217 protein-coding genes, 1 tRNA gene and 8 pseudogenes (2 of these 226 running past the window's edge) are annotated in these 226,938 nt (G+C 62.0%); 137 read left to right on the forward strand and 89 right to left on the reverse strand.

Translation table 11 applies throughout. From position 1 onward, the window contains the following. Window positions 1–597 carry the 3' portion of a poly-gamma-glutamate hydrolase family protein gene (locus FJ425_RS05140; RefSeq protein ID WP_140635044.1) on the forward strand. It extends 27 nt beyond the left edge of the window, so only the last 597 of its 624 coding nucleotides appear in the window; its start codon lies off the left edge, out of view; its stop codon occupies window positions 595–597. Between the two features lie 119 nt (window positions 598–716). Then, window positions 717–1,784, forward strand: coding sequence for a calcium:proton antiporter (locus FJ425_RS05145; RefSeq protein ID WP_246673553.1), 1,068 nt, complete (start codon window positions 717–719; stop codon window positions 1,782–1,784). 45 nt (window positions 1,785–1,829) lie between these two features. Here the strand turns inward: FJ425_RS05145 and FJ425_RS05150 are convergent, their stop codons facing one another. After that, window positions 1,830–2,738 carry a hydrogen peroxide-inducible genes activator gene (locus FJ425_RS05150; RefSeq protein ID WP_140635048.1) on the reverse strand — a complete coding sequence of 303 codons (909 nt, stop codon included), beginning with the start codon at window positions 2,736–2,738 and terminating at the stop codon, window positions 1,830–1,832. A gap of 174 nt (window positions 2,739–2,912) precedes the next feature. On the opposite strand from FJ425_RS05150, the gene katG reads away from it, so the two are divergent. After that, window positions 2,913–5,120 (forward strand): catalase/peroxidase HPI, encoded by a 2,208-nt coding sequence (katG, locus tag FJ425_RS05155; protein ID WP_140635050.1) that lies wholly within the window; start codon window positions 2,913–2,915, stop codon window positions 5,118–5,120. A 65-nt stretch (window positions 5,121–5,185) separates the two neighbouring features. Here katG and FJ425_RS05160 read toward each other — a convergent pair whose 3' ends face one another. Then, window positions 5,186–5,863 carry an MIP family channel protein gene (locus FJ425_RS05160; protein ID WP_140635052.1) on the reverse strand — a complete coding sequence of 226 codons (678 nt, stop codon included), beginning with the start codon at window positions 5,861–5,863 and terminating at the stop codon, window positions 5,186–5,188. A gap of 82 nt (window positions 5,864–5,945) precedes the next feature. On the opposite strand from FJ425_RS05160, the gene FJ425_RS05165 reads away from it, so the two are divergent. The 4 genes from FJ425_RS05165 (at window position 5,946) to FJ425_RS05180 (ending at window position 8,902) form a co-directional block, all read left to right on the forward strand. Next, on the forward strand, window positions 5,946–6,152 hold the full coding sequence (locus FJ425_RS05165) for a hypothetical protein (RefSeq protein ID WP_140635054.1): 207 nt from the start codon (window positions 5,946–5,948) through the stop codon (window positions 6,150–6,152). A 41-nt stretch (window positions 6,153–6,193) separates the two neighbouring features. Then, window positions 6,194–7,486 carry an RsmB/NOP family class I SAM-dependent RNA methyltransferase gene (locus tag FJ425_RS05170; RefSeq protein ID WP_140722194.1) on the forward strand — a complete coding sequence of 431 codons (1,293 nt, stop codon included), beginning with the start codon at window positions 6,194–6,196 and terminating at the stop codon, window positions 7,484–7,486. 94 nt (window positions 7,487–7,580) lie between these two features. Beyond that, a complete protein-coding gene (locus tag FJ425_RS05175) occupies window positions 7,581–8,042 on the forward strand; it encodes a PaaI family thioesterase (protein ID WP_140635058.1) in 462 nt (153 codons plus the stop codon). Window positions 8,043–8,263: 221 nt separating this feature from the next. Further along, complete coding sequence (locus tag FJ425_RS05180; RefSeq protein WP_140635060.1) at window positions 8,264–8,902, forward strand: 5'-methylthioadenosine/S-adenosylhomocysteine nucleosidase; 639 nt, start codon at window positions 8,264–8,266, stop codon at window positions 8,900–8,902. Window positions 8,903–8,914: 12 nt separating this feature from the next. Here FJ425_RS05180 and FJ425_RS05185 read toward each other — a convergent pair whose 3' ends face one another. Further along, window positions 8,915–9,232, reverse strand: coding sequence for a hypothetical protein (locus FJ425_RS05185; protein WP_140635061.1), 318 nt, complete (start codon window positions 9,230–9,232; stop codon window positions 8,915–8,917). Between the two features lie 189 nt (window positions 9,233–9,421). Here FJ425_RS05185 and FJ425_RS05190 point away from each other — a divergent pair, with 189 nt between their 5' ends. The 3 genes from FJ425_RS05190 (at window position 9,422) to FJ425_RS05200 (ending at window position 12,993) form a co-directional block, all read left to right on the forward strand. Then, window positions 9,422–9,802: a MarR family winged helix-turn-helix transcriptional regulator gene (locus FJ425_RS05190; protein ID WP_246673540.1), complete on the forward strand. Its 381-nt coding sequence runs from the start codon at window positions 9,422–9,424 to the stop codon at window positions 9,800–9,802. A gap of 58 nt (window positions 9,803–9,860) precedes the next feature. Continuing rightward, window positions 9,861–11,423 (forward strand): glutamine-hydrolyzing GMP synthase, encoded by a 1,563-nt coding sequence (gene guaA / locus FJ425_RS05195; RefSeq protein WP_140542301.1) that lies wholly within the window; start codon window positions 9,861–9,863, stop codon window positions 11,421–11,423. Window positions 11,424–11,739: 316 nt separating this feature from the next. Beyond that, window positions 11,740–12,993 carry a tyrosine-type recombinase/integrase gene (locus FJ425_RS05200; RefSeq protein WP_064994668.1) on the forward strand — a complete coding sequence of 418 codons (1,254 nt, stop codon included), beginning with the start codon at window positions 11,740–11,742 and terminating at the stop codon, window positions 12,991–12,993. Here the strand turns inward: FJ425_RS05200 and FJ425_RS05205 are convergent. Then, complete coding sequence (locus tag FJ425_RS05205) at window positions 12,974–13,228, reverse strand: AlpA family phage regulatory protein (RefSeq protein ID WP_084016063.1); 255 nt, start codon at window positions 13,226–13,228, stop codon at window positions 12,974–12,976. The genes FJ425_RS05200 and FJ425_RS05205 overlap by 20 nt on opposite strands. 510 nt (window positions 13,229–13,738) lie before the next feature. Between FJ425_RS05205 and FJ425_RS05210 the strand changes: the two genes are divergently transcribed. The 8 genes from FJ425_RS05210 (at window position 13,739) to FJ425_RS05245 (ending at window position 22,537) form a co-directional block, all read left to right on the forward strand. Continuing rightward, the gene (locus FJ425_RS05210) at window positions 13,739–15,199 is read left to right on the forward strand and encodes a sugar ABC transporter substrate-binding protein (protein ID WP_224655862.1); all 1,461 of its coding nucleotides are present in this window, start codon (window positions 13,739–13,741) and stop codon (window positions 15,197–15,199) included. 62 nt (window positions 15,200–15,261) lie between these two features. Next, window positions 15,262–16,218, forward strand: coding sequence for a sugar ABC transporter permease (locus FJ425_RS05215; RefSeq protein WP_084016024.1), 957 nt, complete (start codon window positions 15,262–15,264; stop codon window positions 16,216–16,218). A gap of 11 nt (window positions 16,219–16,229) precedes the next feature. Beyond that, window positions 16,230–17,090, forward strand: coding sequence for a carbohydrate ABC transporter permease (locus tag FJ425_RS05220; protein WP_064994671.1), 861 nt, complete (start codon window positions 16,230–16,232; stop codon window positions 17,088–17,090). Beyond that, window positions 17,087–18,028: a ribokinase gene (locus tag FJ425_RS05225; protein ID WP_064994672.1), complete on the forward strand. Its 942-nt coding sequence runs from the start codon at window positions 17,087–17,089 to the stop codon at window positions 18,026–18,028. The genes FJ425_RS05220 and FJ425_RS05225 overlap by 4 nt, the downstream gene beginning before the upstream one ends. Next, window positions 18,025–18,798 carry a glucose 1-dehydrogenase gene (locus FJ425_RS05230; protein ID WP_064994673.1) on the forward strand — a complete coding sequence of 258 codons (774 nt, stop codon included), beginning with the start codon at window positions 18,025–18,027 and terminating at the stop codon, window positions 18,796–18,798. The genes FJ425_RS05225 and FJ425_RS05230 overlap by 4 nt, the downstream gene beginning before the upstream one ends. Then, window positions 18,791–19,585 carry an HAD-IIA family hydrolase gene (locus FJ425_RS05235; RefSeq protein WP_064994674.1) on the forward strand — a complete coding sequence of 265 codons (795 nt, stop codon included), beginning with the start codon at window positions 18,791–18,793 and terminating at the stop codon, window positions 19,583–19,585. Before FJ425_RS05230 ends, FJ425_RS05235 begins: the two co-directional genes overlap by 8 nt. Window positions 19,586–19,612: 27 nt before the next feature. Beyond that, entirely contained in the window at window positions 19,613–20,728 is a 1,116-nt protein-coding gene (ugpC, locus tag FJ425_RS05240) for a sn-glycerol-3-phosphate ABC transporter ATP-binding protein UgpC (protein ID WP_064994675.1), read from the forward strand. A 39-nt stretch (window positions 20,729–20,767) separates the two neighbouring features. Further along, on the forward strand, window positions 20,768–22,537 hold the full coding sequence (locus FJ425_RS05245; RefSeq protein WP_064994676.1) for a phosphoenolpyruvate hydrolase family protein: 1,770 nt from the start codon (window positions 20,768–20,770) through the stop codon (window positions 22,535–22,537). Here the strand turns inward: FJ425_RS05245 and FJ425_RS05250 are convergent. Then, window positions 22,529–22,984 (reverse strand): hypothetical protein, encoded by a 456-nt coding sequence (locus FJ425_RS05250; RefSeq protein WP_140692109.1) that lies wholly within the window; start codon window positions 22,982–22,984, stop codon window positions 22,529–22,531. The genes FJ425_RS05245 and FJ425_RS05250 overlap by 9 nt on opposite strands. 306 nt (window positions 22,985–23,290) lie before the next feature. Here FJ425_RS05250 and FJ425_RS05255 point away from each other — a divergent pair, with 306 nt between their 5' ends. The 3 genes from FJ425_RS05255 to FJ425_RS05265 are packed head-to-tail and all read left to right on the forward strand — an operon-like array spanning window position 23,291 to window position 27,055. Further along, window positions 23,291–24,472: a Tm-1-like ATP-binding domain-containing protein gene (locus FJ425_RS05255; RefSeq protein ID WP_224655861.1), complete on the forward strand. Its 1,182-nt coding sequence runs from the start codon at window positions 23,291–23,293 to the stop codon at window positions 24,470–24,472. Next, on the forward strand, window positions 24,459–25,292 hold the full coding sequence (locus FJ425_RS05260) for a phosphoenolpyruvate hydrolase family protein (protein WP_064994677.1): 834 nt from the start codon (window positions 24,459–24,461) through the stop codon (window positions 25,290–25,292). The genes FJ425_RS05255 and FJ425_RS05260 overlap by 14 nt, the downstream gene beginning before the upstream one ends. A 20-nt stretch (window positions 25,293–25,312) precedes the next feature. After that, complete coding sequence (locus tag FJ425_RS05265) at window positions 25,313–27,055, forward strand: FAD-dependent oxidoreductase (protein WP_064994678.1); 1,743 nt, start codon at window positions 25,313–25,315, stop codon at window positions 27,053–27,055. A 143-nt stretch (window positions 27,056–27,198) separates the two neighbouring features. Here FJ425_RS05265 and FJ425_RS05270 read toward each other — a convergent pair whose 3' ends face one another. The 5 genes from FJ425_RS05270 to FJ425_RS05290 all read right to left on the reverse strand — a co-directional run bounded on the left by FJ425_RS05270 (window position 27,199) and on the right by FJ425_RS05290 (window position 33,308). Next, a complete protein-coding gene (locus FJ425_RS05270; protein WP_064994679.1) occupies window positions 27,199–27,879 on the reverse strand; it encodes an HAD hydrolase-like protein in 681 nt (226 codons plus the stop codon). A gap of 23 nt (window positions 27,880–27,902) precedes the next feature. Beyond that, window positions 27,903–29,483, reverse strand: a complete 1,581-nt coding sequence (locus FJ425_RS05275) for a hypothetical protein (RefSeq protein WP_224655860.1) — start codon at window positions 29,481–29,483, stop codon at window positions 27,903–27,905. 1,121 nt (window positions 29,484–30,604) lie between these two features. Further along, window positions 30,605–31,954 (reverse strand): tyrosine-type recombinase/integrase, encoded by a 1,350-nt coding sequence (locus FJ425_RS05280; RefSeq protein WP_246677873.1) that lies wholly within the window; start codon window positions 31,952–31,954, stop codon window positions 30,605–30,607. A 12-nt stretch (window positions 31,955–31,966) separates the two neighbouring features. Continuing rightward, window positions 31,967–32,215 (reverse strand): hypothetical protein, encoded by a 249-nt coding sequence (locus FJ425_RS05285; RefSeq protein ID WP_140692095.1) that lies wholly within the window; start codon window positions 32,213–32,215, stop codon window positions 31,967–31,969. Window positions 32,216–32,477: 262 nt separating this feature from the next. Then, window positions 32,478–33,308, reverse strand: coding sequence for an excalibur calcium-binding domain-containing protein (locus FJ425_RS05290; protein WP_246677874.1), 831 nt, complete (start codon window positions 33,306–33,308; stop codon window positions 32,478–32,480). Window positions 33,309–33,880: 572 nt separating this feature from the next. Here FJ425_RS05290 and FJ425_RS05295 point away from each other — a divergent pair. Then, window positions 33,881–34,741: pseudogene (locus FJ425_RS05295) on the forward strand (ATP-dependent DNA ligase). Window positions 34,742–35,127: 386 nt separating this feature from the next. Here FJ425_RS05295 and FJ425_RS05300 read toward each other — a convergent pair. From FJ425_RS05300 to FJ425_RS05310, 3 genes are read right to left on the reverse strand one after another with little or no spacing between them, the layout of a single operon-like run. Continuing rightward, entirely contained in the window at window positions 35,128–35,370 is a 243-nt protein-coding gene (locus FJ425_RS05300; protein ID WP_140692067.1) for a hypothetical protein, read from the reverse strand. Further along, window positions 35,367–35,660, reverse strand: a complete 294-nt coding sequence (locus FJ425_RS05305) for a hypothetical protein (protein ID WP_140692052.1) — start codon at window positions 35,658–35,660, stop codon at window positions 35,367–35,369. Before FJ425_RS05305 ends, FJ425_RS05300 begins: the two co-directional genes overlap by 4 nt. Before the next feature lie 11 nt (window positions 35,661–35,671). Further along, complete coding sequence (locus FJ425_RS05310) at window positions 35,672–36,115, reverse strand: hypothetical protein (protein WP_140692034.1); 444 nt, start codon at window positions 36,113–36,115, stop codon at window positions 35,672–35,674. 145 nt (window positions 36,116–36,260) lie between these two features. Between FJ425_RS05310 and FJ425_RS31480 the strand changes: the two genes are divergently transcribed. Further along, entirely contained in the window at window positions 36,261–36,533 is a 273-nt protein-coding gene (locus FJ425_RS31480; protein ID WP_181175805.1) for a hypothetical protein, read from the forward strand. Between the two features lie 246 nt (window positions 36,534–36,779). On the opposite strand, the gene FJ425_RS05320 is transcribed toward FJ425_RS31480, so the two are convergent. Then, on the reverse strand, window positions 36,780–37,232 hold the full coding sequence (locus FJ425_RS05320) for a MucR family transcriptional regulator (RefSeq protein WP_140692004.1): 453 nt from the start codon (window positions 37,230–37,232) through the stop codon (window positions 36,780–36,782). A 464-nt stretch (window positions 37,233–37,696) separates the two neighbouring features. On the opposite strand from FJ425_RS05320, the gene FJ425_RS05325 reads away from it, so the two are divergent. The 3 genes from FJ425_RS05325 to FJ425_RS05335 all read left to right on the forward strand — a co-directional run bounded on the left by FJ425_RS05325 (window position 37,697) and on the right by FJ425_RS05335 (window position 43,171). Beyond that, a complete protein-coding gene (locus FJ425_RS05325; protein WP_181175807.1) occupies window positions 37,697–41,074 on the forward strand; it encodes a GAF domain-containing protein in 3,378 nt (1,125 codons plus the stop codon). A 203-nt stretch (window positions 41,075–41,277) separates the two neighbouring features. After that, window positions 41,278–41,622, forward strand: coding sequence for an Hpt domain-containing protein (locus tag FJ425_RS05330; protein ID WP_140691973.1), 345 nt, complete (start codon window positions 41,278–41,280; stop codon window positions 41,620–41,622). A gap of 1 nt (window position 41,623) precedes the next feature. Next, window positions 41,624–43,171, forward strand: a complete 1,548-nt coding sequence (locus tag FJ425_RS05335; RefSeq protein WP_140722200.1) for a response regulator — start codon at window positions 41,624–41,626, stop codon at window positions 43,169–43,171. Between the two features lie 668 nt (window positions 43,172–43,839). Here FJ425_RS05335 and FJ425_RS05340 read toward each other — a convergent pair. Continuing rightward, the gene (locus FJ425_RS05340) at window positions 43,840–44,109 is read right to left on the reverse strand and encodes a hypothetical protein (RefSeq protein WP_246677875.1); all 270 of its coding nucleotides are present in this window, start codon (window positions 44,107–44,109) and stop codon (window positions 43,840–43,842) included. Window positions 44,110–44,121: 12 nt separating this feature from the next. Further along, complete coding sequence (locus tag FJ425_RS05345) at window positions 44,122–44,331, reverse strand: hypothetical protein (protein ID WP_140691955.1); 210 nt, start codon at window positions 44,329–44,331, stop codon at window positions 44,122–44,124. Between the two features lie 58 nt (window positions 44,332–44,389). Between FJ425_RS05345 and FJ425_RS05350 the strand changes: the two genes are divergently transcribed. Then, a complete protein-coding gene (locus FJ425_RS05350) occupies window positions 44,390–45,052 on the forward strand; it encodes a hypothetical protein (protein ID WP_140722202.1) in 663 nt (220 codons plus the stop codon). 356 nt (window positions 45,053–45,408) lie between these two features. Here FJ425_RS05350 and FJ425_RS05355 read toward each other — a convergent pair whose 3' ends face one another. Continuing rightward, window positions 45,409–45,717, reverse strand: coding sequence for a hypothetical protein (locus FJ425_RS05355; protein ID WP_140691947.1), 309 nt, complete (start codon window positions 45,715–45,717; stop codon window positions 45,409–45,411). A 254-nt stretch (window positions 45,718–45,971) separates the two neighbouring features. Here FJ425_RS05355 and FJ425_RS05360 point away from each other — a divergent pair, with 254 nt between their 5' ends. Next, window positions 45,972–46,343 carry a hypothetical protein gene (locus FJ425_RS05360; protein WP_140722204.1) on the forward strand — a complete coding sequence of 124 codons (372 nt, stop codon included), beginning with the start codon at window positions 45,972–45,974 and terminating at the stop codon, window positions 46,341–46,343. Between the two features lie 484 nt (window positions 46,344–46,827). Then, window positions 46,828–47,121, forward strand: coding sequence for a hypothetical protein (locus FJ425_RS05365; protein ID WP_140722206.1), 294 nt, complete (start codon window positions 46,828–46,830; stop codon window positions 47,119–47,121). A 57-nt stretch (window positions 47,122–47,178) separates the two neighbouring features. On the opposite strand, the gene FJ425_RS05370 is transcribed toward FJ425_RS05365, so the two are convergent. Next, a complete protein-coding gene (locus tag FJ425_RS05370) occupies window positions 47,179–47,409 on the reverse strand; it encodes a hypothetical protein (protein ID WP_140691936.1) in 231 nt (76 codons plus the stop codon). Between the two features lie 24 nt (window positions 47,410–47,433). Between FJ425_RS05370 and FJ425_RS05375 the strand changes: the two genes are divergently transcribed. Next, a complete protein-coding gene (locus FJ425_RS05375; RefSeq protein WP_140691931.1) occupies window positions 47,434–47,649 on the forward strand; it encodes a hypothetical protein in 216 nt (71 codons plus the stop codon). Between the two features lie 28 nt (window positions 47,650–47,677). Here the strand turns inward: FJ425_RS05375 and FJ425_RS05380 are convergent, their stop codons facing one another. From FJ425_RS05380 to FJ425_RS05415, 8 genes are all read right to left on the reverse strand, one after another. Beyond that, window positions 47,678–47,863, reverse strand: a complete 186-nt coding sequence (locus FJ425_RS05380; RefSeq protein WP_140691926.1) for a hypothetical protein — start codon at window positions 47,861–47,863, stop codon at window positions 47,678–47,680. A gap of 913 nt (window positions 47,864–48,776) precedes the next feature. Next, complete coding sequence (locus tag FJ425_RS05390; RefSeq protein WP_140691922.1) at window positions 48,777–48,959, reverse strand: hypothetical protein; 183 nt, start codon at window positions 48,957–48,959, stop codon at window positions 48,777–48,779. A gap of 85 nt (window positions 48,960–49,044) precedes the next feature. After that, on the reverse strand, window positions 49,045–49,293 hold the full coding sequence (locus FJ425_RS05395) for a DUF982 domain-containing protein (RefSeq protein WP_140691918.1): 249 nt from the start codon (window positions 49,291–49,293) through the stop codon (window positions 49,045–49,047). After that, entirely contained in the window at window positions 49,294–49,518 is a 225-nt protein-coding gene (locus tag FJ425_RS05400; protein WP_246677876.1) for a hypothetical protein, read from the reverse strand. A 341-nt stretch (window positions 49,519–49,859) separates the two neighbouring features. Further along, on the reverse strand, window positions 49,860–50,117 hold the full coding sequence (locus FJ425_RS05405) for a hypothetical protein (RefSeq protein WP_140722208.1): 258 nt from the start codon (window positions 50,115–50,117) through the stop codon (window positions 49,860–49,862). Window positions 50,118–50,209: 92 nt separating this feature from the next. Then, window positions 50,210–50,428: a hypothetical protein gene (locus tag FJ425_RS31940; protein ID WP_246677877.1), complete on the reverse strand. Its 219-nt coding sequence runs from the start codon at window positions 50,426–50,428 to the stop codon at window positions 50,210–50,212. 177 nt (window positions 50,429–50,605) lie between these two features. Further along, window positions 50,606–51,133 carry a hypothetical protein gene (locus FJ425_RS31945; RefSeq protein ID WP_246677878.1) on the reverse strand — a complete coding sequence of 176 codons (528 nt, stop codon included), beginning with the start codon at window positions 51,131–51,133 and terminating at the stop codon, window positions 50,606–50,608. Between the two features lie 188 nt (window positions 51,134–51,321). Beyond that, window positions 51,322–51,720: a VOC family protein gene (locus FJ425_RS05415; protein WP_140691910.1), complete on the reverse strand. Its 399-nt coding sequence runs from the start codon at window positions 51,718–51,720 to the stop codon at window positions 51,322–51,324. 92 nt (window positions 51,721–51,812) lie between these two features. Between FJ425_RS05415 and FJ425_RS05420 the strand changes: the two genes are divergently transcribed. Both FJ425_RS05420 and FJ425_RS05425 read left to right on the forward strand, forming a co-directional pair. Beyond that, window positions 51,813–52,508, forward strand: a complete 696-nt coding sequence (locus FJ425_RS05420; protein WP_140722210.1) for a YafY family protein — start codon at window positions 51,813–51,815, stop codon at window positions 52,506–52,508. 211 nt (window positions 52,509–52,719) lie between these two features. Next, window positions 52,720–52,996, forward strand: a pseudogene (locus tag FJ425_RS05425) (zincin-like metallopeptidase domain-containing protein); the annotation flags it as partial. 281 nt (window positions 52,997–53,277) lie between these two features. Here the strand turns inward: FJ425_RS05425 and FJ425_RS05430 are convergent. Together FJ425_RS05430 and FJ425_RS05435 are read right to left on the reverse strand one after the other, a co-directional pair. Further along, complete coding sequence (locus tag FJ425_RS05430) at window positions 53,278–53,526, reverse strand: conjugal transfer protein TraD (RefSeq protein WP_140691906.1); 249 nt, start codon at window positions 53,524–53,526, stop codon at window positions 53,278–53,280. 1 nt (window position 53,527) lies between these two features. Beyond that, the gene (locus FJ425_RS05435) at window positions 53,528–53,854 is read right to left on the reverse strand and encodes a conjugal transfer protein TraD (RefSeq protein WP_140692467.1); all 327 of its coding nucleotides are present in this window, start codon (window positions 53,852–53,854) and stop codon (window positions 53,528–53,530) included. A 173-nt stretch (window positions 53,855–54,027) separates the two neighbouring features. Here FJ425_RS05435 and traA point away from each other — a divergent pair, with 173 nt between their 5' ends. After that, a complete protein-coding gene (traA, locus tag FJ425_RS05440) occupies window positions 54,028–57,075 on the forward strand; it encodes a Ti-type conjugative transfer relaxase TraA (protein ID WP_140722212.1) in 3,048 nt (1,015 codons plus the stop codon). Between the two features lie 120 nt (window positions 57,076–57,195). Further along, window positions 57,196–57,399: an AlpA family phage regulatory protein gene (locus FJ425_RS05445; RefSeq protein WP_140691900.1), complete on the forward strand. Its 204-nt coding sequence runs from the start codon at window positions 57,196–57,198 to the stop codon at window positions 57,397–57,399. Here the strand turns inward: FJ425_RS05445 and FJ425_RS31950 are convergent. Further along, window positions 57,390–57,620 carry a transcriptional regulator gene (locus FJ425_RS31950; RefSeq protein WP_246677879.1) on the reverse strand — a complete coding sequence of 77 codons (231 nt, stop codon included), beginning with the start codon at window positions 57,618–57,620 and terminating at the stop codon, window positions 57,390–57,392. The genes FJ425_RS05445 and FJ425_RS31950 overlap by 10 nt on opposite strands. A 135-nt stretch (window positions 57,621–57,755) precedes the next feature. Between FJ425_RS31950 and FJ425_RS05455 the strand changes: the two genes are divergently transcribed. The 3 genes from FJ425_RS05455 to FJ425_RS05465 all read left to right on the forward strand — a co-directional run bounded on the left by FJ425_RS05455 (window position 57,756) and on the right by FJ425_RS05465 (window position 59,802). Then, window positions 57,756–58,343, forward strand: coding sequence for a hypothetical protein (locus tag FJ425_RS05455; RefSeq protein ID WP_140691894.1), 588 nt, complete (start codon window positions 57,756–57,758; stop codon window positions 58,341–58,343). A gap of 186 nt (window positions 58,344–58,529) precedes the next feature. Further along, window positions 58,530–58,808 (forward strand): hypothetical protein, encoded by a 279-nt coding sequence (locus FJ425_RS31485; RefSeq protein WP_181170676.1) that lies wholly within the window; start codon window positions 58,530–58,532, stop codon window positions 58,806–58,808. A 265-nt stretch (window positions 58,809–59,073) separates the two neighbouring features. Further along, complete coding sequence (locus tag FJ425_RS05465) at window positions 59,074–59,802, forward strand: GntR family transcriptional regulator (RefSeq protein ID WP_181170675.1); 729 nt, start codon at window positions 59,074–59,076, stop codon at window positions 59,800–59,802. A gap of 91 nt (window positions 59,803–59,893) precedes the next feature. Here FJ425_RS05465 and FJ425_RS05470 read toward each other — a convergent pair whose 3' ends face one another. Continuing rightward, the gene (locus FJ425_RS05470) at window positions 59,894–60,796 is read right to left on the reverse strand and encodes an SMP-30/gluconolactonase/LRE family protein (RefSeq protein ID WP_140722214.1); all 903 of its coding nucleotides are present in this window, start codon (window positions 60,794–60,796) and stop codon (window positions 59,894–59,896) included. Between the two features lie 156 nt (window positions 60,797–60,952). On the opposite strand from FJ425_RS05470, the gene FJ425_RS05475 reads away from it, so the two are divergent. The 6 genes from FJ425_RS05475 to FJ425_RS05500 are packed head-to-tail and all read left to right on the forward strand — an operon-like array spanning window position 60,953 to window position 67,641. Next, window positions 60,953–61,975: an ABC transporter substrate-binding protein gene (locus FJ425_RS05475; protein ID WP_140691878.1), complete on the forward strand. Its 1,023-nt coding sequence runs from the start codon at window positions 60,953–60,955 to the stop codon at window positions 61,973–61,975. Window positions 61,976–61,993: 18 nt separating this feature from the next. Then, the gene (locus tag FJ425_RS05480; RefSeq protein ID WP_140691862.1) at window positions 61,994–63,457 is read left to right on the forward strand and encodes a sugar ABC transporter ATP-binding protein; all 1,464 of its coding nucleotides are present in this window, start codon (window positions 61,994–61,996) and stop codon (window positions 63,455–63,457) included. Then, window positions 63,454–64,437: an ABC transporter permease gene (locus tag FJ425_RS05485; protein ID WP_140691846.1), complete on the forward strand. Its 984-nt coding sequence runs from the start codon at window positions 63,454–63,456 to the stop codon at window positions 64,435–64,437. Before FJ425_RS05480 ends, FJ425_RS05485 begins: the two co-directional genes overlap by 4 nt. After that, complete coding sequence (locus tag FJ425_RS05490; protein ID WP_246677880.1) at window positions 64,434–65,399, forward strand: ABC transporter permease; 966 nt, start codon at window positions 64,434–64,436, stop codon at window positions 65,397–65,399. Before FJ425_RS05485 ends, FJ425_RS05490 begins: the two co-directional genes overlap by 4 nt. A gap of 17 nt (window positions 65,400–65,416) precedes the next feature. Beyond that, window positions 65,417–66,235 carry an aldolase/citrate lyase family protein gene (locus tag FJ425_RS05495; RefSeq protein WP_140691828.1) on the forward strand — a complete coding sequence of 273 codons (819 nt, stop codon included), beginning with the start codon at window positions 65,417–65,419 and terminating at the stop codon, window positions 66,233–66,235. Between the two features lie 5 nt (window positions 66,236–66,240). Further along, window positions 66,241–67,641, forward strand: coding sequence for an FAD-binding oxidoreductase (locus FJ425_RS05500; protein WP_140691825.1), 1,401 nt, complete (start codon window positions 66,241–66,243; stop codon window positions 67,639–67,641). Between the two features lie 437 nt (window positions 67,642–68,078). On the opposite strand, the gene FJ425_RS05505 is transcribed toward FJ425_RS05500, so the two are convergent. Genes FJ425_RS05505 through iolD form a run of 4 tightly spaced genes read right to left on the reverse strand, consistent with a single transcriptional unit; the run spans window position 68,079 to window position 73,434 of the window. Continuing rightward, window positions 68,079–69,038 carry a substrate-binding domain-containing protein gene (locus tag FJ425_RS05505; protein ID WP_181175809.1) on the reverse strand — a complete coding sequence of 320 codons (960 nt, stop codon included), beginning with the start codon at window positions 69,036–69,038 and terminating at the stop codon, window positions 68,079–68,081. A gap of 26 nt (window positions 69,039–69,064) precedes the next feature. Further along, the gene (locus tag FJ425_RS05510; protein ID WP_246677881.1) at window positions 69,065–70,069 is read right to left on the reverse strand and encodes an ABC transporter permease; all 1,005 of its coding nucleotides are present in this window, start codon (window positions 70,067–70,069) and stop codon (window positions 69,065–69,067) included. Beyond that, complete coding sequence (locus FJ425_RS05515) at window positions 70,069–71,565, reverse strand: sugar ABC transporter ATP-binding protein (protein WP_140691820.1); 1,497 nt, start codon at window positions 71,563–71,565, stop codon at window positions 70,069–70,071. Before FJ425_RS05515 ends, FJ425_RS05510 begins: the two co-directional genes overlap by 1 nt. Window positions 71,566–71,592: 27 nt before the next feature. Beyond that, on the reverse strand, window positions 71,593–73,434 hold the full coding sequence (gene iolD / locus FJ425_RS05520) for a 3D-(3,5/4)-trihydroxycyclohexane-1,2-dione acylhydrolase (decyclizing) (RefSeq protein WP_140691808.1): 1,842 nt from the start codon (window positions 73,432–73,434) through the stop codon (window positions 71,593–71,595). A 196-nt stretch (window positions 73,435–73,630) separates the two neighbouring features. Here iolD and FJ425_RS05525 point away from each other — a divergent pair, with 196 nt between their 5' ends. From FJ425_RS05525 to FJ425_RS05540, 4 genes are all read left to right on the forward strand, one after another. After that, window positions 73,631–74,506 (forward strand): MurR/RpiR family transcriptional regulator, encoded by an 876-nt coding sequence (locus FJ425_RS05525; RefSeq protein ID WP_246677882.1) that lies wholly within the window; start codon window positions 73,631–73,633, stop codon window positions 74,504–74,506. 384 nt (window positions 74,507–74,890) lie between these two features. After that, window positions 74,891–75,832, forward strand: coding sequence for a sugar ABC transporter substrate-binding protein (locus tag FJ425_RS05530; RefSeq protein ID WP_140543282.1), 942 nt, complete (start codon window positions 74,891–74,893; stop codon window positions 75,830–75,832). Between the two features lie 181 nt (window positions 75,833–76,013). After that, window positions 76,014–77,090: an ABC transporter permease gene (locus FJ425_RS05535; RefSeq protein WP_095768206.1), complete on the forward strand. Its 1,077-nt coding sequence runs from the start codon at window positions 76,014–76,016 to the stop codon at window positions 77,088–77,090. Window positions 77,091–77,092: 2 nt separating this feature from the next. Next, window positions 77,093–77,863, forward strand: coding sequence for an ATP-binding cassette domain-containing protein (locus FJ425_RS05540; protein WP_140543283.1), 771 nt, complete (start codon window positions 77,093–77,095; stop codon window positions 77,861–77,863). A gap of 181 nt (window positions 77,864–78,044) precedes the next feature. On the opposite strand, the gene FJ425_RS05545 is transcribed toward FJ425_RS05540, so the two are convergent. Further along, window positions 78,045–78,875, reverse strand: coding sequence for an alpha/beta hydrolase (locus FJ425_RS05545; protein WP_140722216.1), 831 nt, complete (start codon window positions 78,873–78,875; stop codon window positions 78,045–78,047). 709 nt (window positions 78,876–79,584) lie between these two features. After that, complete coding sequence (gene iolE / locus FJ425_RS05550; RefSeq protein WP_140691759.1) at window positions 79,585–80,484, reverse strand: myo-inosose-2 dehydratase; 900 nt, start codon at window positions 80,482–80,484, stop codon at window positions 79,585–79,587. A 281-nt stretch (window positions 80,485–80,765) separates the two neighbouring features. Here iolE and FJ425_RS05555 point away from each other — a divergent pair, with 281 nt between their 5' ends. The 6 genes from FJ425_RS05555 (at window position 80,766) to FJ425_RS05580 (ending at window position 87,023) form a co-directional block, all read left to right on the forward strand. Beyond that, window positions 80,766–82,202 carry an NAD-dependent succinate-semialdehyde dehydrogenase gene (locus tag FJ425_RS05555; RefSeq protein WP_140691752.1) on the forward strand — a complete coding sequence of 479 codons (1,437 nt, stop codon included), beginning with the start codon at window positions 80,766–80,768 and terminating at the stop codon, window positions 82,200–82,202. A 10-nt stretch (window positions 82,203–82,212) separates the two neighbouring features. Continuing rightward, window positions 82,213–83,028 carry an aldolase/citrate lyase family protein gene (locus FJ425_RS05560; protein WP_140722218.1) on the forward strand — a complete coding sequence of 272 codons (816 nt, stop codon included), beginning with the start codon at window positions 82,213–82,215 and terminating at the stop codon, window positions 83,026–83,028. Next, window positions 83,028–83,993, forward strand: a complete 966-nt coding sequence (locus FJ425_RS05565; protein WP_140691728.1) for a hydroxyacid dehydrogenase — start codon at window positions 83,028–83,030, stop codon at window positions 83,991–83,993. Before FJ425_RS05560 ends, FJ425_RS05565 begins: the two co-directional genes overlap by 1 nt. After that, window positions 83,983–85,107 (forward strand): Gfo/Idh/MocA family oxidoreductase, encoded by a 1,125-nt coding sequence (locus FJ425_RS05570; RefSeq protein WP_140691724.1) that lies wholly within the window; start codon window positions 83,983–83,985, stop codon window positions 85,105–85,107. The genes FJ425_RS05565 and FJ425_RS05570 overlap by 11 nt, the downstream gene beginning before the upstream one ends. A 223-nt stretch (window positions 85,108–85,330) precedes the next feature. After that, window positions 85,331–85,720, forward strand: coding sequence for a tautomerase family protein (locus tag FJ425_RS05575; protein WP_140658997.1), 390 nt, complete (start codon window positions 85,331–85,333; stop codon window positions 85,718–85,720). Between the two features lie 139 nt (window positions 85,721–85,859). Then, window positions 85,860–87,023, forward strand: coding sequence for a substrate-binding domain-containing protein (locus FJ425_RS05580; RefSeq protein ID WP_140722219.1), 1,164 nt, complete (start codon window positions 85,860–85,862; stop codon window positions 87,021–87,023). A 74-nt stretch (window positions 87,024–87,097) separates the two neighbouring features. On the opposite strand, the gene FJ425_RS05585 is transcribed toward FJ425_RS05580, so the two are convergent. After that, entirely contained in the window at window positions 87,098–87,916 is an 819-nt protein-coding gene (locus FJ425_RS05585) for an SDR family oxidoreductase (protein ID WP_140691715.1), read from the reverse strand. A gap of 149 nt (window positions 87,917–88,065) precedes the next feature. Here FJ425_RS05585 and iolG point away from each other — a divergent pair, with 149 nt between their 5' ends. From iolG to FJ425_RS05640, 11 genes are all read left to right on the forward strand, one after another. Further along, window positions 88,066–89,076 (forward strand): inositol 2-dehydrogenase, encoded by a 1,011-nt coding sequence (iolG, locus tag FJ425_RS05590; RefSeq protein WP_140691712.1) that lies wholly within the window; start codon window positions 88,066–88,068, stop codon window positions 89,074–89,076. Window positions 89,077–89,454: 378 nt separating this feature from the next. Continuing rightward, entirely contained in the window at window positions 89,455–90,519 is a 1,065-nt protein-coding gene (locus tag FJ425_RS05595) for a sugar ABC transporter substrate-binding protein (RefSeq protein WP_181170673.1), read from the forward strand. A gap of 18 nt (window positions 90,520–90,537) precedes the next feature. Further along, window positions 90,538–92,037: a sugar ABC transporter ATP-binding protein gene (locus tag FJ425_RS05600; protein ID WP_140691699.1), complete on the forward strand. Its 1,500-nt coding sequence runs from the start codon at window positions 90,538–90,540 to the stop codon at window positions 92,035–92,037. Then, a complete protein-coding gene (locus FJ425_RS05605) occupies window positions 92,034–93,080 on the forward strand; it encodes an ABC transporter permease (protein ID WP_140691685.1) in 1,047 nt (348 codons plus the stop codon). The genes FJ425_RS05600 and FJ425_RS05605 overlap by 4 nt, the downstream gene beginning before the upstream one ends. Window positions 93,081–93,254: 174 nt before the next feature. Then, complete coding sequence (locus FJ425_RS05610; protein ID WP_246677884.1) at window positions 93,255–94,187, forward strand: aldo/keto reductase; 933 nt, start codon at window positions 93,255–93,257, stop codon at window positions 94,185–94,187. A gap of 986 nt (window positions 94,188–95,173) precedes the next feature. Next, window positions 95,174–95,434: a hypothetical protein gene (locus FJ425_RS05615; protein ID WP_140722221.1), complete on the forward strand. Its 261-nt coding sequence runs from the start codon at window positions 95,174–95,176 to the stop codon at window positions 95,432–95,434. Between the two features lie 141 nt (window positions 95,435–95,575). After that, a complete protein-coding gene (locus tag FJ425_RS05620) occupies window positions 95,576–96,370 on the forward strand; it encodes an ATP-binding cassette domain-containing protein (RefSeq protein ID WP_246677885.1) in 795 nt (264 codons plus the stop codon). Beyond that, a complete protein-coding gene (locus FJ425_RS05625) occupies window positions 96,354–97,355 on the forward strand; it encodes an ABC transporter permease (protein WP_140722223.1) in 1,002 nt (333 codons plus the stop codon). The genes FJ425_RS05620 and FJ425_RS05625 overlap by 17 nt, the downstream gene beginning before the upstream one ends. Window positions 97,356–97,438: 83 nt before the next feature. Continuing rightward, window positions 97,439–98,338 (forward strand): sugar ABC transporter substrate-binding protein, encoded by a 900-nt coding sequence (locus tag FJ425_RS05630; RefSeq protein ID WP_140691658.1) that lies wholly within the window; start codon window positions 97,439–97,441, stop codon window positions 98,336–98,338. A 70-nt stretch (window positions 98,339–98,408) separates the two neighbouring features. Next, on the forward strand, window positions 98,409–99,590 hold the full coding sequence (locus FJ425_RS05635) for a Gfo/Idh/MocA family oxidoreductase (RefSeq protein WP_140722225.1): 1,182 nt from the start codon (window positions 98,409–98,411) through the stop codon (window positions 99,588–99,590). A 5-nt stretch (window positions 99,591–99,595) separates the two neighbouring features. Further along, window positions 99,596–100,630: a hydroxyacid dehydrogenase gene (locus tag FJ425_RS05640; protein ID WP_140722228.1), complete on the forward strand. Its 1,035-nt coding sequence runs from the start codon at window positions 99,596–99,598 to the stop codon at window positions 100,628–100,630. 232 nt (window positions 100,631–100,862) lie between these two features. Here the strand turns inward: FJ425_RS05640 and FJ425_RS05645 are convergent, their stop codons facing one another. From FJ425_RS05645 to FJ425_RS05660, 4 genes are read right to left on the reverse strand one after another with little or no spacing between them, the layout of a single operon-like run. Next, window positions 100,863–101,204, reverse strand: coding sequence for a hypothetical protein (locus tag FJ425_RS05645; RefSeq protein WP_140722231.1), 342 nt, complete (start codon window positions 101,202–101,204; stop codon window positions 100,863–100,865). Then, on the reverse strand, window positions 101,201–102,088 hold the full coding sequence (locus FJ425_RS05650) for an NAD(P)-dependent oxidoreductase (protein ID WP_140722234.1): 888 nt from the start codon (window positions 102,086–102,088) through the stop codon (window positions 101,201–101,203). The genes FJ425_RS05645 and FJ425_RS05650 overlap by 4 nt, the downstream gene beginning before the upstream one ends. Beyond that, complete coding sequence (locus FJ425_RS05655) at window positions 102,085–102,567, reverse strand: gluconokinase (protein ID WP_246677886.1); 483 nt, start codon at window positions 102,565–102,567, stop codon at window positions 102,085–102,087. Before FJ425_RS05655 ends, FJ425_RS05650 begins: the two co-directional genes overlap by 4 nt. Before the next feature lie 22 nt (window positions 102,568–102,589). Beyond that, complete coding sequence (locus FJ425_RS05660) at window positions 102,590–103,345, reverse strand: SDR family oxidoreductase (RefSeq protein ID WP_140722240.1); 756 nt, start codon at window positions 103,343–103,345, stop codon at window positions 102,590–102,592. A gap of 78 nt (window positions 103,346–103,423) precedes the next feature. On the opposite strand from FJ425_RS05660, the gene FJ425_RS05665 reads away from it, so the two are divergent. From FJ425_RS05665 to FJ425_RS05675, 3 genes are read left to right on the forward strand one after another with little or no spacing between them, the layout of a single operon-like run. Then, window positions 103,424–104,371 (forward strand): 2-hydroxyacid dehydrogenase, encoded by a 948-nt coding sequence (locus FJ425_RS05665; RefSeq protein WP_140722242.1) that lies wholly within the window; start codon window positions 103,424–103,426, stop codon window positions 104,369–104,371. 10 nt (window positions 104,372–104,381) lie between these two features. Further along, window positions 104,382–105,416, forward strand: coding sequence for an L-idonate 5-dehydrogenase (locus FJ425_RS05670; RefSeq protein WP_140722245.1), 1,035 nt, complete (start codon window positions 104,382–104,384; stop codon window positions 105,414–105,416). A gap of 47 nt (window positions 105,417–105,463) precedes the next feature. Further along, entirely contained in the window at window positions 105,464–106,483 is a 1,020-nt protein-coding gene (locus FJ425_RS05675) for a LacI family DNA-binding transcriptional regulator (protein WP_181175811.1), read from the forward strand. A gap of 72 nt (window positions 106,484–106,555) precedes the next feature. Here the strand turns inward: FJ425_RS05675 and FJ425_RS05680 are convergent, their stop codons facing one another. The 3 genes from FJ425_RS05680 to FJ425_RS05690 are packed head-to-tail and all read right to left on the reverse strand — an operon-like array spanning window position 106,556 to window position 110,249. Beyond that, on the reverse strand, window positions 106,556–107,653 hold the full coding sequence (locus FJ425_RS05680) for a substrate-binding domain-containing protein (RefSeq protein ID WP_140691634.1): 1,098 nt from the start codon (window positions 107,651–107,653) through the stop codon (window positions 106,556–106,558). A 13-nt stretch (window positions 107,654–107,666) separates the two neighbouring features. Beyond that, the gene (locus FJ425_RS05685; protein ID WP_140722248.1) at window positions 107,667–108,746 is read right to left on the reverse strand and encodes an ABC transporter permease; all 1,080 of its coding nucleotides are present in this window, start codon (window positions 108,744–108,746) and stop codon (window positions 107,667–107,669) included. 9 nt (window positions 108,747–108,755) lie between these two features. Beyond that, window positions 108,756–110,249: a sugar ABC transporter ATP-binding protein gene (locus FJ425_RS05690; protein WP_140722251.1), complete on the reverse strand. Its 1,494-nt coding sequence runs from the start codon at window positions 110,247–110,249 to the stop codon at window positions 108,756–108,758. A gap of 132 nt (window positions 110,250–110,381) precedes the next feature. On the opposite strand from FJ425_RS05690, the gene FJ425_RS05695 reads away from it, so the two are divergent. Further along, window positions 110,382–111,305, forward strand: a complete 924-nt coding sequence (locus FJ425_RS05695; protein WP_140691624.1) for an SMP-30/gluconolactonase/LRE family protein — start codon at window positions 110,382–110,384, stop codon at window positions 111,303–111,305. Between the two features lie 65 nt (window positions 111,306–111,370). Here the strand turns inward: FJ425_RS05695 and FJ425_RS31955 are convergent. Beyond that, window positions 111,371–111,579 (reverse strand): annotated as a pseudogene (locus FJ425_RS31955) (dihydrofolate reductase); the annotation flags it as partial. A 150-nt stretch (window positions 111,580–111,729) separates the two neighbouring features. Between FJ425_RS31955 and FJ425_RS05705 the strand changes: the two are divergent. Then, window positions 111,730–111,924 (forward strand): DUF6494 family protein, encoded by a 195-nt coding sequence (locus FJ425_RS05705; protein WP_140722254.1) that lies wholly within the window; start codon window positions 111,730–111,732, stop codon window positions 111,922–111,924. A 280-nt stretch (window positions 111,925–112,204) separates the two neighbouring features. Here the strand turns inward: FJ425_RS05705 and FJ425_RS05710 are convergent, their stop codons facing one another. Next, window positions 112,205–113,320, reverse strand: coding sequence for a Gfo/Idh/MocA family oxidoreductase (locus FJ425_RS05710; RefSeq protein WP_140722256.1), 1,116 nt, complete (start codon window positions 113,318–113,320; stop codon window positions 112,205–112,207). A gap of 21 nt (window positions 113,321–113,341) precedes the next feature. Continuing rightward, on the reverse strand, window positions 113,342–113,998 hold the full coding sequence (locus tag FJ425_RS05715; RefSeq protein WP_246677887.1) for a GntR family transcriptional regulator: 657 nt from the start codon (window positions 113,996–113,998) through the stop codon (window positions 113,342–113,344). A 192-nt stretch (window positions 113,999–114,190) separates the two neighbouring features. Here FJ425_RS05715 and FJ425_RS05720 point away from each other — a divergent pair, with 192 nt between their 5' ends. Together FJ425_RS05720 and FJ425_RS05725 are read left to right on the forward strand one after the other, a co-directional pair. Further along, the gene (locus FJ425_RS05720; protein WP_140691615.1) at window positions 114,191–115,348 is read left to right on the forward strand and encodes an LLM class flavin-dependent oxidoreductase; all 1,158 of its coding nucleotides are present in this window, start codon (window positions 114,191–114,193) and stop codon (window positions 115,346–115,348) included. Then, the gene (locus FJ425_RS05725) at window positions 115,348–115,830 is read left to right on the forward strand and encodes a flavin reductase family protein (protein WP_140722259.1); all 483 of its coding nucleotides are present in this window, start codon (window positions 115,348–115,350) and stop codon (window positions 115,828–115,830) included. Before FJ425_RS05720 ends, FJ425_RS05725 begins: the two co-directional genes overlap by 1 nt. Here FJ425_RS05725 and FJ425_RS05730 read toward each other — a convergent pair. Further along, window positions 115,815–116,882: a LacI family DNA-binding transcriptional regulator gene (locus tag FJ425_RS05730; protein ID WP_140722262.1), complete on the reverse strand. Its 1,068-nt coding sequence runs from the start codon at window positions 116,880–116,882 to the stop codon at window positions 115,815–115,817. The two genes, FJ425_RS05725 and FJ425_RS05730, sit on opposite strands and share 16 nt — an antisense overlap. A gap of 113 nt (window positions 116,883–116,995) precedes the next feature. On the opposite strand from FJ425_RS05730, the gene FJ425_RS05735 reads away from it, so the two are divergent. From FJ425_RS05735 to ugpC (FJ425_RS05765), 7 genes are all read left to right on the forward strand, one after another. Then, a complete protein-coding gene (locus FJ425_RS05735; protein WP_140722265.1) occupies window positions 116,996–118,096 on the forward strand; it encodes a glycoside hydrolase family 88 protein in 1,101 nt (366 codons plus the stop codon). After that, on the forward strand, window positions 118,093–118,926 hold the full coding sequence (kduI, locus tag FJ425_RS05740; protein ID WP_140722268.1) for a 5-dehydro-4-deoxy-D-glucuronate isomerase: 834 nt from the start codon (window positions 118,093–118,095) through the stop codon (window positions 118,924–118,926). The genes FJ425_RS05735 and kduI overlap by 4 nt, the downstream gene beginning before the upstream one ends. Window positions 118,927–118,976: 50 nt before the next feature. Then, the gene (locus FJ425_RS05745; protein ID WP_140722507.1) at window positions 118,977–121,442 is read left to right on the forward strand and encodes a hypothetical protein; all 2,466 of its coding nucleotides are present in this window, start codon (window positions 118,977–118,979) and stop codon (window positions 121,440–121,442) included. Window positions 121,443–121,529: 87 nt separating this feature from the next. After that, the gene (locus FJ425_RS05750) at window positions 121,530–122,798 is read left to right on the forward strand and encodes an ABC transporter substrate-binding protein (protein ID WP_140722271.1); all 1,269 of its coding nucleotides are present in this window, start codon (window positions 121,530–121,532) and stop codon (window positions 122,796–122,798) included. An 11-nt stretch (window positions 122,799–122,809) separates the two neighbouring features. Continuing rightward, window positions 122,810–123,817, forward strand: a complete 1,008-nt coding sequence (locus FJ425_RS05755; protein WP_140692444.1) for a sugar ABC transporter permease — start codon at window positions 122,810–122,812, stop codon at window positions 123,815–123,817. After that, on the forward strand, window positions 123,814–124,866 hold the full coding sequence (locus FJ425_RS05760) for a carbohydrate ABC transporter permease (RefSeq protein ID WP_140691597.1): 1,053 nt from the start codon (window positions 123,814–123,816) through the stop codon (window positions 124,864–124,866). Before FJ425_RS05755 ends, FJ425_RS05760 begins: the two co-directional genes overlap by 4 nt. A gap of 7 nt (window positions 124,867–124,873) precedes the next feature. Continuing rightward, window positions 124,874–125,962, forward strand: a complete 1,089-nt coding sequence (gene ugpC / locus FJ425_RS05765; RefSeq protein ID WP_140691594.1) for a sn-glycerol-3-phosphate ABC transporter ATP-binding protein UgpC — start codon at window positions 124,874–124,876, stop codon at window positions 125,960–125,962. Window positions 125,963–125,972: 10 nt separating this feature from the next. Here the strand turns inward: ugpC (FJ425_RS05765) and FJ425_RS05770 are convergent. The 9 genes and pseudogenes from FJ425_RS05770 to FJ425_RS05815 form a co-directional block, all read right to left on the reverse strand. Continuing rightward, window positions 125,973–126,158 (reverse strand): annotated as a pseudogene (locus FJ425_RS05770) (3-keto-5-aminohexanoate cleavage protein); the annotation flags it as partial. 37 nt (window positions 126,159–126,195) lie between these two features. Next, entirely contained in the window at window positions 126,196–126,645 is a 450-nt protein-coding gene (locus FJ425_RS05775; protein ID WP_140722274.1) for a pyridoxamine 5'-phosphate oxidase family protein, read from the reverse strand. A 522-nt stretch (window positions 126,646–127,167) separates the two neighbouring features. Next, window positions 127,168–127,476: pseudogene (locus tag FJ425_RS05785) on the reverse strand (tyrosine-type recombinase/integrase); the annotation flags it as partial. A gap of 264 nt (window positions 127,477–127,740) precedes the next feature. After that, a complete protein-coding gene (locus FJ425_RS05790) occupies window positions 127,741–128,766 on the reverse strand; it encodes an ABC transporter ATP-binding protein (protein WP_140541411.1) in 1,026 nt (341 codons plus the stop codon). Between the two features lie 8 nt (window positions 128,767–128,774). Then, complete coding sequence (locus FJ425_RS05795; protein ID WP_140630067.1) at window positions 128,775–129,617, reverse strand: carbohydrate ABC transporter permease; 843 nt, start codon at window positions 129,615–129,617, stop codon at window positions 128,775–128,777. After that, window positions 129,614–130,468: a sugar ABC transporter permease gene (locus tag FJ425_RS05800; protein ID WP_140722510.1), complete on the reverse strand. Its 855-nt coding sequence runs from the start codon at window positions 130,466–130,468 to the stop codon at window positions 129,614–129,616. The genes FJ425_RS05795 and FJ425_RS05800 overlap by 4 nt, the downstream gene beginning before the upstream one ends. Before the next feature lie 89 nt (window positions 130,469–130,557). Then, complete coding sequence (locus FJ425_RS05805; RefSeq protein ID WP_140722277.1) at window positions 130,558–131,802, reverse strand: sugar ABC transporter substrate-binding protein; 1,245 nt, start codon at window positions 131,800–131,802, stop codon at window positions 130,558–130,560. 66 nt (window positions 131,803–131,868) lie between these two features. Continuing rightward, window positions 131,869–132,654, reverse strand: a complete 786-nt coding sequence (locus FJ425_RS05810; RefSeq protein ID WP_140722280.1) for an SDR family oxidoreductase — start codon at window positions 132,652–132,654, stop codon at window positions 131,869–131,871. After that, window positions 132,651–133,409: a FadR/GntR family transcriptional regulator gene (locus FJ425_RS05815; RefSeq protein WP_140722283.1), complete on the reverse strand. Its 759-nt coding sequence runs from the start codon at window positions 133,407–133,409 to the stop codon at window positions 132,651–132,653. The genes FJ425_RS05810 and FJ425_RS05815 overlap by 4 nt, the downstream gene beginning before the upstream one ends. Window positions 133,410–133,524: 115 nt before the next feature. Here FJ425_RS05815 and FJ425_RS05820 point away from each other — a divergent pair, with 115 nt between their 5' ends. The 5 genes and pseudogenes from FJ425_RS05820 to FJ425_RS05840 form a co-directional block, all read left to right on the forward strand. Next, entirely contained in the window at window positions 133,525–134,670 is a 1,146-nt protein-coding gene (locus FJ425_RS05820) for a mandelate racemase/muconate lactonizing enzyme family protein (protein ID WP_246677889.1), read from the forward strand. Window positions 134,671–134,722: 52 nt separating this feature from the next. Further along, complete coding sequence (locus FJ425_RS05825) at window positions 134,723–135,595, forward strand: DUF6772 family protein (RefSeq protein WP_140630947.1); 873 nt, start codon at window positions 134,723–134,725, stop codon at window positions 135,593–135,595. Beyond that, window positions 135,595–135,930, forward strand: a complete 336-nt coding sequence (locus FJ425_RS05830) for a hypothetical protein (protein WP_140541405.1) — start codon at window positions 135,595–135,597, stop codon at window positions 135,928–135,930. The genes FJ425_RS05825 and FJ425_RS05830 overlap by 1 nt, the downstream gene beginning before the upstream one ends. Window positions 135,931–135,980: 50 nt before the next feature. Continuing rightward, window positions 135,981–136,766, forward strand: a complete 786-nt coding sequence (locus FJ425_RS05835) for an SDR family oxidoreductase (protein ID WP_140722289.1) — start codon at window positions 135,981–135,983, stop codon at window positions 136,764–136,766. Between the two features lie 189 nt (window positions 136,767–136,955). Further along, a pseudogene (locus FJ425_RS05840) lies at window positions 136,956–137,337 on the forward strand (ArdC-like ssDNA-binding domain-containing protein); the annotation flags it as partial. Window positions 137,338–137,991: 654 nt separating this feature from the next. On the opposite strand, the gene FJ425_RS05850 reads toward FJ425_RS05840, so the two are convergent. Next, on the reverse strand, window positions 137,992–138,237 hold the full coding sequence (locus tag FJ425_RS05850; protein WP_140722295.1) for a hypothetical protein: 246 nt from the start codon (window positions 138,235–138,237) through the stop codon (window positions 137,992–137,994). Window positions 138,238–138,494: 257 nt separating this feature from the next. Between FJ425_RS05850 and FJ425_RS05855 the strand changes: the two genes are divergently transcribed. The 11 genes from FJ425_RS05855 (at window position 138,495) to FJ425_RS05905 (ending at window position 150,566) form a co-directional block, all read left to right on the forward strand. Further along, on the forward strand, window positions 138,495–138,839 hold the full coding sequence (locus FJ425_RS05855) for a non-heme iron oxygenase ferredoxin subunit (protein WP_210241687.1): 345 nt from the start codon (window positions 138,495–138,497) through the stop codon (window positions 138,837–138,839). 57 nt (window positions 138,840–138,896) lie between these two features. Further along, window positions 138,897–140,195: a sugar ABC transporter substrate-binding protein gene (locus tag FJ425_RS05860; protein WP_140722298.1), complete on the forward strand. Its 1,299-nt coding sequence runs from the start codon at window positions 138,897–138,899 to the stop codon at window positions 140,193–140,195. 82 nt (window positions 140,196–140,277) lie between these two features. After that, complete coding sequence (locus tag FJ425_RS05865; protein ID WP_140541400.1) at window positions 140,278–141,267, forward strand: ABC transporter permease; 990 nt, start codon at window positions 140,278–140,280, stop codon at window positions 141,265–141,267. Beyond that, the gene (locus tag FJ425_RS05870) at window positions 141,264–142,283 is read left to right on the forward strand and encodes an ABC transporter permease (RefSeq protein ID WP_140722300.1); all 1,020 of its coding nucleotides are present in this window, start codon (window positions 141,264–141,266) and stop codon (window positions 142,281–142,283) included. Before FJ425_RS05865 ends, FJ425_RS05870 begins: the two co-directional genes overlap by 4 nt. 22 nt (window positions 142,284–142,305) lie before the next feature. Further along, entirely contained in the window at window positions 142,306–143,856 is a 1,551-nt protein-coding gene (locus tag FJ425_RS05875; protein ID WP_140630099.1) for an FGGY family carbohydrate kinase, read from the forward strand. 5 nt (window positions 143,857–143,861) lie between these two features. After that, a complete protein-coding gene (locus FJ425_RS05880) occupies window positions 143,862–145,346 on the forward strand; it encodes a sugar ABC transporter ATP-binding protein (protein WP_140722303.1) in 1,485 nt (494 codons plus the stop codon). Between the two features lie 97 nt (window positions 145,347–145,443). Next, window positions 145,444–146,445, forward strand: a complete 1,002-nt coding sequence (locus tag FJ425_RS05885; protein ID WP_140722305.1) for a fatty acid desaturase — start codon at window positions 145,444–145,446, stop codon at window positions 146,443–146,445. A 36-nt stretch (window positions 146,446–146,481) separates the two neighbouring features. Further along, window positions 146,482–147,699, forward strand: coding sequence for an FAD-dependent oxidoreductase (locus tag FJ425_RS05890; RefSeq protein WP_181175813.1), 1,218 nt, complete (start codon window positions 146,482–146,484; stop codon window positions 147,697–147,699). Beyond that, entirely contained in the window at window positions 147,699–148,805 is a 1,107-nt protein-coding gene (locus FJ425_RS05895; protein ID WP_181175822.1) for a zinc-binding dehydrogenase, read from the forward strand. Before FJ425_RS05890 ends, FJ425_RS05895 begins: the two co-directional genes overlap by 1 nt. Continuing rightward, a complete protein-coding gene (locus FJ425_RS05900) occupies window positions 148,802–149,647 on the forward strand; it encodes an alpha/beta hydrolase (RefSeq protein ID WP_140722314.1) in 846 nt (281 codons plus the stop codon). The genes FJ425_RS05895 and FJ425_RS05900 overlap by 4 nt, the downstream gene beginning before the upstream one ends. Beyond that, window positions 149,634–150,566 carry a LysR substrate-binding domain-containing protein gene (locus FJ425_RS05905; protein ID WP_181164879.1) on the forward strand — a complete coding sequence of 311 codons (933 nt, stop codon included), beginning with the start codon at window positions 149,634–149,636 and terminating at the stop codon, window positions 150,564–150,566. The genes FJ425_RS05900 and FJ425_RS05905 overlap by 14 nt, the downstream gene beginning before the upstream one ends. Window positions 150,567–150,695: 129 nt before the next feature. Here the strand turns inward: FJ425_RS05905 and FJ425_RS05910 are convergent, their stop codons facing one another. Beyond that, window positions 150,696–151,364: a DUF1236 domain-containing protein gene (locus FJ425_RS05910; protein WP_140722320.1), complete on the reverse strand. Its 669-nt coding sequence runs from the start codon at window positions 151,362–151,364 to the stop codon at window positions 150,696–150,698. 324 nt (window positions 151,365–151,688) lie between these two features. On the opposite strand from FJ425_RS05910, the gene FJ425_RS05915 reads away from it, so the two are divergent. Both FJ425_RS05915 and FJ425_RS05920 read left to right on the forward strand, forming a co-directional pair. Further along, window positions 151,689–152,039, forward strand: a complete 351-nt coding sequence (locus FJ425_RS05915) for an antitoxin Xre/MbcA/ParS toxin-binding domain-containing protein (protein ID WP_140541390.1) — start codon at window positions 151,689–151,691, stop codon at window positions 152,037–152,039. 11 nt (window positions 152,040–152,050) lie between these two features. Next, window positions 152,051–152,545 carry an RES family NAD+ phosphorylase gene (locus FJ425_RS05920; protein ID WP_140541389.1) on the forward strand — a complete coding sequence of 165 codons (495 nt, stop codon included), beginning with the start codon at window positions 152,051–152,053 and terminating at the stop codon, window positions 152,543–152,545. Window positions 152,546–153,159: 614 nt separating this feature from the next. Here the strand turns inward: FJ425_RS05920 and FJ425_RS05925 are convergent. After that, window positions 153,160–154,353, reverse strand: coding sequence for a cation:proton antiporter (locus FJ425_RS05925; RefSeq protein WP_140541388.1), 1,194 nt, complete (start codon window positions 154,351–154,353; stop codon window positions 153,160–153,162). 955 nt (window positions 154,354–155,308) lie between these two features. On the opposite strand from FJ425_RS05925, the gene FJ425_RS05930 reads away from it, so the two are divergent. The 6 genes from FJ425_RS05930 (at window position 155,309) to FJ425_RS05955 (ending at window position 158,162) form a co-directional block, all read left to right on the forward strand. Beyond that, the gene (locus tag FJ425_RS05930) at window positions 155,309–155,827 is read left to right on the forward strand and encodes a sigma-70 family RNA polymerase sigma factor (RefSeq protein ID WP_246673276.1); all 519 of its coding nucleotides are present in this window, start codon (window positions 155,309–155,311) and stop codon (window positions 155,825–155,827) included. Further along, window positions 155,814–156,599 carry a hypothetical protein gene (locus tag FJ425_RS05935; protein ID WP_140630119.1) on the forward strand — a complete coding sequence of 262 codons (786 nt, stop codon included), beginning with the start codon at window positions 155,814–155,816 and terminating at the stop codon, window positions 156,597–156,599. Before FJ425_RS05930 ends, FJ425_RS05935 begins: the two co-directional genes overlap by 14 nt. A gap of 105 nt (window positions 156,600–156,704) precedes the next feature. Beyond that, a complete protein-coding gene (locus FJ425_RS05940; RefSeq protein ID WP_140630122.1) occupies window positions 156,705–156,974 on the forward strand; it encodes a hypothetical protein in 270 nt (89 codons plus the stop codon). Between the two features lie 146 nt (window positions 156,975–157,120). After that, window positions 157,121–157,408 carry a hypothetical protein gene (locus FJ425_RS05945; RefSeq protein WP_140541385.1) on the forward strand — a complete coding sequence of 96 codons (288 nt, stop codon included), beginning with the start codon at window positions 157,121–157,123 and terminating at the stop codon, window positions 157,406–157,408. Further along, on the forward strand, window positions 157,405–157,680 hold the full coding sequence (locus FJ425_RS05950) for a ribbon-helix-helix protein, CopG family (protein ID WP_140541384.1): 276 nt from the start codon (window positions 157,405–157,407) through the stop codon (window positions 157,678–157,680). The genes FJ425_RS05945 and FJ425_RS05950 overlap by 4 nt, the downstream gene beginning before the upstream one ends. Window positions 157,681–157,718: 38 nt before the next feature. Beyond that, the gene (locus FJ425_RS05955) at window positions 157,719–158,162 is read left to right on the forward strand and encodes a hypothetical protein (RefSeq protein WP_140630127.1); all 444 of its coding nucleotides are present in this window, start codon (window positions 157,719–157,721) and stop codon (window positions 158,160–158,162) included. 296 nt (window positions 158,163–158,458) lie between these two features. Here the strand turns inward: FJ425_RS05955 and FJ425_RS05960 are convergent, their stop codons facing one another. From FJ425_RS05960 to FJ425_RS05985, 6 genes are all read right to left on the reverse strand, one after another. Next, window positions 158,459–159,649 carry an FAD-binding domain gene (locus FJ425_RS05960; protein ID WP_140722323.1) on the reverse strand — a complete coding sequence of 397 codons (1,191 nt, stop codon included), beginning with the start codon at window positions 159,647–159,649 and terminating at the stop codon, window positions 158,459–158,461. Between the two features lie 14 nt (window positions 159,650–159,663). After that, entirely contained in the window at window positions 159,664–160,227 is a 564-nt protein-coding gene (locus FJ425_RS05965) for an SH3 domain-containing protein (RefSeq protein WP_140630133.1), read from the reverse strand. A 14-nt stretch (window positions 160,228–160,241) separates the two neighbouring features. Then, a complete protein-coding gene (locus tag FJ425_RS05970) occupies window positions 160,242–160,487 on the reverse strand; it encodes a DUF982 domain-containing protein (RefSeq protein ID WP_140541381.1) in 246 nt (81 codons plus the stop codon). 63 nt (window positions 160,488–160,550) lie between these two features. Continuing rightward, on the reverse strand, window positions 160,551–160,880 hold the full coding sequence (locus FJ425_RS05975) for a hypothetical protein (RefSeq protein ID WP_246677890.1): 330 nt from the start codon (window positions 160,878–160,880) through the stop codon (window positions 160,551–160,553). Window positions 160,881–161,393: 513 nt separating this feature from the next. Beyond that, the gene (locus FJ425_RS05980) at window positions 161,394–161,663 is read right to left on the reverse strand and encodes a hypothetical protein (RefSeq protein ID WP_140722326.1); all 270 of its coding nucleotides are present in this window, start codon (window positions 161,661–161,663) and stop codon (window positions 161,394–161,396) included. 255 nt (window positions 161,664–161,918) lie between these two features. After that, entirely contained in the window at window positions 161,919–162,170 is a 252-nt protein-coding gene (locus FJ425_RS05985) for a hypothetical protein (RefSeq protein ID WP_140722329.1), read from the reverse strand. A 713-nt stretch (window positions 162,171–162,883) separates the two neighbouring features. Here FJ425_RS05985 and FJ425_RS05990 point away from each other — a divergent pair. Then, window positions 162,884–163,123, forward strand: a complete 240-nt coding sequence (locus FJ425_RS05990; RefSeq protein WP_140722332.1) for a hypothetical protein — start codon at window positions 162,884–162,886, stop codon at window positions 163,121–163,123. Window positions 163,124–163,598: 475 nt separating this feature from the next. On the opposite strand, the gene FJ425_RS05995 is transcribed toward FJ425_RS05990, so the two are convergent. After that, window positions 163,599–164,432: a 3-keto-5-aminohexanoate cleavage protein gene (locus FJ425_RS05995; RefSeq protein WP_140722516.1), complete on the reverse strand. Its 834-nt coding sequence runs from the start codon at window positions 164,430–164,432 to the stop codon at window positions 163,599–163,601. Window positions 164,433–164,520: 88 nt separating this feature from the next. Here FJ425_RS05995 and FJ425_RS06000 point away from each other — a divergent pair, with 88 nt between their 5' ends. From FJ425_RS06000 to FJ425_RS06015, 4 genes are all read left to right on the forward strand, one after another. Further along, entirely contained in the window at window positions 164,521–165,405 is an 885-nt protein-coding gene (locus tag FJ425_RS06000; protein ID WP_140722519.1) for a MurR/RpiR family transcriptional regulator, read from the forward strand. Continuing rightward, window positions 165,402–166,748, forward strand: a complete 1,347-nt coding sequence (locus tag FJ425_RS06005; RefSeq protein WP_140630139.1) for an aspartate aminotransferase family protein — start codon at window positions 165,402–165,404, stop codon at window positions 166,746–166,748. Before FJ425_RS06000 ends, FJ425_RS06005 begins: the two co-directional genes overlap by 4 nt. 48 nt (window positions 166,749–166,796) lie before the next feature. Further along, window positions 166,797–167,765, forward strand: a complete 969-nt coding sequence (locus FJ425_RS06010) for a TAXI family TRAP transporter solute-binding subunit (RefSeq protein ID WP_140722335.1) — start codon at window positions 166,797–166,799, stop codon at window positions 167,763–167,765. Window positions 167,766–167,854: 89 nt separating this feature from the next. Then, a complete protein-coding gene (locus FJ425_RS06015; RefSeq protein ID WP_140722338.1) occupies window positions 167,855–170,464 on the forward strand; it encodes a TRAP transporter permease in 2,610 nt (869 codons plus the stop codon). A 530-nt stretch (window positions 170,465–170,994) separates the two neighbouring features. Here FJ425_RS06015 and FJ425_RS06020 read toward each other — a convergent pair. Then, complete coding sequence (locus tag FJ425_RS06020) at window positions 170,995–171,438, reverse strand: thioesterase family protein (RefSeq protein ID WP_140722341.1); 444 nt, start codon at window positions 171,436–171,438, stop codon at window positions 170,995–170,997. A gap of 117 nt (window positions 171,439–171,555) precedes the next feature. Then, a complete protein-coding gene (locus FJ425_RS06025; RefSeq protein ID WP_140630153.1) occupies window positions 171,556–172,416 on the reverse strand; it encodes a LysR family transcriptional regulator in 861 nt (286 codons plus the stop codon). A 97-nt stretch (window positions 172,417–172,513) separates the two neighbouring features. Between FJ425_RS06025 and FJ425_RS06030 the strand changes: the two genes are divergently transcribed. The 8 genes from FJ425_RS06030 (at window position 172,514) to FJ425_RS06065 (ending at window position 181,905) form a co-directional block, all read left to right on the forward strand. Beyond that, window positions 172,514–173,851, forward strand: a complete 1,338-nt coding sequence (locus FJ425_RS06030; RefSeq protein WP_140722344.1) for an aspartate aminotransferase family protein — start codon at window positions 172,514–172,516, stop codon at window positions 173,849–173,851. A 28-nt stretch (window positions 173,852–173,879) separates the two neighbouring features. Then, complete coding sequence (locus FJ425_RS06035) at window positions 173,880–174,329, forward strand: cobalamin B12-binding domain-containing protein (protein ID WP_140544029.1); 450 nt, start codon at window positions 173,880–173,882, stop codon at window positions 174,327–174,329. Window positions 174,330–174,388: 59 nt separating this feature from the next. Beyond that, complete coding sequence (gene meaB, locus FJ425_RS06040; protein ID WP_246677891.1) at window positions 174,389–175,327, forward strand: methylmalonyl Co-A mutase-associated GTPase MeaB; 939 nt, start codon at window positions 174,389–174,391, stop codon at window positions 175,325–175,327. Continuing rightward, window positions 175,324–177,015 carry a methylmalonyl-CoA mutase family protein gene (locus FJ425_RS06045; protein WP_140544024.1) on the forward strand — a complete coding sequence of 564 codons (1,692 nt, stop codon included), beginning with the start codon at window positions 175,324–175,326 and terminating at the stop codon, window positions 177,013–177,015. The genes meaB and FJ425_RS06045 overlap by 4 nt, the downstream gene beginning before the upstream one ends. A 10-nt stretch (window positions 177,016–177,025) precedes the next feature. Further along, the gene (locus tag FJ425_RS06050; RefSeq protein WP_246673279.1) at window positions 177,026–177,775 is read left to right on the forward strand and encodes an enoyl-CoA hydratase/isomerase family protein; all 750 of its coding nucleotides are present in this window, start codon (window positions 177,026–177,028) and stop codon (window positions 177,773–177,775) included. Window positions 177,776–177,780: 5 nt separating this feature from the next. Then, window positions 177,781–179,409: an AMP-binding protein gene (locus FJ425_RS06055; RefSeq protein WP_140630177.1), complete on the forward strand. Its 1,629-nt coding sequence runs from the start codon at window positions 177,781–177,783 to the stop codon at window positions 179,407–179,409. A gap of 42 nt (window positions 179,410–179,451) precedes the next feature. Further along, the gene (locus FJ425_RS06060) at window positions 179,452–180,453 is read left to right on the forward strand and encodes an AraC family transcriptional regulator (protein WP_140630179.1); all 1,002 of its coding nucleotides are present in this window, start codon (window positions 179,452–179,454) and stop codon (window positions 180,451–180,453) included. A 333-nt stretch (window positions 180,454–180,786) separates the two neighbouring features. Beyond that, the gene (locus FJ425_RS06065; RefSeq protein WP_140544018.1) at window positions 180,787–181,905 is read left to right on the forward strand and encodes a branched-chain amino acid ABC transporter substrate-binding protein; all 1,119 of its coding nucleotides are present in this window, start codon (window positions 180,787–180,789) and stop codon (window positions 181,903–181,905) included. Window positions 181,906–182,484: 579 nt separating this feature from the next. Here FJ425_RS06065 and hpaH read toward each other — a convergent pair. Genes hpaH through FJ425_RS06100 form a run of 7 tightly spaced genes read right to left on the reverse strand, consistent with a single transcriptional unit; the run spans window position 182,485 to window position 188,827 of the window. After that, on the reverse strand, window positions 182,485–183,288 hold the full coding sequence (gene hpaH, locus FJ425_RS06070) for a 2-oxo-hept-4-ene-1,7-dioate hydratase (RefSeq protein WP_181175827.1): 804 nt from the start codon (window positions 183,286–183,288) through the stop codon (window positions 182,485–182,487). Then, window positions 183,288–184,166, reverse strand: coding sequence for a fumarylacetoacetate hydrolase family protein (locus tag FJ425_RS06075; RefSeq protein WP_140630182.1), 879 nt, complete (start codon window positions 184,164–184,166; stop codon window positions 183,288–183,290). The genes hpaH and FJ425_RS06075 overlap by 1 nt, the downstream gene beginning before the upstream one ends. Before the next feature lie 28 nt (window positions 184,167–184,194). Continuing rightward, on the reverse strand, window positions 184,195–185,601 hold the full coding sequence (locus tag FJ425_RS06080; protein WP_140630184.1) for a pyridoxal-dependent decarboxylase: 1,407 nt from the start codon (window positions 185,599–185,601) through the stop codon (window positions 184,195–184,197). Between the two features lie 21 nt (window positions 185,602–185,622). Continuing rightward, complete coding sequence (locus FJ425_RS06085) at window positions 185,623–185,874, reverse strand: hypothetical protein (RefSeq protein ID WP_140630186.1); 252 nt, start codon at window positions 185,872–185,874, stop codon at window positions 185,623–185,625. A 27-nt stretch (window positions 185,875–185,901) separates the two neighbouring features. Continuing rightward, a complete protein-coding gene (gene hpaD / locus FJ425_RS06090; protein ID WP_140630188.1) occupies window positions 185,902–186,882 on the reverse strand; it encodes a 3,4-dihydroxyphenylacetate 2,3-dioxygenase in 981 nt (326 codons plus the stop codon). A gap of 12 nt (window positions 186,883–186,894) precedes the next feature. Continuing rightward, a complete protein-coding gene (gene hpaE, locus FJ425_RS06095) occupies window positions 186,895–188,412 on the reverse strand; it encodes a 5-carboxymethyl-2-hydroxymuconate semialdehyde dehydrogenase (protein ID WP_140630191.1) in 1,518 nt (505 codons plus the stop codon). Between the two features lie 28 nt (window positions 188,413–188,440). Further along, complete coding sequence (locus tag FJ425_RS06100) at window positions 188,441–188,827, reverse strand: 5-carboxymethyl-2-hydroxymuconate Delta-isomerase (RefSeq protein ID WP_140630194.1); 387 nt, start codon at window positions 188,825–188,827, stop codon at window positions 188,441–188,443. Window positions 188,828–189,060: 233 nt separating this feature from the next. On the opposite strand from FJ425_RS06100, the gene hpaR reads away from it, so the two are divergent. Then, window positions 189,061–189,471 (forward strand): homoprotocatechuate degradation operon regulator HpaR, encoded by a 411-nt coding sequence (gene hpaR / locus FJ425_RS06105; RefSeq protein WP_246673311.1) that lies wholly within the window; start codon window positions 189,061–189,063, stop codon window positions 189,469–189,471. Window positions 189,472–189,477: 6 nt separating this feature from the next. Here hpaR and FJ425_RS06110 read toward each other — a convergent pair whose 3' ends face one another. After that, a complete protein-coding gene (locus FJ425_RS06110; RefSeq protein ID WP_140544004.1) occupies window positions 189,478–189,987 on the reverse strand; it encodes a flavin reductase in 510 nt (169 codons plus the stop codon). Window positions 189,988–189,998: 11 nt separating this feature from the next. Beyond that, window positions 189,999–191,543, reverse strand: coding sequence for a 4-hydroxyphenylacetate 3-hydroxylase N-terminal domain-containing protein (locus FJ425_RS06115; protein WP_140630961.1), 1,545 nt, complete (start codon window positions 191,541–191,543; stop codon window positions 189,999–190,001). 91 nt (window positions 191,544–191,634) lie between these two features. On the opposite strand from FJ425_RS06115, the gene FJ425_RS06120 reads away from it, so the two are divergent. Continuing rightward, on the forward strand, window positions 191,635–192,504 hold the full coding sequence (locus FJ425_RS06120; protein WP_140722525.1) for a helix-turn-helix domain-containing protein: 870 nt from the start codon (window positions 191,635–191,637) through the stop codon (window positions 192,502–192,504). Between the two features lie 71 nt (window positions 192,505–192,575). On the opposite strand, the gene FJ425_RS06125 is transcribed toward FJ425_RS06120, so the two are convergent. From FJ425_RS06125 to FJ425_RS06140, 4 genes are read right to left on the reverse strand one after another with little or no spacing between them, the layout of a single operon-like run. Then, a complete protein-coding gene (locus FJ425_RS06125; RefSeq protein ID WP_140722350.1) occupies window positions 192,576–193,931 on the reverse strand; it encodes an aminotransferase class III-fold pyridoxal phosphate-dependent enzyme in 1,356 nt (451 codons plus the stop codon). 25 nt (window positions 193,932–193,956) lie between these two features. Beyond that, complete coding sequence (locus FJ425_RS06130; protein WP_140544000.1) at window positions 193,957–194,622, reverse strand: HAD-IA family hydrolase; 666 nt, start codon at window positions 194,620–194,622, stop codon at window positions 193,957–193,959. Continuing rightward, window positions 194,619–195,869 carry a Tm-1-like ATP-binding domain-containing protein gene (locus FJ425_RS06135; RefSeq protein ID WP_140722353.1) on the reverse strand — a complete coding sequence of 417 codons (1,251 nt, stop codon included), beginning with the start codon at window positions 195,867–195,869 and terminating at the stop codon, window positions 194,619–194,621. Before FJ425_RS06135 ends, FJ425_RS06130 begins: the two co-directional genes overlap by 4 nt. Window positions 195,870–195,907: 38 nt before the next feature. After that, window positions 195,908–196,672, reverse strand: a complete 765-nt coding sequence (locus tag FJ425_RS06140; protein WP_140543996.1) for an IclR family transcriptional regulator — start codon at window positions 196,670–196,672, stop codon at window positions 195,908–195,910. A gap of 178 nt (window positions 196,673–196,850) precedes the next feature. Here FJ425_RS06140 and FJ425_RS06145 point away from each other — a divergent pair, with 178 nt between their 5' ends. From FJ425_RS06145 to FJ425_RS06165, 5 genes are read left to right on the forward strand one after another with little or no spacing between them, the layout of a single operon-like run. After that, on the forward strand, window positions 196,851–198,296 hold the full coding sequence (locus FJ425_RS06145) for an APC family permease (protein ID WP_140630209.1): 1,446 nt from the start codon (window positions 196,851–196,853) through the stop codon (window positions 198,294–198,296). A 51-nt stretch (window positions 198,297–198,347) separates the two neighbouring features. Continuing rightward, entirely contained in the window at window positions 198,348–199,550 is a 1,203-nt protein-coding gene (locus FJ425_RS06150) for a cytochrome P450 (protein ID WP_246673281.1), read from the forward strand. Next, entirely contained in the window at window positions 199,547–201,037 is a 1,491-nt protein-coding gene (locus FJ425_RS06155; RefSeq protein WP_140722356.1) for an aldehyde dehydrogenase, read from the forward strand. The genes FJ425_RS06150 and FJ425_RS06155 overlap by 4 nt, the downstream gene beginning before the upstream one ends. A 4-nt stretch (window positions 201,038–201,041) precedes the next feature. Continuing rightward, complete coding sequence (locus tag FJ425_RS06160) at window positions 201,042–201,941, forward strand: hypothetical protein (RefSeq protein WP_140722359.1); 900 nt, start codon at window positions 201,042–201,044, stop codon at window positions 201,939–201,941. 31 nt (window positions 201,942–201,972) lie between these two features. After that, window positions 201,973–202,560: a YceI family protein gene (locus tag FJ425_RS06165; protein ID WP_246677892.1), complete on the forward strand. Its 588-nt coding sequence runs from the start codon at window positions 201,973–201,975 to the stop codon at window positions 202,558–202,560. A gap of 203 nt (window positions 202,561–202,763) precedes the next feature. Here the strand turns inward: FJ425_RS06165 and FJ425_RS06170 are convergent, their stop codons facing one another. Continuing rightward, window positions 202,764–203,510, reverse strand: a complete 747-nt coding sequence (locus FJ425_RS06170) for an IclR family transcriptional regulator (RefSeq protein WP_140722362.1) — start codon at window positions 203,508–203,510, stop codon at window positions 202,764–202,766. Between the two features lie 159 nt (window positions 203,511–203,669). On the opposite strand from FJ425_RS06170, the gene FJ425_RS06175 reads away from it, so the two are divergent. From FJ425_RS06175 to FJ425_RS06190, 4 genes and pseudogenes are all read left to right on the forward strand, one after another. Next, complete coding sequence (locus FJ425_RS06175; RefSeq protein WP_140722365.1) at window positions 203,670–205,061, forward strand: transaminase; 1,392 nt, start codon at window positions 203,670–203,672, stop codon at window positions 205,059–205,061. 3 nt (window positions 205,062–205,064) lie between these two features. Then, the gene (locus FJ425_RS06180; RefSeq protein ID WP_140722368.1) at window positions 205,065–205,862 is read left to right on the forward strand and encodes an SDR family oxidoreductase; all 798 of its coding nucleotides are present in this window, start codon (window positions 205,065–205,067) and stop codon (window positions 205,860–205,862) included. Continuing rightward, entirely contained in the window at window positions 205,859–206,632 is a 774-nt protein-coding gene (locus FJ425_RS06185) for an SDR family oxidoreductase (RefSeq protein ID WP_140722371.1), read from the forward strand. The genes FJ425_RS06180 and FJ425_RS06185 overlap by 4 nt, the downstream gene beginning before the upstream one ends. A gap of 258 nt (window positions 206,633–206,890) precedes the next feature. Further along, window positions 206,891–207,577: pseudogene (locus tag FJ425_RS06190) on the forward strand (autotransporter outer membrane beta-barrel domain-containing protein). A gap of 67 nt (window positions 207,578–207,644) precedes the next feature. Here FJ425_RS06190 and FJ425_RS06195 read toward each other — a convergent pair. The 5 genes from FJ425_RS06195 to FJ425_RS06215 all read right to left on the reverse strand — a co-directional run bounded on the left by FJ425_RS06195 (window position 207,645) and on the right by FJ425_RS06215 (window position 212,856). Then, window positions 207,645–208,424 (reverse strand): SDR family oxidoreductase, encoded by a 780-nt coding sequence (locus FJ425_RS06195; RefSeq protein ID WP_140543913.1) that lies wholly within the window; start codon window positions 208,422–208,424, stop codon window positions 207,645–207,647. Continuing rightward, entirely contained in the window at window positions 208,417–209,307 is an 891-nt protein-coding gene (locus FJ425_RS06200; protein ID WP_140722374.1) for an aldose 1-epimerase, read from the reverse strand. The genes FJ425_RS06195 and FJ425_RS06200 overlap by 8 nt, the downstream gene beginning before the upstream one ends. A 13-nt stretch (window positions 209,308–209,320) precedes the next feature. Next, entirely contained in the window at window positions 209,321–210,271 is a 951-nt protein-coding gene (gene araH, locus FJ425_RS06205; RefSeq protein ID WP_140722377.1) for an L-arabinose ABC transporter permease AraH, read from the reverse strand. A gap of 11 nt (window positions 210,272–210,282) precedes the next feature. Continuing rightward, a complete protein-coding gene (gene araG / locus FJ425_RS06210; RefSeq protein ID WP_140722380.1) occupies window positions 210,283–211,794 on the reverse strand; it encodes an L-arabinose ABC transporter ATP-binding protein AraG in 1,512 nt (503 codons plus the stop codon). Between the two features lie 72 nt (window positions 211,795–211,866). Next, window positions 211,867–212,856 (reverse strand): arabinose ABC transporter substrate-binding protein, encoded by a 990-nt coding sequence (locus tag FJ425_RS06215; RefSeq protein ID WP_140722383.1) that lies wholly within the window; start codon window positions 212,854–212,856, stop codon window positions 211,867–211,869. Window positions 212,857–213,109: 253 nt separating this feature from the next. Here FJ425_RS06215 and FJ425_RS06220 point away from each other — a divergent pair, with 253 nt between their 5' ends. Together FJ425_RS06220 and dgoD are read left to right on the forward strand one after the other, a co-directional pair. Continuing rightward, window positions 213,110–213,799, forward strand: coding sequence for a FadR/GntR family transcriptional regulator (locus FJ425_RS06220; RefSeq protein ID WP_246677896.1), 690 nt, complete (start codon window positions 213,110–213,112; stop codon window positions 213,797–213,799). A gap of 10 nt (window positions 213,800–213,809) precedes the next feature. Then, a complete protein-coding gene (gene dgoD, locus FJ425_RS06225; RefSeq protein ID WP_140722389.1) occupies window positions 213,810–214,958 on the forward strand; it encodes a galactonate dehydratase in 1,149 nt (382 codons plus the stop codon). 114 nt (window positions 214,959–215,072) lie between these two features. On the opposite strand, the gene selD is transcribed toward dgoD, so the two are convergent. Continuing rightward, window positions 215,073–216,122 (reverse strand): selenide, water dikinase SelD, encoded by a 1,050-nt coding sequence (gene selD / locus FJ425_RS06230; protein ID WP_140722531.1) that lies wholly within the window; start codon window positions 216,120–216,122, stop codon window positions 215,073–215,075. Between the two features lie 214 nt (window positions 216,123–216,336). On the opposite strand from selD, the gene fdnG reads away from it, so the two are divergent. From fdnG to FJ425_RS06270, 9 genes and pseudogenes are all read left to right on the forward strand, one after another. Then, entirely contained in the window at window positions 216,337–219,423 is a 3,087-nt protein-coding gene (gene fdnG / locus FJ425_RS06235; protein WP_140722391.1) for a formate dehydrogenase-N subunit alpha, read from the forward strand. 12 nt (window positions 219,424–219,435) lie between these two features. Beyond that, a complete protein-coding gene (gene fdxH / locus FJ425_RS06240) occupies window positions 219,436–220,386 on the forward strand; it encodes a formate dehydrogenase subunit beta (protein WP_140722394.1) in 951 nt (316 codons plus the stop codon). Beyond that, on the forward strand, window positions 220,373–221,077 hold the full coding sequence (locus tag FJ425_RS06245) for a formate dehydrogenase subunit gamma (protein WP_140543931.1): 705 nt from the start codon (window positions 220,373–220,375) through the stop codon (window positions 221,075–221,077). Before fdxH ends, FJ425_RS06245 begins: the two co-directional genes overlap by 14 nt. Window positions 221,078–221,179: 102 nt before the next feature. Further along, the gene (gene fdhE / locus FJ425_RS06250) at window positions 221,180–222,097 is read left to right on the forward strand and encodes a formate dehydrogenase accessory protein FdhE (protein WP_140722534.1); all 918 of its coding nucleotides are present in this window, start codon (window positions 221,180–221,182) and stop codon (window positions 222,095–222,097) included. Window positions 222,098–222,104: 7 nt separating this feature from the next. Continuing rightward, on the forward strand, window positions 222,105–223,526 hold the full coding sequence (selA, locus tag FJ425_RS06255; protein ID WP_140722397.1) for an L-seryl-tRNA(Sec) selenium transferase: 1,422 nt from the start codon (window positions 222,105–222,107) through the stop codon (window positions 223,524–223,526). After that, window positions 223,513–224,301 (forward strand): tetratricopeptide repeat protein, encoded by a 789-nt coding sequence (locus FJ425_RS06260; RefSeq protein WP_181175815.1) that lies wholly within the window; start codon window positions 223,513–223,515, stop codon window positions 224,299–224,301. The genes selA and FJ425_RS06260 overlap by 14 nt, the downstream gene beginning before the upstream one ends. Beyond that, window positions 224,298–226,124: pseudogene (gene selB / locus FJ425_RS06265) on the forward strand (selenocysteine-specific translation elongation factor); the annotation flags it as partial. The gene FJ425_RS06260 and the pseudogene selB, both read left to right, overlap by 4 nt. A 126-nt stretch (window positions 226,125–226,250) precedes the next feature. Next, window positions 226,251–226,346: transfer RNA gene (locus FJ425_RS31490), tRNA-Sec, on the forward strand. A gap of 156 nt (window positions 226,347–226,502) precedes the next feature. Continuing rightward, window positions 226,503–226,938, forward strand: the 5' portion of a protein-coding gene (locus tag FJ425_RS06270; protein ID WP_140630264.1) for a hypothetical protein. Its footprint extends 5 nt past the window's final position; only the first 436 of its 441 coding nucleotides appear in the window; it begins with the start codon at window positions 226,503–226,505; its stop codon lies off the right edge, out of view.

Below are 226,938 nucleotides of genomic sequence, written 5' to 3' on the forward strand. Positions count from 1 at the left end.
GCGCTGAGAGCCGCCAAAATCGAAAACGTGGATTATCGCATCGTCGTCCGGCGCGGCGCGCGTACCGGAAGTGCCATCGTCATGGCCCCGCATGGCGGCAAGATCGAGCCTCGCACCTCCCTGATCGCTGAGACGATAGCAGGGGCCGATCTCGATATGTATTGCTTTGAAGGGCTCATGCTGGAAAGCAACCGGGAGCTGCACGTAACGTCCAGGAACTTTGATGAGGAGTCCGCGCTCGAACTGTTGCGGACGAAGTCTACGGTCGTCGCTATCCACGGCCGTCAGGATCGCGACGATCCCTCGACAGTCTACCTGGGCGGCAAGGACGCCGCTCTGGTTTCAGAGATAGCCGGGCGTCTGCAGGAGGCCGGCTTCCAGACAAAAAGGGACAACCATCCCTTTCCCGGTATCCAGGATTCGAACATCGTCAACCGCGGACTGACGGGGAAGGGAGCGCAGCTGGAAGTGCCCTTCTCGCTGCGCCGCCGACTGGGAACCGAGCCGGAGCTTCTGGAAAAATTCTGCACGGCGGTTCGCAACGCCATCGAGACATTCGACGCCATAAACGGCGCCCGGTCTCCAATCATGTTTTGAATGCTGCGAGGATGCCCGTGACAGGTGCTCCCCACGCGCTTTTCCGCTAAGTTCGTGTAAACGCCTGGCGTTCGGGGGCTTCGATGACTGGTTACGCGCGATCGGTGACGTCCTACGCGATGCCGTTGGCCGCGCTGGCGATGGCTGTCGCGGTCAGGGCCAGCGGCCTTTCGGTCGACGAAGGGTCGCTGAATACCAGGATCCTCGTCGGAGCGCTGTCGAGCGCCATCATGTTCACCACCATTTTCGTCGTGCTCGACCACGCCGAGGCAGTCGCCTTGCGCGTCGGCGAACCTTACGGAACATTGGTGCTGACTTTCGCGGTGACGGCAATCGAAGTGTCGATCATCGTCTCCATGATGCTGCATGGAGAAAACAATCCGACGCTGGCGCGCGAGTCCGTTTTCTCGACAGTGATGATCACGTCTACCGGCGTCGTCGGCATCTGTCTCACGCTTGGCGGCTGGCGCTACCGCAAGCAGGCGATCCTCCGGCAAGGCACCAACGCATACCTGTCGGTTCTGATCGCGCTGACCGTGATGACGCTTATTCTTCCGACCTACACCCAAACCACGGATCCCGGCACGTTTTCGGCGGCTCAGCTTGGTTTTGTCAGCGTCCTTTCGGTGCTGCTTTATGCGAGCTTCGTGTTCGCCCAGACCGTCCGGCACCGGGAGGACTTCGTCCAGGGACAGGCACACGACGCTCCGACGCGAACTGCCTCCCACGGAAGCATCTCCGTCAGCGCGCTCCTGCTGCTGAGCGGGCTCATCGGAATTGTCCTGCTCGCCGAGCAGGTCGCCGCGAGCGTGGAGGATGCGCTCGCCGCCTATCAGGTGACCCGGGCCGACAGCATCGTAGGGGCAATGATCGCCGCACTGGTTTTGATGCCGGAGGCCATCTCGGCGATCCGCGCCTCCTTCAGAAATGAGCTGCAGCGCAGCCTGAACGTCGCGATGGGCTCGGCCTGCGCCACGATCGGCTTGACGATACCGGCGGTCGCCGCCGCCAGCCTGCTGACGGGCAGGGGACTGACCTTGGGGCTTCCGGCGTCCGACGCCGTGCTTCTGGTGCTGGCGCTTTTCATATGCAGCGTCAGCTTCAGCACCGAACGAACGACGTTCCTGACCGGCATGGTGCACGTCGTGGTGTTTTTCACCTATGTGTTTCTGATCTTCGTGCCGTGAAGTGCCGACCAGCGGGCGCAGGGATGGAGAGCATCGAAGCGCGCTTCACAGCCCCAGCACCGCCCGGTCCAGCCCGCGTATGATCCGCGCCAGCTCCACGCATTCGTCCTGGCGCACCTTGTTCTTCCGCCAGGCCATGCAGATCATGCGCTGCGGCATCGGCTCCTGGAACGGCACGATCTTTAGATCCGGCATGACGCCGGCAGCACTTGCCGCCATTTCCGGCACCAGCGTGACTCCCAGCCCATGCGCCACCATCTGCAAGAGCGTCGTCAGGCTGGTCGCGCCGTAGCTTGCCATCGCCACCGGTCGCACATTGCCGCAGACGGCCAGCGCCTGCTCGCGCAGGCAGTGGCCTTCCTCCAGAAGCATCAGCCGCTCCAGCGCCGGGCTCTCGGGCGGCACCGGCGGCGAGGCGAAGGCTGGATCGCCGGCGGGCACGGCGAGGAAGAAGCGGTCGGGGAAAAGCCCTTCGGTGACGATCGCCGGCTGATCGAGCGGCAAGGCCGCGATGAAGGCGTCGAGCCGGCCGGTGGCCGCGTCCTCGACCAGCGACGCGGTCACCGCCTCGCGCAGTTCGAGCTGCAGGGAAGGATAGTGCTTTTTCAGCTCCGGCAGCACATGCGGCAGCAGATAGGGCGCGACCGTCGGGATCATGCCCAGCCTGAAGCGTCCTTCCATGGCCGGACGGCCGCGCCGGGCAGTCGTCTCGACGTCACGTATGTCGGCCAGAATGCGCTCGATACGCGGCTGCAGGGCAAGCGCCTCGTCGGTCATGCGCACCGTCTTGCCGCCGCGCTCGAACAACAGGCAGTTCAGTCGCTCTTCCATCTCTGCGATCTGCGCGGAAAGGGCTGGCTGGCTAACGCCGGCGAGTTTCGCGGCGCGGCCGAAATGCAGCGTCTGCGCCAGCGCGTCGAAATAATGCATTTGCCGGACAGTGAGGCCAATCATAAGAAAATCCTATCAAACGAAACAGGAAAGGCAATTTGTCTTTATCGGCAGGCCGGCCTAGTCTGGAATCATTCCAGGTTGGCGCGGCCAGTGGCTGCCCCCGAAAATTTCGGGAAAAATCAACCTCGGCAAAATTCAACCACGGCAAAACCTCGGCAGAATCGGGAGACTAAGATGGACGCGAAAACCGACGACAACAGCGCTGGCAAATGCCCGGTGGCACATGGATCCGCACGGACCAACCGCGACTGGTGGCCGAACCAGCTCGACCTTGCCGTTCTCCACCAGCAGTCGAACCTCTCGGACCCGATGGACGAAGATTTCGACTACGCCAAGGAGTTCGCGAGCCTCGACCTCGATGCGGTGATCGCAGACCTGCACAAGGTCATGACGGATTCGCAGGACTGGTGGCCGGCCGACTTCGGCCATTACGGGCCGCTCTTCATCCGCATGGCCTGGCACAGCGCCGGTACCTATCGCATCGGCGACGGCCGCGGCGGCGCGGGCGCCGGTCAGCAGCGTTTCGCGCCGCTGAACAGCTGGCCGGACAACGCCAATCTCGACAAGGCTCGCCGGCTGCTGTGGCCGGTCAAGCAGAAATACGGCCGCAAGATCTCCTGGGCCGACCTTCTGATCCTCACCGGCAACGTCGCGCTGGAATCGATGGGCTTCAAGACCTTCGGCTTCGCCGGCGGCCGCGCCGATGTGTGGGAGCCGGAGCAGGACGTGGACTGGGGCTCCGAAACCAAGTGGCTTGGCGACGAGCGCTATTCGGGCGACCGTGAGCTTCGCGGCCATCTCGGCGCCGTGCAGATGGGCCTCATCTACGTCAACCCGGAAGGCCCGAACGGCAAGCCGGATCCGGTCGCGGCCGCGCGCGACATCCGCGAGACCTTCGGCCGCATGGCGATGAACGACGAGGAGACGGTGGCGCTGATCGCCGGCGGCCACAGCTTCGGCAAGACGCATGGCGCCGGCGACGCCTCGCTGGTGGGCGCCGAGCCGGAAGGCGCCGGCATCGAGGCGCAGGGCCTCGGCTGGTCGAGCAAATATGCCTCCGGCATTGCCGGCGATGCCATCACCTCGGGCCTCGAGGTCACCTGGACGACAACGCCGACCAAATGGAGCAACAATTTCTTCGACAATCTGTTCAATTACGAATGGGAGTTGACGAAGAGCCCGGCCGGCGCCCATCAGTGGACGCCGAAAGGCGGCGCCGGTGCCGGCACTGTTCCGGACGCGCACAACGCTTCGAAGCGCCACGCGCCGGCCATGCTCACCACCGACCTCGCGCTGCGTTTCGACCCGGCCTATGAGAAGATCTCGCGCCGCTTCCACCAGCATCCGGGCCAGTTTGCCGACGCCTTCGCCCGCGCCTGGTTCAAGCTCACCCACCGCGACATGGGCCCGGTGGTGCGCTATCTCGGCCCGCTCGTGCCCAAGGAAGAGCTGATCTGGCAAGATCCGATCCCGGCCATCGACCACGAGCTGGTGAGCGAGGCCGACATCGCTGCGCTCAAGGCCAAGATCCTGGCGTCCGGCCTGTCGGTGTCCGAGCTGGTCTCGACCGCCTGGGCTTCGGCCTCGACCTTCCGCGGCTCTGACAAGCGCGGTGGCGCCAATGGCGGCCGCATCCGTCTGGCGCCGCAGAAGGACTGGGAGGTCAACCAGCCGGCCCAGCTCGCCAAGGTGCTGGCCAAGTTGGAAGCCATCCAGAAGGAATTCAACGCAGACCAGACCGGCGGCAAGAAGATCTCGCTCGCCGACCTCATCGTGCTAGGCGGCGTCGCCGCGGTCGAGAAGGCGGCGAAGGACGGCGGCACCGAGGTGAAAGTACCCTTCACGCCGGGCCGCATGGACGCTTCGCAGGAGCAGACGGACGTCGCCTCCTTCGCCGCGCTGGAGCCGAGGGTAGACGGCTTCCGCAACTACGCCCGCGGCAGGTTGCCGATGTCGGTCGAAGCGATGCTGGTCGACCGCGCCCAGTTGCTGACGCTGACGGCGCCGGAAATGACGGTGCTGGTCGGCGGCCTGCGCGTGCTCGGCGCCAATGCCGGCGGTTCCAAGCATGGCGTCTTCACCGACAGGCCTGGCCAGCTCACCAACGACTTCTTCGTCAACCTGCTCTCGATGGCGACCGTCTGGGATCCGGCGGCCGGCTCAGAGCCGGGCTCGGACGAGGTCTACGAAGCGCGCGACCGCAAGACCAAGGAGGTCAAGTGGACCGGCACCCGCGCCGACCTGATCTTCGGCTCGCACGCGCAGCTGCGCGCGCTCTCGGAAATCTACGCCTCGGCCGACGCCAGGGCCAAGTTCGTCAAGGATTTCGTCAAGGCATGGACGAAGGTGATGAACGCCGACCGCTTCGACATCGCGAGATAAGGTCATACCTCCCAAGCAAAAAGGCGCGGGTCATGCCCGCGCCTTTTACTTTTATCGAACTGTGGTCAGTCTTTTTCGAAGATGCCGGCCTTGGCGACGACACCGGCAATCGCTCCGCCGATCAGCGGCGCGACGATGAACAGCCAGAGCTGGCCGAGCGCGGCACCCCCCGAAAACAGCGCCGGGCCGATCGAGCGCGCCGGATTGACCGAGGTGCCGGTCACCGGGATCATGGCGAAGTGGATCCCCGCCAGCGTCAGGCCGATGACCAGGCCGGCAAAGGCGGTCGTGTGCTTGGCGTTGGTGACGCCGAGGATCACCGTGACGAAGGTGAAGGTGCCGATCAGCTCCCACAGGAAGGCCGAGCTCATGCCCCATTTCGTTTCGTCCCAGCCATTGGCGCCGAAGCCGCCGGTGTGGCCGCCGACCTGGCCGGAAACGATAATCCACAGCGCCAGCGAGGCGATGATGGCGCCAATGATCTGCGCGATCCAGTAGGGAACGACGTCCTTGGCCGGCATCCGCCCTGCCAGGAACACGCCGAGCGTCACCGCCGGATTGAGATGCGCGCCCGAGATCGGGCCGATCGCATAGGCCGCGGCGATCAGGCCGATGCCGAACGCCAGGCCGATGCCTTCCTGTCCGAGCGGCAGCGCGCCGCCGAAGCCACCCGTAACCACGGAGGCGGTGCCGATGAACACCAACAAAAACGTGCCGAGAACTTCTGCCAGATAAGTCTTCATTGCCCTCTCCTCATAGGATCCGCCAAACCGCGTTTTCCCGCGTCGCGAATCACCGCCGGAAGAGTATTCCTGCGGACAACACTTGCAAAGCTGGGTGGTTAAGCCGGTGGGCTTTCTTGCAGGCGTCAATCAAAACATTAGAAGTCTTTCATATTCTGATCGATTGTTCTTGTCTCCGGCCGCGCTGCTCAACATGGAAAAACCGCGCGGCCAAATTGCCGGTCTTGAAACGCCATTTCATCGGCAAGCCGAAATGGAACTGTTTCAATCCTGGCCTGAAAGGCTTTAAGAGCGGGCTGGAACCGAATTGTAACAGCTACGGAAAACAGGATGCGACTGGGCGGAAGGCTGGCGGCGGCCATAGAGGTTCTTGAAGACATCGGCCGGCGCCACCGGCCGGTGGCCGACGCGCTGCGCGACTGGGGCCTGTCGCATCGCTTCGCCGGCGGCGGCGACCGCGCGGCGATCGGCAACATCGTTTATGATGCACTGCGCCGCAAACGCTCAGCCGGTTGGCTGTTCGGCGAGGACACGCCGCGCGCCATCGGATTCGGCGCGCTTCTGTTGGAATGGGGCCAGACGGCGCAGTCGCTCAACGACGCGCTCGACGGCGACAAATTCGCGCCGCCGCTGCTCAGCGCGTCCGAGTTGAAAGCGGCTGCCGAGACCAGGCTTGGCGAGGCCCCCGATGCTGTGCGAGCCGATGTCCCGGACTGGTGCGCGCCGTTGCTCGAGCAAGCCTATGGCGACGCCTGGGTCAAGGAAGGCGCCGCCCTGGCGCAGCGCCCGCCGCTGGACCTGAGGGTCAACACGCTCCAGGCCGATCGCGCCAAGGTGCTGGCCGAGCTCCAGGGCACGGGTGCCGCGCCTACGGCGATCGCGCCGCATGGCATCCGCATCCCGCCGATCGACGGCGACGGCCGGCATCCGAACGTGCAGGCCGAGCCTGCCTTCCAAAAAGGCTGGTTCGAAGTGCAGGACGAGGGCTCGCAGCTTGCCGCCGCGCTTGCCGGTGCCGCGCCCGGTATGCAGGTGCTCGATTATTGCGCCGGCGCCGGCGGCAAGACGCTGGCGCTGTCCGCCGAGATGGACAATCGCGGCCAGCTCTTTGCCCATGACGCGGAGAAGGTGCGGCTGGCGCCGATCTTCGAGCGCATCCGCCGCTCGCACAACCGCAACGTCCAGGTCGTCAGCAAGCCCGCGGAGCTTGCGCCGCTCGCCAACCGTATGGACATCGTGCTGATCGACGCGCCCTGCACTGGCAGCGGCACCTGGCGGCGGCGGCCCGACGCCAAATGGCGATTGACGGAAAGGCAGCTCGATGCCCGCAAGGGAGAGCAGCAGGCGATCCTCGACACCGCGCAAGCCTTCGTCAAGCCGGGCGGCCTGCTGGTCTACATCACCTGTTCGGTGTTCGATGCCGAGAACGGCGAGCAGGTGGCGGCATTCCGCGAGCGCCATGAAGGCTTCGCGCCGGTCGATCACCGCCAGCTGTGGGACAGCCGCTTCCCGGGCCATGAAGAGGCCGCGCGTATTGCCGATGCCGGCGGTATCTCGCTGTCGCCGGCGCTCAGCGGCACCGACGGGTTCTATCTCCACGCTTTGCGCAGGACTGCCTCTTGAAGACAGCCGGCTTTTGCTGCGCTGCAGCATAAAAGATTGCCTGTCTTGCCTGGCTCTGCAATAAACTTCGCCAGCAATGTGAGGCAAAAGCGCCATGGCGGCAGCCAAGATCGTACCCGCTCCGGATTTCGAGGAACGCGTCAGGGCGTCCTTTGCCCGCCAGGAGGCGATGGCGACGATCGGCGCCGAGCTGACGCTGGTGACGCCCGGCATCATCGAGATCGAGATGCCGTATTCCGCCTCGCTGACCCAGCAGCACGGGTTCCTGCATGCCGGCGTCATCTCCACCGCGTTGGACTCCGCCTGCGGTTACGCGGCCTTTTCGCTGATGCCGGAGAATTCCGGCGTGCTGACCATCGAGTTCAAGGTGAACCTGCTCGCGCCGGGCAGGGGCGAGCGGTTCCTGTTCCGCGGCTCCGTGACCAAACCCGGCCGCACCATCATCGTCGCCGACGGCCAGGCCTACGCCTTCGCCGCCGACGGCGAGGCCAAGCTGATCGCCACCATGACCGGCACGATGATGACGGTGGTCGGCCGCGACGGGATAGAGGGGTGAGGAGCGGTCCGCGCAGCGGACGAAAAGCCCCCAAATGGGCTTTTCGAGCGACGAACGCCCGGAGCCATAGCGAAGGGCCGGCATGCGGTCCGCGCAGCGGACGAAAAGCCCCCGAATGGGCTTTTCGAGCGACGAACGCACGGAGCCATAGCGAAGGGCCGGCAGGCGGCGAGGGCACGTTGTCCCTTTCTCGTCGTCGTAGCAAATAGGGGTAAAGCTTCATGACTATCGAAGTGTCACGCCTGTCGCAAAAATCCGTTCTCTTTGTCATGGCGGTCGAGGCCGAATACGGCCCGCATCTGAAAAACCTGTTCACGCCGCTGATGACCGGGGTCGGTCCCGTCGAAGCCGGGGTCAGGCTGGGCGCCGAGCTCGCGGCGTTGAAGGCTGAAGGAGCGCTTCCGGACCTGGTCGTCTCGCTGGGCTCGGCCGGCAGCCGCAGGCTGGAACAGACCGAGATCTACCAGGCCGTGTCGGTGAGCTATCGCGACATGGATGCTTCGCCGCTCGGCTTCGAGAGGGGCGCGACGCCTTTCCTCGAACTGCCGGTGTCGGTGCCGCTGCCCCTCGTCATTCCAGGCATCAAGACCGCCACGCTCTCGACCGGCGGCGCGATCGTCTCCGGCGTTGCCTATGACGCCATCGATGCCGACATGGTCGACATGGAGACCTTTGCCTGCCTGCGTGCCTGCCAGCTGTTCGGTTTGCCGCTGATTGGGCTCCGCGGCATTTCGGACGGCGCGGCCGATCTCAGGCACGTCAACGACTGGACGGAATATCTGCACGTCATCGACGAGAAGCTCGCCGCCGCCGTCGCCTTGCTGGAACAGGCGATCGGCGGCGGCCTGCTTGGTGGCTGACTGCCGATTGGATCAGGCCACAAGGCGTTGCGGATCACCGAAATCGATGCGTGAAATACGTCCACGAGAGGCGCCTGTCGCATCGATATAGTCGATTGCCCCCGGTGTATGATCGAGTTTCCACGCGCCGGCGGGGCCGTTTTTCCATTCGACCTTGTAGCCGTCGTCAAGCAGCGTCCAGGTCCCGTGAAAGCGCGTGCCATCCGGCAGGAGCATGTGCGCCCGATCGTCGATTTCATAGTGGATGAAGGCGTTCTTGCCGCCCATGTCGATGACATGCGTGGTTCCGACCATGATAATGGCCAGCGTGTCCCTGTTCAGTATCGTCATTGTTCCTGTCCGCGGGTTTGCGTTTCTCGAATGGCCTCGACGCCAAGAATATCGTCAAGTATCTTGACCATACGGAGTTCGGATTAAATGGTCAAGGAGCTTGACGAAAAAACCGACGGGCTGCCCGATCACGTCGGTTGGCGGCTGTGGCAGGCGAGCCGTGCCTGGCAGGCGGAATTTGCCGCTGCCATGCGGGCCGCCGGCCACGCCTGGTTCAGCGAAGCGCGCGCCGGGCTGCTTGGACACATCCCGCGCAACGGCACGCGCCAGTCGGCATTGATCGAGCGCGCGGCGACCTCCAAGCAAGCGGTTCAGCAATTGCTCGACGGGCTGGAGGCGGAAGGCGTGCTGGAGCGATTGCCCGATCCGCGGGATGGGCGCGGCAAGCTCGTGCGCTATACGCGCAAAGGCCTGGATGCCTTGCGCGACGGCGATCGCATCAAGCTTCAGATCGAACGCGGCTATATCGATCGCATCGGCGAGCAGCGGTTCGCGGTGCTGATGGACGCCTTGCGCTCACTTGACGCCGGGCAGGGCGACGCATCTGAAGAAGCATCAGGATCGAAGTGAACGGTGCGACCGCGCGCAACCCATTGCGCCGACTCGTTTCTTTCTCTAAAGGCTCGCCATGACGACAGCCAATCATCCCGACACCGTTCTGATTGTCGATTTCGGCAGCCAGTTCACGCAGCTCATCGCCCGCCGCATCCGCGAGGCCGGCGTCTTTTCCGAGATCGTGCCGTTCCAGTCGGCCGAAGCGGCCTTCAAGCGCATCAAGCCCAAAGCGGTGATCCTGTCCGGAGGCCCGGCCTCGACAACCGACATCGGCAGCCCGCGCGCGCCGCAGGTCGTCTTCGACGCCGGCGTGCCGGTGCTCGGCATCTGCTACGGCCAGATGGCGCTCTGCGTGCAGATGGGCGGCGTCGCCGAAAGCTCCAATCATCGCGAGTTCGGCCGCGCCTTCGTCGAGATCGAGAAGGAGAGCCCGCTGTTCGAAGGCCTGTGGGCCCCCGGCCAGCGCCACCAGGTGTGGATGAGCCATGGCGACCGCGTCATCGAGTTGCCACCGGGCTTCAAGGTGCTCGGCAAGTCGGAAAGCTCGCCCTTCGCCATTTTCGGCGATATCGAGCGCAAGATGTACGGCATCATGTTCCACCCCGAAGTGGTGCACACGCCGGACGGCGCAAGACTACTCAGGAACTTCGTCCACAACATCGCCGGCATCGAGGGCGACTGGACGATGCGCGCCTATCGCGAGCACGCTGTGGAATTGATCCGCAAGCAGGTCGGCAAGGGCAAGGTCATCTGCGCGCTCTCGGGCGGCGTCGACTCCTCGGTCGCCGCGCTTTTGATCCACGAAGCGATCGGCGACCAGTTGACCTGCATCCTCGTCGACCACGGTCTGATGCGCAAGCACGAGGCCAAGGGCGTCGTGGAGATGTTCCGCCAGCACTACAACCTGCCGCTCATCCTGGTCGACGCCTCCGACCGTTTCATCTCGGCGCTGGAAGGCGAGGCCGATCCTGAAAAGAAGCGCAAGACCATCGGCCGCTTGTTCATCGAGGTGTTCGAGGAAGAGGCGAAGAAACTCGGCGGCGCCGATTTCCTGGCCCAGGGCACGCTTTATCCCGATGTCATCGAAAGCGTCTCCTTCTCCGGCGGTCCGTCGGTGACGATCAAATCGCACCACAATGTCGGCGGCCTGCCCGAGCGCATGAACATGAAGCTGGTCGAGCCGCTGCGCGAACTGTTCAAGGACGAGGTGAGGGCGCTCGGCAAGGAGCTCGGCCTGCCCGAAAGCTTCATCGGCCGACATCCTTTCCCCGGCCCCGGCCTTGCCATCCGTTGCCCGGGCGGCATCACGCGCGAAAAACTGGAGATCCTGCGCGAGGCCGACGCCATCTATCTCGACGAGATCCGCAAGGCCGGCCTCTACGACGCCATCTGGCAGGCCTTCGCCGTGCTGCTGCCGGTGCAGACGGTGGGCGTCATGGGCGACGGCCGGACCTATGAATTCGTCTGCGCGCTGCGCGCCGTGACCTCCGTCGACGGCATGACGGCCGATTTCTACCACTACGACATGAACTTCCTCGCCGCCGCCGCCACCCGCATCATCAACGAGGTCAAGGGCATCAACCGAGTGGTGTATGACGTAACGTCGAAACCGCCCGGGACAATTGAGTGGGAATAAAGGTCGGTCGTTCGCCAGCATTCGGCGACTATCGAAGAAACTTCATTAAACCTCTGAATCTTATCTTCTTTTCTCTCTAGGTCTATCGCTGACTATCGCCCCTAAGCGGAATCATTTGACGGTATATCTGACGGCATTCCTTTTCGCGTCATCTTCGCTGCAGACTGATGCCGTCAGTGCGCCGGACTCAAGCATGTTGGCATCTTTCGAGGTAAGGCATTGAATCCAATGGGCTCTCGCAGAGCCTTGACGGTAAAACGAATGACGGTAAAATTAGGCGTTTCACAATCCTAGATGCGCCCGTCCGTCTCCTCCTATGCTCACAGATATCGCACTTAAGAAGCTGAAACCAAAAGATAAAATATACAAAGTCACTGATCGTGACGGTATGTACGCGACCGTGGCTCCCACAGGGCAGATATCATTCCGATACGACTACCGAGTAAATGGTCGGCGAGAGACAGTGACGCTTGGCCGCTATGGGGAGGGAGGCATCTCGCTTGCAGAGGCGCGTGACCGCTGTCTTGCCGCACGAAAAATGGTTGCAGCCGGAAAATCGCCAGCCCAGGAAAAGCAGCGTGACAAGCGGCGCCTGTCTGGGACGGCCACGTTCGGCGATGCTGGCAGAAGATGGTTTAAAGAGGCGAAGATGGCGGACAGCACGCGCTCGATGCGCAAAGCCGTCTTTGATCGCGACATCTTGCCGATTTGGGACAAAAGGGTCCTCGCAGAAATAACATCGGACGATTTGCGGGCGCTGTGCGCAAAGGTGAGGGACCGTGGCGCACCGGCAACGGCCATTCATGTCCGGGATATCGTTAAGCAGGTCTATGGTTATGCCATTCTGCACGGCGAGAAGATCGCCAATCCGGCGGACGAGGTAGGGCCAGCTTCCATAGCCACCTTCGAGGCGAAAGACCGGGCGTTGTCACCCGCAGAAATTCGACTCATGCTGAAAGAGTTGGAAAATGTGCCGACGTTGTCGACCATTCGGCTGGGCGTAAAGCTGATCCTGCTCACGATGGTTCGGAAAAGTGAGCTTCTGGACGCGACGTGGGATGAGGTTGACTTCGAGAACGCGCTATGGAGCATTCCCAAAGAGCGAATGAAACGGAAGAAGCCACATAACGTCTACCTGTCCCGCCAATCCCTCGACATCATGATTGCGCTTAAGACTTGCGCCGCGAACTCTCGATACGTGCTTCCATCTCGCTACGACGCCGACGAACCCATGTCGCGCGCGACCTTCAATCGGATTACGATGGCGATTGTGGAACGCGCAAAACAACAAAATCTGCCGCTAGCTCCCTTTACCGTGCACGATCTACGGCGGACCGGGTCCACGCTCCTAAACGAGATCGGATTCAATCGCGATTGGATCGAAAAATGCCTTGCCCACGAAGACAGTCGCTCCTCCCGGGGCGTCTATAACAAGGCTGAATACGAACCGCAGCGGCGCCACATGCTGCAGGAATGGGCCGACATGATTGAAGCGTGGGCGGCTGGCAATAAACACGCACCCACACTGCAGCCGATTTCCGGGGCAGCCGTCATCCTCGATCCGATTTGACGGGCCTTCTCTTCCGTGACCGCACGTCTGGTCCTGGGGCCAGTTCGATTGAACCGGCAGAGGACGCGTTCCGCCGTTCCTGAATCCAGGCTTCGACTTCTCCCAGGTCCCAAACGACGCAGCGGGGGGTCAGATTGAACCGTCGTGGGAACTCGCCTCGTTGTTCCATTTCATAAATGGTCGTGTCCGATAGCGGGACGATTTCTCGCAACTGTGATCGGCGAACAGTTCGCACGACCTGTCGCGCCGCAATGTGAGGTAGAACCGGAAGGGAGCGATCCGCTGGCGCGGCCTCTATGCCTTGGCAGCTTTCGTGTTGAGTTTGCTTCTCCCGTTTGACCATTTGCATACCAAGGGCTCCTTCGGGCCAATGATCGCGCATCTGCTTCAATCTGAGTATAGCTCTCAACTACGATCGCATCGTCTCGTTTGACCAACCGGCGAGCTTTGCGATGGTCGAAAAGCCTAGGTCTTGCTCAGGAGCACACCCACTTCGCGAGCCTCAATGACAGTTTATTACGCGCCGATCCGCAAGAATGAACGGCGGCAATGGGGTACCTCCCTACGGCCTGCTGGTAGTTGTCGTCACCGGGCAGCGTCCCGATCGCACGGAAGGGCGCGGGCAAAGACCAGCACCACGGAGGCAGTATTCCTGATGGGGATACTGCAACACCTTTAGATTCCGGTTACCCGTTTTTACCCAGTTCGCCTGGTGCATTCAGAGCGAGGTATTTGGAAATCGCTTATGGTGGCTTTGGGCGAACTCGGGATGGAGGAGTGGACCCAGAAATTGGCAAAATGCCCCAGGGAGGATTACATGGGTCGCTCATTCGCCGTACTCTTTACAGGTGCCCGTCGCTACGCAAACAGCTTGCTTTTGACTTCAGCGTTTTTTGCCGTCTCGGCATCGCTCTCCAATTCGGCCGCTGCCGAAACCATGAACTGGCGCCAATTCGAAGGGACCAGCATAACTTGGGCCTACGACATCCACCCGTATGCCGATGCTCTGGCCGCGCAACTTCCCGAGTTTGAGAAGCTGACCGGCATCAAGGTCACGCCGGAACTGTACCCGGACGACTCCTACTGGAGCAAGATGACGATCCAACTGACGACGAAGTCGCCAGCATGGGATGTGTTCGGCACTGGCATTCAGCCCGCGTGGGACCTCGCTCCGAGTGGCGCTCTGGAGCCGCTGGACAAATACCTCGGCGATCCGAAGCTTACCGATGCTGGATATGACTTCAACGACTTCTTCCCGAGCCTACGCTCGGCGCTTACCTGGAAGCTGGAAGATGGCCAAGTCGCAACGGGGGATGGTGGCCAAATCTGGGCAATCCCGCACGCATTTGAGAACATCCAGCTGTTCTACCGCAAGGATATCTTGGACAAATACAACATCGCGGTTCCGACGACTCCGCCGGAAATGGCAAACGCGTGCGAAGAACTCAAAGCCGCCGATCCTTCCATCACGCCGTTGGGCGTCCGAGGCGTGCGTTTCTGGAGCAGTATCCACACCGCCGCAGTCTCGATCGCCCGCTCTTACGGTGTCCACGATTTCGTCGTCAAGGACGGCAAGCTCGACACGGGACTGGATTCGCCGGAATCGATCGCGTTCCACAAGGATTACGTGGACATGATCAAAAAGTGCGCGGCTCCTTCCTTCGCCAATGATAACTGGTACCAGGTCGTGGACGGCATCTCGTCTGGCCGCACCGCGATGGCGATCGACTCAAACATGTTCGGCTTCTGGAACGATGTTGCGGGAAAGCCGGCATCCGGCAAGATCGCCTTCGCTCCGCCGCTTCGCGCACCGAACGCCACGAGCTTCGATTCCAACATCTGGATCTGGGCTCTCGCCATGAACGCGGCTTCCGAAAAGAAGGGCGCGGCCTGGCTGTTCATGCAGTGGGCCACCTCCAAGCAGGTGGCCCTCAAGGGTGCCGTTGCCGGCCAGCTCGTCAATCCGCCGCGCACGTCGACCTGGCAGGACGAGACCTGGACTAAGTACGCTTCGCAGCCCGAGTTCAACAATTTCGTTGACAGCTTCAAAAAGACACAGGACCACGCCGCGCTGGCTTTCACACCGCGTGTCGGCTTCGGCGAAGCTATGAACGCATGGGCTGTGGCGATGCAGAAGATGGTAAACGGCGATGACGTCGAGACAACGTTGAGGGCGCTTGCCGAAGAAATCCGCGCTGGTCTCTGATCAAAAGGAACAGGGCAGTATTATTGCACTGCCCTGTTCCCGCCAACGACGGAGACCACGCCGTGTCATCCCAAGCACTTAAACCCATCGTGCCGGTGGCAGCCGAAGGACCTGGCGCGTGCGCTTCGTCCGGTTCGGATTCGCTGGAGGGGCGTTCCATCGACTGGTTCAGCCTTGCAATCATTCTTCCTGCCGTCCTTATCCTGTTCGGCTTCCTTCTTCTGTTCTTCTATGGTGTCTACCAATCTCTGACTGACCTTCGCCTGGGCAGGCCGATCGCTAAGTTCGTCGGCTTCGCCAACTTTATAGCGCTCGGCAGGACGGCTGATTTCTGGAACAGTGTTCGCGTCACCGTAACTTACGCGCTCTCGTCGGTCGTGATGGAGGCTCTGCTGGGCCTAGCAGTCGCGAAACTGTTCGCCTCCGGCGTGTTCATGGCCAGGGCTTTGCGTCCGGTCATCCTACTTCCCCTCGTCCTTCCACCCATGAGTGTCGCGTTGATGTGGACGACGATGATGAACCCGCAGAGCGGCATCATGAACTATCTTTTGTCCCTGATCGGGCTGGCGCCTTTCGCCTGGATTTCGGATACCAGGACCGCACTGCTTTCGGTGATAATGATTGATGTCTGGACCTACACCCCATTCTTCGCGCTCATCATCTTCGCAGGGCTCCAGGGCATCACGGACGATATTCGCGAGGCCGCCCGCATCAACGGCGGGAAGGCATGGGCCACATTTGTCAACATCGAGCTGCCGCTGGTCGCGCCCCACATCCTGATCGCCGCGATCTTTCGGCTTATCGAGTCCCTGAACCAGTTTGACATCATCTTCGGAACCACGCAGGGCGGTCCGGGAAACTCGACCTCGGCGCTTTCCGTGCAAGCCTACATCACGGCTTTTCAGAACCTTACATTCGGCCGCGGCGCGGCCTTGATGGTCGTCAACTGGCTCATCGTGTTGATCGGCGCGTTCTTTACCGTGAAACTCTGGCGGGCGGTTCGCCGCCGCGTGCAATAGGAGCCAGACCCATGGATTTCACGCGCTCCCTCACGACCAGGATCGTGCTCAACGCAATGGTTCTGATCTGCGTCGCCGTGCTCGCATTTCCGCTCGTGTGGATCGTCATGATGGCGTTGAAGCAGCAGAGCGACGTCATGGCCTGGCCTCCGAGCTTCGTCTTCACTCCCACAATGGACAATTTCCGCGTCCTGTTCGATGCGGCCCAGGCGGGCGCCACGAGCTATGGAACCATCAAGGTCGACTTCCTCAAACCCGTGATAAACAGCGTCGTCATCGCCCTCGGCGCAGTTGTGGTTTCGCTGATCGCGGGAGTCCCTGCCGGCTATGTATTGGCCAGACGCGACATCCCCTACAAGGAAGACATCGCGTTCTTCATCCTTGGGTTTCGCTTCGCTCCCGTTCTCTTGGTGGTGATCCCGCTCTTTAGCTTGTTTCAGTCCCTGGGCCTTTATGACACCTATATAGGCATGATCTGGGTCTACCAGGTCGTGACGCTGCCGATGATCGTCTGGCTGACACGATCCTATGTCGAGGACATCCCGAAAGACATCGAGGAGGCTGCGGCAATCGACGGCGCGAAACCGTTTCGTGTCGTCCTGCACATAGTCCTTCCGTTGCTGAAGCCCGGCCTCATCGGCGCGTCCCTGCTGGTATTCCTCCTTGCCTGGCACAACTTCGCGCTCGGACTGATGCTGAGTTCAACCAAGGCGCCTGTCACCGTCGCGCTGCTGAAACTCCTCAATCCCGGTATCCAATTCTATCCCGTCATGGCCGCCGGGCTGGTCGTTACCATGATCGTGCCGGTTATCCTGATCGTCATAGGACAGCGCCATCTTGAGCGCGGGCTGACCTTCGGAGCTGTTAAATGAACCCTTGCCCCCTGATCTTCTTTGGCACCACGAATCTCGACTTGTGCTTCAATGTGGAACGGCTACCCACGATAGGTGAAAGCTTGATCGGCTCTCTTGTCCGTCACCCCGGAGGCAAGGGTGCCAATCAAGCCGTGGCCGCGGCGAAGCTTGGCATGCGGCCAAAGTTCTTCACGCGCCTCGGCGATGATGAGGCGGGAGACGTCTTAATGCGCGCCCTGTCAGACGCCGGGGTCCTGACCGAGGCGGTCCAGATCGCGTCGGGCGAGGCCTCGGGGTCAGCGCTCGTCATGGTGGCAGACGACGGTAGCAACATGATCATCATCGATCCTGGCGCAAACGCGAATGTCACCGCGGCCGTGATCGACGAAGTCGCGCATCACATAGAGCCCAGGTCCATCGTGGTCGCCGAAATGGGCCTCCCCGTGAATGCGCTGGAGCGGCTTTTCGCGCTGAAGCCCAGGCTCGGCTTTCGCCTTATCTTCAATCCGGCCCCCGTGCGCACCGGGCTCTCTCGCAAGGCCTGGTCCCAGGTCGATTTCGTCACCCCCAACGAGTCAGAGACCTTCGAACTCACAGGAGTGGAAGTCGTCGATCCACAGAGCGCAGCCCGAGCTGCGACGATTCTACTCGAACTGGGGGCCAGGGCAGCCCTCATTACCCTGGGAGAGCGCGGGGCGTTCTATTCGAACGGCGAGGAAAGCTTTCTCCTTCCTTCGTTCCCTGTGGTCGTGGTGGATGCCACGGCGGCAGGCGATGCTTTCAACGGAGGGTTCGCGGCAGCGCTCGCCAGGAATGTGCCTGTCCGCGAAGCGGTCCGCCAGGCCATGGCCGTTGCGGCGCTCTGCGTCACGAGAAGGGGCGCACAGCCGTCAATGCCCACCGCCGCAGCTGTCGACGAGTTCCTGAACCACAGAACATTACTGGAGATACGATGACATCACCAATTTTCACGATGTCCGGCAAGACGGTTCTCGTCACCGGCGCGGGCGGCGGTATCGGTGCCGCCATCGTCAACGCCTTTCTGGCGAGCGGTGCCAATGTCGTGGCGACCGATGCGAGCAGTGAGGCGCTCACCCGGACCTACGGCATGGTTGAAGCCAACGGCCAACCGCTCACGCTCGCCATGGACGTGACGAGCGAACAGGACATCGTCCGCGTCCTCGACATCGTCGCCGAGCGCTTCGGACGACTGGATGTTCTCGTCAACAACGCCGGGATCAAATCGGCGGAGTCGCTTCTTTGCGGCGACAAGGCCAAGATCGACCGCACGATGCTGATTAATTCTGACGCGGTGCTCCTCTGCTCCAAGTCGGTCGTGCAACGATTTCTTCGTGACGGCGGCGGACGCATCGTCAACATCGGATCATCCCTGTCGTCGCAGGGCGCCGTATTCAACTATCAGGCAGGCGGAGCCGACTACTGTTTCTCCAAGGCCGTAGTCCACGATCTCACAAAACTTCTCGCCTATGAATGCGCACCCATGGGCGTCAACGTGAATGCCGTCGCGCCGGGCATAATTGATACGCCCATGCATGGCCGCCCAAAGGAGGAGACCGAAGCAAGGCATGCGGGTCGCATCCCGCTGGGACGGGTCGGATCGCCGGAAGACGTCGCCGGACTGGCGGTGTTCCTGGCGAGCCCCGCGGCCGCCTACATTACCGGTCAGATCGTTCATGTAAACGGCGGGATGTTGATGAATGGCTGATATGGTTTCAACGCTTGCGTGGCCGCGCATAACGGGGATCGTCTCCGACCTCGACGGCGTCGTCTATCGTGGCAAGAATGCGATCGAAGATGCTGTCGAGGCATTCAAGGCCTGGCAGGCCGAGCGGATCCCATTCTGCTTCGTCACCAACAACTCGACCCACACGGCCGGCGACGTCGTCTCGAAGCTGCGCGGCTTTGGCCTGGAGGCGGGGGAGGAGAACGTCGTCACATCCGCAGTCACCGCCGCGAAGATGATCCGGCAAACCTATCCCGCGGGGACGCGGACCTATGTCATCGGAGCGCCTTCGCTGAAGAAGGCCATCACCGATGCGGAGCTCGAGATCACCGACAAGCAACCGTGCGTCGTGGTCATGGGGCTCGACCGGGAAATCACGTACGAGAAGCTCACGATCGCAGTCGACGCGATCCTCAAAGGCGCGGTGCTGATTGGAACCAATCCGGACCTCCTGCTGCCCACCCAGACCGGTTTCGAGCCCGGGGCAGGTGCCTGTCTGACCGCAGTCTCGGCTGCCGCACGTGTGAAGCCCATCATCGTGGGAAAGCCGGAAGTGCACATGATCGAAGCTGCACTATCGCAGCTCGGCACAGATCGAGCCTCGACGCTGATGATCGGCGACCAGATACCAACCGACATACAGGCCGGGAAACGCGCCGGGCTATGCTCAGTCCTGGTGACCACGGGCGTTCCGCCGATCGACGATCCGTCGCTGCTGGCGCCGGATTTTACCGTATCGAGCCTGAAACAAATATTTTTGAAGCGCTGATGCGCGCCGGCACCTTGGGAGGAAATCATGGCTGAGGTTCGCCTCGAAGGGATCAGGAAGGCCTATGGCAACCTTGAGATCCTGCGCGATATCGACCTCGACATTCGGCATGGCGAGTTCGTGGTTTTTGTGGGTCCCTCCGGATCCGGCAAGTCGACATTGCTGCGCATGATCGGCGGACTGGAGAAGATCACCGGTGGAACGCTCAGGATCGACGACAAGGTGGTAAACAAGATTGATGCCGCGGACCGCAATCTAGGCATGGTCTTCCAGTCCTATGCGCTCTACCCGCATCTGTCCGTCCGCAACAATCTCGCGTTCCCGCTTAAGATGGCAAAGATGAAGAAGGACGAGATCGCCGACCGCGTCCAAGCCGCCGCCGCACTGCTCCAGATCGAGCACCTTCTCGACCGAAAACCAAGGCAGCTGTCCGGCGGACAACGTCAGCGCGTGGCGATCGGAAGGGCAATCGTCCGAGAGCCCAAGGTGTTCCTGTTCGACGAGCCGCTATCCAATCTGGATACCGAGCTGCGTGTCCAGATGCGAGTGCAGATAGCCAAGCTTCATAAGCAGCTGGGCAACACCATGATTTATGTGACGCATGATCAGGTCGAGGCGATGACCATGGCCGACAAGATCGTGATCCTAAAGGACGGGCGCATAGAACAGGTCGGGTCGCCGCACGATCTCTACCATCGGCCCGCCTCAAAGTTCGTGGCGGGTTTCATAGGGTCGCCAAGAATGAACTTTCTGCCCTGCAAGGAGAAAGGCTCCGACCAGGCAAGGACCGAGATTACCTTGAGCGATAAGATGTCCCGTTGGCTGCCGATACAGACGACATCGTCGAAAGGCGGCCGCGCGCTGACACTCGGCATCCGCCCCGACGATTTCGTGGCGCCAACCGGCATGCCGGGCGAGCTCGTCATCGAGATCGACGTCGACTTCGTTGAACATCTGGGAAGTGCGACATATCTCTATGGGACCGCTCTCGGCGACCATGTCGTCGCCCGATCGCCCAACCACCACTTTCCCGCCGGCAACGCCGGGCGGGTATCGCTCGCCGTCTCCGCTGCCGACTGTCACCTCTTCGACCCCGAAGGGAAGGCACTGACGAGGCTGGAGGCGCCCGGGAGCTGGAATTGAACATTGGATCCGCAAACGTGCTAGGATCGCGGCATTCCAATGGGAAAGCCTGAGATAACGGACTTCAAGCAAATCCTCGGCAACTCGCGTTCATTTATCCTGGGAGCCGCGATCGGCTCCGGCATGACAGCGCGGGCCGCCGAGCGCGCGGGGGCGGACTTCGTGCTAGCGCTCAACGCCGGCCGGTTCCGTGCGATGGGGGGGTCGTCTCCGGCGTCGATCTTTCCCATCCGCAACAGCAACGAATTCGTTGCCGGTTTCGCCCGCTCCGAAATCCTCAGGAGCACAAAACTCCCGGTGTTCTTCGGCGCCTGTACGTTCGACCCTCGGCTCGACCTCGATCGCTTCCTCGACAACATCACCCGATGGGGGTTTGCAGGGATCACGAATTTTCCGTCCGTGATCCATGTGGACGAGGCGCGCAGGTCGATTCTCGAGGGCTGCGGCCTCGGATATGCGCGCGAGGTCGAACTACTCATCAACGCCGCGGCGCGGGGGCTGATGACGATCGCCTACACCCGCACGCAGGCTGAGGCCCGCCGAATGGTCGAAGCGGGCGTGGGCGCGATCTGCATGAATTTTAATCTCAACCCTGCTGAAACTGCCGTGTCGTCGTCGTCCATCGGCCTGGCGGAACTCGCCGCCCGAACGGGAGACATCGCCCGGGCGGCTCACGGTATCAACAGGAATGTCGTCTGTCTGCTCGGAGGCGGCCCGATCACGAAGCCCCAGGAGTTGATGGACGTCTGCCGCGAGACAGGAACGCAGGGGTTCATAGGCGGTTCTTCCCTCGACCGGGTGCCGCTCGAAATGTCGGTGCTGGAGATGACCTCGGGGTTCAAGACCATCAACGTTCTGCGGGAAAAGGTCGATCTTATGGAGCGGCAGCTCCAGCTGAACGGCTACCGCCATGGCGTGATCGCGCAATCGGCGTTGATGAATCAGGCGCTTGACGCGGCAAAGCGTCTTTCGACGGGCACGAACCCGGTTCTGATCGTCGGCGAACCGGGCACGGGGAAGCGTCGCGTCGCGTCCCTGGTGCATGCCTTCGGCGCGAGAAAGCACCGCAAGCCGGTTACCTTCCCCTGCCGCAAGGCGCCCGGCAACCAGAACGAGATGGCGCTCTTCGGCATGGAAGCGGAAAAGGACGCACGGCGCCGGCTGTCGCTGCTGGAGATGTCAACGGAGACCTCCCTGGTCATTCTTCACCTCAACACACTTTCTGAAGACGGCCAGGAGCAGCTTGCCGATTATCTGGAGCGCGGCACCTTCAGCGCCGTAAACGGCGCGGTTGCGACGCGATCGGAAGCAAAGATCATCGCCACCTGCACCGTGCCGGCCGGAGCAAGCCTGGAAGCGCTGCCCCTATCGCCACGATTGAGAAGCGTCTTCGCCGGACTGGAAATTATCCTTCCTCCCATGCGGGACCGTCTGGAAGACCTTCCTGCGCTCATCCATCATTTCACAGTGGAGACCAAGGGCGATGCGGATGCAAAGGCGCTGACGATCGAAAACTCCGCCTTTTTGGCGCTGGCCAGCCATGCCTGGCCAGGCAATGTCAGGGAGCTTCGCCATGTCGTCGAACAGCTGGCCACCTTGCCCTCGAACACGTCGATCACGGCGGAACGGGTCCTTCCGGTCCTTGGAGCCAAACCGGCAACCAAAGCGACCACTACCCTTTCGGAGAGAGAATGGATCATCGACGCCTTGCGCCGGAACAAGCTTCACCGCGGCAAAGCTGCCGCCGCGCTCGGCATTACCCGCAAAACCTTATACAACAAGATCAAGAAGCACCGCATCCTAGAATGACGTCTCAGCCTTGGCGAGCGAGGGCGCCGGCAGCGACCAAACAGGCAGTTCACTACCCGTTTCGCCCAGACGCACAAGCGACGTGATCGGCGCTATCGGACAGGAAAGGGCCGTCGCCGGTAGATAGAGCATGGCTTCCGGCTGTTTCTCGAACAGGTTCCCTGCCGCGGCTGCGTCTCGATTAGTCGATGTCAGAGCTAAGCCCAAGCCATTCTCCGCGAACCATCTCATGCGCTCCAGCTCAATTGAATTCAGATGGTCTTCGGCCCCCGCCTCCGAGCTGGTTTGTATGAGAGAGGCTGGCGGAAGGTTCACCACGCCGCAGAAACCTTTCTCCGTCAGAGCATCCGCGACGTCCTCCCAAAGCGCGAACGGGTCGATCATCAAGATCGCTGCGTAGCAACGAGCGCCTGCAACGGGCTCGATCTCGTTGAGGCCGCGCAGCAACTCGCCATTCCAGTCGCAAACGGGAAGCGTCGCGATTACAAGGGGAAACCCAGCGGGCAAGGCGCGAAGGCTCGGCGCAAACACGTAGGCGTCATCGGCGCTCGGGGCATCGGTCCAGATCGGTCGGTCTACGATTACCCACCTACCCATATTTACCCATCTCTCCTTCGGCAGCCGATTATCCAGCCTGCCCGAAGCGTTTACTAGTCCTGGGCAACAAAGCAAGAGCGGTGCCTTGGAGGGCGAAGACATGGGAGCTCAAGGTTCGACGTCCCCTCCATCCCCTGCAGGAAGGTACGGAACATCGTGATCGCAGAGACAACCGTTGATAACTCCGTGGCCATTGTCGCGACGATGGACACGAAGCAAGTCGAGGCTTCGTTCGTGGCCGACATCGTCAGGGGCGCGGGACGCAGCGTCTTATTCGTCGATGTGGGCACCTCAAAGGACGGAAGGTTCCGGTCCAATGATCCGGCGGTTCTGCTTGCGGGAATCGCGCGCGAGGCCCGCAAGTCGGTGAACGGACTTTTCGAGACCGGCAAGGTCTCCGCCGTGATTGGCATCGGCGGCGGCAAGGGGAGCGGCGTGTTCGGCGAAGTCGTCGCCGACCTGCCATACGGTTTTCCCAAGCTGCTAGTCTCCAGCGCACGCCCGGCCCTGCTTGCCGAACTGGCCGGGAAGCTGGATGTCCTGCTCTATCCCACGCTGGTCGATCTCTTCGGCGTGAACGGGTTCACTTCGCGGGTGCTTGAAAACGCGGCGCGGGCAATCGCCGCCATGCATTACCTTCCCAAAGCGAAATCACGGCGAAAGATCGTAGCCATCACGTCGTTTGGCGTGACGACCCCCGCGGCCAATGCATGCGTCCGGCTTCTTGGGGACAAGAAGATGGAGGCGATCGTTTTTCCGGCGAATGGCGCTGGCGGTCGAAAGATGGAATCGCTGGTCGACGCGGGTGAATTCGATGCCGTAATAGATCTCACCACGACCGAGCTGGCCGACGAGCTCCTGGGCGGCACCGCCAGCGCCGGACCGGATCGGCTGACTGCAGCCGGGCGGTGCGGGATTCCGCAATTGATCGCTCCCGGCGCCGTGGACATGGTAAACTTCGGTGTCCTCTCCTCGGTGCCGCCCGAGTTCGCCGAGCGCAGGCTGTACGCGCACACACCGTATACGACCCTGCTGCGCACGACGCCTGAAGAGACGAACGCGATCGGACGTCTTACGGCGCAAAAGCTGTCGGCGTCGAGAGGACCCGCGCAAGTCCTGTGGCCCTCGAAAGGTGTATCGGATTACGACCGCGAAGGCGGGCCGTTTCACGACCCCGAGGCGAACCGCGCATGGCTCTCAGGCCTGCGCGCCGCGCTTCCCGGGAACATCCCCGTCCGGGAACTCAATTGCCACATCAACGATCCCGAATTCGCAAGTGCCGCGGTCGAATGGGTACTTGACCACATTGATACGGAGACCGCCGATGAGAATGTTTGACCGCAACGAAATCCTGGCCCGGATCGCCGAGCAGTCCGTAAAAGGCGCCGCGATCCTGGCTGCCGGTAGCAGCTGCGGCCTTGTCGCCAAATGTGCCGCGCTTGGCGGTGCGGACATGCTTGTCGTCTACAGCACGGGCCTCTCGCGGCTCATGGGCCTGCCGACCAGCCGGATTGGGGATTCGAACGCGCGGACCATAGAAATGGCCGACGAGATCCGCAATGTCATCTCCGACGTTCCGGTGATTGGTGGCGTTGAAGCGTGGGACCCGGTCCGGCTCGATCTCGACAGGCTTCTCGACAAGTTTTGGGCCGCTGGCTACTCCGGCGTGATCAACTACCCGACGATTTCGACGATGGGCGACAAGTGGCGCGACCGCCGTGGCCGCGTAGGCCTTGGCTTCGCGCGCGAAGTCGAGATGATCGCCACGGCGCGGAAGAAGGACATTTTCTCAATGGCCTATGTCGCCTCAGCGAACGACGCGGCGGACATGGCCAAAGCAGGCGCGGACTGCATCGTTCCTCATGTCGGCGCCACACGTGGCGGACTGGTCGGCCATGACGAGGGTCAGGCGATCGGCGAGGCGATCGAACGGATTAACCGGATCAACAACGCGGCGCGCACTGTCCGCGGCGACGTCATCCTTCTTGCCCATGGCGGCGCGATAGCCGAACCGCAGGACACCGAAGAAGTCTACAGGTCCACCGATTGCATCGGCTTTGTCGGCGCGTCCTCGATCGAGCGCATTCCGATCGAGCGGGCCGTGAAATCGGCTGCCGAAGCCTTCAAGGCCGTCCCCCTGAACCGCAAGAAACCCTAAGCACGACTGCCGAGGAATCCATGGCCGACACTGTAACCCCACTCGTGACCAAGCAGGAGGACCCCACACACTGGGACGCGGCCTACGACATGGTCGCGATTGGAAGCGGCGCGGCGGGCTTGTCTGCGGCCCTTTATGCTTCCCAGTCGGGACTAAGTGTGCTGGTGACCGAAAAATCCCCAAAGCTGGGCGGCACGACCGCCCTGTCGAACGGAATGATATGGGTACCCTGCTCGCCGCAGGCCTTAGCTGCGAAGGTCGAAGACAGCATCGACAATGCTCGCACGTATCTGAAGGGAGAACTCGGGAATTACTACCGGAAGGAGTTCGTCGAAGCCTATCTGGCGGATGGACCCGAGGCACTCATCGAGATCCAGAAGCACTCCGAGGTCAGGTTCACGCTCGCCGCGGCTCCCGATTACCACTCAAGCCGGCCCGGCGGGATGAACTCAGGCCGCGCGTTGAGCCCCGCTCCGTACGATGGCCGCCTGCTGGACAAGGACTTCGATCTGGTTGGCGATCCCATTCGCGTGGTTCTCGGAGGCATGATGATCTCTTCCGGCGAGGTTGGAAGATTCCTCAATCCCTTCAAGTCGGGGGATTCCACGAAGCATGTCCTGAGGCGCCTGGGGCGCTACATCGGCGACCGGATGCGCTACAGGCGCGGCACCGAGTTCAGCGGCGGAAACGCATTGATTGCGAGGTTCATCAAGAGCCTGAGACAGCTGCAGGTGGATATCTGGACCAGCGCGCCAGCCACCGGACTGATCATAGATCAGGGCAAGGTGGTTGGGGCGGTCATACGCAAGGACGGCAGGGACATGCGCGTGCGGGCAACTCACGGCGTTGTGCTCGCAACCGGGGGGTTCCCCCATGATGCCGGACTTCGCAGTGCTCTCAGCGGCGATCACCAGCATGACCAAAGCCTGGCCCATGCGGACGCCACGGGCGACGGCATCAAGATTGGACTGCAAGCGGGCGGCAAGATCGACAACGAGGTCGCGAGTGCCGGCTTCTGGACACCCGTGTCGCTGCTGCGCGAGAAAGGCGGGCGAATGCAGACGGTTCCTTACGGCTGGCTGGACCGCGGCCGCCCTGGCGTGATCGCCGTCGGCCCGGACGCGCGGCGTTTCGTCAACGAGTCGAACCCGTATCACGACATCTGCATGGCGATGTTCGAGAACGGCTACCCGAAGGATAAGCACTTCTACTTCATCTGCGATCATGAATTTCTCAAAAAGCGCGGAATGGGCCAAGTTCTTCCGTGGCCGTGGACCCTCAGCACGAAATCCTATGAGCGTGCCGGGTACATCCAGGTGGCGGATACCCTCGCGGCGCTGGCCGTGAAGATCGGCCTCGATCCCAAGGCGCTCGCACAGACGATTCAGGAGCATAACGAGCATGCCCGAACGGGTGTCGACCCGTATTTCCAGCGAGGTGAATCCGCGTTCAACCAAACGCTCGGTGATCCTTCCGTTGGCAAGCCGAATTCAAACCTCGGTCAAATCAAGACCCGTCCTTTTGTTGCCTTGCGGATCGTTCCAGCCACCTTGGGGACGGCTACCGGTCTTGCGACAGACACCTATAGCCGGGTGCTCGACCAGTGGGGAAAGCCGATCGATGGGTTATACGCCTGCGGCAATGACGCGACTTCAGTCATGCGAGGGGTCTATCCCGGCGCGGGCATCACAATCGGCCCTGGGATTGTGTTCGCATTCCGCGCGATCAAGTTCATCCGCGACAGCGCATTGCGCGGGCTTTGATATGCAGTTCGGTACCAGGACGTAAAAGACTGGGTCATACCAGTTCCCCATGTCTCCTGCGCCGACCAGGCCGATCTTTTGTCCTGTGTCGTACGCGTTGCGGGTGATGCCGGATCTCCGGTCAGGTCTATTGCATAACTCATTTACGCATTCCGAAAGAAGCCGTACTTTCTCAGAATGGGCAGCAGCTTGTGATGGTCATCGATGATGTAGTCTGGCTGCGCCGCCTGCAAACGTGATTCGGAAACAAATCCGCCTGTAATAGATATGCTGATCAGCCCGAGGTTACGTGCAATATCAGTTTCGATCGGCATGTCGCCAATGATGAAGGTCGACTCGGCACTCAGATTGTTCGTTTGCATGTACACGCCAAGCCGGTCGCCCTTACTCATAGATTTATATTGAGTGGCGCGGCTTTCAAATGCCAGAACCTCGGTAACACAATCGTCGATTCGGAGCCTTCGCAGTTGGGTACGAAGGGGCTCGACTATATGGTTGCTGAGAATGATGGTTGAGACAGCTTGTTGACGCGCCGTTTCCAAAATGAGGCGCGCGCCTTCGCGTAGATCGGCTTTGCTCGCCAGCGGTTCGTACATGTCGTGAAAAAAAGCGCTGTCATCGTTTTCCACTTCTGCGACCTCGCGCTCCGACATTCCAAGATTGCGGTAAAGGATAGAAAGTGGAACCTCGCACTGTTCCCGAAGAGTATGCATATCGATGGCAGCGCGACCGAAGCGGCTCAGAATAGCGTTGGTTGTTTGTAGAAATGCCTCGGCATCGTCAAGCAGGGTCCCGTTCCAATCGAATACAAGAGTAGGTTTCATTATGTGACCTCAGGCAGGCATAGTCAGGTTAAGGCGAGATTGATAGTCGATCTATTCAAATTCTTATTCGCGCGTTTTTCTCCTTCTGGAGTTGGCATGTCGAACGTAAACGGAGATAGATCAATCCCATCGGACCCTCCAGGCAGCAACGATATCAGAGCCTTAAAGGGCAGAAAGGTGATGGACGCAGCGTTGATTGATAGGGCTATTTTGCTTTCGATCATCCTGAGGATTTGCGGTTCGGTTTTATGAAAGCTAAGGCTTTCTTTCCGCTTTTTGGATGGCAGTGTTTTCCATACCTTCCAGAACGCCAGCTCGTCGATCGTCTCGATGCCCATGCCGTAGTAATTCGGTGCGACGATAGGCGGCGAACCGATCGCCCAATGCACAGCCTTCGCTCCGGCAGCATGGAGCATTGCTGTTACAGCCCGGCTTGTATCCCCCCGAATTAGTGCTTCGTCCACCATCATGACAACTCTGCCCCTAACATCGCTCTCTGCATTGACACAGTATTTCTGCGCGATAAGCGAGTTGCGAGTGCCAACGATACCTATAAGCGTCCGCTGCTGAAGTTGTGTTGCGATTACTTCACGTCGCTGGACGAAAGCGCCGTGTTTCTCGGCCAGAGACGCGAACAAGCCGTCGGCGTACGGGCCCCCGGTATGCGGCATGGAGGAAACGACAATAGGGGCAGAGCCCATCTGTGCCGCCACTTTCGGCGAAATAGTTCCACCGAGACTCGCGCCTATATTGTGCCGCGTGGCCAGGTGAGATTGACCTCGTATGGACGTTTCGAGATTTCCGATGTAAAGCGTTTCGTAGACGCAAAGCTTAGGGCTGTATCGGGTATGGCCAACGAAGCTGTCAATGCATTCTCCTGTTTTTCCATCCAAATACTTGATGTGGCCTGGCGAAACTTCCTCCGTGGTGCCTTGTAATCCGGCAAAAGCTGAATTTTCAGAAGCAAAAAGTATATCACCATCTTCCGTTTGCATAAATTCCAGCGGACGTAAACCGCTACTATTGCGGAAAGCGATCAGATTTCCTTCGCCATCTAATACAAGTGCACTCACGGCTCCATCAATCCGATCATCGATATCACGAAAGACATTTTCGTAGTTGACCGGGAGAGCATGCTGCCAAAAAGCTCTTTGGCAAATGTGCTCAATAAGCTTGAGCAGAAGCTCTGCATCCGTTTGGCCGTCGAAGCTATGCCCTCGCGCGTGCAATTCTTTCCGAAGTTCATTAGCGTTGACTAAAGCCCCATTCAACGAAAGGGCCAAATGGCGGCAGCCTGCTTTATGGTTATCAACAGGCTGGGCGACGTTGCCATCGTTTTCCAGGGAAGATGGACTTCGAATATGTGCAATCGCTACATGAGGCCTGAAATTCGCGTCCTGCCCATCGCAATCGATGGTTACCAATTCGCGTGGTGGCCGACACGACCTTATATGTCGAATTCCTTTTGCGTGCATGAACGCTGCAAGACCGAACCCAGCTTGTCCACGATTGTCAAGCTTCGGAACCATGTGCTTGAGCCGATTATAAACCGTCTGCTGTGAATGACTTGAAGGCAACACAAATGCGCCCGCAATACCGGACATCCGACTTTTCCTTCAATGCGGCTCAGCGCGAGCTCGTGGTTTGTTTCCACTTACGCAAGGCTCGTGCCAAGGTCTTGAAGGCACGCCTGACGATGCGCCACATCGTCTACGCGCCCGACGATCGGGATGTCGTCAAGCGGCCCTGATCCGGATGGTGGGACTTGCGATTCGCTGTCCTCGTCAGACGCCAGCTTAGGACTTGTCGCAGAATCGGTGGGTTTGCGGCATTAACACCGCGATTGTCGGCCACATGCGCCATCGGTCGCTTCAGGCGTGTGGTCGGAGAAATGCTGCTGGATTGCGGGATCGCGGTTTCTTATGGGACCATCCGCCGTGGCGTTCAAAAGTGTCCGGTTGAAGACGTTCATGTCTGAAGGCCGACAACAAAGCGGATGCACTCGGTTAGCTTGAATTCTTCGCAGGCAGCATGGGCGACGACAGCAATGATTACGGGGAGCGAGGGCGGTGGACCGAGGCGTGCCGGCGCGAAGAGGCAATCCGCGAATTCCTGGAGCGGTATCTACAAAGTTTGGGCGGTCAGGAACTGGACCTCAGCCCGGTCACCGCAAGCGCGGTCGACGCCAGGGACATCGCGCCCTCGACAAAGATCGAGAAGCCCTCGTGCGTCGAACGATGGAAGGCTTTTATCTCAAGCCGACACCCCCCCTTTCGCGCAGTTGGTTCGCCAAGTCCAAATCGCTTGCGCAAGCGGCCGGCCTTGCTCCACCAAACTGGCTCTCCATCAAATCCCGGGTTGAAGATGTCGATCTACGGGTGAGGGGTGTAAGCGCGAGAGCGAGGTCATCAAAGCTACAACCACGCCAGGTGCCCTTTCGGTGCCGCGGCGGCTTGAACTTGTGCAACCGATCATAGTTGACGTATTCGTTGTCGACGAAGAAACGCGTCTACCGCTCGGACGGCCTTGGCCTTGGCTGAAATTGGCGTTGGACATCTCTTCTCGCATGGTGACGGGCCTCTATCTAACCATGGAGGCGCCATCGCGAGTTTCGATAAGCCCATGCATACTGCACTCCGTGTTCGACAAGACCCCATGGTTCCAGGAGAGGGGTAGGCACTGCAGCTCTTCTGCGAGCGATTCTCCAGAAGAGCTGCTTTCACGCCTAATGTGCTGATTCTGAAGCATGGCTCTGAAACTTTCGCAAACTTAGTTGGAACGGACCAAATGGCGTCACGGGAGCATACGGAACGATATGGGAAGCTTTCCGTTTCTGGCCCACGAAAAACTCAATACAATCAACGATCTTAAGACGCCCTCCGGGCCCACCATTATCGTTATTTATCAATGCCTTATAGGGTGGTTCGCCACGAGGTTCGCCACGAGGTTCGCCAAGCATCGGCTTGCGCGTCACGAGACGCACGACTCGGTCCATTCCCTGGACCGCCAGGCGAACCTGCGATGCCTCGCGCGAATAGAGCTCCGCATGATCGATGTCGTCGTGCCCTAGTACGTCCATGAGCTGTCTGGTTGAGGCCTCGGCCTCCGCCAAATAAACACCGAGCGACTTCCTCAGACCATGTAGGGTCAGACCTTTTGGAAGACCGGCGAGCTTGCACCAATGCGCCATCATCCCAGTCAGTGACTTGGCGGAGAAGGGCTCACCATAACCGTTGACCAAAACGGTCTCGCCGCGCCTGTCGGCCGCATCCAGGATTTCAGACAGCATCGGTGTGATCGGCACGAAAAGCCGCTTACCGCCAGTGCGTCCCTTGTTCTTGGCCTGAACGATATCAAACCCGTCGAAGTGACGCTCGATGCCATCGATGAAGACACGACGGGTGACCCTCTGGTCCCAGCGCAGGCCAGCGACGTCGCCGCGGCGGTTGCCGAGCCAGAGCGCCAAACCATAGCAAGTGCGTGCCGCGGTGCCGAGCTGCCAACGGTTTTCGAATTGCGCCATGGCTTCGCGCGACCATGCTTTCCAGCCGGCATAAGCAGGCCGCCACTCGACCGCCGCGGTGGGGTCGATTTCGATCCAGTCTTGCCGCAGCGCGACATAGACCAACTTGCGTATGCCCACCAACAGGTGCTTGGCCTTGTGAGGTGTGGCAATGAAGCGGCCAAGAAGCTCTTCGACATGGATACGTCTCAGGTTCTTAACCGCTACGTCGCGCCAGGTGAGCGGATGATCTGCGACCACCCGCAGTTCCAGAAATTCTTCGATCAGCCGCGTGTTCTTGCGCTTGCTGGCTTCGTCCAGCGCCAGCCACTTGACTGAGATCTTCAACCGTTGAAAGGCCGCTCCAAATGTACCGGGCAGGGCGGCTCCAGGCATACGGACGACGGGCGCCTTGGGGACTTTCCGGCCCTCGACCGCTGCTTGGTAGGCGTCCTTGAATCCTGGCTGATTAGGAGCGGGTAGACTAACCACGCGCTCTTTCGTTCGATAGCGCCAGCGAAGTTTTCCATGGCGATCGGTGTAGGAAGAGAGGCCGGGATATTTGTCGGTCATAGCGGAATGAATCTATTCCCTGCGATGATTCCCTTGCAACAGGAAGTCGACGATATTCTCTTCATCGTCTCCAGGTAGTTCGGCAAACGCTGCTTCGACTTTAAGGCGATCCCAAATCACACGACCGTCAACTTTCTTCGGCTTCGGCATGCGGCGGTCAGCAACCATCTGGTCGAATTTGGTTATGCCCACGCCAACATATCGGGCGGCTTCTTCGCGTGAGAGGCCGCGAGGAGGATAGGAGAGGGTGTCGCTTTTCATGATTTTGCCGCCGGCATGTGCGCCCTGGTGCACAGACTTCCGTTCACGATCAGGGTTTAGACTGTATAGATCTCCGCCGGAAGGGCTCCGATCGAGTCCTGCGGTGAATTGCGGTCACGGCGTATAAATAGGATAATTGTGTGAGTTTCAGGGGTTCGAGTCGGGAGAGCGCTACATCGCAAGACCCACTATCGAAGAAGCCCTCTTTTGCTATCGACGACGCGTGGCATAAGGGCCACGTGTAACCCCGATTAAGCCGCCATTAACACAGCGTCTCGCACGCCACGCCGTCGCCATCACGATCCAGCTTCCCACCCCACGAACAGTTCTGCAGATACCATTGGGCCTCGTCGCACGAGCTGATCTGCTTACACGTTCGCCGCGGCTCACACGAATAGCCGCTCTGCGCCGCGAGCTTGCGGCTGACAATACCAAGCGGCTGTTTCGCCGGCGCCGCGGCGTCGGCGTGCGACGCGCGCCAGTCCCAAGGGGCTTCGAATTTCCCGACCCATAAACCGAACTTCGCCACCTCTGCCTTAGCCTGTTGCGGCGCGTAGGCGCTATGGCTGTAGCGCGGCCAATCGAGCGCCTGGCCATGCTCGACCATCCATGCCGCCACGCTGGCGCGGTCGGCGCGCCTGCAGTCACCCACGAAGCGGTGATAGCGATCCCACTCCACGAACGTGCACCGGACGGGCCTCGATGCCGCCAGGAAGCTATCCAGCGCGTCGGCCGACCGCCGGCCGCAGGGATATTCGAAGCCCTTGGGGTCTTCGCAGTATTGGCGACTCTCCGGCGCGTCGATGCCGTTGAAGCGGATCCGCTGCTCATGAATTTCTATCGTGTCGCCGTCGATGACCGATGCAATGCCGGTGATCGGCGCCGGCCTCGGTCCGACCAAGTTCGGCAGGTTGATTTCGGGCGCATCGCCCCGATGCTGCATGGCGAACTGAGCAATCAAAGCTGCGAACACGGCGACCGTGACGAAGACGAGCCGCTTTGGCACGCTGGCTAATAGGGTTGCGCGACGGCGCCTGGCGCCAATGCGCTTCCGCCAATGGTCAGACCGATTGTCGTGACGTGATCTATCCAAGCCCTTTCCCCCGCAGGGGAGAATGCCCTCAAATGTCGCGGAGGTCCAGCGGTAGACGGGACTGGCCATTCACTCGACATTTGATGAAACATTTAGGGGCCCTTCCGGATTTGGTTGAAGGAGGATTGTCACATGAGAGAACATGTCGAAGGCCGTGCCTATGGCCGAATTGACGACAAACAGCTCGTCATTCTGCTGAAAGAGAAAACAGGAATCTCAGACGCTCAGGCTAGAAGGCTGATAAAGGCAGTTGGCCGCGACCGCCCCGCGCTTTTGCGAGAAGCCCGAATTGTCAGAGCGCAGCATTCACGCGTCTAGCTGAAGCGGCTTATGCCCGGCTGCTCATGGCAGATGACTTGCCGCAAATCGCGCCAGTGGACCGCCTGGCCGCATATAGGGCATGGGTGAAAATGATCGGCTTCGTTCTTTGGCTGGCTGCCATGCCGCTTGCCGACAATGGGCGGCCCAAGGTCTGACAGTTTCGTCATGCCCGAAAACATTCACTTTAACTAAAATGTTCCCGAACTAAATTAGCCATGCCGCCTTGAATCGCGGTTGTTGGGGTTCCGTGCGTGCGTTTGATGTTCGTTCCACCTCTGATGCCGACACTGGTCGACAAGCCGCCCGAGGGCGATGACTGGACTCATGAGTTCAAGTTTGACGGCTACCGATCGCAGATTGTCATCGACGATGGCGACGTGCGGATATTCACCCGTCGCGGTTTCGACTGGACAGCCAAATATCACGACCTGGTGGAGACGGCCAAAGGGCTCGACGTCCAAAGCGCGATCATCGATGGCGAATCGTCTTGAACGAAGCCGGCATCTCAGACTTCGGCGAGTTGCGCAAGGCGATCACCCGGCGCCAGCACGACCTCTATTCCGTGGCCTTCGATCTGCTGCACCTCAACGGCCATGACTTGCGAGACATGCCTCTAGATGACCGTCGCGAGGTGCTGCAGGCGAAATCCATGCTGGCCAGCGGATCCAGTTCAGTGAAGCGCTGCCAGGCACCGGATCGGCCATCTTCCATCTTGTCGATCAGGCAGGGCTTGAAGGGGTCGTCTCGAAGCGAAACGACAGCAAGTACCACTCTGGACCATCCACCAACTGGCTCAAGGCCAAGTGCTACACGATCGATGAATACGACCTGCTTGGCGTCGAACGCGAGCCGGGCAAGCCAGCCTTCGCTCTGATGGCAGAGCGGGGCACAGGGCGCTATGTAGGTTCGGCCTTTATCAACGCCGGCAGGGAGGTCCGGGAACGGCTCTGGCAATGCGTCCAAGAACGTCCAGGGGCACCGCCGAAGGGCATGAAGCGGCCGGCGACGCAAGGGTCAAACCGGGCCTAGTCGGCCGTGTGAGGCATCTGCGTGGCGAGGATGATCTCCGCCATGCTTCGCTGCAGGATTTTCGAGAGGAAGGGACCTATTAAGCGGCCCGACAGCCCGTCGTTGGGGTGACAATGAGGAGGCTGCCGGGCCTAACCGGCCAGGGGTGCCGGCTGATTCGAAGCGTAATATTAGCAGGCGCGCACAAAAACCCTTGGACTGCCGTTCTCCCCCGTTTAGCCAAAGGCCTGTCGATCAAAATCTGTTTCATTTCGAAACGCAGGCCCTGGCATCCGACTTGCACCGAACCCACTGCCGGTTAATCGCGGTCCTGGTCGCATGCTCTGATCAGGTGAGGCTCGCCGGGCTTGAGGTTGTTGGGGGCTTCGCCCGGCGGGTTTCTTTTTCTCCATTCTACTGCAGCTGGTCAAATCCGGCGCCGGCGCTCGCTAGTCGATCGCGCCTATGTAGATCGGAACTGCCATTTCCATCAAAGTTGCCTGCCGGCCCGGATCATCGCCCGAGCAATGGAAAGCTCTACCTCGACCTTGGCGTTTTCCTTCTGGGTCATATTGTCGGCCGCAATCAGCCGACGCAGCGAGCGTAGGACTTCGCCGCGCGCCCATCCCTGCTTCAAGCATGTCCACCATGCCTGAAAGCCGGGCTCCATTGCTTCCTGGCAGTCGACCTCTCGGTCGGGGTAGTCGCCTTCGCGCCTCGGTCCGCTGATCATCCGTTGCCGTCCACCGTTCTTTCTTCGTCCAACTGTCGCGGCACCGGCAGATAGGCGTTCGCGACGAGCCATTCGCCGACGATCGTTTCCACCAGATCCGGCTTGGCAGTGCCCATCTCGGCCGCCAGGCTGGTCAGCGCGTCATCGGTGCGGGGATCAAGGCTGACCCCACCGGCGTTTCTGATCAGCAGCGCGGCCCGCCGCAACAGCACCTGCAGGTCTGCCCGAGAAGCGTCCGCAATGTGGTCGGCGGTGCTTTCCAGTTCATGCACGAATTGATGTCGGGACATCGGTCATGCTCCTACTGCCCATCGGCCATCTCGTCGGTCGCAACATTGGCCAGCAGAGCGACCCTTTCGTCATAGAATTCGTTCTTGCCGTCCTCCGCTTGAATGATGGCGCGCAGACGCGCCAGCGCGGTGACACGATCGACAAGCTGCGTTTCGGGGTCGTGCAGCAGTTGCAAACCGCGAACTTCACTCCGCTTCTCGTCCGACCAGCCCTCACAGCATGCCTTGATCGCGGCATTGCTGGCCGCCCACCAAACATCAGCGGCAGCATACTCGTCTTCCGAGGGTTCTTGGTCTGGCGGAAAGCCCATGTCATCCCAGCCTTCGACCGCGAATGAACCTTCAGCCGCTTTCTCCGCGGTCAAGCCAGATTGCTTGATCACGGCCCGAGCTGCGGCGAGACCGCGCTGTTTTTCTTCAGGGGTGGCTCCCCTGGCGTCCATCATAATCTCCATGAGCGGCCTCCTGCGGCTGTCAGGACATCAGTGAACAAAAAGAGAACGCTGGAGTCAAGAGCCTCTTGACCGAGTAGGATTAAGTTCCTCATTTCACCGTATGCCGGAGCAACCCGAGAAGTGGCCGAGAGGCGCCCGCTGGACGTTGACGCATGCTCACGACGCCGTGCAGGTGGCCGGCATCCGCTGCGGCAAATGCAACATCACTCGCTACTATAAGCCGCTCGAGTTACGGGAGGTCATCGGCAACGTCACGATCGATGAGGTGAGGGACAAGGCGCGCTGCCAGAAGTGCGGCAGCCGTGAGTGGATGAGCGCCCAGCTATTCTACGCGACCGGCGAGCAAGCGCACACGATCCGGTTCCGGCGCTTGGTGCAGATCCGATGGGAGAAGCGGGTGATCTGGCGGGATGAGTAGACCACGGCAGACAACGGTACCTAAACCCTTTGTCCCCAGGTTCGCGCAAAGGCGATCAACGTCAGGCCTGTCGTTGCAAGAAAACAAACCAGTATCCAGCTGAACAACTGCGAGAGCATCCCTGGCGCAAAGACGGCGCCGAAGGCAAAGGATTAAAGTCCGGGTAGTCGTAAGTGATCCATTGAAGAAAGGCGGCGGCTACGAAAAGGCCGCCCACTATGTGAAACAGCGCACGGCCGAGTGTCCTCACTTTGCGGCCCGCTTTGCCGCCGCTCTCCTCACCGGCTTCGCTCCGGGCTTCCGACCAAGCCCGCTGGACTTCGCCAACTCTGACCGCTGTGCCGCATAGTTCGGTGCCACCATCGGATAGTCGCGCGCCAAGCCCCATTTGGCCCGGTACTCGTCGGGCGTTAGACCATAATGCACGCCGAGATGGCGCTTCAGCGATTTGAACTTCTTCCCGTCCTCGAGACAGACAATGTAGTCGGGAAACACCGATCGCTTGGGATTGACCGCGGGCGACAGGGACGGCGTCTCGGGCTCTGCCGCCTTGCCGATTTTCGAGAGCGACGAATTCACGCTTTGGATCAGACCGGGGAGCGAGGCAGGCGGCACAGCGTTGTGTCCGACATAAGCAGATACAATGTCTGCGGTAAGCGCCATCAACTGGCCTCGGCTGTTCTCACTCTCGTCGGGCATGCAAAAAGCTCCAATTCGCGTATAGCTGCATCTCTCTTAGCCGGTTTTGCCAAAAGGTCTACGATTCCGTCACGCGGTCATTTACTCGCGATGAGCCAGATGGGCTGGCTAGTCGGTGGCTCGAGCTTCAGCCAATGTGGCCAGTCGCTTTTGCACCGTCGGCGTGGAGCGATGGATGGTCGTTACAGTGCGGACCGTGGAAAGGTCCGACTCATCCAGGGGCGCATAGCCAAGCTCGCCTAAGGCCGCTTTGCGCCTGATGTCGGCCGCTGAAGGCAATCTTGCCACCCGCTGAAAGCAGACATGTAGTCTGCATCGGGAGTCTAGCTTGTTCCCCTCAGGCCAAGCCTCGCAGGTACTGTCAATCGGGGATCTGGCATGTAACATTGCTTGCTAATATACGATGGGTTGAGGGAAGCGTTCCGCTCGAACTTGGCGGAATGTCCCTTTTGGGAGAAGCCGACATGCAGGGCTCAGTCGAAAACGACCTTTCCAGCCGCCTTGAATCCGCAAACCGGCGTATTGCAGAGCTGGAAAAGGCCGAGGCAGCTGCGGCAATCGAATTTGACCGTCTTTCCGCCGAAAACAAGCGATTGATTCAATTCACCGAGGAACGCACCAAGGAACTGGCCATCCTCAACAGCGTCGGCGAAGCGACTGCCAAGACGCTGAATGTCGAAACAGTGACCCGTATCGTTGGCGACAAGGTTCGCGAGATGTTCGGCGCGGATTTGACGGAAATCCTGCTGCACGACGAAACGTCCAATTTGATCAACGTCTCCTATGCATTCGACGGCAATTACCAGTACCCTGAACCTTTTGCGATGGGCGAAGGACTTACCTCGAGAGTTATGTTGTCGGGTAAGCCACTGTTCCTGGGAACTTTCGAGGATGCAATCGAGTTGGGCGCCCTGATGCCCAAGGAAGAGGACAAGACTGAAACCTATCTCGGTGTGCCTATTATTGCCGGGAATAGGACGCTGGGTGTGGTTAGCGTGCAGAGCTACAGAAAAAACGCCTTCAACGAAGATCATGTTCGCCTGCTCCAAGGGCTCTCGGCCAGCATGGGCGTTGCCATCGCCAACGCCTACCTCTTCGACGAGACGCAGCGGCTCCTGAAAGTGGCGCAAGACCGGGCCAAGGAATTGGCCATTCTCAACGGCGTTGGCGAAGCGATGACGAAGTCACTGAACGTCGACACGATTATTCGGCTGGTTGGCGATAAGGTCAGGGAGGCCTTCGGCACCGAGGTCAGTGAGATTCTGCTGCACGACAGTCAATCCGGTGTAGTTCGAGTTCCTTACGCTTACTATAGAGGTCACAAAACCATCGAGCCGTTCCCGATGGGGTTAGGGCTTACGTCGGAAATTATCTCCACGGGGAAGCCGCTGGTTTTCAGCACCATGGAGGAAGGAAAAACGCGCGGTGCCTATTTTCCAGACGAAGATGACAGGACCTCATCATACATTGGCGTGCCGATCAATTCGGGCGAGAGAACGCTCGGAGTGGTTAGTGTTCAAAGCTACGAAAAGAATGCCTTCGATGAGAATCACGTACGATTGTTGCAGACGATAGCTTCCAATATGGGTGTCGCGATTGCCAACGCCCGCTTCTTCGATGAGACCCAGAGGCTTCTAAAGGAAACGGAGCACCGAGCTGCTGAACTGGGTGCGATCAGCAAGGTCAGTCAAGCACTCATCGGCGAAGCCGAACTTGGCAACACAATCCAGCTGATCGGCGATCAGATGCAGGAGATTTTCAGCGCCGATATAGTCTACGTCGCTCTGCTCGATCCGGACACAAAGCTGATCCATTTTCCTTATCAGTTCGGCGAAGCCTTCACCACACTCAAGCTCGGCGAGGGCCTTACAAGCAAGATCCTGGAAACCGGCGAGCCGTTGCTCATCAACCAGGATGTCGCGGAACGCGGCGCGGAAATCGGAGCAACTCCGGTTGGCAAGGATGCACTTTCGTATCTTGGTGTTCCGATCAAGACCGCTCAGGGCAATGTCGGAGTGATCAGTGTGCAGAGTACGACACGAGAGGGTATGTTCAACGAAAATTCGCTGCGGCTGCTTTCGACCATCGCCGCCAATGCGGGTGCGGCGCTTCACAACGCACAACTGTTCACCGAGCTCAAGGAGCTTTCGCCGGCGTTGACAGAGGCAAAGGAGGCGGCGGAGGCTGCCAACGAAGCCAAGAGCACGTTCCTTGCTACCATGAGCCATGAAATCCGCACGCCGATGAACGGCGTTATCGGCATGGCCAACCTGATGCTGGCTACCAAACTTGACGATGAGCAGCGGGAAATCGGCGAGACGATAAACAACAGCGCGGAAGCGCTGCTGACCATCATCAACGACATACTCGATTTTTCCAAGGTCGAGGCGGGCAAGCTTGATCTCGATCCCCGGCAGTTCGAATTGCGCGAGTGCCTCGAAAGCGCGATCGATTTGATTGCGCCAAGGACAGCAGAGAAGGGATTGGACCTCGGCTATGTCGTTGAGCCCGGCACGCCGGAAAGTATTGTCGCCGACAATAACCGTCTAAGGCAGGTTCTGATCAACCTGCTCAACAATGCCGTCAAATTCACCGAGCGGGGAGAGGTCGTGCTTTCCGTGATGGAGGTGCCGTCCGGAGCCGCGGGCACCAGTCCGCAGGGCGAGGGCGAGCGCAAAACGTGTACGCTCCAGTTCGCGGTGCGCGATACCGGTATCGGCATAGCCAAGGACCGGATGGATCGCCTGTTCAAATCATTCAGCCAGGTCGATGCTTCCACGACGAGACGCTATGGCGGAACCGGGCTCGGTCTGGCGATCAGCAGGCGTCTGGTGGAATTGATGGGCGGTGAGATTTGGGTGGAGAGCGCCGAAGGAAAAGGCACGACATTCTTTTTCACCATCCGCGCTCCGGTTGCCTCGAGCCAAAGAGCGACACAACTGCTGCCGACGAAGGATGAACTGGCTGGCAAGCGGCTGCTGATCGTCGACGATAACGCAACAAATCGGCGCATCATATCCTTGCAGGCACAGGCCTGGGATATGGCTGCATCAGCAATCGAACATCCCGCCGACGCGCTTCGACGGCTTGCGGGAGGTGAGGTTTTCGATGTCATCGTTCTCGACATGAACATGCCCGGCATGGATGGGATCGAACTGGCCAGGCAAATACGCGCGCTCGAAGGCAACGGCAGCGTTCCGTTGTTGCTGCTCAGTTCAGTGGTGCCCATACCGGAAGACAAGAAAAAAGAGATGGAAAGTATCAAGTTTGCGGCCATGCTTTCCAAGCCAATCAAGCCATCACCGTTGCTCAATGCATTGCTGTCGATCTTTGCCGGAACTCCGATACGCTCCATCCGATCCGATCAGCTGAAGGCGCCGGCACTCGACAGTACGATGGCGGAGAAATTTCCGCTTCGCATCCTCCTGGTCGACGACAATGCCACCAACCGGAAACTTGGCTCCAAGGTGCTCGAGCGCCTGGGGTACAAGCCGCAACTGGCGGTCGACGGGCAGTCGGCAGTCGCTGCATATACCCAGGGCAGCCATGGCGTTATCCTGATGGATATCGAAATGCCTGACATGGACGGTCTCGAAGCGACAAGATTGATCCGCGCGTCCAGCAGCCAACATGCGCGTCAGCCGTTCATCATCGCCCTGACCGCCAACGCAATGGCCGGTGATCGCGAGAGATATCTGGATGCAGGGATGGATGATTACCTCAGTAAGCCGCTGCGCGTGGAAGACCTCATCGCCTCGCTGAACAAGGCGGTGCTGGCTGGCGGGCAGAGACTTGCCGGTGCAGGGAGAGATTTCCAGGAGCCCAGCGTGCCAAGGCTCTGAAATGCAAAGGTCGGATCTTGGCGCAATCGCCACCAGCCGTTGCAGCATTGAACGAAAAATGATGCGCTATCGCTAATTTAGCGCGCCCGCGATAGTCTACCTTTTCAGCGCGAGGGAACGCTGACGAATTCAAGCAGGGCGGTCGATTTCGATCGTACATCGCCAGCGCCGATAGAAATTCGCGGTCGAAATCGAGGGACATCGTGGCGATCGATATAGGGGCACTTGATAAACTGCGCGAGCTTATCGGTGGCGAAGAAGCCGACCTTGTAGAGCTCGTGGAGTCTTTCCTCGAGGAGGGCGCATCCATCATGCAAGACATGCGGTCGGGTCCGGCTTCCGACCTGACCGCCATCCGGCGGGCTGCCCACTCCCTGAAATCCAACGCGCGGGACATGGGTGCGGCCGAACTCAGCCAAATCTGCGCCCGGGTCGAGGCGCGATGCGCAAGTGGCGGGCCGACGGATTTGGCGGAAATCGACAATGCACAGCGCGCGTTCGACGCCGCCGTGACGGAGCTTCGAATGATCTTAAATTTGGGAGAATAATTTGAGCAACCCTGGCAGGATTCTCATCGTTGACGACTCCCGGACCATAAGGATCAAGCTCAAGAAATCGGTCGAGGCTCTCGGCCACCAAGCCGCGGCGGTAGACAGCGGCCGGGCGGCGCTCGAACTGCTCGCCACCGAAAATTTCGATCTCATCCTTCTCGACATCATCATGCCGGTAATGGACGGCTTCGAGGTACTGAAGAATCTTAAGGTATCGTCCAGAACGCGGGATGTTCCGGTTATTGTGATTTCCGCGCTCGACGATGAGATGAGCAGCGTCGTCAAGGCGATCGAATTGGGGGCCGAGGATTTCCTGCCCAAGGACTTCGAACTCGCACTTCTCAAGGCACGGGTTTCCACCTGCATCGAGAAGAAGAGGCTGCGCGACATCGAGAAAGAATATCTGCGGCAGGTGACAAAGCTGACGAAGGCGGCCGCGACCTTGGAAAGCGGGAGGTTCAATCCTTCAAAGCTCGGCATCCGCGATGTGGCAGGCCGCCCGGATGGTCTGGGCAAGCTCGCTACGGTTTTCGCCACAATGGCCCAGAAGGTCTATGATCGCGAGCGCAAAATGCGGCAGAATATCCGCACATTCCGTGGCGCACTGCTGCTGCTGGCTTGCGGAGGATTATGGGGCCTTGTCGTGCCACTATCGAAGATGGCTTCACTCGTTGAAGCTCATCCGATCGGACTGGCGCTCCTTATTGACGTGATTGGGGCTGTGTTCTGCATCGGGATAAGCATGAAGCGGCAGACAATGCCCCGCTTTGCTGATCTTACGCGCTCGGATTGGAAGTTCATTCTCATCCTTGCATTCATCAGCTCGGTGATCAATCAGGTGCTGGTCTATTGGCTGGCAAGCAAGCTTCCCGCCTTCATCGTCTCTATTGTCATCGTCCTCGAGGGATTCGCCGTATTCCTGTTCGCTTCCTTGATGCGGACGGAGGCGCCCAATCTGAGGCGGTTTTTGGGACTTGGACTGGGTCTCGCCGGTATCTTCATCATACTTCTCTATGGAGAGCCGGCGGAAATGGCGACCAGTTGGTTGTGGCTTGCCATTGCACTCGTCATCCCGATCACTTACGCGACCGAGGATATTTACCTCTCGGAGTACAAGCCTGCTGCCATCGATAGCGTCGCTCTGTTCGGCATCACCCTTGTTGCTTCGGTTTTGATGCTGATGCCGCTGGCAGCTTTCTATCGGGATTTCATCCCTTTTGATCTACTGACCGGACGGCTTGGCATGATCGTCGTTCTAATGGCCGTTGCCGGCAATTTGGCGATGCTGCTTTTCATCGCGCTGATCTCCAGCACAGGCGCTGTTTTTGCAAGCCAGAACGCCTACGCAGTCACCGCAGCCGGCATAGGCTGGAGCATGCTTTTGCTGGGTGAGGCGATACCGGCGCTCACCTGGGTCTCTCTGGCGCTCATCGTCGTTGGTCTCCTGATGGTCGAGCCCAAGCAGGAGGCTGAAGAAGAACCGCCCCTATTTGACGACACATCGGAGGAGTTCGTCCCGCAGTTGCTGTCGTCGCCCACGGAATGAAAGATCCGGTCAACGATCTACCCGCGGGACAGTTCACGTCGAAGAAATGCCTGAAGGTCTGGTTTTGACTATCACCGCTGAAAAGCTGCCCGTCGGCTTCCGGCCCCAAAGCGGTCAGCAGGCGGTTCTACAATTCGCCATCGACTGGGGTTCTTGGAAGCTTTTCGAACTTTCAGGGTCGCGCCTCAGCCCGACTTGAGGGTGCTTTTGGACAAAGCAGGACACTAGCTTCGCTTTTTGGACGGTTTACCAGGCACCGGCTAAGCGCAAGAGAACTCACCCCGACCAGCTTGATCTTTTTGCATAGGCGGCAAGCCGACGGCCAAGGTGATCAGCGCGATTCCTGGCATCGCCAAGCGCATGTGGCGCGAGCGCCATATGCAGCAGCCGAACAATCCGCCGCCACATTCTGCCGATGCGGAGGCGCGCATGACGCCAACCTACCGCGCCCCTGCCGCATGGATCAATCAGGCCCTTGGCTGCCTGTCAGAGGCGAGCGGATGCCCGACGTGCGCTTCCTCGCCGAACACCAAGCCGATCATGACGGACGCCGGCCGGCGACCTTGTGGCAAGCGTACTCGAGCGCGAATGGTGGCGGCGCTGGCCGGAAGGGCGCGACGAGGCGAAATGCTCGAAGCCATGAGGGGCACATAACAGCCCGGTTCGCTTCACATGCCCAATGTCTGGCCCGCGTCAAGGTGAAGGAACGCCGCCGACGAATTGCTGCGAATGGCGTCTTCGAATGCCTCTGTCGCGTTGCCGTGCGTGACGTCGACCAGAAGCGCGGCCGCCTTCTCGACCTCATCGGCAGCGCGTTCAATACGGTCAAGACGCTTCGCCAGACGATCGTGCAGCATTTCCAGCCGCGCTGCCCGGTGCAGATCGGAGCGCTCTTCGCGGTGGTCGAAATCGAGGGGAGCGAACATCATCGTCGTCATGGTATCGGCTCCTCAATGGGCGGTCGGCGGCGTTATCTTCAGCCGCCGCCGCTTGGCTGCCTTCGCTCTCGCTTGGCCGGCTCGGATCCGGCAGCACAGTGCAAGGCTGACCGCGAGGCCGTGCTTTTCGTCGAGCATAGCCGTGGCCTGCTTCAGGGTGCGCTCGGCTCGCTGCGCGCGTTGCCTTGCGACCGCCATTTCGAGAACGACAAGTTCAAGCATCCTCCCGTTTCCTTGCGGGCTGAGGTCCCTTCGCGGAATCAACAAGCGAGCCCGGCATTTGTTCCTGTGGCAGCCAGGTCGCGCGTCGAGCCCCTCGATCGCCTCGCTCATCCTCACCGCGCTGGCGCTTGCGACCGTCCTGGCCGCCGGCGGCGCCGCTACCGGTGCTGATTGGGCCAACGCCTATCTGATGCCGGCACGATTGATTATATCCTCCGCGACTCCGGCGGCACCATCTACAAGCAACGAACGCATCCGGTTCGAGGGGACCGCCAAGGAAGAAACCACCGTCGTCAGGATTGGCGGCGCCAGCGACGGCGCGACGACTTTTTCATGGAAGATCGATACCACTGCGAACGCCGCCCGACACTTCCCGTTCGAAAGCGAGAAGATCGCGATCTGGAGCGATACCACCGGATCAAGTGTGACGGCGACCGTTGAGGGTATCGCTGCCTCTCTGCCGAACAATGACGAGATTTGGATCGAGGTCGAATATCCGGGCTCGGTATCATCGCCGAAAAGCTCCTTCGTCAGAACATGTCCGGCCGATACGCTGGCCGCTGCCGCAGCGGTCTCGACAAGCACCTTGACCTGGGGCGCTCGACATCGGCGTTTAAGCTGGCCGCCACCTTCACGCCTCAGCAGAAGGGCTGGATTTTCGTTCGGATGTGCGCGGCTAAGGCGTCGGCAACGTTCTACATCGATCCGAAGATCACGCTGACCTGAAGGCCTAGTTCATCGCTACAGGATATCGCGATTGAGGGTGATGGCAGGCAGGCTCCACCCGCCGTGGACGATCGCGAAGCCAGGCCGGTAGCGAGCCTCGTGCATTGCGGTCTCCAATGCATTATCATTCGACCCGATGGGGATACTTCAACCGCGGCCAAAGCCTAAGAAAGCTTACCCGAACAGCGACCGGTTCGGCGAAGACGGCCGGCGCATCTACAGCGCATATAATGGCGCAAAAGTAGCCCGGCCTCATCGTCAGATATTCTCCAAGCGTTTGCGCCTCGTCGCTCTCATGCTCGTCTTTGCGATCGGCGCCGTGCTTGTGTTCGTCATGAGCCAATTGCCCCACTAAGTCGGCTTGTCGACGAGCGGCGCCTTTCGCTTCGGCGGCACGTAAGCGGTCACCAGTCTGACAGCATCGATATCGACGGTCACCGGAACGCCGAGATTGACCGTCACCTTGCCCTCGTTGACGCGGGTGACATCGCCTATCAGCTCGATCGGCTGGCCGTGCTTCACCTTCGATATCCGGTCTACGATGGAATGCGGCTGGCTATAGGACGGGATCGAGACGCTCACCCGATCTTCTGTCACCCGCCTGCGCACGGTCGCGGTGATGGCGACTTCATCGCCGATGTTGATGCTGCCTTTAGCCATGGGAACGACTCTGGGGCGGCTTACCGCTTAGTCAAGCTTATTCTAATGTTCCAAATCGTTGGGAACAGTGACGGCGGTGACACGTTGGAAATGCGAGCAGTATTCTCCTTCAGGGATGCAGCCGCCTCAGGAACAAAGCCCGTCGCTTTACGCTATTAGCCGCGACGGGCTTTTCTTTTCCGGCAACGAACACATGCTAAAGCGCGTCAACGCAAACCAGAGTAACCCCCGCCCCTGACAGGACGGGCTTCCTTATGATCCACCCCAAATCAGCGGATGAACTCTTGTCCCTCAAACGGATAATGAACCTTGTACGGGGCCTTGCTAAAATCGCCCCCATGCCTCGCTTCTTCTTCGACCTATGTCATGGCGGTGATGTCTACCACGATGCCCGTGGAGGCACCTTCAAAGGCTTTGTGCAAGCCAAGGCAACGGCACTCGACCTCCTACGAAGGTTCCCGGCCGGTGATCGCGATCTAACCTGCACGATCCGCGACACGTTCGGGCGCTCGGTTGCAAACGTTAGCATCAAATCGGAGATTTCGGGCCGGGAAGCATTCGGACCTCAGTCCTCATTGCAGGACGACGCGCTATCGAAGGCCTTGCCATTCCTCGCTGGCGGCTGAAACGATCCCTTGGCGGCTAACCCCGATAGCCCGCTGCTGGTGTGCCCCCACACCAGCAGCGGGCTAAAGGTAGCCGACGCCTTCTCATTGGGAGAATTGCCCGAAAGCGGGCGCCGGCCTGGCGGTCCTGGGGGTCCGCCGCATATGCAAAGTAGCTAAAGCATCTGCGATCGACATGGTGTGATCGCGGAAGCTTGGGAAGGTTGACGGCGGCGGCTTCAATAAGTGATGATTAATATACGGTAAATGGTCGATCCTTCAGGGGTGTAGCCAATTGCTGGAGCCCGCTGTTGGACCCCCCGGCAGCGGGCTTTGCATTTTAGAGGCTGTTAATACGTGCGCCGTAGCCAGCCTCAAGGCTGGCCATTCTCACAACAGCCCGTCGCCTAGCGCGAACCGCGGCCGAGGGAGAATGATCTTTGCTCCGGCCTCTTGCCAACGATGATCTCCGAACGCCATATCTCACTCGGATGGGGCGACCTCGTTGGAGATCGCCGTGGGCAAAGAATACCCCTTCGTTGAAGATACGCTGGGCAAGAAAGTGAAGGCCGGCACAGGCCTGTCGGTGAGCTGCCTAACGTGCAAACGCGTGGCCGCGCTCGACATAGCCGAGATGGTGAAGCGGCTCGGGCCGGATCATTCCGCCATGCATTGGGGTCTGATCAAGATCGTCTACTGCCACGAATGCCGTGCCGCCGGCCGCGACGACCGAAATCTGCAGTTCACGAATCATGCGATGACTCCGGAGATGCGTAAGGGCTGGACGCCTTGCCCATAAGCTGGCGGGCATAATTGCAGGCCCTCATTAGGAACGCTTCGTGCAACAAACGGACCATCAATGCTCTCCCTCGTCGGCTAGGTATTCCCTCACATTTCCGAAGTCGCGGTACATCCCGCCGTCGGGATGCTTTTTCTCGTGCCACGAGATCGACCAATAACCAGTGTCTTCAAGATCTTCCATAGCGCGGATCCGATCGGCATCGGCCGGAAATTGCTGCTTGAGGAGTGAGTTGACTGCGTCCACCCCGCCCAGACGATAGGCTTCCAGGCAAATGTCGTGAAACATTGTCTATCCCCCGAAAAGATTCGCATGAGCAGAATTGCGCAACTGGAGGCTGCAACGCAAACGGGCTCTCTCGTCGGCACCTATCGCCTGCCCAACGAATGGCAATACGCGCGCCTTGGCCGTCTGCGGGGCGAGAAACGGCATGCCGCGGTGCTGGCCTTGGGCTGCGGGATCACCGTCCGCCAGTTCGCCAAGCTGCCCCTGGACAGGCAGCAGGCGGTTCGCAGGCAGGCGGCATAGGCCGCAACCTTTGGCCTGAGAGCTTTTCCTAATTCTCCGCGTGGCTGAAGACGACAGCGCCGTTGTCCTTGCGAACTTCGACCGACACTACTCCATCGTCACCCTTTCGAGTCGGGAACATGGTGATTGCGTGATCCTTCGCCATTTTCTCAGCGTCAAAGGTCACCTTGTCGATAATGCCCCGTACTCCATACCAGATGACAGTGTAGGCCATTTGTTGCTCCCACGCTTTACGCAAGCATAGCACCAGCGTCCCGTGGGACCTACATCGGGCCACAGCGAGGCGCCAAGACGCGATCGGCGCTTCGGCGGTGCCAAGAGAGCGGCGACGAGGAATGCGCGCTGATGGCTGGTAGAAGGGCGGCCCGGCAGCCAACGTATCTTCGGGGGAGTGGTAAGCCGCCGGGCCTAGGGGACACCTAGGACGGGGAGCACCCGTCCCAGAAGCTCCAGCATGATCCCGACGGCGGCGGGCGGGAAGAATAAGAAAGCAGCCGGCCGAACTTTCAACGGTCGCCTTTATGACGAGATGCCCGTTCCATCGACGCCTTGAGAATGTGATTCCCGATCTTGGTTGCCAGCCCAATAGCCTTCGGCTCGGGGTTCGATATGGCCAGAAACAAAGAGAACATTGGGGCGCCCCGGTCGTTGCGGAAGGCAAGACTTTCGGGAAGAGGTCCGCCAGTCGCTTCCCGACAAACTGTTCTATGGCCGCGACGTCGGCGCTTCGTTGGTGAATCTCGTCGACCTGTCCTAATAAGTCGGTCCGTTGCTCGCGACTATACCAAGCCTTTTCCCATTCGTCCGTCCCGAGCATCCGAGTGAGGGGTCAAATCGGATGAGGGCCGAATCGTCTACCCGGCCGACTCGACCCTCATAGCCCCTAGCACTGTTCCAAGGAGTCCCAGGCCAGCAAGCTGGCGGTGAGGATATGAACTCCGTCGCTAGGGCGTCAGCAGAGCGGCCTAGCCGACCAATAAAAGTGTCCCATCATGGAACGAATTCACGGCTTGGTGATTTAGTCGATGCAGTCGATCCGCCGAGGTGTAGCTGCTCTCTCCGTCGCGGGAAGCCCGTCGCCTACCCTCAATAGCTGCGATGGGCTTTTCTTTGGGTAGGCTGAGAATTCAGTGCCTGCGGGCCAGCGTCTGTTCCTCTTCCTGCTGATCCAGCGCCCCTAGCAATTCAGTGAAGGACTTCGGCAGCGTCAGTTCAACGCCCAAGTCCAGCTGCTTGCGCAACCTCCGACGGAAACCTTCTGAAGTGGCCAGCTGCCGAAAGATTTGGGGAGATTCGTTGAGCGTAGACATTGAGCAGTGGCATCCCTTGGGGGCCGGCCCTCAAGGGCGGAACTCACCCGGGAGCGAATCGTTCCCCGATCGAATTGCCCTGCTATCAATCGAGCAGCATGCCTTCCTTGCGTGCCGCCGTCTCGAATGCGGCGCGCACATCATCCGGGGTCAGATCGCCAGCTAGTGCGGCGAGGCAAGCCTGCACCGCCTTATTCCAGTGGCGGCCACGCTCGGGCCACTCAAGCAGGTTCTCGGCGGCTGCCTGGACGTTGTTGACCTCATAGCGGACGCCCGTTTGGCGGGTCTTCACCGAGACCGGCGGCGAGAACCATAGCGTGCCATGCGTGCGCATCTATTCGTGCATGTCGAAGGCGACGAACCGGCCAAGCAATATCGCCTCGTACATGATGCATTCGGTGAGTTGGCAATCGGTCTCGGTGAGATTGGGACCCTGTTCGCGGACGGCAGCGATGGCTTCTTTGATCGAAACCGTTTCGCCAAACGGCGCGTTTAGGAGCGCTGCATGGACAAGCTTTTTAGCGGTGCTCGCCCGACCATGGTCGGCTTGAACGTCCACCAGCCCAACTCCACCCTGCAAACCCGAGTGCCTACCGTTGCGGCAAGACCCCCGGGAAAGCAATGAAAATCTGCGTGGAAAGAAAGAGGGCCGAATCGTCTACCCCGACGACCCGACCCTCACAGCCCGCAGCACCGTCGAGGGGGGTCTCCCAGTGCTGTCGAACTGGGGGTGACGATAGCGGCATTGATGGGAAACACAAGAATAGGGCCAGCCACCAGCATGAGCGACTGACCCTAATTTGCTCGCAGGCTAACCCCAGGGTACCGGGGTTAGGGGGACATGGGCCGGGCACCTGCGAACTGCCGTGGACCGTAGCACATTAGCAGGTGCTTGAATAATCAACGTTTTGGAGAACGGAGCGTGATCGTCTGGAAGTTGGCGGCTGGCTGCGGCGTTGTGATTGCCCGCTCGCGGGCGAGATAGCCGTTGGCCGGATGATAGAACCGTTTCTGTGATTCCTTTATTGGCTCGGGTGCTTTGACCAACCCGAACAGCTCGTCCATTTTATCGGCCACGCTCTGTGCGGCAACGCGGATATCGTCGTCGTCTGGAATGATATAGCCAATCGTAACGTCGCCCTTGCGGCTGTGGTCCATCAGGCACTTGAGATCAGAGAAGTTTACCCCTGCTTTGGCACAAGCCGTGGCGCATCGGGCACCCAACCGTCCGTTCAAGGATAGCCAAGTCATCAACATTGAGGGAGGCATTCGCGGCGACGGGCGTCCGGCGGGATAGGCAGCCGATCATGTTGCTGGCCTTTTCCGCGAACCAGCAGTTCTCCGGCGCGCCAGTCGATATCGTCGAGTAGGATCGCCATGACCTCGAGCGCGCGCAAGCCAAGGCGGGCCATCAGCAGCATGGCGTAGTCGCGTGCACCGCGCCGCGAATTGGCGCGGACCGAGGCCACGACTGCCTCCACCTCGTCAGGCAACAGATGACGAGGAAGTCTTGCGCCCCAGGGTTTAATGCACCCGAGGGACGCAAAGCGACAGGTGCGTAGTCGTAAGGCCCTGAGCGAACAGATATTGAAAGAAGCTGCGCAAATGCGTGGCTGGTGTCTTGTCGCGGAACGGTCGCTTGCGCGTCAGAAGGTGCTCCATGAATGCCACGACATCTCGCGCGGCCAGAGCGGGCAGATCGAGCATATGGTCGCCGAAGCGATGATCGAGAAAGCATCCGCGAACCGGAGCACGTGATAGACCGTGCGCGGGCTGAGGCCGCGCTGTCGCAGAAGGTAGGTTTCGAAGTTGCTCGGCAGCTCAGCGCGCTCTGCCTGCGCAGGTGTCAGCGGCGGTCGTGTCGCCACTCCTATTTCAATCAGATGCGCGACGAACAGCCTGGCAAGATTGGTCACCTTGATCCGGCTCTTCGGCGTGGGCGGCAATCGGCGTCCCAACTCGACAGCAAGGTCCGGCGTCAAAGCCGACGGCGCAATGCCCTCGGCCTCGAGAAAGCGGGCGAAGCGACGAAGCAGGTAGCGATAATTCGTAAGGGTGTCAGGTTTGTAGTTCCTGGAAGAAAGACTTTCCTCGAACGACGTGAAGTAGGGATCGAGGCAGGTAGTCTGGTTTGATATATCCGTCTCTTGTGCTCCATGTTGTTGGAGCGACAATCTTCACCTGTTTTCCAGTCTAGCGGCAGTTTTCGACCCTAGCACAGACGTTCGCCATCGAGCTCCAATACCCCGATAGCAGTCATTCGACGCGATGACGGAAAGCGCTACGTCTGCGACGCCATGTTTGCCATTGTTGCATAGCCTACTGCGCGCGGGGCGCTCGCGCACCCTATCTGTCATTCTGATTATCGTCCTATGAACCGGCGTTTGGCATCTTCCGTTGCCGGCATGAAGAGCGATACCGCACTTCCTTCCGGGTCGCGGAACTGGAATGTCTTGTTGCCCCAAGGCATGGTCTTGAGTTCATGCACAAGGGGAACGCTATCCTTGAGGCGCGCGTATTCGGCATCAACGTCATCGACCTGAAACTCGAGAAAAACAGTGCGGTTATCTCCTGGCTGGGCGCTGTTTTCCTGCCAGAGCGATACAGTCTCCACCGAGCCGATCGCAAGGACTGCGCCAGGGGTGACGAGTTCGGCAAAGACCGGCGCCAGCCAGTTTGCCGTGACCCCGGTGACCATTTCGTAGAAGGCGACCATCTGTTTGATGTCGCCGGCGATGATGCGAGCGGATGCGAATTTCATGAAAACCTCCTGCGATGGCGACGCCTTTGCCGCATCTTCACAGGCTTGTCTCACATCGCTGTTGCCAGCATTATGGCAGCAGGAGTCAGCATATGCGCAGAGCCGACCGTCTTTTTCAGCTCATCCAGATCCTGCGGCGCAGCAGCCGGCCGGTGACGGCCGCTGCTATCTCGCAGGAACTGGAGGTTTCGAAGCGCACGGTCTACCGCGACATCGCCGACCTCATGGGCCAGCGGGTGCCGATTACCGGTGAGGCCGGCTTCGGCTATATTCTCCATCCTGGGTTCGACATGCCGCCCCTCATGTTCACGCCAGACGAGATTGAAGCCATCGTTCTGGGCGCCAAATGGGTTTCCTCTCATTCGGATGCGCTCATCGCCACTGCTGCTAGCGATGTCGTCAGCAAAATCGCTGCCGTCGTTCCCGATGCACTGCGGCCGTTCATCGCCGAACCAAGCATGACCATACGGCCGGTGCAATCGCCGCCGAACGAGACCATCAATATTGCGCCTATCCGCCAGGCAATTCGCGACGGACGAAAGCTGCGTCTTCGCTATCGCTCGAAAGCCGATGAGACGACAACGCGCACTGTGTGGCCGGTCATTCTCGGTTATTCCGAGACCAGCCGACTGCTGGTGGCCTGGTGTGAACTGCGGCAGGACTTTCGGCACTTCCGCACCGATCGCATTGTGGCGGTGGAGGTTTCAGAAGAGGCCATTTCCCTACGCGATGGTGAGTTGCGTCGGCGCTGGCAGACATTGCGAGAGAAACAACTTCCTGTCCGCTAACACGTTTGGTGATAGTCCTAGTCCGCTTCCTAGGTCGCTTGCCTGTAACCAGACCTTCGCAAAACATCCATACTCGCCCCCCTCGAACCGCTCTGATTATGCCGAACTGTCGCATCGCTGAACGCTAGCTCAACAGTGGCCAAAATCAGGCATGCAGCATAATCCGAGTTACGGCATAATGCCCCTTATGCCGATATCGGCATAATGGCCATGGACGAAACATCCCAAGCGCCTTGACCGGGAGTTAGGCCGCAAGCGCTTTGGCGATGAGGGCCCTGGAAGAGCTGGTGGCGGAACTTGGCGCGGCCTTTCTGTGCGCCGATCTCCAGCTTACCCCCAAGACGCGCGATGATCATGCAGCTTATGTCGCAAGCTGGCTGAAGGTCTTGAAGGACGACACGCGGGCGATATTCACCGCTGCATCACATGCCGGGCGCGCGGTGGCGTTTCTGCATGCACAGGCGAAGGCCAAGGGCTTGGCTGCGTAATGCTCTGGTCTGCCGGGCAACGGCGCGACGGGGTCTGCTCAATCCGGCCGCGCTGCGCTGCCCTGGACCGGGTGGGCGCCCTGCCAAGGTGGGTTATCAGTTGTTTCAGTGATCTCCGAAGTTTGTTACTCGACGGCCTGAGACCTGGAACAGGTAGCTTTCGCAAGGCTCCGCCGACCTCAGCTCTTCCACCAGGGGCGCAGCAACAAGTGCAGGTCTTGCTTTCCTTCAGTCCGGTTCGAGATATTTGACATCGAGGCCGCGGCGTAGCGCAAGCGCCGCTAAGTTCGCTGATCCTTTCCCCCTTCATGCCTTTCCGCATTGAACGCCTGCTTCCCCTTCGCAACCCAGAGGTCGCGCGCGTGCTCGCCTTCATGGCTCTGCAGCTTGGTGGCGATCCACAGTAGCGCGCCGTAGATCACGGCGCGATCGTCATTCGTTAGTTCGACGATGCCTGCCTTGACGACGAGACCGCCGAGTTCGATCAGATGTTGGGTGCGCTTGCGGCGCTCGACCTGCCAGGTGCGCATGTCATGCCGAGCCCGTGCCGCCCGCCGGCGATTGCGGGCTGCCTTGGTGCCCTGGAGCGCTGCGCCGGTTGCTTCCAGATGCCGGAGCAGTTCGCCGGGACCGGCTCTCGAAAAACTTCACCCCACGCTCGGCCCATGCCTCACGCTTTGCAGTCTCTTTCGTTTCGGCGATTGCGACCAGCGCCCCGGCCAGTTCGTCGGTGCTGAGTTGATCGGCGCCGGTGGCGATCACCAGTTCGCCAAGTTGCTGCACCTTGCGCGTTTTGAGTTCTCGCGCTTTGTCTTCCAGCGCCTTCAGTTCCGCGTCGAACTCCCGTGGTTTGCGCATGTGCTGTCTCCGTTGATTGTCGATGTGGCGATGATAGGCGAGCGTCCGCCGGAAGGCTTCAGGGTTGCCGAGACAGCCCGGGACGGGCTGGTCCATCCCGAGATTTTTTCGAGGGAGGGCGCGCTTATACGTCGTTCCGACGTGCGCTTTGCCGTGCAAATGATCTGGTCGCGATGGCGATCTATCATCTTCACGTCAAGGTCATTGGCCGCAAGGCCGGGAGCAGTGCCGTAGCGTCGGCGGCCTACCGCTCTGCCTCGCGGCTGCGTGACGAGCGCATTGATCGAAACCACGACTTCTCGGCCAAGCGCGGCGTTGTCCATTCCGAGGTTCTGCTGCCGGAGAATGCGCCGGTAGCCTGGAGCGACCGCGAACGGCTGTGGAACGATGTCGAAGCCTTTGAGGTCCGCAAGGATGCCCAGCTTGCCCGGGAGGTGGAGTTTGCCCTTCCACGCGAACTGAGCCAGGCACAAGGCATCGAACTGGCCCGCGACTTCGTGCAGGCCGAGTTTGTCAGTCGGGGCATGGTCGTCGATCTCAATGTGCATTGGGACAGGGCGGAGGATGGCAGTCCCAAGCCGCATGCCCATGTCATGCTCACCATGCGGTCCGTGGACGCGAACGGCTTTGGCGCGAAGGTCCGAGACTGGAACCAGACCGAGCTTGTCGAGCGCTGGCGCGAGCGCTGGGCCGAGCTTGCCAATGAGCGCCTGGCCGAACTCGACATCGACGCCCGCATCGATCATCGCAGTCTGGAAGCGCAGGGCATTGCTCTGGAGCCGCAAACCCAGATTGGTGCACCGGCTCAACGCATCGAGGGCAACGGCCTTGATGCTGCCGGCATTGAAGCAGATCGCGCCGAACTGCACCGCGAGATCGCGCGCAACAATGGCGCGCGCATCATAGCCGACCCATCCGTGGCGCTGGACGCCATCACCCATCAGCAATCGACCTTCACCCGAAAGGACATTGCCAAGTTCTCGCATCGCCACAGCGATGGAATGGAGCAGTTCAACGCGGTCGTGGCGGCCATTAGCAATGCGCCCGATCTGGTCGAGCTCGGCAAGGATGGACGCGGCGAAGACCGCTTCACCACGCGGCAAATGATCCATAGCGAACAGCGCCTTCATCGCGCGGCAGAACGCATGGCTGGGCAGAGACAGCATGCGGTGAGTGACCGGGATCGTGCGACGGCGTTGGCGGATGCCAAGCATCGTGGCCTTGTTCTCTCTGACGAGCAGACCGATGCACTGGATCACATCACGAATGTCCGCGGTCTTGGTATCGTTGTTGGTTTTGCCGGCACCGGCAAGAGCGCGATGCTGGGCGTGGCGCGTGAGGCTTGGGCAGGAGCAGGCTACGAGGTTAGAGGCGCGGCACTCTCCGGAATTGCGGCCGAGAATCTCGAAAGCGGATCAGGCATCTCGTCTCGCACCATCGCCAGCTTGGAACATAGCTGGGAACAGGGGCGCGATCTGCTCACCGCGCGTGATGTCCTGGTGATTGACGAAGCCGGCATGGTCGGCACGCGCCAATTGGAGCGCGTGCTCTCCCACGCCGCGGAAGCCGGTGCAAAGGTCGTGTTGGTGGGCGATCCACAGCAGTTGCAGGCGATCGAGGCGGGTGCTGCGTTCCGTTCGATTCACGAACGCCATGGCGGCGTCGAAATCGGCCAAGTGCGCCGGCAGCGCGACGACTGGCAGCGCGACGCCACGCGCGATCTTGCAACCGGCAGGATCTGGGCTGCGATCAGCGCTTATGACGAACAAGGCATGGTGCACAAGGCTGCGTCGCGCGATGAGGCGCGCAGCGATCTTGTCGAGCGCTGGGACCGCGACAGACAGGCAGAGCCAGATGCGAGCCGGATCATTCTCACCCACACAAACGACGAGGTGCGCGCGCTTAACAAGGCAGCGCGCGAGCGCATGCGCCGTGCTGGCGAACTCGGCGACGATGTTCAGCTGGATGTGGAACGCGGTGCAAGGAATTTTGCAAGCGGCGACCGCGTCATGTTCCTGCGCAACGAGCGCGGACTCGGCGTCAAGAACGGCACGCTCGGTGTGATTGAAGAGGTCAGCACACAGAACATGGCCGTGCGCACCGATGGCGGCAGGTCCGTGCGCTTTGACCTGAAAGACTATACTCACATCGACCACGGTTATGCCGCGACCATTCATAAAGCCCAGGGAATGACCGTCGACCGCACGCATGTGCTGGCGACGCCAGGTATGGATGCGCATGGCGGCTATGTCGCCCTGTCGCGGCATCGCGACGGGATGGACATGCACTACGGCAGCGACGACTTCGCCACCCGCGAGCGGCTTGTCCGTACGCTGTCACGCAACCGCGCCAACGACATGGCGTCGGATTACGACCAGGTCGACCCGGCGCAGACCTATGCCGAACGGCGTGGGATCAGCTTCCGACAGCGTGTGGTCGAGATCGTGCGCCGCATCGTTCCTGAGAAGCTTCGCGACAGGATCGGCGGGCTGCTCGACGGGTTGCGCTCGCCCGTAGACGCCGAGTCTAGCCAAGACCGTGGGCGCAGCCCGGAAAGAGGAGACGATGGAAAGCGAAACGGCGATGCCGGCGCCGCGCCCGGAAGAGAAGCTTCCTCGAGGGGCATGCAGCGCGAAACGAATGCGCCGATGGACCCGGAAGCGGCGTTGCGTAGCGCCCGCACGAAGGCGCTTGTGCGCCACGCGCGCGCACTCGACGCTGTTACGGTCGGCGGCCATGCGGACGAGCAGGGGACTCCCGAGCAGATACGCGAATTGAGAGATGCGCGCATCGCTTTCGAGAAGGTTCGACCGCATGGCTGGCGCGATGCCGAAGCGGCTTACGTCAAGAATCCCGAGCTGGTTCGTGAAACGGCGGCCGGCCGGGTCAACCGCATTGTCCTTGCTCTCCAACTCGAAACGGAAATCCGCACCGGACTAGACAACGATCCGAGCCGCCGCGCAGATCGTTTCGTGGAGCGTTGGCAAAAGCTGGATCGCACGAGCCGGGGCCAATTCCAGGCAGGCGACATGTCGGGCTACAAGTCAACGCGCACGGCAATGTCCGACATGGCCAAAAGCCTCGAACGCGATCCGCAACTGGAATCCCTGCTCGCCAATCATAAGAAGGCGCTCGGCATTCAGGTTGAATCCGGCCGGCGCCTGGGTGTGGAACTGATGTTCAACCACGGCATCAGCATGGGACGGGGCATCGGGCTGTGACACCTGGCCAATCCGCCGCCGTTTATACGCCATCCACGGACGAGACGACGAACCTTGTTGCGTTCCCTCGCTAGCCGTCCTGTCTGGTTCCAGCAGATGCCACCAAGGAGCAGGCAAGCTATGCCCGAGCCAGATCGTATTGTACGTCTCAGAACCGTCCTTGCCCGAACCGGCCTGTCCCGCTCGACCATCTATCGCAAGATCGCCGAAGGCACGTTCCCCCCTCAGATCAAGATAAGCATCAACGGGGCGGGCTGGCGGGAATCCGATGTCAATCGATGGATCGCCGATCCTGTTGCATGGCGAAAAGAGCGTCAGTTCTGATTGCGAGACAGACGAACGCCAGGGCCGCCGCCATTCTCTGGAATGAATTCAATGCCGGCGCTTTCGAACGTGCTTCGTATCAGATCCACAGTCGATTGCTTCAACGCCTCGCCTCTTTCGAAGCGAACAATCGTCTGGGTTGATACTCTGGCTTCTTTTGAGAGGTCTAAAACACCCCATCCTAATGCAGCTCGAGCCATGCGGCACTGCACCCGATTCATAAAATCACCATTTTATGGTGATTTTGGTTGCTTAGATAATGCACTGTGTGTAGTCTCGGTTTCACTTGGCGGCCGGATGGGTGATGCAACACCAATCCGGCCTGGCCACGCCAAAGCTGTTGAGGAGCTCGGATCATGGCTGATTCCGACAATAGCACGTCTTTGCCTTCCGTCACGCACGGGCGAGGGCAACGGCAGACCGCAGGCGTGTCTGGAAGTTTCGACGATGAAGCCGCGATTCTGCTGCTACGAGGCTGGTTGCGGGCACAGCACGTTTCGCACGTGCTTTGCCGACGTCAGCAGCGCCTAGAGAGGCGCGTTCTCGACGCCTCAGACCACGAAGCGATAGATGAGAAGGTCGGCTATTCGATCGCTTGCCAAGCGGAAGTCGAGGCCACGACTGCAGCCTTGAAGCTCCAGGACAAGCTACCTCAGATACGGGCGCGGTCGCTTCTTGGCATCGTCGCCAAGCTCGAAATCATTGTTGGCGCGGATCGCGACATTGACGATCCGACAGACTTCCCCTGGCCGCATATCGCGTCTGTCCTTAATGACTTGAAGGAAATCGCCGGCAGCCTGCCGCTTGAACGGCCTGAGCGAACCCTCGTCCAAGCGGACTGTAGGCTTTATCAGGAGATAGCGACGAATCTGGTCGGCCTGGAAAAGCGGACCTCTACTCTGCGCTTGGGGGATGCGGCTGTTGTTGACATCAGCTCAGGATAGAAATGCTTCTATCCACCGTGCTAGCCGCGCTTTTCGTCATGACACGTTTGAGCCAGAGTAGCGGATCAGGCCGAAGTATGTCCCAATAGCACGCTTTCCTATCCATTTCTGCGAGCGCCCATTGCGACGAATTCCCTCGTCTCGCGCATGAGCACATCTTGCGAGACATGGAGGAGCCACGTTTTCTTGGCATACTTGATGGCCGGCAGCCATCCTGCCGACTGCTGCTATCGTTCGGGTATCATGCCCCCCACTATTTTTGCCCCGTTGCAAGCTGTTCCTGCAATGGTGGTGAAGTCCGGCAAGCGGGTCTTGCGTGAGGCACCCCATCGGGCGATTCTGCGCCTTGCAGGCGCTCTCGCTCGCCAAGCGGCCCGCGAAGACCATGCGCGTGAACAGGCCGAGAAAATTCCCCATGAATCGGACCGCGATCTACGCACGCTTCTCAACCGACCTCCAGAATGAGCGATCGATCGACGATCAACTCGCTTGTGCCAAACATATGCAGACCGTGAGAAAGTTGTCGCGACCTTCGGTGACCGAGCCCGCTCCGTCGGCTCCGTCCTGGGCCGTGACGACTTACTTCAGCTCATGGATAAGGCGCGTGAGCACGACACCGGCGTACCGGAGCCGAGATTCGGAGCGTGACGGTTCTCAATCGGGTCCGCTGTGGATTGAGTGGCCACGAGAAGATGTGGTACCTTTGAGACAAACGCAAGGGTACCATGACTTGTCCAATGGCATAACGATCGATCGCCCAAGGTCGCTGGTTGCGACTGTTGTTGAGCGCCTGCGACAAGCAATCATCGATGCAGAACTTGCGCTTGGCAGCGAGTTGTCCGAAGCGGGCCTCGCCTCGATGCTCGGCGTCAGCCGGACGCCGATCCGAGAGGCGCTGACGATCCTGCAACAGCAGGGAATGGTCAACATCATTCCGCAGCGGGGTACTTACGTCTTCTTTCCCACCGAACAGGACATCATCGACCTGTGCGAGTACCGGATCGTGTTGGAAAGCCGTGCCATATCCTTTGCTATGGCGAGACATCGTGACGAAACCACAATGCAGCTCGAACGCGCGCTTGACATGATGGACAGGGCGCGGGCGGATGGCGATCCTGTCGCATATTCACGGGCCGATACCGTGTTTCACGAAGCGTTCATCCGCAACTGCCGCAACCGTTACCTTCAGGAAGGCTTCGAGCAGGTTGCCGGCCAGATCGCGACGCTGAGAACGCACCTTTCGGTGCCGATCGCGGGCGCGCAGGATCGCTCCTATGTCCACCACAGGGAGATCGTGGAGGCGTTCAAGAATGGCGATATCCTGGCGATCGATGCTGTGCTGACGGATCACATCCTGTCGACGCGTAAGTCCTACATTGAGGCAATGCAGGAAGGGCTGATAAAGCCGCCGGCCGCAGCCGTCCGCGTTCCTGCCGGTCTCGGCCGCTTCAGCAGTTAGCGCGTCCCGGGTAATAAATAGAAGGCATCTCGGGTTCATTCTCAAGCGCTGAAATGGACGTTGGCGCCGTTCGACTTGAGTGGCCAGGGCTCTAGAATGTCTTGGCACCTGTGACCGGCAGTCTCACCCCGTAGAGGGATGTCGTTCCGCAAATGTACAGGTAATTCCGCTTCGGACCCCCGAAACAAACATTGGCTACGACTTCCGGCACTTTGATTTTACCGACCGGTGTATAACAATGGACACTGTCTCCTGCGCTCGTCCATATGCGACCATCGGTATCGAGCCTCAGCCCATCGAAAAATCCGCTTGTGGCTTCGGCGAATACGCCGCCGTCAATGAGTTTCTCATCTAGGACCGCGAATTTGCGAATATGGCGCGGTCCATCCGTGCGATGTGAGGCGCCGGTATCGACAATATAGAGGGTCTTTTCGTCTGGGGAGAATGCTATTCCATTGGGCTGGACGAAATCGTCCGCCACGACGCTCAGGCTGCCCGTCTCAGGATCGAGGCGATAGACGAAGTTGCCGGCCTGTTCGCTTTCTCCTTTGTTGCCCTCATAGTCGGAATCGATCCCGTAGGTCGGGTCGGTGAACCACAGGCTCCCGTCGGACCTCTCGACGACATCGTTGGGACTGTTCAGCCGCTTGCCTTCGAAGCGATCGGCGAGAGTGATGACCGTGCCGTCGACCTCGGTGCGGGAGACCCGCCGCCCGCCATGCTCACATGTGACCAGACGCCCAGCCCGGTCGACCGTATTGCCATTGGAATGACCAGAAGGGTGTCGAAACACCGAGACCTGGCCGTTGCATTCGTCATAACGGAGCATGCGATCGTTCGGGATGTCAGACCAGACCAAGTAGCGGCCAGCCGGAAAATAGGCCGGGCCCTCCGCCCATCGGCAGTCGCTGAACAGCATATCGAGCCTGGCCGTTCCGATGAACAGCCGGGCGAAGCGGGGATCTAGAATTTCAAAGACAGTCTCGCGATCCATCGAGTGCGCTCCTGCATTGAATACGAGATGCCGCATTAACCGCCCTCTTGTCAACTCAACTGACATACTGTACCTCAGATACGGCGCCGGCTGCCCTGGCGAGGCGGCGATGCAGACCCGGGTGAATCGTTCAATCTCTTTTTTTGGGAGGAATTTATGAACCATCTCACAGCGCTGCTTTCCGCAGCGGTGCTTTCCTCATGCTTGGTCGGTCCGGCGCTTGCCGATACGTCCGGCAAGAAGATCGCGCTTTCCAATGGTTACGCCGGCAATTCCTGGCGTCAGAGCATGCTCGAAAGCTGGAAGAAGATCGGCGACAAGGCCGTTGCCGACAAGGTCATCGGCGCCGCCGACGCCTTCACAACGGCCGCCAAGGAAGCGCCGCAGCAGGCAGCACAGATTCAGAACCTGATCTTGCAGGGCTACGACGCCATCGTGCTGAACGCCCTGTCGCCAGACGCTCTCAACGGCTCCGTCAAGCAGGCTTGCGATGCCGGCATCATCGTCGTCGCCTTCGACGGGCTCGTGACCGAGCCATGTGCCTACAAGGTGACCGTCGACCTCGCCGAGACCTACGGCGCCGAGCAGGTCCGGCAGATGGCCAAGCGCCTGCCGAATGGCGGGAACATTCTCTACATCCGCGGTGTGGCGGGAACCAGCATCGACGACGACATCACCAAGGGCGTGCTGCGCGAGATCGAAAAGCACCCCAACCTCAAGATCGTCAGCACCGTTCACGGCGACTGGGATCAGACGACCGCCCAGAAGGCTGTAACCGGCGTATTGCCTTCCCTGCCTGACATCGCCGGCATCATCGACCAGGGTGGCGACGGCTACGGCACGGCCGAGGCGTTCCGTTCGGCCGGCCGGCCGCTTCCCATAATTATGCTCGGCAATCGCAAGGACGAACTGGTCTGGTGGAAGGAGCAGATCAAGACCAACGGCAACTACGATACATGGTCGGCTTCGGAGGCTCCGGGCATGGCGACATTCGCCTTCTGGGTGGCTCAACAGGTCCTCGACGGCAAGGACGTCCCCAAGGAAGTGCCGATGGACATCCTGTTCGTCGACAAGTCGTCCCTGGATGCCCAGATCGCCGCGACGCCGGACGGCGGTGTCGCCAATGTCGAATATTCGCAGGATGACGTGGTCAAGGCTATCGCCGCGGCCAAGAAATAGACTTCAGGAGCCGTAGGGATGACCGCCGGGAAAACCTCGATCGTCGCTTTTTCGGCGGTCGCCAAAGCCTATGGCAACGTCAAGGCGCTCAACGGCGTCGACTTCGTTGTCGACGCTGGCGAGTGCGTCGGTTTGGTCGGCCACAATGGCGCCGGCAAGTCCACTTTGGTGAACGCAATTGCCGGCACGATAGGGACGGACGCAGGCCGTCGAACCATCGCCGGCCAGGATTTAACCGAACATTCCGTTGTGCTCGCCCACAAACTTGGCGTGCGCTGTGTCTTCCAGGAACTGTCTCTTTGTCCCAATCTAACGGTCGCGGAAAACGCGCGCATAAGCCATCCTTCGCTGACCGGCTGGGGATCGCTGCGTCGCGCCGACGCGCTGATTGTCGCCAAGCTCGACGATATTTTCCCCGGACATGGTATCCGGGGCGACCAGATCGTTGGCGATCTCTCCATCGGCCGGCGGCAGATGGTGGAAGTCGCCCGCGTGTTTACGCAAAGCGTCGACCCTATCAGGCTGGTTATCCTCGACGAGCCGACTTCGTCGCTCGACAGCCATGCTTCCGCGCAGCTTCTCGCCTATGTCCGCCGCGCGGTGGCGACCGGGGTCAGCTGCATCTTCATCTCGCACCTTCTCAACGAGGTCCTGGCTTCGACAGACCGCATCGTTGTGATGCGCGACGGCAAGGTTGCCGTCACCGGGGCGACGATCGATTTCGATCGCGAGAAACTCGTCGCGGCAATGGTCGGCATCGTCAGCGCCCGCCAGAATTCAGTGGCGAAGCAGCGGCGGGGCGATGCTCCGCTGCGTGTCGCCGTTCACAAGAAGCATGGTGCCGCCGGCAACGATCTCGACGCCAAGGCGGGTGAGATCATCGGTCTCTCCGGTCTGGCAGCGCACGGACAAAGCAATCTGTTGGTTCGGATATTCCAAGCGGCGAGCCGGCGCGATCGGGGGGTGGACGTCACGGCCACCGTGGCGGTGGTCGCAGGCGACCGGCAGACGGACGGCGTGTTTCCGTTATGGTCCGTGCTCGAGAACATCGCTGTTCGTTCGCTGTCGGCGCTGAGTTCCTACGCGCTGATCTCCCAGGAGAAGCAGCGGGCGATGGGTGAGACCTGGCGGCAGCGCCTCGGCATACGCACGCCCGACCTCGGCAATTCGATCCTGTCCCTATCAGGCGGCAACCAGCAGAAGGCGCTTTTTGCGCGCGCACTCGCGTCGGATGCCCAGATCATCCTGATGGACGACCCGATGCGAGGTGTCGACATCGCGACCAAGCTCGAAGTCTATGCCCTGATCCAGGAGGAAGCCGCAAAGGGCCGGACGTTCATCTGGTACACGACCGAGTTCGAGGAACTTGAGAACTGCGATCGTGTCTATGTGCTGCGCAACGGCAAGATCGTAGCCGCGCTCGACCACGATGAGGTCAATGAGCAGAATGTAATCCGGTCCTCATTCGGAGAGGCCGCATGAGCTCTACCGCCTCGGCTCGCCCAGTCAATCGAACCAGCCCGGCCCGGTGGTTCGACCTGTCCCCGACGCTGCTACGCACGGCCTTGCCGTTCGTGTCGCTGGCGCTGATGCTAGCCGCCATCGGTTGGCTCAATCCGCGCGCCATCAGCTACATGGGGTTCAACCTCATGCTCAGCCTGGCGATCCCGGTCGCGCTGGCGACGATCGCGCAAATGTTCGTCATCACGGTCAACGAACTGGATCTCTCGGCGGGCTTCTTCATTTCGTTCATCGCATCGGTTTCGGTCACGATGCTGCACGACACGCCGCTTCTCGGTATCGCCGTCATCGCTGGAGCCGTCTTTGTCTACGCGGCGATCGGCGCGCTGATCCATCTGCGCAACCTGCCATCCATCGTCGTCACGCTCGGCATGGCCTTCGTCTGGCAGGGGCTGGCCCTGATGGTCCTTCCGCAGCCTGGCGGCAAGGCGCCAGCCTGGCTGCAATCATTTATGGCGGTTCATGTGCCCTTTGTTCCGTTTCCCATTGTCGCGGCCGCCGCCATTGCTCTGGTGGTCCACCTTGCGTTGATGAAAACGAGTTACGGCGCCGTCCTGCGCGGCATTGGCGGCAACCAGGCGGCCGTGGCCCGGGCCGGCTGGTCGATCCTGCATGCCAAAGTGCTCGCCTTCACGCTTGCCGGCGTGTTCGGGGTGCTGTCGGCGCTGACCCTGGTAGGCCTTTCGACCGCCGGCGACGCGAACATCGGCGCCGGCTATACGCTGCTCGCCATCGCCGGCGTCATCCTGGGCGGCGGCGAGTTTATGGGCGGGCGCGTGTCCGCCATGGGAGCGGTGGCCGGCGCGCTGACGCTGACGCTGGCGTCCGCGTCGCTCCTGTCCTTCATGCACATTCCGACCGACTGGCAGACCGGCGCCAATGGCGTGATTCTTATCGTCGTGCTGGCTCTGCGCGCCATGATCGAGAGGCGCCCCAAATGAACGCGCTCCGAATGAACGCATTCGTCAGGACGCTGCCGGCTAGGCCGTGGATATGGTCCTTCATCGGTGCCGCAATCGTCTTCCTCGCATCGCTCCTCATTACCGGGGGCGCGGGCGCGGGCGGCATCGTCGTGGCGGCCCTTTCGCTGGCGTCCTTCGCGGTGGTGGTCGGCATGGGGCAGATGTTTGTCATGTCGCTCGGCCCCGGCAATGTCGATCTGTCGCTGCCGGCCAACATCGGCCTTGCCAGCGCCATCGCCATGAAGGTGATGAACGGGTCGGACAGCATGATCGCGGCCGGCATCGTTGCGGCGTTGGCCAGCGGCATGCTGATTGGCCTGATAAACTACGGGCTGATCCGCACGCTGCGCATTCCACCAATCATCGCCACCCTGTCGACGAGCTTCATCGTCCAATCGATAGACATCAGCTATGGCCGCGGCCTTCAGGTAAAGCCGCCGCCCGGATTTGCCGGCTTCACCGATCTTCGTTTGCTTGGCCTGCCGGTGTTCGTACTGGTCATCATTGTCGCTTCGATCATAGCGGCGATTGTGCTTGGGAGGACCATCTTCGGACGCTCGGTCCTGGCGATCGGTCAAAATATGCGTGCCGCGTGGCTCGCCGGCATCAAGGTCCAGCGCATCCGCGCCGTCACCTACGTGCTGTGCAGCGCGCTCGGCGGCCTGAGCGGCGCTCTGCTGGCGGCCTATTTTCGCGGATCTTCCACGGATATCGGCAACGAGTATCTACTCATGTCGATCGCCGTCGTCGTCATCGGCGGCACCTCGGTCGCCGGCGGGCGCGCCAACTTGCCAGGCCTGTGGGGCGCAGCTCTGTTCCTCGTGCTGCTCCAGGTCATGCTCAATACGTTCGGCGCCGATGCCAGCGTCCGCCTGGTCACCACGGGTTTCGTCATTATCGCCGTCATTACGGCAGCGGGCGGCCGGGTGGCCGAACGCTGAGCCAAAAAGGAAATACCGTGTTCAAGCCAAACGAATTGAAGAGGCGTCTCGCCGCCGGGGAACAATTGCTCGGGGCCTGGATTGCCACCGGCAGCGCCACCGTAGTCGAGATCATGGGCAATGCCGGTTTCGACTTTCTGCTTATCGACCTCGAACATGGCCAGGGCGAGCTCAACGACTTGGTTCATATGCTGCGCGCCGCCGAAAACACCGGCACACGCTGTATCGTTCGGGTGCCGTGGAACGATCCGGTGACGCTCAAGCGAGTGCTCGACGCCGGCGTCGACAGCGTCATGGTTCCAATGGTCGAGACCGAGGCCGAGGCCGCTGCGGCGGTGCGCGCCTGCCATTATCCGCCGCATGGTTCGCGTGGCTATGCGGCGCCGCTGGTGCGGGCTTCGAACTATGGCCTGGTGAAGGACTACATCCATATCGCCAACGAGAATCTTCTCTTGATTGTGCAGATCGAGAGCGCGTCGGCCGCCGCAAAGGCCGGAGAAATTGCCGTCGTCGAGGGCATCGACATGGTCTTTGTCGGCGTCAACGATCTTGCCGGATCGATTGGAAGACTGGAGCAACTCGATCAACGGGACGTACGTGATCTGGTCGCCCAGGCCGAAAGCCAGGTTCGCGCATCGAACCGTTGGCTGGGCACCGTTCCGAGCGCCGGCGCAACTTGGGATGAACTGCTTGCTGCCGGCTACAATCTTTTGCCCATCACCAGCGACGTGACCCTGCTGCGCGACGCTGCCGCCGATCTCGTGCGCGTGCAACGCGGCAAGCGTACCGGCGATCTGTCCGAGCCCGCGAGATCTAAGGCCCAGAGCGGATATTAGACACAATGGACCGTGCAACGCGAGAAGCCTTTCTTCATGCGCTCAAGGACACGCTCGGCTCGGGTGCATTGATCGGCGAGGACGTCCCGACCCGCAACGAGCAAGACTGGAGCGCGCTTTCCGTGCGGCCGCTTGCCGTGATCCGTCCAACGACGCCCGAAGCCGTGGCGACCGCCATGCGACTGTGTCATGCGCATCGCGTGGCAGTGGTGCCTCAAGGTGGACTGACGGGTCTGGCCGGCGGTGCCAGGCCGATCGAGGGGGCCGTCGTTATCTCGCTGGAGCGGTTCACGGGTATCGAAGAGATCGATCGCAACTCCTCGACGATCACCGTTCGGGCCGGAACACCGCTGGAAGTCGTGCAGCAAGCGGCGGATGATGCCGGTTTTTTCTTCGCGCTGGACCTTGGGTCGCGCGGGTCCTGCACGATCGGCGGCAATCTCGGGACAAATGCCGGAGGCAACCGGGTTCTGCGTTATGGCATGATGCGTGAATTGGTCCTTGGCATTGAAGTGGTGTTGCCAGATGGGACGCTTGTCAGCAGCCTCAACAAAATGCTCAAGAACAATGCCGGCTACGACCTGAAACAGCTTTTTATCGGCAGCGAGGGCACGCTCGGCATAATCACCCGTGTCGTGTTGCGCCTGCACCCGAAACCCAAAAGCATCATGGCCGCGATGGTAGCTTTGGACAGCTACGAGCATGTTCTCAGTCTGCTGGCCAGTGTCAGGGGTAATCTCGGCCCGCTGCTTTCGGCATTCGAAGTCATGTGGAAAGACTATTGGGACGTCGCAACCGGACGAGTACCGGGCGTGCGTAATCCGGTGCCAGGCAATCATCGATTCACCGTTCTTTTGGAGGCGCAGGGCAACGATGCCGAGAATGATCCTGCCCGCTTTCAGGAAGCGCTCGAAGGAACGATTGAGGCTGGCATGGTCACCGACGCCGCAATCGCCAGCTCGCTTTCGGACGTGAAGGACTTCTGGCAAACGCGTGATGCCGCCGGGGAATTCAAAAAGGTGCTGGGGCCTCATCTCTCCTTCGATATCGGCCTGCCGGTCGCGACAATGGATCACTTTGCCATCGAATGCCGCGCGGCCCTGCTTGGTGATGTCGATGGCTGCCGATCATACTACTATGGGCACATAGCCGACGGAAACATGCACATCATCGCAAATGTCCCGGCTCTGGCCCAACAGCCGGCCGACCAGATCAACGAAGTGATCTACAATCTCGTCAAGAAACATGGCGGAACGATTTCCGCCGAGCATGGCATAGGGCTGACCAAGAAAGCCCACCTAGCGCTAACCCGCAGCGCCGAAGAGATAGCGGTAATGCGCTTGATAAAACGCGCTCTAGATCCCGCCGGCGTGCTCAATCCGGGCAAGGTTTTCGACATGGGGTAAACCCTTATCCGCCCCGCGCCAGTTGCCGGGTCGGGCACAAGGTGCTCCGTTGACCCACGTCGCAAAATCTTGAGTCTTGTTCTGCGACGGCGTTCGATCCGATCTCGTCGCAAGATCTATCAAATGCCATTGCGTCGGCGTATGCACTGCGCACGCCGCCCCGCGATTGAATTTGTGGGAATGGTGGTACTCTCCAATACCACTCTGCAGGGATGGCTACCACTTACGAGGCTTACAGGCAGAGTTTGAAGGCTCACTATCAATCTCAACCTGGTTGGCTGTACAAGCCATTCTGGGCGACGCGGCAGTCGGATGCCACCCGGGACGAGCTGGCAAACGCTGATGTTGCGCGATGGCGGCGCCGCTCGGTTTGACCGAGACTGGCGCCGCTGCTGCCGCGCCAGCTCATGAATGTCTGAAGGTCTGAATCTTGAGCTTCAGTAGGGCGAATCGGGAAAATAGAACTCTTCCGCATTGTCCTTGGTGATCAAGGGGCTGTCCAGGATGTAGCGCCCGCGAATCGGTGCCTGCGTCGCGGCGCGCATGGTGGTCAGCTCGATCGCCGGAATGATCAGGGTTGGCGGATAGAAGATGTCGGCGTCGACGGCGCCGCCGCCGTCCTTGACCATCTTGACGACTTTGTTCATGCCGGAGCCGCCCAGAACCACGATCGGTTTCGGCCTATTGGCCTGCTTGATTGCCTCCATGGCGCCGAGCGCGGCATCGTCGTCGCCCGCCCACACGCCGTCGATGGCATCGAATTTCTGCAGGAAGTCCTGCATCACCTCGAAGCCCTTGTCCGGGTTCCAGTTGGCGAACTGCATGTCGAGGATCTGAACCTTCGAGCCCTCCAGTTCTTTTTTGAAGGCATCGATGCGGACATTGTCGATGGTGGTCGGAATGCCGCGCATGACCACGATCTTGGCGCCGTCTGGAAACTTCTTTTTGAAATACTGCCCCGCGATCACGCCGTATTGCGGGTTGTTGCCGCCGACATAGAGATCCTCGATACCTTCTTCCGCTAAGCCGCGATCGACGGTCGTTATGAAGACGCCTTGCGCCTTGGCCTGCTTCACCGGTTCGGTTAGGGGCTCGGATTCAAATGGCAAGATCACCAGCGCGTCGATGCCGCGCGCAACGAGATCCTCGACGTCGTTGACCTGCTTGGAAGCGTCGTTGGCTGCAGCGACCACGAACTCGATGTCCGGGAAGGCCTTCTTCATCTGCTCGACGGTACGCTTGGTCTGGAAGTTGAGACCGCCGGTCCAGCCATGGGTTGCCGCCGGAATGGAAATGCCAATCGTTTTTCCACCCGCCGCCAAAGATATTTTCGGCATGCCTACGGCGCCGAGCGCGATCGCGATCGCTCCGCCCTTCAGGAATGTTCTCTTCTCCACGGTGTTCTCCTCTCTAGGATGGCGGGTCAGACCTCCCGGCGACCCTTCTGCAGATAAACGGCGATGATGATGATGATCCCCTGGAACGCACCGTTGAGATATGGACTGGCGAGCGCCGTGAGGTTCAGGATGTTGTCGATCAGGCCGAGGATCAGGACCCCGACGATCGACCCCCAAATGCGCCCGAAGCCGCCTTTGAGCGCGGTCCCGCCGATGATCACGGCGGCAATGGCTTCAAGCTCCCACAGGAGACCGGTTGATGGCGTCGCGGCGCCGAGCCGCGGAACGTAGATCATCGTGGCCAGGGCCACGCAGACCCCTTGGAATACGTAAGTCAGGATTCGGACGCGGTGGACCCGGATGGCCGAGTATCTGGCGACTTCCGGATTTGAACCGATGGCGGTGACGTGGCGGCCAATTCGGGCGCGGCGCAGGACCAATTCCGCCCCCACCGCTAGGAAAATCATGGCGATCAACGGGTAGCTGACGCCGGCGACAGAACCATAGTAGAGCGGTCGCGCGACCCCCTTGAGGCTGCTTGAAAGCGAGATCGAGCCGCCGTCCGAAAGCCAGGTGATGACGGAGCGGAAGATGCCCATCGTGCCCAAGGTGACGATGAAGGCGTCGATGCCGCCCTTGACGACGAGGATGCCGTTAAGCGTGCCCGCAACCACGCCCAACGCCAATGCCAGGACTATGCCGATCAACACGACCAGCCAGCTATCCCCAAGCGACGAGCCTGCCGCGTTCATGCCCATGATGACCAGGCCGGCGATCAGCGCCGACATCGATCCGACGGAAAGGTCGAGGCCACCAGCGGTGATGACGTAGGTGGCGCCGATGGCGATGATGCCGACGATTGCCGAGCGAGTCAGCAGATTGGATAGATTGCCGGCCGACAGGAAACTGTCGCTCAGCAAGCTGCCGATGGAGATCAGCGCCAATAAGGCCAGGATAGGTCCGAGCGCGCTGAGTCGCTTGGTGGCGCCCAACCACGGACGATGTGGCATGTCGGCAGCGGCGGCGTTCATTATGCGGCCTCCTTGGTCAGACCCATGGCGAGGCGAACGATGGTGCTCTCGTTGATATCATTGCCGGTCAATTCGCCGGCGACACTGCCTTTGCGCATCACCAGCACACGATGTGCCAGGCCGATGACTTCCTGCATCTCGGAAGAGATCACCACGCAAGCGGCGCCTTGTGCGGCTAGCCCGGCGATGACCCGGTAAATCTGCTGCTTGGAGCCTATGTCGACGCCGCGCGTGGGTTCGTCAAAGATGGCCACGTCCGGCCGGCTCGCGAGGGTCTTGGCGATAAGGACCTTCTGCTGGTTGCCGCCGCTGAGCGAGCGCGCGATTGCATCGGGGGCGCTCCTCCGGATGTCGAACTCGCGAACGGCCTGGTCCAGTCGTCCGCGTTCTTCCGCTCTGTTGATCCAGGCCCGGCCTCTCAGCGCCCCGACAGTGAGGGAAACGTTCTCATCGAGGCCGGCATCCAGCAGAAGCCCCTTACCCTTGCGATCTTCGGTCAGGTAGGCCAAGCCAGCGGCCCAAGCCTCGCGCGCGGTGGGGAGGCGTCCGCTCGCGGCATTGGCAAGGGTGAAGTTCCGGCATTGCGCAGGTCTCAGGCCGGCTAGCGCTTCGAACGCTTCGGTCCGGCCGGAGCCGACCAGCCCGGCAATTCCGAGGATTTCCCCGCGGCGCAGTCGGAAGCTAACGCCGCTGACATGAGGCGGGCTGTGCAGATCCTCGACGCTGAGCACGACGTCGCCGGCGGGCATCGCACTCTTGGCCGGGTAGAGCTGGCTGAGCTCGCGGCCGACCATCAGCGTCGCCATCTCGTCTTCGGTCAGATCCGACGCCGGTCCGACGTGCCGGATGCGCCCATCCCTCAGAACCGCGACTCTGGAGGCGATCGCCTTCACCTCGTCGAGACGGTGAGACGTGAAGATGACGGAACCTCCCTCCGACACGAACTGCCGCATGCGTCGGAACAGGGCTTCCACCTCACGCGCGCCTAGCACGGCGGTCGGTTCATCCATGAGCAGAAGTTTCGGGTTCCTCGCGAATGCCTTTGCCACTTCCACCATCTGCCACTCGGTGTTGGGCAGGCTGGAAAGCTTGGCGCAGGGATCGGCAGACGAGCCTAACGCATCCAGAAGCAGGCGGGACTCTCTGCGTATCTTCGGATAGTCGACGAGAAGGTGGCGACGCGGCTCGCGACCGATGAAAATATTCTCGCCGACGGTCAGGTCCGGCGCGAGGCAGAATTCCTGGTGGATAAGGACGATCCCAGCATCTTCGGCCTCTTGAACGGTCGCGGGCAGGGGATGTTCGTCGATCAAGGCGGTGCCTGCGGTTGGCGGCACATAGCCGCCAACGATGCGCATCAAAGTCGATTTCCCGGCGCCATTCTCGCCCACGAGGGCAAGAATTTCTCCACGATCGACGGACAGGGTGAGATCCTCGAGAACGGGATTCAGCCCATACGTCTTCGCGACGTCGCGCAACTCGACAAACGCCGACATGAGATTGACCTTCGGATTGCGATGAAGTCAGACGCCTACGCGCTGCTTCGTGCGAGCTTGAGCCTGTTCCGCATGCGCTTCCCGCACCTGCGGCCTGGTGCTTACCTCGGGCACACCCACATCCCACCAGGCATCGCCGGGCGTCCAGGTGAAACCATCGGATACTAGCGTGATGACCGTTGTCCGATCCGTTCCCAAGGCCCAATCGACGGCCTGAGCGAGGTCCGCGAGGCTGTCGACCCGTCTGGTCAGCGCGCCCATAGATTCGGCGTGCTTCACAAAATCGACGCTGAACGGCTCCTTCACGCGGCAGTCCTTGATCAGGTTGTTGAAGGAGGCAGCGCCCTTTGCATTCTGCAGGCGATTGATCACCGCATATCCACCGTTGTCACAGACGATGACGATCATCTTGTGGCCGGACAGGACGGTCGAATAGATGTCCGAGTTCATCATCATGTAGGTGCCATCGCCGACCATCACGATCGGCGTTCTCGTCGGGTCGGCCATGGCGGCTCCCCAGCCGGCGGCGATCTCGTAACCCATGCATGAGAAGCCGAATTCACAGTCGAACGTATTAGGCGCCTTGACGCGCCAGTTCTTCATGACCTCGCCCGGCAGGCCGCCCGCGGCCGTGATGACCAGGTCTCGCTCGCCAGCGCGTGCATTCACAATGCCGATGACTTGGGCGTAGCTGGGAACGGGCTGATTGGTCGGCTTCTGGTATCCGTCCAGCGCTTTGTTCCACTTGGCGAATTCGACACTGCCTTTCTCGGTCCATTCCTTTGGCGCCTGCCACTCCTCCAGCGCCGCTCCCAACTCGTTGAGCGAGGCCAAGGCATCGCCAACCACCGCCAGGGCTCGATGTTTGGTGGCGTCCCATCGGGCTGCATTGATGGATATGAACTTGGCGTCTTGCGCGAAAGCGCTCCAGGAGCCGGTGGTGAAGTCCATTAGGCGCGTACCCACGGCGACGATCACGTCTGCCGAGGCGGCCAGTGCGTTGGCCGAGGTTGAGCCGACGATGCCGATCGGCCCGACATAAGCAGGATGATTATGGCTGACGGTGCTTTTGCCGGCGATCGTCTCACACAAGGGAATGCCGTGGACGAGGGCAAGATCGGCCAATACCTGCTCAGCGCCTGAGTAGCGGGTGCCGCCACCGGAAATGATCAGCGGGCGCTTTGCTGCTTTCAACAGCTTCACTGCTTCTGCCAGCCGGTCGGCGTCGGGTCGCGGGCGAGGAATCGCATGCACGGTTTCGGCGAAGAATTCTTCCGGATAATCCCAGGCCATCTCCTGCACATCCTGCGGCAGTGCGATGAACGCCGGACCGCAATCGGCCGGATCCAGCATGGTGGCGACCGCCTGGGGCAGCGAAGAGATTATGCCTTCGGGATGGACAATGCGGTCCCAATAGCGAGTCACGGCCTTGAAGGCGTCGTTGACATTGATGGTCGGATTGCCGAAGTGTTCGACCTGCTGCATGACTGGGTCGGGGCGGCGATTGATGAAAGTATCGCCGGAGAGCAGCAGCACCGGCAGTCGGTTGGAATGGGCCACACCGGCGGCGGTGACCATGTTCAGGGCGCCCGGGCCGATCGAGGTCGCGGCCACCATGATCTGGCGGCGGCGTTTGGCTTTGGCGAAGCCGATTGCCGCGAGGGCCATCGACTGCTCGTTCTGTCCGCGCCATGTGGGCAACCGATCCTGGACCGCTTCCAGCGCTTCCGATAGACAGGTCACATTGCCGTGTCCGAAGATGGCGAAGACGCCCGGAAAGAGCGGAACTCGCTTCCCGTCGACGATCGTGAACTGATTGCAAAGATAGCGGACCAGGGCTTGCGCCATGGTCAGACGGACCACTGACATTTGACTCCTCCGGGCATCGCGGCAACTCATGCCGAATGACGAATTTCAATTCGTATTGCAGAATTTACTTCTTTGCAAGTGTCATTGCAGAAGAAGCGGCGCAAACTCGGTCCGTCGGTTTCCGAGGTGGAATTCTCCGCTGGCAAACCAAGCGCAAACAAGCCATCATGCAACGAAAATTGCAAGGATGTCGACCGTGGAAGAGAAAGTCAAAGCCCCAAAGGACTACGAGGAACTCATCCGCGTGATCCATGATCGGTATGAGCAAATGAGCAAATCATACCAGAAGATAGCCTTGTATCTCACGCAGAACCCGAATGATGTCGCGGTGCGATCCGTGAACGCGATCGCGGAAAGCAGTGGCGTTCATGCATCGAGCTTCGTGCGGTTTGGCCAGGCACTGGGGTATGAGGGGTTCAAGGATCTTCAAACCCTTTTTCAGAAGCGATTGTCCACCGCGGCGCCCGGCTTTGAAGCGCGCGTGAAGGCGCTGGAGACGGAACTTGGGGCGCGAACCGACCGCAGCGAGTTCGGTCTCATGCGCGATCTGGTCGTTCGTGACATCGCCTCGCTGCAGGAGATGCTCACGGCCATCCCGCCGGAAGATTTGGCCGAAGCCGTCAACCTGCTGGAGAAAGCCGACGTCATCTATCTGATCGGGCAATTGCGCTCGGCGCCAGTGGTCGAACTCCTGCGGTACATACTGACGATGCTGGGCAAGCGATGCACATTGCTGGACCCTGGCGGCGGGCTCGCCACGCATATGGCTCGCGTGATCCGCCCACAGGATGTGCTTTTCGCGGTATCGTTCCGCTTCTATGCAAACGAGGTCGTGAATGTCGTGGAAGAGGTTGCCAGCAGGGGCGTCCCCATCGTGGCGATTTCGGACAGCACCTTGTCGCCGCTGGCGAAGAGCGCACGCGTGCTTTTTGCGGTGCCCGAGCACGAATACACTTTCTCAAGATCGCTTGCGGCCCCGATGTGCCTTGCGCAGGCGCTAACCGTAGCGCTGGCAGCGCGCTTGCAGAACAACGGAATTGACCCGCGCATCCCGATAGTGACGGGGCAATAGCGCTCCGACTTCGCAGGTTGGCTTCCAGTTGTCGTTCTTCCTCTCCACTGTGGCGGGGATACAGGCGACGGCGGCGTGATTTGACCCGGTCAGGCAGACCTGCGGTTTGCATTCGCAATGAATTATGCAATTCGGGACTGTTCATTAAAAAATTGAAGGCGAATTGACTCATCGACAGTTGCAGAATATCGATGCTCTGCAATTATCGTTGCGGATCGATTTGGGAAAGCCGCTGCTTCAGTGCGGGGCAATCCCTTTCATTTGCCATTCCAACGTCGGAATGGGCGCGTCAGGAACCGGAACGAGAGGCGGAGAGATTCCCCGGGCAAACCGGGGATTCCGGTTCAAATGGGTGCAGCCGGACACCAAGTGGAGGAGAATAAAATGAAGAAACTGCTTTTGGGCGTCGCGCTTTCGGCGCTGATGTGCTCATCCGCCTTCGCCGCCAAGATCGGCGTTTCGATGGCCAAGTTCGACGACAACTTCCTGACCGTGCTGCGCAACGGCATGATCGCCCAGGCCAAGGGCATGAGCGGTGTCGAATTGCAGGTCGAGGATGCGCAGAACGACGTGGCCAAGCAGCTCGACCAGATCAAGAACTTCGCCGCCTCGGGCGTCGACGCCATCATCGTCAATCCGGTCGACACCTCGGCCACCCAGGCAATGTCGGACGCGGCCGCCGCGGCCAAGATCCCGCTGGTCTATGTCAATCGTCAGCCGGTCAATGTCGACCAGTTGCCGGACAACCAGGCTTTCGTCGCGTCGAACGAGGCGGAATCCGGCACGCTCGAGACCAAGGAAGCCTGCCGCCTGTTCAAGGAAGCCGGCAAGAAGGAAGCCAATGTCTACGTGATCATGGGCGAGCTCTCGAATCAGGCCGCGGTGCAGCGCACCAAGGACATCGAGGAAGTCATCGCCACGCCGGACTGCAGCTTCATCAAGATCATCGACAAGCAGACCTCGAACTGGGATCGTGACCAGGCGCAGAACCTGATGACCAACTGGCTGTCGTCGGGCAAGGCGTTCGACGGCGTCATCGCCAACAACGACGAAAGCGCCATCGGCGCCATCCAGGCGATGAAGGCCGCCAACATCGACATGAAGTCGGTGGTCGTCGGCGGCGTCGACGCCACGCAGGACGCTTTGGCGGCGATGCAGGCAGGCGATCTCGACGTGACGGTCTTCCAGGACGCTGCCGGCCAGGGCGCCGGCGCGCTCGACGCGGCGCTGAAGCTCGCCAAGGGCGAAAAGGTGGAACACAAGGTCTATATCCCGTTCCAGCTCGTCACTCCGGCGAACATCGACAAGTTCTTGAAGAAGAACTGAGGCGCGCCGGCGCAATTCCAGGAACGGTTTTCGGTACGGAATTGCGTGAAGACAAACCGCGGAGTGGTGCTGCGACGCATCGGACTGGCTGAAATCGGCTGCTGGCGAAGCGGCGCCGCTCTGTTCCTCTCCCGCCCGATCGGGCGGGAGAACGGGGCGCGGTCATTCGGAGGAAGAAGACGTGTCACAGACATCGCATGGCATTGGCGGGTTGAGCTATGACGCCAAGAAGCGCCCATGGCCGGCCGAGTTCAACGTGTTCCTGGCGCTGGTCATCCTCGTCGTCGCCTTCGAGCTGATCGGCCGCGTTTTCCTCGGCGACAGCTTCCTGTTCAACACGCGCGAGAATGTGTCGGGCCTCTTCAACGAGCAGCGCCTGCAGATCATCATCCTGCAGGTCTCGATCGTCGGCATCATCGCCATCGGCGTCACCCAGGTCATCATCTGCGGCGGCATTGATCTGTCCTCGGGCTCGATCGTCGGCGCCACCGCCATGATCGCCATGAGCTTCGCGCAGGTTGCGACCGTCAACGGCAATCCCAATCCCAAGGCGATGTTCATCGACTATGGCTGGACCGACCTGCCGGTCATCGTGCCGGTGCTGGTCGCGATCGGCTGCGGCCTCATCGCCGGCCTGATCAACGGCCTGTTGATCGCCTATACCCGCATTCCGCCGTTCATCGCCACGCTCGGCATGATGGTCACCGCCCGCGGCATCGCCAAATGGTGGTCGAAGGGCCAGCCGATCTCGTTCCCAACCGACAGTTTCGCGGCCATCGGCAAGGGCCTGATGCCTGTCGTCATCTTCATCTCGCTGGCGCTCCTGTTCCAGCTCATCCTGAGCTATACGAAATATGGCAAGCATTGCTATGCGATCGGCTCCAACGAGGATGCCGCGCGCATGTCGGGCATCAAGATCGCCAATCACAAGGTGCTGGTCTATGCCATCGCCGGCATCCTCGCCTCGCTTGCGGCCGTGGTGCTCTGCTCCAAGAACCTTACCGCACAGGCCGGCATGGGCGTCATGTACGAGCTCGACGCCATCGCCATGGCGGTCATCGGCGGCGTTTCGCTGTCGGGCGGCCGCGGCTCCATCATCGGCACCGTCATCGGCTCGCTGATCTTCGGCGTCATCATTTCCGGCTTCACCTTCCTGCGCCTCGACGCCTACTATCAGGAGATGGTCAAGGGCGTGATCATCGTCGGCGCGGTCGTTCTCGATCAATGGCGCCAGCGCCGCCGCGCGATAGGAGCTTGACCATGTCCGACATCGTTCTGAAGACCGAAAACCTGACCAAGCATTATGGCGGCGTGCACGCGTTGCAGGAGGCGAATTTCGAGCTGCGCAAGGGCGAGCATGTCGCCATCATGGGCGACAACGGCGCCGGCAAATCAACCTTCGTGCGCCAGATCACCGGCGTCGAGCAGCGCACCGACGGCAAGATCTGGTTCGACGGCAAGGAAGTGAACTTCGCCGGCCCGATCGAGGCGCGCGAGGCGGGCATCGAGACCGTGTTCCAGAACCTTGCGCTGGCCGACGATCTCGACGTGCCGTCGAACCTGTTCCTCGGCCGCGAGAAGGTGCTCTTCAACCTCGGGCCGTTCTCGATCCTCGACCGCAAGGCGATGCGCAAGGCGACCGAGGCGGCGCTGATCCGCACGGCGGTGAAGATCCCCAACCTCTCCAGCACCATCCGCCATATGTCCGGCGGCCAGCGCCAGTGCGTCGCGATTGCCAGGACCGCGACCTTCGCCTCCAAGCTGATCATCATGGACGAGCCGACGGCGGCGCTTGGCGTGCAGGAAACCGCGCAGGTCGAAAACATCATCCGTACGCTGAAGGAAAACGGCGAGCCACTGATCCTAGTCAGCCACAACATGCGCCAGGTGTTCGATCTGGTCGACCGCATCGTCGTCTTCCGCCGCGGCAAGATCGTCGCCAACCTGCGCAAGCAGGACACCGACGGCAACGACATCGTCGCCTACATCACCGGCGCCAAGACCGGCCAGGCGGAACTGCAGGCCGCGTGAGGATGGAAAGACGTCTATCACTAGTGGATAAAGTCAGACGCTTGATACCCTGCTAAATGCCTGCTTTCGACCCGTTACCGGGCGTTCGCCAGCCGGCCTTAAATGAGACGCAACCAGCGCGAAGCGGACGTTGAAGAGAGCGAGGGAAAGTTGCTGTCCAACCCGAGATTCGATCCCTTCATCAGTCTTCGGCTCGGCGTGATAAGAATGCGTTCAGCCGCTCCAGCATCAGTTCCGGAGCTTCAAGCTGAGGCAGATGGCCGACGCCCGGCAGTGTTTCGAACGATGCCTGCGGGATCAGCGCATGAAGCGCTTTGCCTCGCTCCAGCGGAATCCATGGATCGTCCTCGCCCCAGATGATCTCTACCCGACAGCGAATATCCCCGAACATTGGTTCGACTTCTGCGGTGTACTTTTCGTCGGCTTGCGCAAATTGCCGATAGAAGCTTTGTCGCCCGTCTTCGCAAAGCCACGGCTCGACAAGCTTTTCGAAGTCCCTGGAAGTGATCTTGTTCACCATCGCGCCCTTGATGTAGGCCTCCACGACCGCTCTGTGGATATGCGGAGGTAGGCCCAGAAAGGCATCCACGTGGCGACCGAGGTGATCAAAGAACTCCGACCCCCAGGGGCGCATCGCGACGACATTCATCAGGACATATCGATCGAATTCACAGCCATGCAGCAAATGTGCCCGCAGCGTCGTCGCCCCACCCATGTCATGCGCAACGACTATTGGTCGCACGAGCCCCCAATGAGAAAGCATCTCGGCGAAGATGTTTCCCTGCACATCGAGCGACGTGCGCTGCTCCGCGTTTTTGTCGGATCGGCCGTATCCAGGCATGTCGTACCAGTGAACACGATACCGGCTTGCAAGGTCCGGAATAATCCGGTGCCATGAAAACGAAGACCACGGCCAGCCGTGGGCCAGCACGAGTGCAGGACCGCTACCAAGTCGACCCGTTGCGACTGTGCCCGCAGATGTTTGCACGTTCTCATCGAGTTTCCACGACATCCAATATTCTTCCCTGGATTTTCCGGACAGCAAGGTCCTTACGAACTGGTGCCAACCTTATAGTTGGAGACCGCTGGCCTCAAATCTCGATGCTGCCCGCTCCAAAGCGGATCAGACACTTGGCTACCGAAACGACCCCTTCATGGCGCTCCTTGCTCGTTCTGATCGGTGGGGCGGACGGCAGAAAACCACCCTTAGGAGACCTAACGGGTGGGTACCAAGCGTCTGAATTTATCCGCTGGGTCGACCGTAATGGAAATCACAAGGTCCAGATATTCTCGGGTGTGAATATATCGAATGGGAGAACTTTGGTCTGGTTGCCGGCCCGCGGCCCCCCGTGCTGCTTGGATCATGCAAGCTTCCTCGGCAAGACGGTCTAGGGAGATTGCCATTGTCAAACGGCCATCCACAAGGCCAACTCGGGTAACGTCCATAAATTCGCAGCCACCTGTTCCGCCGCGACTAGGTAATGCCGCAAGAACCCGGTTATGCCTCTCCCGGTGACGTACAACCGGTCATCTTGCCTTTTTGATCCACGCCGGTCTCGCGCGGGATGGTCTCGGCCATCGCCCGGCCCTTTGGCTTGTTTCGTGCCAGCGTGATGAGGTCCCTGCCGTTGGCATCGGCCAGACGGGGTGAGATGGCGGCGCCCAGACCTGGGGGTAGAACCGGTAACACCACAAATCTTTCCGTCCATCCTGTTTGTGGGTCAGCCCTCGACGGTATAACCCGCCAATGCCATGACGCGCAGGAGCTCACGATGGCCGATCTTGGCCATTTCCAGCGGCGGGTTCTTGATCGGGTCCTGCTCCGCCTCGACTACGAACCAGCCTTCATAGCCGTGGGCGGCAAGCCGCTTGACGATGGTCTCGAAGTCGAGCGAACCATCGCCGGGCACAGTGAAGGCGCCTTTGACCACCGCGTCGAGGAAGCTTTCGCGGGAGCGATCCAACCCGTCGATGACGGGCTGGCGCACATCCTTGGTATGAACGTGGCTGATGCGGCGGTGATGATTATCAATGACGCGCAGCACGTCGCCGCCGGCAAAGGCCATGTGGCCGGCATCGTAGAGGAGGGGTAGCGCCTCACCAGAGTGCTTCATCAACAGGTCCACGTCCTGCTCGGATTCGATCGGTGCGGCCATGTGGTGATGGTAGGCGATCGGCATGCCCTGGTCAGCGCACCATTCGGCGAAAGCGGTCATCTTCCGGCCGTATGCCTTGATCTCCCCTTCGCTCAGGCGACGACGGGTGATGAGCGGCGCCGAACGGTCGCCCTGGATCGTGCCCGCGGTCTCGCCATAGACGATGCAGGGTGCGCCCACGGCTTTGAACAGCGTCATCTGTTCGGCAATGCGGTCCTTCTCGCGGGCGATATCGCCATCGAGCAGCAGGCCCGAGAACCAGCCGCCGCAGACCTTCATGCCATAGGTGTCGAGGATCGGTCCGAGAATGCCGGCATCCATCGGGAAGCGGCGTCCGGTTTCCATGCCGGAAAAGCCAGCCTCCCGCGCTTCTGCGAGGCATCCCTCGAGCGAAATGTCGCCACTCAGTTCGGCAAGATCGTCGTTCCACCACGCGATCGGTGCGATGCCAAGCCTGGCTTTCATGATCTGATTTCTCCTTCCATCCACGACCCAAAACGGCTGCGTCGGGATCTACTATGAAATGTCTATTGACAAATCAATAGATGCTGCAATGATTATTGCAATACGGTTTTAGGGAGGACTGCGCCAACTCGCGCAGGGCACGCGATCCACCGGCCACGCCCAGGATTAGCGCCGCCGGAGGCTGCTCCGAAGGGAGTGAAACGCTCATCCCGCAATGCCGGAATCTTGTGATCGCCCCGCTGTCTGCGTGGCGTGTCTCGTGCTGTTTTCAGGATGCTCAGATGTATGGCGATTACGGACTTTTCATCGACGGAGCCTGGCATTCAACGGGCGGAGGAGGCTTCACGCCAGTATTCAGTCCGGTCACCGAAAGGGCGCTCGGCGAGGTAGCTTGCGCGAATGGGGAGGACACTCGCGACGCACTCGAAAGTGCCCAACGGGGGTTTCGTTCATGGAAAGCCAAATCCGCCTTCGAGCGGGCTGATGCCCTGCATCGGATTGCCGACGAAATGCTGCGCCGCAAGGATGAAGGGGCGCGGATGATCTCGAGCGAGACCGGCAAGCCGCTGGCCCAGTCGGAGCGGGAATGGGCTCTCTCGGTCGATCAATTCCGCTGGCATGCCGAGGAGGCGCGTCGCATCTACGGGCGTGTCATCGAGAGCCGTGTGCCGGGCGGACGTTTCGAGGTCCTGCATGAGCCTCTCGGCGTCGCCGCGGCCTTCACGGCCTGGAATTTCCCCGCAGCGTTGGTGGCCCGCAAGGTTGCGCCGGCGCTGGCCGCCGGCTGCTCGATCGTGGTGCGTCCTTCGAGCCAGACCCCGGGCACGGCCATGGTCATCGTCGACTGCATGCGAGCGGGCAACCTGCCTGCGGGCGCAGTCAGCCTGCTGGTCGGCCCCACGGAAGCCACCTACACGCCGATCATGGCGTCGAAAGTAGTCCGGAAAGTATCCCTGACCGGCTCAACGCGGGTCGGTCAGCAGATGATCCGGGATGCCGCCGATACGGTCAAGAAGGTCTCGATGGAACTGGGTGGGAACGCGCCGCTGATCGTCTTTGACGATGCCGATCTCGAGACCGCGCTCGGTGTGGCGGTGCCGACCAAATATGCCAATGCCGGCCAGGTCTGCGTCACGCCCGACCGCTTCTTCATCCATGAAAGCCTGCATGACAAATTCGTCGAGGGCTTCGTCTCCCGTGCCAAGTCGCTGAAGCTCGGCGATGGTCTCGACCCCTCGGTGCAGATGGGACCGCTGATCAACGGCAAGCGGCTCTCCGACATCGAGGCCGTGGTCGCGGAGGCTGAACGGCAAGGGGCCACGATCGCCGCTGGCGGCCGCCGTGCGGCGGCCTTCAATGCCGGGCATTTCTTCGAGCCCACGGTGCTGACCAACGTCAGCGACGACATGGCGGTCTTCGCCGAGGAAAATTTCGGGCCGGTGGCGGCGATCACCTCGTTCTCCAGCGACGACGAGGCGCTGCAACGCGCCAACACCTCCGACATGGGGCTTTCGGCCTATGCGTTCACACAAAGCCCGAAGCGCGCACGTCGGGCGGTTGCCGAGCTGAAGGCTGGAATGGTCGGCATCAATAGCTTCGCGCTTGCAGCCTCGGAGGCGCCCTTCGGCGGCACCAATTTTTCGGGCATGGGCAGGGAAGGGGGCATCGAGTCGATCAAGGACTACCTCGACACCAAGCTTGCCCAGGTCGTTTTCTAAAGGCTGCGCCATGATCCCCAATACCCTCAAGAGGCTCTGGGCCGATGGCCGTCCGACCATCAATGGTTGGCTCTCCATAGGCAACTCGTTCACCGCCGAGATCATGGCCGCACAAGGCTATGACAGCATCGGCATCGACCTACAGCACGGTGCGCTCGACTACAACGCCATGCTGCCCATGCTGCAGGTCATGCGCGCCTCGGGCGTAACCCCGCTGGTGCGCGTCCCCTGGCTCGAGCCGGGCATCATCATGAAGGCGCTGGACGCCGGCGCCTACGGGATCATCTGCCCGATGATCAACACCGCGGAGGAAGCCGCACGATTTGTCTCCTGTGTGCGCTATCCGCCCGCGGGTCAGCGCTCCTTCGGGCCAACCCGCGCCAATTTCGCGGTCGGCGCCAACTATGCGGCGGAAGCCAATGGCGAAATCCTCGCCTTCGCGATGGTTGAGACTGCCGACGCGATGGCTAATCTCGATGCGATCGCGGCCACGCCAGGGCTCGACGGCATCTATGTCGGGCCGGCCGATCTGACATTTAGCCTGCACGGCGGTCGCCTGTCTCCGGCCTTCGATCGCGAAGAGCCGGAAATGATCGAGGCGCTGCAAACGATTGTAAAGGCCTGCCGCAGCCACGGCATTCGTGCCGCGCTGCATTGCGGCACGCCGGAATATGCCGGGCGCGCTGTGGCATGGGGCTTCGACATGACCACCGTCTCCAACGACGTGCGCCTGCTCGCCGGCGCGGCCGACGCCGCCGTGAAGCGGTTCCGGGCGCAGACGGCCGGAGCGCCCGCCAAGGGCGCCGACGCCAAGGGAGGCTATTGATGCCGCACGTCCTTGTCGCCGGCAAACTGCATCCGAGCGGCATCGCCTTGCTCGATCGGGCTCCAGGAGTAACCTACGACTATGTCGAGGAGGTTTCCGAGCCAAGCTATTCCTCACTCGTCGGCAAGGCCGATGGTTTGGTCATTCGCACCCAACCGCTATCCGCTCCGACCGTCGACAAGGCACGCAACCTCCGTATCGTCTCGCGGCATGGCGTCGGCTACGACTCCGTCGACCTGCCGGCGCTCAACAAGCGCGGTATCGCGCTGGCCGTCGTCGGCGATGTCAACTCGGTCTCCGTGGCCGAGCACGCCATGATGCTGCTGCTGGCCGCCGGCAAGCGCACCCTGCGCGCCGATCGCGCCGTTCGCGAAAAAGGCTGGAACTGGCGCAACAAGCTCGAGGCGTCGGAACTAGCGGGCAAGCGGCTGCTCATCCTGGGCTACGGCCGGATCGGTCGGCATCTAGCCCGTATGGCCGCCGGCTTTTCCATGGAGGTCGAAGCCTACGATCCGTTTCTCGAGAAAATTGGCTGGCCGGATGGCCAGGTGAGGCCGGCCCGCGACCTCGATGCTGCACTGGGCCGTGCCGACGCAATTTCTGTGCACGCGCCCAAGGGCGAGATGCCGTTGATCGGTGCCCGTGAATTCGGGCTCATCAAGCGCGGCGCCGTCCTGATCAACACCGCCCGTGGCGGCGTGGTCGACGAGCCTGCTCTGATTGAGGCGCTGCGAACCGGCACGGTTGCGGCCGCGGGCCTCGATGTTTTCGACCAGGAGCCGCCAACGTCGGACAACCCGCTGCTGGCCATGGATCAGGTCATCCTCACGCCGCACATCGCCGGTCTTACAGCTGAATGCGGGGAACGCATGGCGGTGTCGTCGGTCAGGAACGTCCTCGATTTCTTCGAAGGCAAGATCGACCCTGCGCTCGTCGTCAATGGACCCGAAATCAATGGGAAATGAGAAACCCAAGCTGCGGGTCGGGCTGATCGGGACCGGCTTCATGGGCAAGACCCATTCGTTTGGGTTCGCCGCAGCGGAACGTGTTTTCGATCTGCCATTCGAGCTCGAGCTTCATACCCTCGCCGACCGTACCGAAGAACTTGCCGGCGCGGCTGCGCGCACGCTCGGCTTCAAGAACGCCACCGGCGATTGGCGCCGACTTGTCGGCGATCCGGATATCGATCTCGTCGACATCACCGCGCCAAACGCGTTCCACCACGAGATGGCGCTGGCCGCTATTGCCGCCGGCAAGCATGTCTATTGCGAGAAGCCGCTTGCGCCGCGCGCTGCAGAGGCCGCCGACATGGCAAACGCTGCCGTGTCTGCCGGCGTAAGCACGCAGGTCGGGTTCAACTATCTGTGCAATCCCATGATGGCGCTGGCCCGTGAGCTCATCGCGTCCGGCGAGCTTGGCGAAATCCGCAGCTATCGCGGGATTCACGCCGAAGACTACATGGGTGATGCGGAAGGTCCGTTCACCTTCCGCCTCGACCCGGTAGGTGGCGGTGCGCTGGCCGATCTCGGCAGTCATGCCTTGGCGACCGCCGAGTTCCTCCTCGGCCCGATCGAGCGCGTTCTTGGTGACGAGGTCACCGTCATCAACAGTCGTCCCGACGACAAGGGCGGCCGTACCACCGTGGAGGTCGATGACATCGGCCGGGCTTTTTTACGTTTCGCCAGCGGCGCCACCGGCAGCATCGAGGCGAGTTGGGTGGCGACCGGCCGCAAGATGCAGCACGATTTCGAGATTTACGGCTCAAAAGGGGCGCTGACCTTCAGCCAGGAGCGCTTCAACGAACTGCAATTCTACACCACTGCGGAAGCCGGTCGTGTTCGCGGCTTCCGTCGCATTGAAGCCGGGCCCGATCATCCGCCGTATGGGTTGTTTTGCGTGGCCCCCGGTCATCAGCTTGGTTTCAACGATCTCAAGGCCATCGAGATCGCGCGATTTCTCGAAGCCATCGCGGGGCTCCGTCCCGAGCCATTCAGCTTCCGCTCGGGACAGCGCATCCAGCAACTGGTGGAAGGGATCCATACATCGGCAACTGAGGGCCGCTGGGTCAGCACAGCTTGATGGCGACCTCGATGCAGCACTCCGGGGCGGTGGCTAAACCACCTTCGCTCGGCCGCGCTTGCCGTGTTTGGTAGGCAATGAATTCTGGGCTGTGGACGGAATGCTGGCAGGTCAAGCGGGTCGCGGCCCGTTCCCATGCCGGCCTGCCTGTAGCCTCGAAAAAGAAGGCGACGAGCGCGCGGCCATCAGCAGCATGTTCGATAAAACTTCGAAAGGAGAGACCATGCCCTTGCTCAATATTCATGTAGTCAAAGGCAGGAGCGAAGATCAAACAGCCACGCTGTTGCAGGCGATACATGACTCAATGGTCGAAGCTTTTGAGGTACCTGTGCGGGACCGTTATCAGATTCTGCACGAGCACGAGCCATCGCATTTGCTCATGGAGGATACCGATCTTGGCTTTGAGCGAACAGATAGCCGGGTCCTGATCCATGTGACGACTCGGCCAAGAAGTCAGCAAATGAAGGAGCGGTTTTACGCGTCGCTTCTCGAAAATCTTGGACAACGCTGCGGCGTTGCACCTGTGGACCTCATGGTCTCTTGTGTTGAGAATCGCGATGATGGTTGGAGTTTCGGATTCGGGCGCGCCCAATTCCTAACCGGGGACTTATAGGGCGCGCCGAACTTGGCCGCCGACAGATCACCTCATCCGAGCAACAGCCTAGGCCATAGTTAATGATCTCGTGCGCTTTCGCAAGGAATGTTGCGTAATCGCAAAGTTCCAGTATTGTCGTCACCGAAAAGGATCGACCATGCTGCTTTCGCGATCAAAGCCTCAATCTGCCAGCGAGCTGATGACCATTTTGAATTCGGCTCAGGACAATATGGGCAAGGGCGGGCGGCGCGTTGCGAATTTTTTCATCGCGAATCTTGGGGAAACTGCCCTTCTATCAAGTTCCGAAGTCGCAACTCGCTGCGGGGTGAACGCATCCAGCGTGGTGCGTTTTGTCCAAACCTTGGGTTTTTCGGGCTACCGCGAATTTCAATCGGTTCTGCAACAACATTTGTCCAAGTCGATGGTGGAAGCCAGGCATTCAGGTGCCGGCGGGATTTCGTTGCCCGAGATTTCAAAGCCGCTGCGTCTTTACCTTCTCGTCGATTCCGGACGATCGTTCAACGAGGCCGCGGAAGCCGCCGCGAAGAACTTCAGCGCGCAAAACCCGTCGATCGAAATTGAAACAGAGTCCCATGTCTCATACGCTGTCGAACCTGAGGACTTCGCGCGCCGGATTACGAGCGCCGCCGAAAGGTCCGATGGGATTATCCTGGTCGCCAGAGAGCATCCGGCGATCAACGATGCAGTAAGAGCGGCTACGGGACATGGCCTCCCGGTGATCTCCTTGACTACCGATCTTCCCTTGTCGGGAAGGTCAGCTTACGTCGGTTCGGACCAATATGTCTCGGGAGCTACGGCAGCCTGGCTTTGTGGGCGAATGCTTCCGCACGGGACAGTCGGGAAAGTCCTGTTTGTCTGCAGTGTGCCATTTCGCTGCCAGCAAGACCGCGAGCAGGGGTTCAGGCATGTCCTGCGATCCGAATTCTCCACCCTAGCCATTGATGAAAGGGTGAGCTCCAACGAGAGCATTGAGGTCATCTATGAGGCTGTCCGGCGATACATAGCAAAGAGCGGGCCTCCGGCGGCTATCTACAATGTTTCAGGCGCCAACCTGGGAGTTGGGCGCGCGCTTGAAGCTGAAGGTCTTACTCATTCGACCGTGTTTATCGGCCATGAGTTGAACACGAACTCGCGGTCGTTGCTCGAGCGGGGCATCATGGACGTGACGATCGGTCATGACTTCGACCGTGAAGTCGCGCTGTCCGTCGAGTGCATAAGGATGGCGCTGCAGGGGGTTCAGCCTATCAATCGCATAACCCAAAGCCAGGTCTTCACCCGTTTCAATTGCGCTATCTTCTGATTGGCTGAACCATTCTGCGTTAGGGGATCAATTGGCAACTGAAACGGTTCTGCGCTTCAGTCGCCGTCGGCCCTCTAGATCGTCAGCTTCGAGACGGGGGTCGGAGGTGCGAAGGGGTAGGCACCCCAGACTGACTGGTCGAAATTGATTACAGAGCCAGTCATCATCCCGGCATCTTCCGAAGCCAAAAATGTGACCGCCTTGGCCACTTCCGCGGGAGCCAGGAGTCGCTCAAAAGGTTGTTCGGCCGCAGCCTTTTGGAGCCAGTTCGCGTCCGCGCCATGATACTCGCGCTGGATGCGGTCCTCGCCGTCGGAAGCCATCCAGCCGATATTCAGCTGATTGATCCGGATCTTGTTCCGCATCGTTGCAAACGCCGTATTGCGGGTAAGTGTGGCAAGAGCACCCTTGGAGGCGCAGTAGGACGCGATAAACGGCTGCCCGGCGAGCGCCGAGGTAGAGCCAATGTTGACGATCGCTCCTTCGATATTGTCTCGGACCATCCGCCGAATTGCCTCCTGCATCAAGAAGAAGGGAGCGCGCGTATTGATCGCGAACATCCGGTCGAAAAGCTCTTCGCTCGTGTTGAGGATGTCGCCCCGGTCCGTAAGGCCGGCGGCATTGACCAGGACATCGACGCGCCCAAAGGCCGTATCTGCGGCCTCAATCACCGTCCTGCAATCGGCCACGTTCGCCAAATCGGCCTGAACAAAGCGAACGACGCAGCCCGTTTTAGCTTCGATCGCTGCAGCGACGGCGCCGCCCTTATCGGCGTTGCGCCCGCAGGTGACAATTCCGGCCGCGCCCGCATCTGCGAAATGCATGGCGATCGCAGCACCCAATCCCTGCGTGCCGCCGGTCACAACCGCGAATTTCCCATCGACTCTGTTCATTCTTCAACGCTCCTCAGATATGCAATGAAATTTGCAGAAAAAATCATCGCGTAATTTGTATTGACATCCATGCGAAAATGCAAGATATTTTGCAGATGCACGCAAAGAATGGTGCTCGGCTCGCACGGCAGGCCGCAGGGAGGAAATCGATGTTGCGTATTGCCGTGCTCGGCTGTGGCCGAATTGGTCAAATGCATGCTGCCAATGTCGCGCGGCATCCCCGATCCAAGTTGGCGGCGGTATTTGATGTCAATTCAGAGGCGGCCGAAAAGGTAGCGGCGGCTCAAGGCGTTAAGGCCGCGGCCAGCGCAGAGGAGATTTTCGCGTCCGACACGGTGGACGCCGTTCTGATCGCCACCGCAACGCCCACCCATGCCGACTACATAGAAATGGCAGTCGCTGCGGGCAAAGCGGTTCTGTGCGAGAAGCCGATCGACCTTAGCCTCGCCCGCGTCGAGGCGTGCGCCGCCAATATCGGCGAAACCAAAATCCCGATCCAGCTGGGATTCAATCGTCGTTACGATCCCGGGCACAGTGCCGCGCGAACGGCGATGCTGGCTGGCGATATCGGCGAACTGCACCAGGTCATTATCACGTCCCGCGATCCCGCGTTGCCGCCGAGAGCCTATCTGGAGGCTGCGGGTGGGCTATTCCGCGATATGACGATCCATGACTTCGACTTGGCTCGCTTCATGCTCGGCGAAGAGCCGACCGAGGTCTTTGCGCTTGCCAATGCGCTCATCGATCCAGCTCTCGGGAAGGAACTCGACGAAGTCGACAGTGCGATGTTCATCCTGAGGACCGCGTCGGGCAAGCAATGTCACATCAACAATTCGCGCACCGCAGTCTACGGCTACGATCAGCGCGTTGAGCTGATTGGGAGCGCGGGCATGCTTCTTTCCGACAACCGCAAACCTCACGAATTGCGCCGCTTTAGCAGCACGGCCGCCGAGGCAAGCCAGCCGTACCAGTTCTTCTTTCTCGAGCGCTACCAGGAAGCCTTCATGGCGGAGATCGATGGGTTCGTGGACTGCGTGGAGAAGGGCGCCGTTCCGCTGGCTAGTTTCGAAGATGGACGCCGTGCGCTCATCCTGGCGGAAGCGGCTTACAAATCCATGAAAGAGCAACGTTTGGTGCGTGTCTCCGAAGTGGCTGCATAGAGCCTTCGGCGGCGGATCCGCAGGAGGATGAAAGATCCGCGCAGTGGGAGGAGTGGCGTTTGGTGAAGTATGGGCTCGCACGGATCGCCGTGTGGGGAAATGGCCGAGACCGACCCGCAATGGCGCCGGGCACCTTGGCTGTGCCTTCCTTGCGATCATGGTCGAACAAGAACCGCGACAGCGTGCCCTCACTCCCGACTTCTCCAGCAGGGCTCTTTCAGTGCGGCCAGGCAAGCACTGCAATTCTATTTGCGGGTGACGACATCGCGAACGGTGTCTCGTCGCAAGGTCGAACCTTTCTGTGGTGAGCACAGAAGGACTAAGCGGCGTCAAGCCGGGCTAACGGGCGGTCGGACCGCGCAACAAAAGGAGGAATCAATGAAATTTCCAACTCTCCCCATTTCTCGCCGCAGAGCCGCCGGTACGGTGGCTTTCGGCGCGCTGTTCCTGGCAATAACCGCTGGGACGGCGCTTGCAGAATACAAGGCCGCGGACGTGAGGATCGGTTTTACCCCGAAGTTTCTTAAGGATGATTTCCAGACCCTGATGCTGGATCTCTCGAAGAAGGCCTTCGATGCAAAGGGTTTCACCCTGGTCGGTGCTCCTGATCCCAATGGCGATATCGCGGCCGAAGTCGATGCGCTCCAGAACCTGATTGCCAACGGCGCCAACGTCCTGGTCTTCGCTCCCATCGACGCCGCGGGAATCGTTCCCGCCGTCAAGAAGGCGAATGACGCCAACGTCCTCGTCTTCTCGATCGATGATGCGCCCGCGGGCGGCAAAGTGACGGCGACGGTGCGCGCGGACAATGTCGACGCCGGCGTTCAAGGCGCCAAGGAGATGGTCAAGCGCCTGCAGGCCAAGCCATGCTGGACCGACAACAGCTGTATCGTGCTCGAGCTGCAGGGCGCCCTGACCACGCCCAACGGCCGCGATCGCTCCGATGGTTTTTCCAAAACGTTGCACGAGCTCGCGCCCAAGGTGAATCTGATACAGCGCCCGACTGAATGGACTGCCGACATGGCCGCCGATGCTGCGCAGAACGTCCTCACCCAGAATCCTTCGCTGAGCGGCATCTTCATGGCGTCCGAACTCATGGCATCGGCCGTCAACGCCCAGCTCACCAACGGCGGCAAGGGCGCTCCGGTGGGTGATCCGAACTCGGTGATCCGCATCGCAATCGATGGAACGCCTCAAGGGCTGCAGCTTATCCGCAGCAAGGCCCTCGACGCGACGGTGTCGCAGCCCCTGAGCGCCTATGCGACCAAGACGGCCGACCTGATCGAACTCGTCTCCAAGGGTGGCAAGATCGAGATCGGGCCACGTGACGACGGCCAGGTTATCGATACACCTGTTGGACCGCAGTACCAGCTCAAGGCGACGCTGGTGACAACCGACAATGTGGATTCACCTGATCTGTGGGCGAACAAGGTCGGCAAATAAGTTCGGGAGGAACCAGCCGTGGAGCCGAAGATCATGGACAACGCGCGACCCATCGTCGAGATGCGTGACATCGCCAAGACCTTTGGCTCGACCCGGGCTCTTCGCGGCGTGAATTTCACCGTCATGCGCGGTGAGGTTCACGCCCTGTTGGGCCGCAACGGCGCGGGAAAGAGCACGCTTGTTTCCACCTTGAGCGGATACGTTTCGGCAGATACCGGATCAATCAGAATTGGAGAGGTCGAGGTAGAAGCGGTCGGCCAAAACTACGCGCCGAGCATTCGCAAGCTGATTGCCCATGTTCAACAAACACCTCAGCTGTTCAACCTGCTGACGGTGGCGGAGAACCTTTTTGTGGAAAACCCTCTCGTCCGCAGAGGTTTCGGCGTGGTGAGCCACAAGCTGATGTTGGAGCGCGCAGCTGGCCTGCTGGATGAATGGAATATGGACATCCAACCCCGCTCGCTTGCAGGGGAGCTGGGCGCCGGGACGAGACAGCTGCTCGAGATCATGAAAGCCCTCAGTCGGGGCGTGCCTGTCATGATCCTGGACGAGCCAACTGCCGCCTTGAGCAATGCGGAAAAACGTATTCTGTTCGAGCATGTGAGGGCGCTCAAAGCCAAGGGTGTCTCGTTCGTTTATATCTCGCACCACCTGGACGAGGTTTTCGAGATTGCCGATACAGTCACGATCCTGAGGGACGGGAAGGTCGTGAAGGAACGCGAGCCCGTGGAGCGTCTGGACGTAGAGACCATCGCCGACCTTATGATGGGCGAAAAGACAGTCCGAAGCACGCGCCAGGATTTCATGGCGGATGAAGCTCCTATTCTGCTCCAGGCCAGGGGAATTCGCCTCGACCGCTTTTCGGAAAAGGATATCGACTTCGAGGTAAGAGCGGGCGAGATCGTAGCCCTGGCAGGCCCGGTGGGTGGCGGGAAGGAAGCGCTCGCAATGGTCCTTGCTGGCCAGCAAAGGCCTGAAGACGGCGAGGTGATCAGCCCGCGTGGAAAGCTACCGACTATCGGCCTGGTTCCCACCGACAGGCATGCCAGCGGCTATGTCGGCATTCTGGGTGTTCGCGAGAATGTAGCGATCGGCGGCCTTGACGTCTTGTCCGGCAAACTGGGTTTTATCAGCAAAGGCAAGGAAGCTAGGCATGTCGGGCGCCTTGCCCAACAGACGAACGTAATCGCTTCGTCTCTGGAGCAAGCGGTGAGCCAGCTCAGCGGCGGCAATCAGCAGAAGGTCGTTTTCGCGCGCGCGCTTTGTCGAGCTCCCGAGGTCATCGTCGCTCTCAGTCCAACCCGCGGCGTTGATGTGGGAGCCAAGGAGCAGCTCTATTCGCTGCTGCGGGATCTTGCCAGCAAGGGGTTGGGCGTCGTGGTCGTCTCGGACGAGGAAGACGAAATTGATCAGCTGGCCAACCGGGTCGTTATCGTGTTCGAGGGGCACGTCGTTGATGAACTGGTGGGTGAATACACAATCAAAGACCTAATCCTGCGGATGGAGGGCGTCGTATGAGCACCGATGTCGTGAGCAAATCAACGCTGAAGAAGGAACATTCCGGGCAGTCACGGCTATCCGCCTTCGGAAGCGCCTTTGTGGCCGGCGGATATACAATGTACCCGGTCCTTCTCATACTGGTGATCGTGGGTGCCGTCGTTGCTCCGCGGTTCGCCACGGCGGCCAATCTGCTGAATATCCTCGACCAGGTAAGCGTTCTGGGCCTGACGACGATCGGACTGACTTTCGTCGTCCTGATAGGTCGACTGGATCTCTCGCTCGAGGGCATTGTCGGCTTCGCTCCGATGTTTGCAGCCGTCACCCTGGTGCCTGTGGCGGCTGGTGGGCTCGGGTTGGAGCTGCCGAGCTGGGCTGGCCTATTCGTTGCGCTGGGCACTGCGGGGCTGATCGGCTTTTTCAATGGTTTCATGGTCGTCAGGGTGGGTCTCAACCCGTTCATCTCAACGCTCGGACTGCTTGTGCTGCTTCGCGGCGGAGTGCTGATCATCTCTAACGGGCGTTCGATCTACTCTCCCGGCAAGGCGCTGACCTATCTCGGTTCCGCAAATTGGTTCGGTATTCCCGTGTCGGTGATCGTGTTCATTGTGGTCGCGGCTGTGGTCGGCCTTGTCTTCCACCACCACCGCTACGGCCGCGCCTTGTATGCGATCGGCGGCAATGAAGACGCCGCGAGGGCTGCCGGCATTAACGTGGACCGGGTCATTTGGTCGGCGTTTGTCTTCGCGGCCCTCTTGGCGGGCCTTGCAGGTGTTCTGATGACGGGGCGCCTTGATTCGACGGTGACAACCCAAGGGCAGGGGATCATTTTCTCCGCTTTCGCAGCTGCGGTGATAGGGGGCGTAAGTCTTGGGGGCGGCCGAGGGACGATCGTCGGGGTCGTTAGCGGTGTGCTCTTGATCGGCGTCATCAACAACCTGCTCACGTTGGCGCAGGTTCCGTCCTTTTACGTGCAGGCATCGACCGGTGCCGTCATCATCGTGGCAGCGGTGCTGACGACGATCGCGAGCCGACGCTCGAGCGGCGTGCGAACCCGAACCTGAGATATTGTGCCGGCAGGGACCAAGGTTCTTCTGCCGGCATCACTGCCAGGCTCGAATGGAGGGTGGTGCGTGCACGGGTTCAACGCAGTGGACACTCAACGGTCGTAGTCCGCTCTTGTTGCTAGCGCTAGCGTGGAGTTGGCGGTGAAACGGCGTCCAATCGGACAGACTGGATTGGAAGTTACCGAGATCTGTTTCGGAACAGCTCCCCTCGGCGGGATGCCGGACACGTATGGCTATAGCGTCGACGAAGCCACCGCGCTTGCGACCATCCGAGCGATTTTCGACGGCTCGGTCAACTTCATGGATACTTCCCGCAATTACGGCTTTGGCCGCAGCGAGGAGCGGATTGGCAGAGTGATCAGAGAGCGCGGAGGTCTGCCTCCGGGATTTGTGCTTTCGACGAAATTAGACCGGGATATGAGTACAGGCCGCTTCGACGCCGGTCGCGCCAGACAGTCGCTTGAGGAGAGCCTTCTGGCGCTCGGTCTCGACAGCGTTCACATACTGCACCTTCACGACCCTGAACATTCCGCCGATCTCGACGAGATCACGCGGCCAGGCGGTGCGCTCGATGAATTGTTTCGGATAAAAGAGGAAGGGCTAGCGACCGCCGTGGGTCTGGCAATGGGCCGTCTCGATATCATGCTGCCGATGGTCAGAGACTGGCCCTTTGATGTCCTACTCAATCACAATCGCTTCACACTTTTGAACAGGTCGGCAAGTGACCTCTTTGACCTAGCCAACGAAAGGGGGATAGCTGTGCTCAATGCGGCTCCCTATGCTGGCGGAGTTCTGGCAAAGGGCAGTTCGCGGGTGTCTCGGATAACCTATCAGGAGATTGATGAAACAAAGCTCGCACGTGTGCGCCAGATCGAGGGGCTGTGCAGAAAGCATTCCCTGGCCCCTGGCGCGGCAGCGCTGCAGTTCTCACTAAATGACCCGCGGATAACCTCGACCGTTGTAGGTGTTTCAAAACCCGAAAGGATCGCCCAGACGCTTGATTGGGCCGCGGCGGCCATTCCTGAACATGCTTGGGAGGATCTTGGGAAGATTGGGTATTCGGTGGATGATCCCGAGGCCCGGCGGCACTACAAACCGGGATAGCGAGGCGCAAGCACAATCTGCAGCGATGCATTCGCAGCTTCGCCAGCAATGTCGTGGACGCACTCAAAAATCTGCTCGACGCTCGAGGGTGGCGCTGACGGTCGTGGAATGTGGCTTGCCGCCGGGCGGGCAAAGAATTCGCATTCGAGCGCGCCGCTGCGCTTCAGCTATCGCCTACGAAAGGACCCGTCGCTAGAACGAAGCTGCCCGGATGATTTCGACCGAAACAGCAAGCCCCTTGCCCAGTCGGAGCGCGAAGGGGTTATCCGATCTCGCTGGTGTTCACGACGCGGCGCTCTGCGATCGAATTCATCGCCGCTCGGCAAGGACGAGTGCCAGGCGTTCCCACGCAGTCTACGATGTGAACCGGGCCGCGGCGGACGATGTGACCAAGACTTTGCGCGTACCGCGAGCGTCGTACGAGGTGGGCATTCGCCACATGCATGCGCCCTATGCGTCCGCAGCCAAGCACGCCGATCCTGAGCATGATGGATCTCAAGTCTGAAACAGAAATTGCGTAATCCATGGCGCAAAGCACCTTGAACTAATTCGTTCGCCCGTCTCAAACGTCTGAGGCGGGCGGTGGGCGGCGCTCGCCTCGTCGGCCGCGGGGAGGGCTCGCCGCCGGTACCGTGCCTGACGTCGGCGCCACGAGGCCGGCGGCGACGCATAAGCGTCGACTGTCCGCACCGTTCTCGCCCATCAGGGCCACCACTTCGCCCGCCTCCGCCGCGAGGTCGATGTCCTTAAGAATAAAACGCCCGCAAAAGACTAGCAGTCTTTTGGAAGGGGAGGAGGGCGATTGTCAGCAATGCATTCCAAACCGCCCTGATGAATTGCGTCCGGACAAGACGGGTTTCTGCGCTCTGGTGCCGCGACCAACGACATGGTTCCTCCTCGGGAATTTCTGCAATAATCATTGCATAGATATTGATTTGTCAATAGTCATTTCGTACGCTTGGTTCAAAGCATCCTGGGAGGATCACATGACAGGCATGGCCCGGCTGACTGTGGCAGGCGCTCGTGCGCTATCCAATCAGTTCACCTTTGGATGGCGAAAAGGCGCCCTTCTTTCCGGGGTGTTCGTCAGCTTCGAGGCTATCGTGAAACGCCGGGCTGGAACCGGGTATGAGGGCTGGTTCGCCCGGAAACCGAACAGGAGCCGGCCCTCGGCTCCGCCGCTCGAAATCACGAAGGTCGGACATAACGAATTACTGCGCGTGATGGCTGCGGCAGGCTGCCAGTAGAGGTCTGAAGCGTGAACAGCACTTGACGGAAGGTCTGAGCCAAAGATGCCCCGCGTCTGTGTTTTACGCGATCGCTCAACCTCATGCCGCAGTGAAACGTGATCCATCGATTCCGGACATAAGACATGAAGGAGGAAACCATTGGATCCTATCGAGGCAAAGCCGCTTCCGCTTCTGGAGGCCAAGAACATCGTAAAGTATTTCGGCGCGATCACAGCGCTGGGTGGCGTGAATTTCCACGTCGATGCCGGTGAGGTCCTGGGTGTCGTCGGCGACAACGGAGCCGGCAAGTCCACGCTCATGAAAATCCTTTCCGGCCTCTACACGCCGAGCGAGGGCGAACTCGTATTCCAGGGGAGGCCGGTGCATTTCTCCAGCCCGAAGGAGGCTCGGCTTCTTGGTATCGAGATGGTCTACCAGGACTTTGCACTCGCCGGAAACATGCCGATCTACGAGAATATCTATCTGGGTCGCGAACCGGGCCGAAAGTTCGGACCTTTGCGCATCGTCGACCATGAGAGATCCCGCGCCATGGCGCGGGAGCATCTCGACAGGCTCAAGATCAGCGTCAAGTCCATCGACCAGCAGACGGAAAATCTCAGCGGCGGGCAGCGTCAGGCCGTGGCGATCGCTCGGGCGACCGCCTTCGACGCCAAGCTCGTCATCATGGACGAGCCCACGGCCGCGCTCGCCATCAAGGAGGTCGGCAAGGTTCTGGACCTCATCCGCTCGCTAAAGGAGCACGGCGTTGCAGTGATCGTTATCTCGCATCGTATGGACGACATCTTCTATTGCTGCGACCGGGTGATGGCACTCTTCCAGGGCACAAACTTCGCCGACGCCAAGCTCGCCGACACGAACCGCAACGAGGTGATCGGCTGGATCATGGGCACAAAGAACCACACTGAGGGACTCGCTCATGACCGCGTCCACTAGCACGCTGTACCACCCGAAGATCGCCCATTTCATGGAGACTTACGGCATCGTGTTGATCGTGCTGGTCATGATGGCCATTCTCGCCGTCATCAAGCCGGATGTCTTCCTCTCGGCGGAGAACCTGACCAACATCCTCAAGCAGAACGCTTCGCTGGCGCTTCTGGCGCTCGGGATGCTGGTCGTCATCGTCACAGGCGGTATCGACCTGTCGGTTGGTTCGACCATGGCGCTCGCCATGGTTTGTATCGCTATGGCCAGCAGAGTCGGCGTTCCGTGGCCAATCTGCCTCCTCATCGGACCGGTCGTGGGCCTTGCCGTGGGCTGGGCCAACGGCATTGGGCTGACCTGGCTCAAGCTGCCTCATCCCTTCATTATGACGCTGGGCACGCTCAACATCGGCCGCGGCCTTACCTATCTTCTGACCGGCGGCGCCCCCGTTTCGGGACTTCAGCCGGAACTACGCTACCTGGGCGTCTCATATTGGGGACTTGGCATCTTCAATCCGCCGGCCGGTCTGCCCGTCAGCCTCGTCGTTGTCGCCATCAGTGCGGTTCTGCTGTGGCTTTTCCTTAATCGGACCTCGACCGGCCGTCATATCTACGCCATCGGCGGGAACCCCCACGCGGCGCGCGTGTCCGGCGTCAATGTCGATCGGGTGCTGACCGCCGTTTACATGATCTGCGGTTTCTTCGCCGGTCTTGCCGGGTTGCTCCTCGTCGGCCGCACCGGCAGCGGCTTTCCGAACGCCGGCATCGGCATCGAACTCGACGCGATCGCCGCCGTCATCATCGGCGGCGCCTCCTTTTTCGGCGGGCGCGGCACAGTGCTCGGCGTTCTTGCGGGCGTCCTCATCATGGGGCTGCTGCGCAACGGCCTCAACATCAACAATGTCAGCGCCTTCTGGCAAATGATCCTCATTGGCTTCGTCATCATCATCGCCGTCTACATCGATGTTGTGCGGAGAAAGGCGGCCATCCGAACCTGACGGTTCGCGATTCCGGTGACGGTCGTCTCCACGTCCCCGGTGAATATTCGAGCGAGACCTACAAAAAACCCGGGAGGTTATCCATGCGAAAAATATTGCTTGCAGGCATTGCTTTGGGCGCGATGATCGCGTCGGCATACGCTGATACTTATGTCGTCAGCATGAAAGGACCGGCGGCCGGCAATCCATACTGGGCCGCCTTCGAGGAAGGCGCGAAAGCCAAGGGCAAAGAACTTGGGGTCGACGTCCAGGTCGTCTCGCCGCCCAGTGAAACCGACGTACAGGCCCAGATCAGCCAGATCGAGGATTTGATCGCGCAGAAGGTTGCCGGGATAGCGCTGGCGCCCACTGATCCGGCGGCTCTGGCTCCGGTGGTCGATGAAGCCAAGACCGCCGGCATCAATGTGGTCTTCGTGGACGGCGCCGGCACCAACAAGATTCCCTTCATCGGCACCGACAATCTGGCAGGCGGGAAGCTCGGCGGCGAGTTCATGTGCAAGAAACTGCCTGCCGGCTCCGAGGTCGCCATTCTTCAGGGCGTGATGAGCACGACGAACGGCGCTGACCGCTACAATGGCGCCAAGGCGGCGCTCGAAGGCTGCGGCATGAAGGTGGTGGCGGCACAGCCCGCCGACTGGGACCGGGCCAAAGGACAGTCGATTACGGAAACGATCCTGGCCGGCAATCCCAACATAAAAGGCATCTTCGGCTCCAATGACAACATGGCGCTTGGCGCTGTCGAGGCCCTCAAAGCTGCGTCCAAGTTGAAGGACGTCATGGTGGTCGGGTACGACGCCAATCCGGATGCTGCGAACTCGATCCTGGCGGGAGAGCTGACGGCGTCGGTGGCGCAGGCGCCAAAGAAGATGGCGGCGCTCGGCATCCAGGCGCTAGTCGACCTCAAGGCCGGCAAGCAGGTCCCCATGGTGACTGATCCGGGCACGGTTCTGGTCACCAAGGAGAACGCCGAACAGTACAAGTGAAACACGGCGGCGGCTCTTGTGCCGTCAAGAGCCGCCATTGTTCGTCCGGACGACCGTAGGAGCATACGCGATGACCGAAAATCCACGAGACACTGGTTTCCCTCTGCCATCGCGCATGCTTCGCCTGGGTTTCGTAGGCGGCGGCCAAGGCGCGTTCATCGGCGAGGTTCACGCCAATGGCGCGCTGCTTTCAAAGCGCTGGCAGATCGTAGCTGGCGCCTTGTCCTCCAATCCCTTGCGCGCCAAAGATTCCGGTCGCAAATGGATGCTTGCCGAAGACCGCATCTACACGGATTTCCGGGAAATGGCAGCACGCGAGGCCGGCCGTTCGGACGGGATCGATGCCGTTGTGATAACGACTCCTAACCATCTTCATCATCCGGTGGCGGCGGGCTTTATGGATGCGGGCATCGATGTGATTTCCGATAAACCGCTGACGACCACGCTTGCCGATGCACGCGATCTTGTGCGGCGGCAGCGGGATACCGGTCTGGTTTTCGGCGTGACCTATGCCTACGCCTCGCATGTCATGGTGCGCCAGGCGCGTGAAATGATCCGCGCCGGCATGCTGGGCGAGATACGCCAGGTCCATGTCGAGTATTTCCAGGAATGGGCGCTCAACCTAACCGACGAAGATGGTACCCCTCCGTGGCGGCTCGATCCAGCCAAGGTTGGTAATGCATTCACCGTCGGTGACATCGGCACTCATGCGGCCCACCTGGCTTCTTTTGCGACGGGCAGGGACATCGAGCTGGTCAGGGCGCTCTTCCACGTTGCAGGCAAGCCGAAAGCGCTTGAGGACACGGCCTTCATGCACTTGCGTTTCGAGGGCGGTGTGCCGGGCACCTTGATGGTGTCGCAGGCAGCGGCGGGGACTCAATGCGGGCTCCGATTGCGTGTCTTTGGTACATTGGCTGGACTGGAATGGAACCAGGAGAACCCGGAATTTCTGTCATTCACGCCGCAGGATTCGCCGATGCAGATCATAGGCCGTGGCTACGGCGCCGGCATGTTGCCCGCCGCGGTACGGTTCGTACGCATGCCGCGCGGTCATCCGGAGGCTCTCACCGACGCTTGGGCGAACCTCTACACCGAACTGGCCGTCGCCGTTGATGCGCGACGCGCCGGCAGGACTGTGCCGGAGGGACTGCTTGCCTATCCCACTGTCGTCGACGGCGCCAAGGGCGTTAAGTTCGTGGAGGCGGCGGTACGGTCCAATGCGACCGGCGATTGGGTGGACTGCGGGCTGTGACAGTCATGCCGGAAGGACCTCTCATCCTCATCGCCGATCCCGAACCCCGCACGCTCGCAATGATCTTCGAGCCGGAGGCCATGGCGCGATTGAAGCAGTTGGGCACTGTGCGCGTGCACGCTGACGGCCAGCACCTTTCCAACCAGGAACTCGATGCCGCTTTGGCCCGGGCTGCGATCGTCATCGGTCAGATCGACCTACCTGCCGAGCGTCTTGCCGGTATGGGCAAGTTGAAGGCGATCTTCAACGTCGAAGGCAATTTTCTGCCCAACATAGACTATGGGTGGTGTTTCCAGCACGGCATCCACGTTCTCAACACGAGCCCGGTCTACGCCACCTCCGTCGCCGAGACGGCGCTCGGCATGGCGCTCGATCTCTGTCGGGAGATTACCTCGACTCACGAGGCGTTCCGCTCCAAGTCGGAGAAGTGGGGCCTTGAGAGTAATGGGGGCAGCTTCCTGTTGACCGGGACAAAAGTGGGTATCGTCGGGTTGGGTGACCTTGGAAGCGCGCTACGCAGGATGCTGATGCCCTTTCGTTGCGAGGTTCGCGTATTCGATCCATGGCTGTCGGAGCGGCGCGTGCGTGAACAAGATTGCATTCCGTCCGATCTGGATGACGTGTTCCGTCTGTCGCGCGTCGTGTTTCTATTCGCCAGTTCGACCAGCGAAAACCAAGGTTCTATCGGCAAACGCGAATTGGATTTGATGCAACGCGGGTCAGTGCTGCTGGTCATGAGCCGTGCTGGCATCATCGACTTCGAATCTCTCGAAGCATCTGTCCGGAGCGGCCATGTGCGTGCTGGCATAGATGTCTTTCCGGTTGAGCCGTTGTCTCGGGATTCCGCACTCCGGCATCTCGAGGGAGTCATCCTCTCCAGTCATCGGAGCGGCGGCATGCCAGAGAGCTTCTTGGAAATCAGTCGGCTCGTCGTGGCCGACAGCGAACTTATCCTGCGTGGACTACCCCCGCAGGCATGCAAACGGGCCGAACGCGAGACTGTCGCCCGCATGCGCAGCCGACCGGTGTCAAAATCCTAGGCGCGCAGAGCTTGAGATCAAGACGCTTGGACAACTTGGGATGAACCGAGGCACTAGGATCATCATCCGAGCGTTTCCTTGGCCCACGATCATGGACTCCTTCGAAAAGCAGGTTACCATGGCTCCTAGCGGCTATCTCCGCGGCTTATCAGTGAACTTAAGGTCACATAGCGGCAAACCCGTTTTCTCGACTCGAGCGCTGATAAGTTCCGAATCTTCGTCCTGATATTCGTCAATCTTCAGCCAATGAAAACTCGTTGGCGATGGTGACGTGGTGGTGAATGCGACCCTCGAAGTACCTGGACAACACTGCCTCTGTCGCGGCACGCGATTCAGCGCGTACGGGGCTGGCCAAAGCCGCATCGACGGCCGCCATATCTGGGTAGTTGATCGCCAGGATCATCGGAAATTCAGGCGCACCATCGTCGCGTTTTTCCGCGAAACAGACTCGAACGTCGAGCGCGCCCGGGAAGGCCTTCCACTTCGGCAGAACCGTCTCAATCACGTCCTTGCGGAACGCTTCGATCCGACCTTCCTTCACTTTGCCTTCAAACAACGCATAGCGCGTGATCATCTGCTCGGTTCCTCATCCTTGCGTTGGAAAAATTCCATCAGTGCGGCCTGGTCCTCGCCGCCCAGCCCTGCGGCCGTCAATAGCCGGTGCACCTCGGCGCAGACCGCCGTCAGCGGCATTGCGGTGTGCGTGCGCCGCGCCAGGTCCTGGGCGGCGTTGAGGTCCTTCACCATGTTGTCGATGCGGCCGGTTCGCCGGTAGTCGCGAGTGGCGAAGCGCGGCAGGTATTCCTGCAGGATGGCGCTGTCGGCGCGGCCGCCTTTCAGCGCCTGCGGGATCTTGAGCGCGTCGACGCCGGCGTCGAGCGCCAGCTTGGTCGCTTCGGCGACGGCCATGAAGTTCAGCGCGCATAGCACCTGGTTGATCAGCTTGGTCGTCTGGCCGGCCCCGGCCGGGCCCATATGCGTGTAATTGGTGGCGACGTGGCGCAGCACCTTGTGGGCGTCGGCCACATCCTCGGCTTCGCCGCCGGCCACAAGCGTCAATTCTCCAGTCAGCGCCTTGGGCGCGCCGCCGGACAGCGGACTGTCGACCCAGCGCAAACCCTTCTCGCTGGCGTCGGCGGCGAGTTGGCGCGTCGCGTCGGGGTCGATGGACGACATGTCGATGATCAGCGTGCCGGGCTTCGCCCCAGCCGCCACGCCGGCATCGCCGAACACGGCGCGGCGCACGATCGCCGCCGAATTGAGGCTGAGGATCACGTAGTCGGACGCGCCGGCGGCCTCGGCCGCGCTCGCCATGGCGGTCGCGCCCCTGGCGACCAGCGCCTCCACCTTGGCCTTGTCGAGATCGAACACGGCGAGGCGATTGCCGGTGGCAAGCAGGCGCTCGCCGATCGCCCCGCCCATGGCGCCGGCGCCAATCAATGATACTTTGTGGTTCATGACGATAGCTCCCCGAATTTCGTTGTTATATCCGCGACAATCTCATCGAGCGGCGCGTGGATTGCCACCGCCATCACATTCTCATCCTTGCCCGGCACTTCCAGTGTCGCGAACTGGCTGTCGAGCAGGCTGGTCGGCATGAAGTGGCCAGTGCGCTCATGCATGCGCTTCGAGATCAGCTCGCGCGAACCGTCGAGGTAGATGAACAGCACCGGCGCGCCTGCCTGCTCGGTGATGAAATCGCGATAGGCGCGCTTCAGCGCCGAGCAGCCGACGATAACCGGCGCGGGCGCTAGCCGCAGCATTTCGCCGACCTTGGCCAGCCAGGGCCACCGATCGGCATCTTCCAGCGCAATGCCGGCGCTCATCTTGGCGATGTTGACTTCAGGGTGCAGCTTGTCGCCGTCTATGAATGTCGCCGTGATCGCGCGGGCGAGCGCCTCGCCGATCGTCGTCTTGCCCGAACCGGTAACGCCCATGACCACGATTCGCGGCGGCCCGTCAGATCGAAGCTGTGATGCCGCCATCGACATAGAGAATGTGTCCGTTGACAAAGGATGACGCGTCGGAGGCCAGGAAGACGCAGGCGCCGACCAGTTCCTCGACCTTGCCCCAGCGGCCGGCCGGCGTGCGCTTCTCGAGCCAGGCGCTAAAGGCCGGGTCGGCGACGAGTGCCGCGTTGAGCGGCGTGTCGAAATAGCCCGGCGCGATCGCATTGCATTGCAAGCCATGTTTTGCCCAGTCGGTCGCCATGCCCTTGGTCAGGTTGCCGACCGCGCCCTTGGTCGCCGTGTAGGGCGCTATGCCCGGCCGGGCGAGCGCCGTCTGCACGCTGGCGATGTTGATGATCTTGCCACGGCCGCGCTTGATCATGTGCCGGGCCACCGCCTGGCCGACATGGAAGACGCTGGCGACATTGGTCTGCAACAGGCGTTCGAACGCGTCGGCGGGAAAATCCTCGAGCGGCGTGCGAAACTGCATGCCGGCATTGTTGACGAGGATGTCGATTGGCGTGCCGGCAAGCTCGAAAGCGTCGACGGCGGCCCGGACCTTGTCATGGTCGGTGGCGTCGAAGGCAAGCGTCGCCGCGCCCGGAAGCTGACTGGCAACGGCCGTGAGCTTTGCCTCATCGCGGCCATTGAGGACCACCTTGGCGCCGGCTTCGGCCAAGCCTTTGGCCAAGGCAAGTCCGATGCCCTGCGAGGAGCCGGTTACGAGCGCGGTGCGCCCGCTGAGATCGAATAGATTGGACGACATTTTCCCAATTGCCTCTTGTCGCTGCACGCCTTATGTTATCGATAACATCATCTGTCAAGTCAAGTGGAGCGAATACCGATGCAGCGGCCTCACATCCTCCAGGTTGGACCCTATCCCGCGTGGGACGAGGAGCCGCTCAACGAAGCCTTCACGGTGCACCGCTATTTCGCCGCCGAAGACAAGACGGCGTTCCTTGCCGAGATCGGACCGCAGGTGCGCGGCATCGCCACACGCGGCGAGCTCGGCGCGAACCGCGCCATGATCGAGGCCTGCCCTTCGCTCGAGGTGGTATCGGTCTATGGCGTCGGTTTTGACGCAGTCGATCTCGCGGCATGCCGGGAGCGCGGCGTGCGCGTCACCAACACACCGGACGTCCTGACCAACGACGTCGCCGATCTCGGCATCGCCATGATGCTGTGCCTGTCGCGCGGCATGATCGGCGCCGAGCGCTGGGTACGCGACGGCAGCTGGATGGCCAAAGGGCTTTATCCGCTCAAGCGGCGTGTCTGGGGCCGTCGGGCCGGCGTGCTCGGCCTCGGCCGCATCGGCTATGAGGTGGCCAAGCGTCTCGCCGGCTTCGGCATGGACATCGCCTACAGCGACGTCGCGCCGAAGGATTTCGCACCGGACTGGGAATTCATTGGCGATCCCGTCGCGCTGGCCGGACGTTCCGACTTCCTGTTTGTCACGCTCGCCGCATCCGCCGCGACGCGCCATATCGTCAACAGGGAGGTGATCACGGCCCTCGGCGAGGAGGGCATGCTGATCAATATTTCGCGCGCGTCCAACATAGACGAGGATGCGCTGCTCGAAGCGCTCGAGAACAAGGTGCTCGGCTCGGCCGCGCTCGATGTCTTCGAGGGCGAGCCGAAGCTCAATCCGCGATTTCTCGCGCTCGATAACGTGCTGCTGCAGCCGCATCATGCGTCGGGGACAGTCGAAACCCGCAGAGCCATGGGCAAGCTGGTGCGCGACAACCTTGCCGCCCATTTCGCCGGCCAGCCGCTTCTTACGCCGGTGCTCTAAGAGGTCAGCCATGAAATCCATCGTAATCCATGCCGCCAGAGACCTGCGCATCGAGGATCGTCCGGCTGAGGAGCCGGGCCAGGGCCAGGTGCTCGTGCGTCTCGCCGCCGGCGGGATCTGCGGCAGCGATCTGCACTACTATAATCACGGCGGCTTCGGAACGGTGCGCCTGAAGGAGCCGATGATCCTCGGCCATGAGGTGTCCGGCGTCGTCGAGAAGCTTGGCTCCGGCGTCAGTGGGCTGGAGCGCGGGCAACTGGTCGCGGTGTCGCCGTCGCGGCCCTGCTACGGCTGTCGCTATTGCCGCGAAGGAATGCACAATCAGTGCCTCAACATGCGCTTTTACGGCAGCGCCATGCCGTTTCCGCATATCCAGGGTGCGTTCCGCGAGATGCTGGTGGCGGATGCGCTGCAATGCGTGCCGGCCGACGGGCTGACGGCCGGGGAGGCGGCGATGGCCGAACCGCTGGCGGTCTGCCTCCACGCCACGCGGCGCGCCGGCGAGATGCTGGGCAAGCGCGTGCTGGTCACCGGCTGCGGACCGATCGGCCTCTTGTCGATCCTCAGCGCGCGGCGGGCGGGCGCTGCCGAGATCGTCGCGGTCGACATCACCGATTTCACGCTGACGATGGCGCTGCGCGCCGGCGCCGACAAGACGATCAACACCGGCACCGATCCGGAAGGGCTTACGCCCTATCTCGCCGACAAGGGGACGTTCCACATCCTCTATGAATGCTCGGGCGCGGCGGCGGCGCTGGCGCAAGGCATCGCGGCGCTGCGCCCGCGCGGCACGATCGTGCAGCTCGGCCTCGGCGGCGCCGAGATGGCGCTGCCGATGTCGGCTGTCACCACCAAGGAACTGTCGATCAACGGCTCGTTCCGCTTTCACCCGGAATTCGCCGTCGGGGTCGAGCTGATGCGCAAGAGGCTGGTCGACGTGAAGCCGTTGATCACTCATACGGTGGCGCTCGGCGAGGCGCTTTCCGGCTTCGAGCTCGCCAATGACCGCAGCCGGGCAATGAAGGTCCAGATCGCTTTCGGGTGAGCGTTGGAGTGCGTTGCATTCCGCAGTGATATCGATAACGTACGGCCATGCAGCCTTCGCCCAAACGCCCGACCATGGCCGATGTCGCGCATCGCGCCAACGTCTCGACGATGACCGTCTCGCGCGCGTTCAAGCGCGATACCTCAGTCAGCGCGGACACGCGCGACCGCATCCTCAAGGCCGCTGAAGAGCTCGGCTATGTCTTCGACAGCATCGCCGCCAATCTGTCCTCGCGCCGCTCCGGATTCGTGGCCGCGACAATCCCCTCGATCAACAACGCCAATTTCGCCGATACCGTGCGCGGCATGACCGAAGGCCTGCGCGACAGCGGGCTGGAGATACTGCTCGGCTTCACCGACTACAATGTCGAGGAAGAGGAGCGCCTCGTGGGGCAATTGCTGCAGCGGCGGCCGGAAGCGATCATCGTCACCGGCGGCCGGCACACGCCGCGCTGCCGCAAGATGCTCGCCAACGCTGGCGTGCCGGTGGTGGAGACCTGGGATCTGCCCAGCGAGCCGATCGGCCATGTCGTCGGCTTCTCCAACGCCGATGCCGGGCGGCTGATGGCCGAGCATTTCGTCGGACGCGGCTACTCGCGGCTCGGCTTCATCGGCGGCGACACCTCGCGCGATACACGCGGCCTCGACCGCCGGCGCGGTTTCATCGCCGCGCTGCAGGATCGCGGCCTCGACGCCTCCCGCGTTATCGCCTCGGGCGTGCCGCCGATCTCGATGCGCGAGGGCGCCGCCGCCATGGTCGAGATGATCTCGCGCTGGCCGGACACCCAGGCGGTGATGTGCGTGTCGGACCTGTCCGCTTTCGGCGCGCTGATGGAATGTGTGCGGCGCGGCATCCGCGTCCCCGAGGATGTGGCGATTGCCGGCTTCGGCGCCTATGACCTCGCCGAGCAGTCGGTGCCGCCGATTACCACGATCGATGTCGGCGCGCATGAGATCGGCATCCGCGTCGCCGAGCTGGTGCTCGACCTGCTCAATGGCCGGCGCGCGGCCGAAGAAAGGATCGTTGTCGGCATGACGCCGACAGTGATCGTGCGGCAAACCACCTGAAAAAGGGATGCGAACGGCCGACGAGATGATCGCCGGCCGCTGTTCTGCTGCTTGTCCGGAGTTCGGTCTAACCTATTTGCCCCAGATCTTCTTGTATTCGTCCCGGTAGCCATTGCCCGGGTCGAAGCGGTTGTCGGGGCCGCCGTCAAACTCGACATTATCCGACGTCACCACATGTAGCGGCGAGATGTAGCCCGACCATTTCTCGCCGGCCATGGCGCGGTTGAGCTCGTCGACGAGCTGCCAGCCCTGCAGGTTGAGCGGCTCGGCCACCGTCACTTTCTGGAACTGGCTGGAGCGGATGCGCTGGTAGGCCGATTCCGAGCCGTCGCCCGCCGCCACGTTGATCGGCGCGTCGGTGCCCGACTTGCCGGCGGCCGCTAGCGACGGGCCCATGAAGTCGAAATAGAGGTCGTTGATGGCCAGCGAATGGGTCCAGGCGTCGCCGTATTTCTGCAGCAGCGAGGTGGTGAGCTGCGGCATGCGTTGCGAGGTCTCGGCGATCGGCGTGTCGACATATTCGAGCACCTTGCCGCCGAGATCCTCGATCTCCTTCTTCATCCGGTCCGCCTTGGCGATGGCGATCTGGTAGGTGGAATCTGTGAAGATGATGACGCCGGGCTTGCCCTTGGCGTCGACGAAGGCCCAGTCGGCAGCCGCCTTCGAAACCTCCATCGGATCGGTCGAGACGTTGGCGATGATGCCGAGGTCGTCGATCGGGCCGACTGTCGGTGCCGCATGCCACGCGGCCATTGGGATCTTCGCCGCCTTGGCCTGCTCCATTGCCGGCTTCTGCTCGACGGCGTCGAAGCCGTTGATGATGATGCCGTCGGGATTGAGCGCCAGCGCTTGGCCGAAGGCCGCCGTGCGGCCGCCGATCGAGCCGGCGCCGTCAAGTGTCTTGACCGTCCAGCCAAGCGCCGCCGCGGCTTCCTCGACACCCTTGGTCACGCCGAGGATGCCGCCGTTCTTCATGTCGGCGCCGAGAACGACGATGGTCTTGCCGGCTGTGCCCTTCGGTCCGGTCGTCGGTCCGTCCCACTTCTCGACCTTGCTGGCGTATTTGTCGACGACGGCCTTGGCGTCGGCCATCGGGTCGGCCAGGGCGGTCGAGGCGATACTGAGCGCCAGGCAGGCGACGCCGAGCTGAAGGACTGTTCTGCGATGCATGTTTCTTCTCCCATTAAGCATTGTCGGTTTTCTTTGTTGGTTGGTGGGCGGGTGATTGGCCGGTGGATGGCGGCGGCACGACAGCGCCGCGGCGGCGCTGCGCGTAGCCGGCGATGCCGATCGCCACGAGCAAGGTGACGCCGTTGAAGAGCGGCTCGACCCAGAACGAGCCACCGAACTGCTGGATGCCGGAAATGCCGACGGCGAGGATGACGACGCCGACGATCGTGCCCCAGACATTGACGCGGCCGGGCTTGATGGTGGTCGATCCGAGGAAGGCGCCGACCAGCGCCGGCAACAGATATTCGAGACCGACGCTGGCCTGGCCGATCCTGAGCTTCGAGGCGAGCAGCACACCGCCAAGCGCGGTGAGCGCGCCGGAGGCGACGAAGGCGCCCATGACGAATTTCTGCACCGGAATGCCGTTGAGCGCCGCCGCCTTCGGGTTGGCGCCGATGGCGTAAAGGTAACGGCCGATCGGAAGGTATTCGAGCACCAGCCACATCACGAGCGCCAGGACGACCACGTAGTAGCCGGTGATCGGCAGGCCGAACAGCATAGTGCCGTTGAGGGAGAGGAAGCCGCCGGGAAGCATGCCGACGACCTGGCGGCCGCCCGTGTACCACATGGCTAAAGCATAGAGCACGGTGCCGGTGCCGAGCGTGGCGATGAAGGAATCGATACGCGCCACTTCGACCAGCAATCCGTTGATGAAGCCGGTGACGACGCCGAGCAGGATAACGATCAGCACCGCAATGGGCCACGGGACGCCGAAGGCGGTCTGCAGGCTGATGGCCAAGACATGCCACAGCACGATGCCGTAACCAACCGTCAGGTCGATGCGGCCAGCTGCCATGGGGATCATCGCGGCCAGCGACAATATCGCGATTATTGCCTTGTCGGAGACGATCGAGCGCAGATTGAGCAGCGTCGGGAACGTCCGCGGCAGAAGCAGCGAGAAGAGCAGGATCAGGAGCAGCGTCAGGATCGGCAGGCCATAGACCGGCAGGTAGCGTGCCGCCTTCTGGCCGGAGCTCAGGCCGGAAAGTTCCGAGCGGGTCGGCTCCAGCGCCGTCGATTTGATCGAGTTCATGGCTTCTCCTCAGGCGGCTTCGGACACGGAGGCGGCTCGGATCAGCGCCGCCGTCGTCAGGGCATCGCCGGCAAGCTCGCGCACGATGCGGTTATGCGAGAAGACGAGGGCGCGGTGGCAGATATGGGCGACCTCCTCGAAATCGGTGGAGACGACGATGACCGCCAGCCCGGCCTCCACGGCCGCGGCGATCAGCCGGTAGATCTCCGCCTTGGCGCCGACATCGACGCCGGCGGTCGGATCCTCGGCGATCAAGAGCTTGCGGCCTGAGGCCAGCCAGCGGCCGACGACGACCTTCTGCTGGTTGCCGCCGGAGAGCGCCTCGATCGGCAGATGCGGATCGTTGGGCTTCAAGCCCAGCCGCGTGCCGAGCTCGCGCGTCAGTTCGCTCTCCCGTGCCGGCTTCATGAAGGAGAACAGCCCGCGGCCGACGGCAGACGGGTTGAGATACATGTTCTCGCGCACGGAAAGCGACAAGGCGACCGATTCCTCGGTACGGTCGCGCGCTATCAGCCCGACGCCGGCGGCAAGCGCGGTTTCGACCGAGGAGAGATCGAGGCGCTTGCCGTCGAGCGAGACCAGGCCATCGAAACGCTCGGTGCCGAACAGCGCGCGGCCGACGGCTTCCTGTCCGGCGCCGCGCAGGCCGACCAATCCCAGCAGCTCGCCGGACCGCGCATCGAAGCTCACCGGGCCGACGCTGCCGCAGGTGAGGTTCTCCACCTTGAGCCGCTCCGGTCCGTCCTGCCATCGCGACTTGGCGAACATCTGATGCGCCGGACGGCCGACGATGAGGTCGACCAGTTCCTGTGGCGTGGTCTCGGCGACCGGCTTGACCGCCACCATGCGGCCATCGCGCATGACGGCGACCCGGTCGGCGATGCGGAACACCTCGTCCAGCCGGTGCGAGACATAGATCATGCCGACGCCGCGCTCGCGCAGCGGCCGCAGCGCCTCGAAAAGGCGCTCGACCTCGTCCGCCGGCAGGCTCGCGGTCGGCTCGTCGAGCACCAGCACGTCAGCTTCGGTTGCCAAAGCGCGGGCAATGGCCACCAGCGACTTTTCCGTGCGGGAGAGGTCCTGCACGCGCGTCGCCGGATCGAAGGCGCAGCCGACAAGCGCCAGCGCGCGCTCTGCCCGGCGCTCGGTGTCGCGCCAGTCGATCAGGCCGGAGCGGCGCGAAAATCCCTGCGCCATGCCGACATTCTCGGCGACCGTCATCCATTCGATGAGGCCGAGATCCTGATGGATGAAGGCGACCTTCTGCGGCTGGTTGGGGCGGGGCGGGCGGTGGTGATAGTCCTCGCCGCGAAAGCGGATCGTGCCCTGATCGCGCCTGTGAATGCCAGCGAGCGTCTTGATCAGCGTCGACTTGCCGGCGCCGTTCTCGCCGAGCAGCGCGACAATCTCGCCCTCGTGGATGTCGAGCGAGACCGACTTCAGCGCAAAGGTGCCGCCGAAGCGCTTGGAGATGTCGATGAATTCGATGAGCTTGGGCCGCATCTATGGCCCTCCCAAGCCAAACGAACGGACTGAATTGCGACCGATGTTATCGCTAACATTTTTGCAGGTCAAGTCTTGAAAATGGCTCACCGCGAAGGCTATCGATGGTCCGAATTCGTGGGAGGATGACGCATGTTCGGAGATATTGAAGGCGCCGGTTTCGAGGTCCTCGACGAGCGCTTCGAAAGCTGTTTCGTCGGCCATGTCGCGGTCGAGCGGCTGTGGACGGGCGGACGCTGGCTGGAGGGGCCGGCGTGGTTCGCTGCCGGCCGCTACCTCGTCTTCTCGGATATCCCGAACGACCGGATCATGCGCTACGACGACACCAACGGCGTGGTCTCGGTCTTTCGCTCACCGTCCAACAACGCCAATGGCAACACCGTCGACACCGAGGGGCGGCTGGTCACCTGCGAGCACCGGGCGCGGCGCGTCACGCGCACCGAGCACAACGGATCGATCGCGGTCATCGCCGACCGGTTCGAGGACAAGCGGCTCAACTCGCCGAACGACGTGGTGGTGCGCTCGGACGGCACTGTGTGGTTTTCCGATCCGCCCTACGGCATCGCGACTGACTATGAGGGTGACCGCGCCCAGCAGGAGATCGAGGGCTGCCACGTCTATAGCGCCGACCCCGACACAGGCGAGGTGGCGCGCGTCGTCTCGACCATGGCGAAGCCCAACGGCCTCGCCTTCTCCCCGGATGAGAGCATCCTTTATGTCGGCGATACCGGTGTGACGCACCAGAAGGGTGGGCCGCGGCACATCCGCAAGTTCGCTATCGAGGGCGCGGTGCTCAAGGATCTCGGCGTTTTGGCAACTTGCTCGGCCGGCCTGTTCGACGGGTTCCGCGTGGACACAGCCGGCCGCATCTGGGCGGGCGCCGGTGACGGCGTCCACTGCTTCGATCCCGACGGCACGCTGATCGGCAAGATCCGCATTCCGGAGACGGTGGCGAACCTCACCTTCGGCGGCGCCAAGCGCAACCGTCTGTTCATCACGGCGCGGCAGTCGCTCTACGCGGTGTTTGTCGTGGCGAATGCGGCGGCGCAGGGGTAACCGGCAGAGCTTTAACTGACATAGCGAAATCCTCCGGCGACGACTGTCGATGTTGAGTTGTGGCCCGTCAATGAGCGCGACGCGACCCACTTCGCTTGGCGCCACCACGCCGCCGCGAACTCGTGTTGCTGCGCACTCCACTCAGGAAAGTCTTCGTCCCAATAGCGCTGCGGCGACCGTACACACTGCCGGTCAGGTTGCGCACGTGCTCTATCTAATGACGAAAGAGGCGGACAAATCCTGCTGCACTTTGTAAGACGTCGATCGGTTCCACTCATCCTGCCAAGGGTCGATCAAGTTCAAGGAGCCCGACGCTCCTTCCTTCGGACTCGGGACTATTTTTATGGAACCGCGCGTCACCGTCCTGTTTCCTTGATCCCTTGCCTTCTCTTACAATCCCTTCCGGACACAGAGGAGTTCCGCCATGAGCGAAGACGCCTTCAACATGTCGATCCGCAAGTTCCTGAAGGAAGTCGGCGTCACCTCCCAGCGCAAGATCGAGGAGACGGTGCGCGACGGGCAAATCGGCGGCAAGAAGAAGTTGAAGGTCCGCATGACGCTGACCGCGGAAGGCACCGGCCTCAACCACGTGGTGGACGGCGAGATCGAACTTCCATAAGCCGGCCGAAGCCGACCTAAAGCAACGTCCGACGCAGCCCGAACCTGCCGGTCCGCAAACGGCCCCAGGGTGCGATTCCGCTGTGCGTCTCATGTACGCCGTAAGGATCAGGATCGCGTAGGCTGGCTCTGCCGCTGGACCGGCAGGACAAGACCCGCATGCCATTGACGCCAGGACAGTGGCTGGTTCACTTTCGGCCGCACGGTTGGCTGACGCAAATGGCAGCCTGACCAAGGCGGACGTCAGCAATGGGCGGATACTGAAAGTCTGCGACCGTCGGCTACTCCGGCATCGCGAACTCACTGGCGAGATCGACAGCGCGGCCCTCGCAGGCTGATCGCTGGGCGGCGAGGCCCATGACGACGGCCCACCAGCCGTCTTGCAAGGTCACCTCAACATTGCCTTGCCCTCGCACTGCGGCGACAAAGCGAACGTGCTCGAAATACGTCGAGCCATTGTGATCGCCTGCCTCGAGCAACCGGGCATCGACCGAAATCTCCAGCAGGCGCGGCCCAGACGGATTGCGCGGACTGACGATCAGCTCCGGCACGGGCGCGACGCCCAGATGCCGCGGCCAGAAGCGACTCGGTCCGGGAACCCGGCATTCGATCTTGCCGCTGCCGCCGATCGCACAGATTTCCTCCTGATAGGGACTGCCCTCGGCAAACATGCACAACTCCAGCATGGCGCGCGCACCGCTCGCGAAATCGACCAGCACATAGCCATGGTCGAGAATATCCGGCGTCTCGTCGCCATAACATTCGTCAAGATGGTTTATGGCCTGCCCCGCGCTCGCCATCACGCGGACAGGATCGGATCTGAGGATCAGCCGCATCAGGTCGAAGAAGTGGCAGCACTTTTCCACGAAAGTGCCGCCGGTATTGCGGTTGAAACGGTTCCAGTCGCCGACCTTGGCCAGGAAGGGAAAACGGTGCTCGCGAATGGTCAGCATGCGAATGCCGCCGGTGACGCCGCCGGCCTGTTCGACGAAAGCGGCGACAGGCGGCATGTAGCGGTATTCCATCGCCACCCACACCAGCGGAAGCCTTGCCTTCAGCGCCGCGATGCGCGTCTCGTCGTCGGCGGCGGTGAAAAGCGGTTTTTCCACCAGGACCGGCAGCGGCCGCTGCACGGCGATCTCCTCCAACTGGCTGAGGTGGCGATGGTTGGGGCTGGCGATCAGAACGCAGTCGACCCCTTCCGTGGCCAACAATTCGGCGATGGACACCGCCGGTCGTGCATCCGGCGCCAGGCCCAATGACGCTGCCATCATGCCAGGGTCGGGCTCGAAGATGGCGGCCACATGCGCGTCAGGCAACAGCGCGATGTTGCGGATGTGCTCCTGGCCCATCATGCCGCAGCCGACAATGCCGTAGCCGATCGATGATTTGGTCACTCGGCGCCTTCCTTCCAGCTCTTATTTGAAACGAGTCACGTAACGCGCCGCCTCCGGATCGAACCAACTGCGGGAGTATTCCACACTGTCTCCGTCCCCGGCCCAGGCAATGCGTTCGATGAACCCCACGACCTCGCCGGGCCGAGGTCTGAAATCGGCCGGGGTCCAGTCCGGGGCGGGCGCGACGCCGACACGATCCTCGGCGCGAACGATCGAAAAGCCGAGGGCCAGCCGGTAGTGGAGATAGAGCGATTCCGACAGGTCATCGCGCTCGAGCCGCTCGGCTCGGCTGGCATCGAGCCAGATCTCCTCGGCCGCTGCCGGTTCGCCGTCGAGCCGACGCAGCCGACGGATGCGGTAGGCATCAAGGGCGCTGCCGAACTCCGGCAGATCGGACGGCTTTGGTAGCCGTTCGACCGACAGCACCTCGGCGGTCGGGAGTCCGCCGCCGTCGATGCGCTCCAGCCGAAAGAGCGCGTAGACCCCGAGCAGGTCGCCGCGCGCCCGCACATAGTTGCCCGATCCCTGGATGCGGTCGAGCAGGCCTTTTTCAGTGAGGTCGGCCAGCGCGCGCCTCAGCGTACCGACGGCAATCCCGAGGCTCGCGGCCATCTCGCGTTCCGGCGGAAGCCGCGCCCCGTCGCCCAGCCGTCCGGCAGCGATTTCGCGGATCAGCATCTCACTGACTTGCAAATGCACGGGTAGAGGACCGCGCATCTGGCTGGATCGGTGGCCGCGCTCGGCCCTCGTTAGCTGCATGTCTGCCTTTTCCCGCTGCCTCAGAAATTGATACAGTATTGATCTACATCAAATCGGATGCTACGCAAGCCCCATTCGTCGCCAACGCAACGAGCTCTTGAAGGACGGGCAATGACTGTCGTCCCCATTACCTCGCCGGATCTGGATGCGGTTGAGGTCGCCTGGTTCGCCGCGCTCTGTTCGGACGACTATCGCTATCTCGGCGTGCCCGACGGCGCACTGCGCTCGAACTGGGCGCACTGCTCCGAGATCGTGAGGACCTCCGAGGAGCTCGGCTTCCGCAACATCCTATGTCCGTCGTCCTATCAGGTCGGGCAGGACACGTTGAGCTTCGCCGCCGGCTGCGCGCCGATCACCTCGAGGATCAATCTGCTCGCGGCCGTGCGTTGCGGCGAGATGCAGCCGATCATGCTTGCACGCACCATCGCGACGCTGGACCATATGCTTGAAGGCCGGCTGACCGTGAACATCATCTCGTCGGACTTTCCTGGCGAGACGGCCGACAGCGCCTACCGCTACCAGCGCTCGCGCGAGGTGGTGCAAATCCTGCGCCAGGCCTGGACCCAAGATACGATCGATTTCGAGGGCGAGGTCTATCGTTTCAAAGGCGTCCCGACGGCGCCGGCAAAGCCCTACCAGCAGAATGGAGGGCCGCTGCTCTATTTCGGCGGCTATTCGCCCGATGCGCTCGATCTTTGCGCCGAACAGTGCGACGTCTACCTGATGTGGCCGGAGACGAAGGAGGAACTCGCCGGCCGCATGAAATCGGTGCACGCGCGGGCCGCGCGTCATGGGCGCACCCTCGACTACGGATTGCGTGTCCACATGATCGTGCGCGACACCGAGGCCGAAGCGAAGGAGTATGCCCGCGAGCTGGTTTCCAAGCTGGATGACGAGCAGGGCAGGGCAATCCGCGAACGGGCGCTCGATGCCCGATCGCTTGGCGTGTCGCACCAGGCCAAGGCCCGCGAAATCGCCGATGCGGAAGGCTATGTCGAGCCGCATCTATGGACAGGCGTAGGGCGGGCGCGCTCGGGCTGCGGCGCGGCGCTGGTGGGCTCAGCCGATCAGGTGCTGTCGGAGATCGAGGCGTATATGAAGATGGGCATCCGAGCCTTCATCTTCTCCGGCTATCCGCATCTCGACGAAGCGCGGCATTTCGGCACCAAGGTGCTTCCTCAGCTCAAGACGTGCTCGTTGCCGCATGCCTACGGGCGTGTGCCGGACCGGGTTCCGGCAACACCATTGGGAAGAGGGGAGCGCCACTGATGGAGCATTTCGTGTGCGACCCGCGTCTGTTGCGCAACGCATTCGGGCGCTTCGCCACCGGTGTCACGGTCGTCACCACCGGCACCGCCGACGGCCCGGTTGCCATCACCGCCAACAGCTTCTCGTCCGTCTCGCTCGATCCGCCGTTGGTGCTCTGGTCGATCGGCCGCCAATCGCGCCGGTTCGACGCCTTCGCCAATGCGGCGCATTACGCCATTCACGTGCTGGCGGACGATCAGATCGAGCTTTGCTGGCGCTTTTCGAAATCAGGGACCGATTTTGCCGGTCTCGAGCTGACCTGGAACGGGCACGGCGTGCCGCTGCTGCCGCGGGCGCTGGTGCGGTTCGAATGCAGCGTCGCCGACCGCTTCCCGGCGGGCGACCATATGATCCTGCTTGGGCGCGTTCTTGAACTGGAGACGCAGGAAGATCTGCCGCTGCTCTTTGCTGGCGGCAAGTCCCGACCTCAAGGCGAGGGATGATGACGCCCGGCGCCGTCCAGTGCTGGTGCGGTCGACTGGCGCAACACCAGATGGCAGGCGAGCTCGACGCGGCGCGGCGGCAGCGCCGAGTGGGCCATGTCGTCGAGCAACAGGCTGAGCGCTGCCGAGCCAATCTCGCGCATGGGAATATGCATCGCCGTCAACGGCGGGTTGCAGAAGGCTGCCTGCGGCAGGTCGTCCATGCCGACGACCGAGACATCGGCCGGCACCGAATATCCGGCCTCCTGGATGCCGGCGATGGCACCGAAGGCCAGGCTGTCGCCCGCCGTCAGCACTGCCGTGAAATCGAGGCCGCGATCCGCGATGCGGTCGGTGACGGCCTTGCTTGCGAGCTCCGGAAGCCAGTCCTCAACCTCGACCACCAGGTCGTCGAAGCTGGTGATGCCGCCCACCGTCAGCGCGTCGCGCCAGCCCTCATAACGGCGCTCGATCGTGCGCCGACCGCGCCGCATCAGGAACAGGATGCGGCGGTGGCCAAGACCGATGAGGTGTCGCCCAGCGAGCATGGCGGCGGAGCGGTTGCAGGGCGTCACGCTCGAATGGCGCATCGAGGGATCGTCGCCGTTGACGAGCACGATCGGCTTGGAAAAGCCGGCCGTCAGCGTCAGCACGTCAGCATCGTCCAGCGTCAGGAAGAGACAGCCGGCGACGCTGTCATCGTGTTCGGATTCGCGCAGGAGGGCGATTTCGTCCTCGGGCGTCGCGACCGGCCGGGTCACCAGCTCGACGCCCAGCAGCCGGGCGCGTTCGTTGAGCCCGTCGAGGACGTGATAGGTGAACTGGCTGCGGGCGCTGTCGACCATCGCCACGCTGCTTGCAGCCAGGATGACCTTGCGGCCGGCAACCGAGGCCGGGATGGCGTAGTTCATCGACTTCGCCGTCTCGATGATCGTGGCGCGAAGCTCATCCTTGACGCCGCCGACGCCGCTCAGCGCGCGGGAGGCGGTGCTCACGGAAACGCCGCACCGCGCCGCGATCTCTTCCAGTCGAACACGGCGGCTGGGGCGGCCGCGCTTGCCCTGGATCGTCATAGGTTCCCGCGCCTCTGGCAAAATCGTCCAAAAATTCTGCAAAAAAATTTCATGTTGCGCAAGAAAAATCCCTGTGGAACAGTTCGCGTGAGGCTGGAGAAACGGGAGGAGTGATGCCGCTTTCGGCCGAACGCCTGAATTCCGCGCTTGCGAGCCTCGTGGCCGGCATGACCGGCTTGCGCCATGACGGGCGGTTCGATGAGCCCAACCTCGACGGGACGCCGGGCGACTATGTCAGCTTCGACAGCTGGGAATGGCCGCAAGGCGTCGGGCTCTACGGGCTAGTCCGGCTGTGGGCGCAGACCGGCGACGAGCGGCTGCTGCAAACGATCGAGGCCTGGTACGACCGGCGCATCGCGGCCGGGCTGCCTGCGATGAACGTCAATACCACCGCGCCTCTGTTGGCGTTGAGCGAGCTTTGGCGCCGCCGGCGCCAGCCGCGCTTCGAGCCGGTCTTGCGCGACTGGGCCGAGCAGGTGGTCACCGCCATGCCGCGGGCCCCCGAAGGCGGCTTCCAGCACAATGTTTCGGACAGGGTCAACGACGACGAATTGTGGGACGACACGCTGTTCATGGTGGCGCTGTTTCTCGCGTCCTACGGCCAGGCCGCCGGCCAGCGTCGCTTCGTCGAGGAGGCGGAACGGCAGTTTCTCGTCCACGCCCGCTATCTAGCCGATCCGGCGTCGGGGCTGTGGTTCCACGGCTGGACGTTCGAAGGCCGGCACAATTTCGCCCGCGCGCTTTGGGGTAGGGGCAATGCCTGGATCACGGTGGGCATCCTCGACCTAGTGGAGTTCGCCGAGATATCGCCTCCGGTGCGGGCCTACCTGCTCGGCGTGCTGGAGACGCAGATAGAAGCCCTGCTCAAGCTGCAGGCCGGGTCGGGCGCTTGGCATACCTTGCTCGACGATCCGAGCTCCTATGAGGAAATCTCTGCCACGGCCGGCTTCGGCTACGGACTGATGAAGGCTGCGCGGCTTGGAATCGGGCCTGCGGCGTGTCGTGCGGCGGGCCTGCGCGCCCTGGACGCGGTGGTGGCCAACATCGATGACAAAGGTGTGGTTGCGAACGTGTCCTACGGCACGCGCATGGGTCACGATCTGCAATTCTACCGCGATATTCCGATCCACCCGACGGGCTACGGGCAGGCGCTGGCCATCCTGTGCCTGACGGAAGGCTCACGACATCTGAAGTCGAAGATCGAGGCGGCATGATGCGCACGCTCTACGGCGCATCGCCGGCGGACATCGCCGGCATGGATACGGAGCGGCTGAGAGCCGAATTCCTGGTCGACGACCTGTTCCGGTCGGGCGCGATTGAATTCGTTTACACCCATGTCGACCGCATGCTCGTCGGCGGCGCCGTTCCGTTGGGCGAGCCGCTGATGTTCGGCAACGGAGCCGATGTCGGCACAGAACTCTTCTTCACGGCGCGTGAGATGGGTATCGCCAACCTGGGCGGCGGTGGCACAGTCGCTGTAGATGGCACGCGCTTTACCCTGGCCAACCGCGACATCCTCTATATCGGACGTGGCGCGCGCGAGGTGACGCTGGCGAGCGACGATCCGGAGAGGCCGGCGCGCTTCTACATGAACTCGGTGCCGGCCGGCGCCGACATTCCCCATCGCCTCATCTCCAGGAGTGAAGCCAAGCCGCTGGTGCTGGGCGAGGAGGCGCGCGCCAACAAGCGCACGCTGCGCATGTACATCCACCCCGAAGTGGCCCCGTCATGCCTTCTACTGATGGGCATCACCGACCTCGCGCCGGGCAGCGTGTGGAACACCATACCGCCGCATCTGCATGAGCGGCGCATGGAGGCGTATTGCTATTTCGACCTCGCCGCTTCGGACCGGGTCGTCCATCTGATGGGCCGACCCGACAGTACCCGCCATCTGATGGTCGCCGACGGCAACGTTGTCCTGTCGCCGGCCTGGTCGATCCATATGGGCGCGGGCACCGGTCCCTACGCCTTTGTCTGGGGCATGACAGGGGAGAACCAGGCCTACACCGATGTCGACCGGGTTGCCGTGAAGGATTTGCGATGAGCGTGGCCGCGCAAAGCGCTCAGACCGATTTCACGCTGCGCCGGCCGCTCATGGCCGGGCGGCCGATCGCCTATTGGCGGCTCGGTCCCGTCGTCGAGCAGCGCTACGACGTGGCCGATCAGCCCATGAAGGGCGAGATGGATCCCTTCTTCTTCCTGACCAAGCACAAGAATTTCATTCCGCATGAATATCCGTGCCGCACGCAATTCGCAGCGGAACGTCGCGGCAAGCGGCCTCTGGTCAGCTCCGAATTCAGCGCCGGGCGCATCTGGCTGCCCTTCGCCTCGCCGCGTATCGACCTGTCGGGTTTCTGGTTCCGGCCCACCGTGCTCGGGACCTGGGCTGAGACGACGATCGAGGCCGCCTCGCCCGGCGAGGCACGGTTCAGGCTGCGCACATGCGGCGGCGCCATAGTCTTCGCCAATGGCGCGGAAGCCGGATGGATGGCGCCCTATGGCCGCAATCTGGAAAGCGCCGAGGACTTCAAGGTCGCGCTGAAGGCCGGCCGCAACGAAATCCGGATATGGTTCGACGATCTCGCCGAGCGCGACGCCCGCTACTATTTCCAACTCGACTACCTGTCAGGTCCAACAGCTGCGATCGCGTTGCCGATCGAGGTCGAGGGTGCGGTTGCGGATGCGATGGAGGCGGCGCTCGACGACATGCGTTTCGAGCGTGCCGCTTATGACCGCGGCGAGGTGGCGTTGGTCACCGGCGTGGCGTTGCCGCGCGACGCAGCGGTCGCGGTCGAGATCGAGGGCGATTTCATGTCGATCGAAGCACCGGTGCGCTTTGCCTTCGATCTGCCCGCCAGCCAGAAGCGCCTGCCAATCGCCGATACCGAGCAACTGCCGGCCGACTTTCGTCATTTTAAGGTGACGCTGGCGATCGGAGGCCATGCCGTATCGCGCGTCTTCGGCGTGGAGATCTGCCACGCGCGCCGCCAGGGCGCCGCGCCGGAAACGCTTGCCGCGCGCATCGACGAGGCGCTTAGTGAAGTCGCCGATCATGCCGAGGCCGATACGGTGCGCGCGCTGGCACGGCTGGCGATCGGGCAGGCGGGCGCCGAGACGGACGCCATGGTCTCCGGGGCTCTGCCTGCGATCGAGGATTGTCACGATTGCGCCGATTTCATCCTGGTGCCGCTGCTGTGGTGCCGCAAGGCCTATGGCGATCGGCTGGAAGCAGATCTGCGCGCGCGTGTCGACAAGGCCATCCTCGGCTACCGCTATTGGATGGACGAGCCCGGCAATGACGTGCAGTGGTATTTCTCCGAGAACCACGCGCTGCTCTTTCATACCGCCGCCTACATTGCCGGCGGGCTTCTGCCGGAAGCATGCTTCGAGCGGTCGGGCCGCCTTGGCCGCGAGCAGTCGGCCGTGGGTGCCGCGCGGGTACGGGCCTGGCTCGATCATTTCGAGGCATGGGAAATGGCCGAGTTCAATTCGGCGCCCTACTTTCCGATCGACCTCAAGGGTCTGTGCGCGCTCTACGCACTGGCTCCCGACAAGGACATCGCCGAACGTGCCGGCAACGCGGTGATACGCCTGCTGGAGATCGTCGCCCGCTCGGCCCATCACGGCATTCTCACCGGCGCGCAAGGCCGCTCCTATGAGCACACGCTACGCGCCGCGCGCTCCCTGGAACTGTCGGGCATCTGCCGCATGGTCTGGGGCAAGGGCAACTACGGCATGCGCTTCCACGCGTTGCCGCAACTGGCGCTTTGCCTGCGCGACCACGGCATGAGCGTTCCAGCCGAGCTGGCGGCGATCGCCTCTGTCACCGACGATACGGCCTGGGAATGGACGTTCGCGCAGGGGCAGGACCGCTTCGCGCGGCTCTATCACCACAAGACGCGTGACCATGCGATGGGCAGCGCGGCCGGCTATCGCTGGAACCAGTGGGGCTATCAGGAGACCGCCGTTCACGCCCGGCTGGGGAAGAATCCGGATGCTCAGATCTGGATCAACCACCCGGGCGAAGTCCTGCAGTCGGGATATGGCAGGCCGTCCTATTGGGGCGGCTCTGGCACCTTGCCGCGGGTTCACCAGTACCGCGATCTCGCTGTCGTCAGCTTTGCCTGTTCGGACGAACAGCCGGACTTCACGCATGCCTGGTTTCCGACAAGTGCCTTCGATGCCGTGCGCGTGGATGGCCACCTGGCGTTCGCGCAATCGGGCGATGCTTTCGCCATGCTGAAAACGGACGTGCCGCTCTTGCAGGTCAAGGCCGGTCCGACGGCCGGCAACGAGTTGCGGGCGGCTGGGCGCAGGGCGACATGGATCGTTCGCCTCGGCGACCGGACCAGCGATCTGCAAACGCTCGATGCCTGGGCCGCCGCCTTCGCGGACCTGTCGGTGCGGTCGGGCTCCGACGGCGAACTGATCGTCGAAGACCCGGATTACGGCACCGTGCGTTTCCTCGCCGACGCGAGGGTCGTGGCCGAGGGGCGGATGCTCGATCCGGCCGACTGGACGGTGCGCGGCGAGGCGACGCGCATGAAACGCAGACAATAGGGAGGAATCGGCCGCGGCCCTCAAGAGGAGAGGGCGAGGCGGCTTGAAAGGTCGGGGCGCCGCCCCGGACAAAGGAGGAGACGAAGCATGACCAAGACCCGCACTTGGCTGGCCGCGATATCGGTCAGCCTGCTCGCATCAACCAGCGCGTTTGCCGGCGACGTGCGCATCATGTGGTACTCGGACGGTGTCGAAGGCGATGTCATCCAGGATCTTCTGAACCGCTTCATGAAGGACAACCCGGACATCCACGTCACGCTTGACAACGTTGCCTACAAGGTGATCCAGGAGCAACTGCCCATCCAGCTCGAAGCCGGTCAGGGACCGGATATCGCACGCGTCACCAACATCAAGGAACTCGCGCAGCACTGGCTCGACCTGCGGCCGCTGCTGGCCGATCCGAAATACTGGGACGACAATTTCGGTGATACGCTCGACTGGATGCGCCCCGACGGCTCCAAGGCCATCACGGGTTTCATGACCCAGCTTACGCTTACCGGCGGCTTCGCCAACAAGACGCTGTTCGAACAGGCCGGCGTGGCAATGCCCGGCGACAAGGCGACTTGGGACGACTGGGTCAACGCCGCGGCGCAAGTGGCGAAGAGCCAGCAGCTTCCAGCTGCTTTCGCGATCGACCGCTCTGGCCACCGCATTTCTGGCGCCAATATCTCCTACGGCGCAAACTATATCGGACCCGATGGCACGCCGGCGAAAGTGGACGACGGCACCAAGGCATTCGTCGGCAAGCTCGTCGACTGGACCGCCAAGGGCCTCATGCTGAAGGACACCTGGGTCTCGGCGGCCGGCTCGACCTATCGCGCGGCCGCCGACGATTTCGTCAATGCCCAGATCCCATTCTACTATTCGGGAAGCTGGCAGGTCGCCAATTTGTCAACCAAGATCGGCGACAGCTTCGACTGGGTGGCGACCGGCTCACCTTGCGGCACCGCCGGCTGCTCGGGCGTGAAAGGCGGCGCGGCGCTGGTCGCCATCAAATACACGAAGAACCCCAAGGACGTCGCCAAGGTCATGGACTATCTGGCCCGCGAAGACGTCGTGAAAGAATTCAGCGAGCGCACGCTGTTCCTGCCGGCGCACAAGGGCGTTATCGAGAAAGGCGGACTGAAATGGGTTTCGACCGACAAGAATGTCGGTCCGGCGCTCGACAAATTCGTCAAGGCGGCCAGTGAGACGCTGCCGGCGGCCGACGCGCTGCCGCCGTGGAAGTGGGCCAATGCCTATTATGCGGCGTTGGTAACCCGTGTTAGCCAGGTGATGGCCGGCGAGCTCACGCTCGACGAGGCCTGGGCCAAGATCGACCAGGACATCGCCGACAAGGTCGCAGAGGCCAAGTGACCGCCGCCGCGATGCTCAAGGCATGGACCGGCGCCGCTCTCGCTGCGCCGGTCGCCTGGCTTGCATCGGTCGTCAACGTGCCGCTCAAGTCCTGGCAGCGGGCGACGGGTACCGGCGGCATGGCCGCCTTCTTCCTTGCCCCGAACATGGCGATCTTCGGCATCTTCGTGCTGGTGCCGCTGGTTATCAACTTCTTCTATTCGGCCACCTCTGGAACGGCCTATTTCCTGCAGGACCGCACCTATGTCGGGCTGGAGCAATATCAGCGCCTGCTCGACTGCGGCAGTTATCTGGACCCCGCCACCTGCCGTGAGGACCTTTTCTGGAAGGCCGTGCACAATACGGGCCTATTCGTCGTCGTGCAGGTGGCGCTGATGACGATCGTGTCGATCGCAACCGCGCTGATCCTCAACCGCGAGATCGTGGGCCGTAGTTTCTGGCGCGCGGTGTTCTTCTTTCCGGTGCTGCTGTCGCCCGTCGTCACCGGCCTGATCTGGCGCTGGATCCTGCAACGCCAGGGGCTGCTGAACCTGATCGTCCACGACATGGGCGGCGAGCCGTACAACTGGCTGACGGATCGTTTTTGGGCCTTCGCCGCCGCCGTCAGCGTTTCGGTCTGGGCCCATATGGGCTTCTACACGCTCATCCTGCTTGCCGGCCTGCAGGCGATCCCGCGCGATCTTTACGAGGCTGCCGAGATGGACGGCACGAAGCCGGCGCGAATATTCTGGCGCATCACGCTGCCGCTCCTGATGCCGAACCTGCTTGTCGTCATCGTGCTGGCACTGATCCGCGCCGTGCAGATATTCGACGAGGTCTATGTGCTGACGGGAGGAGGGCCGGGGACCTCCACCCTCTATCTCACGCAATACATCTATGAGATCGGCTTCGCCTCCCTGCTGCGCAATCCGGGGCTGGCTTCGGCGGCTTCCATCCTGATGGGGCTGGTGCTGGTCGTGCTCACACTACTTCAGCTGCAGGTCGGACGGCGGGGCGAACGGAAGGGTGCGCGCGAATGAGCGGCGTCGCGACATTCCTGACCCGCCGGCGCGGCGGTCGGGGCTGGCATTGGACGGACGTCGTCAGCTGGCTGTGGCTCGCCGGCGGGCTGGTGATCATGTTCGGCCCGGCCGTCTGGCTGTTGGGCTCGTCCTTCAAGACGCCGGCGCAGCTTGCTGAATTTCCGCCGACCATCCTGCCCTATGTCAGCCAGCAGGCAACGGTAGAAGGTCACGACAAGCCGCTCACTCTCTACAGGGTGAAGCTGCCGGATGGTTCAACCAAGGTGCTGGCCGAGGTGCGCCGCATCGGCATCGTGGCGCAGATGGTGGACCCGAAGGCGCCGAACGAGATCGTGAAGGTCAACATCGCCAACCGTGAACCGGTGCGCGAAATCGGCCTTGCGACGGAGAACTACACCGAGCCCTTCGTCCATTTCGACTTCCTGCGTTATCTGCGCAATTCGGTTTTCGTGACGGCCATGGCGACGCTGATCACCCTGCTCACCAATTCGATGGCCGCTTTCGCCCTGTCGAAATACAGGTTTCGCGGCCGCGATCTCACCATGCTGTTGATCGTCGGCACGCTGATGGTGCCGCTATCGGTCATCCTGGTGCCGCTCTATTCGGTGGTGAGTGCTGTCGGCCTGCTCGATTCACTGTGGGGCGTGATCCTGCCGACAGTGGCGACGCCGACAGGCGTGTTCCTGTTGCGTCAATATATGCTGACCATCCCGGACGAGCTGCTGGATGCGGCGCGCATGGACAACGCGTCCGAATGGCAGATCTACTGGCGAATCGTATTGCCTCTTGCCGCACCGGCGCTCGCCGTGCTCGCGATCTTTTCGGTCGTCTGGCGCTGGAACGACTTCCTTTGGCCGCTGGTGGTTCTGTCGCGCAAGGAACTCTACACGCTCCAGGTCGGGCTCAACACCTATGCCGGCCAGCTCAATGTGCAGTGGCATTACATCCTGGCCATGACCGTGGTGACGATGATCCCCGTCGTCCTCGTCTTCGTCTTCCTGCAGCGCTACATCACATCCGGCATTGCCGGTACCGGGCTGAAGTGAGGGTGTGATGGGACGGATAACGCTGACCGACATCGATCGCGCCTACGGAAAGATAAAGATCCTGCACAACATCAATCTCGACGTCGGCGACGGCGAGATGCTGGTGCTTGTCGGTCCGTCTGGTTGCGGCAAGTCCACGCTGCTGCGTCTGATCGCCGGGCTCGACCGGCCGACCGGCGGCAAGATCGAGATCGACGGCGCCGACGTCACCGAGGTTTCGGCCGCGCGGCGCGGGCTGGCGATGGTGTTCCAGTCATATGCGCTCTACCCGCACATGAGCGTGCGACAGAACCTTGCCTTCGGGCTCGAGAACATCCGCATGCCGAAGGCCGAGATCGATGCGCGCATCACGGAAGCGGCGCGCATGCTGGACATTGCGCCCTATCTCGATCGCCGGCCCGGTCAACTGTCGGGCGGGCAGAAGCAGCGTGTAGCGATCGGCCGTGCGGTGGTGCGCAATCCGACCGCTTTTCTTCTGGATGAACCGCTGTCCAACCTCGACGCCGAACTCCGCATCAGCACGCGCGCCGAATTGGCCGCGCTGCACAAGCGACTGGCAACCACGATGATCTACGTGACCCACGACCAAGTCGAGGCAATGACGCTGGCGGACCGCATCGTGGTGATGCGGTCCGGGCGGATCGAGCAGGTCGGCCGGCCGCTGGACCTCTACAACGCACCGGCAAACCTGTTCGTTGCGGGCTTTATCGGCGCGCCGCGCATGAATCTTTTGCCGGCCAAGGTGCGTTCCGCCAGCGGCACGCAAGTGCACGTCGAAGGTCCGGGCGGGCTTTCGGCAGCGATTGCGGCCGACGGAACCGCACTGAAGCCCGGCGACGAGGCGACGCTTGGCATACGGCCGCATGACATCGAACTTTCGGACGGCAGCAAGGGATCGGTCGAAGCGCGGGTGACGCTGGCCGAAGCGCTGGGACCGGAAACCGTCGTTCACGCCACCATCGCCGGCGACAACAGACTGGTCGCGGTGCTCAAGCGCCAGGACGTCCAGACGCAAGGCCAGCCGATCAACCTCACCCTGCCGCCGGAGCGGATGCATCTCTTCGATTCCACCGGGCTGCGGATCGCTTCGCGCTGAGCGGCTCCCGCTAGCGTTGGCTAAGAGCGGCCGCCTCCCGCAGCGAGGCGGCCGGCTGGATTCGCCGTCCAAAGCCCCGGAGCAGCTGCGCCACAGTGTCGACCAGCGACGCATTCGTGGGTGCCGTTGAACCGTCCGGCAGTAGAAGATTGTTCTCGAAGCCGACGCGGACATCTCCACCAAGCAGCGCTCCCGCATGCTGCAACCGGTTGACCAGGCGCTCGCCATGAAGTTCAGCTGTTTATCGCCTCGCGGCCCGTAACTTCCGCGATGAAGATTCTAAAGAACACGTGGGGAAGGCGTCCCATGTTCGAGGACGTGCCTGGCTTGAGTGCGCCTGGCTCCCACCAGTCGGCGTGCTTGCTCAAGACGGACCATGCATGATCGATCTCGATCTTGTGCCCGATCCGGTCAGGGAGTTCCTCATAGCGGCCGCTGACAACCACACTTTTCCAGCCACGGCCCATATTGCGTTCATCGACCTGCACTGAGACGAGCGGATTGGCGCGCATCCACTCGATCTTCTTGCCCAGCATGGAGAAGGCATAAAGGTGATTGTCCGCGTGGGCGTAATAGAAAGGCACGACGTAAGGTTGCCCGTCTTCGGCGCAGGCTAGGCGGCCGATGCGATTGGCTGTGAGTAGCTTTGTGCATTCCAAAGCGGAAAGTGTGCGGATCTGCATGGCAAGCTCCTAAAATGCGGGCTTCGTGCCGCGATTTCCCCGGAACGCGTGCAGCGGCGACCTGGTAGAGAGCGCCCACCTTTTCGCCCTGGGCATATATTTCGGCGCCTGCCGGGAAGAAGCTGACCGGCTGTACTATCGTTCCTTCGACGACGGGCGAGGGATCCTGCTGTGGCAGATAAGACAGGAGTTCGATCTTGGCGGAAGCTTGAGCGTACATGGCTGTGTCCCGGTGAATTCGTGACAACAGCAATCGCGCAAATCCCGACGCGCCGAAATTCGGTTATGTCCCTACGGGAAATTGCGTAGAGCGGAACCCCGAAATCATCCGATCGACCCAGATCTCACTGAGCAACCACTTGGTCCGATGTCTTGGGGCCAATGATTAATCTTCTTTTGTGTCGTTTGGTTCGCCAGACCATACGAGACGATACGAAGGATATGGGTTGGCTAACCATCCACTAAACCATTGATTTCCCTCTGGATTCACACACCCTCCGGGCCCACCATTATCATTATTTATCAATGGCTTACGGGTCGATTCGCCAACAGGTTCGCCAGCAACGGCTTGCAGGTGACGAGCCGCACGACCCGATCCATGCCTTGCACCGCCAGACGAACCTGTGATGCCTCGCGTGAATAGAGTCCGCGTGATCGATGTCGTCGTGCCCCCAGCACATCCATGAGCTGTCTGGTCGAGGCCTCTGCCTCGGCGAGATAAATGCCAAGCGACTTTCTCAGTCCGTGCAGCGTCAGCCCTTTCGGAAGCCCGGCGAGCTTGCACCACCGAGCCATGGTCCCGGTCAGGGATTTGGCGGAGAAGGGCTGGCCGTCGAGGCTGGATTTATCAAAGATGGTAGCGGGAGGTCGCTACCGCCGTTCCCCACACTAAGGGGACGTACGATACTTCCTCCGTTGTCCTCCGTTGTTGCGCGTAGTGGTGGTTCACCTCTATGTCGCTTTGATCCGTCGAGAACGGAAACTTTGACCCGAAGCAGGTATTGGCAAACCTTGGTCCAGATTTTCGGGGGGCGGCGCTCACTCCATGTCGAGATGGTTGTTGGAACATCGCGGCCCGCGAGCCACTCATGATCGTCAAACCGCGCATCCTTCCTTATCGAAGAAATGCAGATGCTCGGGTGCAGCCTTCAGCCCAACCTCGGCGCTAATTTCAGGCATTGTCCCCTGGTTATGGATCACGAGGCAAGTCTGGCCCCCGTCCAGTTCGACATGAATGAGCGTGACGGCGCCGGTGTATTCGGCGAGCCTTACCTTGCCGCGCAGCGTTTCGGCCGAGGGCTGCACGAGCGACAGGTGCTCGGGCCGGATACCGACCGAGACAGCCGTCGCGGGCACGGACGCGCCGTGGCTGATCGGCTGCCCATCGGCCAGCGGCAGTATGTTCATCTTCGGGCTGCCGATGAACTGGGCGACGAAGATGGTGCCAGGGCTTTTGTAGAGGACGCGGGGTGTGCCAACCTGCTCGATCTTTCCTTCGCGCAACACGACGATCTTGTCGGCAAGGGTCATGGCTTCGATCTGATCATGGGTGACGTAGATCATCGTGGTCGACAGGCGTTGATGCAGCGCCGCGATCTCGGAGCGCATGTGGACACGCAGTTCGGCGTCGAGGTTCGAAAGCGGTTCGTCGAAGAGAAAGACGTCGGGATTGCCGACGATGGCGCGGCCGATGGCCACGCGCTGGCGCTGTCCACCCGACAGTTGACGCGGGAAGCGGTCAAGCAATGGTTCGAGCTTCAGCGTCGAGGCGGCTTCCGAGACGCGCCGGGCGCGCTCACCGGCCGGCACTTTGCGGACCTTGAGGCCGAAGCCCATATTGTCGCGCACCGTCAGATGCGGATAGAGCGCATAGGACTGGAACACCATGGCGACGCCGCGTTTGGCTGCCGGCACCTCGTTGACGATGCGACCGCCGATCGAAAGCTCGCCTTCGCTGATATGCTCCAGGCCGGAGATCAACCGCAGCAGCGTCGACTTTCCGCACCCCGACGGGCCGACGAAGACGACGAACTCGCCGTCCTCAATCTCCAGATCGACGCCACGGATGACCTCGACCGTGCCGAAGCGCTTGCGGATATCCTTGAGCAGAACCTTGGTCACGACTTGCCTTATCCCTTGACGCCGGAGAGCGCGAAGCTCTCGATGATCTGGCGCTGGGCGATCAGATAGATGATGAGTATGGGAACTACGGCTAGGCTCGTCGCCGCCAGTTGCAGGTTCCACAAAGGCAGGCCGTAGCTGTCGTTGAAGTTGGACAGCGCCAGCGGCAGCGTGAACTTATCGAGCGAACTGAGGAAGATCAACGGCTCGAGGAACAGGTTCCACGAATGCAGGAATGTGATGATCGCAACCGCGGCAAGCGCCGGCCGCGCCATTGGCAGGGCGATCTTCCGCCAGACGCCGAACCGCGACAGCCCGTCCATCTTGCCGGCTTCTTCGAGTTCCCTGGGCAGCGCCAGGAAGAACTGGCGCATCAGGAATGTGGCCACCACGCCCTGCGGGCCGAAGACCGGCAGCAGGATGAGCGGCCAGTGCGTGTCAATGAGGCCCATGGCGCGGATCAGGAAAAAATTCGGGATGATGGTGACCTCTTCCGGCACCATCAGAGCCATCACCAGAAACAGCATCAACAGTCCAGCGCCGGCGAAGCGGATGCGGGCGAGTGCGTAGCCCGCGAGCGAGGCGATGAACAAGGTCAGCACCGTCACGGTCGCTGCGATGTAGAGCGAGTTGAAATACTGCCGCGCGAAAGGCTGATAGGCGAACACTTCCGCGAAGTTCTCGAAGCGCCAGACGCGCGGGATCAAGGTCGGCGCGCCGAAGATTTCGGTGGTGCTCTTGAAGCCGCCGGAAATCATCCACAGGAACGGGAACACGAAGGGCACAGCCAAAAGCAGCAGGGCCACGGTCCAGCAGATGCGGTAGAGAGTCTCGATCCGGCGCGGGGTCATTCCATGTCCCTCCGCCGCAGCATCACCTGCACGAGGGTGAGCGCCATGACGATGGCGAACATGATCAGCGCAAGTGCCGCCGCATAGCCGACATTGAAGAATTTGAAACCCTGCTGGTAGATGTAGAAGGCCAGCACCAGGGTGCCGTTTTCCGGGCCGCCGCCGGTCATCTGATAAATGTGGTCGAACACCTTGAACGAACCGATCGTCGTCAGCACCATGATGACGAGCGTCGTCGGCGCGAGCAGCGGCCAGGTGATCATGCGGAAGACCTGCCAGCGCGAGGCACCCTCCAGCGTCGCGGCCTCCTCATAGTCGCGCGGTATCGATTGAAGTGCGGCGATATAGAGGATCATGTTGAGCCCGACCATCTTGATGACGCGGGTGACGATAACGGCTGCCATCGCCCAGTTGGGCTCGCGCAGCCAATTCGGACCATCGATGCCGATCCAGGCGAGCATCTGGTTCACGGCGCCGCCTTCGCCCTGCAGCATGAATTTCCAGACGATCGCCCAGGCGATCGCCGACGTGACCACCGGCGCGAAGAAAACCGTGCGAAAGAAGACGACGCCGAAGAACGGCCGCGACAGGGCCAGCGCAAGCGAGAGCGCCAGCGCTATGTTCAGGGGGACAAGCCCCAAGGCGAAGATCACTGAATTGCGCACGACATGCCAGAAATCGGGATTTTCCAGCAGGGCATTTTCGAAATTGCGGAGCCCGACGAATGTCGCCTGCTGGCTGAGCAGGTTCCACTCGGTCATCGAATAATAGAAGATGGCGACCAGCGGCCCCAGGAAGAAAATCAGGAAACCTATGAAGGTGGGGCTGACGAATAGCCAGGCCTCCAGCATTTCCCTGGTTTTCAAGGTCAGCCACGGCGCGCCTGGCTGGCGCGCCGCATTGTCTCGCGATGCCGTGCCGGCCACGAAGCGCGGTCCTCTCAGAGCAGCGGCTGGATGGCGGCGCAGACGCCTTTCAGCGCCTCCTCGACATTGGCGTCGGCGCGCCACAGCGCGTCGACGCGCGGCGCCATCGCGGCGAAGATCTGCGGCACGTGCTCATGTGAGGGGTGGACGCGGCCGTTGACGATCGCGGCGGCGACATTCTTCATCTGAGCCGGCGGGATCAGCTTGTTGGAATTGACGAAGGCGTCGCTTTCAAGAACGCTCTTGCGGGCCGGCGGGAAGAACTGCGCCATGACAGCGACATTCTCCTTGCTGGTCATCTCGGCCACCAGCTGGGCGGCAAGCTCGGTGTTTTTGCCGGAGGCAAAGACGGTCAGCGCGGCCTGGCCGATGACAGGAGCCTCGCCCGCCGGTCCCGAAGGCAGCGGCGCGATGCCCCATTTGAAGCCGGCCTCGGGCATTTTCGAGGCGCGCGAGATCTGGTTCACGGTCATGGCCGAATTGCCGGAGAAATAGTCGCCCTGTTCTCCCGGCGGTACGATCGACTTGTCCTTGAACACCATATCGTGGAGCTGTTTGATGGCGGCCACCGCTTCCGGCTTGTCGAGGCCGCATTGGCCGTTGGCCCACAGATCGCCGCCATAGGCGCGCACGGGCGGCAGCAGCGCATGCGTCATGCGCGAGGCGTAGCCTTCGCCGTCCTTGAACTCGAAGCCCCATTTGCCGGGATTGGCCTCGGTGAGCTTCTTCGCCACCTCCTGGAATTTCTGCATGGTCCATTCGCCCTTGGCGGCGAGCTGGTTGGGGTCTTCAAGGCCGGCTTTGTCGAACATGTCCTTGTTGTAGTAGATCAGGAAAGGCGAGGTCGAGAACGGCACGCCAAGCACCTTGCCGTCCTTCTGCCACAGCGCCATTGCCGGCTGGGTGAAATCGTCGAAATCATATCCCTGGGTCGCCTTCAGCGTCGGGCCGATGTCCATCAGCAGCCCGGCATTCTCGAAGGCGGGTGCGGCATCCTCCATCATCCAGGCGATGTCTGGAGCATTGCCGCCAGCGACCTGGAAGGTGAGCTTTTGCGTATAATCGGCGACGGGAACGGTTTCGAATTTCACCGTGACGCCCGGGTGCTTGGCGATGAAACCGGCGGCGATGCTGTTCAGCATCTTGAGATGGGCCTCGCTGCCGGTCCACACGGTTACCCTCAGTTCCTGCGCCAGCGATTGCGCCGACAGGGCGAAGAGTGCCAGCGCCGATAATGCGAATTTCAGTGCGGTCTTCATGGTTTCCTCCCGAAACGATGATGGTTCAATCGACGGCCCGGCCCGATAGCCGGCGGCGGCGTCTTGTCATGCGGTTGTTCCCGGCAGCACGCCGGGCGCATCGCCGATCGTCCAGCCGCCATCGACGGGGATGTCGGCGCCGGTGACGTAGCGGGCGGCGTCGCTGCACAGGAAAACGAAAGCGCCGACGAGGTCGTCGGCCTGGCCGTGGCGGCCGGCGGGGATCTTCGCCGCGACCGCCTGGCGGAAAGCGGCGTCGCGGTAGCGCGCGGCCGTCGCCTCTGTCTCGACGGCGCCGGGCGACACCACGTTCATGGTGACGCCATGCGGAGCCACCTCACGCGCCATGGCGCGCATCGCCGTCAGTTGCGCCGCCTTCATCGAAGCGTAGACGATCGTTTCGGCGCGCGGACGCCTGGCCATGACGCTGCCGGTCGCGACCACACGTCCCCAGCCGCGTTTGGCCATGGCCGGGACTAGCCGCGTGGCTAAGGTCAGCAAGGCCGTGAAGTTTGCTGCGACATGGGCTTGGATATGCGCTTCGTCGACCTCGCTCCATGCGCGGCGGCGCTCGATCGCGGCGTTTGAGATCAGGATGTCGATGGGCTCGCTGCCGACTTCGTCGGCAAAGGCCGAGATTGCCTTGCCGTCGGTGAAGTCGGCCTCGATCGCCGCGGTGCCGTGGCCGATGACCGCCGCCGTGTCGCGGGCGCCGGCGGCATCGCCGAAATGATGCAGCGTCACCGAAGCGCCATGCTCGGCAAGGGCGATCGCCACGGCGCGGCCGATGCCTGAGCTGGCGCCGGTGACCAGCGCACGACGGCCGACCAGCGAAAAGCGGTCGCGGCTCACGACGATTGCTCCCCGAGCTTGTCGGCGACTTCGAAGGAAGCGATGTCGGCGGCGTCGAAATGCGCGTGGATGCGCTCGTCGGCGAGGTCGGTGTCGCCCGCCGCGATCGCGTCATAGATCGCTTTGTGCCGCTCGACGGTCGCCCGCCAATCCGCCTCGGTGCGGTTGGAGCGCCGCGAGAACAGTTCCGAAACCTCGCGCTGGACTGAGCGCATGCTTTCCATCTGGATGCGGATCATGGAGTTGCCGGTGGCGACCGCGAGGCCGAGATGGAACAGGATATCGGCCTGCGTGAAATCGCCCGGCTTGCCGATGTCTTCATGCATGTCGTGCAGGGCCTGGCGCATCATCTCAAGCCCGCGCGGATCGCGACGCTCGGCCGCCAGACGGGCGATGCCGACCTCGATGACGCGGCGCATCTCGTTGGCTTCCTGCAATCGCGTCAGGCTGGAGCGGACCGCATAAGCGTAGATGCGGTCCATCGGCTCGCCGCTCAGCGCCCTGGCGCGGGCGACCTTGCCCTGCTGCGTCGACACCAGGCCGGCATTGGTCAGCTGGCGCAGCGCCTCGCGCGCGATCGGCTTGGAGACGCCGAATTCCCTGGCGATCTCGCCTTCCGGCGGCAGCGCTTCGCCAGGCGCGATGCGTCCGTCGAACAGGGCCGCGGCGATGGCATCGGAGACGCCGTCGGCAAGCCGGGACGGACTTGCGAGCTTTGCGGCGAAAACCGACTTGCGGGTGTCTTCTGCGGTCATTCGGGTTCCTTTCAGGACTGCCTAGCATGAATGGCTAAAACATAGCAACTAAGTTTTATGGTTGCTAAGTTTATAAGTGGACGTTACAAGCCATCCGGAAGGACGTTTGGAGGCGATGCGCGTGAGCGATCCAGTCGCGGCGGGACCGCTGAAGATTGCCGAGGTGATTCCCCATCCCCTCAGCCAGACACTGCCGAGGCCGACGGTCACCTCCTGGGGCGTCTATGAAAAAGTCTCGCTGGTGCTGGTCGAGGTGCGTACGGCCGAGGGCATCGTCGGCGTCGGCGAAACGCTGGCGCGGTTTTCGCCCAAAGCCTATGTCGAATTTATCGAGAGCTCGCTCAAGCCGCGCCTGCTCGGCCAGGACGCGCGCAACATCGGCGCCTTGTGGCAATCCATGCGCCGCGCGCTGTCGGGCCGGGCAGGGGGCGTGCTGATCGAGGCGATCGCCGGCGTGGACATCGCGCTTTGGGATATACTGGGCAAGGCGACCGGGCAGCCGGTAGCCAAACTTCTCGGCGGCATCGGACGCGACCGCATCGACGTCTACGCCGCCGCCGTAAACTGGGTCGACGACAAAGCCGCCGATGCCGAACTCGACCGCTATGTCGCGGAGGGCTTCACACGCATCAAGGTGAAGATGGCGCGGCCAGTGCGCGAGGCGTGCAAACGGATCGAGCGCGTGCGCAAACGAGCCGGCGACGCGATCGGGCTCTGCGTCGATGCGAACTGGGCCTACGATCTGGACGAGGCCGTCGAGGTCGGACGTGCGCTTTCGGCAAACGGCTATTTCTGGTTCGAGGAGCCGCTGCGGCCGGAGAACGAGCAGGGCTATGAGGAACTGCGCCGGCGCTGCGACGTGCCGCTGGCCGCGGGCGAGAGCAATTTCACCCTCGACCAGGCGCAACGCCTGATCGCCAACCGGACACTGTCGGTGCTGCAGCCCGACGTGGCGCGCGCGGGCGGCATCTCCGAGACGCGCCGCATGGCGGATTACGCTGCCGCGCACGACGTCCGCTACGCCCCGCATATCGGCATGTCAGGCATTGTCTGCGAGACCGCGAGCGTCCACTTGGCGGCAGCGGTGCCGAATTTCGGCGTCATGGAATGCGAGTGCGACGCCAGCCCTTTCAAGACGAGTTTGGCCGATCTGGCGCCCGGCTGCGTCAGGCAGAAGAACGGCACGCTCGATGTCCCGCAGCGGCCGGGGCTCGGCATCGAAATCGACTGGAATGCCGTCAAGAAACTAAAAGCCGGATGAGGCCGAGATGAAGAACCAGGCTCCAAACCAGGCCGGCGACCTGACCGAGGCGATGCGGCTGGCGCTGCTGCGCGCGGATCCCGCGCTCAGCCGCTTCGACCCGCTGCCGCGGATACTGTCGTTCGACAATTTCGCGCGCGGCCATTGCGGCTGGTCACAGCTTGTCGGCAATTATGAGGACGATCTGGACACGATGCTGCCGGGCTACGCGCAGCATACCAGCGCGATGCTGTCGACGCTCGCGCACTGGGACGCCGGCTCGCATGGCGGGATGGATTCATCCTATGCGCTGAAGCTCGCGACACGCCCGCTGCCAGGGGCCCGCAACGTCGTCATCAAACGCCATACATTCAGGAAACGCGGGCCGATCCGTTTCGAAATGTATTTTACCTTCAAGCCCGAGGCCAATGCGCTCAAGCTGTCGGAAACCGATGTGCGCTCCGTCGGCCTCCTCTTCGACCTGCAAGGGGGAGACCAGGACGGCAACAGCAACAACGATCGCGTCATGCCGCATCTGCGCTTTCTGAACGCGCTCGACGGCCAGCATCTGCAGAAATGGCAGTACAAGCGCGAGACCGAAAGAATCATCCCGATCGGCACCGACAACAAGACGATCAGCCACTACCATCTGTCGCCGGAGGGCTGGATCGATCTCCCCGATGGATCGCAGCGCCTTTGCTACAACGAGATTCCCACCAAGGTGAACTGGACGTATCTGTGCTTCGATTTCGATCTGGCGACGATGACGGCGCTGGGGTTGCGCTGCAACGATCGCAGCTTCGATCTCTCGGGATTCGATTCGATCCGCATTCCGGCGATGAAGAACCTGTGGTGCATGCTCAATTTCGGTCTGTTCGCCGAAACCGACGTTGCCAAGCGGGCCTTCCTCTACGTCGATTCCATCTGCATTTCCGGAGACTTCTGATGCTGCCCGAGAACATCACCGCGGTCGTCTCGCGCAACGAGCGCTGGCGCGGCGAGGCGGCCAGCGAGCCTTACGAGGCGGGATGGGCGCGCGAGGCGATCTTCTTCGTGCGCGCGCTGAAACAGCCTGTCGGCCCCACGGCAACGGCGTGGGTCGAGATCTCGCCGGATGGAATGCACTGGCTGCGCGAAGGCACCGAAATTGCCATGCCGGCCGAGCGCGACGGTGTGGCGATGGCGCGGCTTAGCCATTTCGGCAACTGGCTGCGCATCGCGGCGCGGTTCGACAGCGGCGCGGAGTGCAGCGTGCTCGTAACGCTGCACCTGAAGGCCTGATCACCAGCCTTGCCGTCGCCGACCAACCCTTCTGGTTCCACGGAGACATCATGACCGATCCATACGCGACATTCGCCCCGGACAGTTTTGCCGGCAAGACCGTGCTGGTGACCGGTGCCGCGAGTGGTATGGGTTTCGAGACCGCCCGTGCATTCCTCTCCAAGGGAGCCGAGGTCGTGATGTGCGACCGCGACGCCGACGGGCTCGCCAAGCGCCATGACGACGTGGCCGGAATGGTCGGGACACCGCACAAAGTAGTGGCCGACATGGGTGACCCCGACAGCATCGGGCGCATGTTCGATTATTGCGACGCCAGGCTGGCGCGGCTCGACAATGTTGTCACCTGCGCGGCGATCATCACCGCCAAGAGAATCCCGGAGCAGGATTGGGCGCACTGGCAGCGCGTGCTCGGCGTCAATCTGCTGGGCACCTTCTTCACCGTCCAGGGCGCGGTGCAGCGCATGCAGACCAACGCCGGCGGAGGAAACATCGTCTGCGTGGCCTCCGACGCCGGCGTGCATGGCGGCGGCGGCCTTATCGCCGACACGGCCTATGCGGCCTCGAAGGCCGGCACGCTGTCGCTGGTGAAGTCGGTTGCGCGCGAACTGGCTGGAAAGAAGGTGCGCATCAACGCCCTCAATCCGGGGCCTACCGATTCGCCGATGCATTCCCATATCGATCCGGCCCTCAAGGACCGCATCGCGGCCAACCTGCCGATACGCCGTATGGGCCGGCCCGAGGATATGGCTGCCGCGATCCTGTTCCTGTGCTCCGACGCCGCGAGCTTCGTCTACGGCGCGGCGCTCGACGTGGATGGCGGCTCGATGTTCCGCTGAGCGACATGGCGGCGGTCAGTCATAGGAGGGTTTGACGCCGCTATACGGCGGTGGCGTATTTGGCTTTGGCTGCCATCAGCATCCAGAAATTGGCTTTGCGACGCACGACTCCGCGGCCTTCCTGCTCCGCCCAAGTGGACCCGTGACGGCGCCGCGATCGGGGCGGCCTCCAACTGGAGGTCTATGAAAATGACGAGGAAAGAAACTGCAGAGCGCATCGATGTCTATGCGCGGATCACCGACCGCATCGTAGCCGAGCTGGAGAAGGGTATCCGTCCTTGGATGCAGCCATGGCAATCGAGCAATGCCTCCGGCAGCGTCACCCGGCCGCTCAGGAACAATGGTCTGCACTATAACGGCATGAATGTGCTGCTGCTTTGGTCGGAGGCCGTCGCACGCGGCTTTGTGGATGACATTCAAGCAGGCGCTCGACCTTGGCGGCGGGGTTCGCAAGGGCGAGACCGGCTCTATGGTGGTCTTCGCCAGCCGCTTCACCAGGACGGAGACGGACACCAGGGGCGAGGAAATCGACCGCGAGATCCCGTTCCTCAAGGCATATTCCGTTTTCTCCCGCTGGAACTACATCGCCGAGGGCGAGCAGGCGAAGAGCAGGAAGGCCGCCCTAGCGGCGGAGCCTCGAAAAGTCATTTCCGGTCAGTGCTAGGCGGCTGTCGCCTCTTCTTCGACGAACTCGCCGTAAGTGCGCCGCCTTGGCACGCACTGGGGCAAGGCAAATTGAGCCATTTCTGGCGGCGCGAATGACCTCGGCTACCGCTTGCATCGGCGACATTATCAAGCAGATAACGGACAATCGTTAGGCTTACGTCCGATGAAGCAGTAGGCTGTTCCTCGACGCGCAGATTTTGTGATTGCGATCCAATTTGTTGGATTTGCCAGCGGTTTCGACTGGACGCTCGTGCTTCTTGATTTTCGGAGTTATGCACGTGGCATCGGCCGATGATGGCTCACGCGGGGACTGCCCCGAGTGAGTCAGGGGACTTGGGTGTCGAATTCAACGACGAATCCCGCGTCGATCGCCCTTCTCGCTATTTGATCCCCAAGTTCCCAATCCGTTAGCTGACAAAGTGGAAACGTTTCTCTGACGGCGCGGATGACCCCGGATATCGCAACGCTCGGATTGTCGACGTTGTCGATCAGGTAGCGGACAATCGCTTGGCGAGCGTCCGATGAAGTAGGCGTAGGGACGAGCGCGGGCACTCCGGGCCTATGAGTACAGCCGCGTTTCCGCGGTGTCGGCCGTTGCAATGTCGAAAGCGACTGGAACACTGTGAACGACGCATACCGCCGCCAGCATTTCTTCCAACTCGCGGTCGGACACCCGACAGGCTGGCATCAATATTCGGATGGCGCGGATTGCCTGCGCGACGGAGAGGAACCGGCCCTTCGCTCTGGAACGAACATAGGCCTCGGCCGCTTCTTCAACTGTGATGGCGTGAAATGCGTTGGTCATCAAGAATGCCTCCCTGAACCCAAACCCATGCGATTTACGGACAATATTCGGCGGCCTTCAAGCCTGTGTCCGATTCCGGACAATCAGCCGGGGACAGTACCGAAATGACGTTGCTCCTCCTCCCGCCCTCGCTGTGCGAGCGAGTCCTCGGCAAGCTTTTATCGAAGTCATCAATACCGGCATTCCCATAATGAATTGGCCGCGTATGGAAAGACAACGAAAATAAACGAAACAGAATGACGACTGCGAGGAAATGAATGGCGGCGGAAACGACCACAAAGGACATGCAATGGATACAGGCGATCCGCGTTGACAGTCTGCCGGTCGGCGACGCGATACGCACAGAGCACGCCGGGGCATGTATCGCAATCTTCAATCTCGGCGGCAGATTCTACGCGACAGCCGGCGTCTGCACCCACGCACATGCATTTCTTTCCGAAGGCTATATCGATGGCCAGACGATTGAATGCCCGCTGCATCAAGGACTGTTCCACATCCCGACCGGTATGCCGCTTTCGCCGCCGGTCACCGAGCGGCTGAAGACTTACAAAACCAAGGTGGCGGATGGCTACGTCCACATCCTGGTGGAAGGAGGAAAGTAGCACCGACGTCTTCGGGACATATCCCGGGCTGAAACCAAAATATGGGAGGAAATCTTAATGCTCAAATTATCTCGCCGTCATCTCTTGAAGACGGCCGCGACACTGACTGTGCTTGCTGCTGCTCCGCTGGCGATTGCTCGAGCGGCGGCTGAGGAGTCGGTTCATTCCGTCATCAACGCGCTCATCAAGAAATACTCCGACGAGGCGAGGGCCGGAATGTCGAACGGGGACGTGAGTGCGCTGTTCGAAAAGGACGGCTTTCGCGATTACCTCGACGCCTATCCTGTCGGCGATCTCGCCGGCGGGTTCGTGTGGAAACCCGGCATGGGGGCGAGTTTCGTCGGTCCTTACAGCAAGCTCCAGATCAAGTCGCCGTTCACCGACTATCTGCCGCTGACCGAAGGTCCGGTGCTCGATCACAGCAAGAAGTACCGCATAGGGCTGGTCTTTCACGGCTTCAACCACCCCTGGCTGATCAGCCTCGCCGACACCGCCGCCTGGGAGGCCGCACGCCATCCCAACATCGAGCTCGAGGTGATCGACGCCGAGTTCGACGACAACAAGATGGGCCAGGTTATCGATACCTGGATCGCCAAGCAGTATGACGGCATCGTGCTTTGGCCTAACCGCGAGGCGCCGATGGGGCCACCGGTCGATCGCGCCATCGCGGCCGGTATCCCGGTGGTGAGCCTCGATCGCCGCACTTCGTCCGAGCAGATCAGCTCGGAGGTACTTGGCAACTTCTATGCCAACGGTCTGCAGCAAGGTCTCTATCTCAAGCATGCTGCGCCCGAGGGCAACATCATCTTCAATCGCAAGGATCTCGGCAGCACGGCCGACTCGATCCGCACCGGCGCCTTCCTGGAGGCGATCGGTAACACGCCCGGTTACAAGGTGCTCGCCAACTATCACACCAACAGCCAGCGCACGCTGGCCTTCAAGTCGACGGCGGATGCGATGCAAGCCTTCCACGACATCTCGGTGTCGTTCAACACTGGCGGCGAGGAAGCCATGGGCGCACTTGACGCGATCCGTGAGGCGAACCGGCTGAACAGCGCTCCGGGCGGGAAGAAGATCATGATCCTCGCCAATGACGACGCCCGTGAGGTGCTGAAGGAAATCAGGTCCGGCAATATCGAAATGGTGTCGCCCTACACGCCGCTGATCGGCGACATCGGCATCCGCGCCGTTGTCATGCATATCGGCGCCAAGGCAGGCCTCAACGAAGCGCCGCCGAAGCTCATCATGACGCCTAACCTGCCGATGATCACCAAGGAGAAGATGAACATCGAGGGCATCGAGACGCTGACGCCGGACGAGTGGCCCTACGCCTACGGTCCGGAAGTCGCGGGCTGATCGCCAACTCCTTCCACGCGCCTGTCGGCTTCTCTCGCGCGAGGACCGGCAGGCGTTGACCGAAAAGGTAGGCGAGCACGTCATGACCATGAGCACTCTCGAAACCCAGGTCGCCTCACAGGCGCGGCCTCCCGACGCTTGGCGGCACCTGAGCGTTAGCGAAACGAGCCGCGTCGCGGTGTTGATCGCCCTGCTTATTGCCGGGCAGGCGATCACACCTTCCTTTCTGTCGCTCGCCAACATCCATGTCATACTTCTCGCCGTGGCCGCGATCGGCATCATGGCCTACGGCATGACACTGGTGGTGATCACCGGTGAGATCGACTTGTCGATCGCCGGGATCGCGATCCTATCCTGCATCGCCGGCGGGCTGATGATCCCGACAGGCTCTGCGGCGCTCGTCATCGGCACCACCTTGCTCACAGGCCTTGCCATCGGCCTGATCAACGGCATTCTTGTCGCCGCGTTGGGCATTCCCTCGCTGATAACCACGCTCGGCATGCTCGGCATAAGCCGCGCGCTAGCCAACATCTTCTCGGGTGGCCAGGCGCTTTATCCCGAACCGATCGCCGCCTACCTCTGGCTCGGCCGCGGCGACCTCGTAGGCATTCCGCTGCCGGTCGTGCTGCTCGTCGTGCTGGGCGCAGCCGCAATCGCGCTTACGAAGTACTCGATCTTCGGACGTGCGCTCTACGCGACCGGCGGCAATGTCAAGGCGGCCGCTCTGTCCGGCATCAATGTCGTCGGCGTCCGCGCCGTCGTGTTCGCGATTTCCGGCGCCTGCGCGGCGCTTGCCGGCATGCTTGAAAGCGCCAGGCTGTCTTACATCAATCCTGCGGGCTTCGAAGGCATGGAGCTTTCCGTTCTGGCGGTCACCGTGCTGGGAGGCGCGTCGCTGTCCGGGGGCTCGGGCTCGATAACCGGTACGGTTGTGGCTGCCCTGATCATCGGTATCGTCAACAACCTTCTCAATCAGCTCGGCGTCAGCATCTATCTGCAGCAGGTGGTGACCGCGGCAGTCATCCTTGCCGTCGTGATGCCCGGCATGTGGCAGCGGGGGATTGCGAAATGACTGTCCTGGAATTCTCCACCCCGCGCGTCGCGCCCTTCCTGCTGGGGTTGCTGCGTGATCCCATCATCTGGCTGATCCTGCTGATCTTCGCGGTCGGTACACTGACGTCGGAGTATTACTTCACCGCGCTCAACATCGAGAATCTCATGCGCAGCATCGCCGTCATCGGCCTGTTGTCGCTCGGCATGACCGTGGTGCTGCTTACCGGCCGCATCGATCTATCGGTCGCGGCGCTGATGATCTTTTCGGTCATTGTCGGCGTGGTCGTGATGACCGAGATCGGCCCAATGCTGGGAAGCCGTTGGCTGGTGCGTGGCAACACCTATGCCGGCCCGATCGTCCCGGTCATTTTGATCGCGCTGGCGACGGGCATCGCGGTCGGCGCGCTCAATGGCATTGGCGTAGCGTATTTCAAGGTGGCGTCCTTCATCATGACGCTGGTGTCGCTGACGGCGCTGCGCGGCTTCAACTACGTGCTCACCAACGGCCATCCTTACTATCTCAAAGCGCCGTTCTACAGCTGGATCGGCGACAGCAAGATGGTCGGCATCCCGATCAGTTTCGTTATCTTCCTTCTCGTTCTACTTGCCCTCATGGGTTTCATACACGGCACCATGCGGGGCGGCCGCTTCTACGCCATTGGCGGCAACGAAAAAGCCGCGCTCTATGCCGGCATCAAGACGCAGCGCTACGTGGTGCTGGCCTATGCCATCAGCGGATTGTGCGCCGCCATTGCCGGCATCATCTTTACCGCGCGACTGAAGTCGGTCGATGCGCCGCTCGCCGCTGGTTATGAATTGACCGCCATCGCCATCGCCGTCATCGGCGGCTCGGCGCTGGCTGGAGGCGTCGGATCGCCATGGCGTACGCTGCTGGGCAGCGTTGCGTTTGCCGCCGGTCTCAACCTGCTTGCCATCTGGGGCGTCGGGACCTGGTATCAGAACCTCGCCATCGGCGTTGTTCTCATCATATCGGTCGGCTTATCGCAGATGAGCCGCAAGAAAACACAAGCATAACGACTTAGGGAGGAGCGATTTCATGGGTGGACACCTCACGCTCGGCATCGATATCGGCACGACCAATGTGAAGGCCGCGGTTCTGGACACCAATACCGGCAAGGTGGTGGCGTCCGGCTCGCAGGAGCATCCGCTGTTTCACCCGTTTCCCGGCTGGGCCGAACAGGATGCGTCGAATTACTGGGGCGCCGTGGTCTCATCCGTGAGGCAATGTCTGGAGCAGGGCCGCTTCGCCGACGACATCGCGGCCGTGGCGCTTTCGGGCCTTGTCGGCGTAACGCTGCCCGTCAGCGATCAGGGCAGGCCGTTGCGTCAAGCCATGATCTGGATGGACTCCCGCTCTGAGGAAGAGTGCGACGACATCCGCCGCAGCGTCGGCGAGGCGATCATCAACAAGAACAACGGCAACCGTATCGCGCCCTGGTTCATCGACCCCAAGGCGCTGTGGATCAAGAAGCACGAGCCGCACATCTTCAACGCCACGCACAAGTTCCTGTCGCCTTCCGGTTATTGCACCTACCGGATGTGCGGCAACTTCACGATGAACACTGGCGACGCCGGGCTCGCTTACGCCTACGAATATCGTGAGCAGCGCTGGAACGAGTCTGTCGCCAGGGCGATCGGCATTCCGCTGGAGAAGCTGCCGCGGCTCTACCAATCCCATGAAGTGGTGGGCGAGGTGACCAGGCAGGCGGCCGAGGAGACGGGGCTGCGTCCCGGCACCATAGTCGCGGCAGGCGGCACCGACATCAGTTCGGCAGCCCTTGGCGTCGGCGTCACCAAAGCCGGTGAGGCCTACTACTCCATGGGCACCGGTTCCAACCTCGGCATCATGATCCCGACCGAGCAGAGCGTCGAGGAATACCGCATCCTGAAATGGCCGCACGTGCTGCCCGGCCTGACCATGTTCGATGGCCCGATGGCCTTTACCGGCGCGTCGTTGAAATGGTTCCGCGACCAGTTCGGCGACGGCGAATTCCGCCTGGCCGAGCGCATGGGCCACAATGTGTTCGACCTTTTCACCGAGCAGGCGAAACGCGTGCCGGCATGTTCCGACGGCCTGCTTTACCTGCCATATCTCGGCAACACGCTGTCGCCCAACTGGAACAGCAATGCTTGCGGCAACTTCTTTGGCCTACGCCCAACGACGACACGGGCGCATTTCATTCGAGCACTGATCGAAGGGGTCGCCTTCGACCTTTACTCCAACGTCCGCGTCGCCAACGCGGCCGGCGTCAAGGTCGACGGTTTGATCCTGAACGGTGGCCCGACCAAAAGCAGGTTCTGGAACCAAATCACCGCCAGCGTGGTGAATCTGCCGTTGAAGACGCCCGACATAGGCGAAGCTGCCCCGATCGGCGATGCCATTCTGGCCGGCGTCGCCGCCGGAATCTACAAATCGCCGACCGAGCCTCTTGCGAGCATCGTTCGCATCAAGGAGACGATCGACCCCGATCCGAAACTGCATGAGCGCTATCAGGACTTCTTCGAAGTCTGGTCGTCGGTCTATCAGAACCTGCGCGGCGACATGGATCGCCATCGTGCGCTCCTCAACAAATATCATTCGGCGTGATCGCAATGAGCGCCCCGCTGCTCGAGGTCAAATCGATCCGCAAGACATATCCCGGCGTCATTGCGCTCTCCGACGTGACCTTCGATCTGAAGGCCGGTGAGGTACATGCCGTGGTCGGCGAGAACGGTGCCGGCAAGTCGACGCTGCTGTCGGTCATGAACGGGCTCGTCGCGCCCGACAGCGGCGAAATCAGGATCGACGGACAGCCTGTGGTTCTGAACGATCCCACGGTGGCTCTCGCCAACCGGCTGGCGCTGGTCCACCAGGAACTGGTACTGTGCCCAAACCTGAGCGTTGCCGAGAACATCTTTCTCGGTCGTGAACCGGCCGGACGTCTCGGCAAGACGCGCGCGATGCTCAACCGCATGGCGAAGGACTTGCTCGATCAGATCCATGTCAACCTTGATCCTTCGCGGGCGGTCGGCGAACTCAGCCTCAACGAGCAGCAGATCGTCGAGATATGCCGCGCCTTGGCGTGCCGTCCGCGTGTCCTCGTCTTCGACGAGCCGACAGCCTCGCTGAACGATGATCAAGTCGTGCATCTGCTTGCCGTCATTCGCAAGCTGAAGGCCAACGGTCTCGGCATCGTCTACGTCTCGCATCGGTTGAGCGAGGTGATGCAGATTTCGGATCGCGTCACCGTGCTCCGCGACGGCAGTGTCGTTGCGACCCGGGACATGGCCGGCTTGAACGAGGCTGCTCTCGTCGCGTTAATGGTCGGGCGTGAACACAAGCCGGGCCAGTCCGCCTACAAGGAGAGGCGCTGCGGCGACGTAGCGCTGGAGACGAAGGCGATCGGCAAGGCCGGGGTCTTCGACGATATTTCCCTGCAGGTGCGGACGGGCGAGATCGTCGGCATCGCCGGATTGCTTGGCTGCCAGCGCGAGGCAGTCGTGCGCGCGATCTTCGGCGACCAGTCCATCGATCGCGGCGAGATACGCGTTCAGGGACGCAAGGTGCAACTGCGCTCTCCGCGTGACGCCATCGCCTTCGGCATCGGTTTCATGCCCGCCGATCGCAAACGTGAGGGCCTCATCCTGCCGATGAGCGTCGGCGACAACATCGCAATGACGATCCTGCGCCGCCTCGGTCGCCTCGGCTTCATGAAGCGCCGGCAAAGAAACGCGACGGCCAACAGCCTGGTGCGCACATTGGCAATCAAGACCAACGGCCTGTCGCAGCTGGCGTCACAACTGTCCGGCGGGAACCAGCAGAAGATCGTCATCGGCAAATGGATCGCACGCGGCGGCGACATCGTGATCGCCGAGGACCCGACCCGCGGCGTCGATGTGGGCGCCAAGTTCGAGATATGGCGCACCATCCAGGACCTGGCGGAACAAGGCAAGGCAATCCTGCTGCTGACCACGGAACTGCAGGAGATGATGGATGCCTGCGACCGCATCCTCGTCATGAGCCGCGGCCGGGTGACGGGACATTTTCACCGCAAGGACTTCTCTGCGGAAGCAATCGCGCATTGCTTCGTGGCCTGACGCCGAAGCGATAACGCCATGGGAACAATCAATTTTTCTTCGATGTGGCGACCCGTTAGACCTGTCGCGACAATGCGCAATCTGAAGGAGGATCGGCATGCAAGGCGATAATTCCGCGAGCTATGCTGGGATCGGCGGCATCGGCAGCAAGATATGGCCGCTGACGGGACCGGAGATCATTTCACGCGACAAGCTGAAGACGCTCCGCACGCGGTCCAACGGACCTGGGCTGACCAGATTGGCGGTCCATCTTACGGCCCTGGCTCTCGGCGTGCTCGCCGTCTACCTCTCCGGTGGAACACCGTGGCTGCTGATACCTTCAATGCTCGCTTACGGCATCGTCATCGTGCTGCTGTTCGCGCCCCTACATGAATGCTCGCACGGCACCGCTTTCCACTCGCGATGGATCAACCACGCCGTTGGTTTTGCGGTCGCTGCCTTCACCTTTCGTCCCTTTCTCTACTTCAAATACAGGCATGCCGCGCACCATACCTTCACCCAGCACGAGGACCATGATCCGGATATCGTGCCGTTCCCTACATCGCTTCGCGACTATTTCGGCCAGATAATCGGCCTCTCCTTCTGGCCGAAGCTGGTCGGTACGCTCTGGCGCGGCACGACCGGGCGCTTCACCGAGGAAGAGCGTGAGTTCCTGCCGGATTCGGTCTGGAAGCAGGTGATGCTGGAAATCCGGCTGCTCGTCCTCTTCTATGTCGCCGTCGCCGCCGTCTCGATCTATTTCGGCAGCGCGATCGCGCTGGTCTATTGGCTGCTGCCCCGGGTGATAGGCGAGCCGGTGCTGCGCGCCATCCGTATGGCCGAGCACACCGGCGCCGAGGAAAGTCCGAACCTGCTTGCCAATACCCGGACCACGCTCGCGAATCCGTTGCTCAGGATGCTATACTGGAACATGCCGTTCCATGCGGAGCACCACCTTGCTTCCTCGGTGCCGTTTCATGCGCTGGGCCGGCTTCATGACGAGGTCTCGCCGCATCTTCAATGCGTCAGCAAGAGCTACTTCCATGTGCATCGCGAGATCATCCGCGAGGTGCTGCGCAATGGCCGCGCCGGCGCCACGCCTGCCGGGCAGAGGGCCTGAACGGCAGTGGCGGGTCCAGGGAGGACGGCCGGGGTTGTGATCGTCGGCGCAGGACACGCCGGCGGTCGCGTCGCGGAAAGATTGCGGCACGGCGGCTTTACCGGGCCGATCGATGTGGCCGGCGCCGAAACGGAGCTGCCTTACGAGCGGCCGCCTTTGTCCAAAGGCGTGCTGACATCGTCGGGCGTCCCGGCAAATGCTTATCTGCTATCGCCGGCACGGTGGAACGAAATCGGCGTCCGGTTCCATCTGGGTGTCGAGGCGGTCGGCATCGACCGGCGAGAGAAGATCGTGGCTCTCTCTAACGACGCCAGCCTCTCCTACCGAAAACTGGTTTTGGCGACGGGATTGTCGCCGCGCCGGATCCGATCGCTTGAGCCTGTCGCGGCACGCATCTTCTATCTTCGCTCGTTCTCGGATGCGCTCGCGCTACGCGGCCGTATCGTGGCTGGCACGCGGTTGGTGCTTGTCGGTGCGGGGCTGATCGGCCTGGAGGTCGCCGCAAGCGCGGTCAAAGTCGGTGCGGCGGTGACGGTTCTGGAAGCCGCCGACCGCCCATTGAGCCGTCTGCTTCCGCCTTATCTTTCACAATGGCTCGCCGATCTCCATGAACGGGCAGGCGTACGCATTCTCTGTGGTCGGCAAGTCGTCTTGTCCAAGGCTCTGAGCACCGCCGGACGCCTCCATCTCGATGACGGATCGATGATGGAGGCCGACCTTGTCGTGGTGGGCATCGGCGGCACACCGAACGACCGGATTGCCGGAGAAGCCGGCCTGCATGTCGACAACGGCATCGTCGTCAATGAGTTCGGGCAGACCAGTGATCCCGATGTCTTCGCCGCCGGCGATGTCGCAGCGCATGAGAATCGCGTCTTCGGCCAGCGCTGGCGGTTGGAGTCGTGGAAGAATGCTGAAGACCAGGCGGCCGTCGTTGCGTCCTATCTGTGCGGTAATCCATCCCCTTACAGCGAGGTGCCCTGGTTCTGGACGGATCAATACGACCTCAACATACAAGTGGCAGGGGTGCCAAGCATCGGAGAACCGGCGTATGAACGCGGCAAGCCGGGCGACCGTGCCTATCTCGCCTATTTCACGACTGGTGGCCGGCTGATCGGTGCAATCGGCGTCGGCTGCGGCCGCGACATCCGCATCGTGCGCGAGATGATCAAGGCAGGCGCAAGGCCGGACGACGCCGAACTCATTCGCAAGGGCTTCACCCGCTTCGGCGATGAACTCGGCAGGCAGGCGTCATGATCCGTTCACGCGCCGCGATCTGCTTCGAGATCCACAAGCCGCTAGCGATAGAAGAAGTGCAGGTCGCGCCGCCCGGTCACGGCGAAGCGCTCGTCGAGATCGTCGCCTCGGGCCTTTGTCATACGGACCTCACCGCGCTCGACGGCGTCAATGCGACCAGCGTCTATCCTCTCATTCCCGGGCATGAGGGCGCAGGACGAGTGGTCGAGGTGGGCGAGGGAGTCTACGATCTCGAGCCGGGCGATCACGTCATTCCGCTCTATGGTCCCGAATGCCGGCATTGTCGCATGTGCAGGAGCGGGCGGACCAATCTTTGCTGGACCATCAAGCCGACCCGCGACAAGGGCGTCATGCCGGATGGCACGTCACGCTTCTCGATCGGATTACAGCCGGTGCACCATTTCATGGGCACCTCGACCCTTTCCCGCTATACGGTCGTCCCTGAAATTGCGCTGGCGAAGATCCGCAAGGATGCGCCGCTGGACAAGGTCTGCCTGTTCGGATGCGGCGTCACGACGGGCGTCGGCGCGGCGCTGGCCGAGGTCCGCGAGGGCGACACCGTTGCCGTCTTCGGGCTGGGCGGCATTGGCATCAATGTCGTGCAAGGAGCGCGGCTTGCCGGCGCCGCAAGGATCATTGGCATCGACCTGACGGACAGCAAGTCCGAACTCGCCCGCTCCTACGGCATGACCGATTTCGTCCACGCGTCACGCGAGCGCGGCAAGGTCGTGCCGGCGATTCGCGCTCTTACCGACGGCGGCGTCGACGTTGCCTTCGAATGTACCGGCATCGTGCCGGTCATGCGGCAGGCCTTCGACTGCTGCCAGCCGGCCTGGGGCACCGCAGTGCTGCTCGGTGTCGAGCCACCCGGCGCCGAAATGGGGTTCCCGCCGGTAGGCGTCCGCTACGGCCGCTCGATCCGCGGCAGCTATTTCGGCGGCGTCAAAGCGCGCAGCGGGCTGGGCATGCTGATTGACCACTACATGGCCGGCCGGCTCGATCTCGATGGGCAGATCACACACAGGCTGGTCCTCGATGATGTCAATCGCGGCTTCGAGCTGATGCGAGCGGGAACGTCGGTGCGCAGTGTCGTTCTCTTCGAATGATCGGCGCGAATTCCAGCAAGGAATATGGCTACGTCTTCCGCGACCGTCATCCTGAAAGAACGGACGTCTATAGACGTTTCGATGAGACGAGCGCCGCTGCCCGCAGTTCACTGACATGCCGGCGCGACGTCGCCTACGGCGCGCATCCGCGTGAAGTGTTCGACCTGTTTGCGGCCGGCGCAGGCGCGCCGCTGGTGGTTTTCGTACATGGCGGCTACTGGCAGAGCCTCGACAAGGACCGTTATTCCTTCGTCGGCTCGGCGCTCGTTCGCCGCGGCTTCTCCGTGGCGCTGCCAAACTATCCGCTGGCGCCTGAGACCCGTATCGACGCGATCGTTGCGCGCATCGGGGCCTGCGTGCCGGCGATTTTGCGAAACCTTGCAACGCCCCCGGCTTTCTGGATCGCGAGCGGCCATTCCGCCGGCGGTCATCTTGCTGCCACACTTGCTATGAGAAGCCTCACGGCAGGCGCGCCGCTGGCGGGCTGCGTCCCGATCAGCGGTATCTTCGATGTCGAGCCGCTGACAGAGACATCACTCAACGCGGCGCTTGGGCTCGATCGCGAGCGGGCCGCAAGGATCAGCCCGATCCGTTGGCCAGTGCCGCGTTGTCGACTCGCGGCCGTCGTCGGCACAGACGAGACCCAGGAGTTCCGCGAGCAGTCCCGGCGGTTCTCTTCCTATTGGAGCGGCTCGGGCCAGCACGCCGAACTGGTTCCGATGCACGGAAAAAACCACTATACGATATTGTGCGATCTGTTGGAGGAACGCTCGGAAATCGCTGAACAAATCGTGCGGATGGCTGAAGCCTTTCGCAGGGAGACAGGTCGTGGGCGGCACTAACAAGCTTCATTTCGTCAATTTCAGCCAGCTGCGTTCCTTCTACGCGGTGGGTCGCGAGCTTAGCTTTACAAAGGCAGCCGATCTGCTCTGCATCGGCCAGCCGACCGTGACCACCCAGGTCAAAGCGCTTGAAGAGACGTATGATGTTCAGCTCTTCTTGCGATCGCCGCGCGGCCTGAAACTGACGGACGCGGGAGAAGCGCTTCTGACCGTGGCGCGCCAGATCTTCTCGCTGGAGGAGCAGGCGGTCGGCATACTGCGCGCCGAGGGCAATCAGATTTCGGGCAAGTTGCGCGTCGGCACAGTGGGTCCGTTCTTCGTCATGGAACTTCTCTCCGCGTTTCATGCTCAATACCCCTTGGTGCAGGTCTCGCTCGAAAGCGGCAATTCCGACGTCGTCTATAACAAGCTCATAAATTACGAGGTGGACGTCGCCATCATCGGCCGGGACTATGACGATCCGCGTCTCGATCTCATTCAACTCGGCCGCCATGAGGTCATCATCTTCGTCCACCGCAACCATCCGTGGGCAGGCCGGCAGCAGATCGATCTTGAGGAACTCGACGGGCAGCGGATGATTTTTCGCGAACCCGGTTCGATGACGCGTCGGGCGTTGGAGGAGATGCTGGAATTGCATCGGATCCGACCAAACGTGGTCATGGAGATCCCGCGCGATGGTGTTCGGGAAGCGGTTGCGGCAGGCTTGGGTGCCGGCATTGTGTCAAAGACCGAGTTCCAGCTCGACGACCGGTTGACGCCATTGTCGATCGCAGATCACAAGCCATTCACTGAGTCTTTCGCAACGTGCCTGAAGGCACGTCAAGAACTTCGTCCAATCGGGGCCTTCATGAAACTTGTGACGGAAGTTTCAAATCTGAAGTTCAACCAGATGGCTGCCGCCGTCCTCTGCAAGGAATGAACCTCAACCAGGCGCGCTAGGATCACAGGCGTGAATGCGCCCGCCTTCGAATCGTAAGTCGCTATCGCCTTCTCGGGCCCTTGCCGTGCAACTCGCCCGGCGGTCAGTATTCACTGCCGATTGGCACTTTCAGCGTTCCACATAGACGATGCGGCGCGTCGACGGCTCAACCAGCACTGGTCGGTTGTTCACATAGACATATCGGTACCGGTAGTTCGGGACCTTCTGTAGAGCCACCGTCTCAGGCAGGGTCGCGCCGGTTACAACCTTTCCTTGAAGGTAAACAGGCTTGACCCGATGCACGCTGATGTAAGTGCGCACCTGCTCGGGCGGATTGATCACGGTACCGGCTGCACCGCCGCCGACGACACCCGCTGCGCCGCCCACAGCAGCGCCCACCGGTCCTCCGATGATAGCGCCGGCGATCGCTCCGGTGGCGCCGCCGGCGACCGCTCCGGCATGAGCCTGATCGCGAGGAAGTTTCACGACCGCGATGCCGGAATCGGCCGGTCGCTCGGTCAAGACGACCCGATTGCCGCCAAATTCTGCGGTGACGTAGTCGGAATAAACCCAGCCTTGACCACCGGCCTCGGCGATGGTGCACCATTTCGAGTTTTGCAGGCAGCCGTTCAGTGTGGCCGTCTGCCCCGCCCGCAGCACGCCGATGATCGGATACTGCGAGCCTGGACCAGCGCGAACATTGAGGTTTGTAGCGGCCGATATGGGAGTGTCGGCAAAAGCTGCGCCCGACAAGGCGACAAGCGCGCCTGTCACAACAGGTAACAAAAGCCTTCTCATCGTTCTGTCTCCGTTTCATGGTTCCCTCAGAGCCAAAACGAGGAAGAACCATGCGCGTTCCGCTGGCGGATCGCTGAATGGATGGATTCCAAATGTCACCATTGGGTGCTCTGCTGCTCCCGCTTGCGTCTAGATATGGTCGGGGCTGCCATCATCGGAGCGGCCGATCTTGCCGCACACCCTGCGCGTTCCGCCGTGGAGTCGTTGAGGTCTGATCGCTGGAACAGCCATCGTTGCGGGGAGAAGCCGGGCAGGTCTTGTAATGCCGGCGTTACTGACGCTATATTGCGTCATAGTTTTTGGCCAGTGCACGGAGGTGCTGCGATGGGCCTGGCACGATATGCGGATAACGGTTTGTTCGCACCGAAGAAGATGGCGGACGCTTTCCGCACCACGAGCGAGGAGATCGCGCGTACGGCTGGTCTGGGGAAAGACGCGGTCCAGCGCCGGGAGCGAGTGCGCTCAGCCAAGACGCAGCGCCGCCTGCGCGAGATGGTGGAAATCGTGAACAAGGTCGAGCCGCGATTTGGCTCCGCGCTCATGGCCTATGCCTGGTATCGGTCCGAGCCGCTGCCGGGATTTTCGGGGCAGACGGCAATGCAGCTCGTGCGGGAGGGTCGAGCCGATGAGATCCTCGACTTCATCGACGCGGTCGATGCGGGGATTTACGCCTGACCATCGCCGCCATCACCTATTCGGGCCGGCTCTACCGCGCCCTCAATCCGGTGTATGCCCGCGAGCCTATGTCGGGACGCGGTGCCGAGCTCTATGGAGGGCGTTTCAACCCGAAAGGCATGCCGGCGCTCTATGCGTCCACCTCGGTCCTGACGGCTTTGCGCGAAGCCAACCAGGTGGGCGATCTGCAGCCGACGACGCTGGTCGCTTACAGTGCCGAGATCGAGGCCGTCTTCGATGCGGGTGACGGTACCGCTCTTGCAGCAATGGGTCTCGATACTGCGGCCGTCGCCGACCCGACATGGCGCGATCAGATGAGAGACCATGGCGAGGCGCATACGCAGCGATTTGCCCGTGAGCTGGTCGCGCAAGGCTATAATGGCCTGCTCGTGCCGAGCTTCGCCAAGGGCGCCGCAATCGGCGACTTGAATCTCGTTCTGTGGCGATGGGGTGACGCTGCCCCATCCAGGCTCGAGCTGATCGACGACGAGCACCGGCTCGGTTGATCTAGCCGGCCGCTGCGCGCGTTGCCAACTATGCTGTCTTCAGCAGGGAGCCGGGAACTCAAGTCTGACGGAAAGAGTGCGTGCACTTTAAACCCAGTAGGGCACCGCTGTGCTTAAGCCATCCGGGTGATTTCGTCGCCACCGCTTCAGTTACAACCACCCCTGGCGGCAACAACGCCGCGTTCGCGTCTCCTTGGTCATTTTAATTGGAACTGAAATATCTCCCGGATGCTTCATGATCGATAGCGCGACAGAGTTGGCGCTGCTTGCCAGAGGCTTCAACCGGCAGAAGAATTTACCACACACTGCTGACGAGCGGGAGCAAAGACTTCCGCATAATAGCCTACTAGCTGGCCGGCTTAGCCGATGAAGCCGAATTGGATGAGCCTTATCGTAGGCCTCTCGGCTGCTGGTCCCAAATTAACAGCACTTCGACAGCGCGCCGCTTTGCTCCGGCGCCTTGTCAATAAGCGGGCAAGCCCGAGCCGTCCTTGATTGAAAAAGAATTCAGGTCCATTCTCTCGACACGAGAGGGATTGCCGTCCCGCATCCCCCGTGCAGTGCCGGCTGCCGAAGCATGAAGTCCCCCTTGATGGCAGCCGGTCGCCCAGTTCTTATGCCGATTCCCTGGCAGTCAGTCCCATCTTTTTGATAAGCCACTGCATCGTCAGGCCTTGGACGAAGATCGAGAACGCCACAACGGCAAACGCCGTGACGATGATCGCCCCGCGTTCTGCTATGTCTTGGGGGAGTGCCAACGCCAACGCCAGGGCAAGCGAACCGCGCAGGCCTCCCCAGACAAGAACATGCTGATATCTAAGATCGACTTTCAACGAGGTGGGGTAGAGCAGGAAACAGAGGGGGTAAATAGCTAAAACCCTGCCGAGAAGGACGAACACCACGGCGATCGCCGAGCTGGCTGCGAAAATGCTGAGCGGCTGATGCGCCTCATGGCCGCCAAGCAGGATGAACACGATCGAGTTGGCGAGGAACGCGGCGTAGCCCCAGAAGGCCAGCACGTGACTGCGCGCGTTGGCCGATATTGCGCCTTTCCAGCCTACATTTCCGACCAGCAGACCCGCGGTGAGCGTCGCGAGGACGCCTGACATGCCAAATTTCTCGGCGATCAGAAACGACCCATAGGCGGCAATCGTCGTTAGCGTGATTTCCACCAGATGGTCTTCCGTCCGCCCCGCGATGAGAAGGAGCACCGCTGCAACGGCCGCGCCGATCCCGATGCCGCCGGCGACGATCCAGACAAAGGAAGAGGCGATGCCCACGGGCGTGGCGCCGGCGCCTGACGCCACTGCGACCAGGATGGCGAAACCGACTGCCGCCGCGCCATCATTGAGCAGGCTTTCGGACTCGACCAGCAACCCGAGGCGCGGCTGCACCTTCATCTCCTTGAAGGCAGCCAACACCGAGACCGGATCCGTCGCCGCGATCAGCACGCCGAAGAGGCTTGCGCCAGTCCAGCTCCATCCGAGCAGCCAATGCATGCCGAGTGCTACTACAGCAGCGGCGATCGCTACCCCCGGAAAGGCAAGCAAAGCAGTCACCGGTAGGTTGACGCGGAAATGGCGCCATTCGATTTCAAGCGCCGCCTGGAAAATCAGCGGCGGCAGAAACACTGTGAAGATCAGCTCCCGGCTGAGAGGCAGCTCGGTTCCACCCGGGACAAATCCGAGCGCTATCCCGGCCGCTACCAGCCCGACGCTGTAGGGGAGGCGGAGCCGCCTCGAGATCATGGCGACAAGCGAGGCCGTCAGGAGTATGAGCCCGACGGTGGGAATAGAGAGTTCGTCCATTCCGGATTATGGCTAGGTGGGATGGGATTCGGCAAGCAAAGCCGTTGTCAAAACAAGCGCGGTCATGGACGGCGCCAACTGTGGACACCAGAGCTTGAACAGGCCAGGAAGGTCTCAGCCGATTTTGCCTTTGAGGATGGATAAACCTGCCATCTGATCATGCGATATCAACATCGGCGAAAGTCGGCGGATACCGGTGCCTTCGCACGCACGGCGCCTCCAACACAGCAAGTGCCGCCGTCGGGCCTAAATGCTGCCTGCGCACGAAGAGGACTCAGGGCGTTCTGCGTGCACTCAGCCCAAACCCTCGCCTGCACGTGGGAGAAGGTCTATCGCAACGCCGTTGGCTTTCGTGGTGCGAGCGCAAGATTGAAGTAACCCGGCAGTTGCTGGCGCTTGTCGCGGATCGAAGCTGTCTTGTCAGGATCCGGCAGAAGGACCACCATTCGTGCTTGGCGCCTCGGGAAGAGCGGCCTGCCGGCTACCAAGAAAATGAGGGCGAGGCCGCATACTACCAAGATTGCAGCTAACATGTTTGCGATAATCTCGCCCAGATGCATCGCGACGGCCTCATTCGCAGCTGGGTTGTCGACGCCAGCTCCCCATCGATACCGTCGAGCAAGGGATTCTATTCCACGCTTGTTTCGCCAAGGAGCGGGGCCCGCCCTCCCAGTTATTTTCGCTGTTGCCTGGAATAGTTTCCGGCCGGCCTTAGTAAATGGTGCAAGGAGGGTGAGCACGAGGCCGAGACGTATCGAAGGCCATATCGGACACGGGAGCGGCGCAAGCATCTGAGGTTACATGGCACCCAGATCTTGGAACCGGGAGGAGCACGCTCCCAGTCGGCCCAGCGGTAGCTGTCCCTGCCCGCTGGGCCGCCTACTCGTCAGCGTGATGCAAGGTGGAGGCCTAAAGTGACTCAAAAGTGTACATCTTTGGTGATATGAAGACCAAGTTGGACGTCATACCGCACCTCGAGGATCTTTGGCGTTACGGTCGCGTCCTCACCGGCAACGATTCTGACGCGGATGATTTGGTTCAGGAGGCGCTTGCCCGCGCACTGACGATGGCCGCCAGCTACGACACGTCACGTCCCTTGCTGCCCTGGCTCATTACTATCGTTCGCAACACCTTCCTCACGCATGCCAGCCGCGCCCTTGCCACCCGGGAGCGGATGGCATCATTTGCAGATGTAGCGGAGTCAGCCTTGCCGCCGTCGCAGGAGCATTCGGCTGACCTCGCGAATGTACAAAGGGCGCTAAAGCGAATGCCGGCCGACCAAGCCGAAATACTGCATCTGGTCGCGGTGCTGGGTTTCACATATTCAGAGACCGCCGACCTTCTGGGCGTGCCGGCGGGAACGGTGATGTCGCGCCTCAGCCGCGCCCGTGCGGCGCTGAAGCGCAACCTGGAAAACACCGATGGCGGGACTTCTCGTCTCAAGATAGTGGGAGGGCGCGATGCGGCATACTGATGGCATTTCCCAAGAGGATATCAATCGTCTGCTGGATGGTGAGCTCTCTGCGTCGCAGAGATCCGATCTGCAAGCCCGCCTTGCACGTGAGCCGGCGCTGGCGGCGGAGGTCTTTGCTCATGCACAACGCATGGAGGCGTTGCGCGCCTCACAGCCCCAGCGGCTGTTTCCGCCGGGTGCGAGTGTGGCGAAGGCAAAGAAGCTGGAGGGTGCGTTTCGCCGAGGGAAGATGCTCGCGCTGCTCCGACTCCAACTCGCCGCCGTCGTGCTGGTTGCTATCGGCTGGGGCGCGAACTCGTTGACTATGCCGCTCCGCCAAGGAGGCAAGACGGCTGATGAAACCTTCATCTTGGCCGCGCGGGACGCGTTGCGGGTCGCGCAGCTCAATGCAGGCCCCGAGAGAGGTGTCGAGCCGAAGCAGGACAAGATCGAACGGCTGGTCGGCGCCATCAACGTCAGCATGCCGACCCTACCGTCAGTGTGGGTGGTCAGGGATGTCCAGGTGCAGCCGTGGAACGGGAAACAAAGCGTGGTCGTCACAGCCGATACGCCAAGCGTTGGTCGCATCACCCTCGTCGCTGCCCCGATGAATGGCGAGGATGCAGTGCCGCCCACCCCGGCCACTGACGGCCGGGTACCGACAGTTTACTGGCAATCGGGCGGAACGGCGTATGCGTTGATGGGGTCCGCCGCGCCGGACCGGCTCGAAGTAGAAGCAAAGCAAATTGAAGTCGCCACCCGGAGGAACGTTGCTCCCAAGACAAGAGGTTGACCGTCGCCCCGCCTTGAACCGCATTCCCGTCCACCAATCCCCTGCCGCCGCTGCCTTCGGTTTCTCTGCGGCGCTCTCGATACGGCCTGAAAGAAGGCTCGCGTGATGAACGTCTTGTCGTTTGAAAGAAGATACTGTCCCTCTAAATGTCCGATCTGCGCCGGAATGGCTTTGGAGGCCGATATCGCGCTCCGCAAGGTGGAATTCCAGTGCGCTTCTTGCGGTGCCTTTGAAATCACTTCAGCGGCGCGCGTCGCAATGAAGGGGCTTTCTCAGGAGAGCCGCGGGATGTGGCTATCGCAGGCTCGGCAACAGCATTCGACGATCCCGGTCGTTGCCTGTGCAAACGAGACGCTGCCGCGGGGCGCATCGTGAGATCCGCGTCACGGCAGTCAGGAAGTGCGGCCGCGCGGGCACTTCCTCACGGCCCGGCATCAGGTTGGGGTGGTGCCGGGCCGCTAGGTCGCAATGCTTGCGTTCGTTCTTCACCATCGAAAGGCATTTGGTTTTGAGTGCGGCAAATGCAATCCCGTCAGCTTGAAGACTATGAAGAAGTTGGGCTCATCGGGTATCCCTGCGATGGAGACTACGTCGCGGTAGTCGGCGCCAACCGCCGTCAAGATTGGCTGCTCGGCGGCGAGTTGTGCGGCTTGAACGGTGCTGTTATTGCCGATCAGGCGGCGGCGCTGCCGCGCTACTATCCGCAAGGCTGCCGCCTCGTCCTGGCCACAATCAGGAACGACTGGGTTGTCGCCATCCGCAATTACGATGACTCTCAAGCCAGTCGGCGCCCCGAGCTGCAGTCATGACGGCGGGATCAGACGGCCGAGACCCGCTCGCCCTCGATGATGCGCCTGCCGATATTCGCGCCGCGATGATGCTGCGGGAATCTGCCTCGATGCCATTCGACCCTGGCATCGAACTGGCGCTTGCCGAGGCTGCCGCTGCAATGGGGGTCCCGCGATCGGATATCATCCGACTTGCCCTTCGCGAATGGCTGGCCACCAATGCGGATTTGGTCGATCAACGACGTCGAACGATGTCGGCGAAACCGGGTAACGCTAAGTCGATTGATAGCTGACGTCGATGCCTCAAAGATCCTTTAACGGCCGACCCACGTTGGGTCTGTACGAGCCGATCAATGTTCTCAAGCCGGTCGCTTCGGACCTGTGGATCGTTGATGGACCGTCGATAGAGTATGATCTGGGGCTGATGAAATTTCCTTTCAGTACCCGTATGACGATCCTGCGGCTCCGCAACGGCGATCTGGTTCTCCACTCGCCTACAGCTCTCACACCGGCGCTGCGCACCGCAGTCGATCTGCTCGGACCGGTCCGATTTCTGGTTGCTCCGAACTCGTTGCACTATTGGTGGATCCCGGACTGGAAGGTTGCCATTCCAGACGCCGAGGTTCTGGCCGTGCGCGGATTGCAGAAGCGGGCCAAGCGTCCAATTGTCGTGGACCGGCTTCTGGTAGGCCGACACTCGCCGTGGCCTAGCGAAGTCGACCTTTTGGTGGGTCCACATTGCCCGCGAGCGCCGCAGCATGGGGTATTTTCGTGAGATGCCTGCCATGCCTGTCCTGGTGGGAAACCTGCCCTAACACAGGCACGGCGCTGATCAAATCCGCCGAGCCGATCTAGCGGACTAAACAATGAAATGAGGATCAGATGGCCGTCTCAGCAGCTGGGTTCATGGAGGCAGTCGTCCGCATGAGTTACCCATGCTGGGCACCGACCAGAGCAGCGGCAACCTGCCTTCCGAGAAGTGGAGGCTCGCAGCCCGATCTACCGCCAGGCAGCGGCTTTGGGAGTCGCTTTCCAAAGAGAGACGTTCGGTGCTGGCGGAGCTAGGACCGGCTAACGCCAGTGATAGTCGGGGAGTTGCACCGCGTCAGTAATTTCTTTTCCGATCACCAGACGCGCCAGGCCGGGTAGGGCAAATGCATTTGTCACCAAATTGCGGAACACAAGTCCCAACTGCGTCCTGGGCGCCAAGGCGCTGGCGAATCGCGCTGCGCCCTGCTGCTTGGCTCGTATATAGTTCCGCAGAAGCGCCTCGTAGCTACTGAAAGCCTCTTCATGTCGGCCGTCGGCCTTTAAGAGCTCCCCTGCCAGGATGTATGCGGAAATCATGGCCAGGGCTGAACCCTGTCCAGCTAACAGGGAAACGCAAAACGCGGCATCGCCGGTCAACACTACGCGACCTTTGGACCATCTGCTCATCCTGATCTGGCTGACGCTGTCGAAGTAGAGTTCATCGGTATGGCTCAGTTCCTCCAGGATGCGGGGGCATTCCCATCCGCCATCGGCATACTTCTTGCGCAGCATTTCCTTTTGCAGGTCCAGCGCCGTTGGCAGAGGACTCTCCTCAACGGTGAAGACGAACAGGAAAAGGGTGCGGTTGCCGTGCAGCGTGAAACGGCCGAGCATCCGCCCCGGCAGGCCATACATCAAATACACGTCTTCATCGCGTGGCCGGTAACCCTCGACCTCGAACGCAGCGACTGCATAGCCGAGTTTCTTCTCAAACTGTTGCCGGGCTCCGAACGCGAGCCGCCGAACGTCTGAATGCAAGCCATCGGCGCCGATTACCAAAGCGTAGTCGCGTTCGCCTCCACGTTTCAGTTGCACCCGGACACTGTCCGATTTTTCCTCAAGCCCGACGATCTCATTGCCGAACATGATGTCCGTCGTGTCTTTGATCTTTTCGAAAAGCAATCGCGAGAGATCGCTACGCGCGAGGGTCACATAGCGGCCGTTTGTCAGCTCGCCGAAGACGTCTGTGCCAAAGCCTGCGACACGCTTTCCGTTCTCACCCACGATGCGCATTTCGCGCACGTGATATCCTACGCGATTGACATCTGCCTCAACGCCCATCCACGAGGCTATGTCATAGCCGAGACCCCAAAAGTCAATGACATAGCCGCCGGTGCGCAATTTGGGCGCCTGTTCGATCAGGGTCGGCCGGAATCCGGCGGCTGCAAGCCAAAAGGCTAGTGCCGGTCCAGCAATTCCTCCACCAGAAATCAACACCGTTCGGTCGGCCATATAGAGCCACCAATCTAGAGCACTTCACCGGGGTAGACGCCCCACAGCCCTACTTGTTTCATAAAACCCATTGAGGGACCGGCCGCGAGCGCGCACCACTGTCCGTCGCACCAGCTCAGCTTGACTTCAACGCGAGGCTCGAGCCAAGCAACTATGGCGCTGTCCGCCGCCGGCTTGGCGTACAAAGCGAGGCGATCCTTTGACCAAGGAGCGACGATGCCAGTTCTGCGCCCTGACAGGAGCGAATGATGGATCCAGCCGGAGCTTCCGTCCCAATCTCTCACCCGGCGCCAATTGCCGTACTCCTGATAGATCTCCAAGGGGATGCCACGTCGCTTGAAAACCCATTCGATACTGTAGCCTATACCCGGTCCGATGCGCAGATTGGCAGATGAAGCCTTCAGCGAGACGAAACGAGGCAGAGAAGGCGAGCCAGTCTCTGCGCGAACCCCCGTGATATTGGCGGATGCTGCGACCAACAGAATTGCAAGGGCGAGACGGACGAAACCGAGGCATCCGTGATGTCTAATTTGTCGACTGGCCGGCGAGAAGCCGAACGGCGCACCGCGTTTTCTCATGACGACGAGCTATATTACTCGACGAGCATGTGCGCCTCTCGAGCCGCGTCGACCAAGGCGTCCCTGGCCACGTCAGCCGCAATACCACCGTTCATCGCTTGCCGGCAGGCCCTGAGCGCCGCCAGATGCTTCTGGCTTCCCGCGCTGCGCCAGTGCTTGGAAAGCAGGTCGACAGCCTGTTTGGCATTGGAAAGATTGTTGATCTCGCCAAATACGCCGGTGGCCACTGGCACGGGCCTTGAAAACCACGCTTCATACATGGCTGCGCCTCCGTCGCGAGTATCGCCCGGCGACAATCGCCTCGCCGGGCGAAATCAAAGCAATCAGCTCTTGGTGTTCTCCTGAGCCACGCCGTTCGTCGGGATCGTGTCCATCGCTGACAGTTTATCGGCACACAGATCCGCCGCACCCGGCACATCGCTTTTTATCCCGGCCAGTTTCACCCACCCGCCATCGCTGATGAAGCTGTCTCGCTGATAAGAGGAGGTTCCCTTCAGCTTGGCGAGATTGTCGCCGGCGTTGGACGCCGTGATAAATTTCTCGACACAAAGATTGGCAGCCAGTTCAGCCTTTGCCTTCATGGCGGATGTCTTGGCCATCTCCGCCGCCGTTCCAGCCGTCGTCCAGCCTCCGGCGGTGAAGCCGATGATCATCGTCAGCACAACAGCACACACGACTGTCCAGAACCACAGGGTCTTGGACGGTTTGGTAAGCGTCGAAGCGTTGCGAAAGTGTTTGATCCATTATTTCCTCCCTTTGAGACACCTGTGTTTCAGGTTGATTTCCACTGCCTTGGTGGACGCTGGTCATGTGGCGAACGGTCGATCGAACGACACGGTGAGGTTTTCTCGGCCGGGGCGACCCAGATCAAGAGGCGGGGCAGGGGGACGCTGGGACCGAGCGGCAGAACTTTCGGTCTTGAGCGCCTCGGAGCAGATCCTCGTGCGCTCGTCTCCCGCATTTCAGCGCCAGAAACGCTATGCCTGAGCACCCGAAAATTATGCAAAGTGACGAGCACGGACAAACTTCACCTGGTTGTTGCATATACCGAGATCGAGCGGAAACTATTCCATGCCAGTCGCGATTATGTGAGACTCGGTGAGCTCGTTTGCTTCCGTGGGGCCCAAGGCTTCGTGCCGAACGGTCTGCGCACGTGTGGGGCAAGGTCAGGAGACCACACGAGCGGCAACCCACGTCAGCCAAATTACTGGCCGGAAGGTGCTGTACGCGGCCGAAATATCTGATGGCGGCCGGCTGAGTTCATTAAGCGCCGCGTGATTAAACCACGCATCCTCGAGCTTCATGGCGCGCCGCAAGCGTTCGGCTGAACCCGGCGCACTGGCTGGCATCAGCGTGAAGCCAATGACGACGTCGCATGCGACGGGGAAGATGGGCTTACGCGTTCCCAGGCTTCCCGCGGCCGGCAGAAGTCGCATCAGCCCGCAATCATGGAAGAGGGCATTCCCGGCGCCATGTGCTCGAGATGGGTACCGTTCAGGAAGCAGATCGCCGGGGAGTCAGCCCGAGATGGAGCGGCCCTCGAATGACTACTGTACGATCGTGCGCTGTTGCGGTTTTCGGCCCATGTGCTTTGTCAAAAGCTTGCTGGGCCTCCAACTGATCCTTGGTGAAGTTGGTATAGAGATATCTGTTGCCACTCCGATCTTTCATGAATGAAAGCTTATCCATGCCTAATGCGGTGCGGCGCACGGCTTGAGGCTCGCGGGATAGGCAAAGAACGGCACGGCGTGCTGCCAGTTGCGCCGCCAGCTCTGTGCGATGACCGAATGGCGCTGCCCCATTCGCCGGCTACGAAATCGTCCGGCCTTGATGCCAACCTCGGCCTCTACGGTCACGCCGGCGCTCTCCTTGCGCAAGGTTTTCAAAAAAATGTCTTCCGGCCGGGAATAGTTCGCCTCCCTGTCTGGTAAGTCGAGCAGCAAGGATGAACTTTCGGCCTGTCCGTCAAACCCAGCGGGCCTCTCGGACACGCCATGGCTAAGGGGGCAGGGACCGGGTCGCGTTGCGTTCGGAACGAGCCGCGCCCGTCAGGCCCAGCGGCTGTTGTCTCATGCAGCCGCCCGGCCGGTAGAGGCTTTGTGAAAGATGACGGCGTGAGAATGCAGTAATGGTCAGAAAAGGAGCGGGCCTTACTGTCAGCAACTGGGGTTTCATGACAAAGCTTAGTGCTGAAAAGCGCGGTGTCCACGAACGAATGTCTTGCCGTTTGATAGAGGCCGCAAATATTATCCATCAACTTGCCCGATTTGTGAGGGGGCCGCCCTGGAAGCCGATCTGGTGCACCGGCAGGCAGAGTTCCAATGCGCCTTTTGCGGCGCGTACGAAATCACCCCCGCGGCGCGCTCGGCCATGAGAGGTCTTTCACAGGAGCACAGAGCCTTATGGCTGTCTCAAGCCGACAACAAGCCGGAGCCTCGCCACAACTTGCGCTCGTAGTTTGCGCCAACGAGTCGTCGGTTCCTCAGTCGAGCAGCTCTCAGTGATCCGTCAGGCATGTGTTCGAGGAAGTGCGACTGCGCGGGCACTTCCCTGCGGCCCAGCACCCGTTGGGGTGGTGCCGGGCCGCCCATCGCATGCGCGGGACCTTGCCATTCGTAGATACGAAACGATGTCCTTTGGAGGGATGTAAACTCAGATGCGCGAATTGGAAGAATATGAGCAGATTGGGTTAATTGGTTACCCGCGCGACGGGGATTACATAGCTGTGGTGGGGGACAGGACTGGTCAGAATTGGTTACTCGGAGGTGCGTTGTGCGAAATTGATGGCGCAACCATTGAGGATCAGGCGGCTGCATTACCGAAATATTATCCGAACGGCCGGCTCGTGGTGGCCACCATCCGAGGCAGCTGTCTCGTTGCTGTTCGAGACTATTGACTGGGGCGGCCCGAAGGAGCCTTCATTCATCGACCGCGCCAACGGCAAGTCCACGACAGCCGGCGGTCAATTCGAGACTCGCGCCTTGCAGACCATGGTGCGGCAAAAGGCAAAAGTCAGACTGGGCCCGCATCACTCGATGCGAGGACAGATAGCGTTCGAATCTCTAGTCTGCCTGCTTTCAGGCGCGTGATTGTTTCTGGATCAAATCCGGGGAGCCGCGCAACTTCCCGCCAACTCGAGAGTGGCCTGGCCTCAAAAAATTGCACTTGCCTGCGCGAGGTCGAGCCCTCCGGCCGCCATGAGCTCGCCAATGGTCGCTGAGTTTATGTCGACCGCCTCCCCGGCGTGATGAGCTTCGCGCGTCTTCGAATCTGGCATTGTTCCCTGGGGCACGCCGTGGAATTTGCCAGGGACCCAACGAGCAGCGGGCAAAATTGGTCTGACAGTTCTCTCAAACCTATTCGCTACGATCTCAACGCTGCCAGCTATTTCGTAATGAGGCCCCGGTATGGATTGGCCGTCCAAAGCCCCGGAGCCGCTGCGCGACAGTATCGACCAGAACCGCATTTGATGCCGCAATCGAACCGTCCGGAAGCAGAAGATTGTTTTCGAACCCGACCCGGACGTCTCCACCAAACAATGCTCCCGCGCATACGCAAGCAGCCTCGTCACGACCGAAGGCGCAGACCATGAACGACCGGAAGCGTGGAACGTGAGGCGAAAGGAATGGCAGCAGATCAGTGGGGGCAGATTGCTGCGACGCTGTATAGCGGCCCAAGACAAACAGCACAGGAATGTCGTCCCAGGGAATTAGCCCCCGTCGATGCAAATCGAACAGGTACAACGCCTCGTCAGGATCATAGAGGATGATCTGCGGCAGCACGTGCTCGTGCCTTAGCCAGGCGAGGAACGTGGCGAAAGCCGCCTCGGCATGTCGATCCGGGACAAGTTCACGCAGCGCCAGCGAGACCGCCTCGGGTCTGGTCTGGCGCACCACCTTCATCTGCCTTTCGGGCTCATAAAGACCAAGCGCCTCGCTTGTTATTTGCACCACCAGGGCATCGCCAACGCAGCGTCGGACGGTAGCGGTAGCGGCGCGATACGCGTCAGGGTCGAGAACGTGCCGCCCGTGCCGGTCGCGGACGTGGAGGTGGATCATGGCCGCGCCAGCCTCGAGACACTCCGCGGCTGCCCGAGCCAGCTCGGTCTGCGTCATCGGCAGAGCCGGATGATCGGCTCTCGTGCGCCTGCCGCCATTCGGTGCGACGGCGATCGCAACCGCGCGGTTTGATGGTTGAGACTGCATTCGGATGACCGATGTTGACAATTGGATCACCAAAATACCGTGTGAAACATTTGTTGCAAACCGAATTCAAGCGCGGCAGACTGCTTTGATGGATCAGGGGCCCTTGGCGGAACGCCTCATAGCCGAATTCGATGGCATGTCGGCGCAGCTGCGGACAGCGGCTCGCTACATGCTTGATCATCCGAGCGACGTGGCCCTGTTATCCATGCGTGAGCAGGCGCGGCAGGCGGGCGTGCAACCGGCCACCATGACGCGCCTCGCCAAACACCTGGGTCTCGAAGGCTACGACGTGGTGCGCGATTCCTACGCGGCGGCGGTGCGGGGCGGCCACCTCGGCTTTGCCGGGAAAGCAGGAATCCAGGTGAAGAGCCAAAAGCTCAAGGGTGATCGCGCCCAGGCGACCGAGATGATGGACTCGCTTGCCGTCCAGATCGCCCGGCTGGGCCGGCCGGAAGTCCTGGAGCGGATCGTGGCGGCGGCGAAACGCCTCGCGGAGGCACGACGCATTTATTGCCTTGGCCTGCGATCCAGCCATCCCATCGCTTGGCACGTGCACTATGTTTTGTCGCTCATCGGCGAGAGCTCGGTTCTGCTTGACGGTATTGCCGGAACCGGCGCCGACGCCATCGGTCGCGCCACCGATGCCGACGTGCTACTGGTGGCAAGCGTGCTTCCATATACCCGACAGACCGTGGAGATCGCCGAATATGCCGCTGGGCGCGGCGTCCCGGTTGTCGCGATCACGGACAGCAAGGTTGCGCCACTCGCTCAGATTGCGCAGGACGTGATCGTCGTTCCTACGCACAGCCCGTCTTTTTTCCACACTATGGCGCCCGCTTTTGCCGTTGCTGAAATCCTGGCCGCGCTGGTGGCTGGCCACGGCGGCGAGTCGGCGCTGGCCGTGCTTCGGTGTACAGACGAGCACCACGCAGCGCTCAACATACATCTGAAACCGCGGCTTGGCATGAAATGACCCATCTTCTGCATCGCACGACCAAAGGCTTGCTTCCGATCGCCGTCGGCGGCAAAGGCGTCCAGATATTCGACAGCAACGGTCGCGCCTATATCGATGCATCCGGCGGCGCGGCCGTGTCGTGTCTCGGTCATGGCCATCCAGATGTCATCGCGGCGCTGCACGACCAACTCGATCGCATTGCTTATGCTCATACCAGCTTCTTCACCACCGAGGTTGCCGAGCGGCTCGCCGATCGTCTCGCTGAAGATGCTCCCGCTGGACTGAGCCATGTCTATCTCGTGAGCGGCGGGTCCGAGGCCGTCGAGGCGGCACTGAAGATGGCGCGGCAATATTTTGTCGAGAAAGGCGAGCCGCGGCGCCGCCACGTCATCGCCCGCCGTCAGAGCTATCACGGCAACACACTCGGCGCACTCGCCACAGGCGGCAATGAATGGCGGCGGCGGCAGTTTCAGCCGTTGCTCATCGAAACCCATCATATCGATCCATGTTTCGCTTATCGCTATCAATTGCCCGGAGAAAGCGATGCTGACTACGCTGTGAGGGCGGCGCAGGCCCTGGAGGACAAGATACTCGAACTTGGTGCCGGCGAGGTCATCGCCTTCGTCGCCGAAACGGTGGTCGGCGCGACTGCCGGAGCCGTGCCGCCGGTGGCCGATTACCTGAAGCGCATTCGGGCCATCTGCGACCGTTACGGCGTGCTGCTCATCCTGGACGAGGTGATGTGCGGCATGGGCCGCACCGGCACGCTTCACGCTTGCGAACAGGAAGGCGTCGTTCCCGATCTGATGACTATCGCCAAGGGACTCGGCGGAGGCTATCAGCCGATCGGCGCCGTGCTGCTCGGCCGGCATATCTTCGACGCTTTCGCCAACGGCTCCGGCTTTTTTCAGCACGGCCACACCTATATGGGGCATCCGATGGCCGCGGCCGCCGGTCTCGCGGTCCAGGAGGTGATCCGTCGCGACCATCTGCTTGACAATGTCAAAGCGATGGGCGCGCGTCTTGAGCGGCGCCTGAGCGAACGTTTCGGCAATCATCACCATGTCGGCGACATTCGTGGCCGCGGCCTGTTCCAGGCGATCGAACTCGTGGCCGACCGTGGTTCAAAAGAGCCTTTCGATCCGGCGCTGAAACTCAACGCGCGGGTCAAGAGCGAAGCCATGAACAACGGCCTGATGGTCTACCCCATGGGCGGCACGATCGACGGCGTCCGCGGCGACCATGTGCTGCTCGCGCCGCCGTTCATTGCCACCAGCCAGGACATCGATGCCATCGTCGAGCGGCTCGGCGACGCGGTCGATGCAGCTTTGCGCGCGCCCGGCTTGGCGGGACGCGCATGACCGGAGCCCGGCGCAAGGTCGGGACCAACCACCAGAGAGGTAATCGAAATGCATAATCTGCTGAAATCCCTGGTTGCCGTGACCGCGGCGGGGTGCCTGCTTGCCGCCACACCTTCGTTTGCCGAGCAGAAGTTCATCACTATAGGCACCGGCGGGGTGACCGGTGTCTATTATGCCGTGGGCGGTGCCATTTGCCGGCTCATGAACAAAGACAGGCAAAAGACCGGCATACGCTGCTCGACCGAATCGACGGGCGGGTCGGTTTTCAACGTCAACTCAATCAATACCGGCGACCTCGATTTCGGCCTTACCCAATCCGACGTGCAGTTTCAGGCCTATAACGGCGTCGGCCCTTTCGACGGCAAGGCAATAAAGGACCTGCGCGCGGTCTTCTCGGTCCATCCCGAACCGTTCACCGTTCTGGCACGGCCGGATGCCGGCGTGAAAGTCTTCGAGGATTTCAAGGGCAAGCGCTTCAATGTCGGCAATCCCGGTTCCGGAACGCGGTCCTCGATGGAAGAGCTGTTGAAGCAGATGGGTTGGACATTGAAGGACTTTTCGCTCGCCGCCGAACTCAAGGCCGATGAACAGGGCAGCGCGCTTTGCGACAACAAGATCGATGGCTTCTTCTACGGCGTGGGACATCCCTCCGCGGCAATCCAGGATCCGACGACGGCCTGCGGCGCCAAGCTCATTCCGCTGACTGGTCCGGCCGTTGATGCGCTGGTGAAGGCGCATCCCTACTATTCGGTCGCGACCATCCCCGGGGGCATGTATGCCAACAACCCCGATCCGACGACGACGTTCGGCGTGCGCGCCACCGTGGTGACGAGCGCCAAGACCCCCGACGATGTGGTCTACGAGATGGTCAAGGCGGTTTTCGAGAACTTCGACGACTTCAAGAAGCTGCATCCGGCCTTCGCTAATCTCGATCCGAAGGAGATGGTCAAGGCCGGCCTTTCGGCGCCGCTGCATCCGGGCGCCGAGCGCTACTACAAGGAGAAAGGCTGGCTCTGAACCTGTGACATTGGCCCGGGCCGCCTTGGCGGGCGGCTCTGGCCGCAAACCAAACGACCAAGATAAAAAATACGGTCGAGGGGAGAGCGATGACAGATCAGTTCCGCCAGGTGGAAGCGCCTGAAGACGTCGACCTCGACAAGCTGAACGAGATCGTGGCGGAGGCCGACACTGGTGGGCGCAAGCCGACGGGTCTCGCCGCGTATCTCGTTCTGGCAGTGTCGCTCGCCTGGTCGTTGTTCCAGCTCTGGTACTCCTCGCCGATCCCTTATATGTTTGGCTTCGGTGTTGTCAGCGACGGGATCGCGCGGTCCATCCATCTGGCCTTTGCGCTGTTTCTGGCACTCGTCACCTTCCCGGCGTTCAAAAGCTCCTCACGCAACCGCGTTCCGCCGCCCGACTGGGTGCTTGCCATAGCGGGCGCGACGGCGGCGCTTTATCTCGTCGTCTTCTACAGCGAGATCGCCACCCGGCCCGGGCTTCCCACGACCACCGATCTCGTCATCTCGATCGTCGGCATCGTTGTATTGATGGAAGCTGCCCGGCGCGCCGTCGGCCCTGCTATCACCATCATCGCCGGCCTCATGCTGATATACATCTTCGTCGGGCCCTATATGCCCGGCCTGTTGGCGCACAAGGGCGCGACGCTGTCGCGCGCCGCCTCGCAGATGTGGCTCACCTCCGAGGGCGTGTTCGGCGTTGCGCTCGGCGTCTCGACCAACGTTGTCTTCATGTTCGTGCTGTTTGGAACATTGCTCGAGCGTGCCGGGGCCGGCGGCTATTTCATCCTGCTTGCCTTCTCCATCCTCGGCAAATACCGCGGCGGCCCCGCCAAGGCCGGGGTCGTCGCCTCTGGCCTGACGGGAATGATCTCGGGATCATCGATCGCCAATGTGGTCACCACCGGCACCTTCACCATTCCGCTGATGAAGCGCGTCGGCTACACGCCGGTCAAAGCAGGTGCCATCGAATGCGCAGCGGGCGTCAACGGGCAGCTCATGCCGCCCGTGATGGGAGCGGCCGCCTTCCTCATTGCCGAATATGTCGGCATTTCCTACGCCGAAGTAGTCAAGCACGCCTTCTTTCCCGCGCTGCTCACCTATGGCTCGCTCTTCTACATCGTCGATATCGAAGCGATGAAGATGGGGTTGAAGGGTCTGCCGTCGCGCAGCCGTCATCCCGCCTTGCAAGGGGCCGTGCGCTCGCTGATGGGTGTCTGCGCCTTCGTCATTCTGGCCGGGCTCGTCTATTACGGCGTCGGCTGGACCAAAACGGTCTTCGGCAGCGCGGCGACCTGGGTGATCGTTGCGGCGCTTGCCATCGTCTATGTCGGGCTTGTCGCTTACAGGGCCAAGCACCCCGACCTGCCGCTCGACAGCCTCAAAGGCAATATTGTGGAGATACCGCATTTCGGTGAGACGGCACGAACCGGCCTGCATTTCCTGCTGCCGGTGGTGCTCCTCATCTGGTGCCTGATGGTCGAGGAGCTTTCGCCGGGCCTCTCCGCCTTCTGGGGCTCCGCTGCCCTGATGGTATTGATCGTCACGCAGCGCCCGCTGACGGCGTTCTTTCGAAGGGAACATCAATTTGCGCTGCGCTGGCGGGAAGGTATCGTCGATCTCATCGAGGGCTTGTCGGCGTCCGCGCGCAACATGACCACCGTCGGTATTGCCACAGCGACGGCCGGCATTATCGTCGGCACGGTGCTCTTGACCGGCGTCGGGCTGGTGATGACCGAGCTTGTCGAATTCATCTCGGCCGGCAGCTTCATGGTCATGCTGCTGTTTACCGCCGTTATCTGCATCATTCTGGGCATGGGCATGCCGACCACGGCGAGTTACGTAGTCGTTGCGACACTGATGGCGCCCGTGATGGTGGATCTCGCCGCCCAGAACGATCTGGCTGTGCCGCTAGTAGCCGTGCATCTTTTCGTCTTCTATTTCGGACTGATGGCCGATGTGACGCCGCCGGTTGGTCTTGCGGCATATGCAGCGGCTGCCATTTCGGGAGCCGATCCCGTGAAGACCGGCTTTCAGGGATTCAAGTATGAAATCAGGACGGCACTGTTGCCGTTCATCTTCATCTTCAATAACGGCGTGCTCATGATAGACATCCAGGGGCCCCTGGATTTTATCCTCGTCATAGTGACATCGGCGCTGGCCATGGTTGCTTTCGTTGCGGCGACCCAGAATTGGTTCCTGGTCCGAAACCGGTGGTACGAGTCGCTAGCACTCCTGTTGGTCTGCTTCACGTTATTTCGCCCGGGCTACTGGCTCGATCTGGTCGATGAGCCCTTTACGGCGAAACCCGTCTCCGAATTGAACCAAACCGTAGACGCCACGCCTTCGGGAGAAGCGCTTCGTCTAAAGTTGAAGACGTTCAACATCAGCGGCGACGAGATCGAGAAGCTGATCCGGCTCGATCTCGCCGAGGGCAAGAACGCGACAGAGAGGCTGGAAAGAGCTGGACTGACCGTGACTGCTCTGGGTGACACAATGACAGTCGGAATCGTGCGCCTCGGCAGTCAGGCGGCAAAATTCGGGCTGCAGCCCGGTGACGAAATCACCGGGATCATGGTGCCAACCAGCCGACCATCCCGCTACTGGTTCGTGCTCCCCGCGTTCTTGCTGCTCGGGCTCGTTTTCTGGCTGCAGAGGCGACGAAGGTCTGGCTCCTTGCCAAGTGCGGGAGCGGCCTAGCGAGTGAAACACATGCGCGGCGGAGACGACCTGCGACACGCGTCATTGCAGGACTCCGCGAGGGTGGAACATAAGGCGCCTGGCAGCCTTAGTTGTCGGGTAGCGCACCCTCGCCAGATGGCGCGGGCTGCCCACAGTCCGAGAGCCTGCCATTCGCATATATTTCCAAGCCGACGGATCAATCGCGGTCATTGTCTTTAGGTTCGCCAGACCATACGAGATCATGCGAAGGATTTGGGTTGGCTAACCATCCCGTAAGCCATTGGATTTGTTCGGAAGACTCACGTCCTCAACGACTAACATAATCATTATTCGTCAATAGGTTACGAGGCAGTTCGCCGAAATGGACTCAAGAAGCCGACCCAGACACTCACCCATCCCATTTGTCTTCTGCGGAATGGCTGTTTTGCGCCCGGTCGTCGCCGTTTACGCTAATCGTTATCGACTCTGAAAGCTGACGCCCACCTGCAGGCCTAGAGATCTGCGCGCCCCAGTGCTATCGATCCATCACCAAGCACTTAGTCTCAGCCTCAAATGGCGCCGCCGTGACCTGGCGCAGCGGTGGTCGCCATGGAGGATTTCAGGCGCTGTAGCATAGTCTCCGTCAGCGGGATTGATTTTCGTTCCGCAAGGTCGAAGAAGACCGTCTTGGCGGCCAGCTTGGCAGCGAGTTCGCCGCCATGGAGCCTGCGCATCTCGTAATCCGTCTGGACGGACGTGCGGCCGACAGTGCGGACCGCGCCGTAGATTTCCACGATGACCCCGGACGCCACCTCGCCGACAAAGTCGATCTCATGCCGGACGTCCGCCCATCCCCTGTCGGCCCATTCGGGCGTCGTCGGCGCCCAGCCGGTCGCCTGTCCCAGCAGGATGTTGATGGCGTCATCGAAAAAGGCGACGTAGAAACGCGTCGTCATGTGGCCCATCATGTCGCAATTCCAGGGCTGAACCACAGCTCTCGTCAATAGGATCATTTTTGCTCCAGTAATTCGTTCGATTGCGACCGTTATCTAGCGGGGATTGGCTGCCTCTGGGGAGGGCCAATCGACGGTCGGACCACTGCGCGAGCTATTTCGATGGCGGTAAGTCGATTACAGCGACGGTAGGACGCTCCGAATGTGGCTGGCAAACGCCTCGACGGCCGGCGATCGTGTGGTCTCGGCGAAGGCGATCAGAACGCCGAGCCGCGATAATCTCGGAAGCGGCGCGTTTAGGATGAACAGGTCCGACGGGACGGCTTTCTGTGTCATCACGCTTATGGCGAGGCCGGAGCGCGCCACGGCTATCAGACCGGTAAGGCTGTTGCTGGCATAGGCTATCTTGTAACGCAGCCCGGTGCGCAGCATGGCATCGCAGGCCGCCTTGTGGTCCATGGCGTTCGAAGCCGGCAGGGCCAGCGGCACGGTCTCGCCGAAGTCGTGTAGCTCCAATGTCGGCTTGCTGCCGACCCAGACCATCGCTTCCGTGCGCACGACCTCCTTGGAGGCGCTTGCATCGGGAATGGAGACGAGCGCCAGATCGACCTGCCGCGAATGCAGCAGATTGTGCAGTTCGACAGTCGGCGCCGCCACGACCTTGATCTCGATGTCCGGATAGAGGCTCCCGAAACTTCTCAAGAGCGTGGGAAAGAAAGCGCTCAAATAGTCTTCCGGGCTGCCGAAGATGATCGAGCCCTGCAGGCCTTTGCCGGAGAAAGCCGAAACCGCTTCGTCGTGCATCTTGAGAATGCGCTCTGCGTAGGCAAGAAAGCGCTCACCGCTGCCGGTAAGACGCACGCCGCTGCCGCTTCGGTGGAACAGGCTTTGGCCGCCGAGCGCATCCTCGAGCCGCTGTATCTGCATCGTCACCGCCGATTGCGTGCGCCCGACCTGCACGGCGGTCGCGCTGAGCGTTCCCGAATGCGCCGCGCGAACAAATGTCGCCAGCAATCTGAGATCGAGAGGTGCGGGCATATCAATTCCGTTGATATCTGACTCCAGAATCTATCAATTTTACTGCTGCACCGCCAGCCGCTAATCTTCGGGCCTGCGTTTTTGGCGAGGCTGCGACATGTCAAGAAACCTGGACAATGCCTTCTGGTCGGCGGCGCGAAAGCACCTTATTCGATATGGCGGCGCCTTCGAGCCCGCCATCATCGAGCGAGCCGAGGGGTCGTTCGTCTACGATGCCGATGCCCGGCCCATACTCGACTTCACTTCCGGCCAGATGAGCGCGCTGCTCGGGCACGCGCATCCGCGGATCGTCGCGACGGTGCGGCGCCAGGTCGAAACGGTGGCGCATCTCTTCAGCGGCATGCTGTCCCGCCCGGTCGTCGAGCTTGCCGAACGCCTCGCCACGCTGGCGCCCGGCCTCGACAGGGCGCTGCTGCTTTCGACGGGCGCGGAATCGAACGAGGCGGCCATCCGCATGGCGAAGCTGGTGACCGGCAAGCACGAGATCGTCGCCTTCTCCAAAAGCTGGCACGGCATGACCGGGGTTGCCGCTTCCGCCACCTACAGCGCCGGGCGCAGGGGCTACGGGCCAGCGGCGGCCGGCTCGATTGCGATCCCCGCGCCGAACAGCTTTCGGCCGCGCTTCAAGAAGGCCGACGGCTCGCTCGACTGGGCGGCCGAGCTCGATGACGCCTTCGCCCTGGTCGACAGCCAGTCGACCGGCAGCCTCGCGGCCTTCATCGCCGAGCCGGTCCTGTCGAGCGGCGGCATGCTGGAGCTGCCGCAAGGCTATCTCGCGGCGTTGAAGCAGAAATGCCGCGAACGCGGCATGCTGCTGATCCTCGACGAGGCTCAGACCGGCGTCGGCCGCACCGGCGACATGTTCGCCTTCCAGCGCGACGGCGTCACGCCGGACATCCTCACCCTGTCGAAGACCATCGGCGCCGGCCTTCCGCTGGCGGCTGTCATGACGACCGCCGAGATCGAGGAAACCGCGCATGAGCGAGGCTTCCTGTTCTACACTACCCATGTGTCCGATCCGCTGCCGGCCGCCGTTGGCCTGACAGTGCTCGATGTCGTCGAAGAAGAGCGCCTTGTCGAGCGCGCGCGCCATCTCGGGGACAGGCTTTTCACCGGCCTGTCCAGCCTCAAGCAGCGCTACGAATGCGTCGGCGACGTGCGTGGCCGCGGCCTGATGCTGGGGGTCGAGATCGTCAAGAACAGCCAAGGTCGTGAGCCCGATCATGAGCTCGGTGCGAAAATTGCCGCCGAGGCCTTCAGGCGTGGACTCAGCATGAACATCGTCAAGCTACCCGGGATGGGCGGCGTGTTCCGCCTCGCCCCGCCGCTGACGATTTCGGAAGACGAGCTCGATCTTGGATTGCGCACCATCTCCAGCGCCATCGAAGCGGTGCTGTCCACGGGCGCTGGCCGCGTCGGCGTGGCAGCCGAGTGACGGGCCGGGACCCATGAACGAAGCGAGCATGACCAAACAGGCCTCGGACGACACGCCGAACCGGGATGCGACGGCCGGCCCCATCCGCGTGCTTGTCGCCAAGCTGGGGCTGGATGGGCACGACCGGGGCGCCAAGGTGGTTGCGCGGATCCTGCGCGATGCCGGCATGGAAGTCGTCTACACTGGCCTCTACAAGTCGCCGAGCGAAGTCGTGGCAGCGGCGGTCCAGGAGGACGTTGACGTCATCGGCGTCAGCCTGCTTTCCGGCTCGCACATTCCGCTGTTCCGGGAACTGGGGCGCTGCCTGCGCGAGGCGAAGGCCGACCATATCTTCGTCGTCGCCGGCGGTGTCATTCCCGAGCAGGACTATGCCGCTTTGTGGGACAGCGGCGTCGACGCGATCGTGCCGCAGGAGGCGCGGGCCGAGCTGATCGTGACGACGATCAGGAACCTGATTGCCGCTCGTGGCCGCGTATGACCGTCCCCATGCCTTCGCGACCGGTGAAGCGCGCGGCATATAGGCCCTCGATAGAGCTCGTGCCCGAGATACTCGGGGGCAATGTCGCCGCCATCGCCCGCATGATCACGCGCGCCGAGGCAGGCTATCCAGAGGCCGCGCCGGCGTTGGCGGAAATCTACAGGCATACCGGCAAGGCGCATGTCGTCGGCATCACCGGCGTTCCGGGAGCGGGCAAGTCCACGCTTGTGTCTTCCCTCATCCGGGGATTCGCGTCGGAGGGACACAAGGTCGGCGTCGTCGCCGTCGATCCGAGCAGCCCGTTCTCCGGCGGCGCGATCCTCGGTGACAGGGTGCGCATGAGCGAGGCGGCCTCATCCTCGCAGGCCTTCGTCCGCAGCATGGCGACGCGCGGCCACCTGGGTGGCCTTGGCCGGTCGACGCTGCAGGCGGTCGACGTCCTCGACGCCGCCGGCTACTCACCCATCATCATCGAGACGGTCGGCGTCGGCCAGGACGAGGTGGAAGTGGTGACGGCCGCACACAGCGTCGTCGTTCTCTCGGCGCCCGGGCTCGGCGACGACATACAGGCGATCAAGGCCGGCCTATTGGAGATCGCGGATATCCACGCCGTCAGCAAGGCTGACAAGCCGGAAGCGGCGGCAACCGTCTCGGCCCTGCGCGGGATGATGACCCTCGGTTCGGAACGGACGGGGTCGAAATGGACGCCGCCGGTCCTTCCGGTAAGCGCGGTCTCCGGCGAGCGGATCGGCGAGCTGAAGGACGCCATTTCCAGGCACTGGTCGCATCTGCGCGAAAGCGGCGAGCTGGCCGAGCGGCAGCGGGGCATTTGCCGGACGCGGATCCTCGGCGCGGCCAGACATCTTTTTCAGCACAAATTCGATGAGCGGGCCGACGAGATCGGAGAGCATATCCAGGCCGTCGTGAACAGGGACATGGACCCCTCCGGCGCGGCTTATCTTCTGCTCGGCTGGGCGAACGAGCGGCGAGCGACATGAACCTGTTCTCCGAAACCGCGATCGAGGACATCCGCGAAAAACAGGCGGCGTGGGAGGAGAAGGAACTTGCCGCCGCGCTCAGCAGCAGGCCGGAGGAAAAGCCGGCCTACAAGACGGAATGCGGCATTCCGCTGAAGCGCGTCTACACGGCCGCCGACATCGCAGATATACCGGCCGATGAGCTCGGTTTCCCCGGCGCCTATCCCTTCACCCGCGGAGCCTATCCGACGATGTATCGCGGCCGGCCGTGGACAATCCGGCAGGTCGCGGGCTTCGGCAATCCCGAGGCCACCAACCAGCGCTACAAATACATGGTCCAGACCGGCCAGACCGGGCTCTCCACCGATTTCGACCTGCCGACCCTGCTTGGCCTGGACTCGGACGACCCCCGAGCGTTCGGCGAAGTCGGGCGCGTCGGCGTCGCCATCGACACGGTCGACGACGTCGACCGGCTGTTCGACGGCATAGACCTGGAAAAGATCTCGGTGTCGCTCACCATCAACCCGTCGGCCTGGGTGGTTTACGCTATGTATGTCGCCGTCGCGGCGCGGCGCGGCTACGACCTCCACAAGCTGGCGGGCACGCTGCAGGCGGATCCGTTGAAGGAGTATGTCGCGCAGAAGGAGTGGATCTATCCGGTGCGCCCCGCCGTCAGGCTGCTGCGTGACCTTATCATGTACAGCGCCAAGACGACGCCGAAGATCAATCCCATCAGTCTCAGCGGCTATCACCTGTCGGACGTGGGCGGAAACGCGCTGCAGGAGATCGCCTTCATCATGGCCTTCACCATCGCCTATTGCGAGGAGGTCACCGGCGCCGGCATGGACATAGACGACTTCGCGCCCAGGCTGTCCTTCTTCTTCATCAGCCACCAGGATTTCTTCGAGCAGATCTGCAAGTTCAGGGCGGCAAGGCGGGTCTACGCCAAGATCATGGCGCAGCGCTTCAAGGCCAGGAAGCCGGAATCCATGCGGCTGCGGGTGCATGTGCAGACTGCGGCGATGAGCCTGACCAAGGTCGAGCATCACAACAACCTGATGCGCACGGCCATCCAGGCGCTCGGCGCCGTGCTGGGCGGCTGCCAGAGCATGCACACCAACGGTCTCGACGAGGCCTTCGCCATCCCCACTGAAGAGGCCATGAAGCTGGCCATCCGCACCCAGCAGATTATCCGCGACGAGATCAACGTGACCTCCGTGATCGACCCGCTCGGCGGCTCCTATTTCATCGAGCGCCTCACGCGCGACATGGAGACCGAGATCTGGAAGCTTCTGGACGAAGTGGACGAGCGCGGCGGCGCCGTGAAACTGGTCGAGGAAGGCTGGTTTCAGCAGAAGCTCGCGGACTCTGCCTATGCGACGTTCCAGAAAATCGATTCCGGCGAAAAGATCTCCGTCGGCGTCAACCGCTATGTCGATGAGGCCAGCAGCTCGGCCGAGGTGCACATCCACCCCTATGACGAACAGTGCACGCAATTGCAAATCGACCGGCTCAACGCGGTGCGGACAGGGCGCGACAACGCCCGTGTCCGGAAGCTGCTGAAGGAACTCGCCGAGGAGGCAGGGTCCGACGAAGCCAATCTTTTGCCGAAGACCGTCGAGGCCGTGGAGGCGAAGGCGACGCTCGGCGAGATCTGTGCGGCGCTACGCGAGGTCTGGGGCACTTATGCCGAACCAATGATTGTCTAAGGAGGATGCCTTGACACCTACTGTCTTCATTAGAGACGACGGGCCAATTGCCTGGATCATGCTATGCCGGCCCGAGCGCCTCAATGCCATGAACAGGCAGCTCGTAGACGAGCTCTCACAGGCGCTCGCGCGGGCTGAAGCTAATCCGTCCATCCGAGTTGTCATCCTGCACGGAGAGGGTCGAGCCTTTTGCTCCGGCGACGACCTGAAGGATCTCGATGCCCAGACCTCGTCGGAGGCTGCGACACAGGCCTGGGTCGAGGCCATCCAGAACGTCACCCTGCAGATCATGCAGTCACGCAAGATCGTGATTGCCGCCGTGCATGGCTGGTGCGTGGGCGGCGCGCTTGAATGGGCCGTGAACTGCGACTTCAGGCTCTTTGCGGACAATGCGCGCTGGTTCTTTCCTGAAGTAACCTACGGGCTGTTCGTCACTGGCGGCGTTACCGCCCTGTTGACCAAGCAAGTCGGACCACAAGTCGCCAAGGAATTGATGATCCTGGGCGAAAAGCACGATGCCAAAAAGGCGCTTGAGGTCGGCATCGCGTGGAAGCTGGTTCCCCAAGCAGAGTTGCTCAGTGAGGCGGAAAAACTGGCCCGCGCGATAGCGGAGCGCCCCGAGGGCGCCGTGGGCGACATCAAGCATGCCATCAACAACGGCTTCCACTCTTCCCTAGCGGATGCAATGGCGCTCGAGACCAGGGCCACGGTAAGCGGCTTCCTGTCTCCGGATGCGCAGGCACGAGCCAAGGATTTTTGAGCGCGATGACGATGCTTGAAGTCGCCCCTTCCTCCTACATCCCGGGTCAGCATGACGGCGATCTCGAGACCCGGGTTCTGCCGAAAATCCTGCTAACGCAGGCCGAGCGCCTGGGCGACAGCCCGTTCATCGATATCTGCGGACGTTCCGCAAGTTTCGAGGAGATGCAGATCGTTTCGGGACGGCTGGCGCGAGGCCTGCGCGGCCTTGGCATCGGCAAGTCCGACCGAGTGGCGATGCTGCTGCCCAATTGTCTCGAGCTGGTCGCGATGTGGTTCGCCGTGGCGAGCCTTGGCGCCATCGAGGTGCCCAGCAATCCGGGCCTGAAGGGTGACCTGCTCTGCCACAACCTGAACAATTGCGGCGCCGAGCTCCTCGTTGCGGATGCGAGCGCGCTTGACGAGCTCGCCAGGGTCCAGGACCGGCTGCCGGAACTGCGTACCCTCGTCCTCGTAGGTGCCGATCCAGGCGAAGCTCGGGCGGCCGGCATCCGGATCGGCCGCATCGTCGGGTTCGAGGAATGCATGGCCGGGCAGCCGGATTTCGACTTGGCCGACGTCCACTATTCCGACCCGATGGCGATCCTCTACACCTCGGGCACCACCGGCCCGGCCAAAGGCGCTTTGATGTCCCACCACCACTGCTATTCCTGGGCGGCGGCGATGGCGCTCAATCTCGGCTACACGACAAGCGACAGTTACTTCTCGGCATTGCCGCTGTTTCACACCGACGCGCAAATGTTCGGCGTCTACTTGCCGCTGATCTACGGCACGCGCACGACGCTGGTCGAGGCCTTCAGCGTGTCACGGTTCTGGGACCAGGTCCGCGCCAGCGGCGCCACCGCCACGAACCTGCTCGGCGCGATGGCGGTCATCCTTTCGCGTCAGCCGCCTTCCGATGGGGACGGCGCCAATCCGGTGCGCATATGCCAGTGCATTCCTATGGTGCCGGACAAGGAAGCGTTCGAGCGGCGCTTTGGCATACGGCTCGTCACCGGCTACGGACAGACGGAGACCAGTTTCGTCACCCTCGACACAGTGGGAGATACGAGAGCGGGCTCCTGCGGTCGCCCGCATCCCGATTGGGAAGTTGCGATCGTCGACGACAGGGACCGGCCTCTGCCGCATGGGTCCCTCGGCGAGATCGTGTCACGCCCCCGCAGGAACTGGAGCATGTTCTCCGGCTACTACCGCGCCGATGCCAAGACCGTGCAGACACTGAGAAACCTTTGGTATCATTCCGGCGATGCCGGCTGCATGGACGAGGATGGCTGGCTCTACTTCAAGCACCGCTTGAACGAGGCGATCAGGCGGCGGGGCGAGAACATCTCCGCCTACGAGGTCGAGACCGTCGCCGAGAAGCATCCAGAAATCGTGGAAAGCGCCGCGTTCGGGATTCCGTCCGAATTCACTGAGGAAGACATCATGGTCGTAGCCCAGCGCCGGCCAGGTTCGACGCTGGAGGCGGCCGAACTGCTTGCGCACTTCAGGACATCGGCGCCGCGCCACATGGTGCCTCGCTATATCGAAATCACCGACAAACCGCTTCCGCGAACTCCGACGGAGAAAATCGCCAGGACCGCCTTGCGGCAGCAGGGTGTCAGCGCGGCCACATTCGATCGGGGTGAACGCTAGAGGAAGCAGAACGCAGGTAGAAGGATGACGGAGGCTCAGGCAATGCAGCGTCGGATGATCGCTCCCTGCTTCATGAACGATACGCTCGAATGCCTTCGCCGCCACAACGTCGAGGTGGAGCCTCTCTTGGCTCGCGTCGGGCTGCCGCCAGCGATTTCCGAGCCAATATCGACCGAACAATATGGCGCGCTCTGGCACGCCGTCGCGCAGACGATGGATGACGAGTTCTTCGGCGAAGGCGCCAGGCCAATGCGGGCGGGCAGTTTCGCGCTGCTCTGCCAGGCGCTGCTTTCCACCGAGACTCTGGAACATGCCGTGCGCAGGGGCCTGCGCTTCCTGCGCGCCGTGCTCGACGACCCGCATGGCGAATTGACCATCGGCAACGGGCTCGCCGAGATCAGGCTGAGCGAGTCCGGGCCGTTGCGTTCGGCCTTCGCCTACCGCACCTTCTGGATCATCGTCCATGGCGTGAACTGCTGGCTGGTGGGCCGGCGCCTTCCGATCCGCTGGGTGGACTTCAAATGCAGCATCCCGCCCACGGGGAGCGACTACCGTCTGTTCTTCGGCGCGCCGGTGCGGTTCGATCAGCCTCAGAGCCGCCTCGTCTTCGATGCCGAATTCCTGAAGCTGCCGGTCATCCGCGATGCCTGCACATTGCGCGAATTCCTGCGCAAAGCCCCGGCCAACATTCTTGTGCGTTACCGCCACGACGAAGGGCTCTCGGCGGCCATACGCGGGCGACTTCACGCCACCGCGCCCGCTTCATGGCCGAGCTTCGAGCGCCTTGCCGCCGGCATGCGCATGCAGGCGCCGACCTTGCGCCGCAGGCTTCAGTCGGAAGGGCAGAGCTATCGCTCGATCAAGGACGAGATGCGCAGGGCCCTGGCGATGGAGGCCCTGCTCAACGGCAGCCGCAGCGTCGCCGACCTCGCCGCCGATATCGGCTTTTCCGAGCCGAGCGCGTTTCATCGCGCCTTCCACAAATGGACCGGCAAGAGTCCGGCCTTGTTCCGACGCGAGGCTTCGTCCGACGCCCGATTCTGACAACGCGCCGGCGAATTAGCAGGCAGGCGACGCGTTCCCGAAACATTGCAAAATCGATCAACAAATCTGGGTCTTACGGTCATCGCATGCCACTTGGCTTGCAGCCAATATGCCCGGTAGCGCAGCCGCGGGGACAGGTTAGATGCGGAGCAAAGGCGAGACGTTTCTCGTGAGGGGGCCGGCTCCGGCCTGATGCCTGACCCGCTGGCATCGGCCATGACCTGATCCAACGGCAGGCCGGTCCGCGCCGAATTCTAGTCAGCTCGATGCGTCGGACGTGGGCATCGCATCGAAGCCTCAACCAGTGCCCGCCACGAAAAATGGGAGCCTAATATGAAGAAACATCTCTTGTCGGCGGTGGCGGTGACCGCGCTTGTTGCGTTTGCGGGCACCGCTTGGGCGGATATCGTCATTGGTGTCGCCGGGCCGATAACCGGTCCGAATGCCGCTTTCGGCGCGCAGTTTCAAAAAGGCGCAGAACAGGCAGCAGCCGACATCAACGCGGCCGGTGGCGTGCTCGGCCAGAAAATCAAGATAGAGATCGGCGACGACGTCTCCGATCCGAAGCAGGGCATTTCGGTCGCCAACAAATTCGTCGCGGACGGCGTGAAATACTTGGTCGGTCACTTCAATTCGGGCGTGTCGATCCCTGCCTCGGAGGTCTATGCCGAAAATGGGGTGCTCGAGATCTCGCCGGCGTCCACCAATCCGCAATACACCGAGCGCGGCCTCTGGAACACATTCCGCACCTGCGGCCGCGACGATCAGCAGGGCAAGGTCGCGGGAGACTATATCGCCGCGAACTTCAAGGATGCCAAGATCGCCATCATCCACGACAAGACGCCCTACGGTCAGGGCCTCGTCGACGTCGCCAAGAAGGACCTGAACGCCAACGGCATCAATGAAGTGATGTATGAAGGCATCAATGTCGGCGACAAGGATTTCTCCGCGCTCATAGCCAAGATGAAGGAAGCGGGCGTGACGCTGATCTACTTCGGCGGTCTTCACACCGAGGCGGGCCTTATCATGCGCCAGTCAGCGGACCAGGGCCTGAAGGCGACATTGTTCTCGGGCGACGGCATGGTCTCGAACGAACTGGCCTCGATCGCAGGCGATTCCGTCATCGGCACCCTAAACACCTTCTCGCCCGACCCACGGAAAAATCCCGCGGCGAAGGACATCGTCGACAAGTTCCGTGCCTCCGGCTTCGAGCCCGAAGCCTACACGCTCTACTCCTACGCGGCGGTCCAGATCGTCGCCGCCGCGGTCGACAAGACCGGTTCGGCCGACGATGCGCAGAAGGTCGCCGAGACCATCAAGGCGAGCGGCCCGTGGAAGACGGCGATCGGCGACATCAGCTATGACCAGAAGGGCGACATCACGCGTCCCGACTATGTCATCTACGAATGGAAGAAGGGCGCCGACGGAAAGCCGACATACGCGCAGAAATAGGCCTGGAGCGGTGCGTGCGAGGATGCCCGCCTATAATCCGGGCAACCTCGCCGGGGTGACTTGCCGGTCCATTCCACGGGGCCGACGGTCTGTCGGGCGTCGCCGACCCTCCAGGAGGTCGAGCACAACATTCGCGAGCTGTCGGGTGTGAGGACCGCAGCCACGCCATGGTACAGCAGGAATTGACAGTACTGCAGCGGAATGACGTCTCCGACCACTGCTCCGACGTTTTTGACACTCTGCGCCCTTCAGCGCACTGATGCGCACACGCGCGCGTCGATCGCTCACGGCCTCAGGCAGGAGGACTTCGCACTGATGGAACTGGGGCCCGAATTTGCTGCCGCTCCAAGCTGCAGGATATCATTATCGCAGACCATGACGGCTATGGCTTTGCACTCAAGCCCCTTGGCCAGATGCTGGTCCCGATAGCGATACGTCCTCCAGCGTCCGGAAAGCTCAAGCTGCGTAAGCAATGATACGGCTTTGGTTCCCAAGTCGCGACCATCAGCAAGTGTCGGTATTGGTGATTGCGTGTCCCGGCAGGCAACGCAGTACTTTCGCGCGAAAATTGGTGGTTGGTTAGGCGAAGAAGACACTCACCCTGCCGTAGGAGCCAAAATCGGAAACGATCTGGTCGCCATGCCGGCATTCGACCGGCCGGATGAAGGAACCCGACAGCACGACCTGTCCGGCCTCGATCTGCATGCCGTATTGATGCAGCCGGTTGGCGAGCCAGACGATGCCTTTGGCGGGATGATCGAGCACGCCGGCGCCGAGCCCCGTCTCCTCGACCTCGCCGTTGCGCGACACGATGGCGCCGATCCAGCGCAAGTCCGCCTCGCGCGGGCCGGCCTTGCGGCCGCCGACGACGATGCCCGCATTGGCGGCATTGTCGGAGATCGTGTCGACGAAGGTGCGAATCTTGCCGGTCTCTTTGTTCATCCGCTCGATGCGGGCGTCGAGGATTTCCAGGGCCGGGGTGATGTGATCGGTGGCGTCGAGCACGTCGTCGATCGAGATGTCGGGGCCGGCCAAAGGCGCCTTCATGACGAAAGCGATCTCGGCCTCGATGCGCGGCTGGATGAAGCGATCGGCCGGCACCGTGCCGCCGTCATCGAAGAACATGTCGTCGAACAGGATGCCTGAATCGGGAATGTCGATGCTGAGCGCCGACTGCATCGCCTTGGAGGTCAGGCCGATTTTCCAGCCTTTGATCGCCAGTCCGGACGCTTCCTTCCGCTTCACCAGCGCGGCCTGGACGCGGTAGGCGTCGTCCATCGTGGCTTGCGGAAAATCGAGGCTGAGCAGCCTGATCTGGCGGCGATCGCGCTCGGCCTCGAACAGTTTTTGGGCGGCGCCCTCGATCTCCGCCTCGGTCATCATCATTTGGTTTCCTCGTCCACGACCCCGTTGCGGAGCAGCCCGATACCTTCGGCCTCGACCTCGATTACGTCGCCCGGCTTCAGCCAGATCGGTGGATCGAAGCGGGCGCCCGCGCCGGTCGGTGTTCCCGTCACGATGACATCGCCCGGCACCAGCGTGGTGAAGGTCGAGATGTAGTTGATGATCTTGCGGAACGAAAAAATCATGCGGCCGGTGCGGTCCTGCTGACGCAACTCGCCATTGACGCGCGTCGTCAGCGCGATGTCGGCGATCTGCGCCTCATCGGTGAACGGCACCAGCCACGGCCCGATCGAGCCGGTGCGATCGAAATTCTTGCCTTGGGTGACGTTGAACTTGGCATGGCGCACCCAGTCGCGGATTGTGCCTTCGTTGCACAGCGAAAGTGCCGCGATATGGTCGAGCGCGTCGGATTCCGGGATCCGGCGGCCGCCCTTGCCGATGACGATGACGATCTCGCCCTCATAGTCGAGCTGCGGCGATTCCGGCGGCCGCACCAGCGGCGCGCCATGGCCGACGAAGGAGCGTGGAAAGCGGATGAACAGCGACGGGTTGGAGGGTGCTGCCTGCCCGTCCTTGTACTCCTCGTTGCGGTCCGGATAGTTGACGCCGACGCAGATGATCTTTTCGGGCGCAGGCACGGGAATCGCGTAGGTGATCTCGCCCAGGCTGAGATCGGCCGGCAGCGCGGCCGCTTCGTCGACGAGGCGCGGCAGGGCGCCCGCCGCCACGACCTCGCGCAAGGTCGGCCATGTGTTGCCGTGACGTCGGGAAAGATCGACGATGCCGCCGCCCTTCACGAAACCAAAGCCCGATCTCCCCTGATGGGAAAAGCTGGCGAAACGCGGCTGTTCGGTCATGTCGTCTCCATCTGCTCCGCATCCGAGCCTAAGTCGTCTGGCGCGCGATCTCCGTGATCACCGCGAATGCGGTTTCGGCATCCTCGCGCGTCATCTCGAACTGGCCGGCCTGGAAGCGGATCGCGATCGCCCCGTCGACGCGGGTCTGGGTAAGATAGATACGGCCGTCGTCGTTGATGGCATTGACCAGCGCGATGTTGTGCCGGTCGGGATCGCCTGGCGCCTTGTGCCGGAAGGAAAACAGCGACAGCACCGGCGCGCTGACGATCTCGAAGTCCGGCTCGGCGGCCAATTTTTCCGCCAGTTCCACCGACCATGTCACATGGTTCCGGATCATTGTCCGCAGCCCTTCGAGGCCGTGGTATCGCAGCAAGAACCAGAGCTTCAGCGCCCGGAAGCGGCGGCCGAGCGGCACTGTCCATTCGGAGAAATTGATGACGCCGTCATGACCATGCGTCTTCAGATATTCCGGCTGGATCGCGAGCGTGCGCGCCTGCTCCCCGGGATCGCGCATGAACTGCACGGAGCAGTCGAACTGCGCGCCCAGCCATTTGTGCGGATTGAAGACGATCGAGTCCGCCGCCTCCACGCCATCCCAAAGCGTTCGAAATTCCGGACAAATCATCGCCGAACCCGCCCATGCCGCGTCGACATGCAGATAGAGGCCATGCCTTTTCACGACCTCGGCCACCGCCGCGATCGGATCGCAGGCGCCGATGGATGTGCCGCCGGTGCAGGCGATCACGCCGGCGGGCGTCAGCCCCGCGGTGATGTCGGCGCGGATGGCGACGTCTAGCGCCTCGGGGTCCATGCCGTGCAGGTCGCCCTTGGTCGGGATGCGCACTAGATTGGCCTCGCCGATGCCGGCCACCCAGATTGCCCGGTCGATGGAGGTGTGCGCTTGGGCCGACGCGTAGACGCGCACGGCCGTGTGCGCCGCCAGCCCCTCTTTGTTGCCCATCCAGCCAAGTGCCCGTTCGCGCATGACCAGCACTGCAGCGAGCGTCGCCGTCGAGGCCGAATCCTGGATCACGCCTGAAACGCCGGCGGGCAGGCCCAGCGCCTGGCGCAGCCAGTCCACGACCTTCATCTCGAGTTCGGTCGCGGCCGGCGACGTCTGCCAGAGCATGCATTGCGCGGCGATGGATGTGACGAGGTAGTCGGCGACCACCGACACCGGCGCGGCGTTCGCCGGGAAATAGGCGAAGAAGCGCGGATGCTGCCAGTGCGTCATGCCATCCGGAATAATCCGCTCGAAGTCGGCGAAGATCGCCTCCATCGGCTCACCCCGTTCAGGCGCGGCGTCGTCGATCTGGCGGGCGATGTCGCCGGGCGTCGTCTGCGCTCGCACCGGCCGGTGCCGCAAGGTCGTGCGGTAGTTGGCCCCCCAGTCGGCGGCCTTATGCGACCAGTGTCTGAATTCGTCGCTATCCATTGCCGGCGAGACCTTTCCGTTTCATACCATGAGGATGACGTTATCCGCCGGTCTCAACCTATTCGGAGATCGCTGGCTGGGCCGTGCGACGTGCTGGATGTAGGTTGGAGCATGCTGCATGGCCGCGTCGGCATTGCGCTTGACGAAAACGTCGATGCAGAAGCCACGCGTCAGCGCGACACAGGCCGAATCGTCGGCAGCCTTGGCAGTTGAAGCCGAGGCCACCAGCGTCGAGACGATTATTCCCAGCAGACGAGATGATCTCACAGGCATTCGATGCTTTCCTTCCCGGCTCGCCGATTATGGCGCCACAATCGGCGAGGCCGAGAGATCAGATTGATGCGGCTTCACGCCGGCAAAGACGCTGCCTTCCTCGAACCAGCTCTTCGGGGCCGGTGCGCCCCATAACGTCTGGCGCTGCGGGTCCTTCAGGTCCCATTTGATCGGCTCCAGATCGGGATCGACCGTCTGGTAGTCCGAGCAATAGATCTCGATGCGATGGTTATCCGGATCGCGGATGTAGAGGAAGAAGGCGTTGGAGATGCCGTGCCGTCCGGGGCCGCGCTCTATATTCGGCAGCCAACCGGTGGTCGCCATCAGGTCGAGCAGGTCGATGATGTTGAGCGGCGTCGGCACCCAGAAGGCGACATGGTGCAAACGCGGGCCGAGGCCATTGGTGAAAGCGATGTCGTGCACGCCGCCCTTGCGGTGCGTCCAGGCCGCCCACAGCTTCCCGGTCTCGGCGTCCTCAGTGTACTCGGTCACGCGGAAGCCGAGCTCGTTGTAGAAGGCCACCGATTCATCGACGTTTGGCGAGAAGCAGTTGAAGTGGTCGATGCGCAGCGGTTTCACACCGTGATAGAGCGCGTATTTCTGGTGGATCGGCGGCAGCCTTTCCATCCTCGAATAGAATTCGAGCGGAATGCCGTGCGGGTCGCGGGTGCGGAAGGTGCGCGACTGGTAGGGCCGCTCCACCCATTCCACCGGCAAGCCTTTGCCCTTGAAGAAGTGCTCGGCCTTGTCGAGATCCTCGTCGGAAAACACCTTGAAGCCGAGGTCGCGGGCTTCCGCGGTGGCGCCTTTGCGCAGCACGATGCAATGGTGGCCGCGCTCCTCCAGTGCGCGCAGATAGATGGCGTCGGATGTCTCGTCGGTCACCTGCAGGCCGAGTGTGTCGACATAGAAGGCGCGTGATTTCGCCAGGTCGGTGACGGCGAGCTCGACATGGCTGAGTCGCACGATGTTGAAGGCAGGGTAGAGGTTGGGTTGGGGCAGGGCCATAGGTGTCTCCCGTCAGCCGCCGAGCTTCTGGATCGAATGCTGCGTCGTGGCGAACGCGACGTTCTTGGTTTCCATGTAGAAGTCGAAAGACCAGTCGCCGCCGTCGCGGCCGATGCCCGAGTTCTTGACGCCGCCGAATGGCGTCGGCAGATGCCGCACATTTTCCGAGTTGACCCAGATCATGCCGGCGTCCAACGCATCGGTGAAGCGGAAGGCGCGGGTGACGTCCGAGGTCCAGAGATAGCCGGTCAGGCCGTATTGCGTGTCGTTGGCGAGCGCCAGTGCATCGGCCTCGTCCTTGAACGATATGGCGGTCAGCACTGGCCCGAAGATCTCTTCCTGGGCAATGCGCATCTTGTTGGTCGCGCCAATGAACAGCGTCGGGCTGACATAGCAGCCGCCGCCCGGGCCGGTGAATTTGCCGCCGCCGGCGGCAACGACCGCCCCTTCCGATTTGCCGATCTCAATGTAGGAAAGGACCTTTTCCTCATGCACCGGATGGATCAGCGGGCCGACCACGGTTTCCGGGTCGAGCGGATGGCCGACCTTGATGCGCTTTGCTTTCTCCGCCACCAGCGCGGTGAACTTGTCATAGACGCTTTCCTCGACCAGCAGCCGCGACGACGAGGTGCAGCGCTCGCCGTTCAGCGAATAGATCATGAAGACCGCGGCGTCCGCGGCCCGCTCTAAATCGGCGTCGGCAAAGACGATGACTGGGTTCTTGCCGCCGAGCTCGAAATGCACCCGCTTCAGCGTCTCGGCGCCTTGCTTCATGATCATCGAGCCGGTGCGGCTTTCGCCGACGAAGCCGATCGCCTTGATGTCGGGATGTTCGGTCAGCGCCCTGCCAGCATCCTCGCCGAAGCCGTTGACGAGGTTCCAGACGCCCTTGGGCAGGCCGGCTTCCTCGGCGATCTCGACCAGAAGCCTGGCCGTCAGCGGCGAGAACTCGGCCGGCTTATGGACGATCGTGCAGCCGGCGGCGAGCGCAGGCGCGATCTTCCAGGTCGACAGCATGAACGGCGTGTTCCACGGCGTGATCACGCCGACAGGGCCGATCGGCACGCGCGTCGTCATGTTGACCTGGTTCGGCGCACGGACCGTCTGGCCGTCGCGGGCTTCAGGTGCCCGGTCGGCATAGAAGCGGAAGTTTTCCGCGCCGCGCAACGCGGCCTTGGCCATGAACTTCAGTGACTGGCCGGTATCCATGCATTCGACGAAGGCAATCTCCTCGGCGCGCGCGACAATGCCGTCGGCGATTTTGTGGAGCAGCTTCTTGCGCGCGTCGCCGGAGATCGCCGCCCATTCCTTGAAAGCGGCCTTCGCCGCTTTGGCGGCGCGGTCGATGTCGGCGGTCTTGCCGCGCGCCACCTGGGCGATTGGCTTGAGGTCGATCGGGGAGATCGTCTCGTATGTCGAGCCGTCGGCGGCGGGCACGACCTCGCCGCCGATCTGGTTGAGCACGCCGTCCTTCCTGAAGCGCTCGAGATAGGCTTCGGCCTTCCTCAGATTGTCGTCCAATGCCGCCATTGCGTCTTTCCTATTCTCTGCCGCCCGTTCACTTGCCGCGCAGGCGCGGGTGGATGGCGTTCTTCTTCCAGCTGAGCTCTGCGTCGATCTCGCGGATCTCCAGCGACAGCGCGAAATGCGGCGTCGCAAACAGCGGTGAAAGATGATCGGTGACGGCCGCGAAGATCGCCTCGCCGGCGCTTTTCTTTTCTTCCGCCGTGCGGCCCTTGCCGATGCGGAAATTCATGTCAATGAAACCGTTCTCAGGCAGCCGGTCGGCAATCGCATAGGCCTCGGCGCGGAAGGCCCGCACGCGCACCGCGCCCGGCTCGAACAGGCCAGTCCCGAGAATGGTGCGCGAGACCAGCGCGCAAAGCTCGGCCACGTCGACCTTCTGGTCGAGATTCGCCGAATATTCGATCGCCATATGAGGCAAAGGTTTCGTCCGCCGACGGTGTTTGTAATTAACACGTGAATTACATCTTGACGATCGAATGTCAAGCGTCGTTCTGTATCTGGATGGGCTTCCAGGCGCCGGGATTGCCGCTCCCGGCAAAATCGCGGATATAGCTGCGATCCGTGCCTCGTTTCGCGTTGCGAGTCGCGTGGAATTGGAATTTTTTTGGAGATCTGACCTTGCTACCGCCTAACACACGCCGCTCCTTGCCGATGGCGCTTCTGCGTGCTCGCGAAGTGATCATGGCGCATTTCAGGCCGATGCTCGCCCGCCACGACATCACCGAGCAGCAGTGGCGCGTTCTGAGAGTCCTTGCCGAGGCCGGGCCGCTGGAAGCGACCGAATTGGCCAACCGCGCCTCGATCTTGCCGCCGAGTCTCACCCGCATCATCAAGGCGATGGAGGAACGGCAATTCATCTCCCGTGACAAGGTCAAGAACGACGGCCGCAGGGCGCTGCTCGCCATCAGCCCGGCCGGGCTGGCGCTGATCGAGGATCTGTCGCCCGAGCGCATCGCCATCTACGATGCGATCGAGCGGCGATACGGCGCCGAGCAGCATGAGCACCTGCTCGACCTTCTGGAAAGCCTGATCCAGTCGGAATCGTCTGAAAATCAGACCTGATAAAATTTACCCACCGAAGCTGCCGAGTGCGCTCGGCTGCATGTAGTTGCGGCCGACATAAAGCAGTGCCGCCTCGCCGCTGCCGTGGCGGATGTCGATCACCCGGCCGAACATCACATTGTGCGTGCCGACCTTGTTCACCGCGCCGATCTCGCAGTCGAAGCTGACGATGGCGTCGAGCAGCGCCGGCATACCGGAAGGCATGGTCTGCCAGCGCGCGGCTTGATAGCGCTCGGCCATATCGCGGATCGCGCCGGCGAACTTCGCCGCCAGGTGCATATGGGACTGGGTCAGCACGTTGACGCAGAAGCGCTCGTTGGCAAGGAACATGCCCGTCTGCGCCGAGCGCTCGTTCATGCACACAAGCAGCGTCGGCGGATCGTCGGAAACGCTGCACATGGCGGTCGCGGTGAAGCCGCCGCGGCCTGCTGGTCCGTCTGTCGTGACGATGTTGACCGGCGCGCAGACCCGCGCCATGGCGTCACGGAATTCCAGTTTGGCGACCTGCGCCTCCATGGCCGGGCTCCTCAGCTTGCACCGGCCGGCAACGGCGGCAGCCAGGTGTCGCCGGTCCAGCCCTTCTCGTCATAGTCGGCCATGCAGGTATCGACCAGTTCCTCCATCGCTTTCAAGCGGCCGCCGCGCTCCGCCCCTTTCAGCACCTGCAGCCGCACCTCTTCCGGCGCGCCGGCATAATTGAGCTCGTAAAGCGCGTGGCGGCCGCCGAACTCGGTGCCGGTGGCGTCCCACAGCAATTTCATGATCTTGATGCGCTCGACATGGCCCATGTCGTTGGAGCCGCGCACATATTGCGCGAGGTAGCGGTCGATCTCCGGATTGTCGAAATCCTTCGCCGAGGACGGCAGGTAGATCAGCCCGGAGGCGATCACCCGGCGCACCGTGTCGATGACGCGCGGATAGGCCTCCGACATGAAGGTGCGGTAGGCGAGCGCCGCTTCCAGATTGGGCAGCACTGCACCATTGGCCCACGGGATCGGGTTGTGCGCCATGGCGTTGGAAAAGCTCCAGAACATATGGCGCAGCGCGATCACCTCGCCCAGCGCAGCCTGGTTGCCGCGGAAGGCGTCGCCGCCGGTCGCCCGCAGCGCCTTGGCTAGTAGGCCGGCAAGGAAGTCGAGCTTGACAGCAAAGCGCGTGCAGCCCTGAAAGCAGTAGCCATGCATGAAGCCCGACGCCGGGTGGAAGGACAGGATCTTCTGCGCGTCGCGCAGCACCAGCACGTCCTCCCAGGGGATGAAGACATTGTCGAGCACCAGGATCGCGTCATTCTCGTCGAAGCGCGACGACAGCGGATAGTCGAAAGGATGGCCGACGGTGTTCGCCGTCTGCTCGTAGGAGACGCGGCAGAACATCTTTATGCCGGGCGCGTTCATCGGCACGATGAACATCACCGACAGCGACGGATCCTCCGTCACCGTCGCCGAGCTCTGCGCCAGGAAATTGTAGTGGGTTAGCGCCGACGATGTCGCCACCACCTTGGCGCCGGACACCCAGATGCCGGCATCGCTTTCCTTAGTGATATGCACGAACACATCCTTCACCTGCTCGGCCGGCTTGTGGCGGTCGATCGGCGGGTTGACGATGGCATGGTTCATGAACAGGACCGCGTCCTGCGCCCTTTTGTGCCAGGCGCGCGCATTGTCCTTGAACGGGCCGTACCATTCGGCATTGGCGCCCAGCGTGTTCATCAGCGCCGCCTTGTAGTCGGGCGTGCGTCCCATCCAGCCATAGGACATGCGCGACCAGTCGGCGATCGCCGTCTGCTGCTGGGCAAGCTCGGCGGCCGAATGGGCGACACGGAAATATTTGTGCGTGTATCCGCCCGAGCCGGTGTCGGTGGGAGAGGTCAGCACGGCCTGCCGGTTGGGATCATGCAGGGCATCGTAGAGGCGGGCCAGCGAGCGCGCCGAATTGCGCATCGCCGGGTGGCTGGTCACGTCGGCTACGCGCTCGCCATTGATATAGACCTCGCGTCCGTCGCGCAGACTGTCGAGATATTCGGCGCCGGTGAACGGCCGCTTCGTGTCGGCCCGGAAATCTTCCGATCGCATCATGATCCTCCCTTAACACGTTAACGATAGCGCTGGTCGTGCCAAAGGTTTATGGACGAAAGCATAAAACCATTTGGATTTTTTCGTCGTCATGGGCCAGACCGCCATTCCCGAGTTCTTTGTCTACGGCGAACCGGCGCGGGCGCTCGATGTCGGCTTCCTGCATGTCGAGACCGTGCAGGCCCGCGCTTCGGTGCATCGAGGGCACGTTCTGGCGCACAAACATCCGCAAATGGCGCAGATCACCCTCTGGACCGGCGGCAGCGGCAGCTACTGGATCGAGGACGAAACCTTGAGTTTTTCGGCGCCTACGGTGAGCTTCATGCCGAGCGGCGTGGTGCATGGCTTCAGCATCGAACCTGGCACCGATGCCATCGTCGTGTCGGTCGCAGATGAAGCACTTGTGGCCATCGCCGAGCATTCCTTGCTGCCGCTCGACCAACCGGTCTTCGTCACCGGACGCGGCGAGACGGCCCTGTGGGAGAGGTTGGGCGATACGGTCAGAATGATCCAGGCGGAATATGCCGACAGGCTGCCCGGTATGGAGAAAATCCTGCTACCGCTGATCGCTGTGGCGTTGTCGGGCATCGCCCGCCTGGATGCGGTATCGCATGCCGTCACCCTGCCAGCCGCTGTGGCGCTGGGCGGCCGCCTCCGGCGGCTGATCGACCGGCATTTTCGCGACGACTGGCCGGTCGAGCGCTATGTTGAGAGCCTCAGCACCACGCGCCATCTGCTCGATAAGGCGGCGCGCCAGGTGCTGGGATCGGGCGTGCGGCAAGCCGTGGGCGAGCGCCGGCTGGTCGAGGCCAAGCGCCTGCTGCTGTTCACGGTGCGCTCGGTCGAGGACATCGCTTATGAGACCGGATTCAATGACCCGGCCTATTTCTCGCGCTTCTTCCGGCAGGCGGTTGGAATGGCGCCTGCGGCGTGGCGGAAGGAAAGGGTGAATGGTGAATAGAAGAGACTAGTGGAGCTTGACCGGCAGCACTTGAAGGAATTTCCCACCATTCACCATTCACCATTCGCCATTCACCGCGCAGCAGCGGCCAACCCCGCATCTAGCGCCTCCGCAATCTTCACCACATCGGCCGCCGAGATGACCAGCGGCGGCGACAGGATGATGGCGTTGCCGGAAACGCGCAGCAGGACGCCGGCCTTGTAGGCAGCGTCAGCGACGGCGCCCATCGTCTTCTTGTCGGCCGGCTTCTTGGCGTCGCGGTCTGAGACCAGCTCGAGCGCCGCCATCAGCCCCTGATAACGGACGTCGCCGACCAGCGTGTGTTTTGCCTTCAGCGCCTCCAGCGCCTTGCCTAGCTCGATGCCGCGTGCAGCGGCGTTCTCGTTGACGGCAAGGCGTCTTGTTTCGGCGAGCGCGGCCAGCCCCGCCGCGCAGCCGACGGGATGGCCGGAATAGGTGTAGCCGTGGCCAATCGCGCCGAAGCTGGTCTTGTCGGCCTCAAAGACGTCGGCGACCTTGGCGCCGATCAATGTCGCGCCCAGCGGGAAATAACCCGACGTGATCGCCTTGGCGATGGTCATGAAATCGGGTTTCACGCCGGACAGGCGCGAACCTGACCAGGCGCCGGTGCGGCCAAAGCCGGTCACCACCTCGTCGGCGATGAGCAGGATGTCGTGGCGGTCGCAAATCGACCGCACCATTGGCATGAAGCTCTCGTGCGGAACAATGACACCGCCCGCGCCGAGCACCGGCTCCATGATGAAGGCGGCGATGGTGTCGGCGCCCTGGAAGGCGATTTCGTCCTCGATCGCCCGCGCGCAGAGTTTAGCCAGCTTCGCCGGATCGGTCTCGTCGAACGGGTTGCGGTAGGTCCACGGCGCGGGCGTGTGGAACACGCCCGGCAGGAGCGGCTCATAATTGCGGCGGAAATTGGCATTGCCGTTGACCGAGGCACCGCCGAAATGCGTGCCGTGGTACCCCTTCTTCAGCGCCAGGAATTTCGTCCGGTCGCCTTGGCCGCGGATCTTCCAGTATTGCCGCGAGAGCCGCAGCGCCGTCTCCACCGAGTCCGATCCGCCGGAGGTGAAGAACGCCCGCACCATCCCCTCCGGCGCGAACCAGTCGCAGAGCTCGTAGGCGAGTTCGATCGACGGCCCGGTAGAGGTGCCGCGAAAGCCGGAATAATACGGCAGGGCGTCGAGCTGTACCGAGATCGCCTTCTTGATCGGGTCGCAGCTATAGCCGAGGTTGACGTTCCACAGCCCGCCGACGGCGTCGAGCACGGTCCGGCCGTCGATATCGGTCACCGACACGCCGTCGCCCTTCATGATGATCCTCGGCGGCGTCGCGCGCATCTCGGCCGGATGCGCCATCGGATGCCAGATCGGCTTGGCGTTGTTTTCGGTGAGAAAATTGATGTCACGCATCGGGAGGGACTCCGGGTTTTTCCAATCAGGGAAGCGCCAGGCCGAAATGGCCGAGCGCCTCGGCATAGCTTCGCGCCGGCTCTGCGACGTCGAAATGAACGGCAAGCATTCCGGCGGCAACCGCGCCGTCGACATTGCGCTTCTGGTCGTCGACGAAGACGCAGGTGGCCAGGGACAGCTGCAATGCCTCGCCGACCATCGCATAGGCGCGAGCATCCGGCTTGAGGATATGGGTATAGGTCGCGTCGACGATAGCCTCGAATAGCGACAAGAGCGGCAGGCGTTCGCGGAACCCACTGCCATAGAACAGATCGAGCTCATTGGAGAGTATTGCGAGCCTGATGCCTGCCGAATGGGCGATCCGGATCGCTCGCTCGGCTTCGGGCCGCACCACGGCTTGCGGGTCGGCGCCGCGCGCCCGCTGCACGAAGGTCGACATGTCTTTCCAGTCCTCGCCGACCAGCTGGCCGACTTCGCGTGTGCGTGTCTTCCAGTATTCGCGCTCGCTGATCTCGTCGGCTTGCATCGAGCGCCAAAGCGGGTCGGATGCCGGGTCGAACGGGCCGCGCCATGCTAGCGTGCCAGGTGCCAGCCCCAGCGCCCGCTCGGTCAGCGCATGCGTCTCGAACAGCGTGCGGGTGACGACGCCGCCGAAATCGAGCACCAGCGCCTGTGGCTTCGCGCCGCTCATGCCGCGCACCTACCGGGCGGGATGATGCCCTCGGCGACCCAACGGTCGAAGACCTCCAGCGCCTTGGCGCTGAAGGCGGCATCGTTGATGTGTCCGGTAATCTCGTGCAGCTCGGCATTTTTTGGCACGCTTAGGCGCATCTCCTCGACAAAGGCCGCCAGCGCTTCCGGCTCGTACAGCGGCTCGCCCTGCTGGTCCCATTGCTGGACACCGCCGGCGGGTAGGATGAAGGCTGTCGGGCCGGTCGCCGCCGCGAGCTTCTCGCCGATCGCCCGCGCGATTTCCTTGCGTGTCGCGCCATCTGAGGTCACCGAGGCGAGCAGGCGGTTATGTGCATGGTAGGGCCGTTCGGTGAAGCGGGACGGCACGGCCTGCCAGGTCGGGAAATCGACCATGTCGATGGCGCCCGGCGCGACGATCTGCGGGATGCCTTGCCGGCCGGCATTCTCCAGTCTGTCGGCGCCCGAACTTACGACCGAGCCGGTGAGTTGGTTGGCCAGTTCTTGCAGGCTGAAATCGAGCACCGCGACGAACCCCTTCTGCGCGGCGATCGCCTCCAGCGCCCGTCCGCCCATGCCGGTGGTGTGAAAGACGATGACCTCGTAGCCCCGTTTTTCCAGCTCCGGCTTCAGCGTCACCATATATTGCAGGCAACTCTTGCCGAGCGAGCTCATGCCGATCCTCGGTCTTGCTGCATCCGGCTTGACGACGGCGCGCGCAGCACCCACCACCGCGCCGCTGGCCTGCGACAGCACCGCCCTGCAGGCGCTGTTGAGCCCATAGAGACCGCCGGCCCACAGGATCATCATCAGGTCGGTGGCGATGCGCTCCGGCGGCAACAGATGCGAATAGGCGATCGTCGAGACGACGAATTTCGGCGCGCCAAGCGGCAGAGCCAGCGCCACGTCGAGCGCAAGATCGGTGCCCATCGAGCCGCCAAGCGCGATGAAGCCGTCGATGTCGCCCTTGTCGTGCAGCGAGCGGGCGAGCCGCGAGGCGCCGAGCGCCATGAGCGTCATCGCGGTATTCTCGTCCCCGCTGGCGATGATCGCCTCTATCGTCGTATCGGCCGCCCGCGCCACGGCATGCCGGTCGTGCTCCGGCCGATAGGGCGGATCGCCAAGCACGCTGACGTCCATCATCACGGCGACGCCGCCGACAGCTTCGATGCGCTCGCGCATGAACAGAAGCTCGTCGGCCTTGGTGTCGCCGGTGCCGATAACCAGGATTCGGCGTGTCTCCTCCACAGTCAGTTCTCCTTGCAGTGTGTATCTTATTATGCCCGTTACGCCCGTTTGCGGCCCGGCAGGCCGCCGAAAAGCCGCTCGCTGATGCCGTGCGCCGCCGCCGCGACCCTGGCGCCGTAGCGCTCGATGTCGCCCTTTTGGACCCGCACCCCGGGCGCGGCGACAGCGATGGTGCCGATGGCAAAACCGTCGGCGCCGAGGATGGGTGCTGCGACGCTGAGCACGCCTTCCTCATACCCTTGCGAACCGGTCGAATGGCCGCGCGCACGGGCAGCGGCGATATGCTCGGCGAGCGTTTCGGCATCGCCGATTGTGTAAGGCGTAAAAGCGGCCATAGGTCCGGCGAGAACGGCTTCGCGGATACGGTCCTCGGCAAACGCCAGGAAGGCGATGCCGGAGGCCGTCGCATGCATCGGCAACACTTCGCCGGGCTGTACGCTGACCCGGTTGGCCTTTGTCGATTCGACGACGTGGACCGAGATCAGGCCACGTTTTGAGTATTCGGAAAGATGCACCGTCTCTTCGGTTTCGGCGGCCAGGAGGTTCACCATCGGCACGGCAATGCGCAGGAACGGAAACTGCGCCTCGCGCATCAAGGCCAACCGCGTCAGGCCGGCTCCGAGCCGGTAGAAGCGCGTCGCCTCGTCCTGCTCGACCAGCCCTTGCGCGATGAGGGAGACCAGCAGCCGGCGCGTCGTCGCCTTATCGAAGCCGGCACCCTTGGCCAGATCGGCGAGTGCCGTTTCGGGCGTGCCGCGTCCAAGCATTTCCAGCAGCGAAATGGCTTTGGCCACCGTGCTCATCGCGTGCCTGCTCCTCCTTCAGATACTTAACGTGCGAATTAACTTGACAGCAAGTCGATTCCTTTGCAAGTCTAATATCGAAATGCCGTTGCAAATAATGAAATGCACGCACGGCCCGCCAGAAGGCTCCGGCATCTCAGGGACACTCGGTTTCCGCACAGCGGAGTTGGAGGGAAAGATGACTGCAATTGAAGCCGGTGAAGTGAACCGGCTGAGGAAGAATAGCCTTGGCGTTGGCGCCATCACCTTCATGGTGATCTCGGCAGCGGCGCCGCTCACGGCCGTCGCCGGCGGCACGCCGCTCGGCATGCTGATGGGTAACGGCGCCGGCTTTGCCGGCACCTACCTGATCGTGACGCTTTTGCTGCTGCTGTTCGCGGTGGGTTACGTCGCCATGTCGCGCCATGTCGGCAATGCGGGCGCCTTTTATGCCTATGCCGCGCGCGGACTTGGCGGCTTGGCCGGCGGCGCCACGGCACTGATTGCCATCCTGTCCTACAATGCCATGCAGATCGGCGTCATGGGCCTTCTCGGTGCCGCCACCGCCGGCCTGTTCGCCGGCTGGGGCATCGCCTTGCCCTGGTGGGTCTGGAGCTTCATCGCCATCGCCATCGTCGCCGTGCTCGGCTACCGGCAGGTCGACCTGTCGGCCAAGATTCTCACCGTGCTGGTGCTTGCCGAATATGTCGTCGTGCTGGTCCTCGACCTCACCATCCTCAAGACCGGCGGCGACAGCGGCCTGTCGGCCGCACCCTTCAGCTGGAGCCAGATCACCAGCGGCGCGCCGGCCATCGCCATCCTGTTCTGCTTCGCCGCCTTCATCGGCTTCGAGGCGACGACGATCTACGCCGAGGAGGCGCGCGACCCGAAGGTGACCATTCCGCGCGCGACCTATTTCTCGGTCATCCTGATCGGCCTGTTCTACATGGTCACCGCCTGGCTGATGGCCGTCGGTGCCGGTGTCGACAAGCTCTTGCCGGCTCTGCAGGGCCTGCAGGATCCGACCACCTTCCTGTTCGGTCTGTCCGACCGCTATGCCGGAACGCTGCTCACGCACGCCATGAGCATCCTGTTCGTGTCGAGCCTGTTCGCCGGCGTGCTGGCGTTCCACAACGCGGTCGCCCGCTACATGTATGTCGCAGGCCGCGAGAAGCTCCTGCCGCTGTCGATCGGCGTGACGCATTCGTCGCACCAGAGCCCGCATGTTGCCTCGGTCATCCAGACCGCACTTGCCGCTGTTGTCGTCGGGCTGTTTGCCGTGCTCGGCCTCGATCCGGTGCTGGCGTTGTTCTCGTGGCTGACCAATGTCGCCACGCTCGGCGTCATCGTCATGATGGCGGTGGCCTCGCTCGCGGTCGTGATGTATTTCCGCGCCAATCCGTCGAGCCAGGAAAACGCGCTGAAGACCACTATCCTGCCGGCGCTGACCTTCATCGCCTTCGCCCTCATCATCTACCTGATCGTCATCAATTTCGGCAGCCTGTCCGGAGCCGGCGGTCTCCTCGGCGTGTTCCTGCCGCTGCTGGTGCTGATCGCCGCCGTCGTGGGCCTGCTTCTGGCGGGTTCGTTGAAGGGTCGTGATCCGGTTGCTTTCGAAAACCTCGGCAAGCCACCGCAAGATTAAAGCAGACAAGAGGGGCGGCGCATTGGCGCCGCCTCTTCCATCGCAAAGGGAGTGACGGCATTGACCTTTGCCGAGACCATCACCGTCGAAGCACTGGAATGCGATCCCTATCCGATCTATGCGGAACTGAGGCGCAGAGCGCCGGTGGCTTTCGTGCCGGCGGTCAACCTCTGGTTCGTCACCCGCTGGAAGGATGTCGAGACGGTCGCCAAGTCGCCCGATATCTTCTCGGCGGTTGTCGGCACTTCCCCGGTTGAGCGCTCGTTCGGCAAGCCGACGATCCTCACCACCGACGGCGAGACGCACAAGCAATTGCGTCAGGGCGTCGACCCAAAATACCGGCCACGAACTGTCGCTTCTTACGCCGGCGACCTCGTGCGCTCCATCGCAGGACCCTATCTCGACGAAATCGCCGAACGGGGCTCAGCCGAGCTGATGGCCGACTATTTCGAGCCGGTGTCGACGCTCAGCCTGGCGCGCTCGCTCGGCCTTGCCAACATTGACATGCCGACCTTGCGGCGCTGGTTCTATGGGCTTGCCCAAGGTGCCATCAATTTCGAGAACGACCCGAAGCGGCAGGAGATCGCCGACGCCATCAGCGCCGAGGTCGGCACCGTCGTCCAGCCGACGCTGGAGCGGCTTCTCCACGAGCCCGACGATTCCGCGCTTTCGCACATGTTGCATGACGGCATGCCCGCGGGCTCGACCCGCCCGATCGATTTTCTGATGCCAAGCATCAAGGTGATCCTGCTCGGCGGCATGCAGGAACCCGGCCATGGCGCCGGCTCGATCCTTGCCGGCCTGCTCACCCATCCCGAACAGCTGCGGCAAGTGCTCGACGATCCCGAGACTTTCGTGCCGAAGGCCGTCGATGAGGGCCTGCGCTGGGTGGCGCCGATCGGTACCCAGACGCGTCAGACGACACGTGCGGTGGAAATCGGCGGGGTCACGATCCCCGCCGTCGCGCCGGTCGCGGCACTCGTCTCCTCGGCCAGCCGCGACGAAAGCCGTTTTTCCGATCCCGACCGCTTCGACATCAATCGAGACGAGGGCAACCACGCCGCCTTTGGCTTCGGCCATCATTTCTGCTCGGGCCGCTTTTTCGCGCGCGAGCAGATGTGCCTGGCGGTCCGATTGCTGCTCGAACGCTTTCCCGGCCTGAGACTGGTGCCGGGCAAGGAACCAGTCTTCCGCGGCTGGGAGTTCCGCGCGCCAACCGCGCTGCATGTCACAATCGGAGCCACCGCTCAATGATCAACCAGACCACCATCGACACGCTGCGCAAGGCGGAGGTCGGAGCGCGACGTCTGTTCATCGATGGCGTCCATACGGATGCGCAGAGCGGCGCCAGCCTGCCGGTGATCTCGCCGATCGACGGCCGCTCCTTCGCCACCATCGCTGACGGCGGGGCCGCCGATGTCGACCGCGCCGTGGCCTCGGCGCGCAAGGCATTCGAAAGAGGTTCGTGGTCGCGCTCAGCACCTGCCTTCCGCAAGAAGGTGCTGACGAAGTTCGCCGAACTGGTGGAGAAGCATGCCGACGAACTCGCCGTGCTCGGCGTGCGCGACAACGGCACCGAGATCGCCATGGCCTACAAGGCCGAGCCGCTGTCGGCTGCGGGCACGATCCGCTACTACGCCGAAGCTATCGACAAGGTCTATGGCGAGATCGCGCCGACGGCCGACAACGTGCTCGGCCTGATCCACAAGGAGCCGCTCGGCGTCGTGGGTGTCATCGTACCCTGGAATTTCCCGCTGATGATCGGCGCCTGGAAGATCGCGCCGGCGCTCGCCGCCGGCAACGCTATCGTTGTCAAGCCGCCGGAGATCGCCTCGCTCACTTTGCTGCGGCTGGCCGAGCTGGGAGCCGAAGCCGGACTGCCCGAAGGCGTCTTCAACGTCGTCACCGGTCGCGGTTCGGTGGCCGGCGAGGCGCTCGGCCTGCATATGGACGTCGATGCCATCGCCTTCACCGGCTCCGGGCCGGTCGGCCGCCGGCTGCTTGAATATTCCGCGCGCTCCAACCTGAAGCGCGTCTTCCTCGAGCTCGGCGGCAAGTCGCCCAACATCGTCTTCGCCGACGCGGTGGACCTGAAGCAGGCAGCCGTCGTGTCGGCCAACGGCATCTTCCGTAATTCCGGCCAGGTGTGCGTCGCAGGTTCGCGCCTGCTCGTCCAGGCCTCGATCTACGACCGTTTCATGGACGAGCTTGTCAAAGCAACCACGAAACTCAAGGTCGGCGATCCGCTTGATCTCGCAAGCGATATCGGCGCGGTGTCGAGCGCCGAGCAGCTCGACAAGAATCTCGGCTTCGTCACCAGGGCCGCAGAGGAGGGCGCCCGTCTCGTCACCGGCGGCGAACGTATCCTCATCGAGACCGGCGGCAGCTACATGGCGCCGACGATCTTCGAGAACGTGACTGGAGAGATGCAGCTTGCCCGCGAGGAGGTGTTCGGGCCCGTGCTTGGCGTCATGCGCTTCGAAACCGAGGAGGAAGCGGTGCGCCTCGCCAATTCGACCGTCTACGGCCTGGCCTCGGCGGTGTGGACCGCGAACCTTTCGACTGCTCACCGGATGGTGCGCGCCATCAATGCCGGCGTCGTCCACGTCAACACCTATGGCGGCGCTGACATCACCGTGCCGCTCGGCGGCGTCAAGCAGTCCGGCTTCGGCCGCGACAAGTCGCTGCACGCCATCGACAAATACACCGACCTGAAGACCGCCTGGATCGCGCTTGGGTGATCGTTTGAGCGCGTTTCTGGGCAATCCGATGGTCACCACAGCCGCGCTGCCGCTGTTGCTCGGCCTCATGCCTGCACTGCTGGCGAGATTTGCCTTTCCGGCATCATCACGCATCCTCTCTCTGCTTTGGGCGGCATTGCTGCTGTTTTTCTATCTCGATATACTCGGCGCGCCGGTCGTGCCGCCTATCGCCGCCAGCCAGAAGCTGATCTATCTCGCCTTTGCCGGCATCGTGTTAGGCCTCTTGCCCGAGCGCGTCCTGACCGGTCGAACAGCCAGCGTCCTTGCCGCTGCCGCCATCGCCGCGGCTATCCTGTGGCTCGGCTGGCGCCGCATCGCCTCCGGCTCGCTTGACCTACAGATGGTCGCCGCCGCCATCGCCGGCTTACTGATGATCGCCGGCGCCGCGATGCTGGTTCACATGCGGCCCGGGTCGTCGCTGTCGGCCGAGCAGTCATTCCTTGCGCCGGCGGCGGTGCTGGCCGTGTTCGTGGCCGGCGCCATCATCTCGGTGCTCGGCGCGGCGATCGTCACCGGCCAATTGCTCGGCTCGCTCGCCGCGCTGACAGGTGGCTGGTGCCTCGTGCAGTATGTCGCGTCGCTGCGCGGCGGCATCGCCGCCGGTTGGAGCAAAGGCGTCGAATTTCCGCTGCTCTACGCCGCCGCGACAATCCTCATCCAGGTTGCGCTGCTCGCCCCGAAGGCGAACCCAGTGGCGCTGATGCTTTCTCCCTTGCCGCTGATCGTGGCCGCGCTTGTGCCCGGCCCGCTGCAAGGCCTGCTTCCCGGCGCCGGGCCATTGCGGCCGCTGGTCGCCGGCCTCCTGATCGCCATACCGGCGATGTTGGCTGTGCTCACGGCGATCGTTTGGGCGCCGCATGGGGCAGCCCTCGGCTTTTCCTGAGCCACAACGATAACCCAACTGGGAGAGAGACGTGACGACAAGAAACCTGATCGCCGCCCTTGCCTTCGCCGGCGCCTCCGCGCTGACATCGGCCGCCAGTGCCGACAATTACGAGATCGACGGCCAGCACGCCTGGATTACCTTCACCATCAAGCACGGCATTTACGGCATCGCCCATGGCCAGTTCGACGCCGTGAAAGGCGCGATCGTCATGGACAAGGCCGATCCGACGAAGAGCAGCGTCAAGGCTGAAATCGATGTCGGCTCGGTCCATACCGCCTTCGATCAGCGCGACAGCGACCTCAAGGGACCCGACTTCTTCAACGCCGCGGAATTCCCGACGATCGGCTTCGAGAGCACCAAGATAGAGAAGCTCGACGACAAGACCGGCAAGGTGACCGGCACCCTCACCATCAGCGGCGTTGCCAAGGAGATCACCCTCGATGTCAAGCTGCTCAACGAAGCGCCGGCGCCGTGGGATGCGACGCTGACCAAGGCGGCGTTCAGCGCCACCGGCAAGATCAGCACCGCCGACTTCCCGATGGCAAAGGCTGCCGACGGCTTCGGCCTCGGCCCGGACGTCGACATCCTTATCGATCTTGAGGCGATCAAGAAATAGGCCGTCCGGGGCGGGGTGCGGCTGCGCGACCGAACAGGGCCGCGCGGCAGGCTGGCACGCTGCTGTCCGTCCAGAATGAGGTCGGCACAACGGTCACCGATCATGATCGCCGGTCGCAGCAGCGTTGCCGCTGGTCGGGCGCGGCATGATCAAGGCGTCGCGGATGCGCAGGCGCGGCACGCGGCAACGCCAGAGATGACAGGTTACGCCTCGCCGGTCAGCCGCACTGAGATCAGCCGCGCCGCCTTGATCGCCGCTTCGCCCTGGCTTGCCGCGACCGCATCGTCGACGCGTGAGACGGGTGAAGCCACCGCCAGCGTGCCGATCGGGTTGCCGTCCGAGCCGAGGATCGCCGCACCAATACTGTGCACGCCTTCCTCATAGCCCTGGGCGCTGCGCGAATAGCCGCGCGAGGCGGCGAGGCGCACTGCCTCCATCAGCCTGTCCGGCTGTGTCATGGTGTGCTGACTGAATGGCTGCAGCGGCCCATCGAGATATGCGCTGACAACTTCCGGCCGCGAAGCCGCGAGGAAGGCGATGCCGGATGGCGTGCCATGCAGCGGCAGCACTTGGCCGACATCGACATTGACGCGGTTCGCCTTGGCCGACAGTTCGACATGCACGGTGAGCAGCGCCCCGGCGCTGAATTCCGACAAATGCACGGTCTCGCCGGTCTCGATCGACAGGTCGCGCACCACCGGCGCCGCCAGGCGCACGAAAGGGAAATGCGCGTCGCGAATGCGCGCCAACCGCGACAGGCCGGCGCCCAGCCGATAACGGCGGCTTTGCGACTCCTGCTCGATCAACCGGCGTTCGGCAAGCGCCATCAGCAGGCGCCTGGCAGTGGCCTTGTCGAGGCCGGCCTTGCGGGCGAGGTCGGATAGGCCGATCTCCGGTTCCGCTAGCGTAAACAGCTCCAGCAGCGAAACCGCCTTGCCGACTGTGCTCATTTCGATTCCCCGAGATACTTCGCATGTGAATTAACTTGACAGCGGCCGATACACCTTGCAGTCTCTCTATAACATGCAAAACGACGGTTCACATAATGAACCACATTTAAAACGGTTGGCGCCCTGAGGCAACGGCGCACAAGGGAGACTTGCGCCGTGATGGCTGATGCCAAAAAAGATCCGCATTCCGCAACTGTCGGCGACCTGCTCGACCGCGAGCAGCAGCGCTTCCGCGACACGCATCCGCGCTCGGCAGCGGCGTGGGAAGCGGGCAAGCAGCATTTCCTCTATGGTGGCCCGTCGCACTGGATGCGCCGCTGGGCCGGCGGCTTTCCGATCTACGCGGCTTCGGCGCGCGGAGCGCATATCAGCGACATCGACGGTCACGACTATGTCGACTTCGCGCTTGGCGACACCGGCGGCATGTGCGGCCATGCGCCGGAAGCGGTGACGCGCGCCGCGCTTCGTCAGTTGCAGAACGGCACCACCATGATGCTGCCGACCGAGGACAGCCTGTGGGTCGGTGCCGAACTCACGCGTCGCTTTGGCTTGCCCTACTGGACGCTGACGACTTCGGCCACCGACGCCAATCGCGGCGCCATTCGCATTGCCCGCATGATCACCGGCCGCGACAAGGTGCTGGTGTTTTCCGGCTGCTATCACGGCGGTGTCGAGGAGGCGCATGTCGAAATCCGCGACGGCAAGATCGGCATGCGCAACATGATCCATCCCAACGGTGTCGACCATTCCGCCGTCTCCAGGGTGGTCGAGTTCAACGACATCGCGGCGCTCGAGGAAGCGCTGTCGCATGGCGATGTCGCCTGCGTGCTGACCGAGCCGCTGATGACCAATTTCGGTATGATCCCAGTCGCCGAGGGTTTCCACACCGCATTGCGCGAGATCACGCGCCGCAGGGGCACGGTGCTCATCATCGACGAAACGCATACCATCTCCAGCGGGCCAGGCGGCTATACCGCGCCGCATGGGCTGGAGCCGGACATTCTGGTCGCCGGCAAGGCGATTGCCGGCGGCATTCCGGCCGGCATCTTCGGCGTCTCGCAAGAGATCGCCGAGCGGCTGTGGAAGCTTGTGCCGATGGTCAATCCGCGCGTGCGCCAGTCGGCGCATCTCGGCATCGGCGGCACCTTGGCCGGCAATGCGCTGACCGTCGCCACCATGCGCGCGGTGCTGGAAGAGGTGCTGACGCCGGCGAATTTCGAACTCATGATCGCCAACACCACGCGCCTTGCCGAATCCGCCTGGGGCATTATCCGCGCCAACAAATTGCCCTGGCATGTGACGCAGGTCGGCGCCCGCGCCGAGATCATGTTCATGCCCAAGCCGCCGTGCAACGGTGCCGAGGTCATTGCCGGCCGGCGTGGCGATCTCGAAACCTTGCTGCACGCCTTCTACATGAACGAAGGCATCTTGGTGACGCCCTTTCACACCATGTTCCTGATGTGCCCGGCGACCTCGCCGGCCGATGTCTACCGTCATACGGACGTCTTCGGCCGCTTCGTCGATCTCGTGCGTAGCGCTGGCGTCGTCTGAGCGATGGCGAACCCGTTCGACCTCACGGGCAGGGTGACGCTGGTGACCGGCGGCGGGCGCGGTATCGGCGCCGCCATCGTCACGTGCTTCGCCGAGGCCGGCGCCTCGGTCTTCATCGCCAACCGCACATTGAATGTAGCGGAGGCGCTGGCGGCCGACCTCTCGGCGCGCGGTCTTTCCGTTCGCACGGTCCCGCTTGCCGGACTCGACCGCGCCGCGCTCCATCGGCTTGTCGGCGAAATCGTGCGCGAGGCCGGCCGCCTCGACATCGTCGTCCACAACGCCGGCGGCTGCCCCTGGGCCTCGGTCGAGGAGCTTGATGAGGACAAGCTCGAAGAGGCGCTGGCGGTCAACCTGAAGTCCTGCTTCTGGCTGGCGCAGGCGGCGTCTCCGGCGATGGGCGCCAACGGCTTCGGCCGCATCCTCGTCACCTCGTCGGTGTCGGCGCGCGTCGCCATGGCGGGCGGCGTGCACTATTCGGCGGCCAAGGCCGGCGTCAATGCTTTCATCCGGGGTGCGGCCTTCGAATTCGCGCGCGACGGCATCACCGTCAACGGCGTCGAACCTGGCTTCATCGCCAAGCCCGGCCGCGGCACGATGAGCAAGCCCGAGGTGGCGGGTCGGCTCGGCCGGTTCATCCCCATGGGCCAACTCGGCGAGGCCGATGACATTGCCTACGCCATGCTCTACCTCGCGTCCGAGCAGGCGAAATATACCACAGGCCAGACCATCGTCGTCGATGGCGGCTCGACCTTGCCCGAGACCGGCTATGCCGTCGAGCGGCACTGGGGGCTCGCATGAGCCGCCGCCTCGACGGCCGTAACGCACTGGTCACCGGTGCGGCCACCGGCATGGGCCGCGCCACAGCCGAGCTGTTCGGCCGCCACGGCGCCAAGGTCGTCGCCTTCGGCCATGGCGGGGACGTGCTGGAGGAAGCGGCGAAGGCCAGCGGCGGCATCGCCGTGCACGGCGACATCACGCAGGTGGGTGATATTGCCCGCGCTATCGACGCCTGCAGCGACCGCCTCGACATAGTCGTCAATGCCGTCGGCGTGATGATCCTCGACGAGCCAGAGACACTGAGCGACGAAACCTGGGCGAAGAGCTTTGCCGTCAACGTCACTGGTTCGATGATGGTCTGCCGCGCCGCCCTGCCGCTGCTCAAGGAACGCGGCGGCGCGATCGTCAACATCGCCTCCGTCGGCGCCTTCAACGCCAGCGGCCAGAACGCCGCCTATTCGGCAAGCAAGGCCGCTCTCGTTTCTTATACCCGCTCGCTGGCCTACGCGCACGGGCCCGACGGGATTCGCGCAAATGCGGTGGCGCCGGGCTGGGTACGCACGCCGATGAGCGTCTACGAAATGGAAGTTGCGGCCGCCGCCCGCGGCACGACGCCCGAAGAGGAGTTCGCCGCGCTCACCGGCCGCATTGCGCTGCGGCGCGTGGCCGAGCCGGCCGAGATCGCCAATTGCTGCCTGTTCCTGGCCTCCGACGAGGCGTCCTTCGTCACCGGAGCAGTGCTCGTCGCTGACGGCGGCGGTCGCGCGCCGACGCAGAACAGGGCCGTCTGATGCGAACGGAACCATAGATATTGGCCAGTCCGCCGCGGGCGCTGGCTGATGGCTCTGGGGGAAGAATGACCGACTGAAGCATCGACCCGGCTCCTTTCGCGACCCGCCGGACATACGAGATCATACGAAGAATATGGGTTGGCTAATCATCCGCTAAACCATTGATTTTCCTTAGCAGTTTCACATCCTCCGGCCCACCATTATCGTTATTTATCAACGATTTGGCGCCTATTTCTCCCTTCGGTTAGCCAAGTTCCTTTGGCGACCCCACGCTACGGGACCGCCTCGTCGGATATCTTGTCGATCTACGGTGTCGGCTCGATCCAGGCCACCAGTTACGGCTTCGGCGGCACGCTGACCTGGTATGGCGACAACGGCTTCTACACCGACGCTCAGAGCGAGGTGACGTGGTATGACAGCAACTTGAGATAGGCCACGCTGGGCAGCGAGCTTGCCAAGGGCAACAACGGATTTGGCTATGCGCTGAGCATCGAAGCCGGCCAGAAGCTTGCGCTGCAGGGAAAATGGACGCTGACGCCGCAGGCTCAGCTTGCTTATTCCTCGGTGCGCTTCAGCAGTTTCACCGACCCGTTCTATGCGGCGGTATCGCTGAGCGGCAGCGATGTTCTGATCGGCCGCGCCGGCCTGTCGCTGGACTATGAGGATGCCTGGACGGGCGCGCAAGGCAAGATCAGCCGCTCGCACCTCTACGGCATCGCCAACCTCTATTACGATTTCCTGGACGGCAACGACGTGGATGTGTCGGGCACGGCGCTGCATGAGCACGACCAGCCGCTCTGGGGCGGGCTGGGTGTCGGCGGATCGCTCTCCTGGGCCGACGACCGCTACATGGTCTACGGCGAGGCCTTCGCCAAATCGAGCCTGAAAAACTTCGGCGACAGCCGGGCAATCGGCGCAAAGCTCGGTTTCAGCGTGAAGTGGTGAGCGGAATGTGGTGATGAATACGGCCCGTATCCTCGCATAGGTGGGGCTGGCTGGCCGCCGGCCAGCCTTACACCGCGTGTTGAAGCTGGCTGAGCCCGCCATCGACGACAAGGCATGCGGCATTCATGAAGGGGCATTCGTCGGAAATCATAAACACCGCCGCAAGGGCGATTTCGCGGACCGACGCGATGCCACCGCCGGGATGCAACGCCATTGTTTTGGCCCGTGCTGCGGCCGGATCGGGAAAGCTGTTCCAGTAGTCGATCACCTTTCGCGTCTCCACATAGCCAGGCGCCAGTGCATTCACCCTTATACCCCGAGCGGCGTATTCGAGAGCCAGCGATCTCGTTAGGCCGAGCAGCGCATGTTTGGCGACCGGGTAGGGGAAGGTGTGCGGGATGATCGTGAAGCTGTGGGTCGAAGCGATGTTGAGGATGGTGCCGCCACCGTTTTCAATCATTCCCGGAAGTGCCGCCTTGCTGCAGTTCCAGGCACCTTTGACATTGACATCGAAATTGCGGTTCCACTCTTCTTCGGTCGCCTCCAGCGGTGTTGAAAACACGTTCATTCCTGCATTGTTGATCAGCGCGTTGATAGGGCCGATTTCCCTGTCGGCCCTCGTGACGGCATCGGCGATAGCGGCCCCGTCACTGACATCCGCGGTGGTATGTCCGATATGACCTTGCGGCGCGGACAGGCCGGCGACGGTCCGGTCGAGCAGGTCCCCATCGCGGTCGACCAAGAACAGCCTTGCCCCTTCGGCAAGGCACGCCTCGGCTATGGCCAGTCCGATGCCTTGCGCGGCGCCCGTCAGGAAGATGCGTTTGCCGAACAGCCGATCAACCATGGTTGTTACTCCAGTCGAAGACAGTCATTGCGAATTCCGCGCTGAAAATGCCGCCGGGAGCAAGCATTACAAGTCCCCTTGGGTCGGTCTCCAAATGCTTCAGCGCATTAGGGGCGTGGCTCATCGGCTCCAGACAGAAGAAGCTGCGGTCGCTGTCCGGCGCATAGAGCATGTAGCGGCGGAGTGCCGGGCTGGCCTCGATTTCAAGTCCCAGCCTTTGTTCCGGCCAAGCGATCCGCGCCTTTCCGCTCCAGCCTTCGAAACAATTGTTCAGCCAACGGTCGGGCAGTCGGCGCGGCGTTGAGAAATCGACATCGTCCGCCAGCGCAACCCGCTCCCCCGGCAGATGTCCTGCGCGTTCGGTCCACCAGTCGCTGGCAGGCGCGAAAAGGGTGGTCAGCGGCGTTCGTGGAAAGAAGGGATGAAAGCCGAGGCCGAAGGGAAGGGCGATTTCGCCGGTGTTGGTGACCGAGATCTGGAGCGCCAGGCGCGCGCACGAAAGGCTGAACGACTGTCGCGCGTGATAAGCATGGGGCGAACCGAAACCCTCCGGCTTGTCAAAGCACAGCTCGACATGACCGGCTCGGCGCTCGGTCACCTCCCAGGCATCGAGCCATCCATCTCCATGAATGAATAGAGGATCGGGCGCATTGGGCGCCAATCGGAACGTTCGGCCGCCGCAGGAGAAAGCGTTGCCTTCAACGCGATTGCCGATCGGCACCAAAGGAAAGCAGGCGCAATCCGCAACGTCGAATTCGGCCTCGCCTTTGTAGGGACGCAGGAATGGCACCCCTTCGGCCGTATGCCCGTCGACGACAGCGCCTCCCTGCGGGCTGATCCGGACGCTCAACCGATCGTTCTCGATGAGTATCCAGGGTGACATGCGATCGCCCGGCTCAGCGCCTTCCGAATGCCGACGAGCGGAGATTGTCGAGCAGCACCGCGAGCAACAGGATCACTCCGCGCACGATGTATTGGTAGAAAGCCGCGATGTTGAGTAGGTTCATCACGTTCTCGGCGATACCCATGATCAGCACGCCAACGATGACGCCCGACATGGCGGCGCGACCGCCGGCCAGCGAGACGCCGCCGAGGACGCAAGCCGAGATAACGGAGAGCTCCAAGCCAACCGCCGCGTTGGGCTGGCCTGAGGTGATGCGTGAGGCCAAAAGGATGCCCGCGATACCGCAGACGAAGCCTTGCAGCGCGAAGATCCAGATGCGCGTCCTGTCGACATTGACGCCGGCCAGCCGCGAGGCTTCCGGATTGCCGCCGATGGCCAGTGTATTCTTGCCGAAGACGGTTCGGTTGAGCACGAAGCCGAAGATCCCGAACAGTATGGCCAGCACCCAGATCGGCGTCGGTATGCCGAGCAGTTTCGACAGTGCCAGCTGGTAGAAATCCGGGCTGTTGATGCCAACGGCGCGGCCGTCGGACGAAATCAACGCGAGGCCGCGCACGATCTGCATTGTGGCCAGCGTGGTGATCAGCGCGTTGATGCGGAATTTGGCGATGACGACGCCGTTGATGAAGCCGACAAAGGTGCCGCAGGCGATTGCAGCGAGAAGCCCGAGCAGGATCGAGCCCGACGCGTTCGATGCCATCACGGCGACCATGCCGGCGAAGGCGACGATCGAGCCGACCGACAGATCGAAGTCGCGCGCGGCAAGGCAGAACATCATGGTGCAGGCGACGATACCGACGGTGACCACGGACTGAAGCAGGCCAAGCATGTTGCGGTCGGTGAGGAAGTTCGGCACCAGCAGCGACACCAGCGCGAAGGCGACGATGAAGATGACGACGAGCCCCTGTTCGCCGAGCACGATCTTCTTCAACTGACCGGTCATGGCAGATGTCCTCAGGATGCGATCGCGTCGGGGGTTTTCTTGTCGGGAAGAGCTGCGGCCAGGATTGCCTTCTCGGCGAACTGGTCGCGCGCGAGCTCGGCGCTGATGCGCCCGCCACACATCACCAGGATGCGGTCGCAAATGCCCATCACTTCCGGCAGCTCGGAGGAGACGACGACGATCGCCATGCCCTCTTCGGCAAGCTGGTAGAGCAGTTCGTAGATTTCCGATTTGGCGCCGATATCGATGCCGCGCGTCGGCTCGTCGACGATCAGCACGCGTATGTCCTGTTCGGACAGCCAGCGGCCGAGGATGACCTTCTGCTGGTTGCCGCCGGACAAGTTGACGATATCCTGCTTGCGCGAAGGCGTGCGCACCTTGAGCTTCTTGATGAAGGTTTCGGCCGTCGCGATCTCGCTGGCACGGTTCAGGACGCCGAAGCGCGTGTGATGGCGCCTGGACGAGATGTTGATGTTCTCCTCGATCGAGCGGCCCTGGATGATGCCGTCATGCTTGCGGTCTTCCGAGCATAGCACGATGCCGGCCCTGATCGCGTCATGCGGGCTGGCGGCGGCAATTGTCTTGCCGTCGACCGTGATCGTGCCGCCCGAACGCGGATCGGCGCCGAAGACAAGCCGCATCAGTTCGGATCGGCCGGCGCCGATGAGGCCGAAGAAGCCGACGATCTCGCCGGCGCGGGCTTCGAAGCTTGCCGGCGTGCGCAGCCTGGCGCCGCTCAGATTGTCGACCTTGAGGCGAGCCTCTCGCGCCTTGCGCGGCCGAAAACCCCAGATGTCGGAAATCTCGCGGCCGACCATTTCGGCCACGATCTGATCGCGGGTGACATCCTTCAGCGATTGATGGTGCGCGGCGAGCTTGCCGTCGCGCAGCACCGTCAGGCTGTCGCAGAGCCGGAACACCTCGTCGAGGCGGTGCGACACATAGATGATCACCTTGCCTTCGCCACGCAGCCGGTCGATCAGGGCGAACAGGATTTCGCTTTCGCGGGAGGACAGCGACGAGGTCGGCTCGTCCAGCGCGATGACGCGCGCATCGAGCATGATCGCCTTGGCGATCTCGACCATCTGGCGTTCGCCGATCGACAGCGTCTTGACCTTGCGGCGCATGTCGATGTCGATGCCGGCCGATTTCAGCTTGGCGCCGACATCCTCCAGCATCCTGCCGCGCGCGATGACGCCGGCGCTGGCGGGAAAGCGCCCGAGGCTGAGATTCTCGGCGACGGTGAGTTCCGGAACAAGCTGCAGTTCCTGATGGATGACGATGACGCCATTGTCGAAGGCGTCGCGGGTCGAGGTATAAGCCTGGACCTTGCCGTCGATGGTTATTTCGCCGGTATCGGCATGCTGGTCGCCGGACAGGATCTTGATCAGAGTTGATTTGCCAGCGCCGTTCTCACCCATCAATCCGTGCACGGCGCCCTTTTCGACGCCGAACGACACATCGGACAGAGCCCTGACGCCCGGATAGGTCTTGGTAACGTTGGAGAATTCGAGAAAGGACACGGGGCTTCGATCCTTCTTGGGCACGCCAAACAGGCGGCGGCATCAAGCCGCCGCCTGTTTGTACAGGGAGGATTATTCGATGCCGAGGTCCTTGCGCACCTTCTGGTAGTCGTCGCGCTTGGCCAGCGCGCCCGCGGTCAGCGTCAGCTTCGCCGGCTCCTTGTTGTTGGCGATCCAGTCATACATGTTGAGCGCGGTCTCATAACCATGCCGCTTCGGTGAGATGATCACGGTGCCGACGAAGCCGGTCGCGGCGGGCTTCTTGAACTCGTTGATCGCCGATTCCGCGCCGCCGATGCCGACGCCGATCATGCCGTCGGCGGGAATGCCGACACTTTCGGAAGCGCGAACGGCGCCCAGCACGGCCTCGTCGTTGAGGCCGAAGGCAATCCACTTCTTGATGTCGGCATGGGCATTGAGCACCACAGTCGCGGCGTTGAGGGCCGCTTCCGTGTCGGTCTTGGCTTGCGGGGCGTCGAAGATGTTCTGGGTCTTGAAGCCGGCGGCTTTCAGCACCGAAATCGCGCCTTCAACACGGTCGACGGCTGTCGGCAGCTGATCGTATGAAACGCGGATCGCGCCGACCTCGTCCATCTTCCAGCCGCGCGCCTTCATCTCGTCGACGATGGCCTGACCAACCGCCTCGCCGATCTTGGTGGCCGAAATGCCCATATGCGGCACGTCTTCCAGCGGCTTGCCGTCGGCGCCGACGAGGCGGTCGTCCACCGTCATCAGCTTGAGATTGTTGGCGGCGGCCTTGGCGACGATGCCTGGGCCGAGTTTCACGTCCGGCGTGCAGACGACGAAGCCTTGCGCTCCTTGAGCGCCTAGATTGTCGATCGCCGACATCAGCTTCTCGCCGTCCTCGGCGCCGATCTTGACGAGAGTGAAACCCTTTTCCTTGGCAGCCTGGTCGGCGAACTTCCATTCATCCTGGAACCACGGCTCCTCCGGCTGTTTGACGATGAAGCCGATCTTGGTGTCCTGAGCATAGGCAGCGATGGTCGTGACGGACAGCACGGCAAGCGCGCCCGCGACGAGCGCGGTCTTCAAAAGTCGCATGATTACCTCCCAGCGATGGCCGGGCGCTTGAGCCCGGGTGCTGGAGTTTCTAGTTGTTTTTATCATACTCGTCAATTGATCTGGTATGATAATTAAGATACATGCTCTGACCAGGGATCGCTGGCGCAATTGACCCGCATCCGGTAAGGCCGGTTGTGCGAAACCGACAGGTTCGCCGCCTTGGAGGAGGGCTGAGGTGACCGAAACTTCGAAGAAGGCACAAGGCGACACCGCTACCCGCCGGCCGCGCGTGATGCCCGATGTAACGAAGGCGCTCGCCTCGGACATTTTTTCCGGACGCTATCCGGCAGGCTCCTCCCTGCCGACCGAAAATGATCTCGGCATCGAATACGGCGTCAGCCGCACCGTCATCCGCGAGGCTCTCAAAGTGCTGGCCGCCAAGGGACTGGTGCTGTCGCGGCCACGCATCGGCACGGTCGTATGTGAACAGGACAACTGGAACATTATCGATCCGCAGGTGCTGGCCTGGCACGCGCCGCATGCGCTCGACGACAAGCTATTCGACGCCATCCTAGAAACGCGCCGCGCCATCGAACCATTGGTTGCCGAACTCGCCGCCACGCGTGCGACACTGCAGGAAGTTGCCGACCTCGAAGCGGCATGGCGCGGCATGGCCGGCGCAGGCGAGGACCTCGCCGCCTTCTCGCGCAGCGACATTGCCTTCCACCAGATCGTCTATGCCGCAAGCCACAACCCGATCTTTCGGCAGATCGGCAATCTGATCGACACCGGGCTGAAGTTCTCGCTGGAAGCCTCAGCGACGATCTCGCTGGAAAGGCGCATGGAAGCGGTGGCGGCGCACCGCGAGGTGGTGGAGGCGCTGCGCATGCGCGATGCTACCGCGGCGCGGGGCGCGGCGACCAATATCCTCAATCTTGCGGCGCGCGATCTGCTCAGCGCCAAAAAACTCAAGAACAACTGAGACGGATCGCATGAAAATCACCTCGCTCACCACCTACATCGTGCCGCCGCGCTGGCTGTTCCTCAAGATCGAGACCGATGCCGGCGTCACCGGCTGGGGCGAGCCCGTCATCGAAGGCCGGGCGCTGACCGTCGAGGCGGCGGTCAAGGAATTCGCCGACTACCTCATCGGCAAGGATCCTCGCCTGATTGAGGATCACTGGACGGTGATGCATCGCGGCGGCTTCTACCGCGGCGGGCCGATCCTGATGAGCGCCATCGCCGGCATCGATCAGGCGCTGTGGGACATCAAGGGCAAGGCGCTCGGCGTACCCGTGCACGAACTGCTCGGCGGCAAACTGCGCGACACGATCAAGGTCTATTCCTGGGTCGGCGGCGACCGGCCGGCGGAAGTCGCGGCGGGCGCCAGGGAAGTGGTGGCACGCGGCTTCCACGCGCTCAAGATGAACGGCACCGAGGAACTGCAGATCGTCGACAGCCACGACAAGATCGACGCCGTGGTCGAGCGCGTTGCCATGGTGCGCGAGGCGGTCGGGCCGAATATCGGCATCGCCGTCGATTTCCACGGCCGCGTGCACCGGCCGATGGCGCGTATCCTGGTCAAGGAGCTGGAGCCATACCGGCTGATGTTCATAGAAGAGCCGGTGCTTAGCGAAAACCGAGAGGCGCTGAAGGAGATCGCCGCGCTCGGCTCGACGCCGGTCGCGCTCGGCGAACGGCTCTACAGCCGCTGGGATTTCAAATCGGTGTTCGAGGAGGCGGTCGTCGACATCATCCAGCCGGATCTGTCGCATGCCGGCGGCATCACCGAATGCCGCAAGATCGCGGCGATGGCCGAAGCCTATGACGTGGCTGTGGCGCCGCATTGTCCGCTGGGGCCCATCGCGCTGGCCGCGTGCCTGCAGCTCGACGCCGTGAGCTACAATTGCTTCATCCAGGAGCAGAGCCTGGGCATCCACTACAACGCCGGCAACGACCTGCTCGACTATGCCGCCAACAAGGACGTCTTCCGCTATGAGGACGGCTATGTCGCCATTCCCGACGGCCCGGGCCTGGGCGTCGTCATCGACGAGGACTATGTCAAGGAGCGCGCCAGGGAAGGCCACAGCTGGCGCAACCCGATCTGGCGCCACAAAGACGGCTCCTTCGCCGAGTGGTGAACGGCACGGTCGCCGGCCAGCTTGACCCAGTGTCGCCTAACCGCGCCCCAGGTTCCCGCTGGTTTTCCCCAGCGTTCGACGATGACGACAGCGACAGCAGGAGATGCCGGTCGCTCAGTCCTCGATCACTAGGGCTGGTTGGCCGCGCTTGACATATCCGATCATCGCTGCCGACGGATAGCCGCTAGCGACAATTCTCTCGACCAATGCACCGGCACGGTCAGGATCGCAGGCTATCAGCAGCCCGCCTGAAGTCTGCGGATCGGTGAGAAGATGGCGCCGCCACTCCGGCATATCCGACGGCAGGAGCACTGCATCACCATAGCTCGACCAGTTGCGCCGCGATGCGCCGGTGACGAAACCTCGCTCCGCGAGCGCTGCCGCTTCTTCAAAGACGGGAACGTCGTGATCGCAAATGACGAGCGCGCAGTCGGAGCCGCGCGCCATCTCAAGGGCATGCCCGATCAAGCCGAACCCGGTCACATCAGTGATCGCATGCACGCTTACGTCCTCGGCGAGCTCCGCTCCAATCCGGTTGAGAAGGGTCGTCGAGGCGATCATCTCTTCGTAGCAGCCGGGCGGCAACGCCTGCCTTTTGATGGCCGCGGAATAAATCCCAACGCCGAGTCCCTTTGTCACGATCAGGGCGTCTCCCGCCTTGGCCCCCGAATTGCGTCGGATGTCCGTCGGCCGGCAGGTGCCGATTACGGCAAGCCCGTAGATCGGTTCCGGCGAGTCGATCGAATGGCCGCCGGCGATGGGTATCCCGGCTGTGGCGCAAATGTCGTGGCCGCCCTTCAAGATTTCCCGGATGATGTCCGTCGGCAGTTTCTCGATTGGCATTCCAAGGATGACCAGGGCCATAATTGGCCGCCCGCCCATTGCATAGACGTCAGAAAGTGCATTGGTCGCCGCAATCCGGCCGAAGTCGTACGGATCGTCCACCATCGGCATGAAGAAATCGGTGGTTGCAATCACGCAGGTCGTGTCGTCGATCTGCCAGACCGCGGCATCGTCTCCAGTTTCGGTACCGACAAGGAGCTGCCTGAAGGGGCTGGGAACCGGCTGTTCGGCAAGAAGCTGCTGAAGGACGGAGGGCGCCAGCTTGCACCCGCAGCCACTGCCATGAGCAAGGCTGGTCAGGCGCGGAGGTGCTTCGGTGATATCGCCCCGCGACGCGGGAGCCGTTTCCAACACCACGCCTTACTGTAGGGTCACGTTCCAAAAAACGTCAATCGCATTTTTCCTGCGCGAAGCATTTGCCGACGCTGATCTGCGCTCTAAGTTTTTGACATTACGCCAATTTGGCTCAAAATGGCGTGCATGTCCCTTGGTTCTGGATGCTCGTATGGGCATGGAATTCGGGAGGAAAACCCAGATGAATGTTGAACTTTCACGGCGCGCGTTCCTGCAGACGGCGGGCGCGGGTCTCGCCGGCACGACATTGGGAGCTTTCGGCTTTGCCGACATCGAGGCCGCGCATGCGGCGGCGATACGGTCCTTCAAGCTCGCCAACACGACCGAGACGCGCAACACTTGCCCGTACTGTTCGGTGGCCTGCGGCATCATACTGTATTCGAAAGGCGATCTTAGAAAGGGCGAACAGGCCGACATCACCCATATCGAAGGCGATACCGACCACCCGACCAATCGCGGCACCTTGTGCCCCAAGGGATCGGCCCTGCTCGGCTTCGTGAAATCTCCAACCCGGCTGCGGCATCCGATGATCCGCAAGCCCGGGTCCGACAAGTTCGAGCCTATAGGCTGGGAAGACGCGCTCGACCGCATCGCCCGCCTGATGAAAGACGATCGCGACAAGAACTTCGTCGCGAAGAACAATGACGGCGTGACGGTCAACCGGTGGCTCACCACAGGCTTCCTCGCCGCCTCGGCTTCGACCAATGAAACCGCGTTCGCGACCTACAAGGTAGTCCGCAGCACGGGCATACTGGCGTTCGACAACCAGGCACGTGTCTGACACGGCCCGACGGTGGCGAGTCTCGCCCCAACATTCGGCCGTGGCGCGATGACCAATTCCTGGACCGACATCAGGAACACAGATCTTGTCGTGATCATGGGCGGCAATGCCGCGGAAGCGCATCCCTGCGGCTTCAAATGGGTCACCGAAGCGAAGGCAAACCGCGGCGCCAAGCTCATCGTCATCGATCCGCGCTTCACGCGGTCAGCCTCGGTTTCCGACCTCTATGCGCCGATTCGCCAGGGGACGGACATCGCCTTCCTGCTCGGCCTGATCAACCACTGCATCCAGAACGACAAGGTGCAATGGGATTATGTGAAGGCCTTCACCAACGCGTCCTATGTCGTCAAGCAGGGCTTCACATTTCAGGACGGCCTCTTCTCCGGCTATGACGAGGCGAAGCGCGACTACGACAAGTCTACCTGGGACTACGACATCGGCCCCGACGGCTTCGCCGTTGTCGACGAAACCCTGGCCAATCCCCGTTGCGTCTGGAACCTGCTCAAGAACCACGTCGCGGTCTATACGCCGGAGATGGTCGAACGCATCTGCGGCACGCCGAAGGAGAGATTCCTGAAGGTGGCCAAGATGGTTGCCGAAACGTCCGCGCCGAACAAGGCGATGACGTCGATGTATGCGCTCGGCTGGACGCAGCACTCGAAGGGCTCGCAAAACATCCGTGCCATGGCGATGCTGCAGCTTGTGCTCGGCAATATCGGCATTCGCGGCGGCGGCATGAACGCGCTGCGCGGCCATTCGAACATCCAGGGGCTGACCGACCTCGGGCTGATGTCGAACCTGCTGCCGGGTTATCTCACGGTGCCGACGCAGAAGGAGCCGGACCTCGCGACCTACATGTCGACGCGCGGCTTCAAGCCGCTGCGGCCGAACCAGATGAGCTACTGGCAGAACTACAAGAAGTTCTTCGTCAGCTTCCAAAAGTCGATGTGGGGCGATGCGGCAACGCCGCAGAACGACTTCGCCTATGACTATCTGCCGAAGCTCGACGTGCCGGGCTACGACCTGCTGCGTGCTTTCGAGCTGATGCACCAGGGCAAGATGAACGGCTATTTCTGTCAGGGCTTCAACCCGCTGCAGGCGGCTCCGAACAAGAAGAAGGTGATCGAGTCGCTCTCGAAGCTCAAATTCCTCGTCATCATGGATCCGTTGGACACGGAGACGGGGCGGTTTTGGGAGAACCATGGGCCATACAACGATGTCGATCCGACGAAGATTCAGACCGAGGTCTACCAGCTGCCCTCGACCTGCTTCGCGGAGGACGACGGTTCGCTGGTCAATTCGGGGCGCTGGCTGCAGTGGCATTGGGCCGGCGGCACGCCCCCCGGGGAGGCCAAGCGCGACACGTGGATCATGGCGCAGCTCTATCTGCGCCTGAAGGAGCTCTACACCAAGGAAGGCGGCGCTTTCCCCGATCCGATCGTCAAGCTCACCTGGCCTTATGCCGATCCCGGCGATCCGAAGGCCGAAGAGCTTGCCCAGGAGATCAACGGCAGGGCGCTCGCCAAGGTGACCGACACGGCCGATCCGACGAAAGTACTGGCCGAGGCCGGCAAGCTGCTGCCTGCCTTTGCCGCGCTGCGCGACGACGGCTCGACCGCCTGCGGCTGCTGGATCTATTCCGGCTGCTTCAACGAGAACGGCAACAACATGGCAAGGCGGGATACGAGTGATCCCGACGATGCCGGCTTCTATTCGAAATGGGCGTTCTCATGGCCAGCCAACCGCCGCATCCTCTACAACAGGGCGTCGGCGGACCTCACCGGAAAACCCTGGGACCCAAGCCGCAAAGTAATCGAATGGGATGGCCAGAAGTGGTCAGGCTACGACGTGCCCGACATTCTGCCCACTGCCAAGCCCGATCAGGTCGGCCCGTTCATCATGAACCCGGAAGGCGTCTCGCGCCTCTTTACCCGAACCATGATGCGCGACGGACCATTCCCGGCGCATTACGAGCCGTTCGAGTCGCCGATCGTCAATCCAGTGGCGCCCAAAGTCCGCGGCAATCCCGCCGCGCGGGTGTTCCAAGGCGATATGGCCCAGTTCGCCGAAGCGGCCTCGCCGGAGTTCCCCTATGCGGCGACCTCCTACCGGCTGACCGAGCATTTCCACTTCTGGACCAAGCACGTCATCGTCAATGCGGTGATGCAGCCGGAGTTCTTCGTGGAGATTTCGGAACAGCTGGCGGCCGAGAAAGGCATCACCAAGGGCGGCTGGGTGCGCGTCTGGTCGAAGCGCGGTTCGGTTGTGGCGAAGGCCATGGTCACCAAGCGGATCAGGCCGCTCACCTGCGACGGCAAGACCATTCACATCGTCGGCATACCCCTGCACTGGGGCTTCACGGGAGCGGCGAAGAAAGGCTTCGGCCCGAATATGCTCACACCCTTTGTCGGCGACGCCAATATCGAGACGCCCGAGTACAAGGCGTTCCTGGTCAATATCGAGCCCGCGCCAGGGCCGGTGGCATAGGAGGAGCGAGCGATGTTTCCTCCCATTCCCAACCCTTCGACGACGCAAACGGCCGCGCGTCTCTCCGAGAAGGACCTCATCCGCCGCTCGGCGTCGACCGTGCCTGCCCCGGAAAAGCAGCCGACGGAAGTCGCCAAGCTTATCGATGTCTCGAAATGCATTGGCTGCAAGGCCTGCCAGACAGCCTGCATCGAGTGGAACGACACGCATCCGGAGGTCGGCGTCTTCGCCGGCGCTTTCGAGAATCCGCCCGACCTGACGCCGGACATGTTCACGCTGATGCGCTACAGCGAATGGGACAACCCGGAGACCAACGAGCTCGAATGGTTGATCCGCAAGGACGGCTGCATGCATTGCGCCGATCCCGGCTGCCTCAAGGCCTGTCCGGCACCGGGCGCGATCGTGCAATATTCGAACGGCATCGTCGATTTCGTCCACGAGAACTGCATCGGCTGCGGCTACTGCATCAAAGGCTGTCCGTTCAATATCCCGCGCATCTCCAAGGTCGACCACACGGCCTACAAATGCACGCTTTGCTCCGACCGGGTGGCGGTCGGTCAGGGTCCGGCCTGCGCCAAGGCCTGCCCAACCCAGGCGATCGTGTTCGGTACGAAGGAGGAGATGAAACAGCATGCCGACGGCCGCATCAAGGACCTCAAGTCGCGCGGCTTCGTCAATGCCGGCCTCTATGATCCGCCGGGCGTCGGCGGGACACATGTGATGTATGTGCTGCATCATGCCGACAAGCCGGAGATCTATAGCGGCCTGCCCAAGGATCCGAAGATCAGTCCATTGGTCGAGGCTTGGAAAGGTGTGACCAAATATGCGGGCCTCACGGTCTTGGGCGTGGCGGCCGGCGTCGGCTTGCTCCACCATTTGATCATGGGACCGAACAGGGTAACCGAGGCGGATGAGGAGCACGCCGAACAGCTGACGGAGGGCGACAGCCATGGCCGGCGATGACCTCAAGCCGAACGAACAGGTCCATCCCGGCAAGCCGGTGATCGTGGACCGCTACACGGTAGGGGCACGGATCAACCACTGGATCACGGCGGCGAGCCTGGTCCTGCTCGCCCTGTCCGGCCTTGCGATGTTCCACCCGAGCCTGTTCTTCCTGTCCGGCCTCTTCGGCGGGGGCCAGTTCACGCGCTTCATCCATCCCTGGATCGGCGTTGTGCTCTTCTTCAGCTTCCTTGGACTTTTCCTTCGATTCTGGAAGGCCAATCTGTGGAGACGCGAGGACGGGACGTGGCTCGGCCGTTTCCGCGACGTGCTGGCCAACCACGAGGACAATGTTCCCGAAGTCGGCAAATACAATGCCGGCCAAAAACTCGTCTTCTGGTCAATGTCGGTGCTGATTGTGATCCTCATCTCCAGTGGACTGGTGGCATGGGATCAGTATTTCTCCCAGTATACGACAATCGATCAGAAGCGCGTGGCCATACTTGTCCACTCCATAGCGGCGGTGGCGATCATCGGCGTCTGGATCGTCCATTTCTATTCGGCCATCTGGGTGCGCGGTACCATTCCGGCCATGACGCGTGGGCGGGTGACCGGCGGCTGGGCCTGGCGGCATCACCGCAAATGGCTGCGGGAGCTCGTCACCAAATCGAGCAAGGAAACGGGATCGTCGGGATCCAAGCCCGCCGAATAGAGCGGGTGCTGGTCGGATGACTTTCCCGCCCTAGTTTTTGTGTTTGCACATGATTTTTGCCGGTCAGGCAACCACGTGACCCGTGCGGTTCGTGAGGCTCGAATGCCAAGACAGATCATTCCGGCCGGATCCGACCCCACCGCCATAGGCGAGGTCTCCGCCCCTCCCTTTGCCCGCCTTCCAGAGCCTGAAAGCCTGTTTTCTTGTCGCGCGCAGCGGTGGAACGCGCTGGCTGCGGGCCATGAGCTGCGGCCCTATCTTCGCTTTCTTGCAGCTCTCGCCGATGTGCAGCACTGCATCCAGGAGGACCTGGCGGAGCCAGCGATGCCTGATGCCGCAGCGCGCGAGCGCGCGCGCAGTTTTGGAATGCCGCCGCTCGACCGCAACAGCCTCGCGCTCGACATGGCCGCAGAGACGCTCGACCGCCTGGTCGCCGAGGCGTTGGAGATCGAGAAGCCAGGCGCCGCGGCCGATGCGCTGGACCGTTTGAGGCAGGCCACTCCGGCGAAGCGCGTCGGCATGGTGCGCAATGTGCTCGCCGGTGCGATGCCGATGGAGGCGCTCGCCGAGCACGTCTACGTCGCGGCCGCGCTGCAGGTTCACTTCGCCCGTCTCGCCGCCCGACTGGACGCCCATGCGCTGGTGCCAGTGGGCGAGGGCGCATGCCCCGCCTGCGGATCCCCGCCTGTATCCTCGATCATTGTCGGCTGGCAGGGGGCCCATGGGTCGCGCTTCTGCGCATGCTCGCTGTGCGGCACGTTGTGGAACTATGTGCGCATCAAATGCACGTTATGCGGCTCAACCAAGGGCATCGGCTACCAGGAGATCGAGGGCGGACCGGGCACGGTGAAGGCAGAGACCTGCGATTCCTGCGGCTGCTATGTGAAGATCCTGCATCAGCACAAGGATCCCGATCTCGACCCGATCGCCGACGACGTGGCGACGCTTGGCCTCGACATGCTCGTGCGCGAAACCGGCTATCGGCGCGGATCGTTCAACCCGTTCCTGATCGGCTACTGAGGGCGCGATGTCCGGTCTGCCCGCAACTCGCCTGCGCGATCTCCCTTCAGTCGATCGAGTGCTGAAGACGCCACTCGCGGCGGCGGCGGTCGAGCGCTTCGGGCAGCAGTCGACGACGCGCGCCATCCGCGATGCGCTCGAAGAAGCGCGGGCAGCGTGCCGCAACGGGGCCGCGGTGCCTGATCCGTGCGACCTCGCTGTCGACGCGCTTGTGCGGCTCAAGACCGCCGAGCACCCGTCGTTGCGCCCGGTATTCAACCTGACCGGCACTGTGCTGCACACCAATCTCGGCCGCGCACTGATTGCGGGCGAAGCCGCCGAGGCGATGCGCGCTGTCATGCACGAGGCAGTGGCGCTCGAATTCGACACCGGGACGGGCAGACGCGGCGAACGTGACGATCATCTGCGCACGCTGATATGCGAGCTCACGGGGGCGGAGGACGCGACCATCGTCAACAACAACGCGGCTGCGGTCCTGCTCGTCCTCAACACGCTCTCGCTCGGCCGCGAGGCGATCGTGTCGCGTGGCGAGCTGATCGAGATCGGCGGCGCTTTCCGCATGCCGGACATCATGGTCCGCGCGGGCGCGAAGCTCGTTGAGGTCGGGACTACCAACCGTACGCATCCCCGGGACTATCAATCCGCCATCGGTTCGGCGACCGGGCTGGTGTTCAAGGTGCATACGTCCAACTATCGGATCGAGGGGTTCACGGCGGAGGTCCCGGCGCGCGAGCTTTCTGCAATCGCCAGGAAGCGCGGCGTGCCTCTCGTCCACGACCTCGGCTCGGGCACGCTCATCGATCTCACCCAATATGGCCTCAGGTACGAGCCGACCGTGGGCGAGGCGATCGCGGACGGCGCCGATCTCGTCACCTTCTCGGGCGACAAGCTGCTCGGAGGGCCGCAGGCAGGTTTCATCGTCGGCAGGAAGGATCTTGTTGCCGAGGTCAACCGAAACCCGATGAAGAGGGCGCTTCGCGTCGACAAGCTCCGGCTGGCCGCGCTGGAGGCGACGCTGAAGCTCTATCGCAACCCGGATCGCCTGGCCGAGCGTTTGCCGACTCTGAGGCTGCTCGCGCGCCTCGCCGTCGATATTGTCGCGCAGGCCCAGCGTCTGGCTCCCCTGCTTTCCAATGCGTTGGGCCGTCAATTTTCAGTGCAAGTGATGGAGTGCCGTAGCCAGGTCGGATCTGGCGCAATGCCGCTCGATACCTTGCCGAGCGCCGGGCTTGCCCTCAGCCCCCATTCAGGAAGCGGTCAGGCTCTGGAAATTCTTGCAGCCGCGTTGCGGGCGCTGCCTGTTCCGGTGATCGGGCGGGTCGAAAAGCGGGCGCTCGTGCTTGATCTGCGTTGCCTTGAAGACGAAGCCGGGTTTGTGGCCAATCTCGCGAACTTCACTCTGGGAGGAGATGGTGGTGCGGTGGCTTGATCATCTCCCGCGCAAGCCCACCCGGACACCTGTGGCCGACCAGCTGGCGGCCGCCCTCGACGCCGCCAGACGGGGCGACTATGCCACAGCTCTCTGCATTTGGGAGCCGCTGGCGCGGTCCGGATCGGCTCGCGCCCAAAACAATATTGGCGCCTGCTTCGCCGAGGGGCTCGGCGTCGAGCGTGACCGCAGTCTTGCCGTCCGCTGGCTGGCGCTCGCCGCCGAAGCCGGCGATCCGGTCGGGCAGCGGAACCTCGCCTCGCTCTGTTTCCGTGGTGAAGGCGTCGAGCAGAACTACCGCCGCGCGGCCGAGCTCTATCGGGCAGCGGCCGAGCAGGGCGACGGACCGGCGCAGGACATGCTGAGCTGGATGCTGCTCGAGGGCGAGGTGATCGAGCCCGACATTGCCGAGGCGCGGCGCTGGGCGCTGGCCGCCGCCGGGCGAGGGATCGCATCGGCGATGACCCGCGTCGGCATGCTCTATCACGATGCGCTCGGCGTGCCGCGCGATCCTGCAGAAGCGGTCCACTGGTGGCGCAAGGCGGCATTGCGCGGCGACGCGGACGGTCAGGCCATGCTCGGCGCCGCCTGCCATCTCGGGGCCGGCATTCCCGCCGACGCTGTCGAAGCCTATGCCTGGCTGCTGCGTGCGCGGGCAGGCGGCAGTGCTCTCGCAGCCCGGTACTTGGACGCGGCGCGCGCCGCGCTGAGCGCGGACGATATCGCCGAGGCCGAGCGCCGCGCTGCGCTGCCGCTCGAGGAGCCTGCGCCATGATCGTCGGCACGGCGGGGCATGTCGACCACGGCAAGACGGCGCTGGTGCAAGCACTGACCGGCGTCGACACGGACCGGCTCCAGGAAGAGAAGGCGCGCGGCATGACGATCGATCTCGGCTTCGCCTATCTTCCGACGCCGAGCGGGGCCGTCATCGGGTTCATAGACGTCCCCGGTCATGAGCGCTTCGTGCACACCATGGTCGCCGGCGCCAGCGGCATCGATTTCGTGCTGTTGGTCGTGGCGGCCGACGACGGCGTCATGCCGCAGACGCGTGAACATCTGGCGATCGTCGATCTGCTTGGCGTCAGGCGCGGGCTGGTCGTGCTCTCGAAATGCGATCTGGTCGACCCGACACGACGCGCAGCCATTGCCGCTGACGTCAGCGTCGCCCTTGCCGGCACCGCCTTGGAAGAGGCTGAGGTCATCCCGGCCTCCACCGTTACCGGTGAAGGCATCGATGACCTTCGACGCCTGCTGTCCGAAGAGGCTTCGCGCTTCGCCAGGCGCTCAGCCGCGGGCCGCTTTCGATTGGCGGTTGACCGCTGCTTCACCCTCAATGGCATCGGTACTGTCGCGACCGGCACCGTCCTCTCAGGTTGCGTTGATGTCGGCGACAGCGTGGTGACAAGCCCGCCAGGGCTTGCCGCGCGCATTCGCTCGATCCACGCTCAGGACCGCGTGGCGGAGCGCGGCCGAGCCGGAGACCGCTGCGCGCTCTGTCTGACAGGCGACGGCGTCAGCAAGGAGGCGATCCGCCGCGGAGATGTGATACTCGATCCCGCGCTTCACGCGCCGGCAGATAGGATCGACGCCGAGTTGCGCCTGCTGCCCCGCGAGCCAAGGCCGATCGGGCAGTGGTTCCCGGTGCGGCTCCATCACGCCGCGGCCGAGGTCGGGGCGAGAATCGTGCTCCTCGGCGACGAGCCTCTAGCGCCGGGCGGCACGGCCAAGGTCCAGATCGTTTTGGAGAGCCCGATCGCCGCTGCGGCCGGCGACGCCTATGTGATGCGAGACACCTCCGCCCAGCGAACCATAGGCGGCGGGCGCTTCATCGACCTCAGGGCCCCGAGCCGGAAACGCCGTTCACCGGATCGGCTGGCCATGCTCGAAGCACTCGCCATCGCGGCTCCGGAAAAGGCCGTCGCTGCGCTGCTCGACACGCCGCCCCGCTATCTGAACCTCGCAGCCTTCGCACGCGATCGGACGCTCGGCGCCGGCGAGATCGCCAGCCTGATCGATCGTCTTGGCCTTGTCACGATTCCCGTCGGGGAGACGCAGTTCGTGGTCTCGTCGATGCGTTGGGCCAGGTTCAAGCGCGACCTGAGCGCAACCCTGGAAACTTTCCATGCCGATAACCCGGATATGCCGGGCATCGGAATGGAAAAGCTGCGACTTCAGCTTGATCCCTGCCTTCCTGCGCCGGCCTTCGCTGCTGCAATGCGAAGCCTCGTCCGCGCCGGGCAGATTGAACTGTACGGCGCCTGGATACGGCTTCCGGGTCATGAAGTCCGTCTGGCGCCCAGGGAGGAGGCCCTCTGGCGTGAGATCGAGCCGCTGATAGCCGGCTCGGAGCGATTCCATCCCCCAAGAGTGCGAGACATCGCAGAGGAGCTAGCCAGGCCGGAAGCCGAAATCCGCAAGCTTCTGAAGCTTACTGGACGGATCGGCACGGTGCATGAGGTTGCGCATGATCACTTCTTCCTTCGCTCGGCGTTGGCCGAGATCGTCGAGATTGTCTGCAAACTGGCGGCCGAGCATGACGGGCAGTTCAGCGCCGCACAGTTTCGAGATCGTGCGGGCAGCGGCCGCAAGGTCGCCGTTCACATCCTCGAATTTCTCGACCGGCATGGCGTCACCTTGCGGCGTGGTGACCTGCGGCGCGTCAACGGGCAGCGGCTGGACCTGTTTCGCTACCAGGATGACAAAGCGCCAAAGGCAGAAGATTTTGGAGGAGCATCGTCCCCGGTGGGGCGTCCGGACTTCAAATCCGGGAAGGGCCGCGAGCCGGTCCTTGGTGGGTTCGACTCCCACTCTCTTCCGCCATCCTCCTAGAGCGTTTCACCGTTTCACGGAAACGGCGAAACACTCTATCTCTTTGTTTTTGCGCAATTCCGGACGGAAAACCGTGCCACACTTTCCCTGGAATTGCTCTAGAGTCCGATCCTGAAAATCTATCGGACCTCCCGAGGAGATGAAGCGATGCCAGCATCCTTTCTGCTCGAACTGACAACTTCGGCCGAAGCCGCCAAAGCTGCGGAGACGAGTTTCAGACGCGAGGCCGCAAGGCAGATCGCGGCGCTAGAGCAAGAGCGCGCATTCGCCTTCAGGCGGCTTAACCTGATGCAGCTACTCGGCGATGCAATAGCCCCGGCGGAAAGTGAGGATATCGCCGTGGCGAGCGCCTTTGCCGCCTTGCGCACGCGTCTCGGCTGGAATGCAGACAGCGAGGCGTGCTCGGAGGTGATCTCGCATTTTGGCCCGGTTGCGCTGGCAATGTTCCGGGATTCGAGCGGGGACCAATCCGCCAACACTCATGCCGCCCTTGCGGATTTCGAGCACTGGTATTCCGAAACCCGGGGCTCACCGTTCTGGACCCTGTTCGAGCAGCAGATGCCGGACACGCCTGTCGTCGATT

Source organism: Mesorhizobium sp. B2-7-2 (assembly GCF_006440775.1).
GTDB lineage: Bacteria > Pseudomonadota > Alphaproteobacteria > Rhizobiales > Rhizobiaceae > Mesorhizobium.

What these genes read in the sequence shown, in the direction of transcription:
- FJ425_RS05145 (WP_246673553.1), top strand. Translation starts at nt 717, where the DNA reads ATGCCGTTGGCCGCGCTGGCGATGGCTGTCGCGGTCAGGGCCAGCGGC.
- FJ425_RS05150 (WP_140635048.1), bottom strand. Translation starts at nt 2,738, where the DNA reads ATGATTGGCCTCACTGTCCGGCAAATGCATTATTTCGACGCGCTGGCG.
- katG (WP_140635050.1), top strand. Translation starts at nt 2,913, where the DNA reads ATGGACGCGAAAACCGACGACAACAGCGCTGGCAAATGCCCGGTGGCA.
- FJ425_RS05160 (WP_140635052.1), bottom strand. Translation starts at nt 5,863, where the DNA reads ATGAAGACTTATCTGGCAGAAGTTCTCGGCACGTTTTTGTTGGTGTTC.
- FJ425_RS05170 (WP_140722194.1), top strand. Translation starts at nt 6,194, where the DNA reads ATGCGACTGGGCGGAAGGCTGGCGGCGGCCATAGAGGTTCTTGAAGAC.
- FJ425_RS05175 (WP_140635058.1), top strand. Translation starts at nt 7,581, where the DNA reads ATGGCGGCAGCCAAGATCGTACCCGCTCCGGATTTCGAGGAACGCGTC.
- FJ425_RS05180 (WP_140635060.1), top strand. Translation starts at nt 8,264, where the DNA reads ATGACTATCGAAGTGTCACGCCTGTCGCAAAAATCCGTTCTCTTTGTC.
- FJ425_RS05185 (WP_140635061.1), bottom strand. Translation starts at nt 9,232, where the DNA reads ATGACGATACTGAACAGGGACACGCTGGCCATTATCATGGTCGGAACC.
- FJ425_RS05190 (WP_246673540.1), top strand. Translation starts at nt 9,422, where the DNA reads ATGCGGGCCGCCGGCCACGCCTGGTTCAGCGAAGCGCGCGCCGGGCTG.
- guaA (WP_140542301.1), top strand. Translation starts at nt 9,861, where the DNA reads ATGACGACAGCCAATCATCCCGACACCGTTCTGATTGTCGATTTCGGC.
- FJ425_RS05200 (WP_064994668.1), top strand. Translation starts at nt 11,740, where the DNA reads ATGCTCACAGATATCGCACTTAAGAAGCTGAAACCAAAAGATAAAATA.
- FJ425_RS05210 (WP_224655862.1), top strand. Translation starts at nt 13,739, where the DNA reads ATGGTGGCTTTGGGCGAACTCGGGATGGAGGAGTGGACCCAGAAATTG.
- FJ425_RS05220 (WP_064994671.1), top strand. Translation starts at nt 16,230, where the DNA reads ATGGATTTCACGCGCTCCCTCACGACCAGGATCGTGCTCAACGCAATG.
- FJ425_RS05225 (WP_064994672.1), top strand. Translation starts at nt 17,087, where the DNA reads ATGAACCCTTGCCCCCTGATCTTCTTTGGCACCACGAATCTCGACTTG.
- FJ425_RS05230 (WP_064994673.1), top strand. Translation starts at nt 18,025, where the DNA reads ATGACATCACCAATTTTCACGATGTCCGGCAAGACGGTTCTCGTCACC.
- FJ425_RS05235 (WP_064994674.1), top strand. Translation starts at nt 18,791, where the DNA reads ATGGCTGATATGGTTTCAACGCTTGCGTGGCCGCGCATAACGGGGATC.
- ugpC (WP_064994675.1), top strand. Translation starts at nt 19,613, where the DNA reads ATGGCTGAGGTTCGCCTCGAAGGGATCAGGAAGGCCTATGGCAACCTT.
- FJ425_RS05245 (WP_064994676.1), top strand. Translation starts at nt 20,768, where the DNA reads ATGGGAAAGCCTGAGATAACGGACTTCAAGCAAATCCTCGGCAACTCG.
- FJ425_RS05260 (WP_064994677.1), top strand. Translation starts at nt 24,459, where the DNA reads ATGAGAATGTTTGACCGCAACGAAATCCTGGCCCGGATCGCCGAGCAG.
- FJ425_RS05265 (WP_064994678.1), top strand. Translation starts at nt 25,313, where the DNA reads ATGGCCGACACTGTAACCCCACTCGTGACCAAGCAGGAGGACCCCACA.
- FJ425_RS05270 (WP_064994679.1), bottom strand. Translation starts at nt 27,879, where the DNA reads ATGAAACCTACTCTTGTATTCGATTGGAACGGGACCCTGCTTGACGAT.
- FJ425_RS05275 (WP_224655860.1), bottom strand. Translation starts at nt 29,483, where the DNA reads ATGTCCGGTATTGCGGGCGCATTTGTGTTGCCTTCAAGTCATTCACAG.
- FJ425_RS05280 (WP_246677873.1), bottom strand. Translation starts at nt 31,954, where the DNA reads ATGACCGACAAATATCCCGGCCTCTCTTCCTACACCGATCGCCATGGA.
- FJ425_RS05285 (WP_140692095.1), bottom strand. Translation starts at nt 32,215, where the DNA reads ATGAAAAGCGACACCCTCTCCTATCCTCCTCGCGGCCTCTCACGCGAA.
- FJ425_RS05300 (WP_140692067.1), bottom strand. Translation starts at nt 35,370, where the DNA reads ATGATCAGCGGACCGAGGCGCGAAGGCGACTACCCCGACCGAGAGGTC.
- FJ425_RS05305 (WP_140692052.1), bottom strand. Translation starts at nt 35,660, where the DNA reads ATGTCCCGACATCAATTCGTGCATGAACTGGAAAGCACCGCCGACCAC.
- FJ425_RS05310 (WP_140692034.1), bottom strand. Translation starts at nt 36,115, where the DNA reads ATGGAGATTATGATGGACGCCAGGGGAGCCACCCCTGAAGAAAAACAG.
- FJ425_RS05320 (WP_140692004.1), bottom strand. Translation starts at nt 37,232, where the DNA reads ATGCCCGACGAGAGTGAGAACAGCCGAGGCCAGTTGATGGCGCTTACC.
- FJ425_RS05325 (WP_181175807.1), top strand. Translation starts at nt 37,697, where the DNA reads ATGCAGGGCTCAGTCGAAAACGACCTTTCCAGCCGCCTTGAATCCGCA.
- FJ425_RS05340 (WP_246677875.1), bottom strand. Translation starts at nt 44,109, where the DNA reads ATGACGACGATGATGTTCGCTCCCCTCGATTTCGACCACCGCGAAGAG.
- FJ425_RS05345 (WP_140691955.1), bottom strand. Translation starts at nt 44,331, where the DNA reads ATGCTTGAACTTGTCGTTCTCGAAATGGCGGTCGCAAGGCAACGCGCG.
- FJ425_RS05355 (WP_140691947.1), bottom strand. Translation starts at nt 45,717, where the DNA reads ATGGCTAAAGGCAGCATCAACATCGGCGATGAAGTCGCCATCACCGCG.
- FJ425_RS05360 (WP_140722204.1), top strand. Translation starts at nt 45,972, where the DNA reads ATGATCCACCCCAAATCAGCGGATGAACTCTTGTCCCTCAAACGGATA.
- FJ425_RS05370 (WP_140691936.1), bottom strand. Translation starts at nt 47,409, where the DNA reads ATGTTTCACGACATTTGCCTGGAAGCCTATCGTCTGGGCGGGGTGGAC.
- FJ425_RS05375 (WP_140691931.1), top strand. Translation starts at nt 47,434, where the DNA reads ATGAGCAGAATTGCGCAACTGGAGGCTGCAACGCAAACGGGCTCTCTC.
- FJ425_RS05380 (WP_140691926.1), bottom strand. Translation starts at nt 47,863, where the DNA reads ATGGCCTACACTGTCATCTGGTATGGAGTACGGGGCATTATCGACAAG.
- FJ425_RS05390 (WP_140691922.1), bottom strand. Translation starts at nt 48,959, where the DNA reads ATGTCTACGCTCAACGAATCTCCCCAAATCTTTCGGCAGCTGGCCACT.
- FJ425_RS05395 (WP_140691918.1), bottom strand. Translation starts at nt 49,293, where the DNA reads ATGCGCACGCATGGCACGCTATGGTTCTCGCCGCCGGTCTCGGTGAAG.
- FJ425_RS05405 (WP_140722208.1), bottom strand. Translation starts at nt 50,117, where the DNA reads ATGGACCACAGCCGCAAGGGCGACGTTACGATTGGCTATATCATTCCA.
- FJ425_RS05415 (WP_140691910.1), bottom strand. Translation starts at nt 51,720, where the DNA reads ATGAAATTCGCATCCGCTCGCATCATCGCCGGCGACATCAAACAGATG.
- FJ425_RS05420 (WP_140722210.1), top strand. Translation starts at nt 51,813, where the DNA reads ATGCGCAGAGCCGACCGTCTTTTTCAGCTCATCCAGATCCTGCGGCGC.
- FJ425_RS05430 (WP_140691906.1), bottom strand. Translation starts at nt 53,526, where the DNA reads ATGCGCACCTGGCAGGTCGAGCGCCGCAAGCGCACCCAACATCTGATC.
- FJ425_RS05435 (WP_140692467.1), bottom strand. Translation starts at nt 53,854, where the DNA reads ATGCGCAAACCACGGGAGTTCGACGCGGAACTGAAGGCGCTGGAAGAC.
- traA (WP_140722212.1), top strand. Translation starts at nt 54,028, where the DNA reads ATGGCGATCTATCATCTTCACGTCAAGGTCATTGGCCGCAAGGCCGGG.
- FJ425_RS05445 (WP_140691900.1), top strand. Translation starts at nt 57,196, where the DNA reads ATGCCCGAGCCAGATCGTATTGTACGTCTCAGAACCGTCCTTGCCCGA.
- FJ425_RS31950 (WP_246677879.1), bottom strand. Translation starts at nt 57,620, where the DNA reads ATGAATCGGGTGCAGTGCCGCATGGCTCGAGCTGCATTAGGATGGGGT.
- FJ425_RS05455 (WP_140691894.1), top strand. Translation starts at nt 57,756, where the DNA reads ATGGCTGATTCCGACAATAGCACGTCTTTGCCTTCCGTCACGCACGGG.
- FJ425_RS05470 (WP_140722214.1), bottom strand. Translation starts at nt 60,796, where the DNA reads ATGGATCGCGAGACTGTCTTTGAAATTCTAGATCCCCGCTTCGCCCGG.
- FJ425_RS05475 (WP_140691878.1), top strand. Translation starts at nt 60,953, where the DNA reads ATGAACCATCTCACAGCGCTGCTTTCCGCAGCGGTGCTTTCCTCATGC.
- FJ425_RS05480 (WP_140691862.1), top strand. Translation starts at nt 61,994, where the DNA reads ATGACCGCCGGGAAAACCTCGATCGTCGCTTTTTCGGCGGTCGCCAAA.
- FJ425_RS05485 (WP_140691846.1), top strand. Translation starts at nt 63,454, where the DNA reads ATGAGCTCTACCGCCTCGGCTCGCCCAGTCAATCGAACCAGCCCGGCC.
- FJ425_RS05490 (WP_246677880.1), top strand. Translation starts at nt 64,434, where the DNA reads ATGAACGCGCTCCGAATGAACGCATTCGTCAGGACGCTGCCGGCTAGG.
- FJ425_RS05500 (WP_140691825.1), top strand. Translation starts at nt 66,241, where the DNA reads ATGGACCGTGCAACGCGAGAAGCCTTTCTTCATGCGCTCAAGGACACG.
- FJ425_RS05510 (WP_246677881.1), bottom strand. Translation starts at nt 70,069, where the DNA reads ATGAACGCCGCCGCTGCCGACATGCCACATCGTCCGTGGTTGGGCGCC.
- FJ425_RS05515 (WP_140691820.1), bottom strand. Translation starts at nt 71,565, where the DNA reads ATGTCGGCGTTTGTCGAGTTGCGCGACGTCGCGAAGACGTATGGGCTG.
- iolD (WP_140691808.1), bottom strand. Translation starts at nt 73,434, where the DNA reads ATGTCAGTGGTCCGTCTGACCATGGCGCAAGCCCTGGTCCGCTATCTT.
- FJ425_RS05530 (WP_140543282.1), top strand. Translation starts at nt 74,891, where the DNA reads ATGAAGAAACTGCTTTTGGGCGTCGCGCTTTCGGCGCTGATGTGCTCA.
- FJ425_RS05540 (WP_140543283.1), top strand. Translation starts at nt 77,093, where the DNA reads ATGTCCGACATCGTTCTGAAGACCGAAAACCTGACCAAGCATTATGGC.
- FJ425_RS05545 (WP_140722216.1), bottom strand. Translation starts at nt 78,875, where the DNA reads ATGTCGTGGAAACTCGATGAGAACGTGCAAACATCTGCGGGCACAGTC.
- iolE (WP_140691759.1), bottom strand. Translation starts at nt 80,484, where the DNA reads ATGAAAGCCAGGCTTGGCATCGCACCGATCGCGTGGTGGAACGACGAT.
- FJ425_RS05555 (WP_140691752.1), top strand. Translation starts at nt 80,766, where the DNA reads ATGTATGGCGATTACGGACTTTTCATCGACGGAGCCTGGCATTCAACG.
- FJ425_RS05560 (WP_140722218.1), top strand. Translation starts at nt 82,213, where the DNA reads ATGATCCCCAATACCCTCAAGAGGCTCTGGGCCGATGGCCGTCCGACC.
- FJ425_RS05565 (WP_140691728.1), top strand. Translation starts at nt 83,028, where the DNA reads ATGCCGCACGTCCTTGTCGCCGGCAAACTGCATCCGAGCGGCATCGCC.
- FJ425_RS05570 (WP_140691724.1), top strand. Translation starts at nt 83,983, where the DNA reads ATGGGAAATGAGAAACCCAAGCTGCGGGTCGGGCTGATCGGGACCGGC.
- FJ425_RS05575 (WP_140658997.1), top strand. Translation starts at nt 85,331, where the DNA reads ATGCCCTTGCTCAATATTCATGTAGTCAAAGGCAGGAGCGAAGATCAA.
- FJ425_RS05580 (WP_140722219.1), top strand. Translation starts at nt 85,860, where the DNA reads ATGCTGCTTTCGCGATCAAAGCCTCAATCTGCCAGCGAGCTGATGACC.
- FJ425_RS05585 (WP_140691715.1), bottom strand. Translation starts at nt 87,916, where the DNA reads ATGAACAGAGTCGATGGGAAATTCGCGGTTGTGACCGGCGGCACGCAG.
- iolG (WP_140691712.1), top strand. Translation starts at nt 88,066, where the DNA reads ATGTTGCGTATTGCCGTGCTCGGCTGTGGCCGAATTGGTCAAATGCAT.
- FJ425_RS05595 (WP_181170673.1), top strand. Translation starts at nt 89,455, where the DNA reads ATGAAATTTCCAACTCTCCCCATTTCTCGCCGCAGAGCCGCCGGTACG.
- FJ425_RS05605 (WP_140691685.1), top strand. Translation starts at nt 92,034, where the DNA reads ATGAGCACCGATGTCGTGAGCAAATCAACGCTGAAGAAGGAACATTCC.
- FJ425_RS05615 (WP_140722221.1), top strand. Translation starts at nt 95,174, where the DNA reads ATGACAGGCATGGCCCGGCTGACTGTGGCAGGCGCTCGTGCGCTATCC.
- FJ425_RS05625 (WP_140722223.1), top strand. Translation starts at nt 96,354, where the DNA reads ATGACCGCGTCCACTAGCACGCTGTACCACCCGAAGATCGCCCATTTC.
- FJ425_RS05630 (WP_140691658.1), top strand. Translation starts at nt 97,439, where the DNA reads ATGCGAAAAATATTGCTTGCAGGCATTGCTTTGGGCGCGATGATCGCG.
- FJ425_RS05635 (WP_140722225.1), top strand. Translation starts at nt 98,409, where the DNA reads ATGACCGAAAATCCACGAGACACTGGTTTCCCTCTGCCATCGCGCATG.
- FJ425_RS05640 (WP_140722228.1), top strand. Translation starts at nt 99,596, where the DNA reads ATGCCGGAAGGACCTCTCATCCTCATCGCCGATCCCGAACCCCGCACG.
- FJ425_RS05645 (WP_140722231.1), bottom strand. Translation starts at nt 101,204, where the DNA reads ATGATCACGCGCTATGCGTTGTTTGAAGGCAAAGTGAAGGAAGGTCGG.
- FJ425_RS05650 (WP_140722234.1), bottom strand. Translation starts at nt 102,088, where the DNA reads ATGAACCACAAAGTATCATTGATTGGCGCCGGCGCCATGGGCGGGGCG.
- FJ425_RS05655 (WP_246677886.1), bottom strand. Translation starts at nt 102,567, where the DNA reads ATGGGCGTTACCGGTTCGGGCAAGACGACGATCGGCGAGGCGCTCGCC.
- FJ425_RS05660 (WP_140722240.1), bottom strand. Translation starts at nt 103,345, where the DNA reads ATGTCGTCCAATCTATTCGATCTCAGCGGGCGCACCGCGCTCGTAACC.
- FJ425_RS05665 (WP_140722242.1), top strand. Translation starts at nt 103,424, where the DNA reads ATGCAGCGGCCTCACATCCTCCAGGTTGGACCCTATCCCGCGTGGGAC.
- FJ425_RS05670 (WP_140722245.1), top strand. Translation starts at nt 104,382, where the DNA reads ATGAAATCCATCGTAATCCATGCCGCCAGAGACCTGCGCATCGAGGAT.
- FJ425_RS05675 (WP_181175811.1), top strand. Translation starts at nt 105,464, where the DNA reads ATGCAGCCTTCGCCCAAACGCCCGACCATGGCCGATGTCGCGCATCGC.
- FJ425_RS05680 (WP_140691634.1), bottom strand. Translation starts at nt 107,653, where the DNA reads ATGCATCGCAGAACAGTCCTTCAGCTCGGCGTCGCCTGCCTGGCGCTC.
- FJ425_RS05685 (WP_140722248.1), bottom strand. Translation starts at nt 108,746, where the DNA reads ATGAACTCGATCAAATCGACGGCGCTGGAGCCGACCCGCTCGGAACTT.
- FJ425_RS05690 (WP_140722251.1), bottom strand. Translation starts at nt 110,249, where the DNA reads ATGCGGCCCAAGCTCATCGAATTCATCGACATCTCCAAGCGCTTCGGC.
- FJ425_RS05695 (WP_140691624.1), top strand. Translation starts at nt 110,382, where the DNA reads ATGTTCGGAGATATTGAAGGCGCCGGTTTCGAGGTCCTCGACGAGCGC.
- FJ425_RS05705 (WP_140722254.1), top strand. Translation starts at nt 111,730, where the DNA reads ATGAGCGAAGACGCCTTCAACATGTCGATCCGCAAGTTCCTGAAGGAA.
- FJ425_RS05715 (WP_246677887.1), bottom strand. Translation starts at nt 113,998, where the DNA reads ATGCTGATCCGCGAAATCGCTGCCGGACGGCTGGGCGACGGGGCGCGG.
- FJ425_RS05720 (WP_140691615.1), top strand. Translation starts at nt 114,191, where the DNA reads ATGACTGTCGTCCCCATTACCTCGCCGGATCTGGATGCGGTTGAGGTC.
- FJ425_RS05725 (WP_140722259.1), top strand. Translation starts at nt 115,348, where the DNA reads ATGGAGCATTTCGTGTGCGACCCGCGTCTGTTGCGCAACGCATTCGGG.
- FJ425_RS05730 (WP_140722262.1), bottom strand. Translation starts at nt 116,882, where the DNA reads ATGACGATCCAGGGCAAGCGCGGCCGCCCCAGCCGCCGTGTTCGACTG.
- FJ425_RS05735 (WP_140722265.1), top strand. Translation starts at nt 116,996, where the DNA reads ATGCCGCTTTCGGCCGAACGCCTGAATTCCGCGCTTGCGAGCCTCGTG.
- kduI (WP_140722268.1), top strand. Translation starts at nt 118,093, where the DNA reads ATGATGCGCACGCTCTACGGCGCATCGCCGGCGGACATCGCCGGCATG.
- FJ425_RS05745 (WP_140722507.1), top strand. Translation starts at nt 118,977, where the DNA reads ATGGCCGGGCGGCCGATCGCCTATTGGCGGCTCGGTCCCGTCGTCGAG.
- FJ425_RS05750 (WP_140722271.1), top strand. Translation starts at nt 121,530, where the DNA reads ATGACCAAGACCCGCACTTGGCTGGCCGCGATATCGGTCAGCCTGCTC.
- FJ425_RS05755 (WP_140692444.1), top strand. Translation starts at nt 122,810, where the DNA reads ATGCTCAAGGCATGGACCGGCGCCGCTCTCGCTGCGCCGGTCGCCTGG.
- FJ425_RS05760 (WP_140691597.1), top strand. Translation starts at nt 123,814, where the DNA reads ATGAGCGGCGTCGCGACATTCCTGACCCGCCGGCGCGGCGGTCGGGGC.
- ugpC (WP_140691594.1), top strand. Translation starts at nt 124,874, where the DNA reads ATGGGACGGATAACGCTGACCGACATCGATCGCGCCTACGGAAAGATA.
- FJ425_RS05775 (WP_140722274.1), bottom strand. Translation starts at nt 126,645, where the DNA reads ATGCAGATCCGCACACTTTCCGCTTTGGAATGCACAAAGCTACTCACA.
- FJ425_RS05795 (WP_140630067.1), bottom strand. Translation starts at nt 129,617, where the DNA reads ATGACCCCGCGCCGGATCGAGACTCTCTACCGCATCTGCTGGACCGTG.
- FJ425_RS05800 (WP_140722510.1), bottom strand. Translation starts at nt 130,468, where the DNA reads ATGCTGGAGGCCTGGCTATTCGTCAGCCCCACCTTCATAGGTTTCCTG.
- FJ425_RS05805 (WP_140722277.1), bottom strand. Translation starts at nt 131,802, where the DNA reads ATGAAGACCGCACTGAAATTCGCATTATCGGCGCTGGCACTCTTCGCC.
- FJ425_RS05815 (WP_140722283.1), bottom strand. Translation starts at nt 133,409, where the DNA reads ATGACCGCAGAAGACACCCGCAAGTCGGTTTTCGCCGCAAAGCTCGCA.
- FJ425_RS05820 (WP_246677889.1), top strand. Translation starts at nt 133,525, where the DNA reads ATGCGCGTGAGCGATCCAGTCGCGGCGGGACCGCTGAAGATTGCCGAG.
- FJ425_RS05825 (WP_140630947.1), top strand. Translation starts at nt 134,723, where the DNA reads ATGCGGCTGGCGCTGCTGCGCGCGGATCCCGCGCTCAGCCGCTTCGAC.
- FJ425_RS05830 (WP_140541405.1), top strand. Translation starts at nt 135,595, where the DNA reads ATGCTGCCCGAGAACATCACCGCGGTCGTCTCGCGCAACGAGCGCTGG.
- FJ425_RS05835 (WP_140722289.1), top strand. Translation starts at nt 135,981, where the DNA reads ATGACCGATCCATACGCGACATTCGCCCCGGACAGTTTTGCCGGCAAG.
- FJ425_RS05850 (WP_140722295.1), bottom strand. Translation starts at nt 138,237, where the DNA reads ATGACCAACGCATTTCACGCCATCACAGTTGAAGAAGCGGCCGAGGCC.
- FJ425_RS05855 (WP_210241687.1), top strand. Translation starts at nt 138,495, where the DNA reads ATGGCGGCGGAAACGACCACAAAGGACATGCAATGGATACAGGCGATC.
- FJ425_RS05860 (WP_140722298.1), top strand. Translation starts at nt 138,897, where the DNA reads ATGCTCAAATTATCTCGCCGTCATCTCTTGAAGACGGCCGCGACACTG.
- FJ425_RS05865 (WP_140541400.1), top strand. Translation starts at nt 140,278, where the DNA reads ATGACCATGAGCACTCTCGAAACCCAGGTCGCCTCACAGGCGCGGCCT.
- FJ425_RS05870 (WP_140722300.1), top strand. Translation starts at nt 141,264, where the DNA reads ATGACTGTCCTGGAATTCTCCACCCCGCGCGTCGCGCCCTTCCTGCTG.
- FJ425_RS05875 (WP_140630099.1), top strand. Translation starts at nt 142,306, where the DNA reads ATGGGTGGACACCTCACGCTCGGCATCGATATCGGCACGACCAATGTG.
- FJ425_RS05880 (WP_140722303.1), top strand. Translation starts at nt 143,862, where the DNA reads ATGAGCGCCCCGCTGCTCGAGGTCAAATCGATCCGCAAGACATATCCC.
- FJ425_RS05885 (WP_140722305.1), top strand. Translation starts at nt 145,444, where the DNA reads ATGCAAGGCGATAATTCCGCGAGCTATGCTGGGATCGGCGGCATCGGC.
- FJ425_RS05900 (WP_140722314.1), top strand. Translation starts at nt 148,802, where the DNA reads ATGATCGGCGCGAATTCCAGCAAGGAATATGGCTACGTCTTCCGCGAC.
- FJ425_RS05910 (WP_140722320.1), bottom strand. Translation starts at nt 151,364, where the DNA reads ATGAGAAGGCTTTTGTTACCTGTTGTGACAGGCGCGCTTGTCGCCTTG.
- FJ425_RS05915 (WP_140541390.1), top strand. Translation starts at nt 151,689, where the DNA reads ATGGGCCTGGCACGATATGCGGATAACGGTTTGTTCGCACCGAAGAAG.
- FJ425_RS05925 (WP_140541388.1), bottom strand. Translation starts at nt 154,353, where the DNA reads ATGGACGAACTCTCTATTCCCACCGTCGGGCTCATACTCCTGACGGCC.
- FJ425_RS05935 (WP_140630119.1), top strand. Translation starts at nt 155,814, where the DNA reads ATGCGGCATACTGATGGCATTTCCCAAGAGGATATCAATCGTCTGCTG.
- FJ425_RS05940 (WP_140630122.1), top strand. Translation starts at nt 156,705, where the DNA reads ATGAACGTCTTGTCGTTTGAAAGAAGATACTGTCCCTCTAAATGTCCG.
- FJ425_RS05945 (WP_140541385.1), top strand. Translation starts at nt 157,121, where the DNA reads ATGCAATCCCGTCAGCTTGAAGACTATGAAGAAGTTGGGCTCATCGGG.
- FJ425_RS05950 (WP_140541384.1), top strand. Translation starts at nt 157,405, where the DNA reads ATGACGGCGGGATCAGACGGCCGAGACCCGCTCGCCCTCGATGATGCG.
- FJ425_RS05960 (WP_140722323.1), bottom strand. Translation starts at nt 159,649, where the DNA reads ATGGCCGACCGAACGGTGTTGATTTCTGGTGGAGGAATTGCTGGACCG.
- FJ425_RS05965 (WP_140630133.1), bottom strand. Translation starts at nt 160,227, where the DNA reads ATGAGAAAACGCGGTGCGCCGTTCGGCTTCTCGCCGGCCAGTCGACAA.
- FJ425_RS05970 (WP_140541381.1), bottom strand. Translation starts at nt 160,487, where the DNA reads ATGTATGAAGCGTGGTTTTCAAGGCCCGTGCCAGTGGCCACCGGCGTA.
- FJ425_RS05975 (WP_246677890.1), bottom strand. Translation starts at nt 160,880, where the DNA reads ATGATCATCGGCTTCACCGCCGGAGGCTGGACGACGGCTGGAACGGCG.
- FJ425_RS05980 (WP_140722326.1), bottom strand. Translation starts at nt 161,663, where the DNA reads ATGCGACTTCTGCCGGCCGCGGGAAGCCTGGGAACGCGTAAGCCCATC.
- FJ425_RS05990 (WP_140722332.1), top strand. Translation starts at nt 162,884, where the DNA reads ATGCGCGAATTGGAAGAATATGAGCAGATTGGGTTAATTGGTTACCCG.
- FJ425_RS05995 (WP_140722516.1), bottom strand. Translation starts at nt 164,432, where the DNA reads ATGCAGTCTCAACCATCAAACCGCGCGGTTGCGATCGCCGTCGCACCG.
- FJ425_RS06000 (WP_140722519.1), top strand. Translation starts at nt 164,521, where the DNA reads ATGGATCAGGGGCCCTTGGCGGAACGCCTCATAGCCGAATTCGATGGC.
- FJ425_RS06005 (WP_140630139.1), top strand. Translation starts at nt 165,402, where the DNA reads ATGACCCATCTTCTGCATCGCACGACCAAAGGCTTGCTTCCGATCGCC.
- FJ425_RS06010 (WP_140722335.1), top strand. Translation starts at nt 166,797, where the DNA reads ATGCATAATCTGCTGAAATCCCTGGTTGCCGTGACCGCGGCGGGGTGC.
- FJ425_RS06015 (WP_140722338.1), top strand. Translation starts at nt 167,855, where the DNA reads ATGACAGATCAGTTCCGCCAGGTGGAAGCGCCTGAAGACGTCGACCTC.
- FJ425_RS06020 (WP_140722341.1), bottom strand. Translation starts at nt 171,438, where the DNA reads ATGATCCTATTGACGAGAGCTGTGGTTCAGCCCTGGAATTGCGACATG.
- FJ425_RS06025 (WP_140630153.1), bottom strand. Translation starts at nt 172,416, where the DNA reads ATGCCCGCACCTCTCGATCTCAGATTGCTGGCGACATTTGTTCGCGCG.
- FJ425_RS06030 (WP_140722344.1), top strand. Translation starts at nt 172,514, where the DNA reads ATGTCAAGAAACCTGGACAATGCCTTCTGGTCGGCGGCGCGAAAGCAC.
- FJ425_RS06035 (WP_140544029.1), top strand. Translation starts at nt 173,880, where the DNA reads ATGACCAAACAGGCCTCGGACGACACGCCGAACCGGGATGCGACGGCC.
- FJ425_RS06045 (WP_140544024.1), top strand. Translation starts at nt 175,324, where the DNA reads ATGAACCTGTTCTCCGAAACCGCGATCGAGGACATCCGCGAAAAACAG.
- FJ425_RS06055 (WP_140630177.1), top strand. Translation starts at nt 177,781, where the DNA reads ATGACGATGCTTGAAGTCGCCCCTTCCTCCTACATCCCGGGTCAGCAT.
- FJ425_RS06060 (WP_140630179.1), top strand. Translation starts at nt 179,452, where the DNA reads ATGCAGCGTCGGATGATCGCTCCCTGCTTCATGAACGATACGCTCGAA.
- FJ425_RS06065 (WP_140544018.1), top strand. Translation starts at nt 180,787, where the DNA reads ATGAAGAAACATCTCTTGTCGGCGGTGGCGGTGACCGCGCTTGTTGCG.
- hpaH (WP_181175827.1), bottom strand. Translation starts at nt 183,288, where the DNA reads ATGATGACCGAGGCGGAGATCGAGGGCGCCGCCCAAAAACTGTTCGAG.
- FJ425_RS06075 (WP_140630182.1), bottom strand. Translation starts at nt 184,166, where the DNA reads ATGACCGAACAGCCGCGTTTCGCCAGCTTTTCCCATCAGGGGAGATCG.
- FJ425_RS06080 (WP_140630184.1), bottom strand. Translation starts at nt 185,601, where the DNA reads ATGGATAGCGACGAATTCAGACACTGGTCGCATAAGGCCGCCGACTGG.
- FJ425_RS06085 (WP_140630186.1), bottom strand. Translation starts at nt 185,874, where the DNA reads ATGCCTGTGAGATCATCTCGTCTGCTGGGAATAATCGTCTCGACGCTG.
- hpaD (WP_140630188.1), bottom strand. Translation starts at nt 186,882, where the DNA reads ATGGCCCTGCCCCAACCCAACCTCTACCCTGCCTTCAACATCGTGCGA.
- hpaE (WP_140630191.1), bottom strand. Translation starts at nt 188,412, where the DNA reads ATGGCGGCATTGGACGACAATCTGAGGAAGGCCGAAGCCTATCTCGAG.
- hpaR (WP_246673311.1), top strand. Translation starts at nt 189,061, where the DNA reads ATGGCGCTTCTGCGTGCTCGCGAAGTGATCATGGCGCATTTCAGGCCG.
- FJ425_RS06110 (WP_140544004.1), bottom strand. Translation starts at nt 189,987, where the DNA reads ATGGAGGCGCAGGTCGCCAAACTGGAATTCCGTGACGCCATGGCGCGG.
- FJ425_RS06115 (WP_140630961.1), bottom strand. Translation starts at nt 191,543, where the DNA reads ATGCGATCGGAAGATTTCCGGGCCGACACGAAGCGGCCGTTCACCGGC.
- FJ425_RS06120 (WP_140722525.1), top strand. Translation starts at nt 191,635, where the DNA reads ATGGGCCAGACCGCCATTCCCGAGTTCTTTGTCTACGGCGAACCGGCG.
- FJ425_RS06125 (WP_140722350.1), bottom strand. Translation starts at nt 193,931, where the DNA reads ATGCGTGACATCAATTTTCTCACCGAAAACAACGCCAAGCCGATCTGG.
- FJ425_RS06130 (WP_140544000.1), bottom strand. Translation starts at nt 194,622, where the DNA reads ATGAGCGGCGCGAAGCCACAGGCGCTGGTGCTCGATTTCGGCGGCGTC.
- FJ425_RS06140 (WP_140543996.1), bottom strand. Translation starts at nt 196,672, where the DNA reads ATGAGCACGGTGGCCAAAGCCATTTCGCTGCTGGAAATGCTTGGACGC.
- FJ425_RS06145 (WP_140630209.1), top strand. Translation starts at nt 196,851, where the DNA reads ATGACTGCAATTGAAGCCGGTGAAGTGAACCGGCTGAGGAAGAATAGC.
- FJ425_RS06155 (WP_140722356.1), top strand. Translation starts at nt 199,547, where the DNA reads ATGATCAACCAGACCACCATCGACACGCTGCGCAAGGCGGAGGTCGGA.
- FJ425_RS06170 (WP_140722362.1), bottom strand. Translation starts at nt 203,510, where the DNA reads ATGAGCACAGTCGGCAAGGCGGTTTCGCTGCTGGAGCTGTTTACGCTA.
- FJ425_RS06175 (WP_140722365.1), top strand. Translation starts at nt 203,670, where the DNA reads ATGGCTGATGCCAAAAAAGATCCGCATTCCGCAACTGTCGGCGACCTG.
- FJ425_RS06180 (WP_140722368.1), top strand. Translation starts at nt 205,065, where the DNA reads ATGGCGAACCCGTTCGACCTCACGGGCAGGGTGACGCTGGTGACCGGC.
- FJ425_RS06185 (WP_140722371.1), top strand. Translation starts at nt 205,859, where the DNA reads ATGAGCCGCCGCCTCGACGGCCGTAACGCACTGGTCACCGGTGCGGCC.
- FJ425_RS06195 (WP_140543913.1), bottom strand. Translation starts at nt 208,424, where the DNA reads ATGGTTGATCGGCTGTTCGGCAAACGCATCTTCCTGACGGGCGCCGCG.
- FJ425_RS06200 (WP_140722374.1), bottom strand. Translation starts at nt 209,307, where the DNA reads ATGTCACCCTGGATACTCATCGAGAACGATCGGTTGAGCGTCCGGATC.
- araH (WP_140722377.1), bottom strand. Translation starts at nt 210,271, where the DNA reads ATGACCGGTCAGTTGAAGAAGATCGTGCTCGGCGAACAGGGGCTCGTC.
- FJ425_RS06215 (WP_140722383.1), bottom strand. Translation starts at nt 212,856, where the DNA reads ATGCGACTTTTGAAGACCGCGCTCGTCGCGGGCGCGCTTGCCGTGCTG.
- FJ425_RS06220 (WP_246677896.1), top strand. Translation starts at nt 213,110, where the DNA reads ATGCCCGATGTAACGAAGGCGCTCGCCTCGGACATTTTTTCCGGACGC.
- dgoD (WP_140722389.1), top strand. Translation starts at nt 213,810, where the DNA reads ATGAAAATCACCTCGCTCACCACCTACATCGTGCCGCCGCGCTGGCTG.
- fdxH (WP_140722394.1), top strand. Translation starts at nt 219,436, where the DNA reads ATGTTTCCTCCCATTCCCAACCCTTCGACGACGCAAACGGCCGCGCGT.
- FJ425_RS06245 (WP_140543931.1), top strand. Translation starts at nt 220,373, where the DNA reads ATGGCCGGCGATGACCTCAAGCCGAACGAACAGGTCCATCCCGGCAAG.
- fdhE (WP_140722534.1), top strand. Translation starts at nt 221,180, where the DNA reads ATGCCAAGACAGATCATTCCGGCCGGATCCGACCCCACCGCCATAGGC.
- selA (WP_140722397.1), top strand. Translation starts at nt 222,105, where the DNA reads ATGTCCGGTCTGCCCGCAACTCGCCTGCGCGATCTCCCTTCAGTCGAT.